Raw genomic sequence first — 230,686 nt, forward strand, 5'->3', positions numbered from 1 at the left:
CTATTATGAGACGACGCCGCTCTGACCGACAAAACCTTCCGCGCGCATCTCGCGCCAGAGCGCCAGGGCATCGCGGGTGCCGTTATCCCATCGGTTGTTCAGCCATGACAGCCAACTGTCCAGAAAGATGGGTCGGGTGCGGAATACGTCCATTCGTTGACCGCGCAAAACATCGCGAACGAGTTTCCGGCTATGGCCGGTCTGCCGAACAATCTGCCGGATGGACGTTCCATTTTTCGCCAGTTCCCGGACGGCGTCATTGGTTTCCTGCCGGCGGAGGTAGCCTTCATACTGCAGCTTTTCGGCATAGGCGAGAAGCCTGGGATCGACGACAGTGTTACCGACCGCCTGCGTTATCTGCCGCATGATCCAGCACCATGCGCACCGTCCGTGCGCGAACCTCAGGTGCAAACTTGTTCGTCGTTTTGCTCATTTCGGCACTACTTACTCAGAAGTTGGAGCCTCCGGCAAACGCGGCGCGGTTCAGACAGTAACGAATGTCGGCATCGCCGCGCAACCACTAGGGAAGCGGAATTCGTTAAGGGGCTAGAGGAATCATCACCAATGCCGATGGACGCTTGTTTGATCGCCAATAATTGCCTGACGGAGCAGGTGTGAGGTCAGCAAATCCATTAGCGGGCGGACGGATGAAATGGCCCATCAACCAGCGGCGACCTTGAGGATCAATTACCGGCGCGGCATACTCCTGAGCATTTGTAGGCAGCCCAAGATCGACATCAACGCCGCCTCCGAATGTATTTTGACCGAGTGGCGAAGTGCTTCGCCTTGCGGCGAGGCGATAGCAACCGCGAGCCTTGGCAAGAGGATCGTGGCAGTTTTTTCCGCCTAAAGCAGCGAAAGCAATGATCGTGTCGCCATTAACCCAGAAACCCATGAGGTTGGCGATCCCATTACTAAGGTCGTCACGGCCAAGCGACCAGACCTCTATTGATGGCGGATCGAACGGTCGCGCGATGCCTGTGCTTCCCTTAACCTTTAGGATGTCGCCACTGATAGTCAGTTCGACACCGCGAACGGTGGATCTGGTTATGACGGACTTTTCTACCGTCAGTGCCGACCAATACAGATAAAGGCGGCCTTTGAAGCCGAGCAAGCGTGGCACCGCCGCAACCTCGCTAACAGCCCCTTTCTGTATACCGCCGATGATCACGAACGTCCGGCCCATATCCAATTTACCCGTTCGCGTGTCATAAACACTGATGCAGGACGATGTTTGTTCGACATCGAACTTCTTACCATTTTCAACCGTGCATTCGAAAGCGACATAGGTCGTATTGCCAAGGGGGGCGACGGTGGGATCATAGGCCGAACGAATGCGGATGCCTCGCATTGGGCCGCCAGTCACCAGTGCACCGGATTGGCCAGTGCGGGGGTCGATTGAGGTATCGAGAAGCGCGGTGGTGTCGTTGAAGCGGCGCGCCTTCCAGTCGAACCGGTCAAGTACGAGGCCCCAACGGTTGAAGGGGTGCCCCTTTGCCTCGTTAGCTGGATCCCCGCCGCTGCAGTCATTTGGGCCGGACACACCTGCCAGCTTGCCTTGAGCGGTGATCAGCCTCCGCCCAATGAACAGGCTGGGGTCGTCGGGTAATTGAGCAAAGGATGTGGCATTGCAGCCTGGTTCGGTGACAGCTCGAGTACCATCAATGGACAGCTTTCCTAGTCTGGGATGTTGTGGCTTCGCTACGGATTGCTTGGAATCCTTTGGCGCTGAGGCATTCTCATTTGATGGAGCCGTCGTCACCGCTGCGGTAGCGGTGAGGGCCGCGACGCCTGCTATAATGACTGGCTTCATTGAGTGTCCGTTCCGGTTCATGTGCGACTTTACGCTGAAACAGTACATGACGTTCCCTCGTGATAGCGACCCTCATCGAAATTGACTTGTCCTTTCAAATTTGACCTTGATCGTGCATCGCATCGGCGCTTCGCTCTGAATGCCTGTATGTTTTCCGATTGGCATCCGACAATGGCAACGTGGCGACGATCGCGCTCCAGCTTTCCGGTGCGGCTGCGTGGATCAAATGCTGCCCCGCTTCACACGGGCGTGGCTCAGTGAGACCGCGGGTCGCCATGCGCTCGTGCCAGCGCCAGCTTGCTAGCATCGACTGCGTGATCGGCCGCGCCAGCACCGCGTGGAACAACAAGCTTAACTAGCGCGGATCGACATGTAGCGTAACGAGCTGTCTGGTTGCGACACATCATTGGCACAATATTGGACGTCGTCGACTTTGGCCATAAGATCATCTCGCGCCGTGGGCTTGTTAAGAGGATTTCTGAGCAGGGGTGCTGCGCGATCCGCTCCTCCATCTTCTGGCGTGGTGAGTTGCCTTAGAGCACGCGCTGTCTTCGTCGACTGTAGGCGCGGTTGAAGCCGCCAGCAGGATTTCGAGATCCGCGTGGCCGGCGACGTTGATGCCCAGCACCTCCCTGGTGATGCGGCAGTTGAAGCGCTCGGCTATGCCATTGGCCTGGGGTGCATAGGATTTTGTCTTGCGATGACTGACCTTGATCTTGGCGCAAGAGCGTTCAAAATTGTCGGCGGCGAAGCAGGATCTCCGGTCGGTCAGGACATGGGTGATGCGGAAAGGGAAAGCCTTCCTGGCGGCATTGAGAACGGTGATAGCGTTGGCGGCATCCTCGGCATCGTAGGCGTCGAGATGGACGAACCGTGAGCAACGATCGATGACCACATAGAGGAAGCGCTTGCAGATCTCACCGTCCGCGGTGCGCAGCTTGGGCAGATGTTTTACGTCGATGTGCACGAAGCTCAGATCATAGTCTTTGAAGCGGCCTTGCCCTTTGCGCGGCTGAGTCGTGGGTTGGGGTGGGCGGCGGTTGAGACCCTCGGCCTTAAGCACCCGATAGATGCTGTCGCGATTGAGGTGTGGCAGGAAGCACCGGAGCACGAAGGTGAGATCATCCAGGGCGAAGCCAGTCGACCTGCGCACAGCGCAGATGATGGCGCGCTCTTCCTCAGTCATGCACCAAGCCAGGCGCTTAGGCCGGCTTGAGCAATCCTGGACCGCCTGCTCGCTGCGTCTGCGCCACTTGCGAACAGTGTCGTCGCTGATGCCACAGCGCTTTGCGAGAACATTGGCGAACTCGCTAGAACGAGCGATTTCCGCCCGCACAACAGGCTTGGTTCGGGCTTGGGGATGTATCTGCACCATCACGAAACCTGATCAGCAAAAACGGCAAAGCGCTACGCGTAATCCGCGATAGCGCTACTTATTATGTCCCAATGATGTGTCGCAACCAGACAGCTAGCGTACATTTTTGTTCGGCGGCGATGTTAAAAGGACTGGTTCATGCGTGCAGCGTGCCCTCCAACCATCGTCATATCCGCGTCACTATTCCCAATGGCACCAGCTATGTGGTATGAGAAGGGGCGCAGCCCGATATTATTGGTTCCATCGATAGTGCGCGGGTGAAGCGCAATGTCCTGATCGGCCCGGCTCAGCCCGTTCCCAAGGCGATCAGCAATAAATTGCCGGAGCCAGTAGGTTGACGAGCAACTTCATGGGTAAGCTGAAGTGATAGCTGCTGTGCACTGCGGATCCATTTTGACACAATTTTCCTGTGAATCGAAACATCCTCCTATTTTTGTAAAAAGTCTGCCAACCGTCCATTTTTATGCCTTGGCAAGCATAGGCTTTGCGCCCATGAAGCGCGAAGCGATTGCGGGGGTGCGCCGCAAAACGGCACGATAATCTACTTACTTCAGGCGAGATATGATTAACGATCCTATAAATATCGTTCCCGTCATCCTATCCGGCGGATCCGGCACTCGACTTTGGCCCGTTTCTAAGCCTGAACGCCCCAAACAGCTGCTGCCCCTGACGGCAGACGAAACCATGCTCCAACTGACCGCCGTGCGCACGCACGGCTTTGCGTCCGCGTCGGTCGGTCGTCCGATCCTCGTGTCCAATGCGGCGCATGCCGACATTATCGACGAACAGCTCAAGCAGAGCGGCATCAATGATTATAACGTCATATTGGAACCGATAGGCCGCAATACCGCGCCTGCCATCGCCCTTGCCGCGCTGGAAGCGCAGCCGGGCGACGCGCTGCTTGTGATGCCGAGCGATCATGTCATCAATGACCTACCTGCTTTTCACGACGCGATTGCCCGCGCCCTGCCACTCGTCGCCAAGGAGTGGCTGGTAACGTTCGGCATCACGCCCGATGGCCCGGAAACCGGCTATGGCTATATCCAGACGGGCGATCTTTGCGGGGATGGCGTGCATGAGGTCGTGCTCTTCGTGGAAAAGCCTGATGTCGCCAATGCCGAGCGGATGCTGGCAGAGGGCAATCACGCCTGGAATGCCGGCATCTTCTTGTTTCGCGCCGACGCCTATCTGGCCGCGATGGAAAAGCATCAACCTGACATGCTGACCGCAGTAAAGACGTCGATGGAACAGGCGAAGAGGGACGGGGCACATATCTTCCCCGACGCCTTGGCCTTTCACGCCTGCCCATCAGACTCAGTCGACTATGCGATCATGGAGCGGGAAACCCAGGTTGCCTGCGTGCCTGTCAGCATGGGCTGGTCGGATGTCGGCAGCTGGGATTCTCTGCATGCGGTTAGCACGCGTTGCACCGATGGAAATGTTGTGCGTGGCGACGCCCTGCTGCTAGGCGCGCGCAATTGCCTGGTTCATAGCGACGGGCCACGGGTCACGCTGGTCGACGTCGACGATCTGATCGTGGTCGTGTCGCAGGGTGAGATAATGATACTGAAGCGCGGCGAATCCCAGAAGGTGCGCAAGGTAACCGAAGCGATCAAGGCCCTGACGGCCGCAACCTCTGGCAACTGATATCCGTCGCAAGGCCGCGTGGATAAGGCTCCTCCAGGAGATTTATGACCTACTCCGTTTCCATCGCCGACCTGATGACGCAATCGGGCGTTGCTTTCGGCACCAGCGGCGCGCGCGGGTTGGTAAGCGCAATGACAGACCGGGTCTGCTTCGCCTATACCGCTGCCTTTCTGCAACATCTGAGCGCCATCGGGCAGTTCGCGCCTGGCGCCCATGTGGCGATCGCGGGTGATCTGCGGCCGTCCAGTCCGCGCATCATGGCGGCCTGCGCCGCGGCTGTGCGGCATATGGGAGGAGAGGTCGATTATTGCGGGTTCGTGCCGTCGCCTGCGGTGGCGGTCTATGGGTTCGGCCGGCGCATACCATCGTTGATGGTGACGGGCAGCCACATTCCTGACGACCGCAACGGCATTAAATTCAACCGCACAGATGGCGAGGTGCTGAAACCCGACGAACTGGCCATCCGGGCGCAGAGCGTGGATCTGCCCGATCTGTTTGACGATACGGGCATGCTTAGGGACGCGGCGCCTGCCAAGCCGCTGATCGATGTTTCTACCGCCTATATCGCGCGCTATGTCGATGTTTTTGAAGCGCAGGCACTGGTGGGACTGAAGCTGGGCGTCTATGAGCATTCGGCGGTCGGGCGCGACATATTGGTCGCCTTGGTCGAGGCGCTGGGCGGCACGGCTGTGTCGCTGGGCCGGTCCGATCGCTTCGTTCCCGTTGATACCGAGGCGGTTCGGCTTGAAGATCAGGTGCTGGCGCGGCAATGGGCGGCAAAGCTGGGGCTGGACGCGATCCTGTCTACCGATGGGGATAGTGACCGGCCGCTTCTGGCCGACGAGCAGGGCGTCTGGATGCGTGGCGACGTGCTGGGGATATTGAGCGCGCGGGCGCTGGGCATCGCAGCGATCGCCACGCCGGTCAGCTGCAACAGCGCGGTTGAGCTGTCGAGGCTGTTCGCGGCCGTGCGGCGGACGCGGATCGGGTCACCCTTTGTGATCGAAGCAATGAACGCTTTAGCAAGCGAAGGGCAAGGAAGCGTGTGTGGCTATGAGGCCAATGGCGGCTTCCTATTGGGGGCGCCGATAGACATCGACGGGAAGATATTAGGTGCGCTGCCGACGCGAGACGCGGTGCTGCCGATCCTGTCGGTGTTAATCGATGCGCGTCGACGTGGCGTAACGCTTTCGGCGCTACAGGCGCAATTGCCCGAACGCTATACGTTCAGCGAGCGGTTGCAAAATTATCCTACGGAGCAGAGCCAGGCGCTGATCGCGCATCTGGAGCAGGGTGACGAAGCCGCGATCCTGAAGCGGCTGACAGCGATGTTCGGTTCGATGGCGGGCGAGGCGGACGGGATCGACCGGACCGACGGCCTGCGCATGCATTTTGCGGGCGGCGACATCATCCACTTGCGGCCGAGCGGCAATGCGCCGGAACTGCGCTGCTATACCGAAAGCGACAGCGTGGAGCGGGCGGCGTCGCTTAACGAACAGACGCTGGCGCTGGTGCGGGATTTTAAAGTACCGGCCTGATTATATGCGGAATATCGTTTTCCTCTCTGCCGAAAATGAGACAGCGAGTTGGACAGGTGTTTGCGCTTAGTATTTTTACATGTTGGAAAGACTTGGCTTTTCCATAACGACGGCAGACTTAAACGGAGATTGCCGTATTTTCCTTTGTAATTAGTTTCTTGCATAACATTATCGAGCGCGAACAGGTCGCGGATTATAAGGTGGTGCCGGGAATTCGGATAGGGTGCTAAGCTCATCTCGACCTGCAGGAATGGACGGGAATCAAGACGACGAGGAAGGCTACAGTGCGGATTTCAAGGCGAAGGTTGCGATGGAGACGATCCGTGGCGATCTGACGCTGGCGGAACTGGCAGCCAAGCATGGCATCTACCACATGATGATCGGTGCATGGAACCGGCAGGCGATGGATCGAATGGCCAGCCTTTTCAATAACGGCGATCAGAGCTCGAAGGCTGCCAGTGAGGCGGAAATCGAGAAGTTGCACGCCAAGATCGGGCAATTGCTGGTGGAAAGGAACTTTTTGGCGAAAGCCTCCGGTCGATGAGTGTGGGGTAGAGGTGATCGAAGATCGAGCCGGCACACCAGCACCTTTCAAGCGCGATGTAGTGCCGCCTGCTGTCGATCAGCCGGTGGTCCTATTATTACACGCCGGTGCCGAAAAACGGCGTGGCGCTGGTGACGGTTATCGATGAGACGTTCATGGAATGTCCGTGGTATGGCAGCCATCGGAAGACGCAGCATTTGCGGCGTTTGGGCCATGCGACCGACCGTCGCCGGGGCCGGCGGTGATGGGGCTGACGGCAATTTACAAGCATCCTCGCACAATCGATCCGCATCCCGAGCATCGGATTTATCCCTATTTGGTGGCTATCATGGACTGGACGAGCCGCAAGGTACTGGCCTGGCGTGCTGCGCCGCGAAGCCTTAACGTCGCCAAGCCAGCCCGAAATTACCCGGTTTTTCCGGGGTCTCCAGCTTAATTTAGAGCATCGAACCTGAAATGGGAATCGCGCTGGAGATTTCCTTTTTTGCGGATCCATGATTCATTTCTTGGCGGAGGTGGAACATGGGTAAGTCCTATTCGAGCGATCTTCGAGAACGGATATCGGCACATGTTTTGGCGGGGTACTCGCGGCGTGAAGCCGCCCGCCGTTTTGGAGTCAGTCCGAGTTGCGCGATCAAGCTTGTGCAGCGGGTTTCGAAGACGGGATCAGCGGCACCGGCACCGCAAGGCCGACCGCCAGGTGCGGGGAAATTAGCGGCGTACCTGACGACATTGATCCGCTGGGTGGACGAGCAACCTGATATCACGATGCCGGAACTGGCAAAGAAATTGGAGCAAAATAGCGGGCTGAAGGCGCACCCCGCTTCCTTGTCCCGGATCCTCCTTTCAGCTGGCTTCCGATATAAAAAATAGCTGATGGCGTCGGAGTGCGGACGCAATGATGTCAGTCTGGCACGCCGGAGGTGGCGACTGGACCGGCAGCCGCGCATGCGCGAAGAGCGGCACCGGCTTTATTTTATCGACGAAACGGCAACGACGACGAAGATGACCCGTTTACGCGGTCGTGCCCCGAAGAACAGGCGCTTAAAGGCACGCGCGACGTTTGGACATTGGAAGACCCAGACTTTTATCGCGGCCCTACATTGCGACGGCATAACGGCGCCCTGGATCATAGACCAGCCTATGACCAAGCAGGTTTTTGAAACCTATGTCGAGACGCAACTCGCGCCGGTACTCAATCCGGTCGACGTCGTCATTCTCGATAACCTCCCCGGCCACAAAAGCGACAAGGCCGCAGAAATCCTCAAGAAGCGAGGAGCCTGGTTCCTCTTCCTTCCACCTTACAGCCCGGATTTGAACCCTATTGAAATGGCTTTCGCCAAGCTCAAAGCACATCTCCGGCGCATCGGTGCCCGAACAATCGACGATCTCTGGCGCGCCGTCGGCAATATCTGCGACCTCTACACGCCAGAGGAATGCTCCAACTTCCTTAATGCCGCTGGCTATGGTTCCGATTAAACGCTCGATGCTCTAGCCGCCAAACTGTCTAAAGAGGCGAGGCCACCACTTTATGTGCCTCTGCCCAATGTCGGCGACCAACCGTCGTCCTGTCCAAGACGATGGCGCCGCGCGCCTCCTCAGCGCGGAATGGCGAGCAGGGCTGAGACCGGTCCTGCCGTCAGGACGAAGGCACAATCGCCCTCCAGCAGCAGGCAGTCGCCCTCCTCCCACGACAGACCATTAACCGTGCCTGCGCCGCTCAAGGGCGTGAACCACATCTGCTTGCCCTTCGGCACGCTGACGCTCTGGTCCTTTTTCCAGTGCCTAAGGTCGAGCGAGAAGGGGGCTTCATCATCGCCGATCAACCGAGCTTCGCTGCCCGGCAGCGCCTGTGTCAGGGCGCGGTCATAGGGGATTAGGCGGCTTACCGCGACGCCTTCTTCCAGATGCAGTTTGCGCGGGCGACCATAATCATAGAGGCGATAGGTGACGTCGGCATTCTGCTGGATTTCAGCGAGCGTGATGCATGCGCCGATGGCGTGGATAGTGCCTGCCGGGATAAAATAACAGTCGCCCGGCTTGACCGGCCTCCAGTCGATCCACTGTTCCAGCGACCCGTCCTGCGCGGCGGCGCGGAACTGGTCCGGCGTCATGGGGGCGATGAGGCCGATGCCCAGCGTCGCGCCAGGTTCGCAGTCGAGGATGTACCAGATTTCTTCCTTGCCGCGTGTCAGGCCACTGGCGATGGCCTGCGCGTCGTTCGGATGGACCTGGATCGACAGGCGATCGCCGGTGAAAATATATTTGACCAACAGAGGTAGATCGCGGCCGTCGGCGCTTTCGAACCAGACTTCGCCGATCTGGCGGCCTGCGGCAGCTGCGAAGATCGACGGTAGGTCGGTTCGGCCCCATGGTTTTTCCACATAATGGGGAACGAGCTTTTGCATCGACAACATATCCAATGACTAAGGCGGGGAGTTTCTCCCTAGTCGAAGCATCCCTGTCAACACAATTCCTTGCGGATAACGGCCTTAAACCGGCTTATGAGACCTGTGCGCGGGCGAGCGTATCGCGGTGAAATTAGGGAACGTTTCCGGGATCTGAGTCGCTTGGCCCGCGGTCCTGAGCGGGTTGGTATTGGTCTTCACACTGCTACCGCAAGAATGTTCATGGTGCGTTTGAGGTTGTCGGCGATGGCAGTGAGGTGGACCTGGACGGCGGCTTTGGCGAGACCTCGCCATCGCATTCGACGCAGGCCGTAGCAGCGCTTCCATGTCTCGAAGATCTTCTCGATCCGGGCACGAACGCGATGGATGGGCTGGTTCCATTTATGGAGCTTGCGCAGGGTTTCGGCTTCGTCTCGGCCCCACATGCCTGTGGCGACAATGCGGGGCACGCAGCCCTGAGTAGCCCCTAGATTTCTAGACGCCTTCTATCCTGCTTTTGAGGACAAGAGACGACGATGTGGAAGCCCAATTTCAGCGATGAGTTCAAGAGTGATGCGGTGGCCCAGATAACCGAGCGCGGGTATCCGGTAGCGGAGATTTCTGAACGGCTCGGCGTCAGTCAGCATTCGCTGTACGCATGGAAGCGGAAACTGGCGAAGGTGGTGCCTGGCGATGCCAGCAAGGATGCCGAGGTCCGCCAGTTGAAGCGCGAGTTGGCCCGGGTGACCTAAGAGCGCGATATACTAAAAAATGGTCCCAGGCGGCGCCCGCCTGTGTGGGCTAGAAATGGGCCATGCTATGTATGGGCCAGGAGGGGCGCGGCCGATCGCTTATTGGAGGCATGACACCCCGTTAAAAAACGTGGCCCGCGGGCATTTGCGTACTTGAGAGGGGTGACGTCGTGCTGCGGCGATCCTGATTAGGAAGATGACGGTTGGCATAGCCTATACCCTTTCGATCTGGAGGAGGACGTGGAATGACAGAAGCAAACCCCTCGGGCGCGGACGCGTTGGCGATGGTGAACCTAGGCGCCGCTGCCATCGACATCGGTTCGACCATGCATATGGCGGCTATCAATTCGCAGGCAGACGATAATTCCGTGCGACCCTTTTGGCACGTTCACCGGCGACCTGCATGAGATGGCCCGCTGGTTCAAGGCATGCGGGGTCACCAGCGTGGCGATGGAATCCACCGGTGCTTACTGGATTCCAGCCTACGAAGTGCTGGAACAGCACGGCTTTCACGTCATCCTCGTCAATGCGCGCTAAGCCAAGAATGTGCCCGGCCGCAAAACCGATGTCATTGATGCCGCCTGGTTGCAGCGCCTTCGCAGCTAATGGGCTGTTGCGAGGGAGTTTCCGTCCGGTAGCAGGCGTTGTAACCATGCGGGCCTATTTACGACAGCGCGAGCGACTGATCGAATATACCGCATCACATATTCAGCATATGCAGAAAGCGCTGATGGAGATGAATGTGCAACTCCATCACGTCGTCTCCGACATCACTGGCGCAACCGGCATGCGGGGCATCAGCGCCATTGTGGTTGCGGAGCGCTCGCCCAGTACGCTGGCGGAAATGCCGGATGTCCGGTGTCATGCGTCCGTCGAGAAAGTCTGTGCGGCTTTGTCAGGGAACTGGCGGGATGAGCATATCTTCGCGCTCTGCCAATCGCTGGCTCTGTATGACTTTTACCAGACTAAAATTCTTGAATGCCATAGCAAGCTGGAGGCAGAACTTGCGGTACTGCAGACAGACAAGGGGCACGATGTCCGTCACCTTCCTGAGCCCGGCACAAGACGAAGCAGGTGAACACGCCTGACTTCGAGGTTCGGTCCGCATTTTACCGAATGCTGGGCGGAGACCTGACCCAGATCCATGGAATTGGCCCTTCTCTGGCGCTGAGGCTCGTCGGCGAGTGCGGCACCAACCTCGCTGCATGGCCCAGCTCAAAGAGTTTTACCTCGTGGCTGTGCCTGGCGCTGGGTAACAAGATATCGGGTGGCAATTTGTTCTCCTCGAAAACACGGCGCTCATCGAGCCGCGCAGCCGCACTTTTGCGATTGGCTGCCACCACGATCGGTTGCAGCGACACCGCGCTGGGCACGTTTTATCGGCGGCTATCAGCGCATGCGGGAAAGGCGAAAGCGGTCACGGCCACCGCCCGCAAGATCGCCGTCCTGTTTTACAACAGGCTGCGCTAAGGCATGGCGTACCACGACCCCGGCGCCACCCAATATGAAGAACGGTATTGCAGCCGGGTAATCGGCAATCTCGAGCGCCGCGCCAAGGTGTTCGGCTTCTCGCTCCAGGAATTGCGGCCGGAGCCAGATATGGCTGTTTCTTAGGAGAGCCACCGCGTATTTGACCTGTGGTCACTTCGTTCCGCCAGGGATGCAAAGTGAAATACGCTTTTGTTGCCGAGCATCGTGACCAGTTCCGGGTTCGATCGATCTTTCGGTGATTGCGCATCCAGCCCAGCGGCTTCTATGCTTGGAAGAGGCGCCAGCGAGCCCAGGAAGATGGCCGGCAGACCGAGTTGATCCGACAAGCCTAGAATGACAGCGGCAAGGTCTATCGCTACCGCAAATTGCAAGACGACCTGCTGGATCAGGGCGAGAGCTGCTGTCCGTACCGTGTTGCCCGGTTGACCAGGGCCTGGGTGACCGACATCACCTACATCCGCACCCGGGAGGGCTTTGCCTATCTGGCTGTCGTGATCGATCTCTATTTCCGCCGTGTGGTGGGCTGGTCGATGCAGAGGAGGCAGACCACCGATGCGGTGCTGCAAGCGCTGCACATGGCGGTATGGCGGCGCAAGCCGAAGCAGCGGGTGCTGATCCATTCGGATCAGAGCTCGCAGTTCACCAGCATGGACTGGGCGGCCTTCATCCGGGCTCGCAATCTTGAGCACTCGATGAGCCGCCGTGGCAACTGCCATGATAACGCGGTGGTCGAGAGTTTCTTTTCCTCGCTCAAGCGTGAGCGCATTCGGCGCCGGACCTACAAAACACGCGATGAGGCCCGGCAGGACGTGTTCGATTACGACGAGATATTCTACAACCCGGTTCGCAAGCGGGCCAGGAACGGGATGCTGTCACCCGCACAGTTCGAACGGCAGCAGATTTTGATAGCAGAAGGCGTCTAGAAAAATAGGGGCTACTCAAAGATCCGCCGGATTATGTCCCCATGGATGCAGGAAGAGGCGCCTGCGGCCGGGTAGTGCCAATCCCCATACACCGATCCGCTGATTTTCTGAACAGAGCCGATCGCTGGATCCGGTTTTTGCTGGTGTCCAGCTGCATAGATCGAATCGATAGCCACCGGCAAATCTAGAACTGTCCATGTTGACTTGGCTTGGATGCTTCCCGTATCCCTTCCCCCCGCGTGTAACGACAGCCAAGGAACTCTCATGACGAATGACGATGCTAAATCTCTCCTTAGCGATGTACAAAGCGTCGGCAATGAGCCATTTTCTCTTTATATTGAAATAGACGATTTCCTCGGTTATCTAAATGCACACAAAAGTGTGTCGGGTATACAAAGAGTTCAGAGCAAAGTCATAGAATATATAATAGGCGAAAATCCGAAAATATTTGATAAATATGTTTTTGTTTTGAACAGCGGCGGATATCTAAAAGAAGTAGATCAATCATATTTAATTGAAATTGTTAATTATATATCAAAACCTTACGTTGACCACAAAATACTAAGAGGCATGATATTTTCTACTATAGAAAATTCTTCTGAATTGGAATTAGCAGAAAATTCAACGTATTTAGTTTTGGGCGCGTTTTGGGGTTATGGCGCTGTCGCTAGCCGGTATCTGTATATAAAAGAAATCGGTATTAAAATTGTATGTATGATATACGATATTATACCCATAACTAACAGTGAATATTGTGATGCAGGTTTGCCGCATGAATTCACCCTATCTTTTGCCGACGCCATGCGCATATTTGATGGGTTTCTGTGCATATCGGAGTTTACCGCAAACGACGTTCGCAAATATAGAAAAGATAATGAAATGCGAGAGGCCCCAATATCGGTGGTTCCGCTCGCACACAACCCATCATCTTCGAGAAGAAGTGTAGATAATTGGACTGGATCAATATCTACTCTTAGGCATAAAAAGTTTGTTCTTTTTGTTTCTACAATTGAAGCGAGAAAGAATCATTTATATGTCGTCAATGCATGGAAGCAATTCATTCAGGAAGGGCTGGATGCTCCAGATCTGATATTTGTGGGACGTCCAGGTTGGCACGTTTCAAGCTTGATGGACCAACTCGGGACTGCCCAATATTACGGTGGAAGAGTAAGAATTCTTCACGATCTATCAGATAGCGAATTGGCCACGCTTTATCGCAACTGCCTTTTTACCGTATTCCCTAGTTTTGTAGAAGGCTGGGGTCTGCCGGTTGGCGAAAGCCTCATATATGGAAAACCGTGTATCGCTTCCAACACGTCTGCTATTCCCGAGGTTGGCGGCGATTTCATAGATTATATTGATCCTCTGAATTTTCGCGCTGGTATCGATGTTATTCGCAAAATGACATTTGATCACGACTATAGAAATGAGAGATCACGTTATATTGCAGAGAATTTCGTACCCCGAGATTGGGAAGAAGTAGCACGTGTCTTGCTTTCTGCAACAGGCGATGTAGCGAGAGCTATTATTCCTCATGATGACTTAGGCGTTTTATTTGAAGCCGGTACGGTATTTGAAATTGGTTCGCTGGCATTGGGGAATAGCCTCCCACCTGACTACGCAAAAAGTCCCAAGCGCCTCGCGCTCGTAAGTGGATGGTATGGCATAGAGGGTATAGGCATATGGATGGAAAGGAACCACGGTACATTGCGGTTTTTGACCGATTTACCTGAAGCGACCCCCGTAATCGTTTATTTACGACTAAATTGTCCGCCTTGGGCAGATGGAAACAATATCGTTTCGATTGACGTTTCCTCTGGGTCGAACAGGGGTCAATCTTTGAAGAACCGGAAAAAAGGTGCGCGGCCCGGTTCGTTTTTGATGCGTGCATATGGCGAAGTAGAAAAAGGCGGAAAGTTGGCGATCTCTATTTCGGTATCTGGCCACGCACCGCTGGAGATAGACGACGACCCCAATAGCCGACAGTTTTTGATCGGTCTTGCAGCAATTGGTTACTGCAGTGCAGATAATGCAGAGGATAGGCTGAAAATTAGTGAGGAGTTCACCTTCGATGCATAATCCAGAGCAAGAGGTCTCCAGCAATCATTATCCTATTGTTATTATGTCTTTCAATAGGCCTTCCTATTTGCAAAAAGTATTGGATAGTCTAAAAAATCAGACAATAAAAACTCCAGAGATTAACATACATTTATTTCAGGATGGAGCTCAAAATAAATTTGATGGGACAACTATCGATGTCGAGCCAATGAATGAATGTATTAAGTTATTTAAAGATTTTTTTCCTGATGGAAATGTGCACAACTCATTTTTAAATTTAGGAGTTGCTTTAAATTTCGATCGCGCTGAGAATTATATATTTAATGAGGTGGGTGCTGATTGTGCTTTCTTCTTTGAAGATGACATGGAATTAATGCCGAATTATGTTGAAGCTTTGATTAGTTTGTCGTCTTACGCTCTATCTGAACCGAAGGTCAGTTATATAGCAGCCTATGGTAACCATGTGGCATCTCTTATGGAGCAGCATTCTAATGCCTCCCGGCTTGAACCTCTCGAACATAAATGGGGATTTTTGTTAACGCGCCGACAGTGGCTTGCTCAGAGGCATCTCATCGAGCCTTATCTCGATATAATTCGTTCAGCTGAATATAGTAAGCGAGATCACATTAGGATAAAGCAATATTTTAATAGTTTAGGATATGATTCACCTGGGACGTCTCAGGATGCAGCCAAGGATATCGCTGGATTAGTGCTAGGTGTTGCTAAGCTTAATACTGTAATTTGCCTAGGGAGATATATAGGGGAAACCGGACAGCACTTTAATAGAAAGGCGTTCGTGGACGGCGGATATGATCGAACAATTACTTTTGATGGTGATATCCCAAAATTCTCATTTCCAACGGCATCAAGGCTAGATGAAATAATATCTAATAGCAGAAAAAAATATAAATTTGACCCACCAAGGGCATCGTCACAACTTGCTCAGGACGGTTCTAGCAATGTTGATCGGGATTTATCGATCAAACCTCAAATGTCCGATCTAGAAATTGAAATGTTTGTCAAGTTTGTTGGTAAGTCAGAGAAGTATTTGGAATTTGGAGCGGGTGGAAGCACTCTACTTGCGGCGGTTAGCGGAGCGCAGTCAATTATTAGTGTGGATAGTGATGCTAATTGGCTTGAAAAGGTCAAATCATCTCGAGAAGCTACGGGCATACCGCTGGAGATAGTATTGGCAGATATTGGTCCGGTAGGTGATTGGGGCGTTCCTCTGGGGACAGCAGATGCTATTAAATGGCCATCCTATTATCTGAGCGTCTGGAACGATCTAAAAACACCACCTGACGTTGTAATGGTTGACGGGCGATTTAGGGTAGCATGTGCGCTTCAAGCCCTAATCCGTATGGAAAAAGACGGAATTGTATTGTTTCATGATTTTTGGAATAGGCCGCATTACCATACAATATTGCCGTTTTGTGATGTCTTAGATCGAGTTGATACTTTGGCAGTATTAAAGCTAAGTGAATTGGCTGATTTTAGAAAAATGGCATTATTAATTTCCCGCTATGCTGTTGACTATAACTAAAGGCATCTGAGGACGCTCCCGACGTAACATAAGGGATTTTTTGTTCTGACGCGTAGTCGGGTGCTCCCATCTGGTAACTGCTCACGGGGGTGGCGTTTTGGAGTTGAATCAGGCGAGGGGGAATGTGCCGTCGACCGGTTAGCGGACTGCGGTCAGGGCTGACTTCCCACTGAGGCGGGCGGTGGTGACGGATAGATATCCGGCATGGATTTGAGCGCCCGAGTCTGACCGGGAGCCGTTGGTAACCTTTCAGAACAAGATGGAGAAACGGATTTCCCGATCGGATATGATGTTGGTTGCCGGGATGCTGCGGTTTGAGGTGGTTCCGCCATCGTGGACAGGTTTGCGGCTAAGTTAAGCTCATCCTGATTGCTCTCATGCTGCGATTTGGGTGATCAAATCATGGGGGGCATGCTCCCCATGATTTGAAGCGCCGATTTGCCCATATGCCTCGCCAGGGGTTTTCCCCGCAAGGCGGGAATAGGGGCAATGCTGGTCATAATAGGCGAACCATCGGCTAATGAGACCTGTGCGCGGGTGGCGTAGAGCTATGAAATCGCGCAGCTATTCGATGTCTTTTGATCCGGCCTGCGCTTTGCAGTCGGAGGCGATATCATGCTGGAACGGAGAGAATATTCATCGTGCGCTTGAGGTTGTAGGCGATGGCGGTGAGGTGGACTTGGACGGCGGCTTTTGCGAGACCTCGCCATCGCATTCGGCGCAGGCCGTAGCATCGCTTCCATGTCCCGAAAATCTTCTCGACGCGGGCGCGCACCCGATGGATCGGTTGATTCCATTCATGCAGCTTACGGAGCGTTTCAGCTTCGTCGCGGCCCCACATGCCGGTGGCGACGATCCGGGGAATGCCGCCCTTTGCCGTCACGGCACTACAAAAGTGATTGCCGCGATAGGCGCTGTCGGCAAACACCTCACCAGGATTGTCGGGCAAGGCATCGGGACCTGCTTTGCCGTCATTGATATTGGCCGATGTAATCGACACTTCCTCGACCAACGCGGTATCGGCATCGGCGCCAACGTGGGCCTTGAAGCCGTGAACGGCCCGTTTTCCTCTGTGTTTTACCCAGCGCGCATCATCATCGCCTTCACTGGCTGAAGCAATGATAGTGGCATCGACCAGTGTTCCGGCCTTGACCGTCACCGCCTTGGCCTTGAGCTGCATAGTCACGGTTTCAAAAAGCGATCGGTCAAGTTGGTGCGCGACCAGCAGTCGACGGAACCTCACAAATGCGGTACGCTCTGGCGTTGCCTCATTCACGGAAAACCCACAGAAGCGGCGAAAAGAGGCCCGGTCGTCCAGGGCCTCAGCCAGCTTCACATCGGACAGATCATACCAGATCGACAACAGGAGCGCTCTGAACATTGCCAGGGGCGGCCAAGCGGGCTCACCTTTGGAGGCCGGATAAAGCGGGTCGAGAAGAACCGCGACCGTGTGCCAATCAATCAGCGATACAAGCGCGTCCAGCGATGACGTCGTGCGCTCGGACCCTGAAAACCCAAATCGCTCCTGACCAATCGAACGCTGCGCCACGGCCACTCTCCTCCCTGGAAAGCCCATTGAATCAGCAATTAACGCGCCTGTCTACGCCACCCGCGCACAGGTCTCATGAGTAGCTACATCAGAGTAATCTGCTGCAGCGTAAGCGTCCGACTATGGCCGTTAGGGAGGAAAACGCCCCCTAGCGGGCATCGACGATCGATAGTGAGAATAGGCCGGTAATTTTGATGCCGTTTCTGGGGCGGCGCAGGCGATGGCGATACTCCCGCGGATTGAACCAGAGCTCTGGCGGGCAAGAAATCTGCACCAGTCTGGAAAATATTTGCTGCATATGTCTTCCAAGCTTAGATCGTGGAGCATGCGAAAAATCAGAATTTGGCTGGACCGCGTGTCCAAAAAATATGCACTTAATCCCAGATCTAATGGCTTACCGGTTCGTCGAAGCACCGCTGCCCACATAAGGGCAGCGGACAGCGCCCGCGCGGTAAAGAATTGGAGCAAGGCAGCCCTATATTATCGTCAGGCATTGGCTCTTGAACCCCATTTATACCATCTATGGATCCAGCTTGGGCATATGGAGAAGGAGGCCGGCGTCATTGAACGGGCGACCGCCGCTTACGAGGAAGCGGCCCGTTTGCAGATCCAGAATGTCGAGCCACTGCTTCACCTGGGGCATATGGCAAAGGCTTGGTGGCAGCCCAATGATGCTGCGGCATATTTTGTCAAAGCGTTACTACGCGAACCAGGCAATTTGCAGGCTCTCTCGGAGTTGGCGCGATTGATGCCAGAACGTGGCGCTGATGCATCTCCGGGTTTTTGGAAGGATGCCGTTACCGTCTTCGATCTCGATCCGACTGCGGCAGAGAAATCTAATTTCAGCTTGGCGGCGCCACACGCTATCCTGTTTGATGTGACCGATTTATTTGCTTTTTTTGGACAGCGGCGCTTGCCTACGGGCATTCAACGGGTCCAGATTGAGATATCACTGGCTCTGCTTGATGAACCCACCGATATCCAACCGATATTCTGCCTTTATTCCGGCGCTCGGCGAGGATGGATTGCTCTGCCTCATGATGAATTTCAGGCGCTTTGCCATTTAGCCAAGCAAAGCGATGACGTGACAGATCCCGCCTGGGTAAGACAGTTGGAAGGCCTATACCGCACGGTCGCGGTGTCTCCTACCATCCAACTGTCGACCTTGGCGGTTCTTATCAATCTGGGAACGTCATGGGCCGATAGAAACTACCTGCTCGACGTCCGCAATGCGCGTGATCGTAAGGCGATGATTTACGTTCCGCTGGTGTTCGACCTGATCCCGCTGATTGGGCCAGACTGGTTTATGCAATCGCTGGTCCGAGATTATCGAACTTGGTTTGGATCCATGCTCCATTCGGTCGATGGTTGCCTGGCTATTTCACAAGCTACCCGCCAGGACCTGATTGATCAGTCCGCAATGTGGGATGCGCCCATAGCAGCAGATGCTGTTTCCGTCGTTCCGCTCAATGGCGATTTTAAACAAAGCTCCGCTGGCGCCGACGTCCTTCAGCAATATGGCCTGAAACCTGGCGATTATGTTTTGATGGTTTCGACGCTTGAGCCTCGCAAAAATCATCTCGGAGCGTTCAGGGCCTGGCTGAAACTCGCTGACACGCTAGGCGAAACAGCAGTACCGCATCTGGTATGTGTGGGCGGGCATGGCTGGCTGAATGATGATTTGCACCAGATGCTGCGCAGTAATCCCAAGTTGAAACATATGGTGAAAATCCTTCACGGAGTGCCTGACGACAGGCTTGCCACATTGTACGAGCATTGTCTGTTCTCACTCTATCCCAGCTTCTACGAAGGTTGGGGGCTGCCAGTTTCCGAAGCGCTGTCTTACGGCAAAGTGCCCGCAATTTCGGCCGTCTCTTCCCTTCCGGAAGCCGGCGGTGCCTATGCCAGCTATTTCAACCCGCATGATGCCGACGATATCGCGGAAACGCTGTTTGCCTTGCTCGACAGAAACGTACTCGCAACCACAGAAGCGGCTATAGCACAGAGCTATGCACCGCAGACATGGCTGCAGATCGCGCAAAATCTGGTTGCAAAGGCTCAATTGATCAAACCGCGTCTACAGGACAGCCTGATAGGCATAGCTGGTCCGGGAACTTGGCTGATGTCACTTGCCCGGGAAATCAAGGATGACATGCTGTCAGGCGAGGCGATGCGCCATGGCGATGGATGGCTCGTGCCGACCAATTCTGGGTGTCGGATCAACGGCAGGGGGGCTGCCTTATGGTTCTTCTGGTCAGGCTTGCCCAATGGGCAGGCGGAAATCCATGTCGCTTCCATGCCCAGTCCCGTTCACATTAAAGTGGAACTCAATGGCTTATCTCAGGAGATGCTTTGGGAGCCTGAAACACCGATCGCCATCTCCCTTCCCCTTCCCGATTCCGCCGGACCTGTTCATATTAATCTGATCCCGCTCACCGGTGAACTCATGGTGGAAAAGGTCGTGGTTATACAAGATCCAATATCTTGTTGAATTGGATTTAGCGTACCAGCAACAGCATCACATCCTCTGTCGGGGGCGCCGCAAGGATCGCCTCCCGACTGATAGTTTGAATGCCCCCCTCCAGCGAAATGACAGAAATAGTGAACCCGTCGGCTAGGATCTGATCGATAAATCCACCCGGATTATCATAACGAACCCGAGCAAATTCAAGGACGATGGTCAGGGAGCGCCCCCGCTCCAATATGCCGGACATACCGTTCCAGATCGCCATTTCAGATGTGTCGGCATCGATCTTGATGATATCCGCATCATGCAGCTCTTCATAACTGTCGAGCCTGCGGGTCCGCATCAGGCGAGTTTCCGTTGCCTGGTCATTCGACACCGGATGATCCGCAGGCAGCAGATGGGCATTTTTGGGTTCGTCGGTCGGCACAACCAGCAATACGTCTGCTTCAACATCCGCCAACGCTTGCTCATGCACCTTGGCAATCGTATCAAACCCATTGATCGCTAAGCTCTGCGTCATCCGGCGCGCCAGATCGATATTAGGCTCAAAGGCGTGCACCTCGCCTGCAGATCCGACCAAATCAGCCAGAAGCAGTGTGAAATAGCCTAGATTGGCCCCCACATCGACAACCTTCATTCCCGGCTTCACCACTGCCGCGAGCAATTCGGTGATCCACATTTCCCAATAACCGTCCAGAAGCAGGTGACTGGACAGGCCAACATCGGTGGTGTCAACAACCATTTTGTAGCGTCCCAACACCCGGCATAAGGACCGATTTTCACCGAGATAGGCAGTGGAGCACAGCTGGCGGATCACAGCTTCGTTACGCTGCCGGGGCTGGGTGAGAAGATGGTTGAGGTGAAACAGCCTGATGCCCCCACCATTTGCAGATCCATGACGGAAGCGGGCAGCAAAGTTCGAAAAATAGGGGATGTACTTCATATGCTCGCCCATAAGGCAAAGCGGGTGATAAAGCGACAATGTAAGAGTCCGTCGTCCAATCACGCGTCATTTTCCAAGCCTGTCGTGTTTCATGGTGTGTATGCCGGAAGCATGGTCGTCTTCGCGGTCGACATGAGCCGCCGCATGATGGGGCTTCGCGGACGATCCTTCCTATGTTTGGAGCGCATTGGCGGCTAGGAGGCCTGATGCAACGGACTCTGCGGAATGGATCGGCCCACGTCCCGGCAGGGACAACTTGTTGCGCCCGAAGGCGCGGGGCCGGCTTGGACTGTCAGACCGCAGCGGTCACCTTGTTGAACAGTTCACCTGATTGCAGCATGGCATGCATGACAACGGCCAGCTTTCTGGCAACGGCGACTGCGGCTCGTTTGAAGCCGATCCGTTCGCGAAGCTTCGTTCCCCAGGACCGCAGATCACTATCGGCCCGGGTGCGGGTCAGGATCACCGTTGCAGCCTCATAGAGCAGCCCGCGAAGATGGGCATCGCCACGCCGGGAGATATGGCCATCATAATCCACTTCGCCTGACTGGTAGCGACGGGTGGTCAGCCCCAGCCATGCGCCTACCGACCGTGAACGCTTAAAGTTTGCGGGATCTTCGACTGCGGCGATGAAGGCAGTAGCGGTTATCGCCCCGACGCCCGGCACCGACATGAGAAGTTGGCACTTTTCGTCGGCTCGGGCCTGAGCGAGCACCTTGCGTCCGAGGTCCGCTGCCCGTGCCCGGACGGCTCTCCAGGCATCAAGCAGCGGTAGAATGATGGCTGAAAGTTCTGAGTGAGCGGAAAGCAGGTTCTGAACTTGGATGTCGAATTTGCTGCCCGCGCTGCGTGGAACCATCAACCCGAAGGTCTTCATCATCCTGCGTATCTGATTCGAGATTTCGATACCGATCCTGACAAGCTTCGAACGGGCATTGACCAAGGTCCGCGAGAGCATGCTGTCGAAGGCTTTGACACGGACCTCACGGTAGAAACCCACTTCGGCCAGATGGCCAACCGTCGGCGTCCTTGGCATCAGTTTTATTGCTTGCCATGTCGAGCGCCGCTTTGGCATGGCGGGCATCAATGCGGATCGTCGGCAGACCGTGCGACGTAAGCGCGCGATAGAACCATACGGACAAGGGGCCTATCTCGAAGAAGACCTTTTCGGCGTCGGCTGCATGCTTACGGATCAAGCCGGCCAGTGCTTGCGGGGCGGAGACGTATTTGCCGCGCCAAATCCGCTGGCCATCGCGCCGGATCGATACGGCAGTCTCTTTCAAGCAAACGTTGAGCCCGATGTATTCACCCATGGTTGTTCTCCATCAGATGCTGGGGCCGGTCACCAATCGAGAGCACGTTTCTCATCTTACAGAGGAACAACTACCTTCTGCAGGCCAGTAAAGACCAACATGGGCGACTCGCTCCCGCGATTACCCAATGTTTAAAAAATCAGGGGTGAACGTTTCGGCGTAGGAGATTGCCGTCCATGGCGACGAGGATCATGGCCTGCGAGACGTCGATGCGCTTCTCGTAATCGCTGACCAATCGGCGCCATCGGATCATCCAGCCAAAGGTCCGCTCGACGACCCATCGTCGGGGCAGAACCTTGAAGCCTTGCTGCTGATAGCTGCGTCGAATGACCTCGACGACGAAATCCAGATAGCTTGCCTTGTCCATGAGCTTGAGGCGGTCATAGGCGCCATCGGCGATGAGATGTTTGATCCAGGGCCGGCGTTTGCGGATGCCATCGAGGATGGTCTGGGCACCCGCGCTGTCCGAAATGTCCGCAGTAGTCAGGTTGACCATCAGCAGCCGTCCATCGGTGTCGACGGCGATATGCCGTTTGCGCCCGACAACCTTTTTACCTGCATCGAATCCACGCTTTTCTGCCGATAGCGCTTTGACCGACTGACTGTCGATCACTGCTGCACTCAGGCTGGCCTCCTGTTCTTGGCGCTCGCGATCGAGCATCAGTTCGATGTCGTGGATTGTGTGGATTAAGAACCTGCGAGCCAGTTCCCGCAACCAGCCATAAACCGTTTGCAATGCCCTGAAATGGATCTGCAGAATCCGCCAGCCACAGCCCGACCGAACAAGGTAGCGCACGGCGTTGATCACCTCGCGAAAATCCACCTCGCGTGGACGACCACTGCGCCCCGGCTTGGGCATCAGAGGCGCCAAGGCGATCCCATTCCTCATCGGTCAGATCACTGGGTAAGCGCTTCGTCTTCTTGGTAATCTGGACCATGCACCCTCGGCTCTGATAGGTCCACATCCAAAGCCTGAATCAGGCGCAGAGCCTTGCGACAACCCCCGCCAACGATTTTCCAAACAGCCTCTAAGATCGCTGGCATGAGCATTGTGAAGCTCATCAACCGCCGCGCGGCTGCCCCGACGGCGCGGCGCCACCGTGCTAGATTTCTGTTCTATCGGCCTTCGAATCGCGTTAGAAGCCGCTCATGAACATGATTTCAGACACTTCCGGATCCATGGGTGATCGCGGCTTCTGGCGCGGCCTCAAGGTCCAAGGAGATGTTATCGGCGCGCTGTTGATGCGCGAGTTGCATACTCGATATGGCCGCGAGAATATCGGCTATCTATGGGTGTTTCTGGAGCCTCTCAGCCTCGCCAGCGCCGTTGCCTTGCTTCATATGGGCCATGGTTTGCCTCATAGCGGTATTCACCCTGTTCCATTCGCCATTCTCGGTTACACACTCTTCATCATGTTTCGCGGCATGGTGACGCGTGCGGACGGTGCTTTGGAATCAAATATGCCGCTTCTTTACCATCGGCGTGTGACCATTTTCGACATGATGCTGGCACGCGGCCTACTTGAAGCCGTCGGCACGTTAATGTCCTTTACGGCATTAATTGGACTGACAATAGCCTTCGGCATTGCTGATTTTCCAGCAAGATTATATTATCTTCTAATGGGTATAATATTATTATTCTGGTTTTCGTTTTCTATATCTCTTTTGATATGCGCGTCGACGCATGACAATAAGTTGGTTGCAAGATTTGTTCACCCAATAACGTATGTCTTGATGCCAATATCTGGTGCATTCTATCAGCTTTCATGGGTTCCTCAACCATACAAAGAGTGGCTTACTTGGTTTCCACTTACAACCATATTTGAACTTCTAAGATATGGCCAGTTTCACACAGCGAAAGACACCTACGTTGATATACCTTATATCGCTGGTTGTTGCCTGTTGCTGACATATGGCGGGCTTGCATCTATCAAGGCGACCCGGCGTCGCATCCATCTTCAATAAGGTGTAAATTTTGGATCACTCATCCCCAACGGTTCAGTCTCGGCTGATCGGGTGGCTGCGCAAGCATCGCAACTGGTGTCTGATTGTGCTGCTTCCAACCGCTCTAGTAGCGATATATTATTATCTGATAGCGGCCAATCAGTATCAATCTGAGGCCCATTTCGTTGTTCGGACGTCGGAAACAACCGCGTCGGCACCAAGCGGCTTGAGCCAAGCCTTGACGATGGTTGGCGGAGCTTCTTCTGAGCGTGACGCTATGTTGGTTGCAGATTATCTGGAATCGCATGATGCGGTAGATGCCCTAGAGTCTCGGATCGGGCTAAGCCAGCGTTTCCGTCGGCCCGAAGCCGATCTGATCTCGCGCCTTTGGTTCGCCAACCCGACTCCAGAGCAGCTTGAGAAATATTTCAAGGGCAAGGTCGACGTCGACGTAAGCACCGAAACCGGTGTTACGACCTTGAAGGTCCGCGGCTTCCGACCTGAGGATGCTTATCGCATCATTCAGGAATTGCTGAAGCTTAGCGAAGATCGGGTCAACACGCTCAATCAACGCAATTATGCTAACGCAATCCTGATGTCGGAGCGGCGGGTCAAGGAAGCTGAAGCTAATCTGTCGCAAGTGCAGCAGCAGATTACCCAGTTCCGCCGGAACGAGAGAGATTTCAATCCTCAGATCACCGGCGCATCGCGAACTGATCTTGTGTCCGAGCTTCAGGGGCAACTTGCCGTCGCGCGCGCTCAAGAGGCGTCTATGGCATCTGTGGTCAGTGCTAACAGCCCGCAACTCGTGGCGCTTCGCCACCGCGTTGCAGCTTTGTCACGTCAGGTGGCTGCTGAAACGTCAAAACTCTCTAATGGACCCGGGAACGTCGCGTCGGGTTTAGGCGCCTATGAAGGTATCAAGGTCCGACAGGAAATTGCCGGCAAGCAACTGGAGTTGGCGTCAGCGTCACTGCAGCGGGCGCAGGACGATGCCCGTCGACAGCAGTTGTTTGTCGTTCCAGTAGTCGATGCAAACATGCCTGTGAAAGCGCTATTTCCAGAGCGCACTAAAACTGTGATCACAGCTTTCCTCGCTTTGGTGCTTGTATATGGCGTCGGTTGGCTGCTCGTCGCAGGTGTTAAAGAACACGCCGCATGAGAATAAGAAAAAGGCCCGGCAACAAATCTGCCGGGCCTTTTTCTTTCTCCTATCGCGTCGCGTTTTGCACCGCGACGACCGGAGAGAATAGCTGCCCAAAAGCCTGGATGACCTTAAGAGGCTGATTCGCCGACGCATTGCCAATGTAAATCATATCTTTGTCCCGCATCACGAAACGCTGTGCCAGAAAGTAATTCTGCGCCTGCATCATGTTGATCCGATAGGCGACCGGAGTCTGCGGGGCCTGCTGCCCTCCTTCAAGTCCGCCTGCTGGTACTAACCGAAAAACGAACACCGATTTCGGATCCGCACGTCCATCATTGGGGCCGCCAGCGCGCGCTAGCGCTTCGGCAAGAGTCAAAGTGCGGCTTTCAAACGGGATCTGAGATATCCGGTCAAGCGCTCCAAAGACGGTGAAGGTTCTGGGCTGGCGGATCAATTCAATCCGGTCGCCCCCCAAAAGTACGAGATCGTCGGGCGAACCGGCTACGATGCTGTCGAGCGATTGCTCGGCGACGTGACCACGCCGGGTAAAGCGAACGATGACATCTTGAGCGCCAGTTCCAGTCGCCGTCGAAGAACCTGTTTGCACGGTGCGGTTAATTCCGCCCTTTTCGGCAATTGCATCGAGCAAACGCTCTCGTGCCAACGTCAATGGGAGGCGCCCCGGACTGGCGATATCCCCCATGATAACCGCCGTATTAGCGATGTTCCGTCGCAAAGATACTATAACCTGCGGACTTTGCGATTTATCTCGCAATCTCGCTACGATTCGATCCTGGATTTCCATCGTGGTCAGCCCTGCTACCGGAATGGTACCAGCATAGGGCAGCGAGATATTACCGTCTCGATCCACAATGACTCCACTGCTGCCGAGTGTCTCGTTCTGAGCAGAGATACCAGCATCGCTGTTGGATGACGCATTCACAGTACCGATGGTCGCTCGGCCACCAAATAGCGTAACACCTACTTCATAGATTTCGATGGAAAGCACATCCCCTGGACCAATTTGATCGACCTCTCCACCCGCAGCAAGTGCAGCAAGCGCCCCGATGGAATTGGACATCGCCGACAATGCGCCAATGTTGCTAGGTGTGATATCAACGATCTGGAAGCCAATCGTGTTCTGCTTAGCGCTCCGCTCAATCTGGCTGCCGGTCGGCCCATTGCGAGGCAATGTTGCGCAGCCACTTAATGCCGTCGCAGCCAGCAGAATCAGGTGCGGGCGAATGAACAGCCCCCGGCACTTCACGTACATGACATTACTCCAATGCTGCGACAGGGCAGTTTCATTTCAGGTTGCTTCTTTCCATGCGCCTAGCGTCTGGCGATCCCATGGTAAAGTTGGCGAATTCGTCCGGCGTAGGTGGAAAGGGAAAACTTGTCTGCCTGGACCAGACCCTCGGCCGCAAGCCGGATACGCAAGGCATCGTCGATGTCCAAGCGTCTGATGCCATCCGTCATAGCGTCGATGTCATAAGGGTCTATTGCCAAAGCCGCCTCGCCCGTCACCTCGGGCAGAGCGCCAGTCGTGCTAGACAGAAGCGGAACGCCGGCAGCCAGAGCTTCCAGGGCGGGCAAACCAAAACCTTCATACAGCGCCGGAAACAGACAGGCCTTCGCCCCGTGCACAAGATCTGTCAGCAAGGTTCGCGGCACATAGTCGATGCGGCGGATACGATCGACTCCGGGCAGTTTGCGGCCATGGGCAGTGCCCAACAGCTTCAGTTCGCGATCGGCATGCCAGGCCTCGGCTCCCACGATGACGAACGGCGTATCGACATTGGATTCCAGATACGCCTGGATCACGCGCCCCAGATTCTTCTTGGGTTCGATCGCGCCAAAGAACAGGAAATACTTTTTCATCTCCAGGTCGAAAAGCTGGTGCAGGCGATTGGGCAACGCGTCGGGATCGCGCAGCGCAGACATGTCGCTGGCCTGGTAGCAGTTGGTGATCCTTTCAGGATCGGCCTGCATCAGATCAATAATGTCAGCGCGCGACTTTTCCGATACGGTAACAATATGGTCTGCCTGTGCCACACAAGTCCGCACCAGCCTGTCATAGTAGCGCTTGTCTTCAAGGCTGGCGCGCGGCAAACGCAGCGGAACCAGGTCATGTAGGGTATAAATATTACGGGCGCCTGCCAACCGGACCGGCAACGGATAGGTCCAGTGCATGATCGCCGGTGGTTCGGGTATTCGGACCGTCATAAATTTGCCGTACCGGCGAAAGTGCCGAGCGCACACATCGTAGAGCTCTGCGCGGTTAAAGAGACGGTCAAATGGCGGCAGCCGGTCACCGCCTTCCGATGCCACTGTGCGGCCCGTGACAGGAATTTCGATCATATCATGAGCAAAGGGATGCACACGCCAGCGGCGCATCCGTCGGCGCGTGCTGAGGCGATGGGGCGGATCTGCTCCCAACTGGCCGAAAAACAAAGATTCCCGCAGATCATCATTCACCTTGCGGGGAATGTTAACCCCAAACAGCAAGTCTACGGGATAGCCCAGTTCCGCGATAGCCGCTGCCAAGTTACGCCCATAGGTTGCGACACCCGTTCCCTGCGGCAAAGCCAGGTTATAACCATCAACGCCAATGCGCATGGCCGCCGATACCGTATCAGTCATGCCATCCCATACAATTTCAGAAGCCGCTGTGCATAGGGCTCCAATTCGAAATATCTGGATCTTTGAAGTCCAAGCGCAATAAGCTCATCACGCAATGAAAGATCACCATCGATAGCGATCAGTCCATCGCGCAGCTGCGCGGGATCAACCGGATCGACCTGCAGCGTCGCTCCCGCGCCAATTTCCGCCAGTGCCGGGACATTGGAAGAAAGAACAGGCGTGCCCAATGCCATTGCTTCAACGACGGGCACTCCAAAACCTTCGGCCAATGATACGAGGATCAGAGCTCGCGCATTTGCAATCAGCTGAAGAACCGTATCACGCGCCTGGAGGCCCAGTCGCATTGCGCCGGGAGTTGCCTGAATAAGGGCATCAATATACTTCACATCCAAGCCGTCAGGCCCGGAAATCACGAGCGGTGTTCTCAACCCGCTGGAACGATAGGCTTCCAGAAGGCCTGTCAGGTTTTTGCGAGCCTCTACGGCGCCGATATAAAGGAGATAGCCGCCCGACTTAAGTCCGGAAGGAAGCGTGCCTTGCCCCACTCCTGCGACATCGACACCCTGATGACAGGGTATCACTTCGTCCTTTGACCAACCCATCGCGGCCGTAATCTGGGCATGTGCGGCTTCCGACACCGTCACAAAATCACCCCCATCAGCCCGCAGCATGTCTAATATGGTTCGCAATCGAAGACCGTTGACAGGAGTCGGCACGCCGGGATCGAGCGGCATCACGTCATGTACGGTATAGATGTTGCGCCAGCCACGTATCCGCATCGGCAACGGATAGGTCCAGTGCATGACGCCAGGCTGGCCCGGTAAGTCAATGGGCATGGGCTTTTTGTAGAGGCTAAAAAATACGTGCGCTTCGCGAAAGATATCGCGTGCCCAGTATCCTTTCCCGTTCGCTACCGCTTTGCGGGGCCACGGACGCAGCGCTACCATGCGCTTGCTATGGTCTGACCGGCGATCGTTCGTTCCCCCGTCATCAAGGATCAGGGGCGGCCTACCCGCCAATTGCAGGGCCGATACCAGGGTTCGGGCATATTGTGCCACCCCCGTACCGGCCCCTCCATCGTTCAACAACCGTCCGTCGATGCAGACCGGTACATTCCGGTCTATTGTCACGCAACTACGCCTCGACCGGAGCCTTCGATGCGTCAGGATGCCACATCCACCAAGCTCATGGCTTCGTAAAGCTCCTGGCGCGCCGCAAGATTTTCCGGTTTCGCATAGCCGACAGCGCGCAGACCGACGACAAAGTCACGTCGGTCATTCTCATATCTTGGATAGGACCCTTTTACATCCATCTTGAGTTGGATGGTCCCCTCGTCATCAACCTTGGCCATCAGCCTGATGACCTGACCATGGCTGACGTCCCACATCCTGATTGACTTCATTTCTTCACTTGCAACGGCATCGAACAAGGTCAGCGTACAATCGGCAGAGCCCGGTGCCGTGGAAAGTTGCAGATATATCAGCACGGATGAGCCCGGAGCCATATCGGTTGGTATGCTGAAGGACGGCTTAGGCCCCCGCAACCAGATGCCATGATCTTCGGGAGCATAAAGAAATGAAGAATCTATTAATATTCGTTTAGGAAGATGAAAATATCTTCCGGTATCAACAGTGCTTCCGGCAATAACCTTGAAGGAAAGCGCGCTTCCCTCGGCAAGGTTCGACTTGAATGGCGTAATTTCAATATTCTGATATATCTTGACTTTTTCCATGAAGTCAGCGCCGACATCATGCCATGTCCTAGGCGCGAAATTATCCCGAATCATCTTTGTGCGGCGATCCCGATACGCCTTATCGGTGATCATCCTACGGAAAATGTCTATTCCCTGTGTGATGTTGAAAGGATCGACATAATCCACAAGGGCGCCACCCACTTCCGGTATAGACGAAGTATCCGACGCGATGCAGGGGCGGCCGTGGTATAGACTTTCGCCTACCGGCAATCCCCAACCCTCTACGAAACTGGTAAAAACCGAAAATTCACAGTTCGCATAAACCGCATTCAGTTCGCCGTCCGACAGATTATGTGCGATGTGCAGCCGACCATCAAGATTATGGGTAGCGTTGAGCACATCCGTCAACGCGCCGATCTTCCATCCATGCCGCCCGACGAAAACTAGATCGGGAACATCGATTCCTTCGGCCATCAGCCGCCGCCAGACATTGACCACATAAAGATGATTTTTGCGGCCTTCTATGGTCGAAACATAAGCGACGTATCGCTTGCCCTTTACGCGTCGCAACTGCTCGGGCCATTCCACTTCATCGTCGGCCGTACGCGTGAGATGATGCGCCAACGGCACCGTCATCATCGGGATCTGGCGACCGCCATTCTTCGTGATAAATTCGCTCAGAGCTTGCCGCGAGGCATCGGAAATGGTCAGTATGAAATCGGCTACCGCGCATAGTTCGCAAATCGCCATCGAAAAATCAGTAACCAACGCTTCATCGCAGAATTCAGGATGTGTTACTGGAATGATATCGTATACATAGGCACCAATCCGGACACCGTTGCGTTTGGAACGGAGGAAATCTCCGACGCTGTTGCCAAGACCCCAGAAAGCGCCCAGCAGGATGATCGTACTTCCCTGCAGCGGCAGCACGCGTTCGGCCGCGTCCTCGCACGTCATCACCAGCGCGCGCAGGGTATCGTGATCCACCTGTTTGCCCGATGCATATTTGATGATCCGTAGAACCTGCGCATTGTCGACCATCCAGAACTCGCCGGGCGGCAGTGTGCTTTCGACCGCATTTCCAAGGATGAAACGAACATCAACAGCCGCATCCTGAATGGCGTGCAGCGCGATGCCGGCTTGGACGCGCTGGATGCCGGACATAGTCACATGCGCCTTGAGATAGCCGAATAGATCCTGGATCGCGAAAAAGACCGTTCCTTCGCCGAGTTCCAGCGCGTTGGTCGCCCTGCTGTCCTGGCGCAGCAACCGGATGTTGCGGATAGCTTCGGCATTGGGCGCAACGGCGTTCACCCGCTCATAGGCGACGAGCGCTTCCTCACCCCGTTCCAAGCGGCGCAGAATGTCGGCGAGGTGAATGTTGGCGTCTGCATCATCTATGTCCAAATTAACCGCGATCTGATAAGCGTTCGCAGCTTCCTCCAGTTGTCCCTGCTCTTTCCAGGCGTGGCCCAGTTGAACCCATATCTGCTGATCTGCGTTATTTTCGGCAAGATGTTTTGTATAGGCATTGACCGCACCGGGCCAATCCCGTGCCGCACGACATTGATTACCTTTACGACGATAATTCACTTTCTGACCCGTACTCAATATTTTCGACAGCATGTCATGCTCCATGCAGAACTCAAAAGGTAACATCGTGCCTCATCGTCTCCTGCCCCAGAGTTCGCTATCCCGCAAGTCTGGAAAGTTGACTTATCGCAGTGTCCTATTGGCGATTATCGGAGCCGCACTGCTCCTACCAGCGCTTCTTGCCTCTGGTAGCATTCGGACTGCATCAACAAAACCTGCAGGTCGCGGCCCGTGCGCCAGCATCCAAGCTTTTGCCGGTTCGCAAAAGGACGCAGGACCGGCCTTCAGGGGCTGCCTGGAACAAACGCCTGCGGGGGGAACCATTGCCCTGCCGCCGGGCCAGTACCTGATCGCGACGCCCGTTCGGATCACGCGTCCCGTCATTTTGCGGACCAAGGATTCAGGCGATGCCGCTCCACCCTGCTTTGCGGACGAGAAACGATGTGCGGTTCTCCATTTCTCCGTTAGCCCTGACGGTGTGGCTGGGGCGGTCATGCCATTCGACATCAACAGCAGCAACGTGCGGCTTGATCGACTGATATTTGAGGGGGCAAGGTTGAGCGATCCTGCCCTTACCGCCAGACTTTGTTCATCCGACAAGGAAAGACCTTTGGCGGGTGGATTGAGGATCAACGGCAATGACAATTCGATCACACGGTCCATTTTCCGCAACATGGGCTGCTATACCGCGCTGGAATACGGCGGGGGCGAGAATGTAGTAATCAGCAACAACCTCTTCAGCAGCAACGGCACGCACAATATCCAATCGCGATGGGCTGATGGCCTAACAATTCATTCCGGCAACGGATTTCAGGTGACGGACAACCGTTTTCACGACAATACCGATGTCCAACTGATCTTCGGAGGCTGCATCAACTGCACTGTGAAAAACAACCGGTTCAGCCACAGCGCTAGGGCAGGTGGCGGATCCTTTGCCGAACTGATGTTGCAAGCTTGGCCTAAGGCGACGAGCGGCGATTACACTGGCACCCGTGTGACCGGCAACCGGATCGACTGCGGGGCGGAACGGAGATGCGGCTTCGGTATCATGATCGGGTCCGCGCCTTGGTATGATGCGCCGGCCTATGGAGGCAGCGTAACGGATAACGTTGTGCGCGGTGCAATGTTGGCGTTGAACGTGGACAAGCTAACTGGGCCAATGGTTATAGAGCGCAACAATCTCAATAGCAGTTCAGGCACCTATCCCAGCATGTGCGGACCGCACAGCCTACAAGGGGTTATGGCCAACATTTCCCCGGCTTCGCGCCCGTTCCTTTCCCAATATCCGACGGACGGCATATCTTTGGCTCACTATTGCATCTTAAATTTCAAAATCGGGCCGTAGAGGTGACTCGGGCGTTTTGTGGAGTCGGCAGAGCAGGAATGTCTGGTTGTAAACTCGTCATTTTTTCGGCATGGCAGCCAAAATGCGTGCTCCCAAGGGCGGGGCTTTTCTGGAGATGATAATGCCGGACCCAGCAGGGGACAGTTCTCCCGGTGACACCATTCACTTGACCGTAGACGACTACGAAAGCTTCATCCTGAACGGCCAACGAGGTGAGCAATCGATACGAACGACTGGTATATCCGGCTTTCTGGTCTGCGGCCCCTATCGAGCCATTAAAGCCGGCATCTACACAGTGGCCGTCCTAGGCGAGGTGGAGCAAGCGGGAACGGGTGTGGTTGTGGACGTCGTCAGCAATGCCGGCCAGCACCAGTTTGTGAAAACTGACATAACGACACAGGCTGGACCTGGCCTCATCACGATTTTCTCTCTGCATATACCGCAGGACGTCAGTGACCTTGAGATCCGCCTGAAGGTTGCCGGAGATACACGGTTGAGCTTCCAAGGGGTCCAGATTGTGGAACGGGAGGCGGATCGAGACTATGCTCTTTTGAATAAGAGCTATGCTAATGACGCCCATTGGTCTGTCATATTATTTGGATCTTACCTTTCTTTTGTTAAGCCTTATGTCCCATTTTACCTTGTTATACCAAGGCATGATCAGGAATTGTTCGCCAATCTTTTTAATAGCGCTTACATTGTCGGGTTTATCGAAAAACTCCCCATAATCCTGTATGAAGATTGGGTTTTGGAGATGACTGGAAATATTCCACCTGATCATTTTGACGGTTGGCATGTACAACAGGTCGTCAAATTGGCTTTTTCCAAGTTAGGTTTGTCACGCCATTATTTAACATGTGATTCGGCCCAGTTCTTCACGAAGCCATTCGACTTTAGCACGGCTATGTTTCGTGAGGGAATTTTGTGCACGACGGCGCGTCCATTGAATCGACAAGAAATAAATCAACATTTTATCGATACGGGCGAGAAATGCTGGTTAAATGGTAACCTTGTTTCAGCCGGTGTGGCATTTGATGCTATTGATGAACATTTTACGTCGCAGCTTGAAGAGCTTAAATATCATTATATTGGGTGCAATGGCATATTCGATTCGAATATTTGTCTAGCTCTCGAAAAACACGCTGCAGATTTCGGCTACATAAACTTTTGTGGCCTGCTCGCTTTTAGCCCCTACGAATTCGCTTGGTACGGCGCTTTCGTAACCTATTGCTTGCCTGAGCTTTTCAAGCCCATCGAACCCTGCATACTCCTTCCGATCGTGGAACCAGACCAATTGTTGGATAGCACAGCGCCAACAGGAGATGATGGCTATTTTGGCTATCTTTTCCAGAAACCTGCCTGCGACATCCTGCAGCCAATGCAGACATATTTGGCATGCCTCGCATCCTGATATTAAAGTTCAATGAGCCCGGCTCATCGAACTTTGGTTAAGCTGATGCAGCGGTTGCACAATTCCAGGGCATGATGCGTCAGCATCTCAGCGCTTTGGTATTGAGCTGATGACGATTTAGAGCGGTTTCCGACCCCTCTGAATCGGCATGGGATTCCTTTCCGGCGCGATTTCTGATTCAGAATCCATGCTGGTGAAGGAGGCCGGCATGGATGGCGCTTTCGAGGGATTTGAGCACTCGAATTTTGGCAGCGGTGGATAGTGGATCGAGTTGCCGTGCTGCGGCGGACCGGTTCGGTGTGGCACCATCAACGGCAGTCCGTCCGCTGGCGAGCACAGCAGCGCGAGACGGGTGACATTGCCCCAAAGCCCCGCGGCGGGGATATGCGCTCACAGCGAATGGAAGAGCGGGCAGCGGACATTCTGGCCATTTGGGAGGAGCGCAGGGACATCACCCTCGAAGAACTGCGTTTGGCGCTGGCGGACAAGGGCATGGTCGTTTCCGTGGCCGGGCTACATCGCTTTTTTGTTCGCCGTGGACTCACGCGCAAAAAAAGACAGGCCATGCGATAGAGCAAGATCGACCAGACGTCCTGAAGCAGCGTCAGGACTGGTTCGAGGGCAACTCGATCTCGAACCGGAGCGCCTGGTCTTCATCGACGAAACCTGGACCGCGACCAATATGACCCGCAGACACGCCCGTTGCCCTAAAGGCGAGCGGTTGCGGATGGGCTTCCCGCACGGCCACCGCAAGACAACCACCTTGGTCGCCGGCCTGCGCATGACCGGCATGGTCGCGCCCATGGTGCTCGATGGGCCGATCAACGGCGACTGGTTCGAAGCCTACGTCGCTCAGATTCTCGTCCCGGAACTGCGGCCCGGCGACGTCGTCATCATGGACAACCTGTCGAGCCACAAGCGCGCATCGGTTCAAGTGCTCATCGAGGCCGCAGGCGCAACCCTACGCTTTCTCCCGCCCTACAGCTCCGACTTCAACCCGATCGAGAAAGCGTTCTCCCACCTCAAGGCCATGCTCCGCAAAGCGGGCGAGCGAACGGTCAGCGGCCTGTGGAGCTTGATCGGCAAACTCGTCGATATCTTCCAGCCTCAGGAATGCGCCAACTACTTCAAATCATGTGGCTACGAACCAGAATGATCGAAAACCGCTCTAGAGCCCGGCAGCGTTTTTGCGCATGAGCGCGGGTTGAGCAATGGCCCGTGCAGCGGAGCCCGTCGGGCGTAGCAAAGCAGGCCATTGCTTATCTAGTTCAGCGGCGAACGCCGATGGGGTCTCGTATCCAAGGGCTGAGTGCTGTCGCTTCCGGTTGTAGTCGTCGGCCCAGGCGGCGATTTCAACGCGGGCATGGTCCAGGCTGAGGAACAGCGTCTCTTTAAGCAGTTCATCGCGCATGCGACCGTTGAAGCTCTCGACGTAGCCGTTCTGCATCGGCTTGCCCGGAGCGATGTAGTGCCACTCCACCCCGACCTCCCCGCACCAGGCGAGGACCGCGTTCGAGGTCAGCTCGGTGCCGTAGCACATTGGGAAGCGGCCTCTCGAAGGGCCGCATCGCCTTGATAGAGACAAGGGCGCGTAGCGCCCGCAGGTTTCATCAAGGCGGTCATGACCGGCCAGCGGGTCTCTAGAGTGAAGTTGTCGACTCAACACTTTGGAGACGGTGTCATCGGTCCTGCAATTCTCCGCAACTGGGGAAAATTACTGTGCCGTTGACAGCAGGCACCCGCGAGTCACATCGTCGACGATGTTGAGCACCCGGAACCGGCGTCCCGACGCCCTCTGATCGTGCACGAAGTCCAGGCTCCATCGCTGGTTAGGCAACGCCAGCATAGGCGCCGGCGCCCGCGCACCAATATCAAGGGCAATCTCGTCCAAGCCGTGATCCAAACCGCCGACATTCAGGATCGTGGCGACGCGCCGCTGGTGCTGGTCGGACTGATCCGGCGCTTCCCTTGGCTTTGCCATGTCTACGCTGATGGCGGCTATGCCGGAGACAAGCTCAAGGGCGCTCTGCACCGCCTTGGCAAATGATCCAGCGAGATCGTCAAAAGGTCCGATCCAGTGAAGGCGTTTGCGGTGTTGCCTTGGCGCAGAAGCGTCGAGCAAACGCTAGCGCGGCTGAAACGAAACCGGCGGCTCGTCAAGGATTTCGAACAGAACGCCACATCGACAGCCGCATGGCTCTTCATCACCTCGATCCAGCGCTTGGCCCGCCGTGTCGCAAGATCATCAAATCATGACAGATAATTTTAAATCAGACACTAAAATGTCACCACGGCCTAATGCGCTGCTTGGTTGCGCATGTGGACATCGATGGCTTCGTCAATTGAGCTGTAGAAGGTCAATTGACCCTGATGCAGCACCGCGCCGCGCTCGCAATAATTTCGCAATGTATGAGGATCGTGGCTGATCATCAACAACGTGCCGGTTTCGCGGCGGTAATGCAAAGCTTCTTCGCACCGCTGCCGAAACCTGTCGTCACCGGCGGCGGTCACCTCATCGACTAAATAACAGTCGAATTCAATCGCCAGCGAAATGCCGAATGCCAGACGCGCCTGCATGCCTGCGGAGTAGCTGTAGATAGGCTGATGAAAATATGGCCCCAGCTGAGCAAAATCCTCAACATAGGCCAGAAGCTCATCGATGTCCTTTTCATATATTCGAGCGATAAACCGCGCATTGTCAGCGCCCGTCAGACTAGACTGGAAGCAGCTCGAATAGCCAATCGGCCAGGAACAGGAAACGCTCCGCTCGATACGCCCTGAACTGGGTGACTCCACCCCAGAAATCAGGCGCATCAAGGTTGATTTGCCCGCCCCGTTCGCGCCGCAGATGCCCAGACTGCTTCCAGTGGGAATGTCAAAGGTCAGATCACAAAGGACGTCTTTCCTGAACTTCCGAATATGATAGGTTTTTGAAACATTCCTGAAGCTTATCATTGATCGACCATCAATTTGCGGCACCCATCATCGACGCTGGATATTCGTCGCATAGCGGCGCTGCCAAGACTCAAGGCCCATGATTGAGCCAAGCTGCATATATAGACCCGATCCGTCTCGATAGATATCCGGCTTTCACCCGGCCGCCTCATAAAGCCATCGCAGCGTATCGTCGATCGGACGGGGACTCCAGCCAGGCAAGGTCATGCGCAAAAGCGTTGCGTCGCCGCCTAGCACTTCCACATCGCCTTTGCGAACAAATGCCGGGTTCACTTCTACATCGATGTGGTGACCGCTCAACGCGGTCAGCTTTTCAATGATATCGCTTATGGAGGAGACGTGTCCAGTCGCGATGTTGACGGTCGCCGGTACGGTCGCCGCCATCACCAGACCGGCGTATGCGTCGGCAACCGAGCGCACATCACCAAAGTCACGGCGCACCCATGTATTGCCAAGCTCAATGACCGGAGCACGGCGCTGGAAATGATCGACGATCTTGGGCACCAGATATTTTGTATCCTGCCCGACGCCTGTGTAATTGAACGGTCGTGTCACGACGATATCAAGCCGGTCGCCCCAAAGCCGCCCACCCTGTTCCATCGCATATTTGCTGATCGCATAGTGGTTCGCGGGATTGGGCGCCGCGTCCTCGGCTATCAACCCTTCGGCGGTGGGCCCATAAATCTGGGCGCTCGATGCAATGATACAGCGAGCCCCCCCTTTATTCCGCGAAACAGCATCGAGGAGATTGAACGTGCCTAGCTGATTGACAGCGTAGAAAGCGGCCCAATCGGAAGTGTGGACGAACGCATGCGCCGCCAGATGGATTAGCCGGTCGAATTCGGTCTCCGCAACGGCGCGATCGACGGCGTCCTTGTCCTGTAGGTCTGCTTTGAGCGCAACCGGGGTTGCCCCCACCTTTGTGAGGGCGGCAGCAACAAAGCGACCGGTAAATCCGGTCGCCCCAGTCAGCGCCACACGCATCAGAAGGACCAACCCGCCGCGTTACGCCGCATATCGGCTTCGACCATCAGGCGGGCGAGTTCTTCCAGTTGAACCGTAGGTGTCCATCCTAGATCCCGTTCCGCCTTCGAAGGATCGCCGATCAGCAAATCGACTTCCGCAGGCCGGTAGAAGGCCGGATTAATGCGAACACGGGTCTCTCCGCTTTGCGGATCGACGCCGACCTCATTTTCTTCCTTGCCTGACCATTCGAGCGAAATACCTACCTGAGCAAAGGCGAGTTCGACGAAATGCCGGACCGTTTCGGTCCGGTTGGTCGCCAGCACGTAGGTATCGGGCGTGTCATGCTGCAGCATGAGGCGCATGCCCTCGACATAATCCTTGGCGTAGCCCCAGTCCCGCTTGGCATCGAGGTTGCCCAATTCAAGCACTTTCGCTTTGCCTTGAGCGATCTTGGCCACGGTATCGGTGATCTTGCGCGTCACAAACTCGCGGCCACGCAATGGCGACTCATGATTGAACAGGATACCGCTGGTGGCAAAAATATCAAAGCTTTCGCGGTAATTGACCGTCAGCCAATGCGCGTAAAGTTTGGCCACACCATAAGGGCTACGCGGATAGAAGGGCGTGTCTTCGGTCTGTGGAATCGCTTGGACTTTTCCGAACATTTCCGACGTCGATGCCTGATAGAAGCGGATATCCTTATTTACAGTACGGATTGCTTCAAGAAGATAAGCCGCACCCAGACCGGTAATATGACCCGTGGTGATAGGCTGATCGAACGACACTCCGACAAAGCTTTGTGCGGCAAGATTGTAGATTTCCGTCGCTTCCGAGGTTTCAATCAGCCGAATGGCCGATCCCATATCGGTAAGGTCATATTCGACAAGCTTGAGTTGCGGATGATTGGTAACCCCAAGTTCGTCGATCCGCCAGAAATTGACTGAGCTGGTCCGGCGGTAGGTTCCATAAACTGTGTAGCCCCTGTTTAGGAGGTTTTCGGCCAAATAAGCGCCGTCCTGGCCGCTGATCCCGGTAACTATAGCTTTTTTCGACATATACTCGTCCCTGCTGGCTCGCCCCGGCCATAAGGCTATTTGGCCGCTATGGCCAGAGGGCAAGTTAGCCGGAGCCGTCTGTTTCTTTTCAAGAACATCGGAGGATATGCCTTTGCCGATGGGGGCATGAGGAGATATCCGATAGCTATACAGTATCCTCATGCCCACCATCGCATTCATCAGCCCCAAGGGCGGCGTCGGCAAGACCTCGGCATTTGCTTCGTTCGGTGCGAGCTATGATTGGCCATGGCGGCGGCTTTTCCTTCGTGCCGCCATTCTTCAGATTAATGGTTATGCCGATCGCGTGGAGGCTGTGACTGCCGATGTGGGTTGCGATGCGCGCAGCCATGGCCCAACGGCGCACCATGGCATGGGCTCGGGCCGATATAGAGGCGTCTCGCTCAGCCTTTTTGTCTCGCGGCTAATGGTCCCAAACAACACAGCTCTAGGTCCGGTCATAATTTACACGAAAGAGGAGATACTCTTCGAGCAGTCGATAGCAGGGCATTTCATGCCGCTTACAGCCCTTCTCACGCATGCGCAGCACCCCTGCATGAACACATTCTCGCGCCTCGTGGAAAGAACTGCGCCGACGTGGACGACACTGTAGATCACGAGGCCGATAAGCTCCCGGTCGCCCAGATCGGCTTCGGTGGAAATATCGGTCAGTTCGCCTACCCCATGTCCGGCGCACCAGGACAGAGGACAGAAAGTCGCTCGCCCATCAGGCATAGGCCTGACGCGTGTTGCGATTCAGGATCGCTTCGCCAAGTTGGAACAAGCGCATCTGGGCGAGCGTGAGCGCTTGGGCAATGGTCGGCGGTGCGGATGCCGAAGTAACGAGATGATCATTGGGCGCGAGCTAGAAAGAGCTTCGGGCGATATTTCATAGATGGATGGAGTCCCAGGGAATCATCCTTTGATAAGAGACCTTATCACAGATATGGAGAATGAAAGGGAACATCGCACTTCTCCCTTTGCGCGGAACAGTTATAAGTAGCTCATGCCCGTCGCAGGAATGTCAGATGCCAATCCGGGCTGCCGGGCGGGCCAATGACGATGCATGATGCGAGGAATGGCGAAGAATGAAGATCGCAGTTTTTGGCCTCGGCTATGTTGGGCTATCGAATGCCGTTCTGCTGGCGCAGCATCATGACGTTGTCGCGGTCGACATCACATTGGTCCGCGTCGACATGCTAAATGCGCGAAAGTCGCCGATCGTCGATGCTGAACTGGAAGAGTTTCTGGCCACGCGACAACTAAATCTTGTTGCCACATTGGATGTCGAACAGGCATTGGCCGGCGCCGATTACGTGATTGTCGCGACGCCGACCAATTATGACGTTCGCACCAACAAGTTCGATACTGCCTCGGTCGAAGCAGTGATCCAGAAGACCAGGTCCATCAATCCCTCCGCGATCATCGTGATCAAGTCGACCGTACCGGTCGGTTTCGTAGAGGATGTTCGCCGCCGCCTCGCGACAGATCAGGTCATCTTCAGTCCCGAATTCCTGCGCGAAGGTCAGGCGCTGAGGGACAATCTTTATCCTTCGCGCATCATCGTGGGCGAACGCTCGGAACGGGCCCGCATCTTTGCCGACCTGCTGCTGCGGGGCGCGGTAAAGAAGGATGTCGAAATCCTCTTCACCGATCCCAGTGAGGCGGAGGCGATCAAGCTCTTCGCCAACACCTATCTGGCCATGCGCGTTGCTTTTTTCAACGAACTGGACAGCTATGCCATCGCCCATGGCATGGATTCGCGCCAAATCATCACCGGCATCGGCCTCGATCCACGCATCGGTACGCATTATAATAATCCTAGCTTCGGCTATGGCGGCTATTGCCTCCCCAAAGATACCAAACAGTTGCTCGCCAATTATTCAGAGGTGCCGCAGAATCTGATCCGTGCGATTGTGGAGGCCAACCACACCCGCAAGGATTTTCTGGCTGACCAGATCATCGCAAAGGATCCGAAAAAGGTCGGTGTCTTCCGCCTGGTGATGAAGGCTGGGTCGGACAATTTCCGTCAATCCTCGATCCAGGGGATCATGAAGCGGATCAAGGCCAAGGGCATCGAAGTCGTGATATACGAACCGGCGATGCAGGAAGAAGCATTTTTCGGTTCGCGCGTGGTGCGCGATCTGGCGGCGTTCAAGCAGGAATGTGACATCATCATCGCGAATCGCGTGACGGACGATGTTGCGGATGTATCGGACAAGGTCTTTACCCGCGATCTTTTCGGATCGGATTGATCCCGTTTCCTTTGCGATTCAGGCGATACTGCCTATCCCGCTCCCACGCAGCGCCCTTTCCAGATAGCGCCTGAAAGCCCGCGTGCGACCGGTAGCATCGCGCGCCCGCAGCCAGGCCAGCGCTACGACGGGCCGCCACGCATCGATATCGCTGGCGCTGACGCCGGATGATGCCGTATGGCTCCTGCACAGCTGCCGCGCGGCCCAGTCGCGCCATAGGTTCGTCACCCAGTCGCATGGCCCGGTGCCAAAGCGCATCAGCATTTCGGATCGTACCGCATCGGCCGCCGGATGCCCCGCCGCCGCCTTCGACCAATCGATCACCATCATCCCCTGCGGCGTCATCATGACATTGCCCAAATGAAAATCGCCATGGGTCAGCGCGTCGCCATCTGGCAAGGTCTCCAGATAGGCGATGGCGGCGCTTTGTAGCGCGTTGGGCGCAGGGCCATAGGCAATATCAGTCGCCAGTACTTGCTTCAGCAACCGCAACGTCCCGCCTTTTGCCCGGTGCATAGCGGCATGAACTTCACCCATCTGGTTCAGCGCCCACCCTGCTCGCATCGGATTGTGGCGGATCCAGTCCATAACCGTTACGCCCTCAAGCCGCGGATAGACGATTCCCCGCTGCCCGTTATGGTTATGCTGCCCGATCGCCGCAGCCGTCGGCACGCCGCATGCTGCGGCATGGACGGACGCATCGGCCTCGCGTGCGATCATCTCGTCCGACACGCTGCCTCGGAACAGCTTGAGCGCCTGCCCCCCGCCAATGTCGAACAATTCCGCGCTCGCGCCGCTGGCGATGAATGGATAGGGGACTGATGGCTCGTTCATCGGGGTCTTTTATCAGACCCTGTGGCCATGGTCATGTCGTGGATGGCAATCCTCCCAACGGATGATATCATCCTCTCCGAGATGGCGCCCGGTCTGTACCCGGATGGAGACCATTGGAATCGGGTCCAATTCGTTCCGGTGCGTTGCGCCGACCGGATTTAGGTGGACAGGTTATCCGCCAGAGCCAAAATGGCGCAATTCAGCGTTACCCTGGCGGTGACTTTCACGATGATCCGATGTTCGGACCGATTACCCATGATGCTAACTTCGCCCATGGATGCCTACTCCTCTGCTGTGACTTTCGGACACATACATTGGCACATCCGATGCCGGCAGGAGGGTGGATCCACTCCATCAGTTCTCAGAGTCCGTTTGGAAAATCAGGGATGAGCGTTTCGGCGTAGTAGGTTTCCACCCATGGCGACGAGGATCATCGCCTGTGAGACGTCGATGCGCTTTTCGTAGTCGCGGACCAGACGGCGCCATCGGGTCATCCATCCGAAGGTGCGTTCGACGACCCAGCGGCGCGGAAGCACCTTGAAGCCCTGCTGGCGATCGCTTCGACGGATGACCTCCACGACAAAGTCGAGGTAGCTGGCCTTGTCCATGAGCTTGAGGCGATCATAGGCGCCATCGGCAAAGAGATGCTTCACCCACGGCCAGCGCTTGCGGATGCCATCGAGGATCGCCTGAGCGCCTGCACTATCGGAGATATCGGCGGTAGTGAGGTTGACCATCAGCAAGCGTCCATCGGTGTCGACTGCGATATGCCGCTTGCGACCGACGATCTTCTTGCCTGCGTCAAAACCGCGCTTTTCTGCGGAAGGCGCCTTGACCGACTGGCTGTCGATGACCGCCGCACTGGGGCTGGCTTCTCGCCCCTCACGTTCTCGGTCCAACATCAATTCGATGTCGTGGATCGTCTGGAACAGGAACCTGCGTGCCAGCTCCCGAAACCAGCCATAGACCGTCTGCCAGGCGCCAAAATGGATCGGCAGCATCCGCCAACCACACCCCGATCGCACCAGATAGCGGACCGCGTTGATCACTTCGCGGAAATCCACCTCGCGGGGACGGCCTCGACGACCCGGCTTGGGCATCAACGGCGCAAGGCGATCCCATTCCTCATCGGTCAGGTCACTGGGATAACGCTTCGTCTTCTTCGCAATCTGGGCCATCCGCCCCCGGCTCTGCTGCGTCCACATCCAGAGCCTGAATCACGCAGATACGCCTATGACAACCCCTGCCGCCGATTTCCCAAACAGCCTCTCAGTGGAAATCAACAGCCCGGCAGTGGGATTTTGAAATGATGGCTGTCGATAGAATCGGGAATGGGCAATGTACCAGCATCTTCATGAGATCACCGGCCCAGATCGGCCACGCCCAAACTGCCAGCTGATCCCATCTGACCGCATGATGCCGGATGCCGTCTTGCCGATGTTGCGCTCGAGCACGTCGCGCCACGGCACCATCGTGAAGTCCCGCGATCGCTCGACAACAGCGAAACTTCCACTTTCCAGATCGACCCGACGGGCGATCTTTCCCTCGATCCTCTCGCCGATCCGCGCGGGTTCGAACCGTTTCCCGATTTCGTCGCCGAGCCGCTCGCCGGCATGCTGCAATTCACGTCTCCGCAGTGTGTCCAGCGCGCCGCCCCGGTAGCTAAATCCGGGCTGCTCGTCGTCCGCCAGTTGCTGCTCGACCAGCCACTGCCGCCGCGCTGCGAGCGCGGTCCGCACCTCCCGTCCATATCCCACGTCGCGCATGGCGCCATGACCACCCTCGGCAAGCGCACTATCAAGCCAGGTCGGCGCTTCCTTGCCTCCCAGTTCATCGACCGGGGACCGTGACAGCAATTCCAGCGTGACTGGCCGGTCGCGCTGCTGGGCTCTCGCATCGGCATCAGCCCGGGCGAGATGATCGTCGGTGATCGTCCAGCTTCCATCAGCGAGGCGCTCGGGTCCGGTGCCCGCACGCCGCATCGCCTCGAGCCGACGGACATGGCTGGTTGCGAACGCCTCGCTGGCGCCCGGATCGTGCGCCAGGTGCAGATCGATCGAGTAGCGCCCGCCATTGGCGCGGGCGACCGCATCGACGGTGCGATCAGCCTGGGTCGCCTCGATCCGCGATGGCGCGACCCGTACCGTCGATCCTTCGGGAACCGATGGCGTGGCATCGCCCCGGCCTATATGGACATAATGAACCCGGCCATCGATCCCATCGACCATCAGGTAGTGCCGGTCGCGATGCTCATCGGAAAAGCCACGATGGATCACCCGTCCGACGATCGGTTCTCGAAGGTCATTGGACACGACCTGCTCGACGCCGGCACGGTCAAGCCTGCGGGCGGTCAGTTCTCGCTGCATGAGGCGGACGATGTCGCCCCGCTCACCCATCCGGCGAAGCGTTTCCTCCAGCCCCTCGGCCAGCCTGTAGCGTCCGCCACCTACATCGTCGGCCAGGCCCATCGCCTTGAGCTTGCGCAGCCGTCCCGCCGCGACCGATTGCTGGAAGGGATCATTGTCGGCCGGCGACACCGTTCGGTCGACGTCCATGCGGCGGACCAGCCGGCGGTCGATCGACGTCAGCCGTTCCTGGTCGACATCATGGCGCAGGCGCGCCTCGATCTCACGGTCGGTACGAGGGCCGAGATCGAGCGTCACAAGCTCTGAGGCGCGTTCGCGAAATCCGTGCGAAATATACTCCCGCGCGATAACCAGATTGTCGCCCTGGTCATCGACCCCGCGCAGCACGATATGGGTATGCGGACGCTCGGTGTTGAAGTGGTCGACCGCGACCCAGTCCAGCTTCGTGCCGAGGTCCTGCTCGACTTGGGTCATCAGTCGCCGGACATAGGGCTTGAGGTCGGGATATTCCGCGCCGTCCTCGGCCGATACGATGAAGCGAAACTGATGGCGGTCGCCGGCGGTCCGCTTGAGGAAATCGCCCCCATCTGCTCGGTCGGTTTCGGGACCGTAAAGTTCGCCCGGCAAGCCCTCGCGGGTCACCCCGTCGCGCTGGATATAGCGCATGTGCGCGCGGGCGGCCTGGCCGCCCTTGCCAGCCAAGCGGATCAGGCTCGCCTTCACCACGGCACGGCGCCCGCGAAAACCCGCGAACCGGTCGCGGCTCGACAGCAATCGCCCCATGCTGGCGCCGCGCCCGATTCGACTGCCGTCGAACCGTCGCGAGCGGACTCCGGTCTTCGTGCCCGCGAGGCGTGCAGCAGCGCGGATGCGTCCGCCATATTTGACGACCTTCTTGCCGTCCTTGCCGCGCTGGCTGCCGAGCCTGGGGGTAAAATCGTCGTCAGACATCACAACGTGCCTCAGTCTCGCGATTTCGGGCAGAAAATGGCTGATTTCCGTCACTATTGCCCTGACTGTCTCGTGATCGCGATTGCCTGTCTCGTAAAAAAAGGATGTGCAGACAGAGGCTTGGCAGGGGTCGCGAGATACTGCCTTTATCTTGTTTCCCCTTTCTCCCTTCTCCCTTTTCCTGCCGCCTTAAAAAAGGGAGAGAGACGACGCCGAACCGACGCCGCCTCTCCAGTCGAGCTGTCTGTCGGTCAGTACCCATGGAGCACCCCATCGCGCGCCTCCGTTCGATCCCGGGCGACACGGCACCCGGTCATGCCATGGGCATTCCCCTCGCCATCCACGAACATGATGGCAGTGAACCAATCCCCGTCGAGGCACCCACAGATGGCGACCCGGTCCAGTTCAAATTCTGCTTCATCGGGGTCCTCATAGGCGCCCAACCACCGCACCTCGCTCCGTGCATCCCACCGAAAGTCCACCTCCTCGGCCTCCAGGAAATGACGCGCCAGGCCTTCAGCCGCGCCGCGCCCAAACTCCCGCTCAAGTCCTGCGACCAGCGCCGACACCACCCTGTCATTGCGTCCGGAAAACGCCGTTTCGATGTGCTGAACCATGCCCATTATGACCTCCTTCGCTGTCGTTCCCATCATCGAGAACGGCGTTTCGACGACGGTTGGCGCAGCGGCTGTCAGGGCCGATGAGCGAAGCGAAGAGCCGCGAAGCGGACGTGGGGGGAGCCGATTTGCGCAGCAAATTGGGGGGTACCTGCGGGCATTGATAGTCGCTGCGCCAGCCGCCACACTGGGCCTATCGAGACGAGCTTCCTCCCTCTCGCGGGCACGCGACCTCACGTCATTGCCCCTGCGACAGGGCGACAAAGAGTGACTCATTTTGCTGCGCAGCGAGGCCATCCGAAGGCGGCGGTGCCGGTATCTTCCGGACGGCGAAGAGCCGCTCCTCCGGCCGCGCCGTTGCCGGGACCCAGTTGCTTTCCTGTATATCCGGCGCGACGCCGGCCAGATAGCCGACGGTCTCGCGCGGAAGGCTGGCGCGACCTGCGAGATAGTCGGCATAGCGCGCCGGCCCCGCATTATAGGCCGCAAACAGCCCCGGATAGCCGAAGCGGTCGTACATAAGGCGAAGATAGAGGGTGCCTGCGAGGATATTGTCGCGCGGGTCGTCCGGATCGACGCCAAGGCCGAGCCGCGCGCGCATGTCCGACCAGGTCCCGGGCATGACCTGCATCAGTCCGATGGCCCCTGCCGACGAGCGAATCGGACGCCCGCCCTTAACGGTGCGGCCCCGGCTCTCGGCCTGCATCACGCGCTCGATCCAGGCGACCGGAACGCCGAAGCGTAGTGATGCCTCGCGGATGTAGGGCCGCCATGTCGCGACCGTCGATGCAGGCTGCCCAGCCGATGACGCAGCTGGGGACTGGGCCGATATCGGCACCGGCGCGGCGAATGCGAGGGCGGCAGCCGTCCATTTCAACGGCGCCATAGCAGCTGCGCCTTGCCGATGAGATCGGTGCCTTCGCTCACCCCGACATAGCGCCCGTCGAACGAATCGGCACTGTCCATCAGCAGGAAAAGTTGCTGCCGCCGCAGCATGCGACAGCCGTGCCACCACGGCATCGCCCGCCCCATGGCATCGAATTTCTTGCGCCTTGCTACCGGCCGTCCATCGACGAAGACCTGGTCGCCAAGCGCGCAGACCTCGTCGCCGGCCTCGGCCGCGACACGCTTCACGAGCGGGACGTTGCGGGGGAGATAGCGCCGGGCAGCCGCGAGCGCCCGGAAGGGTTCGGGCAGGCGTGCCACCACCATGTCGCCTGTCATGACCGGCGCATTTGGACTGACGAGGTAGAGCCCGATCGGGGCGCTCGCACTGGCATTCCAGAGCAGGCGCGGTGTGGGCGGAAGGACCGCCGAGCCGAGTACCAGACCCGCGCCCAGGCCGACGAGGAAGAAGCGCCAGCGGCGGCGGCGCTGCACTTCCTTGCGCAGGCGAAGCGCCTCGCCCCAGGCGAGCAGCGGCGCGTCCTTGAAGCGACTGTGACGGCCGCTCATTTGGAAATGCCCCGCGCACTATGTTCGCGCGACCAGGCATCAAGATCGTCGATATGATATTGGATGTAGCGGCAATGGCGGCGGAACACTGGCCCAGTGCCAAGGCGTCGCATCCGCCGCAGCAGCAGCCCGGAAATCTTGAGATAGGCCGCCGCCTGCTCGGTATTGAGGAAGGGCGAGCCGCGCTTGGCGCGGGTCGCCCGGGCGATCTGGTCGTCGTCGTCCATGATGAGCCATCCTTTCGATAGAGCGACCCATGGCGATGGGTTCGCGATATCGAGGATGGCGGGCGGGATACCGGGCCGGGAGTGTCGAAACCGGCAACGGCGTTTTCGACACAGCATGAAAGGTCCCCGCGCCGGGTTCGGCGCGGGGGGCGTGGACTTCAGCGGGACCAGATGAGCTTGTGCTCGCCATTGTCGCCCTGGGTCAGCGTCGCGTAGATCGGCGCGGGAAGCGATGGGTCGTCGAGCTTGAGGCTGAGATATTCGGCGCCGGTATCGCGGGCGGCCTTGGTCCAGCCGGCCCCGAACTCGACGCCGCCGGCACTCACGCGGTGGTCCGGGGCCTTGTCATGGTCGCGCTCGACCGGCCGGATTGTGGCCTTGACGCGAAGCGTGAGGGTGCGGATTTCCCCGTTGTAGATGCCGTCCTCGTTGCGGGTGAAGCTGCCGATCTGTGCCATGATATGTCTCCTTCTATTGCCCAAGCGCCGCCCGATGCGGCCTCGATGGCGGTCGATCGGGCGCGTCGCGCCGCCGTGCACCGGGACGGCCGCCGCGGGAGCGAAGGACGGCGAAGCGCCTGTTTCTTGGTTGCGCGAGGAGCCCGCCAGGGCGGGGAAGAAACTGGCGCGAAGCCGTTGCTCGGACAAGGCGCGCACGCCGCCAGACCAGCCTTCAAGAGAGGCCAAGGGCGGCACGAGTCATCGGAAAAAGGAGACCCTTGCTAGCACGATCCAGGTCCGAACCACGTGCAGGATGAGGCCATCGGGGGAATTCGCCCTATCGCTTCGCCCGCTGCCAGCCTTTCCGCGTCCTAGCGCTCGACAAGTTCCCGGCGCAGCGTGGGGACCGTGGCGCAGGCGGGGCTACCATCCCTGGCGGTGCCGCAAATGGTGGTGACGATGATCCCGCCCCGCGCCGCGCACGCCAGCAGCGCCGGATCGATATCATGGATGTCGACCCTTAACCCGGCGGGACCAGGGTGAGGCATGATCGCCCGCCGCCTGACCCACGCGCACATAGACGAAACGGCGCGAGGGACCTTCGCGGCGAACCTGGTCACCGAAGAATTTGGGACCGGGCCCGACCCGCACGGCGAAGTCGAAGGCGAGCGGTTCGCCATCGCCGGACCTTTGCGGATCAAGCGGGGCGCCGTCCTTGGACTGGAGGCTGTGCCACACGCCGGGCACGGGCCGGTCTATGATGATCCGCATCGCGATTTCCGCCGTGTCCGCGCGCTTCATCATCGCTCTCCCTGCTCGCGCGTTCCGCCCCCGAACGCCGCGCTCCTGTCATAATGCGCCATGCGAGCCTGTTCCAGCATGGATGGAGACGAAACAAAGCCGCGCGGCCGAGCCCATCGGGCGAGGCCGCGCGGCGCGATTTTCCCGCATGTGGCAGGCGGGCGCGATCGCTCCCGCCCGCCTTCGTTCATGCCGCCTGGGGCAAAGGCCTCTCCTCCTCTTCCTCCAATTCCGCAGGGCAATCCCCAGCGGCCATCCGGCGCGCGGCGGCGACCTTGGCATGGGCGTCAACCGTGCCAACGCCACCTCTTTGCGTGTAGGCAGACGGTGGGAACTGCATCCAGCGCGGCACCCAGCGCTCGACCTTGTCCCGGCCTTCCGCGCCGTCGAGATGATCGGCGATGATCCGCTTCAAGGTCTTCGCCTTCTCGCCCGCATCGGCGCTGGCGACCGCTTCCCCCGCCACCTCTGCCGTCATCCGGCCCAGCACCTCGCGGTCGCGCAGCAAGGAAAAGAGCGCTTCGTCGGCCTGCCACCAGTCGGCCATGGCGACCCCGACCTCCTCGCCGACAGCCTCGACCGCTGCCGAGCCTGCCATCAGGGTCTCGCCCGTGACGACGGCAAGGACGCGCATCACCTCTTCGTCAGGCAGCGCGACAAGACGCAGGAACAGCCCGGCCACGCCATAGTCATCGCCGTTTCCGCCCGTCACGGTGGGTTCCTCGCTGCCGAAGCCGAGGCAATCCAGGACAATGCGCCGTTCCGTGTCGAAAACCGCCTCGCCCCGGCATGTCTCGATGCTCTCGCGCACCTCTTCGCTGCGCGTCGCCTGCGGTTCAAGACGTACGGTCCATAGAGGCGAGCCGGCGATGGCGTGCGCCACCATGAGCCGCAGGGCAAGTGCGGGATGGCCGACCAGTGCGGCGCGCACGGCTGCATGGCGGTGCAGGTCGACATAGGTCTGGAGCGTGGACGTTAGCTCGGGCCGCTGGGCCTTGAGCGGCGCCGCGGCTTCGCCGCGCTCGATCCGGCGCGCCTCGGCGCGCGTGACATAGCCTTCGTGAAACAGGACCTCGCCGGTTCCGCGCACATCGACATAGACGCGCCCGCCCTTGCGCTTGGGGGCCTTTTCATATTCCCACGCATGGAAATGCTCGGCAGGCGGGACGATGACTACATCGGCCCAGCCCTGTGCGATATAGGCTGCGCGCGATGCCTCGATCGCCGCGTTCTGCGCCGTCCAGAAGGCGTCAGGATCGGCGAAGTAGCGATCGTCGCCGAACAGGTCGGCGACCATCGCGCCGCAAAAACCATCGATATCGAAGAGAGCGAAGCGGGCCGGGATCGACTGTCCGCCAAAGAGCCATGCCTTCAACTGATGGCCGGTGGGGACATAGGCATCAGCGTCGTCAAATAATGCAAGCCATGCCTTTTGCTGGCTCTTGCTCGCCAGTGTCAGGTGGCGGACGGTGAACCGGTCGATCCACTCGGCGCGATAGAGGTCGCGGATGCGCGGCAAAAGGTTGCCAAGCGCAAGGACGCGCCGGATGGAGAGTTCGGGCAGGCCGAAGGTCATGGCGATCTCCTCGACCCCGCGTCCATCGCGCACCAGCCGGGTGAAGCTCTCCCACTGGCGCACTTCATCCATCGCTTAGGTCATGTGTCAACTGTCCTTCGAAGCATTTTTTGGCAGATATCCGTCAGTTTCTGGTCTTGTTGTCGGGTGACACTGTCCTTCGAGCTTTGGTGGTCGCTGGCACGGCGCGGAGCGCCGTGTCACGCTCGGCGATCAGCCGAGCGTTGTGACGTTGGTGGCGGTGCGCTTCCGCTTCGGCTGTGAGGGCGCGCTGCAACAGCAGCGCGTTCTCGCTAACCAGGCGACGCTGCTCTTGCTTCATGGTGCGGATGAGGCCGTGCAGTTCGTCGAGCTTGTCCTGCCAGGTCGTCACCGGCTTGATGGGATCGCCGAGGATGGCGTGAAGGTCGTCGATGATATCACGATGGTTGGTGTAGATCGTGTTGCGCGCGACCCCGGATTCGCGCGCGAGGGTCGCGACGGTGAGCGTATAGCCGCGCTGATGCAGCGGGTGGACCGGGCATCCTTTGCGCAGCCGTTCGAACGCAGCGTTGAGCCGGACCTGGGTCTGCTGGCGACGCTGTTCATGACGATCGGGTTTCCTGGGCATTGGATCATCCCTCATCGAGCTGGGTGAGGATACGGTCGCATTCGGCGACCCTGGCCTCAGCAAGCGCACGACTGCCGGCATCGAGCACCGGCTGTTCGAGCAGTTTCAGATTGCGGGCACGGCGCATTTCCCACACGGACCGATGTCGGGGCGTGACCGCGAAGTTGGCGCAGGTCGAGCAAGTGGTCTCGGTCCTGAGCACCGGATTGGGGCCGGCCTCGCCGCCGAAGCACGCCGAGGTTTCGGGGCGATAGACGCAGTAACCCCAGTCGCACACGCCGAGCCGCAGGTCGGTTTCCGCCATGAGGAAGTCCACATATGCCTGCACGTCGCCATTCCGGGTGCAGCCGCGGAACCGGGATCGTGCCGCAATGACGCGCCCGGCCTTGCCGCCGAGCGCGGTTGCGGTCAGCATCTCCTCCAGCGCCGCTCGCGTTTCCTCTTGGGCATGACGGTCGATCAACTCGTCGAGCTGGAAGTCGGTGCCGACGTAGCCGCTGTCGGTCATCGCGCGCGTCACATGGCCAAGATGTGCCTGGAGCGCGGCGAGCCCGGTGCGGTCGCGCTTGCCGACGAACCGCGCGAACGTCTTGCGGCCCTGATGGGTGTTGAGGTGCCAGGGCTTGCCCTCGTGGAGCGGCAGGCCGATGAACGGTGCGAACAGCAGATTGAGACGACGGATGATCGTATAAGTGGCCGGCAGGTCGATCTCGACGGCAGGACCGATGAGGCCGGTGCTCGATGTGATCAGGAACAACTCCTCGCGTCGCGACCGGCGCCGCAGCCCATCGGTCAGCTTCTCCATCACTGCGACCGCACGCACGACCGGCTCGGGCGCGATCCAGCGGTGGACGTCACCATGATAGCCGCGTGAGGTCTTGAAGATGCGGCCCGTAAGATAGGCGAACCGCTCGTCACCCGTAGCGGAAGGGTGACGTTCGATGCATCCGGCTTCCAGCCCAAGGATCTCCGAGAGACGGGCGCCGACCAGCCAGGCGATCGTCACGAAGCAGGCATCGTAGAGCCGGTCGGCAAGGTAGCGCACGGTCTTGGTGCTCGTCACCGGCGCCCGATGCCAGGGGGCCTCCTCGCCAGGCAGCACCTGGAACCGGAACGGCGCGATCGCGTCGATGACGCGGAAGCCGGCCTTGGTGGGAGAGAGCCCGGATGCGAGCGCCGCATCATAGGCCGCCTGCGCCTCGCCTTGCAGGGCGAGGATATCATCGGCCGCCGGTCCGATCAGCCGCAGCGCCGACGACAGTAACGGCACCGCGATCGCGTCGGGGGTATAAGGCAGCCAACCTCGATCACTCCTTTTGAACATGCCTGTCGTGCCCGGGAACGGATCACCGATGGCGACCGTCGAGTAGCGCGCGCCTTGGAGATAGATCAGGATGAGCAGGCTGCGATAATGATGGAGTGTGCCCGTCTTGAGCAGTTCGCCCTTCGGGTTTCGGCGCTCGGCCATCGCCGCCATGAACCGCTCGCTTGCGCCGCGATCAAGGTCGGCGAACCGGCGATAGCCCTGATCTGCCATCCAGCGGATGAGGAGGCGAAGCCCCTTGAACAGTCTCATGAGCGTGCCATCATGAACGTGCCTTCGCCCCGGCGGGGGATCGACCTTCGCGCTCCACAACAGGGTCTTTGCCGCCGCCAGCCAGAGCAGTAGCTCAGGATCGGTGAACCGCCCTGTTGCGACCGTAAAACCCCAGTCGAGCGAGTAGTCGCCCCGACTACAACCGGGCCGGATGCCGTCCAGGTGCCATATGTCGTCGCTGAAGCGCGAGCGCGACGATATCGCGATGTCGGGCGCGAACGCCGCCGCCTGGGCGAGCAACAGGGTCATTCCAGCACCGGCAAGGCAGGCAGCCCCGCCATGATCGCCCGCGCGGCATCGTGCAACTCGCCGGGGAAGTCGGGGAGGATATCGCCCGTGAGGATGCGATGGCTCTCGGCGTAGATCAGTGCCCAGCGCGTCGGATCGATCCGTGTCCGTGCTTCCTCCAGTACTGCGATCGCCTGGAGGATGCGCGCCAGATGCTCGGCATCCAGCGGGATCACCAGGCCCGGACAGCGCAGACACGCCCCGAGCCGAGAACAGGGCCTGCCCTGCCTGTCGCCACCGAGCAGATTGAGGCAGTCATGCCCGAACGGCACGCTCGCGGGCATTGCCGCCGGCGGCGCTTGAGAGACGGTATTTTCCCCCATCACCCATCCGATCATCAGCGCCTGCGCGCGGGCGATCGTCTCAGCCTGGATGCGCGCCGCCTCCGGCCCACGCACATAGCGTTCGGTCGTGTCGATGCGCGCATGGTTGAGTAGCGCCTGCGCCGCGATCAGATCGCCTTGGCTCGCGGTATAGACCTGGGTCGCCGCGCTGCCGCGCAGGAACGCCGCCGCAAAGTCGGGAAGCGGTTCGCGCCATCGTTCGGGTGCGGCCCGGTTCCAGATCGCGATCCGGTCATTGGCGCGGTCGATAAACTTCTTGATGCCTTTGCCCAGCGTGCTCATCGATACGAGGCGCACCGTGCCGAGCTTCTCGCTCTTCATCAGGAACAACAAGTCACGCTCCTGCACGCGGGCCTGGCTTGCAAGCGTCGCGGTCATGGCGATCAGCCGATCGATCAGATTGGGCGCCGCATAGGGTCGCCGACGGTCGAACGAACGGCGCTGCGCCCGCTTCACCTTCGCACCAGCACGCGGCTTGCCCCAGTCGATCATCACCCGATGCTCGTCGAGCGGATGCGAGCTCTGGCAGTCGCGTCGCAGACGCCGCAATGGGTCGGGATTACCGGCGGTCTGAACCGCGAGCCCGAGGAAGAAGGCCGGAAGATACTCCAGTGTCAGATGGAGATAACCGGACAGATGCCGCAGCCCGCCACGCGTGCTCAGCGTGGAGACGCCATAGGGGACCTTGCTCGCTGCCGTCACCACGCCATTGCCGACGCGCGCTATTGTGCGCACGAACCGGCACGTTCGCGCATCAACACCGGGCACCGCGCCGCGCGTGGCGAGGATGCGTTGCCCGGTCTCGAACCGGTCCCAGGCTTCGTCGATCTCCTCATAAGCTGCCTGAAGGATGCTTTTGAGCACCGCCTCGCTGAGCTTGGGTCGCGGCGTCGGCGACCGATTGGGCCAGGGATTGTAAGGGAAGTCGATCCGGCTCGGCAGACGATCAGGCGCGTGCCGCTTGGTCCAGTCGACCAGATAGCGCAGCACCGCCAGCGCATTGGCTTTCGAAGGTGCGGTCCAGCCCTTGCCATCCGGGCCTGGCTGTCGGTTGAGCCAGTCCATATAGCGCCCGACCAGTGTGGAGGTGAGGTCGGCCGCGCCAGCCACCGCATCCTCCTCTCGCGCGAACGTCGCGAACAGGCGCAGCGCACGATAGCAGCCGCGCTGCGTATCCGGGCTCGATCCAGCGTGATGCCCCCGGAACGCTTCGGCCAGCAGCACCGTCACATCACCCGGAAGCCCGAGCCTTCCCAGATCGAACCGCTTGTCCACCTCGCCCCAGGCGTCGCGGAACAGGACGATGGTATCACTCGCCTCCCGCGTCACCATGCGCCGGTTGATCGGTGCCCGCCTAGCCATCGTCGATCAGCGCGCCGTAAAGCCAGGCGATGCTCTCCTCCAGTTCGGCACCATGCATTTCCACGCAGCGCAGATAGATGGCAGTGCTGGCGATCGACCTGTGTCCGAGCAGCACCTGGACCACCTTGAGCGGGTTGATTTCCGGTGTCATGCGCGCCTGCCGCTGGAGCTGCGCCAGCATCGTCATCGCATAGCAGTGCCGCAGCCAATGGCCGGTCCCGACCACGCCGGCCGCCTTGAACGCCGCGCTCATCGCAGCCGTGAACCGGACTGGACTGACCGGCTTGCCCCGGCTCGTCAGGAAAAGCGCCGAAGGTGCATGCCATGATGGATCAGCGCGGCGCAGCCGCCGGATCAGCGGGCCGCGCACCTCATCGATGTAGCGATGCGTGGCGTCGAGCAACCGGATCGGCGGATAGACCGTGCGCGGATAGCCGCCCTTGGTGATGCTGAGCCCGATCCCGACCAGCGGATGCTCATCGGCATCCAGGTGGGCGATCTCCGGCACCTGGAACAGCTCCAGCGCGCAAAGCTCCTTGCGGCGCATTCCCGTCACCAGCGCCCAGCTTGCCATCAGATCGTAAGGCGACGCCAGCGCACTGAACAGCCGGCGAAGCTGATCGGCGCGCAGGGCGCGCGGCAGCCGCTCGGCCTCCGGGACGGTCAGCACATTGGCCGCGACGATGCCGGGACGCGCATCGAGATGCGCGAGCATCGACTGCCGCCGATGCGACACACGCACGTCGATGTAATGGAACGGCAGCTCCACGATCCAGCTCCGCTGATGCGCCCAGCCATAAAAGCGGCAGACTGTGCGGACCCGATCGTTGATCGTCGAGCGCCCATAGGGCCGCTTCGTGTGCGGGCTCGGGCGTTCCAGCATCCGGTTGCGCCACGCCGCTATCTCGCGTTCGCCAACCGCGTCCCAGGCGATCCGGGATTGCTCCAGGCTATCGAGCCAGTCGTGTAGATGTTCGCTATAGGTGCGGATCGTCTCGGCCGCGTGGCTGCGGCCCGGGATGGTCGCCAGTTCGTGCAGATACGCGAACGCAGGCTCGATAATCGCCATCCCATCATCGACGATGACCGGGAAGTGCGCCGGGATGTCGCCATAGCCCGGCAACGCTCTGATGATACGCGCCATCTGTCCTCCGTGGCGCGTCGTGCGCGCCCGATAGCAGGACAGCCTATTGCCGTTCAGAGCCCATGATTACGCTCAAAAGGACAGTTTCTGCCCCATGCTTAAATGTGCGGCGCGCTCAGGCGCGCCGATAAACCCAAGGGCGTCCGTGTGACGGACTCGTCGCCCCCGATCGCAAGCGGGACAATACCACAACCGCCGCGCAAGTGCTTGTTCCAGGCCGCCCTCCGCCAGCTCTTCGGGTAAGCGCTGCGGGCGGCCTGGAACAAGCACACCATTCTCTTATTCTTTCTATCGAAGGACAATCTGGACACATGACCTAAGGCGTCGAGCCGGGCCATGTTCTCGATCATCGAGGCTTCGATGGCGGCGGCATCGTCGCCATCCTCCATGATCGCGCAAGGCAGGAGCAGCGCGTCGGGATCGATATCGCCCGCGTCCCGCCGTTCGTCGGCGGCGATACGGCTTGCGTGGAAGCGGCGGCTTCCAGCGATGATGCCGAAACGGCCTTCGGTATCGGGGGGGGGCGGACCAGAAGCGACTGTATGACGCCGCGCGCGCGGATGGTCGGGAGGATGTCGGAAACGTCCGGCGCCTTGCGGCCAAAGCGCATGTTGGTCTTGTCGACATAGAGCCTGTCGAGCGGGATATGGTCGAGTTTCATGGGGCATTCGCCTTTCGTCAAAGGGTGCCGGTCGCGCTGTTTGCGATGCTCAGGACGTGACCGGTACTCAGGGTGGCGGCATGACGCGCCGCCTTGCGTCATCCGCCGTCAGGACGGTGGAAGATCAGGGTCCGCAGCCGTCTCGCCCGAAGCCGGGCCATGGCGGCGGAGCATCGCCTGCGCCCAGAGGATCGAGCCGGACCGGCGCGACCATGTGGCCCAGGCGGAAAGCGGATGAGCCGTCTCGAAAGCGAGATCGCGCTCGATTCCCATGCCATAGGGGAGCCGGACAGCGCCGATTTCCGAGAAACTGAACGTGCCCAGTTCCGGGCAACCAAAGCCAAGATCGGCAAGGCCGAAAAGCGTGTCGCCATCCTCGGCCAGCTCCGTTGCGAGCCATGTCGCCGCGCCCAGCGGGTTGAACAGCTTGAGAAGGGGCACGAAGTCCGGTTCGGCAAGGCCGCCGCGCAGGGCGATGCCATGGCGAATGGCGTTCGCGCGCAGTGCCTCGCGCAGGTCATCGGGAAGCAGGATCATGCTGCGATCCTTTCATCGGCGCGGGCGCTCTGGGCCTCGCGATGGCGGGACAGCAACCAGTCGGCCGCCTTGGAGGCAGCGCTGGCGGCGCGAAAGATGGCGCGGTTGTCCTCGCGCAGGACATCGAGCCACGCACCGAGATAATCGGTGTGACGAACGGTCGGGACGATGCCGAGCGCCGCGCACAGGAAGGCCGAGCCCATTTCCGCGATAAGTTCCTCGCGGGCATAGTCCTTGCTGCCGAAGGGATTGGTCATGTCCCGGTTCAGCCGCTTCGCATGGCCGGTCGCGTGACATAATTCGTGAAAAGCCGTCCTATGCCAGTTCACCGGATCAAAGAAGGCGGCCTGCGGCGGGACGGCGACGAAGTCGGCACCGGGCGCATAGAAGGCCTTGTCCCCGCCTATGCGGAACTCGACGCCCGAGGCAGCGATCACTTGCCGGGCGACCGGCACGATCTCGCTCTCGGCCAATGGCACCGGATCGCCGGCAAGGTCTGCGGGCAGCCCATCACATTGGGCGACGTTGAAGAGGGTGAAGCGCTTGAGGAAGGGAATGGCGCGGGCCTCGTCGCCATCGCGCGTCGCCCGCTCGGCCTCGCCCCTGGGGGTGAAGCGATCGGCATAGACCACGCTCACGCCGCGCTCACCCTGGCGGACGCATCCACCCGCCTCGCGGGCTTGCCGGAAGGTCAGCCAGCCTTGCGAAGGCCAGCTGTTTTCGATGACGGCGCACCACAGGATCAAGATGTTGACGCCCGAGTAAGGCCGGGCCGTCGCCGCGTTGCGCGGCAGGCCGGCCGCGGCGTTGACGCCCGGCCCCCCGACCTTTCCCCATGGCTGGACCCACGGGACGCGCCCCGCCTCCAGTTCCGAGACGATGCGCGTGGTCACCTCGTCATAGAGGGTAGCGCGTTCGCCGTTCCCGCCCTTTCCGACTTCACGGGCAGCACTGCGGCTTGAAGAATTCGGCATGGTCTGTCCTTTCCGCCACCCCAAAAAAAGGCACAAAGCCTCCCCGCAAAGGCGGGGGTGGGCGGCGAAATGCGACCGAGAGGCCCGGCTCCAGCGGGCAGGGACACCGCAAGGGCGGAACGGATGTGGAGCACCCCGCAGGAGCGCAGCGGGCGGGGTTGTCCTTGGCCGCGACGGGCCTAGCCGGGAGCGCCGGCCACACACGCCACGCCGGGAGAGGCAAACAGGAAACGCCGCCGCGCGAACCGCGCGGCGACCATCATCCTGCGCAAGCGATCGTCACCCAAGGCCGAGATCCGCAAGGGGCTCGGGGGCGAGGGCAGCGAGCCCTGGAGCGCGGTCGTGGCCCTGCGCGATGCGCCCCTAGAACCTTCCACGGAAGCCTCCGCTGCGCCGTCATCCCTCCGACCCGGAGATCTAGGACAAAAAGGCGATGCGCCAGCGCAGAACCGGAGGCAGACATGCACGCCCGGCCCATCGAAGCAAAAGATGGACAACGCCGCTCAGCCATTCCCGTCAGGCCAGGATTGCAGGATTGCGGCAGGTCCCTTCTGGCATAGCAGGATGCCTGCCGCCACGAGGCGGCGGACCAGCGACTTGCGGTGCTCGCCATCCCCGGGCCAGCTGCCTGGCCCCAGGACTAGCTCGGCGACGTCCCGCAGGTTCGCGCCTGCGGTGCGTGCATCTGCCGCGAGAAGCGACAGATGCTGGCGCCGCAGGCGATTCGCCTGCTCGCCTGCCCCGGTATGGAAGTAGATCCGCTGGAGCGCGGCCAACTGCGAGCCAAGCCGCTCGTCGGCGATGATTTCGAAGCTCAGCAGCACTGGTTCGTCGGGCAACCTCTCCCCGACAAAATCGATCCGCGCCACCTCCCCCAGGCAGTCGAAGGCGATATGCTCGCCTTCTGTCCCCGAGATGCGGCGCGCCCGGCGGGCCGGCGCATCGAAGCGACAGGACGCATTGGCCTGCCCAGTTGCGATCCGGGCGCGCAGGACGCACGGATCGAGGACGGCAGACCAGACCGGTACCACCTGCATAGAATCCTCCCCTGGATCTTCGGCAAAAGTGCAACCCCCATTGGCGCGCCAGGGCAGCCTTGCGCGAGACCAACGGGCGGTCGTCTTGCCCGGATGGTAGATTGTCAGCGACGGCCGCGCGCTCCCAGTCAGCACGATAGGCGGGGTCGCGCCGCGTCACCTCCCAGGCCAGACCGGCGCGCCCGCGACGCACCAGTGCCTCGATACGGCGAGCCATCGGACCGGCCATCATAGCCAGGCGGCGGGCGGCGGAGGCGCCAGCATGACGGGATGGGCCCGGCGCGGGCGCCGAGGCGATGCGGAAGGGATACGCACATTCGGGGAGCCGAAGCGGTGATCACCAGACCTATGCATATGCCCCCTTTCCGCAAGGGCAGTCGATCTCGATGCCCCAGGCGATGGCGGTGCCCGGGCCGGGCAACGACAGCGCATCCTTTGGTCATCGCGGCCTTCGCGCGAGGCGGTCACCCCCCGAAGATCGTGGCGGGGATTTCCAGCGGGCCGACCGGTCGAGCAATGAGAGGGCATCGCGTGCGTGGCGGCGCGGGGGCCAGGGGGAAGGAGATGAAAGAAATCCAGGGCTCGGGCCGCGGAGCAATCCCAAGCCATCCCTCGCCTCGAGGCCGCGCGGGTCTATAAGCCACTGCGAGCGCCAGGTTCAGGATCTCGTAGCCCGGGAACGCGCAGGAACGCTGCGGGCTGGCAGGCGAGCGGGTCCGACGTATTAACAAGCCGCACCGCAAAGATGCATGATTGCAAAGCGCCATTCATAGGGGGGGGGACGCCGCGAATCACGCAATCTGTGCGCACGACCGAACCGATCAAACGGATCGGCCATCCGCCGCGGGCATATGTCTTCCCCGCGCGTCGGGGTGGCAAACCGGAGATTCGCGATCTACTATCCCTGCGGCCAGAATTGACCATAAACGGTATGGGATTGGATACGTTGGGAAAGGTGCTGCGGGCCGCTCGATCATGATGGAGCGGAGGGAGGTGCAACGCTGGTGCGAACGGCAATCAAGATGATCCTCGCGGCCCCCGCCGCGTCCATCGAGCGGGCGGCAGCCCGCCCTCTCCCCCTACTGGTCCTTGAAGGAGCGATGCAGTGATGGAGGAGGCTGAAGCCCTTGCCGACAGGCTTGCCCCCCGCCATCGCGAATGCCTGTGGCATGTCTTCCAGCTGCGGACGTCCAAGGAGATTGCGGGTGAGCTCGGCATCGGCGTCGGCACGGTGGACTCCTATATTTCAGAGGCGGTAGCAATCCTGGGCGCGCCCAACCGACGCCGGGCGGCCGAAATGCTGTTCGGCGGCAAGAATATGACGCCCCCCGGGAAATCGGGGGGCGAATTGGCGGGGGTAGCCATCGGCGCGAGCGATCCCCCAGTGCCGGGTCAAGGGTTGCAGGTCGGCGAATGGCAGGTGCTGCTTCCCTTTCGTCACAAGGGAGTAGATCGCAATGCACTCGGACTTATCCACCGCCTCTTCTGGTTCATCCTCCTCGTCCTTGCCGCCGCGGCAAGCTTCGGAATGCTGGCCGTCGGCCTCGAGGTCCTCTCCAGATTCTTCGCTGGCGAATAAATCTGGCCCGCATGCCTCGGGCCCGGGCATCGCCGCCCTCGCCAGCGATCTGCACGCCTATGAGAAGCTGCTCCAAGCCCTGTTTGCCAAAGGCGGCGAGCTTTCGACTTCCGCGATCCTGGCGCAAGTCGGCCGCAACCTGTCCCCCGTGGCCGGCCATCAGGTCCTGGCCGCCATCAGCAACGCGCAGTTGCTGACATCGAGCGCGCTCGGACAGGTCGCCGAGGCCCACCGCATGCTAGAAATGCTTGGTCGTAAGCTCGGGATCGACGTGCAAGCGTTCGGCGACGTCCTCAAGCCGCCGGCAAGCGCGATCGGCGTAGAGCCATCCGGAGCCGATGGATGAGCGGCGGCGATGATCCCGCACGTCCGCGACATCGATGACCCCGATCGCGGCCTTCCTCCTGCTGGTCACCGTCTTGGCGATCCACGCCGGCTGGCGCGGCGGCGCCCCCGAGCGTCTCGCGGCAGCGGCGATGCTGGTCGCCACGATTGCAACGAGCCTTACGAACATGCAGGGGGCCTTGGCTTTTCGCGATGTGCAGTGGTCGATCGTCTGGATCGATGCGGCGCTCCTCGCCGCTCTGCTCGCGATCGCGTTGAGGGCGAATCGCTTCTGGCCGCTCTGGGTTGCGGCGATCCAGTGCCTGGCGCTCGCTGCCCATGCCGCGCGTGCCTTCGACGCCGACATCCTGCCGCTGGCCTATTGGTGGATCGTCGGCAAGCTGTCCTATCCCATGCTGCTCCTCCTCATCATCGGCACGGAGCGGCATCATCGACGCCGCCGTCAGGGCCACCGGGATCCGCCGTGGAGCCTCGCCAGCCGATGACGAGCGCCCTCACCTCGGCACGAGACAGTACCCAGACCATGACGCGGCCCAGCCGTCGTCCAGTGGGCGACATCGCATGCCGCCGTGCCGCTCTGGCTCGGAACATGACGGCTCGGCATCACGCCTGGGTGCGATATCGGAGTGAAGGGCGATTGCTCATGGTCCAGGAGGGACAGGATAGGGAGGAGGCCAGATGACAGGCTCGACGGATGGGGAACTGCGCGCCCAGGCATGCCGGATTCTCGCCAGCATGCGCGAGGCGACGAGTGATTGCCTCGGCAGTGACTTCGTATCCACCCCGCGCCTCGACATGCTCGCCCTGCTCTACCTCGCCGAGTGCGAGCATCGCACGCTGCACGCCTGGAGCTTGTGCCTGGCCTCGCAGGTGCCGGCGTCGACCCGCGCATCGCAAGGTGGGCGAACTGGAGCGGGATGGCCTCGTCCTCTGCCGCCGCGGCGCGAGCCCTGAAAGCGGAGCCGAACGAAGCCGGCGACAGCGCGATCACCGCTATGTACGCGTCAGCCTCACGCAGGACGGCAGGGCGAAGATTGTCCGGCTACTTGATCGATTCGTCAACATCTGGGGCGGTGTTTGCCCGGGCGACGGGATCGACATGTCGGCATAGAGCGCAGCCCCTGCCGGGCGCCTGCATGCCTCCGGCGAGGCGTCAGCTTCGACATGCCCCGATACAAGGCCGGCGCCAGCAGGATCGGCACGCGCGATCCCGCGGGCGGGTAGCCGGTGCGCCAAGCCGATACATGCACGCTGAGGCGAAACTGGCAGGGGCCAAGCAAACCAGGGCTCGGGGCGAAGATCCCCATGCGCAGAATGGAGGTAGGATGGCGCCCGAGCCCATCACGGCAGACTATATATATCGTCGTATCCGGCATGAAATTGTCGAGGGCGCCTTCGCGCCCGGCGCGATGCTCAAGCTCAGCCGTCTCACCGATCAGTTCGGCGCGAGCGCTACACCCGTCCGTGATGCCCTGAACCGGCTGGTGGGCGAGCGTCTTGTCGTTCTGCTTCCGGGCGGCGGCTTTCGCGTCCGGAAGCTCGATGCCGACCGGCTCGCCGGGCTCTATCGCTGGCATGGCCATTTGATCCAGTTCGCTCACGAGCGTCCTTTGCCAGAGAGCGCAAGGAAAGGACTCGGCGCGCTCAAGCATGAGGCCCTGGAGCCCGGAACAGGTGGCCGCAGCGTCCGAAAGACTATTCGGCATCCTGGCCTCATTCCCGCGCAATGAGGAGTTGGCGCAGGCAGTGGCAGCAGCCTTACGCGCATTGGCACGCGCGCGGGCCTTGGAGCATCGCCTGCTCCCCGATGTCGTCGGCGAATTCTCGCAGATCCTCGCTACGATCGACAGGGAGCCGATCGGCGCGGCGCGCCGAGCCATGGCCCGCTATCACCGAAAACGCACACAGTCGAGTTTCGTGATCAACAATATAATACAGCCATGAATATAGTCATCCAGAATGATGAGGCATTCTCAATGCTAATGATAATAGTCCGGCCTGCCCAGTCCCAAGGACTCTCATTCCGGCATAATATAAGTTCGCACGCGGAAAATCCGGGTCCTATTCTTCTCGTGCCGCAATCCAGCGGCTACAAGGAGTAGACGAAATGGAACGCAACAGCGAAGACCGCCGTGACGACGTCGTCGAACTCGGCGTGGTGAGCGTCGAAACCAAGGGCATCTCCGGTGGAACGGTCGATGCGCCTGCCGGCCAGGGCCTTGCCGGTATCCTCGACGACTGATCTACCCTGGCGCATTCCCGGCCGGGGATGCGCCAGGCTCCATAACCCGCAAAGCGCGAGGCAGGCTTTGCCTGCGACGCCCGCATGCAGGGAGCCAGAATGCATCATGGCCCGCGCGGACATAAATTGGTGCGATGTCGGAGGGCGGATCGTCGTCATCGATGTTGCGCGCGACATCTACCTCCAATTGCCTCAGCATCTGGTCGAGGCCTTCCACGCCTTGCGACATAGCGGCGCCCGTGCCGATGGCCCCGCCCATCAGTTCGAGGCGCTCGCCCGGATCGGCCTTTGCGACGCGGATTTAGGTCGCCCTGCGGAGCCGAGCCATATCGCGGTACCTGCTCAGGATGCGCCGCCGCCCGCCACAGCCGACGTACAGCGCCGACCCCTTATGACAGGGGCGACAGGGGCGGCGATCGTGCGGATCATCACCATGCGCCTTGCGGTGCGCCTCATTCCCCTGCGCCTCCTCATCGGGTGGGCCCGCCGCCTCCAGTCCCGCCCGTCGGTGCCCATGACGCCAGGCCAGGCAGCAGCCAGAACCGCGCTGTTCGTGCGGGCGCGGCTGCTCGTCCCGGCGCGCGACACCTGCCTCCCCGATTCGATGGCGCTACTGCATTTCCTGCGGTCGCGAAACATGGCCTGCCGCCTCGTGCTCGGCGTGCGCCTCGACCCGTTCGAGGCGCATTGCTGGGTCCAGGATCATGACATGATCCTGGGTGACACGCATGAGCGGGTCGCGTGCTTCACGCCGATCCTGCAGCTATGATGCTAGGCGCCTATCTCGGCGTGGTGACGCTGGAGCGCGACCGGCCGGCCCCGGCCCGAACCGCGGCCGATGCGGTTGCAGAGCGGCTGGGCCTGGCGCCCTGTGCCGTCTCGAGCGCTCACGCCTTGTTCGCGACAGGTCCGACCCAGAGCATCGGCGGCGTTCCTGCAGACATTCACATAGTGGGGCCAGCCTTTTCGCGCGTACCGGGCGAATCCCCGTTCATAGGGGTCGTCGATTCCAACGCCGCGCCCGCTGCCTTTCTCGAAGCGATCGAAGCGCGGTGGGGCGCTTTCGTGGCCTGGACCGGCATCGAGGGAGGAGATGCGGTGTGCATCTATCGTGATCCGTCCGCGCGCTGCCCCTGCTACTACAGGCGCTGGGGAAGCGAACTGGTGGTCGCGTCCCACTTGCCGTTCATCGAGGCGTTCACCGGTCGCGCCAATGCGATCGACTGGACTGTCGTCGAAGACGAACTGCTCTATCCAGACTTGGTCGGACGGGAGAGCGCCCTTGTCGGCATCAAGGAAATCCTGCCAGGCGAGATCCTGCATATCGGGCCCGAGGGCGTCTATCATCATGCGCTATGGAGCCCGGCCAAATTCATCGACGCCGCAGCCCTCCCGTCTTTCGCACAGGCCCAGGACGAGGTCGCGCAGGCGGTGGACAGCGCCTGCCACCACTGGTCGCGGCAGGTCGGTCCGGTGGCCCTGACCTTGAGCGGTGGGCTTGATTCCTCGGTGCTCGCCGCGGCGCTCCCCGGCCTGCGCCATGCAATTACCTTGGTAAGCGGCACAGGGAGCGGCGATGAACGCGCATTTGCCAGCGAGGTATGCCGACATCTCGACCTGCAGTCGCATCAACTGGACCTTTCCCCAGCCGACGTCGCCCTGTCCGCGTCGAGCGCGGCGCAGCGCCCACGGCCCTCCACGCGCGCCTTCACGCAAAGCCTCGTCAAGCATGGCAGCGCTGTCGCCCATGAGGTCGGCGCAAGGGCGATCGCCTACGGCAGCGGCGGTGACAATGTCTTCTGCTTCCTGCGCTCGGCAACGCCGGCAAGCGACAGGATGGCCGCCCACGGGCTGGGGGCGGGATATTGGCGCACGGTGATGGAGGTCGCCGCGGTAACCGAATGCTCGCCCTTCCTGATCGCGCGGCGAGCGCTGCAAAAGCATCTGCGCCGCCGTCGGGCCTGGACGTGGCCTCGGGACGAGCGCCTGCTCGCTCCCGCGCTGCTCGAGGCACGAACAGCGCATCCGCCGCATCCCTGGATCAACGAGTTCGCAGACCTTCCCGTCGGAAAGCGCGAGCATGTCGCGGCGATCATGCGCGGCCTTGCCCTCATCGACTATCTCGATGGCGCGGACGGCATGCCGGTTATCTATCCGCTCTTGTCGCAACCGGTGATGGAGGCCTGCCTACGGCAGCCGACATGGCTCTGGTACGAGGATGGCATGAACCGGGCGATCGCGCGCCGCGCCTATGCCCCCAAGCTCCCGGCCAGGATCGTCCAGCGTGCCTCGAAGGGCGGTTTCACCAGCCTCGTGCGAAGCCTTTATCTCCGCAACCTCGCCGCTATCCGCGCGATGTTGCTGGAAGGCGAACTATGCGCGCGTGGAATCCTCGACCGGCGGGCACTGGAGGCCAGTCTTGCGACGGTGCCGGACGCGGGAGATCATCTCTATGTGCGGATCATGCGATTCGTGGATGTCGAAGCCTGGCTCGCTGCCCGTCGCGGCTGACCCTACTCAGCCTCATGGCGCAGCACCCTCGTTCGGCTTGAACCAGCGCTGGAACCAGGCGAGGTTTCGCTCATAGACGGCGAGCCGATGGGCTGGCTGCAGCTTGACATGGCCCTCGCCCGAAAAGACATACATCTCGGTCGGCCAGCCGGCATTCTTGACTGCCGCGTAGGTCGGCAACGCGAAGCGGAACTCCTCCTCGCCCGCCTGGATGAGCAAGGGAACCGGAGGCAGCGCCCCGAGATTGGGCGCCAGCGACCCCTGTTTCCAGAAGTCGGGACGATCCTCGTGGAACCTTGGATATCCCGACTTCGCATACCAGTCCTCGAATCCGGGGCCAAGACTGGCCATCATCGCCGGATCCTCGCAGCAGGTGCTGAGCGCGACGGCCTTGAACAGGCGCGAATGGATGAGCGCGAAGGACGCTGTGGAGGCACCGTCGCTTTGCCCGGTGATGCCGATGCGGGCGGGATCGGCGATGCCCCGGGCGATCAGGCGCTCGACGACGATTTCGAGGGAGGACTGGACGCTGCGCCGATCCAGCCAGTCCTTCTGGTTGGCCTGGAGGAAGGCGAAAAGATCGAGCGGCTTTCCCTGGAGGGCGTACCAGGGCGGCCGATTGAAGCTCAGGACGGCAAAGCCATGGGCCGCGAACAGCTGGATCGGGAATTCGTCAGCGGTACCGCCGCGCAGGAAGCCGCGCGATTCATATTGGACGACAATGAGCGGAACGGGATGTCCGGGCCGATAACCGGAAGGAAGGACGAGGTCGGCAAAGGTCTCGATGCCGAATGCATTGCGCCAGACCAGGCGCTCGGGGTGGCGAAGCCGGATTGCGGCAAATTCCGGATTGGGATCGTAGATCGTGCGGACCTTGGCCGTGTCCACATCGACGCCGATCACATGGCGAGGCGCAGTGCCGCCCTCCGCCGTACAGACCAGCTCCTGAGGCCCGAGCTGGCAGCCCAGCCAGGGATCGTTGGTGCCAAGCAGCCGCCGAGGTGCGCCTGCGCCGAGGTCCCAGCGCATCAGGGCCAGTTCGCTACGCGCCACGCCTTGTCGCTTGAGGAACAGGATCGTGCGATCATCACGCTTCCACAGGCCGATCACGTCGCTGCAGGCCTGCTGCGGGCAAGGCAGTTCGCGGCCGTTCACCGAAACATGGAGAATATTGGGCTTGAACAAGGCATCGGGATTGGCCGGTGCCAGCCAGGAACGATCTGCGCCGCTGCCCAGCGGCAGGGCCTGGATCGCCCCAGTCGGCCAGCCCGGCGTGCCCGCCGGCTCCAGGACGAGGCGCTGCGCATCGCTTGCCGGGCGCACGGTTCGATCCGCCAGCGTGATGACGTCGGCCCGGCTCGGGATCGGGGATGGCGGGTGTGGCCGGCCACCGGCCAGGGGCCAGAAACGCAGGTCGTAGCGCCATCCGCCTGGCGCCTCGCTGTCGATCCGCCGCTCCGCGTCGATCAGGCCGGCGCGACTGGAATAGACGATCGCCTCGCCGCCTGGCAGCCACTGGAAATCGTCGATCGACACGTTCGAATGCGTCAGTTGCGTCTCATCCGTCCCATCGGGGCGAACGAGATACAGCTGCATGATGCCGCCCACCGCCTTGGTGAACGCCAGAAGCTTGCCATCGGGCGCCCAGCGCAGGACCGACGGCACCGGCGCGCCTGCCACAAGGCCGGAGAAGCCATATTTGTCGAAGGAAAGCCGGATGACCTCGCCGCCATCGGCGACGATCCGCGGCGGCGCGGCGCTCCGGGTCTCCTTCACCAGGATGCCGGTGCAATAGCGGTTGGACGAAGGGTCGCCCCGACGAAGCTGCAATGCCACATGCCGGCCGTCAGGCGACAGCGCCGCCGGGGCCCCCGGATAGCTATCGAACTGCATGCCCCCGAAATCGCGCAGGCGAACAAGGTCGAGCGCGCTGATCTCGCGCCGGGCCTCCGCCGGCGGCGCGGCGGGCGGCAGCAGGTCGCAGGGCGGCTGGCTTGCCCGGGATGCGACCGGCACCAGCGCCATGCCAAGGGCAAGGCCGCCAAGGGCGATTTGTCGCTTCCCTGGGCGCGCGCGGCAACCGGAGCGATGGACCCGCCGTCGCGCTGCCATTCGCTTGGATCCAGCTGCGGGAAGATCACGACCGGTCATCGCTCACCACTCCTTGGTCAGCGAGACGCTGATGAAGCGGCCGATCGCGGACTGGTTGGTGGAATCGTAGCTGACATAATAGTTCGCTACCGCGCGCGCATAGGCAGGCTTGTCATTGAGAACGTTGCGAACGGCCAGCGCGAAGCCGACGCCCGGGACCAGTCCTTCCTGCGAGGGGCGGTAGACAAGCGCGAGATCGAAGGTCGTCTGCGATCCCACTCGCACAGCGGGGCTATTGCGGGTGTCGTCCACCCCGCCGCTATAGTTGGCAAAGGCGGATGCGCTCAGGGGGCCGCGCGTCCATGTCGCTCCGGCCCGGCCCCGCCAGTGCGGCGGATTGAAGATCGTCCCGGCAAGGTCGGTATAGGGCAGCGACGGGTCGAGCCTCTGGCGTGACTGCAGCCAGGACGCCGAGCCTGTCAGAGACAGTTTGTCGCCGCTATCGAGCTCAGCATCATAACGGGCCATGAGGTCGACGCCGCGGATCTTCTGACGCGCGACATTGAAGAATGTATTATAGACGGCGGCGACGACTGCATCCGGGTCGTAGGCCTGCCCCGAATAGTTGAAGAGCGGGACGGGCGATGCGGCGATCAGCGCCGCTTGCTGGTCGGCATCAGGATAGGGATCGACAAAATCGTCGAGGGTCAGCCGGCCGAGCGCGTTGTAGAAGTCGGTGCCCTGGAATGGCTGCGCCACCCGGTCGCGATAGGCGATCTCGAAATAGCTGGCCTCCAGCCGCAGCCCGGAAACAGCGCGGGGATGGGCGGCCAGGGTCGCCGACCAGGAGGTCGCGCGCTCGGGCTTGAGCGCCCGGTTGCCGCCATTGGTGAACAGCGCGGTCGCGCCCGCCGGGTAGCCCGAACCACCCAGGGTCGTCGCGTCGTACAGAAAGGCATATTGGGGCTGGTATTGCTGGTACAGCGTCGCTGCCTTGAAGGATTTGCCCCAGGATGCCTTGAGGTCCAGGTCCGGGCTCGGCGCATAGATCAAGCTCAGCTTGGGTGTCAGCACGTCGTCGATACCGGGATATTTCTCGTAGCGCAGCGCGCCGGTGAGCGACAGGCGATGGATGGCGGCGACCGCCTGTCCTGGCGAGACCAGCGGGACGTAGATTTCGCCGAAGCCATAATAGCTGTCCTGGTGGACGTCGATCGGCTCGGGCAGGCTGCTGGAGCGGTTGAGATAGCCATTGTCGCGATAGCCGGCGCCGCCGGCGAACCTGACCGTGCCGGCGGGCAGGCCGAAGAGGTCACCCTGCGATGTCGCTTCGAGGGACTTGACCTTATTGCAGTAGCAATAGGGATAGGCGCTGACCGCGCCGGCCGCAGTGGTGGTGAACTGCCTGGTGTCGGTCCGGTCCTCGCCATAGACGCCACTGATGGCAAAGGAGAGCGAGGGCGTTGCCTGGAACGACAGCGACGGCGCGATCGCGAAGGACTGGTTGGTCGGCTCGGTCGTATAGCGCGACCCGCCCGGCACCTGCAGGACGGTGGGAGCGCGCCGCCAATTATAGAGGCCGTCGATACTGAAGGTCAGGTCGGGAGAGAGCGCATGGTGCAGGCTCAGCACCGCACTGTGCCGCTTCACGGCAGGCAGCAAGCTAGTATTGCCCGGCATATATTGGGTATAGCTGCGCTGCCGGGCGGTGATCGCGGTGTCGCGCTCGAAATCATAGGTCGCCATGAGGCCGCCGCCGTTCCAAGTCGTTCCCGCGACGAGGCTGTATTGCTGCTGCGTATTGCCGCCGTCAGTCGCGGAACCAAGCCGCGCGGTAGCGGAGGCGCCTTCATAGTCCCTGCGCAGGATGATGTTGGCGACGCCGCCCACCGCATCCGAGCCGTAGAGCGCGGAGGCACCGTCGGCGACGATCTCGATGCGCTCTACCGCGGCAAGCGGAATGGCATTGACATCAATCGCCTGGGTGAAGGAGCCATAGGCGAGGCGATGGCCGTTGAGCAGCGTCAATGTCGCATCTGGCCCGAGGCCGCGCAGATTGATGCTCGAGCCCGAATTCTGGTTGTTGTTACTGCCCGGCGCACCGGGCGCAACGCCCGGATTCTGGCCACCACCGAAGCTTTGCGGCAGCGTGCGCACTGCCTCACCAAGGTCGGTCTGCCCGGCCTGGGCGATTTCGCGACTGCTCAGGACGGTGACCGGTGAGGCCGGCGGCGCTCCGCGAATGCGCGACCCTGTCACCAGGATCGCGGCATCCTCACCATGTTGGGCCGCTGCGGCTTGCGGCGCCTGCGATCGCCCCACGACGAGGACCGTCCCATCCCGCTCGACCGTGGACAGGCCGCTGCCAGCCAGCAGCGTGTCGAGTGCCTCCTTGAACGTATAGGCGCCGTCGAGCGCAGAGGCGGACTTGCCGGCGACCGCCTCGGGTGTGAAGATGATCTCGCGCCGGGCGGCGCTGCCGAGCGCTCGCAGCGCATCGCCGAGTCCCTGGGCAGGCAGGTGCAGCTCCTGGCGTGGTTCCTGCGCCCCGGCCGGAACGGCCAGCGCCCACAGGCTCGCCGCCAGGAAAAATGCACTCGATCTCTTGTTGCTCATGGTTACCCCCTTGTCCCGTTGCAGGCTGTTCAGGGGTATCCATGCCGGTCAGGCGAAATTTATGAGGGCGGGCACGAATTTTTTTCGTGCGCAGCGCAGCGTCGGCCCAGCGCGATGCCTGACGGGCCCCGGACGAGGGAGAGATCGAGCACTTCTGCAAGGTTTGCGGCAAGGCGCGTGGGTTCGCGGACGCGGAAGATGCCCGAGACGCGCAGGTCGCCGAGCCCGGGCTCGGCCAGGACCAAGGGACGGGCCGCATAGCGGTTCGCCTCGGCGAGCAGATCGCGCAGCGGCACGTTCCTGAAATCGCGCAGGTCGCTCGGCCAGTCGGCCTGGACCACCGGGATTGCCTGAAGCGCCACGCTCCTCCCAGCACCGATCGCGATGCCATGGCCGGCGGTGAGGCGCGTTACCTCTCCGCTGTTTCGGGGCGATCCTGCGGCCGTGCCCATGGCGGGCTGGCGGACATCGACCTGGCCTTCGATAAGCGCGACGGTAGCGCCCTGGGCTCGAAGCGTCACATCGAAGATGGTGCCGCGCGCGAGGACAGAGCCCCCGCCGGCCGCGACGACGAACGGCCGCGGCTCATGCGCGACGACGAAACGTGCCCGCCCACGCAGCAGCGCCAGGTCGCGCCGCTCGGCCGAGAGCGTGACGCGCACGCGGCTGTCGGCATCGAGGATCAGGCGGGATCCGTCGGCCAGCCGGAATGCCCGCACTTCCCCGGGCGACGTGGCGAGGCTCGCCTCGGCGAACGGTGCCCTGCCCGTTCCGTCCGCCTGGATGAGCGGATGGCCGGGGCCGATCGCGCGCATCGCCGCCGCGGTCAGGCCCACCAGCATGGGAACGGACACGAGAAGGAGCAGCAGCATGAGGAGCGGGCTCCCCATCATCCGGGCGAGCAGCATGGGCTGTCTCGCGGGACGGCGTGCATCCGGGACCTCGACGGCGGGCTTCAGCCCTTTCCCGAGGCTGAACACCTCGCTGATATGGCTATAGGCCTGGCGATGCGCCGGATCGGCGGCAAGCCAGGTCTCGAACTCCACGCGCCGCGTCTCGGCTTCGGGACCGCGCATGAGGGCAAACCACATGGCAGCGTCCTCGCGCAGTTCGGGCGTTCGCGATCCATCCATCTGTGTCATTCGGTTTCAAGAGCCGTGGAGATTTGTGCCAGTGCCCGCCCGACATGATATTGGACGGTGGGAATGGAGATGCCGAGCCGCTCGGCGATCTCGCGATAGGTCAGTTCGTCGAGGCGGTGAAGCAGGAATGCCTCGCGGGTCCGGTCGGGAAGGCGCTGCACGGCATCCTCGTAGCGCGCCATGAGGTCGGCATGCGCGAGGGCTTCCTCCTGGGCAGGCGGCACTGCGATGTCGGCTTCCTCGCCGATGGCGACATGGGCGGCGGCCATGCGGCGCGCGCGGCGGCGGCTCCGTTCGAACAGGAGATTGCGTGCGATGCGCTGGAGATAGGGCGCCGGGTTGGCCAGGCCCTCGCGCGCCATGAAGGCGGCGAGCCGCGCGAAGGCTTCCTGCACGAGATCGGGCGCCTCGTCCGCCTCGCCGATGCGACGACGAAAGTAGCGGGTGAGGCGCGGGGCCTCTTCCCGGTAAAGCCCCTCGATCCTGCTGGCCTTGCCGCCAATCTCGTGCGCGTCCTCACCGGGGTCCGGGTCGGCGGATTGCGCAGCGATGCGGCGTTCGCCGGCAAGCGCCCGGGCATGTCGCATTGGCATGGAAACGCACGACCTCGTCGGGCCAGCAGTCGTCGCGCCTCGGGACGGTCCGGGGTTGGCGAGAGCTAGCGACGCGCGAGGTCTTTAGAAAAACCCCTGCCACCCGACCGCAGGGACGGATGTAGTGATGCCTGGCAAAACAGGAGGGAGGCGGGTGCCGGCGATCAACGCCTCCGCAGCCCATGATAGCCAAAGGTGCGAAGTGCGCAAGACGTCGGCTCAAGCCTGATCGGTAACGGCCCTGCGCAATTCGGCGATGCGCGACTGGCACAGGGCATGGACGCGCTGCCCAAGGACCTCGGCATGGCCGGCGAGCCATTCCAGGTCCTCGCGGCTGATCCTGTAATGGCGCGAATAACGACCCTTGCGATAGGCGTCCTTCAATTTCTGGTAGAGCGCGCGCTCCCGCCGCGTGCCGCGCGGCCAGACATCGAAGAGGCTGCGATCGATATCCTCGGCAAGGTCCCGCAGGAACAGAATATTGTGATCGTAAGGGGTATAGAAAGTGAAAGTCAGCAACAGGCCCTGATAGAGATTTTCAACCGTTTGATGAAGGAGAAACGCCGCCTCATTACAATAGTCCTTTTCAATCGCGACCTTGGCCAGATCGAAGAACCGGGTTGCGTCACCGATGTACTTCGAAAAATATTCTTCGGCGGCCGCCAAGGCCATGTCCGGCGTCTTGGGAACCGGCGTCTTCAGCGGCCGATCGTCGGATTCGTAGAGAAGGATGCCGTCGTTGAGGATATTCATGAAAAACAGTCGGCCATGCGCCAGCCCGTCGTTCACCTCCTGAAGCGAGTGGACGATGAAATTGGCGGGCGTGCCAAGGGTCTTCTCGAAATTATAGGCGGTGACGATCCGCTGGTCCGTCTCGTCCCAATAGGCCGCACGATCCGTCAGGTCCTTCTGGTTGACGATGACCAGCAGGTCATAGTCGGACTTGTACCGGTTGGCATCGAGCGGGGCGTCCACCCAGTCGCCGCGGGCATAGGATCCGAACAATATGATCTTGAGGATCCGGCCGGACTTGCGCCGCCCCGTCGCCGCGACGGTGGCGTCGCGAAGCCCCTGGAACAGCATTTCCACGACAAGGTCCAACTCGCGCTGCTTGTGTAGCGGCAGATGATCGAGATCGCTCCGCATGGCTCAGGCCTGGCGCGCTCTGCCAAGGAAGGGGACGGCGATGCGCAAAGCGTGCGAACTCCAAATGCATGGGCGGTACCGGTTGCAATGCAAGCCCAACGAGCAAAGCGGCACAAATATAGAACGGGACAGCGTGGAAACACAAGGTTGGAGGCGACCGTTACAAAAGCGGGTCAAGATCCGTCACTGATCGACAGCGACCAGCCGATTAGAGTTCAGGCACTGCGCCGAGGTTGTCCTAGGGGCGTCACATAAAACGGGCAAAGATATACGCTCTCATGACTGCCATCCGAGATACTGACCAAGTTTACCCCTTCGCTGGCCGCAAGACCAGCGTTCGCATTGACCTTGGCGGGTGTGCCGCGGACGCCTGATCGACGACGATTGATCATGCTCTCATCCGCGGGTTGGTTACCGCACTACCCGTATCCGTCGCTGGGCCTATCCTCCGTCTAAGTTCGGGCGTCGGACGAACCTGCCCCACCGTATACCGTGGATTGCCCATCACAGTCGGGTGCCCGCGGCACGCCAGCCAAGGCTATGCAGCTGGTGCGCTGGCGCCTCCTCTCGCGATCGTTGTACGTCGATCAGCCAGCCACCGCCGGTGACACCCGACGGGCGATGTCCCAGGCATAGCCGACCAGTTCACGCGCGATTGCAGTGGTCACCTTTGGCTGTGGTTTGCCTGCGGCGGCCAGGCGCCGGTAGCGCTGACACAGGCGAACCTGTGCCTTCCACCCGATCTCTTGGATATCCTCGGGCATCTCGATGACCCGCTCACGATAGCGTCGCTCCTCGCGTGCTGGCAGTCGATACGACCAGCCAGCCTCGATCAGCATGGTTCGTGCCTGCGCGTTGCCCGCCCGCGTGATCCTGCCGCGTTTGGTCCGGGCACCGCTGGAGTGCTCGGACGGCACCAGGCCGACATACGCCATCAACTGCTTAGGATTGTCGAAGCGGGTGAGATCGCCAACCTCGGCCACCAGCGTCGCGGCGCTGACCAGCCTGATGCCGCGCAGGACCTGTAGATTGCGGACCAGCGGCGCAAAACACCATGCGTCCACCGCTTCAGCCAGCGCCGCTTCTAAGCGCCCGACCCGTGCCTGCGCCTCCAGCACCCGCTTCTGCATTTCCTCGAATGCCAGTTGCTGATGGGGAAAATCGAACCGCTGCTCGGACAGCCACCGCCAGTACATCTTTGTCCAGGCTGCCCTGCCGCCAAAACGACGATCGTGTCGCAACAGGAAGCTGCGCACCGTTTGCTTGGCCCCGATGGCATCGTCCTGCGCATTTCGTCGAGCGCGGATGAGATCGCGTACCGCCTCATGCGCTTCGTCCGGCACCCAGATCGCCGTGAGTTCGCCGGCGCGTAAAAGCCGCGCCAGCGTCATTGCGTCACGTCGGTCCGTCTTCACATGGTCGCCCGGGCGTCGCGGCATCATTGAGGGGGCGATGACGATGCAATTCTGTCCCAGCTTTGTCAGCAGTCGATGCAAACCATACCCACAGGGACCCGCTTCGTAACAGACATTCAACGTCACGCCCGGTGACGTCAGCCGCTTGACCAGTTTCCTGACCGCATCGTCCTCATTGGCGACCGTGCCGACGAAACGCACCTCGCCTCCGCGTTCCCCTTCGGCAACTGCGACCGCTATGGTCTCCTTATGAACGTCCAGACCAACATATTTCACTGCCTTCACCATGACTCGCCTCCGCTGCTGAAAAATCCATCATCAGCATCTCAGATTTGAGCCACCGAGGCTCTGCAGTCATGGGGTCTAAAGGTTGCGGGTAACCGAGAACACCCGCTTGTCGCACATTGCTGCGAAGGACGCGCTTCGGGACATTGCCGTCATTCCCAGGCCGGCATCACAAAGGCAGCTTTAAGTCGGACACCGGACATTTAAAAAGACAGCATGCAGCGGCAGGAAGCGAGCAAGACTGGCCGGTAGACGACGGTCGCGTTTGGAGCGCAGATACAGAGATAGTTGCCTCTCAGCTGCGTCGCCTGCCGACCAAAGCCAGACGTTCCCATTCGCGCCGGTAGACGTCATATTCTGCTGGAAAGCGATCGATCGCGGTGGTTGGATCTGATGGTCAGTCCTCGCCTCGAACACACCTGCCCAATCACTACGTCGATCGGCACAATGTAATTCTAATCGATTATTTGAGCGAAACCGGCAACACCCTCCGGAGATGGTGCGCGTTTTGTCAGATGTAAGGGCGGGCGCAGATCGTCGACCTCACCCAGCCCCCCGAAAATCGCTTCCATCGTTCGGACACATAAAGCGACGCCCTCGTCGGCAAGCGTATACCAGACCAACTTGGCCTCCTTGCGCGTTTGAACGAGATTGGCGCGGCGCAATTCGCCGAGCTGCTGGCTTAGTGCTGGCTGAGCGATCTGGGTTGCTTCACCGATTTCCGACACGTTGCGCTCACCGCGCAACAGACAGGAGAGGATCATGAGGCGCTGAGGTTGCGCAAAGACCTTGAGCTTGTCGCATGCGACGGTCGCAGCATCGCGGTCCTCGTAAAATGCGGCCGTCATGGCGCGTCCACGAAGCGGCAGAACCAGTCCTCGCGATCTTCATCAATGTCGGATGGGGGACTGAGTAACGGTTTCCCTTCGCGCCATCCTTCAGGAGCCAGGGTTTGGGCATTGCTCACAGCCTTCAACGCCTTCAGCATCCGTAGCATCTCATCAACCGAACGCCCCACATTATGGGGATAGCAGGTAATCGCTCTAATGACGCCTTCAGGGTCGATGAAGAAAGTCGAGCGCATCGCCATGCTGTCGGCCGATTGCTCGTCGATCATGCCATAGGCACGCCCGATCGCCATGCTCGGATCTTCAATTATGGGAAAGCGGACATCGGCGTTCAGTGTCACACGGATCGCCCGGACCCACGCCAGATGCGAGTAAAGGCTGTCGACGGATAGCCCCAACAGTGACGTCTCGAGGGCGTCAAATTCCGACTGACACCGGGCGAGTTCGGCGAATTCCGTGCTGCAGACGGGCGTGAAGTCTGCCGGATGGGAAAAAAAGATGACCCAGCGTCCGCGCAGCTTGGAAAGCTGGATCTCGCCTCCCGTCGAGCGGGCGCGGAAATCCGGCGCGATCTCTCCGATGCGCGGTGAGCGGCTCTCTGTTCTTTGTGCGATTTCCATAGCGCTTCCTTCGACACTTCCGCCCCTTGACGCAAGAGGATTAGTCAATTACACGATATGTGTAAATATGAATTTATGAGGTTTTCCGTGACCGACTCCGCACTTGCAGCAGCCTCGTCGCAAATCTCTGCCGCTCAGGTTGGCATTCCCCAGATCAAGGCGTTCTTCGACGAGCCGACCTTCACGGTGACTTACGTCGTGCACGATCCAGAGAGCCTTCGCGCCGCGATCGTCGACAGCGTTCTGGATTATGATCCGGCTTCGGGGCGCACATCTTTCTCCGCAGCCGAGGCGGTGCTCGCCTACGTCGAGGAAAAGGGGTTATCCGTCGACTGGCATCTGGAGACCCACGCCCACGCCGATCACCTCTCGGCCGCGCCCTATCTGCAGCAGAAGATCGGCGGAAAGATCGCCATCGGCGAGCACATCGTCATCGTGCAGGAGACATTCGGCAAGCTGTTCAATGCCGGTACCGACTTCGAGCGCGACGGCTCGGACTTTGATCGCCTTTGGAAAGATGGCGATCGTTTCCGCATCGGCAATCTCGATGTCACGGTGTTGCATGTCCCGGGGCACACGCCAGCTTGCATTGCTTACGTGATCGGTGACGCCGTCTTTGTCGGCGATACCATGTTCATGCCCGACTACGGCACGGCGCGCGCCGATTTTCCCGGTGGCGATGCCCGCACCCTCTATCAATCTGCGATGCGGCTTTTGTCACTGCCGCCGGAGACGCGGCTCTTCATGTGCCATGATTATCTGCCGGAGGGGCGCAAGGACTATGTCTGGGAAACGACCGTAGAGGCCGAGCGCAAGGCCAACGTCCATATCCATGAAGGGGTAAGTGAAGACGAATTCGTCGCGATGCGCGAAGCACGCGACAAGACGCTCGCGATGCCGCGCCTGATCCTGCCTTCTGTCCAAGTGAACATGCGCGCGGGGCACTTGCCGCCGGCCGAGGACAATGGCGTCATTTATCTCAAGATCCCGGTCAACGCGGTATGATGCTGCCCGGCTTCCCTAATGCCATGCCCGTTGCGGGGCTGGCAGGCGGCCTGCTGATCGGTCTTGCCGCTGCGATCATGCTCCTCGGTCTTGGTCGCATTGCTGGCGTCAGCGGCATGCTCGCCCGAGCGTCGGGCATTGCCGATAGGGGCGCGCCGCGCGCGGTCGCGCTCGCCTTTGTTATCGGGCTGCCCGTGGGAGCGCTGCTCGTCACGCTGGCTTCCAGCGGCGTCGAGCCGCGCTTTACAGCTTCAATCCCGCAACTGGTCATGGCCGGACTGCTTGTCGGTTTCGGGACCCGGCTCGGTTCAGGTTGCACGAGCGGTCACGGGGTCTGCGGTCTCTCCCGACTCTCGCGCCGATCCATGGTTGCCACCTTGACCTTCATGACGAGTGGCTTCGCCACGGTCGGACTGATGCGCGCTTTCGGTTTCATCAACGGATAATCGGGGGAGACTGGGCATGACGAGGAACATGGGAACATTCGACCGGATGCTGCGCGCGATCGTCGCGCTGGTGATCGGCTATCTCTGGTGGACCGGGACGATCAGAGGGGGTCTCGGTGTCGGCTTAACGATCCTTGCGGTCGTATTTCTTTTGACGAGTGCGATCAGCTTCTGTCCGCTGTACCGCCCGCTCGGTCTTTCGACCTGCGGCAGGGCCAAGTGAAAGCTTCCGCCGTCTCGCTGCTTGCCGGCCTCCTGTTCGGAGCTGGGCTCACCGTGTCCGGTATGGCTGATCCAATGCGGGTGCGCGCCTTCCTCGATCTGTTCGCGGCATGGGACCCTACGCTCGCCTTTGTGATGGCTGGTGCGTTGATGCCCATGGCGCTCGCTTGGCGAGTCCAGCAACGGATGCCCAAGCCGATCGCCTGCGAGGCCTTCGATCTGCCGGGCACCGGCCTACTCGACGCAAAACTGATCCTCGGTGCGATCCTGTTCGGCATCGGCTGGGGCATTGGCGGACTATGTCCCGGCCCCGCCCTTGCCGACCTCGCCATCGCACCATTCGAGGCTGGGATTTTCGTGATCGCCATGCTCGCCGGCATGACCGCACACCGCATCATCACACAATAAAAAGAGGCCCGCATTGGAGCGGGAGCGAGGAGAAGCCATGGACATCAAGCCGCTCAACCGGGATTTCGCGGTCTCCCCGCAGATCGCACTCGCCGACATTCCCGCGATCGCCGCGCAAGGCTTTAAGGCGATCATCTGCAATCGACCCGACAATGAGGAGCCAGGTCAGATCGCAGCTGCGCTGCTAGGCGAGGCTGCCGAACGACTGGGGCTTAGCTTCGCCCACATACCTGCAGTCTCGGGGGCAATCACCGATGCGAATGCCGAAGCCATGGCGGGTGCGCTTGCGGGTTTCCCTACGCCGGTTCTAGCCTTTTGCCGTTCCGGCGCACGATCCACGAAATTGTATGAACTTGTTGCATCCAGAAACCAATCGGCACCCGGCGGGCGTGTTCACGATGTTGTGATCGTCGGTGGCGGCGCAGCCGGGATATCAACGGCCTCAAGCCTCCTGAAGCGCAACCCCAAGCTTGACATCGCAGTCATCGAGCCTTCCGAGGTGCATTATTATCAACCTGGCTGGACGATGGTCGGCGCCGGTGTGTTCAACAAGGAATTTACCCGCCGCACTGAAGCGCAGGTCATGCCCAGCCGAGTGGCCTGGATTCGCGCCGCAGCCTCGGGTTTTGCTCCCGACGAAAACAAGGTCATCCTCAGTGACGGCAGCGAGGTGCGCTACCGTGTGCTCGTTGCCTGTCCCGGCATCAAACTGGACTGGGATGCGATACCGGGCCTAGCTGACGCGATCGGCAAGAACGGTGTGACGTCCAACTATGGCTATGATCTTGCGCCCTACACCGACAGACTGGTGAAGGAATTCAAGGGCGGGCGGGCTCTGTTCACCCAGCCCGCAATGCCGATCAAGTGCGCTGGCGCGCCGCAGAAGGCGATGTATCTGTCCTGTTATCGCTGGGAAAAAGCGGGCGTCCTGAACGACATCGAAGTCCAGTTCCACACTGCGGGCGCGGTGCTGTTCGGCGTTGCCGCCTATGTCCCGTCACTGATGGAATATGTCGAGCGCTACGGCGCGCACCTGAACTTTGAATCGAAGCTTGTCGCGATCGACGGCGCTGCAAAGGTGGCGACATTCGAACGTAAGGATGGCGAAGACACGCGGCGCGTCGAGGAGCGCTTCGACATGATTCACGTCGTGCCGCCCCAGGTGGCGCCCGATTTCGTGCGCACCAGCCCCCTCGCGGCAGTTTCCGGCTTCATCGAAGTCAACGAGGCAACGCTTCAGCATGTGCGCTATCCCAATGTCTTTGCATTGGGCGACGCCTGCTCCGCCTCGAACGCCAAGACTGCCGCCGCGGCGCGCAAGCAGGCGCCGGTCGTCGCGGTCAATGTTCTTGCCGCGCTCGAGGGCAAGCCGCCGGTCGCAGACTATGACGGCTACGGGTCCTGCCCGCTGACGGTCGAGGCGGGCAAGATCGTCCTCGCCGAGTTCGGCTACGGCGGGAAATTGCTGCCCAGCTTTCCCAACTGGCTGATCGACGGAACGCGGCCCTCGCGCCTGTCCTGGCTCCTCAAGGACACCATCCTGCCGCCGGTTTACTGGAATGGCATGCTCAAGGGCCGGGAATGGATGGTCGCACCGCACGCGATCGAGGCGGCGCAATGAGCCATGCTTGAGCCGCTTCAATACGCCCTCGGCGGCCTGTCGGGCGCACTTGTGGGCTTTGTCCTCGGGCTTGTCGGGGGCGGCGGGTCAATCCTCGCCGTGCCATTGCTGCTTTATCTCGTGGGGATACGCAATCCGCATGAGGCGATCGGCACCAGCGCACTGGCCGTCGCGGCCAATGCGCTCGCCGGCCTCTGGAACCATGCCCATGCCCGCACAGTGAACTGGCGATGCGGGGGGATCTATGCCGCTGCCGGCGTCGTCGGAGCGCTTGGCGGCTCGACGCTCGGCAAGAGCATCGATGGGCACAAGCTGCTGTTCCTGTTCGCGATCCTGATGATCGTTGTGGCAGTCCTGATGTTTCGCGGTCGCGGCGACCAGGGCGTCGAGGGCGCACAGTGCAATCGGGAAAATGTCGGCAAGGTCGTCGGCTATGGCCTCGGCACCGGCGCCTTTTCCGGCTTTTTCGGTATCGGCGGCGGTTTCCTTATCGTGCCGGGCCTGATTGCCTCGACCCACATGCCCATCCTGCGCGCGATCGGCACCTCGCTCGTTGCGGTCGCGGCCTTCGGCCTGACGACAGCGCTCAACTATGCGCTTTCGGGCTACGTCCTTTGGGGTCTGGCCGGCGTGTTCATCGTGGGCGGCATTGTGGGGAGCGTCATCGGCACCCGTGCATCGCAGGTGCTGGCCAACGAAAAGGGCCGGTTGAACAGCCTCTTCGCAGTCTTCGTGCTCGTCGTTGCCATCTACATGCTATTCAAGAGCTGGTCCGAGTTCGCCAGCTGAACGGGGATATTCATGGACGCCATCATTCTCGCAAGGGCGCAATTCGCCTTCACGGTGAGCTTTCACTTCCTCTTCCCGGCCTTTTCCATCGGGCTGGCAAGCTATCTGGCCGTGCTCGAAGCTCTGTGGCTGAAGACCGGCAAGGGCGTCTATGCTAATCTGTTCCGCTACTGGTTGAAAATATTCGCCGTCGTGTTCGCGATGGGTGTCGTCTCGGGTATCGTCATGTCCTATCAGTTCGGCACCAACTGGTCGATCTTCTCCGACAAGGCCGGCCCGGTTATAGGCCCGCTGATGGCCTATGAGGTGCTGACCGCCTTCTTCTTAGAAGCCGGATTCCTCGGGGTCATGTTGTTCGGGATCAACAAGGTTGGGCGCAAGCTGCACTTCGTCGCGACGCTTGCAGTCGCGCTGGGGACTTTTATTTCCGCATTCTGGATCCTGTCGGTCAACAGCTGGATGCAAACGCCCGTTGGCTATGAGGTCGGCGCCAACGGCCAGTTCCTCCCGGGGCCAAGCTGGCTGACAATCATCTTCAATCCCAGCTTCCCCTATCGGCTCTTTCACACAGTCCTTGCCGCCTATCTGACGACCGCGTTTATCGTCGGCGCGGTGGGTGCCTGGCATCTTCTTAAGGACCGCAGCAATCCCGGCGCGCGCAAGATGTTCTCCATGGCCATGTGGATGGCCGCGATCGTCGCGCCCATCCAGATTTTCGCGGGCGACATGCATGGCCTCAACACGCTCGAACATCAGCCGGTGAAGGTCATGGCGATGGAAGGGCATTTCCAGAGCCATCCGCATGGCGCCCCCTTGATCCTGTTCGGCATTCCCGACAGCGCGAACCAGCGGGTGGATTATGCCATCGAGATACCCAAGGCATCCTCGCTCATCCTGAAGCACGACCCCGATGCGCCCCTGAAGGGTCTCGATACGGTGCCGCAGGCTGATCGTCCGCCCGTCGGCATCGTCTTCTGGGCGTTCCGGGCGATGGTCGGCATCGGGTTCGCGATGCTCGGGATCGGCGCCCTGAGCCTCATCGCACGCTGGCGCAAGGCGCTTTATGACTGGCCGCTGCTGCATCGCTTCGCCGTGCTGATGGGGCCGTCGGGACTGATTGCGGTGCTGTCCGGCTGGATCGTGACGGAAGTCGGGCGGCAACCTTTCACGGTCTATGGGCTGCTCAGGACCACGCAGAGCGCTTCGCCGCTCGATGCCTCGGCGGTGGCCTCGTCGCTGCTGGCATTCGTTATCGTCTATTTCACCGTGTTCGGCATGGGTATCTGGTACCTGCTTCACCTGATGAAGAAGCCACCCGAGGCGCATGAAACCCCGCTGGGCGATGCGCCCATCCGCAGCGCGGGGATCACCCCGGCGCCGGCTATCATCGAGGGAGCTTCGGCATGATCGACCTCACTGTCATCTGGGCCTGCATCATCGGCTTTGCGATCATCGCTTATGTCGTGATGGACGGCTTCGATCTTGGCATCGGCATCCTGTTTCCGTTCTTCAAGGTTGGGCAGGACCGCGACACCGCGATGAACAGCATCGCGCCGGTCTGGGACGGCAACGAAACCTGGCTGGTAATGGGCGTCGGCGGCCTGTTCGCGGCATTTCCCCTGGCCTATGCCATCATCCTTCCTGCGTTGTACGCGCCGATGATCGCGATGCTGCTTGGGCTTGTATTCCGCGGCGTGGCATTCGAGTTCCGCTGGCGCGATCCGGCACATCGGGCCTTCTGGGACAAGGCGTTCACGACGGGGTCGGTCATCGCCACCTTCGCGCAAGGCATTGCGCTGGGCGCGCTGCTGCAGGGCATCACGGTCCGGGGGCGCAGCTATGCCGGTGGCTGGTGGGAATGGCTGTCGCCGTTCAGCCTGCTGACGGGCGTCGGCCTGCTCATCGGCTATGCCCTGCTCGGGACTTGCTGGCTCAACTGGAAGACCGAAGGCGGCCTGCAGCGGCAGGCGGTGACCTACGCCGGACGGCTTGGGATCGGCTTGCTCATCATGATCGGCGCCATCAGTCTCGCGACGCTACGGCTCGAGACGCAATACTATCATCGTTGGCTGAGCTTCCCCGGCGTGCTCGCAACTGCGCAGGTGCCGCTTGCTACGCTTATAGCGATATTCCTCTTCTACCGGAGTCTGCGGTTGAAGCGCGACGCACAGCCGTTTTTCTGGGCGCTGGCCCTGTTCGGACTGTGCCTGGTCGGGCTCGGCGTCTCGATCTGGCCCGACGTCGTCCCGGCGCGGGTTACGATCTGGGAAGCGGCAGCGCCCGTCCGCAGTCAGGTGTTCATGCTGGTCGGAGCCTCGATCATGGTGCCCGTGATCCTGGCATACACGGCTTGGTCCTACTGGGTCTTTCGCGGCAAGGTTGGCACGGAAGGATATCACTGATGCGCCTGTTGCTGAGCCGTCTCGGTTGGTGCGTCGGCATCTGGGCTGCGAGCGTTTCCGCGCTGGCGCTTGTGGGAGGACTGCTCCGCTGGTGGCTACGCTAAATGGCCCCTCGCCATAGGCAAGGAGCCAACACTCAAATTTCGATATTTTCAGCGAGGGCGAGCGCGTCTTCTTCGTCGATCCCAAGATAGCGCACCGTATTTTCGATCTTGCTGTGGCCGAGCAGGATCTGGACAGCCCGTAGATTGCCGGTCGCCCTGTAGATGATCGATGCCTTCGTTCGCCGGAGCGAATGGGTACCATACTCGCTTCGCATCAAACCTACTCCTGTAACCGGACTGGCCGCTCGTAGGCGCGATACTTTTCCAATTGAGCGGCTTGGATGGGCGCATTGCCGCCTTCCTGCCGTCGACCCAAACTGGCCGTTCAAGGGGCGATTTTTGATCCCCATGAGCAGACGGTCAGGTTTTCCGCTCCAACCACGCGTCAAGCCAATCTCGGAATGCCAGCTTCCATTTCGCAATTGGTCCCAAGCTGCCCTTAAGCCTGACGATTGAAGCATCGGGAGTTATTGATGGCTTGTTGACTGGTTTGATTGCATCGGATAATTACGATGCATGAACACCAGCGATGCACTCTTGATACTCTCCGCTCTCGGCCATCCTACGCGGCTCGATGCGTTCCGCCTGTTGATCCGACATGAGCCTGATGGCCTGTCGACCGGCGAATTGGTGGATGCATCGGGATTGACCCAGAGCACGTTTTCAACGCATCTGGCCGTGATGGTGAAGGCCGGCCTAGTGCTTTCCGAGAAGCGTGGCCGTCAACAAATTCAGCGCGCCAACCTCGATGCGCTGCGCGGACTGATGATCTATCTGGCCAAGGATTGCTGCCAGGGGCGCGCCGAACTGTGCGAGCCGCTGCTGGCCGAACTGACCTGCTGCTGAAGAGGCGATAATGACCGATATCGTGATCTACCATAACCCGCTTTGCGGGACCTCTCGTAATGCCCTGGCCATGATCCGCAATGCGGGCATCGAGCCCCACATTGTCGAATATCTGAAGACGCCGCCAAGCCGTGCGCGGCTGGTTGAGCTCATCGAGCGGGCCGGCATTACTCCGCGCGCTCTGCTGCGCGAGAAGGGAACGCCTTATGCCGAACTGGGCCTCGGCGACGAGACCTTGACGGACGAGGCATTGGTCGACGCGATGATGGAGCATCCGATCCTCATCAATCGGCCGCTCGTCGTGTCGCCGCTGGGCGTGAAGCTCTGCCGCCCGTCCGAAGAAGTGTTGGATTTGCTGCCGACCGAGCAGCGCAGCACGTTCGTCAAGGAAGACGGCGAAGTTGTGGAAGCGACCCGGCGATGACCCTTTCGGTTCGCAGCGCAACGATCGGCGATGCTGAGGCCATTGCCGCCATCTATGCGCATCATGTCCTGAATGGCACGGCGACCTACGAGGTGGTGCCACCGACCGAGGCCGAGACCGTAGAGAAGATACGAATGGTGAGCGAACGGGGCTGGCCGTTCCTTGTTGTCTGTGATGGATCAGCGGTAGTGGGCTACGCTTACGCCACGCAGTTCCGCGATCGACCAGCTTATGCCTATGCCTGCGAGAACAGCATCTACGTGGCGCACGACCGGTGCGGCGGCGGCATCGGCAAACTGTTGCTCAAAGCGTTGCTGCAGGCAGCTGAAGCCTATGGCTTTCGGCAGATGGTCGCCGTTATCGGCGGCGGCGAACCTGGCTCGGTAGCGCTACACGAAGCCTGCGGGTTCGAGCATGTCGGCCGCCTGACCGGCATGGGCTGGAAGGCCGGGCGTTGGCTCGACACGGTTTACATGCAGGTCGCCTTGGGTGGCGGCACCACGACCGTGCCTGTCGCTTCCTGGAAGGACTGAGGCCATGTCACTGTTCGAGCGCTATCTCTCGCTGTGGGTGGCTCTGTGCATCGTGATCGGGATCGGTCTCGGCCATTTGCTCCCCGGCGCCTTCGAGGCAATCGCAGCGTTGGAGATCGCTAACGTCAACCTCGTGGTGGCGGGCCTGATCTGGCTGATGATAATCCCGATGCTGCTGCGGGTCGATTTCGGCGCGCTCCATAGCCTTAGGCAGCACTGGCGCGGCATTGGCGTTACCCTTGTGGTGAACTGGGCGATCAAGCCATTCTCGATGGCGCTGCTCGGCACCTTCTTCCTCGGCCATCTGTTCGCACCGATGCTGCCTGAAGGTGCATCGTCGTCCTACATTGCCGGGTTGATCCTGTTGGCTGCAGCGCCTTGCACCGCGATGGTCTTCGTCTGGTCCAACCTCGTCGACGGCGAACCGAACTACACCTTGAGCCAGGTCGCGCTCAACGACCTGATCATGGTCTTTGCCTTCGCGCCGCTGGTGGGTCTGCTGCTGGGTGTGGCATCGATCATCGTCCCGTGGAACACGCTGGCGCTATCGGTGGGGCTCTACATCGTCGTCCCGGTGGTCATCTCGCAACTACTCCGTCGAGCCCTCCTTCGCGGCGGTGAGAAGCGGCTCCAGCATTTCCTGTCCGCCATCGGCCCGATCAGCCTTGCCAGCTTGCTGCTGACGCTGGTGCTGCTGTTCGGCTTTCAGGGCGAGCAGATCATCCGACAGCCACTCGTGATCGTGTTGATTGCCGTGCCGATCCTGTTTCAGGTCTATCTTAATGCCAGCATCGCCTACTGGCTCAGCCGCCGCTTTGGCGTGGCATGGTGCGTCGCCGGCCCTTCGGCGTTGATCGGTGCCTCCAACTTCTTCGAACTGGCTGTGGCCGCCGCCATCAGCCTCTTTGGCCTCAGTTCCGGCGCCGCGCTGGCGACGGTCGTGGGCGTGCTGGTCGAAGTACCGGTGATGCTGTCGATCGTCGCCTTGTTGAAGCGGACCCGCCGTTGGTACGAGAAAGGGATTTCCGCATGAGACTGCGCGAGCTCGCCACCCCCGATCATCTTCCTGCTATGGACAAGGCTTTCGCGTTGGCTCGTCCCGCCGCTGGCCTTGGCCCGGACCAACCGCCCCCGCGCATTATGCTGCTCTACGGCTCGCTGCGGGAACGCTCGTTTTCACGCCTAGCCGTGGAAGAGGCGGCGCGCCTGCTTCAATTCTTCGGCGCCGAGACCCGCATTTTTGATCCCAGTGACCTGCCGCTGCCCGATCAGATAGCGGGAGACGACCACCCGGCAGTGCACGAACTGCGCGAGCACGCACTGTGGTCGGAAGGCATGGTCTGGTGCAGCCCCGAGCGGCATGGTCAGATCACCGGCATCATGAAGACGCAGATCGACCATCTGCCGCTGCAAATGCGCGGGATGAGGCCGACGCAGGGACGAACCCTTGCTGTCATGCAAGTGTCCGGGGGCTCGCAATCCTTCAACGCCGTCAATTCGCTGCGCTTGCTAGGCCGCTGGATGCGGATGTTCACGATCCCCAATCAGTCGTCGGTGGCGATGGCGTACAAGGAGTTCGGTGAGGACGGTCGCATGCGGGCATCAAGCTATTATGATCGCATTGTCGACGTAATGGAGGAACTGGTGCGCTTCACTGTCTTGATGCGTCCGCATGCCGGTCAGCTGGTCGACCGCTATTCCGAACGCAAGGAGGCTGGGCTTCCGGTTGATAACGCAGCGGACCACTCCGCAATCGCAATCATGCCTCAATCCTGATTTTCGCCCTGATGATCGAATGACCGGTTCTGGATCGGAGCCTGACGAACATGAATGACTGGGATGGGCGCACAGAGCACCAGCCGGTATGCTAGACCCGATTGGCAGGTTGCGGGGTAAGCCGTCATATGGGTGACCAAGCCGGAACGGCAATATTTTGTTGGCAGCCGACCCGGCGTAACCGTCAGCTATGACCGCACGCAGGTTCCAAGAGCGACCCGGCCATCTTAGGCAGCCAAATTCAGAAAAGCGGACCTACCGCTCCTGAGAGCGGAAAATCGGCACCCGTAAGTCTCATTTGGGTCGAATTCGATTGCTCGCTGGGATCGCCCAGCAGAGATGTCTCGCGGTCTTGGAAGAGGTCGACTAGCGCTACGACGCTTCCGGAGCCGCGACCATGATTATCGCCTAGTGACGCTTCCGTCCTGCCCGCGCGGGTTGGCGACGTCCACGAGATCGAACTTTTCCGCGCTGCATCTGATCGGCATGGACCAGACGGGATCGGCGACTGCCGCCGCGTGAAATTCCAAGCTTGCCCGATGGCGTGCCCCTTTCCTGCGCATCGAAGGCGGCACGGGCATTGGCCGTCAGCGGGCCGGGATGATGCCATCGATCGCCAGGCGGTAGCGAACTGCAAGTGCGATTCGTCGCCCCAACATGGCGCCGGTCCGAAACCGGTCGCCGGGGACCGCGAGGAGATACCTAGCGATACCAGCGACGCCCTGACGCCCGAGCCGTTCTTCTGGGACCCTATGCCCTAGCCCGCGGTCAGTTCCCGGACCGGGGCGGAGGCCCGCATGACCCCGACAAAGCTACTCATAGGACAAATCCTCATAGTGCTCGCGATCATCCTCGCGGGCATCTGGACCGCCACGCAATGGGCCGCGGCGCAACTCGCTTATCAACCGGAGCTTGGCGCCCCCTGGTTCGTCTTGCTGGGCCAGCCGATCTATCATCCCTGGTCGATCTTTCCCTGGTGGTTTTCGTTCGACGCCTATGCGCCCGTCGTGTTCGACAAGGCGGGGGCAATCGCAGCCGCTGGCGGCTTCGTTGGCTGCGGCGCGGCGATCTTCGGTTCGGTATGGCGCGCGCGCCAGTCCAAAGACCTGACCACCTATGGCTCGGCCCGCTGGGCGACGCACCGGGACATCAAGGGTGCCGGGCTGCTCGACCAGCACGGCGTCGTGCTCGGGCGCATCGGCCGCGATGACTTGCGCCACGATGGGCCCGAACATGTCATGGCGTTCGCGCCCACCCGGTCGGGCAAGGGGGTCGGCCTTGTCATCCCAACCCTGCTTTCCTGGACCGGCTCTTGCCTCGTACACGACATCAAGGGCGAGAACTGGCAGCTGACCGCCGGCTGGCGTGCCCGCTTCTCGCACTGCCTGCTGTTCAATCCGACCGACGCGCGCTCGGCGCGCTACAATCCGCTGCTCGAGGTCCGGCGCGGGGTGAACGAAGTCCGCGACGTCCAGAATATCGCCGACATCCTGGTCGATCCCGAGGGTGCGCTGGAGCGTCGCAATCACTGGGAGAAGACCAGCCATTCGCTGCTGGTCGGCGCCATCCTCCATGTCCTCTATGCCGAGGAAGAGAAGACGCTCGCCCGCGTCGCGACCTTCCTGTCGGACCCGCAACGCAGCTTCGCCGCGACCCTGCGAAGGATGATGGCCACCAACCATCTCGGTACGCCGGATGCGCCGCTGGTCCATCCCGTGGTCGCCTCTGCGGCCCGTGAACTGCTCAACAAGAGCGAGAACGAACGCTCCGGCGTGCTGTCGACCGCCATGTCGTTTCTTGGCCTTTATCGAGACCCGACCGTCGCTGCAGTAACCGCTGCCTCGGACTGGCGCATCGCCGATCTCGTCGGAGCGGCGCATCCGATCTCGCTCTACCTTGTCGTGCCGCCGTCCGACATCAGCCGCACCAAGCCGCTGGTTCGCCTTATCCTCAACCAGATCGGCCGCCGGCTGACCGAGGAATTGCACGGCGTGGGCAAGGACGGTGAGGCCGCACAGGGCCGACATCGGTTGCTGATGATGCTCGACGAGTTCCCGGCGCTGGGAAGGCTCGATTTCTTCGAGACAAACCTCGCGTTCCTGGCGGGCTACGGGGTGCGCGCCTTCCTGATCGCGCAGAGCCTGAACCAGATCGAGAAGGCTTATGGCGAGCACAACGCCATTCTCGACAATTGCCATGTCCGCGTCGCCTTTGCGACCAATGACGAGCGAACTGCCAAGCGGATTTCGGACGCACTCGGTACGGCAACCGAACAGCGCGCGATGCGCAACTATGCGGGGCACCGGCTCGCGCCCTGGCTGGCGCACGTCATGGTCAGCCGCCAGGAGACTGCACGAGCCCTGCTGACGCCCGGCGAGGTGATGCAGCTTGCGCCCACGGATGGACTGGTCCTGATCTCTGGACACCCCCCGATACGCGTGAAGAAGCTGCGCTATTACGAGGATCGCCGATTCACAGAGCGGCTCTCGCCCGCACCGATACTGGATGGCGCCGGCTATCGTGACCTTCCGGCAGCTCGCCCGGATGACTGGGCTGGACAGGTTCGCGACGCTGACATCCGCCTCTCCGCCCACGATGATGCCGATGAACGAGCCGACGCCGGCGGCCTCGAGCAGGCGCGTCACCCCGCGCACGACATCGAACCCGCGGTCGTCATCGAGCCAGAGGTCGCAGACCCCCTGGGCCTTGGCGAAGACGATGGCGACCAGGCTGCCGAGCGCCGCGCAATGGACCGGGTCCAGCAGCTCGGCACCGTGCGCACGGTCTACGGCCTCGATGCCGCCTCGGATCGCCCCGACGACCTCCAATTGGGATTTTGATCATGGAGAAGATCCGCCATCAGCTGTTCCTGCCCAAGCCCGTGTCCGATCGGCTGGAAGCGCTCGCCGCCAGGCCTGGCGCCAGCAAGTCGGCCATCCTCGTCGATGCGGTTACTGCCTGGCTCAATCGCCGGGGCGCATCGGAGCTGGAGGATCGGTTCGCGATCCGCCTCGACAGGCTCACGCAGGCGATCGGCCGGGTCGATCGCGACACCTATGTGATCCTCGAGACGCTCGCCCTCTTCATCCGGTTCGAACTCGCGATCCAGACGCCGCTCGCCGAAAACGACCAGGCGGGCCGCGCGCTCGGAGCCAAGAGGTTCGAAGCCTTCGTGACCCAGGTCGGTCGGCAAGTCTCGACCGGGCGGCGCACCCTGGCCGGTTCTTCGGAGAATGGCGAATGAGCGGCCGCCCAGACACCGCAGGGCCGGCCACCTCGGCGGAGCGGCGCCGCCGGATGCTGATCACGGCGCTAGGCCGCGACATTGCCGCAGCGATGCGCGACAGCCAAGTCACCGAGATCATGGTGAACCCTGACGGGGCGCTGCGGCTCGATCGTCTTGGCGAAGGCCGTACCGATACCGAGGTTCGCATCGAACCGGACCAGGTCGAGCGGATCATCCGGCTGGTGGCGAGCCATGTCCGGGCCGAGGTCCATGCCGAGCACCCGATCCTATCGGCTGAGCTGCCGCCGCATATCGAGGGCTGCGCTGGCGAGCGCTTCGAAGGCGTGCTGCCTCCGGTGTCGTCCGCACCCTGTTTCTCCATCCGCAAGCCTGCCACGAGGCTGCACACGCTCGACGACTATATCGCCGATGGGTTGATGTCGGAGGCCCAGGCAGACGCCCTGCGCGCCGCTGTCGCCCAGCGCTGCAATATCCTCGTCGCCGGAGGCACCAGCTCAGGCAAGACGACCCTCGCCAATGCGCTGCTCGCCGAGATGGCCCCAGAACATTCGGGGCTCGATAGCCGCGTCATCCTCATCGAGGACACGCGCGAACTGCAATGCCCGCTGCCCGACACGGTGGCGCTACGTACCCGTCCACCGCATGTGTCGATGACCGAGCTGGTGCGCTCGACCATGCGCCTGCGCCCCGATCGCATCGTGGTCGGCGAGGTCCGCGGCCCCGAAGCGCTCGACATGCTCAAGGCCTGGAATACCGGTCACCCCGGCGGGATCGCGACGGTCCACGCCAACAGCGCCCTAGCCGCACTCTACCGCATCGAACAGTTGGTGCAGGAGGCAGTCGTCACCGTGCCGCGCCAACTGGTCGCCGAGGCCATCGATATCATCGTCTTCATCGCCGGGCGCGGCGTCGACCGCCGCGTCGCCACGATCGCGCGTGTCGCCGGGCTCGACCCCGACACCGGCGCCTACACGCTCGCCGATCTTCCCAAGCTCAATCCCCCCAAGCCCAGCCCGAAGGAGACCTGACCCATGACCTTTGCCCGCAATCCCCGCCGCATCGCCAACCGCTCGTCGCTCGTCGGCGGCGCGATCGGCCTCGCGTTGGCGCTCGCCACCCAGGTCCAGGCGGCCGGCTCCGGCATGCCGTGGGAAGAACCACTGCAGCAGGTGCTGGAATCCGTGCAGGGCCCGGTAGCCAAGATCGTCGCCGTGATCATCATTATCGTGACCGGCCTGACGCTCGCTTTCGGCGAGAGCGCGGGCGGGTTCCGGCGACTCATACAGATCGTCTTCGGCCTCTCCATCGCCTTTGCCGCCTCGAGCTTCTTCCTGTCCTTCTTCAGCTTCGGCGGCGGAGCATTGATCTTGTGAGCGGCGCCATGTCCTCCGGATCAGAGCATATCGACGGCTACGAGGTGCCGATCCACAGCGCGCTGGGTTCGCCGCTTCTGCTGGGCGGCGCACCGCGGGGCATAGCGATCGTCAACGGCACGCTGGCGGCAGCGGTCGGCCTCGGCCTCCAGCAGTGGCTGGCCGGGGTGCTGCTCTGGGCCGTCGGCCATAGCATCGCCGTGATGGCCGCCCGCCGTGATCCCGATTTCGCGCCGGTCCTCCTGCGCCACATCCGCCAGAAGGGATATTTCGCATGCTGAGCCACCTGAAATGATGTTCCTGGGCGAATATCGCGCGTCCGCCGAGCGCCTTGCCGATCACCTGCCCTGGGCGGCGCTGGTGGCGCCCGGCGTGGTGCTCAACAAGGACGGCAGCTTTCTGCGGGTGCTTGCCTTCCGTGGTCCCGACCTCGAGTCCGCGACCGAGGCCGAGCTGGTCGCCGCCTGCGCGCGGGCGAACAATGTGCTCAAGCGACTCGGCAGCGGCTGGGCGCTATTCTTCGACGCGGAGCGGCGCGAGGCGCAGGCCTATCCCGACAGTAGCTTTGCCGATGCGGCGAGCTGGCTCGTCGATGGCGAGCGCCGAGCGGCCTTCGAGGCGGCGGGGACGCATTTCGAAAGCCGCTATCACCTGTCCCTGACGTGGCTTCCGCCCGCAGATGCTACCGACCGTGCGGGGCGGAGCCTTGTGGAGCGGCCCGATGGCGAAAATACACGCGACTGGCGCGGCGCACTGGAAAGCTTCGTTGCCGAGACCGACCGCGTGCTCGACCTGCTCTGCGGCTTCATGCCGCAGGTGCGCCCGCTCGATGATAGCGAGACGCTGACATTCCTGCATGGCGCGATCTCCGACCGTCAGCATAGGGTCGCCGCGCCGGAGACGCCGATGTATCTCGATGGGCTGCTTGCAGATACGCCGCTGGTCGGCGGGCTTGAGCCGTGCCTTGGCGACCTGCATGTGCGTACGCTGACCATCCTCGGCTTCCCGAGCCTCAGCCGTCCCGGCATCCTCGATGCGCTCAACCACCAGGACTTCGGCTATCGCTGGGTCACGCGCTTCATCGCGCTCGACAAGAGCCAAGCGACCAAGACGCTCACCTCGCTCCGGCGCCAATGGTTCAACAAGCGCAAGTCAATCACCGCAATTCTCCGCGAGGTGCTCTATAATTCACCCGCGCAATTGCTCGACAGCGATGCCGACAACAAGGTGGCCGATGCCGACCAGGCGCTCCAGGTACTTGGCGGCGACCATGTCGCATTCGGCTACCTGACCACGACGATCACGGTCAGGGACCGGAGCCGGGCGGCGGTGGAGGACAAGGTCCGCGCGGTCGAGAGGATCGTCAACGGGCTTGGCTTCACCTGCGTCCGCGAGACCGTCAACGCGGTCGAGGCCTGGCTCTCCTCGCTGCCGGGCCAGACTTACGCCAATGTCCGGCAACCGCTGGTGCATACGCTCAACCTCGCGCACCTGATGCCGCTTCCGTCGGTGTGGGCCGGGCCGGTGCGCAATGGGCACCTCGACGGACCGCCATTGCTGGTTGCGAAGACCGCCGGCTCGACGCCGTTCCGGCTTTCCACCCATGTCGGTGATGTGGGGCACATGATGGTCGTTGGGCCGACAGGCGCCGGCAAGTCGGTGCTGCTGAGCCTCATCGCGCTGCAATTCCGCAGATACCCGCGCGCGCAGGTCTATATTTTCGACAAGGGCAACAGCGCGCGGGCGGCCGTACTGGCGATGGGCGGCGCCCATCACGCGCTCGGCTCGGCCGAGGCCGACGGCGAGAGGCTCGCATTCCAGCCGCTTGCGAACATCGAGGATGCGGGCGAACGAAGCTGGGCCGCGGATTGGATCGCGGCGCTGCTCGCGCACGAGGGCTTGATCGTAACGCCGGAAGTGAAGGACGCGATCTGGACCGCTCTCGGCAGCCTTGCTTCCGCGCCGCGCGAGGAGCGAACCCTGACCGGACTCGCGCTGCTGCTGCAGTCGAACGCGCTGCGCCTTGCGCTCCAGCCCTATACGCTCGAAGGCCCGCATGGCCGGCTGCTCGATGCCGCCGAACAGCATCTTGGCTTGGCCGACGTCCAGTGCTTCGAGACCGAGGCGCTGATGGGCCTGGCAGGCGCGGTCGCGCCCGTATTGACCTATCTGTTTCACAGGCTGGAAGAGCGGTTCAATGGCCGCCCGACCTTGCTGATCCTCGACGAGGCCTGGATCTTCCTCGACCATCCGCTTTTCGCAGCCCGCATCCGGGAATGGCTGAAGGTGCTGCGCAAGAAGAATGTAGCGGTGCTGTTCGCGACGCAAAGCCTTGCAGACATTGCGGGCTCCGCGATCGCGCCGGCCATCATCGAAAGCTGCCCGCAGCGGATCCTGCTGCCCAACGATCGGGCGATCGAGCCGCAGGGTCATGACATCTACGCGCGCTTCGGCCTCAATGACCGGCAGGTCGAGCTGATCGCGCGGGCCACGCCCAAGCGCCACTATTACCTCCAGTCCGCACGCGGCAACCGGCTGTTCGAACTGGGGCTGGGCCCGATCGCGCTGGCCTTGTGCGGCTCGTCTGATCCCGCAGCGCAAGCCCGGATCGATGCGGTCCTCGCCGAGCATGGGCACGGCCGTTTCGCCGAAGCCTTCCTGCGCGATGCCGGCCTCGAATGGGCGGCCGACCTCGCTGCCGATTTCCCCGCTCCCGACATTCAAGCCCCCCACGAAGGAGAGACGTAATGCAGAGTCCCCATCGAAAGCACATGATTTCTGCCTTGCTCGGCCTCGGCGCGTGCGGCGCGCTTGGCATGGGCGCGATGACGATGACGGCGAGCCCGGCACACGCCCAGTTCGGCGGCGTCGTGTTCGATCCGAGCAACTATGCGCAGAACATCCTGACCGCCGCACGCACGCTGCAGACCGTCAACCAGCAGATCCAGCAACTCCAGAACGAAGCGCAGATGCTGGTCAACATGGGCAAGAACCTGACGCGCATCGACTTCCCGCAGCTCGACGCCCTCAAGCGCAAGCTCACCGAAATCGACCGGCTGATGGGCCGCGCGCAGGCCATCGACTTTCGGGTCGACCAGCTCGACGACAAGTTCCAGTCGCTGTTTCCCCAGGACTTCAGCTCGGCACTGCGCACCGATGACCGCCTGCGCGACGCGCGGGGGCGCCTCGACGCCAGCATGGGCGCGTTCCGCCAGACGATGACCGTGCAGGCCCAGGTGGTCGAGAACATCCAGTCGGACACCGAGGTGCTGGCCGACATCGTCGCGCGCAGCCAGGGTGCCGAGGGATCGCTCCAGGTCAGCCAAGCGACGAACCAGCTTCTCGCGCTCACGGCCAAGCAGCAGTTCCAGCTCCAGCACATGATGGCCGCGCAGTTCCGCAGCGAGGCCGTCGAGCAGGCGCGCCGGGCAACACAGGCGACGGAAGCCCGTGCAGCGACGAAGAAGTTCCTCGGTTCCGGATCGGCCTACACGCCGCAATAGCCCCTTCGGGTTCCAGGCCTGATCCGGTCCGCGGTCGGCGGCGCTCCCTCTCATGCCGTCGATCGCCGTCGCGGGGCGCGGTCCAGATCCCCAGCCGCGCCCCGCGACACCTCTTCGTTCCATCAGGAAGGCAGTCAATTGAACGACCTCAATGTCATCGATCGCTTCCTTCAGGCGTTCATCACCTACATTGATAGTGGGTTCGGACTGCTTGGGCCTGATGTCGGGTTCCTGACCGCGACGCTGATCGGCATCGACATCACGCTTGCCGGACTGTTCTGGGCGATGGGCGGCGAGGACAATGTCATCGGCCGGTTCCTGCGCAAAATCCTGTACGTCGGCGCGTTCGCCTTCATCCTGAACAGCTTCTCTCGCCTAGCCGACATCATCTTCCGCTCGTTCACGCAGGCTGGCCTTACGGCCGGTGGCGGGACGCTCTCGCCCGATGACCTGCTCAAGCCCGGGCGGCTTGCGGGGACGGGCTTCTCGGCGGCATGGCCACTGCTCGAACAGGCCAGCGAGATGGTCGGGTTCACGACCTTCTTCGACAATTTCCTGACGATCATGGTCCTGCTGTTCGCCTGGGCGCTGGTGATCGTCGCCTTCTTCATCCTTGCAGTGCAGATGTTCGTCTGCATCCTCGAGTTCAAGCTGACCACGCTGGCCGGCTTCATCCTCGTGCCGTTCGCGCTCTGGAACCGAACGAGTTTCCTTGCAGAACGCGTGCTGGGCAACGTCGTCTCCTCCGGCATCAAGGTGATGGTGCTCGCGGTGATCGTGGGCATCGGTTCCAACTTCTTCACCGAGTTCACTGACGCGCTGCAAGGCCAGGAGCCGGACATCGGGCAGGCCATGAGCCTTGTGCTCGCGAGCCTTTCCCTGTTCGGCCTGGGCATATTCGGTCCCGCGATCGCCTCGGGCCTGGTGTCGGGCGCACCCCAGCTTGGTGCCGGTGCAGCCCTCGGCACCGCCGTTGGCGCTGCGGGCGTGACGATGCTGGCTGGCGGCGCCGCCGTGGGCGGAGCGCGCGTGGCGACCGGTGCGGCCCTGGGCGCGGTCCGCTCGGGCACGGCAATGGGGGCCGCTGCATCGACCGCCTACCAGCTTGGTCGCGAGACGGCCGCGAGCCCCTCGGTCGGCGCGGGCCTGGGCGGTGTTGCGCGGGCGGCCGGGAATGCCGCGCGGTCCCGCGTCGGCGGTACCCTTGGTCTTGGCGAGGCTGCGGCCGGCGGCCGTCAGGCTGCCTGGGATGCGCTCAACCAAAGCTCACCGCCATCCAATCCGATTGAATCGGCCGGCAGGACGCCCGCCTGGGCGCGCGCGATGCGCCAGCAGCAGACCAACCGCCATCGTCAGAGCCAGGCGATCCATGCGCTCCAGCAGGGTGATCGCGGCGGCGCATCCGCCACCCCCGACATCAAGGAAAGGAACGACTGACCATGTTCTTCAAGCGAAGTGCGCAGCGCTACGGGCGCACGCCACCTCCCGAGACGCCATATCAGCGCGCAGGACAATTGTGGGACGAGCGGATTGGCTCGGCACGGGTGCAGGCGCGTAACTGGCGACTGATGGCTTTTGGTTGCCTCGCGCTGACCGGCGGCACATCGGCGGGTCTCGTCTGGCAATCCTTGCAGAGCCGGGTGACACCCTATGTCGTCGAGGTGGATCGGCTGGGCGAGGCGCGCGCCGTGCAGGCAGCCGATGCCGAGTATCGGCCGACCGACGCACAGGTCGCGTGGCACCTCTCGCACTTCATCACCAACGTCCGGTCGGTGTCGCTCGACCCGGTGCTGATGCGCCGCGACTGGCTGGAGGCCTATGATTTCGCGACCAAGCGGGGCGCGCAGTTCCTCGGTGAATATGCCCGCTCAGCGTCGCCGTTCGCCAATGTGGGGACACGTACGGTTTCGGTGCAGGTGACCAGCGTCGTCCGCGCGTCGGACAAGTCGTTCCAGGTCAAGTGGACGGAGACTGTGTTCGAGCGCGGATCGCAGGCGGGCGCGAGCCGCTGGACAGCCATCCTCACAACGGTCACGCGGCCGCCAGCATCGGCCGACGTCCTGCGCAAGAACCCCCTGGGCATCTATATCGATGCGATCGACTGGAGCCGCGAACTCGACACGACACCCGCTTCCTCGCCCACGGCGCGACCCGCACCGCAACCTGCCACGACCTTGCCGATGGGATCGCCGCTCGATCCCGATCTCGGGGCACAGACCGCGATACCGGCCTCCCCCAATCCCCAGGAGAAGAATCCATGAAGCTCATCCTTCTGCCGGCGATCGCCGGCATGGTCCTCGCAGGCCCGGCGCTCGCGCAAGAGCACGCCACATCACCACTCAAGACGGTCCGGTCGGCAACGCGCAACGCCACCGTGGAACCGGTCGCCCTTGGCTTCATCGCCGGGGCTCAGATTTATCCTTTCAGCGAGGGCACGATCTTCACGGGCTATGCAGCGCCGGGGCTGGTGACTGACATCATCCTGCAGCCCGGGGAAAATCTCGTTGCGGTCGCCAGCGGCGACACCGCCCGCTGGGTAATCGGCGACACTACTTCCGGAGGGAGCGGCAGCGGCTCGGGGAAAGGCAAGCAGACGCATGTCCTTGTGAAACCATTCTCGGCGGGCCTGCTGACGAACCTTGTCATCACCACCGATCGCCGCGCGTACCATGTCCGCCTGGTAAGCACCTCGGCGACCGCCCTGTCGTCAATGCGGTGGACTTATCCCCAGGATGAGTTGCTGGCGGTCGAACGCAAGGCGGAGGCCGCCCAGGTCGCAGCGCCGGTGGCCGCCGGCGTCGCCATCGATCAGTTGAACTTCAACTATGCGATCAGCGGCGACCGTCCTGGATGGCGTCCGCTCCGCGTATTCGACGATGGAGTGAAGACCTACGTCGAGTTCCCCGCGTCGCTCGGCGTCGGCGAGGCACCGCCGTTGTTCGTCCTTGGTGCCGATGGAAAAGCAGAGTTGGTCAACTATCGGCAGCGCGACCGCTTTTACGTCGTCGATCGGATCTTCGATGCCGCAGAGCTTCGCCTCGGCCTCAAGAAGAGCCAGGTCGTGCGCATCGACCGCGTGTCGCATCCTGCCAAGCGGAGGGGCGCATGACTGACGCGCTCACCACCGAGCAGCCGACCATGCCGACGGCCAAGCTCGATCCCGAAACGCTGAGCATTCGCTCGCGACCGCCCCAGGCGATCCGCTTTCGCCGAGGCGCAATCATCGGCGCAGCCGCGCTCGGCTCGGCGAGCCTCATAGGCGTCGCATGGATGGCGTTGAAGCCGCAGGTATTCCGGCACGCCGTCCAGGACAGTGAACTGTCGCAGCCAATGGCGAAGTCGGCCTCGGACGCGCTGTCCGGAGTGCCAACCAGTTATGGCGATACGCCTAAACTCGGTCCGCCATTGCCTGGCGACCTGGGTCGACCGATCCTTCGTGCGCGGGAACGGGCGGAAGCCGCGGCCGCGCCCACACCGGTCGATACCGCCGCGGCGGCGCGCCAGCAGCGACTAGCGGATCTCAAGGCTGCAAGAGAATCCGGGCTCATGGCGCAGACCACCAGCAGCCGCGGCGCGGCGGGCCCGGCAGGCGCAAGCGCTGCGACGCTCGATACCCAACCGGCCAATCCGACCGCCACCGGAACCCGCAAGGAACAGTTCGCGTCGACACGTGACGCCAGTGGGGATGTCAATTCGGGAGTGGTGCTGGCGCCGATGTCCCCCAATAGCCTGCTTGCCGGCAGCGTGATCGCAGCGAGCCTCATCACCGGGCTCAACTCCGACTTGCCTGGCATGGTCACCGCGCAGGTCACGCAGAACGTATTCGATACGGTCACGGGCAACATCCTGCTCGTGCCGCAGGGTGCGCGTTTGATAGGCAAATATGACTCGGTCGTCGCCTTTGGACAGCGCCGGGCGCTGGTCATCTGGCAACGCCTGATCTTGCCGGATGGCAGTTCGGTGCGGCTCGACAACATGCCGGCGACTGACGCGGCGGGTTATGCCGGGCTTGTCGACAAGGTGGATTTCCACACATGGGCACTGCTCAAGGGCGTCGCCATCGCCACGATGGTTGGAGTCGGATCGGAGCTGTCGATCTCTGGCGAGAGCGATCTCGTGGAAGCGATCCGAGAGTCTGCCCAGTCAAATACCGCGAGGGCCGGCGACCAGATTACACAGCGCAACCTCGACATCCAGCCCACGATCACGATCCGGCCCGGCGCGCCCGTCCGCGTGCTGGTGACCCGCGACCTCATACTGGCGCCATGGCGCAGAAATGCAGGGAGCTGACACATGGTCGATATCAAACTCGCAAGGTTGCCTGATCGCACGCCGGTCAAGCTCGCCATTACCATCACCCCGGATTTGCAGAGCGCTCTCAACGACTATGCCGCCATCTACGCCCAGGCCTACGGGCGCGAGGAACCGGTGACCGAATTGATCCCGGCGATGCTGACGTCGTTTCTCGAGAGCGACCGCAGCTTCACACGGGCGCGTGAAGAAGCGCGAAAGGGTCGGCCATGATCGAGCGGGCTTGGGAAAAGAAGATCGAGCCCCTGACGGTTCGTATCTCCACCGCCGTTCGCATCACTGGCCTCAGTCGCTCGCGCATATACCAACTCATTCAGGCCGGCGATTTGGATACGGTGAAAGTCGGACGGGCGACGTTGGTGCAGTATGCTAGTCTGAAGGCTTTGACGGGCAGCTGCCCAAATCCCGATCCTTAAGTGGAGGGAACGAAGCCGCTGACCTCCCGATGTTCGTGAGACGATCAAGTCTTTGCGCTGAAGGATATCCATACGGTTGAGGGTGGCAGCAACGTCGGCATCAGACCAGCGCGTCGCCATCGACCGGATGATTGCCATCGCTTCTTCGGGCGTACTCTTGGTATGTTCCCCGGTCTTGGGCTTGCGGATGCGAACTGGGAATGCTGCCCGCCTTGCCAGTGAATGGTAAGCTCGACTTCCTGCCCATCGTTGTCGACGGTGGCGACGACATCCTTCACCTGCGCTCGCAACGGCCTTTGCCGGAACCGCATATCAACGTTGGGGGCATTTCAGGCCGCTTTGAGATCTTGAGCCAAGCCGGCGAAATCAGGCATGGCGGCGTCATCGCGCACTTGTCGTTCGTTGAGCCGCGCCTCGCAGGCTTCGACACGGCGCAGCGTCGCTTCCCAGCTTTTCTCCGGTTGAGCGGCAATCAACCGGTTATCGGGGTCGCAGGCGGCATAGCGTCGCTCGGCAAGCGAGGCTTCGTAACGGGCTTGCTGCAAATCCAGCTCGACCATCCGCCGCCTTTGCGCTTCGCCTTCGAGATGCATACGCTCTGCCTCCAATGCCGCGTCGATCGCCAAGGGCTCTACGGCGCGCAGCAGTTCCTCTATAACTGCCACATCCGTTCGAGCGCCATTGGTGGTCATGCATCGGGGCCGGGCCAGCATGAGCTTCGAGCGATCGCAGCGGTAGATATGATAGCCGATGCGGCGGCCGACATAAACGACGCACAGGCGGCGGCCACAATGACCACAAGTGAGCATGCCTGCGAGGAAAGCCTTGCCACCGCGGCCGGACTTTATGCCGCCGGCCTTGCCGTAGGCGTTGGTCGCCAGGACCCTTTGGTTCCGCTCAAACTCATCCCAGCTGACATAGCTGTCATGATGTTCCCTAAGCATGATGCCCCAAGCAACGCATGCTCGCCTTGTCGGCATCGAACTCGCCCAGATACCTCGCTTCGCCCATGCGTCCGCCGTCGGTGACGGCTACAGCGTTGCGCAGCTTTGCAACGTCAATGCCTACAAATGCCCTCTCTGCTCGACCATGACACCTTCTCCGCGATAGCGAAGGCTCGGCACCTGCGTCGCCCTCGCCACTACAGTGTAAGCGGAGGGTCGCCCTCAGTCGCTCAGCGGACATACGGTCTTACCGCTCTCCTCCTTGGAAAGCCCATAGAATCAGCAATTGGCGCGCCTGTTTACGCCCACCGGCGCACAGGTCTCATAACACCAGCCTGCGCAGTCATGGTGATTTTCGAAAGTGGCAAGGATCTGAAGAAATAGAGCACGACTGCGAAATGTGGCATCGCACGTTTACAAATCAACATCCTTGGTAACGGCATATTTACGCCACCCATTCATTTTTTCCATATGAATAGGGTCAAAAATCTTCTTCGTCAGCTCGCTGCCCTCGGTCGCAATAGGTCGACCTGGCATGAAACTTTACCTCTCTTAATGCTGCTGGCGGCGGCGGCGGCCGTAGGCCGTACCGAAATAGGCGAGCGCTTGGCGATTAGCTTTGCCATCGCTGGAAACACCATCGATTAGCATGCCATGGGCACGTGAGTTTTTTTGGGGGGCAAGAAACTGTCCTCCCTGTCCTCGTTCACGTCCGTGTGAGCCTGTAGTAGGATCGGCGGACGGGCTACCCTGCCGGGAGCGACCAATTCGCCCGCTGCGCCTTGAGCACCTGGGATACCAAACAAATTGGACGAGTTAGATGAGTCGCGGAAGGGGAGAGGCCTCTGACTCAAAAGTGCGGGGCTAATAAGAGTCCGTTTGGAAAATCAGGGATGAGCGTTTCGGCGTAGTAGGTTTCCACCCATGGCGACGAGGATCATCGCCTGTGAGACGTCGATGCGCTTTTCGTAGTCGCGGACCAGACGGCGCCATCGGGTCATCCATCCGAAGGTGCGTTCGACGACCCAGCGGCGCGGAAGCACCTTGAAGCCCTGCTGGCGATCGCTTCGACGGATGACCTCCACGACAAAGTCGAGGTAGCTGGCCTTGTCCATGAGCTTGAGGCGATCATAGGCGCCATCGGCAAAGAGATGCTTCACCCACGGCCAGCGCTTGCGGATGCCATCGAGGATCGCCTGAGCGCCTGCACTATCGGAGATATCGGCGGTAGTGAGGTTGACCATCAGCAAGCGTCCATCGGTGTCGACTGCGATATGCCGCTTGCGACCGACGATCTTCTTGCCTGCGTCAAAACCGCGCTTTTCTGCGGAAGGCGCCTTGACCGACTGGCTGTCGATGACCGCCGCACTGGGGCTGGCTTCTCGCCCCTCACGTTCTCGGTCCAACATCAATTCGATGTCGTGGATCGTCTGGAACAGGAACCTGCGTGCCAGCTCCCGAAACCAGCCATAGACCGTCTGCCAGGCGCCAAAATGGATCGGCAGCATCCGCCAACCACACCCCGATCGCACCAGATAGCGGACCGCGTTGATCACTTCGCGGAAATCCACCTCGCGGGGACGGCCTCGACGACCCGGCTTGGGCATCAACGGCGCAAGGCGATCCCATTCCTCATCGGTCAGGTCACTGGGATAACGCTTCGTCTTCTTCGCAATCTGGGCCATCCGCCCCCGGCTCTGCTGCGTCCACATCCAGAGCCTGAATCACGCAGATACGCCTATGACAACCCCTGCCGCCGATTTCCCAAACAGCCTCTAAGAGGCTGTGTCAGAACGCTGACGTAACGGTGGACGGCCGAGTTTCGATATGATTCCGAGGGGTTGCGACACCAACCTTGGAAGCCATCATGTGGAACCCGACCGCCCGCGCACATCATAGCCGCGCACAGCTTCGCTATGGAAGCGATCTTACCGATGCAGAATGGCATTTGATTGAGCCGTATTTGCCCGCGCCGTGCCAATGCGGACGGCGACGGCGTTGGCCGATGCGGGAGATCATCGAGGCCATTTTCTATTTGCTGCGGGCAGGTTGTCCTTGGCGGCTTTTGCCTGACAGCTTTCCGCCATGGCGCACGGTCTACCGCTGGTTCTGCACTCTGCGTGACGATGGGACATTCGAAAGTCTCAACCACCATCTTGTCCAGATCGACCGTGTCCGAACGGGGCGAGAACCGATGCCGTCAGCGGCGGCCATCGACAGCCAGAGCGTCAAGACCACTGAAGCGGGTGGTCCGCGCGGCTATGACGCAGGGAAAAAGATCATGGGCCGCAAGCGCCACGCCATGGTCGATACCGATGGTCGTGCGCTCGAACTGCTGGTTCATGGCGCTGACGTGCAGGACCGAGACGGCGCAGTGCCTTTGCTCCGGCAGTCACGCCAGCGGCACCCCTTGGTCGAGCATGCCTATGCCGACAGCGCCTACAACAGCGATCGCGTCCGGGAAGCCACATCCGTCACGATAGAGATCGTTCGGAAATTCGCCGACCAGACCGGGTTCGTCGTCCATCCCAGACGATGGGTGGTCGAACGAACCTTCTCATGGCTCAATCGAAATCGACGCTTGGCAAAGGACTTCGAGCGAACCATCAAATCCGCAACTGCACTCCTATATGCCGCTGCTGCCGTCGTCCTCATCAGGCGCATCGCTCGTTACGCATGAGATTCAAGACAGGCTCTAAGGATTGCACCTATTTCGGGCACCTAGCTTGATTTCATGCAGTCGCGGCAGGGGAGTTATTGGAACAGGCCGCGCTTAGGAATAGTTAATGCTGTTCTCACCGTAAAACAGCCGTAATGGATTGATCTATTTCATTAGGCCGTAAACTCATAAACCGTGATCACCTGAGCTTGCATGCTTTAATCTGCTGCCGCCTCAGTGTGCAAAGAAAGCCGAGCCAAAGAATGCAACCAAAAGGAGCGTTAAAGCGGCAAGAGGGACGAGGAGGGCCCAAAGCAGGATCCGAGAAAGCCTCGCGCTTAAGACGCTCTGCAATGCCAAGCTGACAGGCGGTAGCACGAGCAACGCCGGGTAGACCCAACTGACTCGGTGCTTGTCGGGCAGTAGGAGGCGCAACCCCATCGGCGAGAATACCAAGGCGACAAATACACTCAGCACCGCAAAGAAGAACCAGAGGGTGATGACGATACTGGTCAAGCGATTAGCCATGGCCGAAACTGGCATGCTTCCTCTTAATCTGCAATTTCAGCCAACGGCACATGGCATCTTACATTTCGTGGTGAGTTCTGATTCACGCTCGGCATGAGCCGATATGATCTGACCGACTTCGAGTGGCGCGTGATCGAGCCGCTTTTGCCCAACAAGCCCAGAGGTGTGCCACGTGTCGATGACCGGCGCGTGCTGAACGGCATCTTCTGGGTGCTGCGCTCCGGTGCGCCGTGGCGCGACCTGCCGGAGCGCTATGGCCCGCGCACTACCTGCTACAACCGTTTCAATCGATGGCGGCAGGCGGGCGTTTGGGATCGACTGATGAACGCCATCACCGCCGCGCACGATGGCGACATCCAGATGATCGACAGCACCTCCGTTCGCGCCCATCAGCAGGCGGCGACGGCAAAAAAGGGGGTGCAGATCACTGTCTCGGTCGATCACGCGGCGGGCTCACGACCAAGATCCACGTCGTCGTCGACGCGCAAGGCCTCCCGATCCGGCTCGGCCTGACAGCAGGGCAGACGCACGATGGGCAGATCGCCGACGCGCTGCTCGACCGCCTCGGTCCAGGCACCATCGTGCTGGCCGACAAGGCCTACGATGCCGACCGTATCCGCGAGCTGATCCAGGACCAAGGTGCCACCCCCAACATACCGCCGAAGAGCAACCGGCGCTGGAAGCCCTGCTTCAGCAAGCGGCTCTACCGCGAGCGCAACCTGATCGAGCGGTTCTTCTCCAAGCTGAAGCACTTCCGCCGGGTCGCCACCCGTTACGATAAGCTCGCCGCCAACTTCCTCGCCATGATCCAGCTCGCCTCAATACGGCTGTGGCTTCGGGCTAATGAGTCATCGTGTAATTTGTGGCTGCTTCCCCGGGCCGGCTGAGCGGCGCACACTTCTGGTTCTCGAAGCCTGAAGGAAGGAAGCAGCCATGAAGCACTATGCCGGATTAGACCTGTCGATGGAAACGACGCATGTGTGTGTCGTCGATGCAGATGGACGCAAGGTCGGAGCACAATGCGTCGATAGCACGCCGGAGTCGATCGCCACGGCACTGGAACGATACGGGCCAATCGAGCGTGCGGTGATCGAGACGGGCCGGATGACCCCATCGATCGCGCTGGGCCTACGCGAACTGGGCGTCGCGATCATCTGCATCGACGCCCGTCAAGCGCATCAGAGCCTGAAAGCGATGAAGGCCAACAAGACCGATCCGCATGACGCGGCCGGCTTGGCGCAACTGGCGCGCACGGGGTTCTATAAGGAAGTGCACGTCAAGTCGCCGGCGGCACACGGCGTGCGTTCGATCATTACTGCCCGCGGGCATCTGGTCGAGACCCGCGTCCGGCTCGACAACACCCTCCGCGGTCTCTGCGCCACCTTCGGAATCCGGCTCGGTCTCGGCCAGAGTGAGCGGTTCCTCGCGCGGATGCAGGTGGCCGCCGCTATCCCAGGTCTTGGCGAAGCGGTCGCGTCGCTGCTCCGCGCCCGTGAGGGCATTGTCGCGGAGATCGGGCAGTTGGATCGTCAGCTGAAAGCGATCAGCACCGCGTCGCCGGTCTGCCAGGCCTTGATGAGCATCCCCGGCGTCGGTGTGCAGACCTCGGCTGCGTTCGCCGCAGCCGTTGATGACGCGAGCCGGTTCAAACGATCACGGACCGCTGGAGCGTACTTTGGGCTAGTTCCTCGACGCCACCAATCCGGCGAGGTCGACTGGACGGGCCGGATCACCAAGCAGGGCGACAGCACCGTGCGCAAGCTGCTCTACGAAGCGGCCAACTCGATTCTGACGCGCACGAAGCAGAGCTTCGCGCTGAAAACCTGGGCGCTCAAGATCGCAAAACGACGTGGCCTCAAAAAGGCCAGGGTAGCGCTCGCTCGCCGCCTCGCCGTCATCATGCATGCAATGCTGCGCGACGGGACTTTGTTCGAGGCCTGAGATACGGTAAAACCAGTTCGCCAGCGGTGATGCTCCCCAGCTGACCCAATGGCGGTGTCCCGCGAGGGAACGCAGGGACGGACGATATGCGAAGGTTACCGGATGGGCCCTCAAGCCCGCTTCGAGTCAATGCAACGCCCGGCCTTGTGAGACCCGATACAGCACCACCGACCCATCGGCCGGCGAGTGCGGACAGATCCTTGAGACCCTCAAGGGACAACCGCCAAGCAACTGCAAATTACAGATCTACGGCCTAGTTGGCTATCAATTCTTGTAAGGCGCCCCCCTTCAAACTGATACCCCATACCAGCTTCCCGGAGCCTATAGTTTACCTCGTCTATTCTAGGTGCAGGAGCGTCAGAACTATCATGGTACTCTTTAACTGTCTGATTATCAACAACCTGTATCGCAAAGCCAATTAGATCAAGGATATCAAAAGCTTCTTCAGAGTCCATCGAAAGAAAACTGCTTCGAATCTTCTCAGGCGCATGCTCCTTGCCGCCTAGAGGATCAATTCCTTTTTCGTGTGAATACGTCGTGTCAATCCACTTCCAGAAATTGTTTACCTTGAAGGATCCATCGGTTACGCTCCAAGTGCTATGTTCTCCGAAGGCCGGCTTTGCTATGTTTAACAATTGTCGACGAAATGGGGATGTTACGATATCATAGCGATATACATCTGTTTGCCCGCTTTTCGCAGCGTCGTTCTGCCTTTTGCTGAAAAGGTCAAATCTTGGCACAACACCTCCATGTCGCCGCCGACGCAAACCGCCTACGACCTATTTTCACTAGAGATACGCGAAGGGGCACCTCTGACAAGAGCCGGCCCGTTTATCCCCCGTATCCCCGCCCTGCCCCACCACAATTATGACACGCCTAGCGCGACCTGCATTACCGCGCGTGGTTCTCCATCCCTGCATGGCGTGTCACAGATGCCATGCCCCCTGCCCTGCTAGATCACTCATGACGGGACCGGGAACGGCTTGCCCTCCTGACTGTTCATGGGTATGGGTTCGTTGACCCGTGAACAGGACTAGCTGGAATGAACCTTCGCAAGATCACCAAAGCCGTCGCCTACCTCCGAGTTAGCACGGATAAGCAGGGGCAGAGCGGTCTAGGCTTGGAAGCTCAGCGGGATGCGGTAGCTCGATACGCCGCTGCCAACTCAGTTGACCTGATCGGAGAGCATATCGAAGTTGAGACGGGCAAGGGAGCGAACGCCCTTTCCAAGCGGCCCGAGCTTGTCGCGGCCCTCGCTACAGCGAAGCGGGAGAAGGCTGGCCTGATTATCGCCAAGCTCGATCGACTGGCACGCAATGTCCATTTCATATCCGGGCTGATGGAGACAGGCGTAGAGTTCGCCGTCGCTGACATGCCGAACGCTGATCGCTTCCAGCTTCACCTATTCGCCGCCCTGGCCGAGAAGGAAGCCGAGGTAATCAGCCATCGGACCAAGGCCGCTCTAGCCGCTGCGAAGGCCCGTGGCACCGTGCTAGGCAAGCACGGTAAGACGCTGGCCGCTGCCAACAAAGCCGAGGCGATGGACCGGCTAGAGCCTATCTCCGCTGACCTCTTGGCACTGAAGGCCGAGGGCCTGTCCATTCGCAAGATGGTCGAGGCCCTGAACAGTCGTGCAATCCCGTCGCCAGCCGGGGGCAAGTGGCATCCCGCCAGCCTGCACAAGGCGCTTGCCCGATTGGAGGCCCGCTAGAATGCTCTGAGAAGCCCGTGTGACTCGATTTGGGTAGCTCAGGGTACGGACCTAGCCGGGAGGCTGTGGAGGCTCTTAGAAGGGCTGTGAGAGGCTGGCCCCTTATCGCCGCGTCGTACCGGGACAATTTGGGACCGTTAGGCATGGGGAAACCTCGGCGTTTATCAGCCGCCATTTCGCTACCGTAGTCCATTATACGGGACAGATTTAGTCCCCTTCAACATGAGGAACGAACCCGAGCAAACGCCCGGCTAATTCCGTCCGTAACCCATGACACCTCTGACACCTCAGCTAGGAAGCCCTAGGAACGCCTGACAGTGCGTAACTGTAGATATCCACAGCCAGCGATGGTTAGCGTTAAGCGAAGGGGTGTGCCGTTCTTAGGAACAGTGCATGGATATCGGCCGATGCTCTACAAGCGACGTATATTCTAACTCAGGATCATGCGGGCTGTTCAGCGCCTCCACTGACCGTACCCTGCGTTCTGCATCGATGCGCGCGGCATGCCGTCGGTTCTGCCTGGCGACCTCAGCGTCAACGAACTCGCGCCAGGCCTCGATGCTGACGAAATCGCGGCTGCCCCGCCGGCGCAGGGCCTGATCGAGGCGCCGCTTGAGGTGACCGTGCGGACCTTCGATCGATCCGTTCTCGTGCGCCTCGCCGCGGTTGTTGCGGGTGGCAAGCATGCCGTAATGACGGCACAGCTCGTCGTAGCTTCGCGTGAAATCCCGCTGCGCATCGGCGTCGAGGTTTTTGTAGGCGGCTGACAGGGAATCGCTGCGGTGTTCGGCCGGCGCACCGCCCAGCTTCCACAACGCATCCTGCAGGTGCTCCGAAAGGGCGGCAAAGCTCTCCCCGCCCAGCACGACAGCCGCATGCTCCCAGCCACTCGCCGCCAGGCGGAAGTGGTAAAGGCGATAGGCCAGGGTCTCACCGGCAACCGTGACCTTGAGACTATCGCATACCGTGAAATCCGATATCCACCTCAACCGGTTCAGCCTGCTCCACCGCATGGTGCAGCTTGCGCCTTGTCTCGGGATCCGTGTCCTTGCCCTGCAGGAACCGACAATTGCGACCAAGGATTTCATCACGCTCGTAGCCGGTCAGCCTGCAAAAGGCGCCGTTAGCGAAGACCACCGGATTATCCGGAAGCCTCGGATCGGTGATGATCATTGGCATGCGGGTAGAATGGACGGCGGCGACGAACGGATCAGTGAAAGGGTCAAGCCCCCTCAATTCGCTGGTGATACGTTCGTCATCTGCGACGCTCTTGCCAGAGCGACTGTGAGGAATGTTGGCGTGGTCGGACAAATTGGCTTCCTCACGAGTGCAGCGGGACAGCTGCGACGATGCGCAACGCAACCCTGATAGGGCAAACTATGCAACGAAGCACGTCGCGAACGTCGCGAACTTACACCGAGTGATTTGGGTAAAGAGAGGCTGAGGAGAGTTTTTGGATTCTTTTGAAGTGTGGCAGGCCATTATTCCTGGTCTGTCGCAACATGGTTTGCGATGGCTTCCAGAATGGCGCTGTTCCTGTAGGGCTTGTCGAACACCGCCTGAAAAAGTTCGGGCCGCTCACGGGCGATGTTACCTTGCGCGCCGCTGACAAGAATGATCGGCAGGTTTGCAAGCGCCGCATCTGCGCGCACCGCCTCGGCGAACTCCAGACCCGTCATCATGGGCATCATGAAGTCGGTGACTACGACATCGGGCCGTCTTTTACGCACCGCAGCGAGTGCGGCCTCGCCGTTGGACACGGTGTCCACCTCGTACCCTTCGTCCTCCAATATGTCGGTAAGCATCATGGCGAGGAGAAATTCGTCGTCCACTACGAGGATATGCGCCATAGTCTAGTCTCTCCCCGGGTTCATCCCCACGGCTGTGTGCCGCTTAGCGTTGAGGATGGGGAGGCACCTGGCGGGCACTGAGCGCCCCGCCGAGCATCAACCCGTTCGGAGCGAAGTCCACCGCGTGGACCGACGTATCGAAATGGCTGTCGCGCATCTTTTGGATAGAGACAGCCCGAATAAGTTGGTTGTCCTCCTCAAAGAGCCGCAGGAGGATCATATTGTCGAGAATGGCGGAAATTTCCCTGGCTGGTGCCGCGACGTCGGAACCGACCAGTTCGCGGATTTCCCACGTCGCCAATGTGGTAACGCCTTCGGCCCTGAGTTGATCCATCAGACAGGCGAAAAACTCAATAAGCCGTGGGCGGTGAACAGCCGCGCGTTCAAAGCCGCCGAAGCCATCGATGAACAGCCTCTTGATACCGAGCGAGCGTACCTGGGCAAGCAACTGATGGGCCAGCTTGTCCAGGATATTGTCCGCGAGCGGCATGCGTTCGATTGTTAGCACCCGGCCTTCCTGATCGGCCAGGCGAATGCCGAGAGCCGCCGCTTTCTTGCGCAAGCGATCAGGCGTTTCGAAGAAACCGAAATGAAGCGCGGGTTCAGCATCGCTTGCTCGCGACAGAAAATGAATGCCCAGGGTCGTCTTGCCACTGCCGGAAGGCCCGGCCAGCAAGGTGATCGACCCTTCAGGAAGGCCGCCGCCCAGCATCGCATCAAGCCCAGGAACACCGATGCTGAGCTTGCTCTCGGCCCGTACGCTGGCCTCAGCCCGTGCAGGCAGAGACTCGATCCGGGGATAGACGGTGATGCCCGCATCACTGATTTCGAATTTATGCAGGCCCCCCAGCGCCTGGCTGCCGCGCGACTTGCGGACCTGCAGCTCGCGCACGGTGCGGACGCCGGCAAGCGTATCGGTGAGATCGATCACGCCATCAACCATCGTATGTTCGGGATTGAGATCGGTCACGCTGGAACTGGTGAGGAAAAGCACTGTACATCCAACGAAGGCAGCCTGCCCCTGCACCTCCGCGACAAAGGTCTTGACGTCGAAGTCCGTGTCGGCGCGGTCCCGTGCGTTAAGCAGGCCGTCAAACACGAGTAGGGTGGCATCCTGGCGTTTGGTTTCTTTGCGCAGCATCTTGACGACAGCATCGAGCCCTTCGTCGCGCAAAGTCTGGAAGACGCTGATATAGGTAATCGCCGCGCCCAATTGCGAGCGATCGAAAAAGCCCAGCGGATCCATTGTCTGGAACAGCCGCTCATGGCTTTCGGACAGGAGTGTCACATAGAGCACTCGCCCTCCCCCCGCGACATGCGCGAAGGCGATCTGGTTGGAAAGGATTGTCTTGCCCGCGCCCGGCTGCCCCTGGATGATGTAGGAGGCGCCGGAGATGAAACCGCCCGCCAAAATCTGGTCTAGGCCGTCTATCCCGCTCGCTAGACGGTGTGCTTGCTGCATTGGTGGGTATCTCCTGGAGCGGTCGTGTTATGTTCCTACAGTTCCCGCCCGCCGGGTAAAGCGAAAGCTCGAAGCTCTCCGAATTTTAGCAATTTGCCATAAGGCGGCGGACCTCGGTCAGCAGCGTTTCATCGTTGTAGGGCTTGTCGACGACAGCCTGAAAAAGATCGGGGTGGCTACGGCCGATCTGGGCTTGTGCGCCGCTCACCCAGATGATCGGCACATCGCAAATCTGTCCTTCGGCGCGAACCGCGCTGGCGAGATCAAGGCCGGTCATGACCGGCATCATGAAATCAGTGATGATCAAAAGACGGGGCACATGCTCTGGCGCAGGCTAAAGCCTCAGCGCCATTTCAAACTGTTTCGATATCGTAACATTAATCCCCAAGAATGTCGGCGAGCAGCATGAGAAGCAGGCTTTCCTCGTCGACAACTAGGATATGGGCCATGTCTGTCACAAAGTCTGGTGGTGTGCACTGGGTCTGGCGCCTACATGCGCCTGACCGTTATATTGTGCGAATGAAAAGCCGATCTTGAAGCTATGTCCTGCTCGACAGGAGCGGAAGAACCGGTTTGCGGTCCCCCCCCCAAAAAAAAACGGATGCTTTCCCTAAAGAATGTCTAGGTTTGCCCTGATCTGGCGCGGTCGAGCCGGGTCTGGATCTCAAGCATGATCTGATCGAGGGGGATATCGTCGCAATTGCCCGCAATTCGGATTTCGCTCTGCGCGATGTCGACCATGTGCTGCGACGCCTTCTCGTTATGCGCCGTAATGAGGGCTGTTCTCGATCGACTATGCCGCTTAAGCGCGGCGCATCCGCCCGGCGATCAGGCGCTGACAGGGAAACGCGCGGCTTCAGGATAGGAAACCGGTCAAATCCTGACCCGCTTGGCATTAACGACAAGTCCGCCGGTCGCTCCCGGTTCGGCGCTCTCTGCGTCCCCCCTTGCGTCTTAGCTGCACAGGTCGCTAGGCAGGAGGCCCGTTCTCGCGAGATCCAATTCAGTGAAGAATTCAGCTATAGCCTCCAGCTCACGCAGTCCAGCAGATCGGTGGTCCATTGTCGGGCTGATTGCCGGCCTAGTCTTCTTTCTTGTCAGCGGGGCCTTGGCCTATCTGAACATCCAGAACATTCGCGAAAGCGACGGCGCCATTCGACATACCCACGAGGTCATACTTGCACTGCAAGGCCTCCGCTCGGCAGCCCAGGACGCCGAGACTGGCCAGCGAGGGTATTTGCTCACGGGCAATAATCGCTATCTGGAACCCTACACAGCCGCAGCCGCGAGCACCAGCCAGCGCATGAATGCCCTGGCGGCTTTGACACGGGACAACCCGGTTCAACGCGAGAACCTGGCCGTCCTGCGACACCACGTTGACGCGAAGCTCAGCGAACTTAGCGCGACGATAGAATTGAGGCGAAATGAGGGCTTCGCTGCGGCGCTCGCCGTGGTGGCGACCGATCGCGGCAAAACGGAGATGGACGCCATTCGGTCGCAGCTCGAGACGATGGCGCGCGAGGAACTAAGGCTACGGACGTCGCACATGGAAGACATGGGTTTGGCGTCCAGGACCGCGATGACAGGCGCGATCATGACCAGCCTCATCGGCAGCATCCTTACAATCGCGATTTTCGTGCTGCTGATACGCGGCAGCCGCGCCCGCACCCGCCAGCAATGGCTGCAGACAGGGCAGGTCGGTCTCGCCAACGCCATGCGCGGCGATAAGACGATCACGGAACTCGCCGAGGCGGTTCTCGCCTTTCTCTGCGATAAGACAGGTGCCCAGGCCGGTGCGCTCTACAAAGGAGAAGCGGGCCGCTTCCACCGCGATGGTACAATCGGTGTCCCCGGCGACGCCCCGATGCCAGAGGCCTTCGCGCTGAACGAGGGTCTTATGGGCCGGGTCGCAGCCGAAGGGAGGTTGATGGCTTTCAACGATGTTCCACCAGGCTATCTAACCATCGGATCGGCGCTCGGTCGAGACGTCCCACGCCATCTAGTGATTGCACCTGCAAAAGCCGACGATGCGGTAAATGCCGTGCTTGAACTCGGTTTCTTCGAGCCCGTGGATGACCTCGTCGTCGAATTGCTCGAACAATCGGCGGCATCGATCGGAATCGCCCTGCGCTCCGCGCGATTCCGATCGCGGCTTCAGGATGCCCTGGAGGAAACTCAGCGTCAGGCAGGCGAACTCCAGGCGCAGAGCGAGGAACTGCGCGTATCAAACGAGGAACTGGAGGAACAGGGCACCGCGCTCAAGGAATCGCAGGCGCGCCTCGAACTGCAACAGGTCGAACTCGAGCAAACGAACAGCCAACTGGAGGAACAAACGCAGACGTTGGAGGCGCAGCGCGACGAACTGGAACGCGCGGGCGCTTCCCTGCAGTTGAAAGCCCGAGAGCTCGAACAGGCGAGCCAGTACAAGTCGGATTTCCTGGCCAATATGAGCCACGAGCTGCGCACGCCGCTCAACTCGCTGCTGATCCTCTCGAAGCTGCTCGGCGACAATGCCGACGGCAATCTCTCGGCCGACCAGATCAAGTTCGCCCGGACTATCGAGTCCTCGGGCAACGACCTGCTGACCTTGATCAACGACATCCTCGACCTCTCGAAAATCGAAGCGGGTCATGTCGAGATCCAGCCGGCACCGATCCCTCTCGACCGTCTAACCGGCGACCTGCAAAAGGTTTTCCAGCCAATCGCCAACGAGCGCGGCCTTACCCTGCAGATCGAACTTTCCAGCGACCTCCCACGGACGATCGAGACCGATCGCTTGCGCCTGGAACAGATTCTCAAGAACCTCCTGTCGAACGCACTAAAATTCACCGAACGAGGCAGCGTTCGGCTTGCCGTTTCGCGCGTTGGCGACGACAAGCTCGCGCTGGCCGTCACGGACACGGGCATCGGGATATCGCCTGAGCAACAAGCCAATATTTTCGAGGCGTTCCACCAAGCCGACGGCACGATCAGCCGCAAGTACGGCGGCACTGGGCTCGGCTTGTCGATTTCGCGCGAACTCGCTCGCTTGCTAGGCGGCTCCATCACGCTCGAGAGCAAGGTCGGCGAGGGAAGCCAATTCACCGTCACCATTCCCCTCGCCTATGATCCTGCGCTTGTTCCGGCACGCAAGAACGCGCCAGCGTCCGCGGCGGAAGCGGTCGCGCCGGCCGCGACGTTCAGCGATCCATCCCCCAGGGTTTCGCCCTGGAGCATAGAAGATGATCGCGGCGCACTTGCGGAAGGGAAGCGGGTGCTACTGATCATCGAAGACGACGAGGTTTTCGCGTCGATCGTATGCGATCTCTCGCGCGAGATGGGCTTCCAGTGCATCGTCGCGGCCACCGGCCAGGAAGCCGTCGACCTTGCCCGCGAATTCCGTCCGAGCGCCGTCATTCTCGACCTGGGGTTGCCAGATCAGTCGGGCCTCACCGTGCTCGATCGACTGAAGCATGATGACGAAACCCGCCACATCCCGATCCACGTCATCTCGGCGGCCGACCACAGCCAGACTGCCCTGGCGCTGGGAGCTGTGGGCTATCTTCTCAAGCCCGCAAAGCGCGCACAGCTTGCCGAAGTCCTTGAAAGTCTTCAGGCCAAGCTCGCCTCCCGCATGCGCCGGCTCCTGATCGTCGAGGACGACGAGGTTCAGCGCGACGCGGTCGCCAAGCTGCTGCAGACGCAGGATGTCGAAACCGTCGGTGTCGGCACCGCCGCCGAATGCCTCGAGGAGCTACGCCAGCAAACCTACGACTGCATGGTCCTGGATCTCTCGCTGCCCGACGCATCGGGCTTCTCGCTGCTCGAGACCCTGAGCGAGGATGGCGACCACAGTTTCCCGCCCGTGATCGTATATACCGGCCGCGATCTCTCGGCGGATGAGGAACAGCGCCTTCGCCGCTATTCGAGTTCGATCATCATCAAGGGTGCCAAGTCGCCCGAGCGCCTGCTCGACGAAGTCTCACTGTTCCTGCACCAGGTGGTTTCCGAACTGCCGCCCGAACAGCGCAAGATGATCGAGAAGGCGCGGCACCGCGACGCCGCGCTCGAAGGGCGGCGGATCCTCATCGTCGAGGACGACGTCCGCAACGTCTATTCCCTCACCAGCGTGCTCGAACCGCGCGGCGCCCTCACCCAGATCGCGCGCAACGGACAGGAGGCGCTCGATGCGCTCGAAGCCGCCGGTGACGATCCCGCCAAGACGATCGACCTCGTTCTCATGGACGTGATGATGCCGGTGATGGACGGCCTCACCGCCACCAGCGCGATCCGCAACGACGCGCGCTGGTCCAAGCTGCCGATCGTCATGCTGACCGCCAAGGCCATGCCCGACGACCAGAAGAAGTGCCTCGAAGCCGGCGCCAACGATTACATGGCCAAACCCATCGATGTCGACAAACTGTTGTCGCTGGTTCGCGTGTGGATGCCCCGCTGATGCGCGAAACCGTCGAGGACATAGAAATCCAGCTGCTGCTGGAGGCACTCTTCCAGCAATATCATTACGACTTCAGGCACTATGCCCGCGCCTCGATCAAACGGCGCCTCGTCCAGGCCCGCGGGCAACTCGGCTATGCCAGCTTCTCGGCCATGCAGGCGGATCTCCTCCACGACGAGACGATGCTCCCGCGGCTGCTCAACTATCTGACGGTGCAGGTCAGCGAGATGTTTCGCGATCCTTCCTATTTCCGCGCGCTGCGCGAGAAAGTGATCCCGCACCTGCGCACCTATCCCTCGCTCAAGGTCTGGGTGGCGGGATGCAGTAACGGCGAAGAGGTCTATTCCCTCTCCATCCTGTTTCGCGAAGAGGGGCTTGCCGACAAGACCCTGTTCTATGCGACCGACATCAATCCCGCGGCGCTGAAGGCGGCGGAGGCGGGCGTCTATCCGCTCGACCTGATCCGCACCTACACCGAAAATCATCAGAAATCGGGCGGGCACTCATCGCTCTCGGATTATTATACCGCGGACTATGGCCGCGCGGCGTTCGACAAATCCCTGCGCAGCCAGGTCGTCTTCTCTGATCATAGCCTCGTCACCGACGCCGTGTTCGGCGAGATGCACCTGATCTCCTGCCGCAATGTCCTGATCTATTTCGACCGCGTGTTGCAGGATCGGGCGGTGGGACTTTTCAGGGAATCCCTCGCACGAAAGGGCTTCCTGGGCATCGGCGCGAAAGAGAGCCTGCGCTTTTCCGATCATGCGAGCGCCTTCAGCGAATTCGTCGCGTCCGAGAAGATCTACCAGAGGAACGAGCCATGAGCGAAAGGGCGATCGTCATCGGCACATCGGCGGGAGGCGTCCAGGCCCTTTCCCGTATCCTGCCCCGATTGCCGGAAGCGCTTTCGATGCCGATCCTCGTCGTCGTGCACGTGCCGCCCCGCAAGCCCAACGCGCTGGTCGAACTCTTCGCCAAGAAGTGCCCGCTCCCGGTCAAGGAGGCCGAAGACAAGGAACCGCTCGCCAATGGCATCATCTATCTCGCTCCGCCCAATTATCATCTGCTGGTCGAGACCGAGAACTCCCTCGCATTGTCGTCCGACGAGGCCATCAATCATTCGCGACCAGCGATCGACGCGCTGTTCGAGACCGCCGCCGACGCATTTGGGCCGGGGCTAACAGGAATCGTGCTGACCGGCGCCAATCATGACGGCGCCGCCGGGCTGAAAGCGGTCGGACTTGCAGGCGGGACCGCGATCGTCGAAGATCCCGCCAGCGCCGAAGTGCCGATCATGCCCGCTGCCGCGCTCGCGGCATGCCCGACGGCAGAAGTCATGACGCTCGACCAGATCTCCAACTTCCTGAAAGAGACCGCACCGCAATGACGCCACTCGACCACCCCATCCGGTTCCTGCTAGTCGATGATCTCGAAGAAAACCTGCTTGCGCTGGTTTCGCTGCTCAAGCGCGAGGGGCTGGACCTCCACACGGCGCGCAGCGGCGAGGAAGCTCTCGAGCTCATGCTGGTCCATGACTATGCCCTCGCTCTCCTCGATGTCCAGATGCCCGGCATCGACGGCTTCGAACTCGCCGAGATCATGCGCGTCAACGATCGCTCGCGGCATATCCCGATCATCTTCGTTACCGCCGGCACCGCGGGCGTGTCGCGGCGTTTCCGTGGCTATGAAGCCGGCGCCGTCGATTTCATCCAGAAGCCGATCGAGGCCGACATCCTGCGGTCCAAGGCCAAAGTCTTCCTCGACCTATACGACCAGCGGCGGCAGATCGTCGCGCAGCGCGATGAACTCGCGGCACAGCGGGATGAGCTCTCCGTGCTTACGGAAGCCCTCCAGAGCGCCCATCGGCAGAAGAACCGCTTCCTTGCCGTTCTCGGTCACGAACTGCGCAACCCAATCGCGGCGCTTGCCGCCGGCGTGCAGCTTCTGGAAAAACGGGAGGGAACCGACGCCGCGCACAAGATCCGCACCGGCATGGATCGCAGTCTCAAACATATGACCCGTCTCATCGAAGACCTGCTCGATATCGCCCGTATCGACCAGGGCAAGATTTCGCTGAAGAAGGAGCAGATTCATCTCCAGGAGGTGATCGCTTTCGCAGTCGAGACGGCACAGCCCGCGATAGAGGCTGGCCGACATTCTCTCCGGCTAACCATAACGTCTGAACCGATCTGGCTGGAAGCCGACCCGGCTCGTGTTGCCCAGATCATCGGCAATCTTCTCGGGAATGCTGCGAAATACACGCCTCCCGGCGGCGAAATCGGCCTTGTGCTTCGGCAAGAGGGCGACTGGGCTATCATGGAGGTTAACGACAATGGAATCGGCATTGCACCTGAGCAGCAAGGCCGGATTTTCGAGATCTTCGAGCAGGTGGAACGGAGCAGCCAGGACGGCCTGGGCATAGGTCTGGCGCTGGTCCGGCAGCTTGTCGATCTTCACGGTGGCACGATCGCGCTCGCGCGCAGCGCTCCGAACGAGGGCAGCACTTTCGAGGTACGCTTACGACGCCTGACTGAATCGGCTTAATCGAGCGGCCGGCAATAGCCATAAGTTTCGACGTTCTGCCGCGCATCCCAGCGCTGGGCCGCGTCATTCCATGCCTTGGTGAGCCGGACATCACCGCGAGACGGAGGCACATCGGAGAGCGGTCGGGACAATAACGGGGCGCTGCACGATGGGCGCCGAGCGGGAATGCGTGGAGCCCGCGCGGTCCTAGCCTTCGATCATATGAGTAACTGTCGCCCATGGAGACGCTTGGCGCGTCTTGTTCGGAATCCGTGGGCCAATTGTCCATTGCCGGACATTCCCTTATCGATTGAACAACTGAACCCGGGTGATGGTGAGTTCGTGAAAGTCGAAGGCCAATTCGGCGCAGCGACCCTCGGGCTTGATACGGAATGGCCAAGCTAAGCACGCCGCGCTTGGGGTCCTCAATGGCGATCACCCCTTCGAGACTGCGTATGTGCCGTTTGGCTTGCGCTAGACTTCCTACGGTCTTGCCCCCGTCTATCGGCAGGGCGGGCGGTGTGGATTGACGTACTTGGACATGATAATTTCTTGCAATAAATTCGGGCTTTCAAAGCACGCTGGCGATCCGAGGACCACCAGCGTGTCGAACCAAATTCAGACCGCGCGCCGGGCTGATGAGAAACTGGGGCGGAGAATCTTGCCGCCATCTCGCAACTCGTCGAGATAATCCGACCAACTCTGCATCATATGTACGCGCTCGTCCCAATACTCGCCTCTGGCGTAAGCCCGTCGAACCTGGTTGGTATCGACATGCGCGAGTTGCCGCTCAATCGCATCGGGATTCCATTCTCCCCTCTCGTTGAGAAGGGTGGCGGCCATGGCGCGGAAGCCATGCGCCGTCATCTGGTCGCTCGTGTAGCCGAGGCGTCGGAGGCCTTGGTTCACCGTATTTTCCGACATCGCCTTGCGCGGGCGACCGAGAGCCGGGAAAAGATACTTCCACCAATGGGTGTGTTCATGCAGTTCCTGCAGCATGTCAATCACCTGACGGGACAGCGGTACCCGATGCGGGCGACGCATCTTCATCCGTTCGGCAGGAATAAACCAGATGGCCTCCTCGAAGTCGATGTCGGCCCACTCCGCTTGTCTTAGTTCGCCCGGGCGGAGTAGAACGTGCGGCGACAGCCGCATCGCCATCACCGTCACCTTGTGACCGCTGTATCCGTCGATGGCCCGCAGCAGCGCACCGACTTCCGACGGCTTGGTGATGGCGGCGAAGTGCTTGACCTTTGGCGAGGCGATTGCACCACGCAAATCGGCCGCAACGTCCTTGTCGCATCGCACCGTCGCGACGCCATAGCGGAAAACGCGGCTAAGGACGCTTCGCATCCGCCGTGCGCTTTCAAAGGCGCTGGTGGCCTCAATTTTGCGCAGGACCGCAAGCGCCTCGTGCGGAGTGATCTGCGCGATCGGTATGGTGCCGATCACCGGGTAAGCCTTGGCGAGCAGCCAGCGGATTTTGTCTACGGTCACCGGGGCGAGGCCGTCTCGCTCGCATTTGACGAGCCACTCCTTCGCCACCTCCTCGAAGGTGTTGGCGGCAGCATATTTGGCGGCGATCCTGGCCCGTTTCTTCTCCAGCGCCGGATCGACCCCTTCCGCGATCTTTTTCTTCGCCTCGTCACGCCGCACCCGGGCATCGGCAAGGCTCACCTGCGGCCAGCCACCGAGATGGAGAGTCTTTTGCTTGTCGAGGAAGCGATATTTGAAGCGCCAGAGCTTCGAGCCGTTGGGTTGGATGACGAGCAGAAGGCCTTGAGAGTCGCTCAGGGTCCAAGCCTTCTCTTTCGGCTTGGCAGCATTGATCTGGATGTAGGTCAGCATAGTCGATTTCCCAGCAAAGCCGGGTCAATCCGAGAGCACCAATAAGAGCAACATTTGTGGCTGCTGCTGGTGGTCCTAGCCGGATTTCACCGGACGGTGTCTGGCGATTCTTTGTCAGAAAATGCTGTTAAACCAGCCGCTTACCGGACGCCTCTGGACGAATCCAGAGGCGTCAGTGGTGCCCAGAAGAGGACTCGAACCTCCACGACCTTGCGATCGCCAGCACCTGAAGCTGGTGCGTCTACCAATTCCGCCATCTGGGCACGGGGTAGGAGTGCGCCTCTAACGGCGGCCTCCAGACCTGTCAACGCGGCAATGCGTTTTTTTTGAACTTTCACGGGAAAGGGCTATTTTTGCCGTCAAAACATGGCAATCCGGGCCATGCCGTGCCCCGGTCCACAGCGATGGAGCCTTTGAAACTTGAACGCGCCCGAATCTTCCCCCCAATTTCTCGCGCGTGCCGACGGGCTGCGCCTCGCCTATCGCCATCGTCCGGGGCAGGGGCCGACCATCATCTTCCTGCCGGGCTACATGTCCGACATGGAAGGGAGCAAGGCGCTCGCGCTCGACGCCTGGGCCGCCGAGCAGGGCAGGGCGATGCTGCGGCTCGACTATGCGGGTTGCGGCGCCAGCGAGGGTCGGTTCGAGGATGGCACGCTCGCCAGCTGGCGTGATGATGCGCTGGCCCTGATCGATGGGCTGACGCAGGGGCCGCTGCTGCTGATCGGATCGTCGATGGGCGGCTGGCTGACGCTGCTGATCGCGCTGGCCCGCCCGGACCGCATCATGGGGCTGGTCGGCATCGCCGCCGCGCCCGACTTCACGGAGTGGGGCTTTACCGATGCCGACAAGGCGCTGCTGGCGACCGAGGGGCGGATCGAGGAACCCACGCCCTATGGCGACCATCCCTATGTAACGACGCTGGGCTTCTGGCAGTCCGGTCAGGCGCATCGCCTGCTGGACGATGCAATCGCGATCGACTGCCCGGTCCGGCTGCTCCAGGGCCAGTGCGATACGGATGTCCCCTGGGAGATCGCGTTGCGCACCGCCGATCGGCTGCGTTCATCCGATGTGCAGACGCTGCTCATTAAGGATGGCGACCATCGCCTTTCCCGCGACGGCGACATCGCCCTGCTGATCCGCACCGTCGCCGCTCTTCTGGACAATCGCTGATGCCCGTCATCCTTCCCCTCCTGATGTTCATGCAGGCCTATGATCCCGAGATCGAGGCGGTGATGCGCAACAGCCGCAAGAAGAAGGAGGATGCCGCAGCGGCGGCCGCCTCAGCAGCGTCAGTGCAGCAGGCCGCGGCCGCGCGATCGGCGCCCGACGCCGACGGCCGCATTCCGGTCCCGGCCAAATTTGCCGGACCGTTCCAGGCCTGCCTCGACCAGGCGCTGGAATCGCCGGACAAGGCGATCACCTTCGCGCAGAATTGGCGGATCGACGGCGGCAGCTTCTACGCCCGCCACTGCATGGGCTTTGCCCTGTCGCGGGCCGAGCGCTGGGGGCCGGCGATCGTCGCCTTTGAACAGGCGGCGGAGGAAGCCGAGCGCGGCGGCGAAATCGTGCAGAGCGCGCGCCTCTGGGGCCAGGCCGGCAATGCCGCCCTTGCCAGCGGCGACGCGAAGAAGGCGCGGGAGGATTTCGACGCGGCGCTGGCGCGCGGCCTGCCCGACGGCATGGAAAAGGGCGAACTGCATCTCGACCGCGCCCGCGCGCTGGTGGCGCTGGGCGATGTCGATGGAGCGCGCGGTTCGCTCGACACCGCGCTGACCCAGGCGCCCAAGGATCCGCTTGCCTGGCTGCTGTCGGCTACGCTGGCGCGCCGCACTGGCGAACTCGCGCTGGCCCAGGCGCATATCGCCCGCGCGGTGCAATTGTCGCCCGACGATGCCTCGGTCGCGCTGGAGGAAGGCAATATCGCCGTCCTCACAGATCATGCGGACATTGCCCGCTCCGCCTGGCAGCGTGCGGTGAAGCTGGCGCCGGATGCGCCGGCCGGCAAGGCAGCGGCCGACAATCTCGGCCGACTGCCGGCGCCGGCGTCACCCCCGGCGAACTGAGCCGCTATTTCAGATAGAAATCCACGGTCGTGACGACGCGCACCTTCTTGTAGGGCGTGTCGCTCGATCCGTCGCCGCCCTCGCCGTCGCGCGGGTCGATCGAGAAATAGCCTTGGGTCGCGCTCTTGATGCCGCCGACGCCGGACCCTGAGTCCTTGGCGAACTGTTCGGCCGCCGCGCGCGCATCGCGTGTCGCCGCTGCCACCATCGGGGGTTTGAGGTCGTTGAGTTTGGTGAAGCTGTAGCGCATCCCCGATCCTTCCTGCAGCGTCACGCCGCGCCGGACCAGGTCGAACTGCTGGGCGACGGCACGCTGGGCGCGGGCAATGTCGGTGGTGCGCAGCAGCATCCGCTGGGTGATGGTGATATTGTTGATGCCATTGTTGAGATACTGGTTCACGCCCGCGCCAACCGGGGTCAGCGCATCGGGCTTGAACCCCAGGCTGGCGAAATAGGCCTTGAGTTCCTGGGTATTGGCGTCGATCTCTGCGCGCACCGTCGGCAGGTCGGTGCCGGTCGCCGAATAGCTGATCGACCAGGTGGCAAGGTCGGCGGTCACGTCCTTTTCGGCCAGGCCCCGCACCGTGACCGACCGGTCCGCCGCCCTCGCGCGCTTGAGGCCATCACCCAGCAGATAGCCGCCCGCGATCACGCCGACCGCCAATATCGCCGCCGAACCCAGAAGCACCTTGTCCCGCATTTCCAGAGCCATGATCGCTTTCCTCTTCCGCCGGGCCGGTCCCGGTCCTATCTAGGGAGCTATCTGCCAATCTACCGATGAACCGTTGCTTTATGGCGACGAACGGAGAAAGCCTTGCTCAAATATCTGCACACGATGATCCGCGTCACGGATCTCGACAAGACCATCGGCTTTTTCGAGCTGCTCGGCCTCAGCGAGGTCAAGCGCTTCGACAGCGAGGCGGGCCGCTTCACCCTCGTCTATCTGGCCGCGCCGGGCGACGAGGACGCGCAGGTGGAACTGACCTACAACTGGCCGCCGCAGGATGGCAGCCCGGCGGAAGTCTATGATGGCGGCCGCAATTTCGGCCATCTCGCCTATCAGGTCGATAATATCTACGAGACCTGCCAGCGGCTGATGGACGCCGGCATCACCATCAACCGCCCGCCGCGCGATGGCCACATGGCCTTCATCCGCACCCCCGACAATATCTCGGTCGAACTGTTGCAGGACGGCCGGCTCGACCCGGCCGAACCCTGGGTGTCGATGCCCAATATCGGGGCCTGGTAAGCCGATGCTGCAGGTCGTCCGCGTCCCCGTCCTCTCGGACAATTATGTCTGGCTGCTGCATGATGATGCCAGCGGCCAGACGGTCGCGGTCGACCCGTCGGTCGCCGAACCCGTGCTGGCGGCGGCTGCGGAACGCGGCTGGACCATCGACCAGATCTGGAACACCCATTGGCACCCCGATCATGTCGGCGGCAATGCCGGTATCAAGGCTGCGACTGGCTGCCTTGTCACCGGCCCGGCCGCCGAAGCCGCCAAGATCGACACGCTCGACCGGCAGGTGGGGGAGGGGGACAGCGTCCGCATCGGCGATCATGTCGCCATGGTGATGGCCGTTCCCGCCCATACCGCCGGCCATATCGCCTATCATCTGGCCGATGACGCGATCCTCTTCGTCGGCGACACGCTCTTTGCCATGGGCTGTGGCCGCCTGTTCGAAGGGACGGCGGCGCAGATGTTCGCCAATATGCAGCGGTTCAAGGCGCTGCCGGGCGACACCATCGTCTATTGCGCGCATGAATATACGGAGAGCAACGGCCGCTTCGCGATGACGGTGGAGCCGGACAATGCCGCGCTTCAGGCGCGCATGGTGGATGTCTTTGCTGCCCGTGCGCGGGGCGAACCAACCGTGCCCACCACCATCGCGCTGGAACGCGACACCAACATCTTCATGCGCGCGCAGGACGTCGCTCAACTGGCGGAGCGGCGCGCCGGCAAGGACGCATTTTAGGCGCGGCCCTCGACGGATTCCGCGCTATCATGGCGTCCTGTTTGCAAGGACATGGATGGAGAGAGGCGATGCGCGCATGGATATGTCTGGCCCCGCTCGCGCTGGCGGCCTGCAGCGGCACTTATGAGCCGACGCCGCTGACCGAGAAGCAGGCGGCCAAGATGGACAAGGCGCTGGCCGGACTGGTGCCGGGCGACAAGGTGACCTGCGTCAACCGAGAGCCGCAGACCAATTTCACCGTCATCAGCGGCAATACGCTGCTCTATCGGGTCAGCAAGAAGCTGGTCTACAAGAATGAACTGATCGGCAGTTGCAACGGCCTGGCGCGCGGCGACACGATGATCGTGCGCACCTTCGGCGCGCAATATTGCCGGGGCGACATCACGAGCAGCGCGGATCTGACGATCGGCATTCCGACCGGCAATTGTGCGCTGGGCGATTTCATTCCCTATCGTCCGCCGGCCCCGTAAGTCCGATTGGACGTGCCTACCCCTTGTAGAGCGCGTCCAGCCGGTCCTGATAGCGTTTGCGGATGACATGGCGCCGGATCTTCATCGACGGCGTCAGCTCCTCATTCTCGATCGCGAACGGCTCATCCGCCAGGATGAAGCGGCGCACCCGCTCGATCACCGACAGATCGTCATTGACCCGATCGACCGCCGCGCGCAGCGCCGCCAGATAGGTCGGATCATCGGTGATGCCCTTGATCGGCCGGCCATTGGCGGCCGCCCATTCCATCGTCCATTCCGAATCCGGCACCAGCAGGCCGACCAGATGCGGGCGACGATCGCCATAGACCATCGCCTGGCCGATCTCCGGCTGAAGCGTCAGCATGCCCTCGACCTTCTGCGGCGACACATTGTCGCCCTTGTCGTTGACGATCAGATCCTTCTTGCGGTCGGTGATGCGGATGCGGCCGCGATCGTCGATCTCGCCAATGTCGCCGGTATGCAGCCAGCCATCCTTCAACACCTTCTCGGTCTCGACCGGGTTGCGCCAATAGCCGTGCATCACCAATTCGCCGCGCACCAAAATCTCGCCATCCTCGGCGATCTTCACCTCGACCCCGTCCAGCGGCGGGCCGACAGTGTCCATCGCGATGCCGGCGGCGGGGCGGTTGCAGCTGATCACCGGGCCGGCCTCGGTCTGGCCATAGCCCTGCAGCAGCATCAGCCCCATCGCCTCGAAGAACAGGCCGACATCCGGGTTCAGCGGCGCGCCGCCCGACACCAGCGCCTTCATCCGCCCGCCGAAACGGGCACGAATCTTGGGGATCAGGGTGCGCGACAGCAGCGCCTTCATCGGCAGGTCGACGATCGACGACTTGCCCTGCTGTTCCTTGGCGGCGATGCGCAGGGCCTGGTTGAGCAGATAGGTGGGGAATTTGCCTTGCTTCTCGATCGACTTGATGATGCGGGTGCGCAGCACCTCGAACAGGCGCGGCACCACGACCATGATGGTCGGCCGGGCTTCCTCGATATTGCTGGCCAGCTTCTCCAGCCCTTCGGCATAATAGATCTGCCCGCCCAGCAGCATCGGCAGGAACTGGCCGCCGCTATGCTCATAGGCATGGCTCAGGGGCAGGAACGACAGGAAAACCTCGTCGCCCCAGCCGAAATCCTCCAGCACCACCTGTCCCGCGCCTTCGACATTGGCCAGGATCGCGCCATGATGCTGCATCACGCCGCGCGGGGCGCCGCCGGTGCCGCTGGTATAGATGATGCACGCCTGGTCGCTGCGCGCGGCGGTCTGGGCCAGCGCACAGGCATCGACATCGGCTGGATGGGCGGCGATCAGGTCGGACCACAGGCGGCACGTATAATTGCCCTGCGCACCGCGGATAGGTTCCATCGGAATGACCAGGCTGACCTGCGATCGCAGCACCGCCGGCATCAGCGTCGTCGCCAGCTTGGCGGTCGACACGATCACCGCGCGTGCGCCGCTGTCGGTCAGGATATGCTGATGGTCCCGCGTCGTATTGGTGGTGTAGGTCGGCACCGTGATACAGCCGGCCGCCATGATGGCGAGGTCGGCGATGCAAAATTCCGGGCGATTTTCGCTGACCAGCATCACCGGATCGCCGGGCTTCAGCCCTTCCGCCTTCAGCCCGGCCGCCAGCGCCACCACCTGGCGCGCCACTTCGGCCCAGCTCAGCGACTGCCATGTCCCCTGCGTCTTGCGCCATAGGAAGGGCGCGTCGCCCTTTTCCTTGGCGCGGGCAAAGAACATGGTGACCAGATTGGGGAAACGTTCGATCGCCCTCACAGGCTCAACTCCTCTTACATCGGCGCGTCTGCCGCGCGCCTGCAGCGCCAGCTGGCTATAGCCCGGCCTTGCCGTAACGGCCATGCACAATAACGGGTTTCGGCGCATATCGCTGCGTCGAATCGGGAAAGCGCGCGCTCTAGAAAGGCTGGCCGAATGGCGCAAGCGCCAATGGGATCAGTCGAACAGCCCGTCCTGCGACCCGGCCGGGGGATTGAGGCCCAGATGCTTCCAGCCCGGCCCGTTGAGACAACGGCCCCGCGCGGTGCGGGCGATCAACCCCAGCTGGATCAGATAGGGTTCGACCACTTCCTCAATCGTGTCGCGCGCTTCGGACAGACCGGCCGCCAGCGTCTCGACCCCCACCGGACCACCGCGATAGATGTCGGCGATCATGTGCAGATAGCGCCGGTCCATCAGGTCGAGACCGAGATGATCGACCTCCAGCCGTTGCAGCGCCGCATCCGCCACCTTGGCATCGACGGTCGGGGCGCCGGCGACATTTGCAAAGTCGCGCACCCGGCGCAGCAGCCGTCCGGCGATGCGCGGCGTCCCGCGCGATCGGCGGGCGATCTCGATCGCGCCGTCCGACGTGATCGCCAGGTCCAGCAGCCGCGCCGCGCGCCGGACCACCAGTTCCAGTTCGTCCACTGTATAGAATTGCAGCCGCACCGGAATGCCGAACCGATCGCGCAGCGGCGTCGTCAGCAGACCCTGGCGCGTGGTCGCGCCGACCAGAGTGAAGCGCGGCAGGTCGATGCGCACCGACCGGGCCGACGGTCCCTCGCCGATCATCAGGTCGAGCGCCCGGTCCTCCATCGCGGGATAGAGCACTTCCTCGACCGCCGGATTGAGCCGGTGAATTTCGTCGACGAACAGGACATCGCCTTCGTCCAGATTGGTGAGCAGTGCGGCCAGATCACCGGACTTGGCGATCACCGGGCCGGACGTGGCGCGGAAACCCACGCCCATTTCCTTGGCGACGATCTGCGCCAGCGTCGTCTTGCCAAGCCCCGGCGGGCCGAAGAACAGCACATGGTCCAGCGCCTCGCCACGGGTGCGCGCCGCCTGGATGAAGATACGCAAATTCTCGCGCGCCGCCTGCTGCCCGACAAATTCGTCGAGCGACTTGGGCCGCAACGCCGCATCGACATCCTCGGCCCGGCGGGCGGGGGTGATCAGGCGATCCTCTTCGCTCACTTCGCCGCCTTCCGCAGCGCCAGGCGGACCAGCGCGTCAAGGCTGGCGCCTTCGCCCAGTTCCTCTTCGGCGGCCGCCACCGCGCCGCTTGCCTCGGCCGGCTTGAAACCCAGATTCTGCAGGGCCGACAGCGCGTCGGCGGCAAAGCTGCCGGTCGGTAGCGCAACCACGCCCGGCATGCCCGGCGCTCCGGTCGGTGCGGTGCCGATCTTGTCCTTCAGCTCGTTGACGATGCGCTGGGCCAGCTTGGGGCCGACGCCATTGGCGCGCGCGATCATCGCCTTGTCGCCCATCATGATCGCACGATGCAGCTCCAGCGGCTCCAGCGCCGACAATATCGCCAGCGCCACGCGCGATCCCACGCCCTGCACATGGGTCAGCAGCCGATACCAGTCGCGCTCCTCGGCACGGGCAAAGCCGACCAGCCGGATCGAATCCTCGGCCACCAGCATTTCGGTGTGGATGGTCACCGCCTCGCCCACCGGACCGAGCGCCGCCAGCGTCCGCGATGACGCGCCGACCAGATAGCCGACCCCGCCGACATCGATGATGGCATGGTCGATGCCCGTGCTGTCCAGCCGTCCTTTGAGTTTCGCGATCATCGCCATTGCCCCATGGTCATGATCTGTTCTTTACAGCCTCTTGCGCCCCGCGCCAGACAAAAGCGCATGGGCGCTCGGGCACCAAATGGCGGCCCGTGCGTAATGCCGGTCGATTGCCATCCGCCAGAGGACCAAGAGACGATGCTGATGACCGCGCCGATGCTGACCCCCAAGGATTTCGAATTTCCCGCGATCATGCTGTCGGGCGTGGTCGACCATGGCATGTATCTGCATTTCAAGAATTGCCTGTCCACCGCGCCGCAGCAGGGTCTGGTGGTGGTGGAAATCTCCACCCTGGGTGGCGATCCGGAGATCGCGCGGATGATGGGGGAGGATATCCGCTTCCATTCGGACCTCTATCCCGAACGGCGGCTGGTCTTCCTCGGCAAGACCGCCGTCTATTCCGCCGGCGCCACCTTCATGAGCTTCTTCGCCACCGAGAATCGCTATCTGACGCGCGGCACCCGGCTGATGATCCATGAGCGGCTCATCACCAAGAATATCCATCTCGAAGGGCCGCTCTCCACCTGCATCGCGACGTTGAAGGCCTCGCTCCACGAGATCGAGGCGTCGATCGCGATCCAGAATGAGGGCTTTGCCAATCTCATCCTGGGATCGCAGGTGACGATGGAGGAGGTGCTGCAGCGCGCGCCGGAAAACTGGTATCTGGAAGCCAATGAGGCCGCCGCGCTGGGGCTGGTGGCGACCGTACTCTAAACGCTTGCGCGGCGGCATTTTCGGGCCTTTGATGCGCCATGGCCAAGACGCAGAAGCGATCCACCCTCTTTCCCTGGCGCTATGGCATGTTCCTCATGCTGCTGCTGTCGATCGCGCCATTGATGCTGTGGCTGCCCTGGCATGAGGCGGTGATGGGCGGGTTCGACCTTGCCGCCATCGCCTTCTGCCTCGCCGCCGTGCCGCTGATCGATTCCGATCCGGCCCAGATGCGGCGCAAGGCCGTGCTCAACGACGCGAACCGGCAACTGATGCTGCTGCTGACCGGGGTGGTGTGCATCGTCATCCTGGTTGCGGTCGGCGTCGCCGCCAGCGCGCCGGGCCATCCCGATGCGGAAAGCGTCGTGCTGCTGCTGGCGACGCTCGTCATCGCCTGGCTCTTTTCCAACCTCGTCTATGCGATGCACTATGCCCATGCCTTCTACCTCGCCGACGACAAGGGCAAGGATGCGGGCGGCCTGGATTTCCCGGACACGGACGAGCCGGTCTATTGGGACTTTCTCTATTTCGGCTTCACCCTCGGCATGACCTTCCAGACCTCCGACGTGTCGATCACCTCGACCGGCATGCGCCGCACGGTGACGCTCCATTGCCTCGCCGCCTTCGTCTTCAACCTCGGCATCCTCGCCTTCACCATCAACGTACTGGGCGGTTGAGCCATGGGTTTCATGGCTTGCTTACCAATATCGGCTATAAGCCCGATCCCATGAGCAAGAGCGCTGATCCCTGCCCCAAATCCGCCGTCAGCCATGGTGTCGGCATTGCCGGCCTCGTCGGTCTCGGCCTCTGGACCCTGGTGGCGCGCCATTATGGCATGAACGGGCCGAATGCTGGTCTGGCCGCAGTGGTCGCCTGCGGCATACCGATGGTGCTCTGGTCGCTGCTGGTGGACAAGGTGCATCGCAACCCCAGCACCGGCGTCGACTGGAACGCGCCGGCCCGTTCGGTCCTCAGCATGCTCGACATCAGCCTGGTGAAGATTGCGGGCCTGTGGGCGACATGGCTGGCCATTGCCGTCTGCTACTGCATCGGCCGCTGGTATTGGACCGGCAGCTATCGCTTCGCCATGGACCTGCTGATGGCGGCGGCGCCGTGGCTGCTCTTGCTGTCCATCCCCTATGTCCTCTGGCTCGACCGCCGGCTGGTCGAACCGCGCGATGCCTGTTTCGCCTTCGGCCAATGGGTCATCGGCGGCGCAGCCGGCAAGGCGGACATGGCGCAGGTCGCCAACCATGCCCGCGCGTGGGCGGTGAAGGGCTTTTTCACCGCCTTCATGATCAGCATCGTGCCGGGCAATTTTTCCAGCGTCATCGACTGGCGGCTCGACGACCTGCTGCACAATCCGGTCGCGCTGACCGGTTTCCTGATCGGCATCATGTTCATGATCGACGTCTGCATGGCGACGGTCGGCTATCTGCTGACGATGAAACCGCTGGATTCCCATATCCGCACCGCCAATCCCCATCTGGGCGGCTGGCTCGCGGCTTTGCTCTGCTATCCGCCCTTCGTCATGATGGGGGCGGGCGGCCCGTTCGACTATCATGGCGGCGGCGCGGAATGGGATGTCTGGACGCGGGGCATGCCGGCGCTGCAATGGGGGCTGGGTGCCTTGCTGGTGCTGCTGACCGCCATTTATGCCTGGGCGACGGTCGCCTTCGGCATCCGTTTCTCCAACCTCACCCATCGCGGCATATTGACCCATGGGCCCTATCGCTGGACCCGCCACCCCGCCTATCTGACCAAGAATCTCTTCTGGTGGTTCTCGTCGCTGCCCTTCCTCACCACCACCGGCAGCCTGACCGACATGGTGCGCAATTGCGCGCTGCTGGGGGTCACCAACGCCGTCTATTATTGGCGGGCCAGGACGGAGGAACAGCATCTGTCCGCCGATCCCGCCTATCAGGCCTATAGCGACTGGATGGCGCGCAACGCGCCGGTGCCACGCTTCTTCGCCTGGGTTGTCGGCCGCAAGCCGGACGCGCCACGGGAAACCCAGCCCGCCGAATGACCGGCGGGCTGGGTAGGATCAGAAGCTTTCCTCGGCATAGACGCGGCTGACATCGCTGCCCCATTCGCCATGATAGCGGTCGAGCAGCCGTTCGGCCGGGGTCTTGCCGGTGGCGATCACCTCATCGAGCGCCGACAGATAGCCGGTCTCATTGTCGCCTGCAGCGTTGAACCGCTGGCGCGCGGCAAGACCCGAGCGGGCGATATCTAGCACCTGCGGCGCGATGTCGCGCAGCGTGCGCCCGCCCGACACTGGCGCGTCGAGGCCCAGCTTCGGCACGGAATCGCGCAGTATCTGCCGCTCCTCCATGCTCCAGTCCTTGACCAGATCCCAGGCGGCATCGAGCGCACCCTGATCATAGAGTAGGCCGACCCACAAAGCCGGCAGCGCGCAGATGCGATTCCACGGGCCGCCATCGGACCCGCGCATTTCCAAGAAACTCTTCAATCGCACTTCGGGGAAGGCGGTGGAGAGATGATCCTCCCAATCCTTCTCGGTCGGCTTCTCGCCCGGCAGCACCGACAGCTTGCCGTCCAGGAAGTCGCGGAAGGACAGGCCCGCCGCATCGATATATTTGCCGTCGCGATAGACGAAATACATCGGCACATCGAGCGCATAGTCGGCATAGCGCTCGTAACCAAAGCCGTCCTCGAACACGAAGGGCAGCATGCCGGTGCGCTGCGGGTCGGTGTCCGACCAGATATGGCTGCGATAGGACAGGAAGCCGTTGGGCTTGCCCTCGGTGAAGGGCGAATTGGCGAACAGCGCGGTGCCCAGCGGCTGCAGCGCTAGCGAGACACGGAACTTCTGCACCATGTCCGCCTCGCTGCCATAGTCGAGGTTGGTCTGGATGGTGCAGGTGCGCAGCATCATGTCCAGGCCCATCGACCCCACGCGTGGCATGTGCCGCAGCATGATGTCGTACCGGCCCTTGGGCATGATCGGCAGTTCGGCGCGGGTCTTGTCGGGCCACATGCCCAGACCCAGGAAGCCCAGCCCCAGCATGTCGCCGACATATTTCACCTGTTCCAGATGGCGGCCGGTCTCGGCGCAGGTCTGGTGCAGATTGTCGAGCGGCGCACCGCTCAGTTCCAGCTGGCCCGCCGGTTCCAGGCTGATCGTGCCGTCGGCGCCGGACAAAGCGATGATATTCTCGCCCTCGAACACCGGGCTCCAGCCATAGCGGGTCAGGCCGATCAGCAGCGTGTGGATGCCGCCCTTTTCCTCATAGGCCGGGGCGTGATGGTCCTTCGTCGAATAGACGAATTTCTCGTGTTCGGTGCCGATCCGCCAGCGATCCTTGGGCTTGGCGCCCTTGGCAAAGGCCGCGATCAGCTGGTCGCGGCTTTCGATGACGGGATCATGTCCGCCCGAGTCTGTTCTGGTGCTCATGCCCCGCCCTTAGTCTTTCCCCTTTGCGCGTCAAATCGAGGCGCGAATGCGACAGATAAGGCAGGCCTATGTCCGCTTCAATTGGTTGCGGAAGAAAACCATTAGCCCCAGTCGCCATTCACCGTCATCCAGGCCGCCGTCGCGGCGATCGCGGCCGTCTCCGCGCGCAGGATTCGCGGGCCAAGCGACACCGGCACTGCGCCCGGCGTCGCCCGGATCGCGTCGCGCTCGGCCGGATCGAATCCGCCCTCCGGCCCGACCAGGAAGGCCGCCGGGCCGGGATGGGCGCGCAAGGTTTCGTCCAGCGATGCGCCACCGGTCTCGTCGGCGAAGAACAGATGCCGCTCGGCCGACCAGCCCTTCAGCAGCGCGTCGAGCTTCACCATTTCGGTCAGTTCCGGCAGGGCGGTACGGCCGCATTGTTCGGCTGCCTCCACCAGATGGGCATGCAGCCGGTCGAGATTGAGCTTGTCGACCACCGCCCGCCGGGTCAGCACCGGCTGCAGTCGCGCGACGCCCAGCTCGCACGCCTTTTCCGCGATCAGGTCGATCCGCCCCTTCTTGATCGGCGCGCAGCACAGCCAGAAATCGGGCACCACCTCCGGCGGCTTGGTTTGCTGCACGCATTCCAGCACCAGGTCGCGCTTGCGGATATCCCGCGCCCGCGCGGCCCATTCGCCCGACTTGCCGTCGAACAGCAGCACGATATCGTCCGGCTTCACCCGCATCACGCTGATCAGATAATGGGCGCCATTGCCGTCGATCGGCACGGCGACACCCTCACCCAGCAGTGTTTCGACATGCAGGCGCGGAGCGCTCTGGGGCGGCCAGGCGGGGGTAGCGGTCATTTTGTCTCGTCCATTCCGGCCGCGCTTGTCGTCGGCCTGTTCTTCCCTAAAGAGGAAAGCGCGTTCCCGACAAGCGCGGGACGAACGGAGTTGCAGTGAATCAGTCGATCGTCCCCGACAGCGAAGCGCGCGGCCTGCTCGCGCGCCTGCCGGAAACCCCGCGAATCCTGGCCTCGCTGGCCCGACTCGACCGGCCGATCGGCTGGTGGCTGCTGTTCTGGCCGGGCGCCTGGGCCGTGGCGCTGGCGGGCGGTGCCTTTGTCCGCTGGCCGCTGATCCTCTGGCTGCTGCTCGGCAGCATCGCGATGCGCGGCGCGGGCTGCGTCTTCAACGATATCGTCGATCGCGACCTCGACGCGCGGGTCGCCCGCACCGCTGCCCGCCCGCTCGCCAGCGGCGCGATGTCGGTCAAGACCGCCTGGGCCTGGCTGCTCGCGCTCTGCCTGATCGGCCTCATCGTCCTGTTGCAGCTCAGCCTCCATGCCCAGATCGTGGCGCTCGGCTCGCTGGCGCTGGTCGCCGCCTATCCCTTCATGAAGCGGATCACCGGCTGGCCGCAGGTCTGGCTCGGCATCGTCTTTTCCTGGGCGGCGCTGGTCGGCTGGAGCGAGATTGCCGGTGCGCTGACCCTGCCGGGCCTGTGCCTCTATGCCGGCTGCATCTTCTGGGTGCTGGGCTATGACACCATCTATGCGCTGCAGGACCGGGAGGATGACGCGCTGATCGGCATCGGCTCCAGCGCCCTGTCGATGGGCCGCCATGTCCGGGGCGGGGTGACGCTCTGCTATCTCGTCGCGCTTGCGCTCTGGGCCAGTGCCATCTGGCAGGTCCGGCCGCAGCTGCTGGCGCTGGTCGCGCTGGCGCCGATGGCCGCCCATCTGCTCTGGCAGGTCGGCACGCTGAAGGAAGACGGCACCGATCCGCTCGTCAAATTCCGCTCCAACCGTTTTGCAGGATTGCTGATGTTCCTTGCCTGTCTGGTCGTCGGGAGTGCCGGCGCATGAGCATGACCGGTCTTCCCACCCCCGGCGCGGATTGCTGGCGCATCGAACAGGCGGTGCGCGCCAGCGTGATCGTCGATGCCGACGCCTATTTCCGCCATGCCCGCGCCGCGATCCTGAAGGCGAAGAAGCGAATCATGCTGATCGGCTGGGATTTCGACGCCGCGATCAGCCTGATCCGCGAGGACCAGGCCGATGATGGCGCGCCGGTGGTGATCGGTGACTTCATCAGCTGGCTGGTGGAACGCACGCCGGACCTGGAAATCTATCTGCTGCGCTGGGACATGGGCGCGATGAAGTCGATGGTCCGGCCGACCAACCTCTTCACCACGCTCAAATGGATGGCCCATCCGCGCGTCACGGTGAAGCTGGACGGCCATCATCCGCCTGCCGCCTCGCATCATCAGAAGATCGTGGTGATCGACGACTGCTTCGCCTTTTGCGGCGGCATCGACATGACCGGCGACCGCTGGGACACGCGCCATCATCGCGACGAGGATCCCGCTCGCCGCCATCCCGACGGCTCGCCCTATGGCCCCTGGCATGATGCGACCACCGCCTTGCAGGGACCGGTGGCGATGGCGCTGGGCGACCATGCCCGCGCTCGCTGGGTCGGCGCCGGCGGTGATGAACTGGCCCCGGTTGAGGGCGAATATGATTGCTGGCCCGATGCCCTGCCGGTCCATTTCGAGCATGTCGACGTCGCCATCGCCCGCTCCGCGCCGAAGATGGACGATCAGGACGAACTGATCGAGATCGAAAAGCTCTATCTCCACCAGATCGCGGCCGCCCGGCACTGCATCTATGCCGAAAGCCAATATTTCGCCTCGCGCCGCATTGCCGAGGCGATCGCCAAACGGCTGGGCGATCCGGACGGGCCGGACATCGTCATCATCAACCCGCTCCAGGCCGATGGCTGGCTGGAACAGCAGGCGATGGACACCGCCCGCGCCCGCCTGTTCGAAGCACTCAAGGAGCGCGACCCGCATGGCAAGCTGCGCATCTACCACCCCTTCACCACGCGCGGCGCCCCCATCTATGTCCATGCCAAGATATTGATCGTCGACGATCGGCTGATCCGCGTTGGTTCATCGAACATGAACAACCGCTCGATGCGGCTCGATACCGAATGCGACGTGGTGATCGACACCGCGCTGCCCGGCAATGACGGCCGGCAGGAAGCCATTCTCGCCATTCGCGACGACCTGATCGCCGAACATCTCGATTTGCCGCGCGAGCGTGTGTCGGCGGTGATCGCCCAGCGCGGCCTGATCGCCGCGATCGAGGAATTGCGCACCAAGCCGGGCCGCACTCTGCGCCCCTATGAGGTGCCGGACCTCGCCGATGTCCAGGCCTGGCTCGCCGACAATGAGGTGCTTGATCCCGAAGGCCCGGACGAGATGTTCGAACCGGTCAGCGAACGCGGCCTGTTCCGCCGAATGAAGGGCTGGTTCGGCCGGAGCTAAAGTAGGGCGAGGGCAGTCGCGATCCGCTCCACCGCAATCGCGAAGCCTTCGGTCTGCTGCGCAAAGCCCAGCCGGATATGCGCCGGTTGGCCGAAGCAGTCGCCCGGTGCCAGCAGCACGCCCTGCGCCGCCAGCGCCTCGCACAGCGGCCGGCTGTCGCGCCCGTCGGCTAGCCAGGGGAAGGCGGTGGTGCCGCCCTGTGGCCGCACCCATTGCAGCCTGCCCTCGGCCCCGGCGATCAGTCGATCGAGGACAGCGATGTTGACAGTGGCAACGGCCTTCAACCGATCGGTGATGGAACCGCTGTGCCGCAGCGCATGGGTCGCCAGCCGCTCCAGCAGCGGTGAACTGCTGATCGTGAAGTAACTGCGCGCGTCGATGATCCGGGCGCGCTGCACGTCGTCAGGCGCGATGATCCAGCCCATACGCAACCCCGGCAGCGACAGCGCCTTGGACATGTCGCTGGTGACATAGGCGTTGGGGATGCCGGCGGCCGATGGCTGCGGCGCGCCGAAATAGAGCGGATGGTAGACCTCATCGACCAGCAGCGGCACGCCGCGCTCGGCCAGCGCCGCCGCCAGCCGCGCGATCTCGGCGTGCGGCATCACCGATCCACTGGGATTATGCGGCGTATTGACCACGACCCCGGCGGTGTCGCCATCGACCAACGCCAGAATCGCATCCACATCCTGCGCAAAGCCGGTCTCTCGCGTCAGCGCATAGTGCCGCGTCCCCAGCCCCCAGGCCTGCGCCACCGCCGCATAGGCCGGATAGCCCGGATCGGGCATCAGCATATGCGCGCCCGGCCGCGCGGCGAGGCAGAAGAAGATCGACAGCGCCTCCGACGATCCGGTGGTCGCCACCACTCTGTCAGCTTCGCTGTCATGAAAGGCGGCAATAGCCGCGCGCAAGGCCGCGCTCCCCTCGGGCGGGGCATAGCTCAGCACGGTGTCGTCGATCGCCAGCGGCGCGTCGCCCAGCGCGCAGATATCCGCCACGCTCCAGCGCGGCCCCGTGCTCGACGCCAGATTATAGGCGATCGGCGGCGTCGAGAAATCATAGGCCGACAGCCAATGGTCGAGGGCAAAGGGCGGCAGGTCCATGGCACAACTCCGAGATCAGGCCGCCAGCTTCGCCAGCCGCCGCGCGGGGGCAAGGACCGGTTGCGCAGCGCTGGCCCTATTGCGCCGCCAGCAGCGCCTCGGCGCCGTGCAGGTTGACCGACACCAGCCGGCTGACGCCGCGCTCGACCATGGTGACGCCGAACAGGCGGTGCATGCGCGCCATCGACACCGCATTATGGGTGACGATCAGGTAGCGGGTCCGGGTCTGGGCGACCATCGCATCGAGCAGGTCGCAGAAGCGCTCGACATTGGCATCGTCCAGCGGCGCGTCGACTTCGTCCAGCACGCAGATCGGCGCCGGATTGGTGAGGAACAGGCCGAAGATCAGCGCCACCGCGGTCAGCGCCTGCTCGCCGCCCGACAACAGGGTCAGCGCCGCCAGCTTCTTGCCCGGCGGCTGGGCCATGATCTCCAGCCCCGCCTCCAGCGGATCGTCGCTGTCGATCAGTTCCAGATGGGCCTGGCCGCCATTGAACAAAGTGGTGAAGAGCCGGCGGAAATGGCCGTCCACCGCCTCGAACGCGGCCAGAAGCCGCTGCCGCCCCTCGCGGTTGAGACTGCCGATCGATCCGCGCAACTGGTTGATCGCCTGGGTCAGTTCCGCGCTTTCGGCCCGGCTGGTCGCCTGGATCGTCTCCAGCTCCTCCAGCTCCTGCGCTGCGACCAGATTGACCGGGCCGATCCGCTCGCGCTCGGCCGACAGTCGGTCATGCTCGGCCTGTTCGCTCTGGGCGATGCGGATGTCGGCGCTGGGAAAGCCCAGTTTCTCCGGCAGCACCGGCGGCGGGCATTCGAACCGCTCGCCCGACAGGCGATTGGTCTCGATCCGCCGCTCGTCCGCCGCCTCGGCCCGCGCCACCGCCGTCGCCCGCGCCTCACGCGCACCGGCCAGCGCCTCGCCGGCATCGGCGGCACGCTTTTCGGCTGCCTTCAGCGTCGCCTCGGCCTCGATCTCGGCGCGGCGGGCCTGTTCGGCGCGTTCGACCTGCGCCTCGCGCTCCTCGGTCAGCGTGGCGATCGTGGCGCCCAGTGCCTCGGGCTGGCCCTCGATTGCGGCGCGCTCCTGCACCACCGTCTCGCCGCGCGTCGCCATGGCGGCGATGCGCTTGGCGGCCTCGCCGGCGCGGGTGTTCCATCCCTTGGCTTCGGCATCGGCCGCTGCCATGCGCTCGCGATCGCTCGACAGCGCCCGGTCGGCCAGCGCCTGGTCGGCCTGCAACTGGCTGACGGCCATGCGCGCCTTCTCGCTCGCCTGCGACAGCGCCGCCACCTGCGCCCGCGTCTCGGCGCCATCGGGCAGGGCGGCGCGCGCAGTTGATGCCTTGTCATGCTCGGCCTGTGCCGCCGCCTGGTCGCGCCGCGCCTCGGCCAGCCGTTCCTCGATCGCCTCGCGCTTGCCGCTCAGCCGCTCCAGCGCGCCCGCCGCCTCGTCCGCCGCGCGCAGGGCGGCACGCAGCCGCTGGTCCGCATCGCCCAGCTTGGTGCGCCCGGCCGCCAGCGCATCCACCGCCGCCTTCTCGCGCGCGCCGGCCTCGGCCTGTTCCGCCTGCGCACCCTCGACCGCCTGCGCCGCTGCCGGACGCGCAGCATCGATCGCCTCCAGCCGGTTGATGCGGATCAGCCGTTCGGCGGCCGCCGCGCCGCCCTCGACCGCGACATAGCCGTCCCAGCGCCGCAATTGCCCATCCAGCGTCACCAGCCGCTGGCCGACATGCAACGCCTGGCCGTTGTCATTCTCCACCACCGCCACCTGCGCCAGCCGCCGCGCCAGCGCTGCGGGCGCGGTCACATGCGCCGCCAGCGGGCTGGCGCCGTCGGGCAAGCCGGGATCATCCTTCAACGCCTCAGCACCCGCCCAGCGACGCGGCCCTTCCGCCCCGATCGGTGCTTCCAGATCATCGCCCAGCGCTGCCGCCAGCGCCCGCTCATAGCCCGGTGCCGCCTTCAACTGGTCAAGCGCCCGCGCCCGGCCGCTGCCGCCGGCATCGATCGCCTTGCGCAGTGCCGTCGCCTCGCTGTCCAGCGCCGCCAGCGCCGCCCGCGCCGATGCCAGCGCCGCCTCCGCTGCCGACCGCGCCTCGCTCGCCACCTGCCGCGCCGTCTCGGCCGTCGCGATTGCCGCTTCCGCCGCCTCGCGATCGGCATTGGCGCGGACCTGCGCCGCCGCTGCCTCGTCGCGCTTCGCTTCCAGCGGCGCGGCATCGGGCAAGGCGGCCGCTTCGCCCTCCAGCCGCCGCATTGCCTGCTCCGCCCGGCTCAGCCGGTCGCGCGCCGCCGCCAGCGCTGCCTCGGCGACGCGCAGCTCGGCCTGCTCGCCCGCCTGCTTGGCCATCGCCCTGGCCAGCTCCAGCTCGGCATCGCGCGCGCCATCCTCGGCGCGGGCGATGCGCGCGGCGAAATCGGGGCGCATCGCCTCGGTCTCGGCAATCCGGGCCTTCAGGCTCGCGACCTCGGCGGTCAGCCGCGCAATCGCCTCGGCCGCGTCATTGGCCAGCGTGCCCTCGCGCTCGCGATCCTCGTCGAGCCGCGCCGCCTGCTGCGCCAGGTCATGCAGCCGGCGCACCACCCCGTCGCGCTCGGCCTTCAGCGTGTTGAGCTGGTGGCCGGATTCGCTCGCGGCATCGCGCGTCGCCAATGCCTCGGCCCGGCGCTCGGCCAGCGCCGTCACCGCGGCACTGCTATGGACATTGGCCGCCGTCAGCGCCTCCTGCGCCGCGCCCACCGTCGCCTCGGCCAGCTTCGCCTCGGCCCGCGCCGCCTCGGCACTGGCATTGGCCTCGCGCCAGCGGGCGAAGATCACCCGGCCCTCGGATATGCGGATCTGTTCGGACAGGCGGATATAGCGTTCCGCCGCGCGCGCCTGGCGCCGCAAATTGCCGGCGCGGCTGTCCATATCGGCCAATATCTCGTCCAGCCGGGCCAGATTGCCCTCGGCCGCGCGCAATTTCTGCTCGGCATCCTTGCGCCGGACATGCAGGCCGGCGATCCCTGCCGCCTCTTCCAGCATGGCGCGCCGTTCCTGTGGCCGGGCGGCGATGACGGCGGCGATCCGCCCCTGGCTGACCAGCGCCGGGCTGTGCGCGCCGGTGGCGGCGTCGGCGAAGATCAGCGCCACATCCTTGGCGCGCACATCCTTGCCATTGGCGCGATAGGCGCTGCCCGCGCCGCGTTCGATCCGGCGCGTGACTTCCAGTTCGCCATCCGCGCCGACATCGACCGCGTTGAACAGCTCGCCCTGTTCCTGGATGGTCAGCAGCGACACTTCGGCTAAGTCGCGCTGTGGCCGGCTGGTGGTGCCGGCGAAGATCACATCCTCCATGCCGCCGCCGCGCATCGACTTGGCGCTGGATTCGCCCATCACCCAGCGGATCGCTTCCAGCAGATTGGATTTGCCGCAGCCATTGGGGCCGACAATGCCGGTCAGGCCCGGCTCGATGCGCAATTCGGTCGCATCGACGAAGCTCTTGAAGCCCGAGAGCTTGAGCCGTTTTATCTGCATGGGGAAACGCCGGGGCAGGGTGCCGCCCCGGTCTCCTTGGGCCTCAGGCCTTCAGATGTCGCCCCCCCTTGCGCCAATCAGATACCCGCTTCCTTGAGCTTGTTCTTCAGCACCGGCCAGGACGATGCATTCTCGACCACCACGCCGTTCATCAGGAAGGTCGGCGTGCCGGAGATATTATATTGCGCATTGGCCGCCTCGACGCCCTTGGCCAGCTTCTCGGCAGTTGCCGTGTCGGCCAGGCACTGCTTGGCCTGGTCCTCGGCAATGCCGCGCTGCTTGGCATAGTCAATGAGGCCCAGCGCGTTGGCCAGCTGGCCGAAACGCTGTGCCGGCGGCGCCGACACCATCGCCTGATAGGGGGCGTCGCCCAGGCCCTGCGCCTTTTCGAACATCGCGCTCTGGTTGGCGAAGAACTGTTCCGACAGCGGGTAGTAGATGTCCTTGCCGCCGCAACGGGCCAGCAGCGCCGTCGTGATGTCGATCGGGTCGCGGACATAGACGCGGAATTCGTAGCTGATCTTGCCGCTATCGACCATCGCCTTCAGTTCTTCCGACGATTCATGGGCGAAGTCGCGGCAGTGGCTGCAGGTGAAGGAGCCATATTCGACCAGCTTCAGCTTGGCATTGGGATTGCCCATCACGAAATTGCCTTCGGGCGTTTCGGCGACGGTTTCCGACCAGCTGGTGCCGGCGGGCGCGGCCACGGCGGCGATCGGCGCGGCGGAGGTTGCATTGCCCTCATCCTTCTTGCCGCAACCGGCAAGCGTCAGGGACAGGGCGATAAGGGCAAGGCCGGACAGGACTTTCACGACGGGCGACGCTCCGAATTATGGATAGTTGGGGACGGTTTAGATCAGCGGGCGGCTGCGGGCAATGCGGCCTTGAGCAACTCCCAGGTCGATCCCTGGACCAGCGTGCCGTTGACGACGAAGCCGGGCGTGCCGGTGATCTTGACCTTGTTCCACGCCTCGTCGGTCATCGCCAGGATCGCCTTTTCCGATGCCGGGTCGGCGATGCAGGCGTCGAGCTGCGCATTGGTGAAGCCGCGCTTGTTCATCAGCGCATACAGGCCGGTCTTCTGGCCAATGTCGCGCAGCGCCGCCTTCTGCTCGGTCGGCTTGGCGGCGCCCTTGTCGTACGCCATGATCTGCTCCATCCAGGCATCCTGGTTGGCGAACAGCGCCTCATGATTGCCCATGAAGCGCTTGGCGCCGCCGCAACGGGCCAGCAGCGCGGCGGTCAGGTCATATTTGTCGCGCACTGCGTTGCGCACTTCGGCGCTGACCTTGCCGCCCTTCACATAATCGGCCTTCAGCGATGCACTCGCGTCATTCACGAAATGTGCGCAGTGGCTGCAGGTATAGCTCACATATTCGACCAGCTTGGTCGGCGCGGCGGGGTTGCCCATGACATGGCCACCGATCGGCGAACGCACTACCTGCGCGACCCAGTTGGGCGCGGCGGCGACGGCGATGGCGGGAACGGCGATCAGGGCAAGCAGGGAAAGGCGGAACTTGGTCATGGGGCAGTCCTAAGGCATCGCCCCGGACGGGGCGGGTTGCATCAACCGATCTTGGGCAGGCCATTCGAATTCGCAAGCCCCTGTGCCAGCGATTCGAGGACTTTGCGCAATTCCGGGTCACCGATGTCGCGCAGGGAATCCCCCAGCTCGACCGGAATGGGTTTGAGGTTGCGGGGCGGCGGGCGCCGCTCGACCGGTGCGGGACCGACCATGCCCTGCTTCATCGCCACCTTGGCGACGGCGGCATAGCCGAAGAAGCGGTTCACCCGCTCGATGATGTCGGGCAGCGCATGCTGGATCATCGGCGCATGGCCGCTCATCACCGTCAGTTGCAGCGTGCCGCCCGATTTCTGGCCGACCGGAAAGCGGATCGACTCGGGCGCGGTGATCGCGGCATAGTCGGCGCCGACGATATCGTTCCAGCGGGTGACGATGCTCGACTGGACGAAACCGAACTTGCGAAAGGCGGTACGGCCGATCTCCGGCATCAGGTCGGCGATCGCGCGCGGCGCACCCACGCGGGGGCGCTCGGCCGGCGGCGCGGCGCGGCTCGTCTTTTTCGCGGTCGGGGGGCGTTCCGTCATGGCGCGCTACATGGCATAGGGCCGCCATGCGCGTCGAGATGTCGGGTTCAAAAATCGCACGGGATCTGCTGGCCCATTATGACGTCCATGCCCGGCGCCTGCCCTGGCGCGCGCCGCCGGGCGCCAATGCGGCCGATCCCTATCATGTCTGGCTGTCCGAAGTGATGCTGCAACAGACCACGGTTGCGGCGGTCGGCCCTTATTTCGAGAAATTCACGGTCCGCTGGCCGACGGTGGAGGATCTGGCCGCCAGCGCCGACGCCGACCTGATGGCCGCCTGGGCGGGGCTGGGCTATTATGCCCGTGCCCGCAACTTGCTGGCCTGCGCCCGCGCCGTGGTGGCCGACCATGGCGGCCGCTTCCCCGACACCGAAGATGCATTGCGCGCCTTGCCGGGCCTGGGCGCCTATACCGCCGCGGCCGTCGCCGCGATTGCCTTTGGCCGCCGCGCCGTGGTGGTCGACGCCAATGTCGAGCGGGTGGTCGCCCGTTTGTTCGCCATAGCGACACCGCTGCCCGCGGCCCGGCCGGACATCCGCGCCGCCGCCGACAGCATCACGCCGGACCTGCGCGCCGGCGATTTTGCCCAGGCGATGATGGACCTGGGCGCCACCATTTGCACCGCGCGCAACCCCGCCTGCGGCATCTGCCCGCTGCGTCAGGATTGTGCGGCGGTGCGCACTGCCGATCCCGCTGCCTTCCCGGTCAAGGCGCCGAAAAAGGCCAAGCCCCATCGCCTCGGCCATGCCTGGTGGATCGAACGCAGCGATGGCCAGGTCTGGCTGGTGCGGCGCCCTGACAAGGGATTGCTGGGCGGCATGCGCGCGCTGCCCAGTTCCGACTGGAACGCCGCGCCCGACGTCACGCCGCCCTTCGCCGCGCAGTGGCGGACGATCGATCCGCCGGTCGCCCATGTCTTCACCCATTTCTCGCTGGCGCTCAGCGTCCACACTACCCATGTGGGGCTGGACCATGTGCCTGACGGTGCAGGGGAATGGTGGCCGCGCGACCGGATCGGCGAGGCAGGGTTGCCCACCCTGTTTGTGCGGGCGGCCGATGCGGCGATGAAGGAGTTGACGGACGATGCACGGAACTGACCCCCAAGCGCACGGCCTGCCCGGTTTCGTCGGCGGCACGCTCGACCGGGTCGACCATATCCGCAGCAATCCCGCGCTCCATGCGCAGGCCTTTGCCTCGCCCAATGCCCGGCTGCTGATCCTCGAAGGGCTGGAGCCGGTGACGGACGATCATGGGCTGGCCCTCTCCCCGCTCGGTCCCGATGCCCGGATCGAGGAGCATGCACTGCTCGGCGTCGATCTGCAGGATCGGCCGATCTTCGTCCATCTGGTCGAGACGCTGGAACAGGGCCCCAATGCGACGCCGCGGTCGCGTGGCCTCGCCGATCTCGTCTCCGCGTCCGACGTTGCGCTCTACGGCACCGCGCGCAGCCTCGTCTTCTGGCATGCCCGGCATCGCTTCTGCTCGGTCTGCGGTGGGCCGACCCATGCGCACAAGGCCGGCTGGGCGCGGCGCTGCGAATCCTGTTCTTCCGAACATTTCCCGCGCGTCGATCCCGTTTCGATCATGCTCGCCGAGCATGAGGGACGGGTGCTGCTCGGCCGCCAGCATAGCTGGCCGCCCGGCCGCTATTCCGCGCTCGCCGGCTTCATCGAGCCGGGCGAGACGGTCGAGGAAGCGGTCGCGCGCGAACTGAAGGAGGAAGCCGGCATCACGGTCCATTCGGTCCGCTATGTGATGAGCCAGCCCTGGCCCTTCCCGTCCTCGCTGATGATCGCCTGCGTCGCCCAGTGTGACGATCCCGCGCTGACCCTGGACGAGACCGAGATCGAACATGCCTTCTGGTGCGATGCCGATGGCGTCGCCGCGGCGCTGGCGGGCGATCCCGACGCGCCTTTCCTGGCGCCGCCGCGCATGGCGGTCGCCTGGCATCTGCTCGACCATTGGCTGCGCGGCGCGGTTGCCCCGTCCGACGCAAGGGCGTAAGGCCCGGCTTCGTCTTCACTACAGGATCGACCTCCCCTTATGCTCAGCCTCGAAGAAGCCCAGTCGCGCGCGCAGGATCTGGTGACGGCGGCGCGCAAGGCGGGGGCGGACGCGGCCGACGCCATCTACGCGTGCAACGCCTCGACCACGGTAGCGGTGCGGCTCGGCGCGCTGGAGGATGTCGAACGGTCCGAGGGCGAGGAGATCGGGCTGCGCGTCTTCATCGGCCAGCGTTCGGCCAGCATTTCCGCGTCGGACATGAATCCGGCGACGCTGGCCACCCTGATCGATCGCAGCATCGCCATGGCGCGCGAAGCGCCGGAAGATCCCTATGCCGGCCTGGCGCCGGAGGATCGGCTGCTCAGGAAGCGCGCGCCGTCGCTCGACCTGGTCGATGACGAGGAACCCGAACCCGCCGCGCTGCGCGAACGCGCGCTGATCGCGGAAGAAGCGGCGCGCAGCATTCCCGGCATCACCAACAGCGAAGGCGGCGGCGCCGCCAGCGGCCGCAGCCAGGTCGCGCTCGCCACCAGCCATGGCTTCGCCGGCGCCTATGCCGCGACCAACCATTCGACCTGGGCCAGCGTGCTCGCGGGCAGCGGCGCCGACATGCAGCGCGACCATGCCAGCCATGCCAGCCGCCATCTCAAGGATCTGGACGATGCCGAAGCGGTCGGCATGCGCGCCGGCCAGCGCGCGGTCGCCCGGCTCAATCCCGGCAAGGTCGACAGCGGCGTCATGCCGGTCATCTTCGATCCGCGCATCGGCTCCAGCCTGGTCGGTCATCTGATCGGCGGCATGGTCGGCCCGGCGATCGCACGCCGCTCCAGCTTCCTGCTGGACTCGCTGGGCGAAACATTGTTCGACAGCAAGATCACGATCATCGACGATCCGCTGCTGCCGCGCGGCCTGCGCTCGCGCCCGTTCGACGGCGAAGGGCTGCCGGTCGAGCGCCGCGCGCTGATCGAGGATGGCGTGCTGACCGGCTGGCTGATGGACAGCGCCTCGGCCCGCCAGCTTGGCTTGGAACCCACCGGCCATGCCAGCCGGGGCGGCGCCGGTGCGCCGGGCGCGGGCATCACCAATGTCCATATGGAAGCGGGCAGCCTGTCGGTCGGCGAACTGATGGCCGATGTGAAGCGCGGCATCTATGTCACCGAACTGATCGGCATGGGCGTCAATGGCGTCACCGGCGACTATAGCCGCGGCGCTGCCGGCTTCCTGATCGAAAATGGCGCGGTCGGCCCGGCCGTGTCGGAAATCACCATCGCCGGCAATCTGAAGGACATGTTCCGCACCCTGGTGCCGGCCAATGACCTGATGTTCCGCTATGCCATGAACGTGCCGACCCTGCGCGTCGACGGGATGACAGTTGCCGGCGGCTGAACCCCTTTTGCCGGCCGTCGTTTCGGCGGTCACCGATGCGGCCGATCGCGCGCTGGCGCTATGGGCCGATGGGGAAACGCGCGTGCGCCAGTGGGAAAAAGTGCCCGGCCATCCGGTCTGCGAGGCGGACCTGGAAATCGACGTCATGCTGCGCGAACGGCTGGCGGCGATCGATCCGCAGGCCGGCTGGCTGTCGGAGGAGACGGCCGACACCGTGCATCGCCTGGGCGTATCGCGCGTCTGGGTGGTCGATCCGATCGATGGCACCCGCGACTATCTGCGCGGCCGGCCCGGCTGGGCGGTCTCGGTCGCCCTGGTAGAGGATGGCGCGGTCCGTCTGGGCATCCTGGCGGCACCCGCGCGCAAGGAATTGTGGATTGCGCAGGCAGGTCAGGGGGCGACCCGCAATGGCGTGCCGCTCCATGCCGGCAATCGCACCATGCTGCCCGGCGCCCGCGTCCCCGCCGACCAGCTGCCGCGCGCCGACCGCGATCTCGTCACCGTGGACAAGCCCAACAGCATCGCGCTGCGCATGGCGATGGTCGCCGCCGACGAGGCCGATCTGGTCGCCACCGTGCGCTGGGGCAATGAATGGGACGTTGCCGCCTCCGCCCTGATCGCGCAGGAGGCCGGCGCCATCGTCACCGATGCGCTGGGCGATCCGCTCGCCTTCAACCGGCCCCAGCCGGTCGCCTTCGGCCTGCTCTGTGCGGCGCCGGGCATCCATGCCGCCGCCGCCGCCCGCCTCGCGCCGCGCGCGAAGGAGATATTGGGCAAGGCCTGATCAGCCAGCGCAGGCCTTCACCGTCTTCTCCGGCAGAATCTCTTTCAGCCGGGCCCGCACCACATCGGCCCAGATGCGGTAACCGGCCGGGTTCATATGCACCTTGTCTGCCTGATAATTGTCGCCCAGCTTGCCGTCCTTCAGCAGCGGCGTGGTGATGTCGGCATAATGGACATTCTGCATGTGCGGGATCAGTCGCTGGGTCGCATCATTATAGATTTGCTGCTGCGGATAGATCGCCCAGCGCCCCGGACTGGGCTTCATCGATAATATGATGACCGGCACGTCGCCCAGCAACTGCGTCCGCATCTCCAGGAAGCGTGCCATATCGTGGAAGATCGGCCGCAGCTGTCGCCCGCCCGCCAGGTCATTCTCGCCGGCATAGAGGATGATCGCCGCCGGTTTTGGCGTTCCCGGCTCGATATTGGCGAAGCGCGGCAATATCTCGTTGAAGGTGGCGCTGTTGATGCCGCGATTATGCGCGACCCATGGCGCCATATCCTGTTCCAGGCTGGTCCAGCGTTTGATCGACGAACTGCCCACGAACCACAGGGCGCACGGCCCCTCGCGTCCCTGCCCAACGGGCAGGGTCTGGCTGGCGTCGCGATAATGGGTGAAGGCGAACCAGCCCCCGATTATCACGCAAAAAATCGACAGGGCCAGCAGACGCTTGCCCAAAGCTGTATCCAGTCTCTGCAAGATGATGGCGACCCTCCTGCTAATAGCCGAAGTCTAAACGATATTTTCCTTAAGAAAAGATGGCTGCGGCAGAATGATGCCATTGCGGATTTTAAGGGCTTGGCAATATTGTGACGCTATCGTTTCGATGGCAAATTTTGCGAGCATATCGTGACCAAGAACCCGTCGATCGACCTGCTGAAAGGCTTGCTGATCCTGCTCGTCATGGGCGGGCACGCGATGGAATTGACGCATCAGCAGCATGTCCTGCTGTGGATCGGTTCGGGTTTCCGCATGCCGTTGATGATCGGTATTTCCGGCTATCTGCTCAACGTCACCCGCACCCGCTCCATGCCGACTGGCGAGATGTTCAGCCGCTATGGCCGGCGCATGCTGCTGCCCTGGGCGGTGGCGATGCTCGTCTACTGGCTCGCCAGCGGCGGCCTGCTCTCCTGGCAGACGCCGCTCGACCTGCTGCTGCGTCCGCCCTTCCATCTCTGGTATGTGCCGGCGCTGTTCCTGTTGATGCCGCTTTCGCCGCTCTTGCTGCTGGCGATCGGCACGCCCGTCAGCCTGGCGACCATGTATAGTTTCGGCCTCGACCATGGCGCAGTCGGCGGCAGCCTGTTGTCGCCCGACAGCCGTTTCCTGCGCTATCCGGTCTATTTCTTCTTCGGCATGCTGATGGCCGAACGGGGCATGCCCAAACGCTATCTATGGCCCGTGCTGCTGGTCGGGGCGCTGGGTCTGTTCTGGTGGTCGGATCTCTATGGTACCGGCAATGCGCTTGCCTTCGTGCCCGCCCGCTTGCTGATGTGTCTGGCGCTGATCGCGCTGCTGCCCAGCATCTCGGCGGTGCGCTTGCATTTCGGCCCGATCAACCGGATCGGGCGCGAAAGCCTGTTCTTCTATCTCTGGCATCCGCTGGTGATGGGGCTGGTGGCGATGCTCGACCCGCATGGCGCCGTCATTCTCGCTGGTGCGGTGCTGCTGCTCTACATCGCCAGCGCGCTTGCGGGGCAGGGGCGATTGCCGCCCCTGTTGCTGGGCGCGGTGCCGCAACGCAGGCCGGCTCCAGTTGCCATGCAACCGGAACCGGTCACGGTTTAGATCTTGCCATATTTCGCTTCGAAGCCGGCAATGTCACCGGCGGCGAGATATTTGGCCTGTTCGATCCACTGATCGCGGACCGGACGCCCCTTGAAATTGCCCAGCTTCGCGTCGATCGCGGCGATGTCGCTGTCGCTCCAGCCGGCGATCTGGGCATAGCGCGTCACGCCCAGCTCGGTCAGCAATGCGCCCAGCTTGGGACCAACGCCCTTCAGCTTCAGCAGGTCGTCGGCGTCATCGCTCGGTGCCGCGACGGCAGGCGATGCCGGGATCGGCGCGGGCGTCGGTTCGACCACAGGCGCAGGCGCTTGCTCGACCACCGGCTCCACCGCGACCGGCTTGGCGACCATGGGCTCGGCAACCGGCACCGGATCGGGCGTGGCCACCAACGGCGCGACGACAGGCTCGGCAATCGGTTCGGCGGCCACGGGCGGTGCCACCGGCGCGGGGTCTTCCACCGCAGCCGACTTGCCCTTGCCCGACAGCAGGAACACCAGGCCGATCACGACCAGCAGCGCGATCAGCAGCCACAGGCCATAGTCCATGAAGAATTCCTGCATCGCCCTTTGCCTCCCGGAATGGATATGTCGCCCTATTTAAGGACGCTTGGCGGCGCGGGACAAGGGGGACATGTCCCGATCCCGCGCCGGTTTGGCCCTTATTGCGCCTCGCGGGCGACCTCGCGCCAGCCAATGTCGCGGCGGCAGAAGCCGGTCGGGAAGTCGATCGCGTCGACCGCGGCATAGGCGGCGGCCTGCGCCGCGCCCACCGTATCGCCGGTCGCGGTGACGTTCAGCACGCGGCCGCCATTGGCGACGATCATGCCATCCTTCTCCGCCGTGCCGGCATGGAAAACGCGGGCACCCTGTGCTTCGGCTGCGTCGATCCCCTTGATCGCACCGCCCTTTTCCGGCGTGCCGGGATAGCCATTGGCGGCCATCACGATGGTCAGCGCGGTGCGATCCGCCAGCGCGACCGGCCCCTGCTCGGCCAGCCTGCCTTCGGCCACCGCCAGCAGCAATTCGACCAGATCGCCGTCGAAGCGCATCATCAGCACCTGGCATTCGGGGTCGCCGAACCGGGCATTATATTCGATCAGCTTGGGGCCTTCCTCAGTCAGCATCAACCCGGCATAGAGCACGCCCGAATAGGGCATGCCTTCGGCCGCCAGCGTCTCGACCGTCGGCTTGATGATCCGCTCGATCACCTGCGCCTCCAGTTCGGGGGTCAGCACGCGGGCCGGGCTGTAGGCGCCCATGCCGCCGGTATTGGGGCCGGTGTCGCCGTCGCCGACGCGCTTGTGGTCCTGGGCCGAACCGAAGGGCAGGATCGCGCGGCCGTCGGTCAGGGCAAAGAAGCTCGCCTCTTCGCCGGTCATGAACTCTTCCAGCACCACTTCCTCGCCGGCCTTGCCGAACGCGCCGGAGAACATGGTGTCGAGCGCGTCGAGCGCTTCCTGCCGGGTTTCGGCGATGATCACGCCCTTGCCCGCGGCCAGGCCATCGGCCTTGATCACCACCGGCAGGGTGAAATCGTCGAGCGCGGCGATCGCGCCATCCTTGCTGGTGACACGGATGTAGCCGGCGGTCGGGATGTTGGCGCGCTGGCACAGATCCTTGGTGAAGCCCTTGGACCCTTCCAGCTGCGCCGGCTTCTTGTCGGGGCCGAACACGGCGACGCCCATGGTGCGCAGATTGTCGGCCAGGCCGTCGACCAGAGGCGCTTCCGGCCCGATCACCACCAGCGAAATCGAATGGCGGGTGCAGAAATCCAGCACCGCGCGATGATCGGTCGCGTCGAGGTCGACCAGCGTGGCATGCTGGGCTATGCCGGGGTTGCCAGGCGCCGCATAGAGCGTCGAGAGGCGTGGCGATTGTGCCAGCTTCCACGCCAGCGCATGTTCGCGGCCGCCGCCGCCAAGCAGAAGGATGTTCATCTCGGCCATGTCCCCGGAATTTGATGCCTATGACAGTTCGGGCCGCCTGTTAGCCGAGGAAAGGGCGGGGGACAACGCGCCGCCGCTCAGTGTCAGCGAATTGTCGGCCCTGTTGAAGCGCACGGTGGAGGATCGCTTCGGCCATGTCCGCCTGCGCGGCGAGATTTCCGGCTTCAAGCGCGCGGCCTCGGGCCATCTCTATCTGGCGCTCAAGGACGATAATGCCGTGCTCGACGGGGTGATGTGGAAGGGCGGCGCGCAACGGCTCGCCTTCCAGCCGCAGGACGGGGTGGAGGTGATCGCCACCGGCAAGCTCACCACCTATCCGGGGCGCTCCAAATATCAGATCGTGATCGACCGGATGGAGTTGGCGGGCGAGGGCGCGCTGATGGCCCTGCTCGAAAAGCTCAAGGCGAAGCTCGCGGCCGAAGGGCTGTTCAACCGCGACCGCAAGCGCCGCTTGCCCTTCCTGCCGCGCACCATCGGCGTCGTTACCTCGCCCACCGGCGCGGTGATCCGCGACATTCTCCATCGCCTGGCCGATCGCTGCCCGACCCAGGTGCTGCTCTGGCCGGTGCTGGTCCAGGGGCAGGGTGCGGCCGAACAGATCGCCCGCGCCGTGCGCGGCTTTTCCGCCATGGACGGTAGCGGCCCGCTGCCCCGGCCCGATCTCGTCATCGTCGCGCGCGGTGGTGGCTCGATCGAGGATCTGTGGAGCTTCAACGAGGAAATCGTCGTCCGCGCGGTCGCCGAATGCTCGATCCCGACCATTTCGGCGGTCGGGCATGAAACCGACACGACCTTGTGCGACTATGCCGCCGACATGCGTGCGCCCACGCCGACGGCCGCCGCTGAAATGGCGGTGCCGGTCCGCGCCGAACTGCTGGCGATGCTGGGTGAAATGGGCCTGCGCTCGGGCCGGGCGGTGCGGCGCGGGGCGATGCAGGCACGCGAACGGCTGGATATGCAGGCGCGGCTGATGCCGACGCCCGACACGTTGCTCGCGCCGCAGCGGCAGCGGCTCGACCTGCTGTCCGACGGCCTCAACAGCGGCCTGCGCCACCGGCTGGCCGACGCCCGCGCCCATCTGGGCCAGGTCAGTGGCGCGCTGCGCCCGGCCTTGCTGCGCCAATATGTCAGCCGCGCGGCCGAGCGGGTCGACCGGTTGCGGTTGCGCCCCGACTATCTGACCCGCGTCTATCGCGACCGGGCGACCGCCTTCGATCGCCTCTCGCGCCTCTTCACCTCGGTCAATCCCGATCTGCCGTTGCAACGCGGCTTTGCTCGGGTGATGGCGGGCGATCGGCTGATCCGTTCGGTGGTCGATGCACAGGCCGCGGGCCAGGTCAGCCTGCACTTCGCCGATGGCGCCGTGGCCGCCGCGATCGACACCGCCGCACCTCTTGAGCCGGCCCCCGCGCCCGCTATATCCGCCCCATCCCGTCCCGCGCGCAAGCCGCGCGACACCGTCGAAGGCGGCCAGCAGGATCTCTTCTCCTGATGCGCCGCAGAAAGGCCTGATTCATGTTGATGTCCAACCGCGACCGTCCGGCCCGGCTGCATTATATGCCTTACAGCTTTCGCGTGCTGCAGGCCGGCGACCATGTGCTGTGCGCCGTGTCCGGCCAGCGCATCCCGCTGGAGGATCTGCGCTACTGGTCGATCGCCCGGCAGGAGCCCTATGCCAGCGCCGCTTTGTCGGTCGAGGCGGAACTGAAGGCGCGCCCGGCCGGATGATCCGTCGCGCTGCTGTTTTGCTGGCGGTCGCTGCGCTGCCGCTTGCCCCGGCGATGCTGCGCGCGGCGCCGGCTGTGGTGGCTGGACCCGATTTCATCCTGTCCGGCGCGGCGATCCAGGGCGGCACTTTGCTCGGCACCGCGCCGGCCGGCACGGTCGCGCTCCATTTCGGCGACCAACTGGTGCCGGTCGATGCCGATGGCCGCTTCCTGATCGCCTTCGATCGCGATGCGCCGCCGCCGGCGAAGCTCAGCGCGCGCCTGTCGGATGGCCGGGTGATCGATCGCGCCCTGACCGTCGCACCGCGCGAATGGCGGTTGGAACGGATCAACGCGCCGCTCCGCCCGACGAAAAGCAGCGAGGCCTTCCTCGCCCTGCGCAAGCCCGAACTGGAACAGATCGCCGCTGCGCGCGACAAGCTGACGGACGCACAGGGCTGGCGCCAGATCTTCATCTGGCCGCGCCTCGGCCGGATTTCCGGCCTGTTCGGATCGCAGCGCATCTATCAGGGCCAGCCCGGCGCCTATCATGGCGGCGTGGACGTCGCCGGCGCCACCGGCGAGCCGGTAGTAGCGCCGGCGGACGGGGTGGTGATCCTGGCCGCCGATCACCCCTTCACGCTGGAGGGCAATCTGCTGATGATCGACCATGGCCATGGCCTCAACAGCGCCTTCCTGCATTTGTCGCGGATCGACGTGAAGCCCGGTGACCATGTGGCACAGGGGCAACGCATCGGCGCGATCGGCGCCACAGGCCGCGCCACCGGACCCCATCTTCACTGGGGCATGAAATGGAACGACGCGCGCATCGACCCGCTGCTGCTCGCCGGGCCGATGCCGCAGGCGCGATAGGGATCAGCCCACGCGTTTCATCCGCACGGCACGACCGCCTTCAACCTTCCCCATGAAGCTACCCATCGTCGCCCGGTGGATTTCGATCATCTGCCCGGCCTTGGGCTGGCGGCCAGTCGTGGCTTCGGTGGTCATCCACTGCGCGCCATCTTCCAGCGTGATCTGCCATGTTCCATTGCCTGCGCTTCGCACGGCAGCGATTTTTGCTTCAATCTGGTTGAATTCTTCAGCTTCCTTCTTGTCCTGGTTGTCGTTGTTTCCGGTCAGGAAGGGCAGCTTTGGAAGGGTGAAGCCGAACAGTGAACGCCGGGTTTTGTTGAGTTCGGTCTTGTCGAGTACCACAACCTCGTCACGTTCAGCGGCATGGTCCATTACGCCGACCTGTCGGTCATAACAGGCAAGACGTGCTGAATTGTCAGTGATTTCACGACATTTCAAAAGGTCGGTAAATATTTCGGCGCGTGGTTGCTGGCGCTGGGCGGCTTGCGCGCCGCTTATGGTCAGGCAGAGCGGCAGAGCCCCGATCATCACAAGATGTGCCTTCATATACTTGATTCTCCGTCCATCTCTCGCCATCTGACGGCACCATGCACCCTGCGGATTTACCGTCAATAGAGGGGGCGCCTCTTCCAAAATCAGGTCTGAAAATTACAAACTGGCAGCAGTTGGATTGCAGTTGCAGCATTGCTACGCACGTGCTGCCATGGTTGAAATTATCTTGCCTTGCAGCCGTAAAATTGCACATGTTTCGCCTTGTTGCATTTTTGATACAGGGCTGTTCAAAAGCGGCAATGTGCAATTTCGCGCGCTTTACAGCGGCTTTCGCACCGCGCAGGTTCCCGCAATCCATACGGGGGGATCGCTGTCGGGCACCATATCCCCTTGTAGGTGCACATGAAGGCAGGTGACTGCCCAACTCCAGAGCAAGGGACTGGAAACGTGAAGACATTTTCGAAGAGGGCACTGCTGCGTGCCAGCGCCGCTCCGGCGATCCTCGGTGCGTCGTTGTTCGCAACCGCCGCGTCGGCGCAGGACGCGCCTCAGACGGCTGAAGCTGCCGCGACTGACACGATCGTCGTGACCGGATCGCTGATCCGCAACCCGAACCTGACGTCGTCGTCGCCGGTTACGGCGGTTGGCGAAACCGAAATGCAACTGCGCCAGACGACCAACGCCGAAGCGCTGCTGCGTGATATTCCGGGTGTGGTTCCCAGCATCGGCCAGAACGTCAACAACGGCAACGGTGGTGCGGCTTATGTCAACCTGCGTGGCCTTGGCCGTAACCGCAACATCGTCCTGCTGGACGGTCAGCGCGTTACGCCGGCGGATTTCGGCGGTTCGTTCGACCTTAACAACATCCCGACCGCGCTCGTTTCGCGCGTCGACGTGCTGACCGGCGGTGCTTCGACCACCTATGGTGCGGACGCCGTTTCGGGTGTCGTCAACTTCATCACCCGTCGCGATTTCGCGGGCATGGACCTGAGCATCGGCGAGCAGATCACCGATCAGGGCGATGGCAACCGCTTCAACATGGACTTCACGGTCGGCGCGAATTTCGACGATGGTCGTGGTAACGCCGTTCTGTCCGTGGGCTATCAGGAAGCCGACCCGATCTATCAGGGCGATCGCGACATCTCGGTCTTCGGTATCTCGTCGACGACGGGCCGCGCTTCGGGTTCGTCCTTCACCTCGACGCCGACCGGCATTTCCTTCGCGACCGAAGATACCCAGGTCAGCCCGGACGGTCAGTCGCTCGTGCCCTTCTACCAGGGCTTCAACTTCAACCCGTACAATATCTTCGTGACGCCGTTCAAGCGCTTCAACATCTACGGTTCGACCCGCTACGAAGTGTCGGACAAGGTAGAAGTCTTCTCGCGCGCACTGTTCTCGAAGAACACTGTCGACACGATCATCGCGCCGTCGGGCATTTTCGGCACCTCGCTGACCATTCCGGGTAACAACCCCTATCTGCCGACCGCGATTCGTGACCGTATCTGTACGGAAGCGGGCATTGCACTGGGCGCTGCGTGCAACAACAATGCTGCTCTGCCGCTGCCGGCTGTTTATCGCCGTACCGTTGAAATCGGTCCGCGTATCAGCAGCTATGAAACCCAGATCTTCGACATCAACATCGGCACGCGCTATCACATCAACGATAGCTTGAGCCTCGAAGTCTATGGTTCGCATGGCGAAAGCCAGAACACCCAGACCCAGTCGGGCTATGTTCTGAACTCGCGCGTGCAGCAGGCTCTCAACGCCACCAGCACCACCGCGTGCACCAACACGGCCAATGGCTGCGTCCCGCTCAACCTGTTCGGTTCGATCACGCCTGATCAGGCTGCCTTCCTGAACGGTCAGAGCACCATCACCAACAAGGCCAGCCTGTCGCAGGCGCATGCCGTGTTGTCGGGCGACATGGGCTTCTCGTCGCCGCTGGCGTCGAACCCGGTTTCCTTCGCGGCCGGTGCGGAATATCGCAACTACACTGCCGAGCGTATCCCGGACAATCTCTCGCTCGTCCCGGGTGAACTCGGTGGCGCCGGCGGCGCTGTTCTGCCGCTGGACGGTGGCTTTGACGTCTACGAATTCTTCGGCGAAGTCATCGCGCCGCTGGTTTCGGATCGTCCGTTCGTTCAGGAACTGACCGTCGAAGGCGGCATCCGCTATTCGAAGTACAAGGTCGATACCGCTGGTAGCCCGCGCTTCAACGCGACCACCTACAAGTTTGGTGCGACCTGGGCGCCCGTGGATGATCTCAAGTTCCGCGGCAACTATCAGCGCGCCGTCCGCGCGCCGAACATCGGCGAACTGTTCGCACCGGTCGTTACCGGTCTGACCAGCCTTGCGACCGACCCGTGCGCCGGTGCTGCACCGACCACCAACGCGAACCTGCGCGCTGTCTGCCTTGCGCAGGGTGCTCCGGCCGCATCGATTGGTGCGATCCAGACCCCGAGCGCGGATCAGGCCAATGCGACCGGTGGTGGCAACCCGAACATCCGTCCGGAAACGGCGAAGACCTTCACCGTTGGTATGGTTCTGCAGCCGCGTAACTTCGTGAGCGGCCTGACCGTGTCGGTTGACTATTACAACATCAAGGTCAGCAACGCGATCACCGCAGCCACGCCGCTGGACATCATGGGCGCCTGCTTCGATAACATCACGGCAGCGTCGGCGACTTCGGAAGCCTGTACGTCGATCCGTCGTAACCCGGCAAATGGCCGTCTGAGCGGTACGTCGACTGCGACCAACCCGATCCTGGGTCTGCCGCAGCCGCTGACCAACAATGGTCGCCTGGCCACCGACGGTATCGATCTGTCGGTCAACTACCAGACCGATCTGAACTTCGCGCAGCTCGCTCTGAGCTTCAACGGTAACTGGACCAACAAGTCGACCTTCCGTGCATCGTCGACGTCCTACAACCGTGACTGCGTCGGCTACTTCAGCGTCAACTGTGCGTCGATCCAGCCGGAGTTCTCGTTCACGCAGCGTACCACCTTCACCTTCGGCAAGGTCGATCTGTCGCTCCTGTGGCGCTATATCGACAGCGTGAAGTATGAAGGTCAGGCTTCCGATTATGTTGCTCGCGGCTTCACCACGGCCAGCCGGAACCTGTTCAATGGCGAGATCACTGGCCCGAGCCCGCTGGCGGGTAAGAGCTACAACTTCAACAAGATCAGCGCCTATAACTACTTCGACCTGACCACGCGCTTCGGGATTACCGATAACCTTGATCTGACGATGTCGGCATTCAACATCTTCGACAAGAAGCCGCCGCTCGTCGGTTCGGCTGCCGGTACGACCACGTACAACAGCGGCAACACCTTCCCGTCGACCTACGACGCGGTTGGCCGTCGCTTCGCTGCGACCGCGCGTCTGAAGTTCTAAGGCACATCGCTAAAAAAAGAGGGGCGGCCTTCGCGGGCCGCCCCTTTTTTGTGCCTGTTCATTTTGGAGCAGGCCCTGGAATTTGAATGAAGGCTGGCTTCAGTTCGCCAGCAACGGCATCGGCAATTGATCCGGCAAGCCCGCGTTGCGGGCGACCAATTGAGCCCATTGGGCAACCCTTTCTATTTCTTCCTTATGCAATTGCTGCCCTTGCTGTCGGTCGCCTTCCCGCTGGCCGGGCTTGAAGGGGCTTCCGTCCTTGGCATTGCGCTGGAAGACCGTCTCGATCACGGGCGTAAAGCCATCGGCCGGCGGTGCGATTCCCAGAAAGGCGGAGGCCGCATCCAGGCTGGCGAGCGGGTCGGCAATCAACTGTTCGCTGTCCAGCGTCCGGACCCGGTCTGGCCAGCGGTCCGCCATGATCGTGAACAACCGATGCTGCGCCAGCCAGCCGACGGCGGCAGCTTGAAGGTCGGTATGCAGCAGATAATCGCGCGGGGTGAAGCCCAGTTCGACCAGCCCATCGACCAATTGCCGCGACAGAAGTTCGCGCACCCAAAGCCGCCCGGTCATCCCCTTGCGTGCAATCGATGTCAGATAGGCTTCGAGTGGGGCGTAGAGCAGGATCGCCTTGGCCTGAGGCCGCAAGCTCATCATGGCCGTCGCCAGTCCATTGACGACGTTGGACGGCTTGATGACGGTCGCCTCTCCCGTCTGGAACGGCCTTGCCAGGACGGACAGGCCGCTGTCGAGGACTTGGCTTACGGCATCAGGCGCCGCACCGCGCTGCCGCCATCCGACCAGATCGTTGAGCAGGACGGGCTCCTTCAGGGACATGGCCGATCCCGGCAGGTCGAAGGCGCTCGCCAGCAAGGTCGAGCAGCAATAGGCCGAATGGAATATGAAGTGGATCGGGCTTGGGTTGACGGTAAGATCGCTCCGTTTGATCACCAGCGGGGGATGCTTGGGCGCAAGGCAGTCATCTGTCAGGAAGGGCGTGGATCGGCGCACCTCGCGGTCGATGACGTGAAACTGGATCGCGTCATGCGTGGGATCATAGCGATGGGCCAGCCATTCGGCACTGGGGTTCTGTTGTCGGAAATCTTGTGTCATAGCTGAGGCATATGCCTTTGGGCTGCGGATTCAACCGTCATGACATTGGAATGAGCGTGCAAGCACAAGAAGATATGCAGCGTTTCCTGGCCGCAGCGCAGCAGGCGCGTGCCAATGGGCGGCCGGAGGAAGAAGCTGCCCTGCTTGCGCGCGCCGATGCTCTCGTGCCTGGCAATCCACTGGTTGCGAATGCGCGCGGTATGCAGGCGTTGGGACAGCGTGACTGGAAAGCGGCATGTCACTTCTTTCAGGCGGCCATTGCGGCTGATCCCAATGAGCCGGCGCTGTGGATGAATCTGGCGACGGCGCATCGTGGTGCGCAGGACGTCGATGGCGAACGGCGCAGCCTTGAAGGCGCGCTGGCGATCGATCGCCGCCATGTCATGGCGCAATATCGTATGGCGGAACTGCATCAGCGTAACGGCCATATGGCACAAGCCGCGCAAGGCTGGAGCCATGTTGCGCAGTTGCTCGAAGGGATCGAAAATCCGCCGCCGGCGGTGCGCAACATGCTGGCTCAGGCCAAGGCGTTTCTGGCCGGGCATAATGCGACGCTTGCCGCCACGATCGATGAAGCACTGGCCGATCAGATCGACATGCTGGGGCCACAGGCGCGGCGTTTCCGCGCTTGTGTGGATCATAGCCTTGGGCGACGGCGCATTTATCCCAATGTCTGTGCCGGCATTCATTATCCGTTTCTGCCTGCCGATGAATTTTTCGATCGGGCGCATTTCCCCTGGTTCGCACAATTGGAGACGCGTGCCGATGCGATACGGGCTGAGGCGGAAGCCATTCTATATGGCAATAATGACCTTATTCGCCCCTATGTACGCATGGAAAAGGGCGGCCCGGAAACCAAATGGTCGACGCTGGACGGTTCGCTGGATTGGACGGCCTGCTTCCTGTGGGAATATGGTGTCCGTAACGATGCGGTGTGCGATCTATGCCCTGAAACGGCAAAGGCGCTGGAAGCGGTTCCGCAAAGCCATATTCCGGGAAAGGCACCTTCCGCCTTTTTCTCGCTGCTGCGCCCCGGTGCCCATATCCCGCCCCATACGGGGGTGACGAATAGTCGTGCGATCATCCACCTGCCGCTGATCGTACCCGATGGTTGCGCGTTTCGCGTCGGTGGAGAAACCCGTCAATGGAAGGAAGGCGAAGCCTTTGCCTTCGATGACACGATCGAGCATGAAGCCTGGAATCGCAGCGAAAAGCCACGCGTGGTCCTGATCTTCGACGTCTGGAATCCGCACCTTAGTCCCGCGGAACAGGCATTGCTCAGCCGGATGTTCGAGATCACCGGCACAGCGGGCTAGAGCGTTTCCAAGCAGGCGGGATCGGCATCTACGCTAGGCCTCGATCGCGTCTCCTAATGCGCGGCGGACGTCGTCCATCTGGCGGGCATAGTTGCGCCATCGACCAGAGGATCGGTCATTGAGCGGCTTGCGGACATGCCAGCTGCTCGCGGTCTTGACCGCTGCATTGTCATTGCTGGTGCGGGCGCAGTCCTCTTCCCAAGGCAGATCGAGCGCGCTCAGCACTGCGCGCATCACCATTTCGGGATCCTGGACAAGCGCGTCATAGTCGAGATCGATGATATCCTCGCCATAGAGCGAACGCCAATGCTGCATCAGGCGATCATAGCATCGAACATAATGGACAATGTCGTCCAGATCGAAGCCGTAGCTGATGCCGTCGGCAAAATAGAGGAAGTAGATGGACAGGATATTGTCCAGCAGGTTGCGTCGCGTATGAATGATCTTTGCATCGGGGAAGAGCTGCTTGATCAGGCCTATATGCAGAAAATTGTCCGGGCGCTTGTCGGTGATCAGTGACGCATCCGGGAATGCCGCGCCAATTTCATTGAGATACTGATTGCGCAGTTGCACAATCTGGCTCGATGACAAGGTTGCAGGCGAGGGCAGGCCGCCGGCGATCGCCGGAATGCTTTCATGTTCACCGCCCGCGGTGACGCGCGAATGACGCCCGATCAGTCTTTCCGCCAGCGTTGAACCGGATCGGAACAATCCGCAGATGAAGATCGGCGCGTTCCGATCTTCCACGTCTTCCATTTGCCGTGCGCCGGAATGTTCGGGCACATGCGCGATCAGCGCATCGACCATCCGGTCCATTGCAGCGCGGTCATAAGCCAGCGCGGGGTCGATCAACTGGCGCGCAAGCTGGTTGCCCTGCTGAAAATGCGCAAAGGCTTCGTCAAATTGCTGTGACGCGTCCAGCGCGAGCCCGCTCGCGAAGTGCAACTCTGCTCGGTCTTCGGCATGCAGACCGGATTGAGCCATCACATGGGTTAGGCGATTCAAGGCGTCGACGGCCTGATCATGATACAGGTCGATCGCGGTCAAACGCGCATGGGCGCGGCCGTTGACAGGATAGAGGTCCAGGATATGACGATAGGCCGCACGGGCTTCCTGCGCCTGTCCCCGATCCTCGTGGATGGTCGCGAGATTGAACCAGGCTGGCACAAAATGGCTATTGCATTTCAAAGCGCTTGCCAGGGCATCCACGGCGGCGTCCTGCCGGTGCAGATGTTCCGACAGGATCGCGGCCTGATTGAGATAGACGTCTTCTGGCTGCGGAATGCCGAGCGCCAGAGCCTGATCATAATGTTTCAGCGCGGCTTCAAACTGTCGGTCACAGCGGAGCAAATAGGCAAGATTGTACCAGTCGTCGGCCATCGGCGCGGGCCGAGCAGCAATCAGGTCCCGAAAGGCCTGGATAGCGGGACGGATCTGGCCGGCCATCATCAACTGCATGGCATTGCGCTGCAACGGAGCGGTAGGGGAGGCGCTATTTTGAAACCCGACGGTCATGTCAACCTTGTTGCTGAATGCTCATCCATTTACTGGGATATGGAAACAGGGCATATCATAAGGCGATTTGTTTAGGGAGGCTCAGTCATGAATCGGCTGCAATATGTTCTCGCGATGGGGAGTGTCTTGTTGCCGACGCCGTTGTTGGCACAGACGGCTGCAACGGGTTCGACCGGCGCCAAGCTGGATCGAAAAGATCCCAATTATGTCCGATGCGTAAGCCAGGTCGAAACCGGTTCCTTGGTGAAGAAGCGTCGTATCTGTCACACCAATGCCGAGTGGAGCCAGATTGACGCCGCCGGTAGCCGCGATGCGGAGGATATTCAGGGGCGCACGCGGCAGGGCTTCGATCCCAATGGCGCGGGCGGTGATTAAGGCCAGATGGGCGACTTCATAAGGCGCCCAAGTTCATTCCGCGCTCTCGCAGCGGCAAAGTGCGATCGGAATTTTGAGAAACAAAGCGCGCGTAATATAATTACGCGCTCTTTTCATTTGCCCTTTGATGCATGCACGAATTCGGCTTGAAAGGCCCCATGATTGCGGGGTTTCTGGCGAATTCCATCGGACGATTTCAGCAGAATATGATTTGGTTTCAATACCGTAATGGTGTTGCTGGAATGTTTCACATTTGTAAAAATCGTAACGTTTCGTAACGCAACCGGGTTTACAGCCGGTTCCATGGGGCGCACCCATGCCCCGCCTTGTGGTTCCGCAGGGTCGCACTGGTCACAGCAGGCAGACAAATCTGCCGCTCCAGATAAGGGACTGGAAATTTGAAGAACGCATCGATTGCCGCATTCTTGCGGGCCGGAGTCGCGCCCGTCATTCTCGCCACCGCGCTGTTCCAGGCGCCCCTCCATGCTCAGGATAATGCGCCCCAGGCCGATGACGGCGCGAACGACACGATCGTCGTGACCGGCTCGCTGCTGCGCCGCATCGACAAGGAAACCATTTCGCCGATCACCACCGTGTCGTCGGAAGATCTGGCGATCCGCGGCATCACCACGGTCCAGCAGGGTATCCAGAATCTGTCGGCCAATAACGGCCCGGCACTGACCAACGGCTTCTCGGCCAATGGCGCCTTTGCCGGTGGTGCCTCGGCGGTCTCGCTGCGCGGCCTGTCGACCTCCTCGACGCTGGTGCTGTTCGACGGCCTGCGCGCCGCTTATTATCCGCTGGCCGATGACGGCACGCGCAACTTCGTCGATCTCAACACCATCCCCGACGCCATCGTCGATCGGGTCGAAGTGGTGAAGGACGGCGCGTCCGCCACCTATGGCGCCGACGCGGTTGCCGGCGTGGTCAACATCATCACCAAGCGCGAAGTGAAGGGCCTGCACCTTCAGGCCGAAGCCGGTGTCGCCGAAAAGGGCTATGGCGCCAACCAGCGTCTGTCGGCCACCTATGGCTATGGCGACCTCGCCGAGCAGGGCTTCAATGCCTATGTCAGCGCCCATTATCTCAAGAGCGCTGCGGTCTATAACAAGGACCTGGGCTATCCCTATAACAGCGACGACCTGTCGGGCATCTGTCATGACGGCGTCTGCGGTCCCAACAACATGGCCAATGGCGTCGACCCCAGCATCGGCTTCACCGGCCTGTCGACCGCGACCAATGTCTTCATGGTCCGTCCGTTCGATGCCGCTACCGGCGCCGGTGCTGGCCGTTACGAGCTGCTGAACGCCGCTGCCGGCTGTGGCAGCCTCAACCCCTACACGCTGACCGACGCGGAATATGCGGCCAATGCAACTGCGCCGCATACCGTTTGCCAGCAGGACATCACCCACGACTACAGCCAGGTTCTGCCGGAACAGCAGCGCTGGGGCATTTCCGGCCGCTTCACCAAGATCGTCGGGGAGAGTGGCGAAGCCTATCTCGAACTCAACTATGAGAACAGCAAGTCCTCCTATACCGGCCTTGCCTCGATCATCCGCGCCAATGCGCCGGCCGGTATCGACTATTCGGCCTATTCGACCTCGACCGGCGCCGGCCTGCTGCGCCTGCCGGTCTATGTCTGCGCCCGCGGCACCGCCAGCTGCGACGCCAGCAACGGCACGCTGAACCCGAACAACCCCTATGCCGCCCAGGGCCAGGAAGCCGCCATCATCGGCCGCCTGCCGACCAGCACCGAATATAATGAATCGGTCAGCCAGGTCTTCCGCGCCGCTGCCGGAATCAAGGGCGATTTCGGCAACGACTGGCATTATCAGGTCGATGGCACCGCCATGGTCTCGAAGCTGAAGACCACGGCCAAGGGCTATGTCTATATCCAGCATCTGCTCGATGTGATCGCGGACGGTTCGTATAATTTCATGAACCCGTCGGCGACCTCGCAGGAGACGCTCGACTATCTGACCCCGACCCAGATCAACCACAGCAAGACCCAGCTTTATCAGGGCACGGCCAGCATTTTGAAGGACGTGTTCGACCTGCCGGGTGGTCCGCTGCAGGTCGCGGTCGGCATCGCCGCCCGCTATGAATCGCTCAACAATCCCAGCGGCAACCCCGACTATGATGGTCAGACGGAGCGCTATTTTCGCCTGAACGCCTTCGGCGCCAAGGGCCATCGCGATGTCGAATCCGCCTATTTCGAACTGGGCGCACCGATTGTCGAGCAGCTCGAACTGACGGCGGCGGGTCGCTACGACCATTATTCGACCGGCCAGGACAATTTCTCGCCCAAGTTCGGCGCGAAGTTCAAGCCGATCCGCGAACTGATGTTCCGTGGCACCTTCTCGAAGGGTTTCCGCATCCCCAGCTTCGCGGAAATGGGCGCCCTGCCGACCACCGGCTATGTCACCCAGTCGATCGGTTCGATGCCGCAGGAATTCATCGACCAGCATCTGAACGCGGCCGGCACCGGTCCCAACACCTATCTGACCAACTATTCGATCGGTCAGACGACGGTAGGAAACCCGAACCTGAAGGCGGAAAAGTCGCGTAACATCACGCTTGGTGCGACCTTCCAGCCGCTCAACAATGTGTCGTTCAGCGTCGACTATTATAATATCAAGAAGACCGGCGCGATCACCTCGGTGAACTTCTCGAACGCGATCGCCAACTATTACGCCACCGGGGAAACCTCCTATGATGGCGTGACGGTGATCCCGGACGAAGTCGATCAGGAACATACCGGTTCGCAGCGCCGTATCGCCTTCGTGCAGGGCAGCTTCATCAACGCCAACACGATCAAGACGTCGGGTATCGATTTCAACGCGATGGGCAAGTTCCGCCTGAGCGACAACATCACCTTCTCGACCTCGATCGATGCGACCTATGTCATCAAGCTGAACACCGAATATCCCGACGGGACGGTTGAACATTATGTCGACACGCTCGGCAACTTCAACCTGACGGCCGGTTCGGGCACGCAGCAGTGGCGTGGTAGCTGGCAGAATACGCTGGACTTCGGCAAGGCTTCGCTCAGCGCGACCGCCTATTACACCGATGGCTATGATTATTCGGCCGAGGATCAGGGTGGCGTTGCCGGCGACTGCAGCCTGGTGCCCACCAACTATGATGGTGAAGCCTATCAGGGTTGTCGCGTGAAGTCGTTCATCAGCGTCGACATGACGGGCACGATCAAGGTCAACGACCAGTTCGAGCTTTATGCCAACGTCATGAACGTCTTCAACAACAAGCCGCCGATCGATGCGACCACCTATGGCGCCTATCTCTACAACCCGGTGGTTGGCGAGTCGGCGATCCTGGGTCGCTCCTTCCGCATCGGCGCGAAGGCAAGCTTCTAAGCCAGATAATATAAAAGGGCGGCCCTCCCTTGCGGGGCCGCCCTCCTTTCAGGACCAACTGGCGCGCGGCGCGCCTGACTTAGCCGACACTGGGTCTCCGTGCGCCGTCGCCGTCTTCACCCCATCGCCGACCGGAACCAGCCGGTCACCGACGTCCGGGCCGCACCCGCCGAAGGCGCGACATAGCTGACGCTGTGCAATTGCGGCACGCGGAACAGATCGAGCCTGTTGAAGGCCGGAACCCGGCCGGAAAAGCCGCCATCGGCACCATGGAACATCAGCAAGCCGCCCCATTCGGTCCGCCATCCCTCGGTCAGGCCAAAGACATAGGCGGCATGCCGGTTCTTCTCCGCGACCCCATCATCATGGCCGGTCAGGAAATCGCCACTGACATAGCGGGTCGCCTGCCCGTCGGCGAAGCCGATCGCCTCGCTGCCGGTGATCGCCCGGACCAGCGCCAGCACTTCCGGCCCCGCCATGAAGCGGACGAACGCATCGAGCAGATGTGGCGACTGCCGACGCGCCTGCTCCTCGTCAGGCACGCGAATGCTGCCATAGCGGAACTGGAAGCCATGCCGGGCCGCTTCATGCACCGCCTGGTTCAGGGCGCCCCATTGCTGCGGCGTCATCGATTGCGCTGTCGGGCGATCGATCTCGAACAATTTCTCGTCCGAATTGAGGATGATCCGCCAATCCTCGCGTGCGTCCAGATGCGCGGCCAGCGCGCGGGCCGCCGCATCGGTCAGGAAGGGACCGATGCGGGCACGCCCGTCGCGCTGATAGTCGGATCGCAGCCGGTCGATGTCGATCCCATCGGCCAGCGCGAAATCCGCCTCCTTTGTCGTCATGCGACGCTGAGCTTCAGCGCGCCGTCGCCATCTTCCACCGTCACCGTCGATCCGTCCGGCACTTCGCCGCGCAGGATCAGGTCGGCCAGCGGATCCTGCAGGTAACGCTGCACCGCCCGCTTCAATGGTCGCGCGCCATAGACCGGATCATAGCCGACCCGGCCCAGCCAGGCGCGCGCACCGTCGGTCAGGTTGAGCGTCACCTTGCGGTCCTTCAGCAGCTTCTGCACCCGCGCCACCTGGATATCGACGATCGGCGCCATATGGCCGGCCCCCAGACGATGGAACAGGATGATCTCGTCCAGACGGTTGAGGAATTCGGGGCGGAAATGGCTGCGCACCATCTCCATCACCTGGTCCTCGACCTTCTCGACCGGCTCGTCGTCGGGCTGGGCGGCGATATATTGGCTGCCCAGGTTCGACGTCAGCACGATGATCGTGTTGGTGAAGTCGACGGTGCGGCCCTGGCCATCGGTCAGGCGGCCATCGTCCAGCACCTGCAGCAGCACATTGAACACGTCGCCATGCGCCTTCTCGACCTCGTCGAACAGCACGACCTGATAGGGCCGGCGCCGCACTGCTTCGGTCAGCACGCCGCCTTCCTCATAACCGACATAGCCCGGAGGCGCGCCGATCAGCCGGGCAACGCTGTGCTTCTCCATGAACTCGCTCATGTCGATGCGCACCATCGCGCTCTCGTCGTCGAACAGGAAACCGGCCAGCGCCTTGGTCAGCTCGGTCTTGCCGACGCCCGTGGGGCCAAGGAACAGGAAGCTGCCCAGCGGTCGGTTCGGATCCTGCAGACCCGCCCGGCTGCGGCGCACGGCGGTTGCGACCGCGCGCACGGCATCGGCCTGGCCGATCACCCGCTTGCCCAGTTCCGCTTCCATCGCCAGCAGCTTCTCGCGCTCGCCTTCCATCATCCGGTCGACGGGAATGCCGGTCCAGCGCGACACGACGCTGGCAATATCCTCGGCCGTCACTTCCTCGCGCAGCATCGCGCCCTTGGACGCGCCCTGGGCCTCGGCCAACTGCTTTTCCAGCTGCGGGATGGTGCCATATTGCAGCTCGCCGGCCTTGCCATAGTCGCCGCCGCGCTGCGCCTGTTCCAGCTGGAGCCGCGCCGCGTCGAGCTGCTCCTTCAGCTTGGCTTCGCTGGCGATCTTGTCCTTCTCCGCCTGCCAGCGCGTCGTCAGCTCGGCCGACTGCTGCTCCAGATTGGCGAGGTCGGTCTCCAGATTGGCCAGCCGGTCCTTCGACGCCTGGTCGCTTTCCTTCTTCAGCGCCTCGCGCTCGATCTGCAGCTGCATGATCCGGCGGTCGAGATTCTCGATCTCCTCGGGCTTGCTCTCCACCTCCATGCGGATGCGGCTCGCGGCCTCGTCCATCAGGTCGATCGCCTTGTCGGGCAGGAAACGGTCGGTGATATAGCGGTTGGACAGGGTCGCCGCCGCCACGATCGCGCCGTCGGCGATGCGCACGCCATGATGCGCCTCATATTTGTCCTTGATGCCGCGCAGGATCGAAATCGTGTCCTCGACCGTCGGCTCGCCGACGAACACCGGCTGGAACCGCCGCTGCAATGCCGGGTCCTTCTCGACATATTTGCGATACTCGTCGAGCGTTGTCGCGCCGATGCAGTGCAGCTCGCCGCGCGCCAGCGCCGGCTTCAGCAGATTGCCGGCATCCATCGCGCCCTCGGATTTGCCCGCGCCGATCAGCGTGTGCATCTCGTCGATGAACAGGATGATCTGGCCGTCCGCGCCCTTCACCTCGTCGAGCACGCCCTTGAGGCGCTCCTCGAACTCGCCGCGATATTTGGCGCCGGCGATCAGGCTGCCCATGTCGAGCGCCATCAAGGTGCGGTCCTTGAGCGTATCGGGCACGTCGCCATGGGCGATGCGCAGCGCCAGCCCTTCCGCGATCGCGGTCTTGCCGACGCCCGGCTCGCCGATCAGCACCGGGTTGTTCTTGGTGCGGCGCGCCAGGATCTGGATGGTGCGGCGAATTTCCTCGTCGCGGCCGATCACGGGGTCGAGCTTGCCCGCCTTGGCCGCATCGGTCAGGTCGCGCGCGAACTTCTTCAGCGCATCATAACGGTCTTCGGCGCCCGCCGTATCGGCGGTGCGGCCGCCGCGCAACTGGTTGATCGCGCCGTTCAGCGCCTCGGCGCGCACGCCGGCGGTCGCCAACGCCTTGCCCGCCGTCGTGGTGGTCGCCAGCGTCAGCGCCAGCAGCAGCCGTTCGACCGTGACGAAGCTGTCGCCCGCCTTCTGCGCCACCTGCTCGGCGGAATCGAGCACGCGCACGGCATCATTGTCGAGGCCCGGCGTCTGCTGCGCGCCGCTGCCCGATACCGCCGGCACCTTGGCCAGCGCGGCATCGGTCTCGCGCAGCGCGGTCGCGGCATCGCCGCCCGCCGCCTTGATCAGGCCGGACGCCATGCCCTGCTCATCTTCCAGCAGCGCCTTCAACAGATGTTCGGGGCTGATCCGCTGGTGGTTCATGCGGATCGCAACGGTCTGCGCCGACTGGAGGAAACCCTTGGCGCGGTCGGTGAATTTTTCGAGGTTCATTAGCATCCCCTTCAAGGCATTGCTGGCGATGTAATGTTGCAAAAATGACACACAAGGGGCGCGGGCAAAAAATCCGCGCCCCGTGCATATTTATCTTACTGCTTGGGCGCCTTGGCCGCCTCCGGTGCGAACAGATCGCCGAAGAAGTCCGCCTTGTACCATTGGGGCGGGGTGTCGCTATCGGTCATAACCCGTGCAATGCGATAATTTGCCTCGGCAAAGCGGGCGCCCGCGTCCCAGTCGATCTTCTGCGTCATGTCGTCACCGGGATGGTGATAGGCGCCGCTCAGAAATTCGCCCCAGGCCTTCTCGCCGCCATTGGCATAGCCGGTCGCCAGGAAGACCGCAGGCACGCCCTGCTTCACGAACATATAATGGTCCGACCGCACGAAGATGGTTTCCTGCGGCATCGGATCGGCGGCCAGTTTGATCCCCATCGGCGCAACCGCCTTGGCGACGATCGGCCCCAGCGTCGAATGGTCGGCGCCGAACGCGATCACGTCGGTGAAGGGATAGAGCAGCAGCGGCATGTCGAGGTCGACATTGCCGACGATCTGCTTGCCCGGCACGGTGGGATGGCGGGCATAATAGTCCGCGCCCAGCAGGCCCTTCTCCTCGCCGGTGGAGGCCAGGAAGACGATCGATCGGCGCGGCTTGTTGGGCGACTGGGCCATCGCGCGCGCCACTTCCAGCATGGTCGCGATACCGGCGCCATTGTCCAGCGCGCCATTGTTGATGCGGTCGGTGTCGGGCTTGTCGCCCGGCTTGGCGGGGCTGATGCCGATATGGTCGAGATGCGCCGACAGGACGACATATTCTTGCCTAAGCTTGGGGTCGCTGCCGGGCAGGATGGCGACGACATTGGGGCTGGTCACCCGCTCGCTGACGCTTTCGACCTGGATCTGGGCAGTCGACTTGAGCGCAAAGCCCTTGGGCTTGCCGCCGGCCTTGTCGGCTTGCTTGCGGATCGCGGCGATGCTGGTCGGTGCGCCGGCGAACACCGCCTGCGCCGCGGCATCGTCCAGGCTGGCGCCGACCCGGATGCCGGGGGCGGCGTCGAACGGCACGCCCTCGGGCGAGACCCAGGTGAAGTCGGGCTCATCGGCGAACTGGACCATGCGGTTCCAGGGGCGGGCCTTCATCGACTGGAGGGTGCCGATGGACAGCATGCCGATCGCGCCATGCGCCTCGGCGATCTTGCCCTTGGTGGCGGACAGATGCGCGCCTTCCTCGCTCGGCAGTCCCTTGGGATAGCCGCGCAGGGTGACGACGATCTTCCCCTTCACGTCCAGCCCGGCATAGTCGTTGAGGCCGAGCCGCGCATTCTCCAGGCCATAGCCCACGAACACCAGCGGCGCCGACACGTCCAGCTTGGGTTCGGCCGCGTTCATGCCGATCAGCACGTCGCCGGCATGGGTGAAGCTTTTGGCGCCGGCCGGACCGGTGACGGTCTGCGTGCCCGGCGTCTTGGCGCGCTCGGTCTTCTGGAAGCCGATGCGTTGCAGCCAGCTTCCATTGTCGCCGGCGGGCTTGAGGCCGAGGCCATCGAACTGGCTGGCGACATAGCGGGCAGCGATTTCATGGCCTTCGCTGCCGGTGTCGCGGCCCTTCAGCAGGTCGTCGGCCAGAAATTCGACATGGGCGCGCACCGCTGCGGCCGAAAAGGTCGGCGCATCGGCTGCGGCCGGCGTTGCTGTTTGAGCGGGCAGGGTGGCGGGCAGCACAAGGGCGGCGGTGGCGGCCAGCAGGGCCAGGCGTTTCATGGGATCGGGGACTTTCCGTCTCTATGGATGATGGCGTGCAGACTTGCCGCTGCGCCCCGTCGCTGTCCAGCCTCCGCTTGTCGATATCATGCGTATTGCGCCGCTATCACGCCCCGCTATGCTGCGCGCCATCGCGGCGGGGTCCGTCCCGGCCGTATCGACTGCCCTCCTGTCCTAGAGGTCTTCATGATCCTTACCCGCATGTCCCGCCGGCTTCCCCTGATGCTCGGCCTGTCCGCGCTTGCGTTCGCGCCGCTTGGCTCCGCCGCGCAGGCTGCCCCGGCCGCTGCCGCCGCCGCGCCCGCGCCGCTCTCCAGCCTCGTTTCGGCGGTGGACATCCCCTATCAGGAATTTCGCCTGGCGAACGGTCTGCGGGTCATCGTCCATACCGATCGCAAGGCGCCGATCGTCGCCGTCTCGGTCTGGTATCATGTCGGCTCGCGCTTCGAGCCTGCCGGCAAGACCGGCTTTGCCCATCTGTTCGAACATCTGATGTTCTATGGCTCGGAAAATGCCGACGGTCCCTTCTTCGGCCGTCTGGAAGATATCGGCGCCACCGACTGGAACGGCACGACCTGGTTCGACCGCACCAATTATTTCGAAACGGTGCCGACCGGCGCGCTCGATCGCGCACTGTTCCTGGAATCCGACCGCATGGGCCATCTGCTCGGCGCCGTGACCCAGACCAAGCTCGATGCCCAGCGCGGCGTCGTCCAGAATGAAAAGCGCATGGGCGAGAATGAGCCCTATGGCCTGGTCGAATATGCCCAGCTTGCCGGCATGCTGCCCGAAGGCCATCCCTATCGCCACTCGACCATCGGCTCGATGGCGGATCTGAACGCGGCCAGCCTGGCCGACGTCCAGAGCTGGTTCAAGACTCATTATGGCCCGAACAATGCCACGCTGGTGCTGGCCGGCGACATCGACGTGCCGACCGCCAGGGCGAAGGTCGAAAAATGGTTCGGCAACATCGCCGCCGGCCCGGCGCCGCAGGATGTCGATGCAACCGTGCCGACGCTCGACAAGGATGTGGAAAAGGTGATGCACGACAATGTCGCTGCCACCCGCCTTTACCGCAACTGGATCGTCCCCGGGGTCAATTCGCCCGACCTGCAGCAGCTTGACCTTGCCCTCTCGGTGTTCGGTGGCCTCGGCTCCTCGCGCCTCGACAATATTCTGGTGCGCGACGAGAAGGTGGCGGTCGCGGTCAAGGCCAGCATCCAGCCGTTCGAGAAGTTGTCGATGGTCGAAATCACCGTCGACGTGAAGCCGGGCCAGGATCCGGTCGCCGTGGGCAAGCGGCTCGATGCGCTGCTCGCCGACTATCTCGCCAAGGGGCCGAGCGCGGACGAGGTGCTGCGCGCCGCGACCCAGCAGCTCTCCGGCACGATCGGTGGTCTCGAAAAGGTCGGCGGCTTCTCCGGCAAGGCGGTGACCCTGGCCGAAGGCGCGGTCTATTCCAATGATCCCGGCAAATATAAGAAGGATCTTGCCATCTATGCCGCCGCGACGCCCGCCAGCGTCTCGGCCGCCGCGCGCAAATGGCTGGGCCGCCCGGTCTTCCGCCTGACCGTGTCGCCGGGCGAACGCTCGGCCGAGGATAATGCGCTCGCCGGCAATGCGCCGACGGGCAGCGCGACCATGCATCCCGCCCATTTCCGCGATCCCAATGGCCCGGCGCCCAAGGCCGGCACGCCGCCGCCGCCGACCAAGGTGGCCGAGCCGCCGATCGAGCCGGTCAAGGATCTGGTCTTCCCGCCGGTCGAACGCGCGAAGCTGTCCAACGGCATGTCCGTCGTCTTCTCGCGCCGCGCCACCGTGCCGGTGGTGAAGGTCTCGGTCGCCTTCGACGCGGGCAATGCCGCCGACAACCGGCAGAAGCTCGGCACCGCCGCGCTCACCACCGCCCTGCTCGACGAAGGCACCACCAGCCGCAACTCGGTGCAGATTTCCGAGGAGCAGGAACGGCTGGGCGCCGGCATCAGCGCGGCCAACAGCATGGATGCGACCAATGTCGGCCTCTATGCGCTCAAGCCCAATCTCGACGCCTCGCTCGGCCTGCTCGCCGACATCATCCGCAACCCCGCCTTCGATCCCAAGGAAGTGGAGCGGTTGCGCAGCCAGATGCTGACCCGCATCGCCGCGGAAAAGACCCAGCCCATGGCCATCGCCCAGCGCATGCTGCCGCCGATGCTCTATGGCCAGGCCCATCCCTATGGCATTCCCTTCACCGGTTCGGGCACCGAAAGCGGCGTCAAGGCGGTGACGCGCGCCGATCTGGTCGCCTTCCATGACACATGGATGCGCCCGGACAATGCGACCATCTTCGCCACCGGTGACACGACGCTCGCTGAACTGCTGCCGCTGCTCGAAAAGCGCTTCGGCGACTGGAAGGCGCCGGCCATCGCCAAGGGCGCCAAGCTGTTCCGCATGGACCGCATGATGCGCCCGTCGCGCATCGTCCTCATCGACAAGCCGCAAAGCCCGCAGTCGATGATCCTCGCCGGCCAGCTCACCAACAAGGCGGGCACCGACAATCCGGTCACGCTCATCACCGCGAACGAGGTGCTGGGCGGCAGCACCACCTCGCGCCTGACCATGGACCTGCGTGAGGCGAAGGGCTGGGCCTATGGCGCGGGCACCGGCATGCCCGGCGTCAAGGAAACCATTCCGCTGCTGGTCTATGCCCCGGTCCAGACCGACAAGACCGGCGAATCGATCATCGCCGCGCGCCAGGACATCAAGGATTTCCTGACCAGCAAGGGCACGACCCAGGCGGAGCGCGACCAGACCATCAACGGCCAGATCCTGTCGCTGCCCGGCAGCTTCGAAACCTCGTCCGACCTGCTCTCGGCGATGATGCGCAACAATCTCCTCGGCCGGCCCGACGACTATTATGCCACCCTGCCGGCGACCTATCGCGCCATCACTGCGGCGCAGATGGATCAGGCCGCGCGCGAGGCGATCAACCCCGATCGGCTGATCTGGGTCGTGGTCGGCGATGCGAAATTGGTGAAGCCCCAGCTTGACGCGGTCGGCCTGCCGGTGGAAATGGGCACATTGGCTGATTGACGCTAACGTAAAGGAGAAGTGAGATGGCTGCAGTGGATGGTGCCTATGATTGCGTGGCTAAGACCCCGCTGGGCGAACAGACCGGCGTGTTCACCGTGATCAGCACGGGAGACCGCTTCAACGGCACCTTTGCCGGCATGATGGGCTCGCTCGACGTCAAGGATGGCGTGGTCGCCGGCAACAAGCTGACCTGGAAGATGGAAATGACCATCCCCATGCCGATGACGCTGGAATGCGAAGCCGAAATCACCGGCGAAAGCCTGACCGGCACGATGCAGCTCGGCGCCTTTGGTGCCGCGCCCTTCACCGGCACGCGTCGCGCATAATCCCGATCGGCTGCGGCCCGGTTCATGCCGGGCCGCAGCCGACATTACCAAAAATTCATGGCCGACCCGTTGCACTATAAAATTAGTTAGCTATCTAAGCGTTCGTGAATCGGACCGAACTTCAGCGCGCGCTGGCGCATAATATGCCGCAGATCGCGCGCCTCTGGCGCCAGCTTGCCGATTCCACCCTGGCCGAATTCGGCGTCTCCAATTCCGCCGGCTGGTGCCTTCTCTATCTCGACCGGCTGGGCGCCGACGTGCGCCAGATCGAACTGGCCGATGTGCTGGGCATCACCCAGCCTTCGCTGGTCCGCACCCTCGACCATCTACAGGCCGCTGCCCTGATCGAGCGCACCCCCAATCCGGAGGATCGCCGGTCCAACTGCCTGTCGCTCACCACCTCCGGCCGCGACCTTGTCGGTCGCATCGAAACGCGGCTCAGCAACATGCGCAACGACCTGCTCGATGGTGTGCCAGAGGCGGATATCGAGACCGCCGTCAATCTGTTAGAACTGTTGCGACGCCGTATCGGGGAGCGCCGGGGCCAGTCATGAAAAAGGCCGCTTTGTCAGCCTGGAGCGAGCGCCTCGGCGTTCCCGCCGCGCTATTCTCGCTCAAATGTTTCCTGGCGGCGATGCTGGCCCTTTATGTGGCGCTCAGCATTGGCCTGGAACGTCCCTATTGGGCCTTCCTCACCTCCTATATCGTGGCCCAGCCGCTCGCCGGCGCGGTGATTTCCAAGGCGATCTTCCGCGCCATCGGCACCATTGTCGGGGCCGCCTTCTCCGTCGCGATCGTCCCGCCGCTGGTCAATTCGCCCGAACTCCTGACCCTCGCCATGGCCGCCTGGCTGGCGCTCTGCGTGTTCGTCTCGCTGCTCGATCGCACGCCGCGCTCCTACATGTTCGTGCTGGCCGGCTACAGCGCCTGCCTGATCGTCTTCCCCGACGTCGACTCGCCCCAGACCATCTTCACCGTCGCCACCCTGCGCGTGCAGGAAATCTGGATCGGCATCGCCTGCGGCAGCATCGTCCATGGCGTCGTCCTGCCCGGCTCGATCACCGGCAACCTCTTCGCCCGCGTCGAAGCCATGCTGCGCGATGCCGAACGCTGGTCGCGCGATGCGATCGCGACCGATCCGGTGCCCGGCCTCGACGCCGAACGCCGCCGCCTGGCGCAGGACGTCACCGAACTGCACCAGATGTCGATCCATCTGCCCTTCGACATCAGCCGCCTCGCGCCGCGCGTCCGGACTGTGCGCGCGATGCAGGACCAGCTCTCGCTGCTGCTGCCGCTGGGCGCCGCGGTCGAGGATCGGCTGGCGATGCTGAAACAGGCCAATGGCGGCATCGTCCCGGCCCAGGTCGAACAGTTGATCGCCGATGCGCGCGACTGGCTCGATCATCCCGGCACCGACAGTGCGACCCGCGCCGCCGGCGCCCAGGCGCTGATCGACCGCTGCGCCGCGCTGGAGCCGACAGCCGACAGCCATATGGACTGGGCCGGTATGATGCGGCTCAGTCTCTATTCCCGCCTCGGCACACTGATCGCCGTCCACCGCGACTGCCGCGACCTGTTCGATCAGATGCTGACCCACAGCCGCAGCCCGGTGACGCCGCGCGTCGCCGAACTGCTGGAGGGGCGCCGCAACCGCGAACTGCATCGCGATTATGCCGGGGCCGCGCGGGGCGCCTTCGCGGCCTTCATGACGGTGACGATCGGCTGTGCCTTGTGGATCGGCAGCGGCTGGCATGATGGCGGCAGCGCGGTGATGCTGGCCGGCGTCTTCCTCGCCCTCTTCTCCGCCTCGGACAATCCGCTCGCCCCGCTCAAGGGCTTCATGATCGGCACCATCATCGCCACCTTACTCGGCGCCCTCTACGGCTATGCCATCATGCCCAGGCTCGACGGTTTCGCCATGCTCGCCCTGGCCTATGCGCCGCCGCTGCTGGTGTTGGGCGCGATGATGGCCTCGCCGCGCTGGATGGGCATTGCGCTGCCGACGCTGCTCGGCCTGGGCAGTCCGGTGCTGCTCTCCAGTGCCTATGTCAGCGCCTTCGCCTCCTATGTGAACGGTTCGGTGGCGCAGCTTGTCGGCATCTGGTTCGCCATCATCATGGCCGGCCTGCTGCAATCGGCCGGGGTGGAGCGCGCCGTGCGCCGCACCGTGCGCGCCGGCTGGGCGGATATCGCCACTCGCGCCAACCTCATGACCCAGCCCGATGTGCGCGGCTGGATCAACCGCATGCTCGATCGCATCGCGCTGCTCGCCCCACGCCTCGCCGCCATCCGCACCGACAGCGGCAAGCCGCTCTATGACGCACTGCGCGACCTGCGCACCGGTGTCGCCATCGGCGAACTGCGCCAGCTCCGGGTCGATCTTCCCTTTGACGAAGGCGCCCCGCTTGGCCGGGTGCTGGGCGGCGTGGCCGACCATTATCGCCGGCTCGATCCCGATGCGCCGGCATCGGCCGATCCCGCCCTGCTCGATGACATCGACAGCGCCATCGGCGACCTTGCCGCCAATCCCGCGCCCTCGGTCCGCCGCGATGCGATCCTGGCGCTGGTCAGCCTGCGGCGTAATCTCTTCGCCGACAGCGCCGGCTATCGCATGCCACCCATGCCCCCCCTGACCGGAGTCCCCGCATGACCGGCGAATTGTCCATCGACGGGGTCTTCTTCCCCACGCTGCTGGCGCTGGCGCTGGCAGCGCTCATCCTCACCTATGGCCTCACCCGCCTGATCGCGGCGTTCGGCCTCTACCGCTTTCTTGCCTATCGGGCCCTCGTCGACCTCAGCCTGTTCGTGCTGACGCTCGGGGGCCTGTCCATTCTCGTTCCGATGCTGGGAATCCGCCTATGAACCGCCTGACCGGGACGCTGATCCGCAGCGCCGCCACCATCATCATCGTCATTCTCGCCGTCATCGTCGCGGTGTGGATGTGGAACCATTATGAGCGCAGCCCCTGGACCCGCGACGGCCGCGTGCGCGCCGACGTGGTGCGCGTGACCTCCGATATCGGCGGCCTCGTCACCTCGGTCGCGGTGCGCGACAACCAGCAGGTGAAGGCGGGCGACCTGCTCTTCGTCATCGACACGCCGCGCTATGCGCTGGCGCTGGAACAGGCGGAGGCGCAGATTGCCAGCGCCCAGGCCACGCTCGGCCAGGCCCGGCGGGAGGCGACCCGCGATCTGGCGCTGGGCGATCTCGTCGCCAAGGAAAGCCATGAACAGAATGTCGCCCGCGTCGCCACCGCGCAGGCCGCGCTGGCCGAGGCGCGCAGTTCGCGCGATGCCGCCGCCTTGAACCTCAAGCGCACCCAGGTCCGCGCCTCGGTCAACGGCGTCGTCACCAATCTCGATCTCCATCCCGGCGACTATCTTGGCGCCGGCACCCAGGCGATGGCGTTGATCGACAGCGACAGCCTGCGGGTCGAGGGCTATTTCGAGGAAACCAAGCTGCCTCTGGTCTGCATCGGCGCGCCGGTCACCGTCCGCCTGATGGGCGAGAAGCAGGATCTGCACGGCAAGGTCGAAAGCATCGCCTATGGCATCAATGACTCGACCCGCAGCGATTCCGGCAATCTCCTGCCCACGGTCGAGCCGACCTTCTCCTGGGTCCGCCTCGCCCAGCGCATCCCGGTCCGGGTGAAGCTCACCAATGTCCCGGCCAATATCACGCTGATCTCCGGCCGCACCGCCACGGTCACGGTCGAACCGGCGAAGAAGGATGCCAAGCCGGGAAGCTGCCGCCATGCGTAAGGGCCTTGCTGCATCCTTGATGGCCCTGGCGCTCAGCGCCTGCGCCACCGCCGGGCCGGACTATCATCCGCCCGAGCATTCGGCCGCGACCGCGCCGGGCGCGCAGGGCGCCTTCCAGTCGGCGCAGGGCGCGGGCTTCAGCAATGCGGACCTGCCCGACCATTGGTGGAAACTCTATAACGACCCCCGGCTCGACGCGCTGATCGCCGAAGCGCTGACCGCCAATACCGACCTGCGCGTCGCCGACGCCAATCTGACCGCGGCGCAGGCCGTGCTGCGCGAGACCGAGGCGGGGCGCCAGATCAGCACCACGATCAGCGGCGGCGAAACGCTGGCGCGGCCTTCGGGCGTGACCCAGCATCTGCCCGGCTCGGTCAGCTATGATTTCGGTCTCAGCGCCTCCTATCCGCTCGACCTCAACGGCCGCATCCGCCGCGCGATCGAATCGAGCGGCGCCAATGTCGAGGCGGTGACCGCCGCGCGCGACTATGTCCGCGTCAGCGTCGCCGCCGCCACCGCCAAGGCCTATGCCCAGGTCTGCGCCGCCAATTATGCGCTCGGCGTCAATCGCCGGGTCGTCTCGCTCCAGCGTGATACGCTGAACGCCACCCAGCGCCTGTTCAAGGGCGGTCGCGGCACCGCCTTCGACGTCAGCCGCGCCCAGGCGGCGGTGGACCAGAGCGAGGCGACGCTGCCGGTCTATGAAGCACAGCGCCAGAGCGGCCTCTATCTGCTCGCCACCCTGCTCGGCCGTCCGCCGGCCGATTATCCCAGGGATGTGGAAAGCTGCGCCACCCTGCCGTCGCTCGGTGTGCCGCTGCCGGTGGGAGATGGCACCGCCCTGATCCGCCGCCGCCCCGACATTCGCCAGGCCGAACGCATGATCGCGTCCGACACCGCGACTTTGGGCGTTGCCATGGCCGATCTCTATCCGCAGGTCAGCATCGGCGGCTCGGTCGGCCTGTCCGGCCCGCTCAAGGATTTCGGCTCCGGCTCCGCCTTCGGCTTCAGCCTCGGCCCGCTCATCAGCTGGACCTTCCCCAATCGCCCGGTGGTCCGCGCCCGCATCGCCCAGGCCGATGCCCAGGTGCAGGCCGATCTCGCCAGCTTCGACGGCAGCGTGCTGGAAGCGCTGCGCCAGACCGAAACCGCGCTCGAAACCTATCGCCGCGATGCGGAAAAGGCGGCTGCGCTCGATCGCGCGCGCGACAGCGCCAATGTCTCGGCGGGGCAGGCGAACAAGCTGTTCCGCTTCGGCCGCAGCGATTTCCTCGACCTGCTCGATACCCAACGCAGCCTTGCCAGCGCCGAATCCTCGGCCGCGGCCGCCCGCGTCCAGCTGGTGCAGGACCAGATCGCCATCTTCCTGGCGCTGGGCGGCGGCTGGACCTCAGACGATACCGGCAACCAGAGCGCGGGGAACCCGCAGCAATGACCCGTGGCGCGCGCCGGCCGGCATGGTCAGGCGCGCGCTGACGTCGGTCCACGTCACCATGTCGCGCGTCATCGCCGCGCCCCAGCGACCTTCCTTGTAGACGTCATAATAACAGAGCAGCGCATCGCCGACCTGTGCGCTCATCGGCCCTTCGACCCAGCCGGGCGAGAAGGGCGGCGACAGGGGGCCGAACGGCCCGCTCGGGCTGTCTGCCTTCGCCACCTGCAGCCATTTGTGCGGCGGCTGCACCGTCTCGTCCTTGACGATCAGATAGAGGCCGCCACCCGGCGCCTGCGCGAACGTCCCGTCGATCACGCTGAAGCCGGGGTCATAGAGCGGCGCGGGCGCGCTGAACGTCTCGAAATCGGCCGTGCTGACCGACCAGAGCCGGTGATTATAGCCCGACTCCGACGTGCCCGCCGTCTCGGTGAAACGGCCCTCCACCGTGCTCGACCAGAACAGGATATGCCGCCCGGTCGCCGGATCGCGGACCGCCTCGGGCGCCCAGCAATTGCGGGTACCCGGCACGTCCTGCATGACCGGGATGGCGCGCTGCGGCGACCAGTGGACCAGATCGCGGCTGGTCGCATGGCCGATCGTCACCCCTTCCCAGGCGGTGGTCCAAAGCAGATGATAGACGCCCTTGTCCGCGAACAGGAACGGATCGCGCATCAGCTTCTTCTCGCCCACCTGCGGCACCAGCAGGCTGCGTCCGCCCGCCAGCGTGCGAAAGGCAAAGCCATCCTCGCTCACGGCCAGTTTGAGGCCGTCGGCCTCGCCCTTGCCGGTGGTGAAATAGGCGAAGACCAGCAGGTCATCGGCGCGCGCTGCCGACCGGGTGGCACACCCTGCCAGCGCCAATGCGCCCAGCCCCAATGTGAAGTCGCGCCGTCTCATCAGCGATAATCCTTGGCCATTTGCGGGTAGAGGTCGAGTAGCTCATTGGCGACATAGTCGCCGCCATGGCCCATCGGCCCGGTGGGTTCGGGTTTCGGCACGGCCGGCTGCTGCGATGCCAGCCCGCCCGGCGCCTCGGCCCCATTCAGCCCCTGGCTGATCAGGTCGGGCTTGGCGCCTTCGCCGGCATTATGCCCATCCTGGTCGAAAATCGCCTCCTGGTGCCGGATCGGCTCCCAGATGAAGCTGCCCCAGCCATGCTTGCCGGGCAGGGCATGGACCAGATCGTTGATATAGCGCTTGCGGCTCGAATATTCGGCGACCAGCAGCCCCTTGTCGGGATAGCGCTTCACATATTCGCTGAAGGTCGTGGCCCAGTCACCCTGCGCCCGCTGCTGGTAGCAGGAAAAGCCGACCACATCGAAATCCACCTGCCGTGCGATCAGCGCGTCGGTCCATTCGCGCACGATCGGCCAGTGCCGGCCCAGATGATTATGCACCTGGATCGCCACCCCCGGCTCGGCCCGGCGCGCACCGGCAATCCCCGCGCGCAGCAATGCGGCAAAGCCGTCGAACCCGCCAACCTCGCCAACCTTGGCATGATTGGCGTCGGTCACCGGATTGCCGGTCGATGTCGACAGCTTCACCCGGCCATAAGGCCACAACATGCCGAAGGTCGTCTCATTGCCGATCACCGCCATGTCGACCGGCGCGCCGCCCGCCCGCATCGCCACCAGCACATCATGCGTATGCGCCTCGACCGCCTTGGCCAGCGCCGGGAGGTCATAACCGGCCCAGGCCGCCGGCACCGCCTGATGCTCCGGATCGGCCCATGTATCGCTATAATGGAAACTCAGCACCAGCCCCATGCCGGCATCGCGCACCCGCTTGCCCAGCTTCACCGTCTGGGCCAGGCCGGCCCAGGCCTTGTCCGGTTCCCGCCTGGAATAGCCCTTGGCCGGATCGACGAAGATGCGCAGCCGGATCGCGTTGAACCCGGCATCGCGCAGGATCAGGATCGGGTCTTTCTGCACCCCGTCCACGAAATAGCACGCCCCCGCCGCCTCATCCTCGGGCACCCAGCTGATATCGGCGCCGATCAGATAGGGGCCGGGCCGTGCGCCATTCTTCCCCGCCTTGGCCAGCGCCGGCCGGGCCAGCAGGGGCAGGGTGGCAAGGCCGAATGTGCCGCGGCGTGTGAACCCGTTCATGCCTTCACCTCCATGCGATATTCCGGAACGATGCGCAGCACCTCCAGCGTTGCCACCTGCGCCCCCGCCGGCAGCTTCGCCCGCGCCATGTCGTCCAGATAGATGGGCGCGTCCGCGCGCAGAGGCATCACCGTCAGCGTCCAGGGGCGCCCCAGCCGCGCGGCAAAGCGCTTGAGGCCGATCCGCCAGACCCGTCCGTCCCAATAGGCATCGTCCAGCATGTCGGGGCCATCGAACAGCCGGCCGATATCGCCGCGCCAGTCAATCTCCAGAAAGGCGTCGCCACCTTCGGGCAACGCATCCTTGGGGATGGTGAAGCTAAAGGCCGCCGCTGCCTTGTGCGCCTCGGGCAGGGGCTGCATTGCCGCCTTGGCCGGCCCGCCAATCTCGATCGGCGGCGCCGTGCCGGCCTCGCGCGTCTGGGTGAAGGGCAGGGGCGTGATGCCTGTCGCTTTCGCCGTCATCATCGCTGCCTTGCCGGGCAATATCTGCCAGGCGAAACGCGCCTCGCCACGCTGGCGCAGTTCCAGCCCGTCCGGCCCGAACAGCGCATCCGCCGCGCTCAGCACCACGCACCGCTCGCCACCGATCTCGCCGACCCAGATGCGCTTTGCCGCCTCCCGGTCCATCAGCAGCAACCGCACCGCTCGCCCGTCTGCGCCGGTCACCCGCACCGGGCGCGTCGCGGATGGCGGCACCTGCACGATCACCCGTCCGCCCTCGCTGCGTGCCGGCGCATCGACCTTTGTCCCGGCGGGGAAGGCCAGCTCGACCGGGCCGGGCAGGCAGGCCGCCATCACATGGATCGGCCCGTCGCTGTCGGCGATGCGCGTCACCGGCTGCGCCGTCGCCCAGTCGAGCCGCACCCCGTCCAGATCCATGCCGATCGGCCAGAAGAAATTGTCGCCCGGCGCGATCGTCACCGGCCGGCTCGGCAGGCGAACCGGGCCGCCGGCCAATGTCACATTGAACTGCGTGCCGGGATGCGCCGCCGTGCCATATTGGCGGACATGATTGTTGACGAACAGGAAGCCGCTGTTTCCCTTCGCCCGCACCGCCCAGCGCAGTGTCTTCAGATCATCCTTGTCAGCCGGCAGCACGGCCGGCGCATGCACCGTCATCTGCGCCAGCGCCTCGCCATAGGCGGCCAGGAAATAATGGAGCGGGCGCAGCGCCGCGCTGACCGGATTGACCTCGCCATATTGGCCGATCGGCGCCTGGAAATCATAGGCGATCGCCGGGCAGTCATTATAGCCGCCCGACCGCTGCGTTTCCTCCAGCATGCGCCCGTTCGCCATCGGGTTGGCGCCGCCATGGAACATATAATAGCCCAGCAGATTGACGCCCGATCCCACCTGCGTCGTCACCGCCGCCGCCACGTCGGCCGGCTGCAACAATGGCCGCCGCCGATACATGACCGGCACGCCGCCGCCATATTCCGCACCCAGGAAGGGCGTATCTTCCATGTCGCTGTCGGCGTCGCCGCGTCGCCCGCCGCGCGTCTGCGCGCCCAGGTCGCCGCTCACCCGGCTGTCGAAGCGGAACAGGTAATTTTCCTTGGGCGGCAGTTTCACCGTCTTCGCCGACCAGGGCTCGTCGGGATAGCCGCCATGCACCGGCACCACCTCGCCCTTGGGATAGACGGTCTGGTCCCATCCGGTCACGGTATAGAGCGGTACGTCGAAGCCGATCCGCAGCGCCAGCGCCTTCAGCGCTGCGATATGCTCCCGCCCCTGTCCGGGGCCACCCAGATTATATTCATTCTCGACCTGCATGCCGACGATCGGTCCGCCATCCTTCCACATCAGCTCCTTGAGCTGATCGTGCAGCCCGCGCCAGAAACGCTCGACCTGCGCCATATAGGCGGGGTCGTTGCTGCGCGTGCGGGTGCTGCCGGCGATCCAGTCGGGAATGCCGCCAAAGCGCGCCTCGGCATGGCCCCAGGGGCCGGGCCGCAGGAAGAAGAGCAGGCCATGTTTCTGGCAGAGCCGCACGAAGCGCCCGATATCCCGATCGCCGGTCCAGTCGATCGTGCCGGGCGCCAGTTCGACATGGTTCCACAGCACATAGGATGCGACGATGCCGACGCCGGCCGCCTTCATCTTCAGCAATTCCTCTTCCCAATATTCGCTCGGGAAGCGGGTGAAGTGAAACTCGCCCATCACCGGCAGCCAGGGCCGGTCGTCGCGGGTCAGATAGAGATTGGTGATGCCGATCCGCCCCTGCGGCCCGGCGCCGGTGCCCATATGGAGATGCCCGGATTTGAGCGGCAGGCCCGGCTTGCGCGCGTCCAGGCTGTTGGCCGTCTGGGCCAGGGCGTCAGCGGGAAGGGCAAGACCCAGGCCGGCAAGGCCCGTGGCAGTCAGCGCCGTGCGCCGGTCGATATCGGGCATCCGTCCTCCTGTGATGGGTCGGGAGGCTGAGCCCTCCTCTTGGATCAGGTCTGTCCTGCGCCCACCCGCCTAGGAACGGGCGCAGGACGGGATATCAGCGAGCCAGCCAGCCGCCATCGACGGCCAGGACATGGCCATGGATATAATTGGCCGCCGGCGAGGCGAGGAACACGGCGGCGCCGCCAATGTCGCTGGCTTCGCCCCAGCGGCCGGCCGGAATGCGCTCCTGGATCTGGCGGTTGCGGGTCTCGTCGGCCTGTAGCGCGGCGGTGTTGTTGGTCGCTATATAGCCCGGCGCGATCGCGTTGACGTTGACGCCCCTGGCCGCCCACTCATTCGCCAGCAGCTTGGTGAGGCCGGCGACGCCGCTCTTGGACGCGGTATAGCTCGGCACGCGGATGCCGCCCTGGAAGGACAGCAGCGAGGCGATGTTGACGATCTTGCCGCTGCCTTGCGCCAGCATGTGCCGCCCGGCCGCCTGGGCCAGGAAGAAGGTGGATTTGAGGTTGGTGTCGATCACCGCGTCCCAGTCTTCCTCGGTGAAGTCGACGCTGTCGGCGCGGCGGATGATGCCGGCATTGTTGATCAGGATGTCGAGGCCGCCCAGTTTCTCGATCGTCTCGTCGACGACGCGCTGCACCGGTTCGATGCTGGAAAGATCGGCCGAGACGATCTCCGCCTTGCGGCCGAGCGCCCGGACCTTCTCGACGGTTTCCTCCGCCGGGGTGCGGCCCACCGCCGCAATGTCGGCGCCGGCCGCCGCGAGCGACAGCGCGATCGCCTGGCCGATGCCGGTATTGGCGCCAGTGACGATGGCGACCTTGCCACCAAGATCGAAGATAGTGCTCATATAAGCTCCAAATCCCCCTCCCTTCAGGGAGGGGTTAGGGGAGGGCATGTGAGGGGAGAGGGCGTGACAGCCTCTCTCCCTTCTGGCTCAGGCCAGCTGGCAGATGTCCAGCACGTTCATGTCGGTATAGTCCTGATTCTCGCCGGCCATCGCCCAGATGAAGGCATAGGCCTTGGTGCCCGAGCCCATATGCACCGACCAGGGCGGCGAGATCACCGCTTCCTCGTTGGCCATGACGATGTGACGCATCGCATCGCCCTCGCCCATATAGTGGAAGACGCGGTCGGCATCGCCATCCAGCTCGAAATAGAAATAAATCTCGCTGCGGCGCTCATGGATGTGCGGGGGCATGGTGTTCCACACCGAACCGGGCTTCAGGACGGTCAGGCCCATCACCAGCTGCGCGCTGTCGCAGATGCCGGGGATGACCATCTGATAGATGGTGCGCTCGTTCGACTCCTCCAGGCTGCCGCGTTCCAGCGTGGTCGCATCGGCGACCGAGATCAGCCGCGTCTTGAACCCTTTATGCGCCGGGCAGGAGGCAAGATAATAGCGCGCGCCGGCGCCGGCGAACTCCACGTCCTTGGCGCCCATCGTCACGTAGAGGCAATCCTTGTTGCCCAGGGTGAAGACTTCGCCGTCGACGGTCACGGTGCCTTCGACGCCCGAGACATTGACGATCGCCAGCTCGCGCCGCTCCAGGAAGGGATGGCCCGCCGCCGAGGCCGGCTCGGTCTGCGCCGGCAGCTTCACCGGCGCATCGGCCACCGCCACGCCGCCGATCACGAAACGCTCGGCATGGGTATAGTTGAGCACGCATTCGCCGTCACGGAACAGCCCGCCGATCAGATAGCGATCCCGCAGCTCCTCGTTCGACACGCACTCCATCATGTCGGGGTGGGTCGCATAATAGGTCTTGTCGAACATCGGGAATCTCCATCTAAACTTTGGCGAAGCTTATAACGGCGCAGGCGGCGAATGTAAGTCTGTTTTCCCGGAATGTGGACTATTGTTCCGACATATGAGGAAAATCGCCGCGTAGCAGGATGACATGCAGGAAGCGGGGGCCATGGGCGCCGCGCACATAGGTGCCCTCGATATCGGTCGTCCCTGACACGCCGGTGATCCAGTAATGGGCGCGCGGCTGCGGCCCGGCCAGCGGCGCCTCCTCCAGCCAGGGGGCGATGTCGGCCACGCGCAGCAGCACCAGATGGTGCAGCGTCAGGAAATTGGGCAGCATCGGCGCCTGCGGGCTCGTCTCGAACACCAGCGACCCGGTCTCGGCAATCCCCTTGCGCGCAATCGCCAGCGTCGCCGCCTCATCGGGGGCGGCATCCTGGTGCAGGGCAAAGCCGCTCCAGTCGCAACCGGACAGGCGCGGGTCGGGCGGCAGGCACAGTGCGCGCGCCTCGCCCTGCGCATCCAGATAGCGCGCGACCGCCGCGGGCAGGTTGGATATCGTTTCGATAACGTCATGACTGGCGCTGACGCTGGGCAGGGCCAGCCGCGCCAGAAACTCCGCCTCGACCTGGGCGACATCGACCGCCGGCCGCTCCGGCGTGCCGAGCAGCGCCGCCGCCTCCGCCGCTATGTCAATGTCGCTGTCATCTTTCAGCCGGCCGAGGATGGCCTCGCGCGCATTCATCGGCCGTTTTCCTTGCGATATTGGTCCATGAAGGTCTGCGCCGCGGGCTTGGGCATGTCGCGATAGCGGGTCCAGCCGCCCGTCAGCGGCAGCCTGCTGATCCAGCCCTTGCTGCCCAGCAGCCGCATCGCCCGCACCGCCATGCCGGTGCCCATCCGATAGAGGCGCGGCCGGGTCGCGACCCAGGCCCATAGGCCCAGCCCCGCGCGCAGGGATTGCGGCTCCAGCCCCTCGCGCCAGCTCTTCTCGCGCCAGCCGCGCAGCAGCGTCGGCAGCGGGATGCGCACCGGGCATACTTCCTGGCACTTGCCGTTCATGGTGCAGGCATTGGGCAGGTCGCGGCTCTGCTTCAGCCCGTCCAGCACCGGGGTCAGCACCGCGCCCATCGGGCCGGGATAGGTGCCACCATAGGCATGGCCGCCAATCTGGCGGAACACCACGCAATGGTTCATGCAGGCGCCGCAGCGGATGCAGCGCAGCATTTCGGCCAGCCCGTCCTCGCGCATCCGAGTGCGGCCATTGTCGACGAGCACGATATGCATCTCTTCCGGCCCGTCCCGGTCGCCGGGGCGCTTGGGGCCGGTGTAGAAGGTCGTATATTGGGTCAGCGCCGCGCCGGTCGCCGACCGCGCCAGCATCCGCAGCATATGCACGGCGTGCGGCATGCTCGGCACGATCTTCTCGATCCCGGCGGTCACGATATGGACGCGCGGCGGGACCAGCGACAGCTCGGCATTGCCCTCATTGGTGACGGTGCAGATCGCGCCGGTGTCGGCGATCAGGAAATTGGCGCCGGAAATGCCGACATCCGCGCCCAGCATCTGGGTGCGCAGCTCGCGTCGCGCGCTTTCCGCCATCGCGGCGATCGTCTCTTCCTCATGCGGCGTGCGATGCTTGGCCTTGAACAGGGCGGACACCTGCTCGCGGGTCTTGTGCATCGCCGGCCAGATGATGTGTGATGGCCGCTCGTCGGCCAGCTGGATGATATGTTCGGCAAGGTCGGTCTCGACCCGGCCGATCCCGGCCTCGGCCAGCGCATGGGGCAGGCCGATCTCCTCGCCCAGCATCGACTTGGATCGGGCGACGCTCTTGGCCTTCGCCGCCTTGCACAGGGCGATGACGATGTCGCACGCCTCGTCGGCGGTGCGCGCCCAATGGACCTTCGCCCCGGCGGCGATGGCGTTCGCCTCGAACTGCTCCAGATAATGGCCCAGATGGGCGACCACATGGTCCTTGATCGCCGCCGCACGGGTGCGCGCTGCCTGGAAATCGGGAAAGGCGTCGACCGCGACCGCGCGCTTGGCTTCGGCCGTGCCCGCCGTCCGCTCGACCGCGACCTTCAGGATGCGGTCGGCCAGCGCCGCGTCGGCGCGGTCCTTGAAACTGGTCGCTTCGGCCGGTGCGCCGCTCATGCCTCTTCCCCGATCGCCGGGCCATCGCCCATGCCGGCGATCAGCTCGATCGCGTGGAAGGCGCGCACCTTGCTGCCCTGCCGGTTGAGCTTGCCCGCCATGTTCATCAGGCAGCCCAGGTCGCCGGCCAGCAGCAGGTCGGCACCGGTCGCCTCGATCGCGTCCGCCTTCTCGCCGACGATCGCGTTGGAAATGGCCGGATATTTGACGCAGAAAGTGCCGCCAAAGCCGCAACAGGTCTCCTCGCCCGCCAGCGGCGTCAGCTCCAGCCCGGCGATGGGTTTCAGCAACCGGCGCGGCTGCGCCTTGACGCCCAGCTCGCGCAGCCCCGAGCAGCTGTCATGATAGGTCGCCTTGGCCGTGACCTCCACGCCCTCGGGCTTCCACCCGCATTGCTCGTCCAGATAGGCCATGATCTCCCATGTCTTGCCCGCCACCGCCTGCGCGCGCGGCAGCCATGCGGGGTCATGCTCGAACAGCTCGGGATAATGGCAACGGATCGTGCCGCCGCACGACCCCGACGGCACCACCACCGCCTCATAGGGTTCCAGCGCGACGATCGTCTGCTTGGCCAGCGCGATCGCATGATCGGTATCGCCGCTGTTGAGCGCCGGCTGGCCGCAACAGGTCTGGCCTTCGGGCACGACCACGTCGCAGCCCGCCGCCTCCAGCGCGCGGATCGCGGCAAAGCCGATGCGCGGACGCATCATGTCGACCAGGCAGGTGACGAACAGGGCAACCTTGCGCTGGGTCACACGCCATGCCTTTTGGCAAAGGCCAGGAACAGGTCGGGCCAGGGTGCGGCCGACTGGGCCTGCGCCGTAATGCCGAAGCCATGGCCGCCATTTTCGAACAAATGGCATTCGGTCGGGATCTTCTGCGCCCGCAGTGCCGCCAGCATGGCGATGCTGTTGTCGACCGGCACCGCCGGATCGTCGATCGCATGGGCCAGGAACACCGGCGGCGTCTGCGCGCTCACATCCTGGTCCAGCGAATAGGCACGCATCCGTTCGGGCGAAGGATTCTCGCCCAGCAATTGCGTGCGCGACCCCTTGTGGACGAACGGCCCCTCCATCTGGATCACCGGATACATATAAGCCGCGACGGCGGCCTTGATCGGCTCGCGATCGGCGGCGTCGACCGGCTTGTAGCTTTCCACCGGCGCCCGGCTGGTCAGCCAGGCGGCCAGGTGCCCGCCAGCGGAAAAGCCGATCACGCCGACCCGATTGGCGTCGAACTTCTCCTTGCCCGCCAGGCTGCGCACCAGCCGCAGCGCGCGCTGCGCATCCTGCAGCGGCGCTTCGGCCCCGGCGGCCCAGCCATCGGCGGGCAGGCGATAGAGCAGCACGAAGCAGACATAGCCTGCCTCGGCAAAGCGGCGCGCGATCGAATAGCCCTCATGGCCGATCGCCACCCGGCTATAGCCGCCGCCGGGGATCAGCATGATCGCCGCGCCATTGGGTTTTGCCGGTCGCAACAGGGTCAGGGTCGGGGTGACGATATGGGCGAACACGCCATCGTCAGGCCCGCTGTCGGGCCGGCGCAGCGTCTCCACTTCCTTCACCGTCACATGCTCGCTGCCCGGCGCCTTGCCCGGCCAGATCGGAAAGCGGACGAACCCCTGGGGCAGCGGAAAGCTCTGCGCCAGCGCCTCGCTCATCGGCGCAAGCGCGGCGGCAACGGCGGCGCCGGTCAACAGGCCGCGGCGGTCAAGCATGGTCATTGGCATTCGGTCCTTCCCAGCGGCATGGTCCGATTGAGCGCCGGCCGGCTCGCCAGCACCTTGGCCGAAATCGGCAGGTTCAGCGCCTTGAGGCCGCCGGCGACCAGATCGGCGACATTGCGCGCGCCCAGTTCGCTGAAATGGGTATCGTCGTCGATCCCCTTGGGGAAGCCGGGCATCTTGTCCTCCGCCTTGTAGTGGAGGAAATAGGTCTTTGCCTTGTCCGGCCCGGCCCGGTCGACCCAGGCGCGCGACAGCGCCTCCAGATCGATGATCGGTACATGCGCGCTCGCCGCCAGTTCGCGCATCACCGCGGAATATTCGGCGAAGTCGGCCTTCGCCTTGCCATCCGCGCCAAAGCTGTGCCGCGTCACCGGCGTCACCAGCACCGGCGTGCCGCCCGCGCCGCGCACGTCCCAGATGAAGCGCAGCAGATTGTTGCGATAGTCGGTCTGCGCCGGCGCCCAGCGCTGCGGCTTGGCGCGATAGGCGTCATTATGGCCGAACTGGATCAGCACCGTGTCGCCGGGCATCAGCTCGCTCATCAATTTCGTCCAGCGCCCTTCCTCGATGAAGGTGCGGGTCGACCGCCCGCCCATCGCATGGTTGGACACCCGCACTTGCGGTGACAGGCCGCAGCCCAGCATCATGCCCCAGCCGGTCTGGGGATAATTGCCCTTCTTGTAATTGGCCGCGGTCGAATCGCTGGCGATCAGGATCGTGTCGCCCGGCTGCGTCGCCAGCGCCGGCAGGGGCGTGGCCAGCAGGGCGAGGGCGGCGGCGGCTTTGGTGGCGATCCTCATCGGCATGTCCTGTTTCCTGAATACCGTCATCCCCCCTTTCGCGGGAATGACGGCGCTCAATATCTTATTGCAGGTTCACATACATGCCGCCGTCGACCAGCAGCGCCGCGCCGGTGACATAGGCGGCCATGTCCGACGCCAGGAAGACGATCGGCCCGGCCAGGTCTTCGGGCGCGCCCAGGCGGCCGAGCGGGGTGCGCTTTTCCATATATTCGCGCTTCTCGACATCGGCCAGGTCATCCTTGTTGATCTCGGTCAGGATGGTGCCGGGCAGCACGCTGTTGCAGCGGATGCCATATTTGCCGAGCGCAATCGCCGTCGACTGCATCAGCGAATGCACGCCCGCCTTGGTCGGGGTGTAGTGGGTCTGAAATTCGCCGCCGACCAGCGCCGAGATGGAGGAGACCGCGACGATCGACCCGCCATGGCCCTGCTTCACCATCTGCTGCGCGGCCGCCTGCACCATGAAATAGGCGCCATGCAGATTGACCTTGAAGGTGCGCTCCACCACGTCGACCGGCATGTCGAGGAAGCCGTGGAACGGACAGATGCCGGCATTGCTGACCATCACGTCGACCTTGCCGAACGCCTCGACCGCCTTGGCGACGAAGTCCTGCGCGGTCTGCGGATCGGCGACATCGCCCTTCACCGCGATCGCGCGCTGGCCCAGCGCCTCGATCTCGGCGACGCAGCTCGCGGCCGGGCCGTCGCTATGGGCGTAATTGATGACGACGTCGGCGCCATGCTGGGCGGCGCCGATGGCGGCCGCCCGGCCGATGCCGGTCGATGCGCCGGTGACGAGGACGGTCTTGCCTTCAAGCAGCTTCATGCGAGCATTTCCTTGGATTAGCGCCGCACCGGGCGGCGGGGGGATTTGACGCCGGGGGTCCAGCCCAGGTCGGCGCTGACCTTCTGCGCGGCGGCGCGGACCTCGTCGCTCAGCGATGCCATGCGCTCATCGTCCATATATTGGGCGGCGCTCGACAGGCTGATGGCGGCGACGATCGCGCCCGACGCATCGCGGATCGGCGCGGCAACGCAGCGTATCTGGTCCTCATTCTCTTCCAGGTCGAACGCGCGCCCGGCCGCGACATAGCCGCGCATCCGCTCCAGCCATGTGGCCGGGTCGGCATCATGGGTGCCGTTCTCCCGCTCGCTTTCCAGCAGCCGGGTCCAACCCGTCTCCGGATCGTCCAGCATCAGCGCCTTGCCAAGGCCCGTCGATGTCAGCGGATGGCGATCGCCGATCCGGCTCGAAATCTCGACCCGGCGGCGGCCGGGAATCTTGTCCAGATAAAGCGCCTGGTCGCCGTCCAGCCGGCCCAGATGCACCACATCCTCGCTCGCGGCGGCCAGCGCTTCCAGATGGGGGCGGGCAATCTGCACCACGTCGGCCTGGCTCTGCGCCAGGAAGCCGAGCTGCAGCAGCTTGGGGCCAAGCTGATAGCCCTCGCGCGGCAGGAAGGTCAGGAAACCGCGCTCGACCAGCGCATTGGCGAGGCGATGGGTGGTGGAGCGCGTCAGGCCCATGCGCTCGGACAGGTCGGCGAGCTTCACCGGCCCGTCGATCACCTGGTCGAGCAGGTCCAGCCCGCGCTGAAGGGTCTGCGACCCCTGCGTCTTCGACTTTTCCTCTCGCGGACCCGATTCCGGGTTTGACGTATTTTGTCTCATCTACTAACACTCTATCCCACAAAATGAGAAAAACAAGGGTGTAGGAGAGGCCGGACGCGATTCTTCCCCTCAATTGCCCCACGTTGTGCGCATTTTGTCCATATGGTGGAAGTGTTATTGCCCATCCCCTTGCGATGGGTCTGGCCCAAGGGAGTTTCAGCGTGCCCATCGTGACGTTGCCGAAGATCAAGCATGTCCGCGCCTTCACCGTGCGCGGCGGCGGTGCCGATTATCATGACCAGGGCGAAGGCCACTGGATCGACGATCACATCGCGACGCCGATGTCGAAATATCCCGAATATCGCCAGTCGCGGCAGAGCTTCGGCATCAATGTGCTGGGCACGTTGGTCGTGGAGATCGAGGCGGAAGACGGCACCGTCGGTTTCGCCGTGACGACCGGTGGCGAGCCTGCCGCCTATATCGTCGAAAAGCATCTCGCCCGCTTCCTCGAAGGCCGGTCGCCGACCGACTATGAGAAGATCTGGGACCAGATGTATTTCTCGACCCAATATTATGGCCGCAAGGGTCTGGTCATCAACGCCATCTCCGGCGTCGACCTCGCGCTCTGGGATCTGCTCGGCAAGCTGCGCCAGGAACCGGTCTATCATCTGCTCGGCGGCGCGGTCCGCGACGAACTGCAATTCTACGCCACCGGCGCGCGCCCGGACAAGGCGAAGGAATTCGGCTTCATCGGCGGCAAGATGGCGCTCCACCACGGCCCGGCCGAAGGCATTGAGGGCCTGAAGAAGAATATCGCCGAACTGGCCGACATGCGCTCGAAGGTCGGCGACGATTTCTGGCTGATGTGGGACTGCTGGATGGCGCTCGACGTCGACTATGCCACCCGCCTCGCCATCGCCGCGCATGAGCTGGGCCTCAAGTGGATCGAGGAAGCGATCAGCCCGGACGATTATTGGGGCTACCAGCAGCTCAAGCGCAACGTGCCCAAGGGCATGCTGGTCACCACCGGCGAGCATGAAGCGACCCGCTGGGGCTTCCGCATGTTGATGGAAATGGATTGCTGCGACATCATCCAGCCCGACGTCGGCTGGTGCGGCGGCGTGACCGAACTGCTCAAGATCAGCGCGCTGGCCGACGCCCATGGCAAGATGGTCGTGCCGCATGGCTCGTCGGTCTACAGCTATCATTTCGTCATCACCCGCCACAACTCGCCCTTCGCCGAGTTCCTGATGATGCATCCGGGGCCGACGGAAGTGGTGCCGATGTTCCACCCGCAATTGCTGGGCGAACCGGTGCCGGAAAATGGCCGCATGAAGGTGACCGCGCTCGACAAGCCGGGCTTCGGCGTCGATCTGAACCCCGACATCGCGATGCACCGTCCCTATACCCACTGATCGCCTGAACAGAGAAAGACTGATCCCATGAAATTTGTTCGTTTCGGCCAGCGTGGCCAGGAAAAGCCCGGCGTGATCGATGCCGAGGGCAAGATTCGCGACCTCTCCGGCGTCGTCGCCGACCTGACGATCGAGAGCCTCGCCGCCGCCAAGGGCGTCGATGTGGACTCGCTCCCCGTCGTCGATGGCGACCCGCGCTATGGCGTGCCGGTCAAGGGCATCGGCAAGATCGTCGCCATCGGCCTCAACTATGAGGACCATGCGATCGAATCCAACCTGCCGATCCCGACCGAGCCGATGATGTTCATGAAGGCGCTGTCGTCGCTCAACGGTCCCAATGACGAAGTGATGCTGCCCAAGGGTTCGACCCATGGCGACTGGGAAGTCGAACTGGGCGTCGTCATCGGCGAAACCTGCCGCTTCGTGTCGGAAGAAGACGCGCTGTCGAAGGTCGCGGGCTATGTCCTCGTCAACGACGTGTCGGAACGCTTCAACCAGAAGCAGCGCGGCACCCAGTGGAGCAAGGGCAAGGGCCATGACACCTTCTGCCCGGTCGGCCCCTGGCTGGTGACTGCCGACGAAATCGGCAACCCGCAGGATCTCGACATGTATCTCGACGTCAATGGCGCGCGGATGCAGACCGGCAATACGAAGACGATGATCTTCAACGTCGCCCAGCTCATCTCCTATGTCAGCGAATATATCACCCTCTATCCCGGTGACCTGATGATCACCGGCACCCCTCCGGGCGTGGGCGAGGGCAAGAAGCCCGAAGCCGTCTACCTCAAGGCCGGCGACGTCATGGAACTGGGCATCGCCAAGCTCGGCAGCCAGAAGCAGAATGTCGTGGAATGGCGCCACCTTGGCGACGAGGTGCTCGGATGAGCGTCTTTGCCGGACGCTATGAAGGTCGCTGCGCCATCGTCACCGGTGGCGCCTCGGGCCTGGGCAAGCTGGTTGCCAAGCGCATCGTCGAAGAAGGCGGCAAGGTGGTCCTGTGGGATCTGAATGCCGACGCCCTCGCCGCTGCTAGCCAAGAAGTCGGCGCGACCCATGTGGTTGCGCTCGACGTCTCCGATCAGGCCGCCGTCGCCGCCGCCGCCAAGGCCAGCGCGGATGCGCTCGGCAAGATCGACGTCCTCGTCTGCTCGGCCGGCATCACTGGCGCGACCGCCACGGTGTGGGACTATCCGGTCGACAGCTGGCAGCGGGTGATCGACATCAACCTCAATGGCCTCTTCTACTGCAACCGCGAAGTCGTGCCCTTCATGCTCGAAAACGGCTATGGCCGGATCGTCAATCTCGCCTCGGTCGCGGGCAAGGAAGGCAATCCCAATGCCAGCGCCTATTCGGCGAGCAAGGCCGGCGTCATCGGCCTCACCAAGAGCATCGGCAAGGAACTGGCGGGCAAGGGCGTGATCGCCAATGCCCTGACGCCGGCCACCTTCGAAAGCCCGATCCTGGAACAGCTGCCGCAGAGCCAGGTCGACTATATGCGCTCGAAGATCCCGATGGGCCGGCTTGGCCTGGTCGAGGAATCGGCCGCCATGGTCTGCTTCATGGCCAGCGAGGAATGCAGCTTCACCACGGCGTCGACCTTCGACACCTCGGGCGGCCGCACCACCTTCTGATCCAGGCCTCTACGCGGCGCGACCGGCCATCCAAGAGCCCGGCGCGCCGCGATTTATGCCAGTCTCCCCCGTTCGCCCTGAGCCTGTCGAAGGGCAGGCTGAGCGAAGCCGAAGCCTTCGCTACGCTCGGCCCGAACGGAAAAGAGGCTGCTGAACTGTTCATGGGAGAGGACGCATGATCCCCTTTGTCGATGCCCATATCCATCTGTGGGATCTCAATCATATCCGCTACGACTGGCTGAGCCCGCCCTTTTCGGACGATGGCCCCAATGGCAGTGTCGAGCCGATCGCCCATGACTATGGCGTCGCACAATATCGCGAAGACCTCGCCCGCTGGAACGTCATCGGCGCCGTCCATGTCGATGCCGGCGCGGCCGCGGACAGCGCGCTGCGCGAGACCCAGTGGCTCGACACGCTTGCCGCCGTCGATGGCCTCCCCACCGGCTTCGTCGCCTTCGCCGCCCTCAACGACCCGGATGTCGATGCGCTGCTGGCCGCCCAGGCCGCCCATCCCCGCGTCAGGGGCATCCGCCATATCGTCAACTGGCATGCCGATCCCCAGCGCACCTATGGGCCGGTCGACCTCACCGTCGATCCGCAATGGCAGGCGGGCTATGGCCTGCTGGCAAAGCATGGCCTCTCCTTCGACCTGCAATGCTATCCGGGGCAGATGCCCGGCCTCGTCCCGCTGATCGAGCGGCATCCCGACATCCCGGTCATCATCAACCATATGGGCATGCCGGTGCTGACCGATCCGGATGGCCTCAACGACTGGCGCCGGGGCATGAAGGCGCTCGCCGCGCTGCCCCATGTCGCGGTCAAGCTGTCGGGCATGGGCTTCATCCGCCGCGACTGGACCATGGCGGGCATCGCGCCGCTGGTGCATGAGGCGATCGACATGTTCGGCGTCGATCGTTGCGCCTTTGCCAGCGACACGCCGACCGACAAGCTGTTCGGCCCGATCGACCGTTACATGGAATCCTATCACGCCATCGTGTCGGATTTCCCCGAAGCCGATCGCCGCGCGATGTTCGCCGGCAACGCCAATCGCCTCTATCGTCTGGGACTTGCCCTATGACCCCTAATCCTCTGCTCGGCGTCCTCTTCCACTGGCTCGGCGGCTTCGCCTCGGCCAGCTTCTATGTCCCCTTCCGCGGCGTGAAGCGCTGGAACTGGGAGATTTTCTGGCTCACCGGCGGCATCTTCTCCTGGGTGATTGCGCCCTGGTTCTTCGCCTCGGTCCAGACCAACGACCTGATGGGCGTGATGGCACAGGTGCCCTCGTCCGTGGTTGGCTGGTGCATCTTCTTCGGCTTTCTCTGGGGCTTTGGCGGCCTCACCTATGGCCTCACCATGCGCTATCTCGGCCTCTCGCTCGGCATGGCGGTGGTGCTGGGCCTCTGCACCGTCTTCGGCACGCTGATCCCGCCGATCTTCGACGGCACGTTCATGACGGAGATTGCCGGCACCCTGCACGGCCAGATCGTCCTGCTGGGCCTGGCCGTCACGGTGCTCGGCATCGTTGTCGTCGCCCGCGCCGGCGCCCGCAAGGATGCGGCGCTCTCGACAGAGCAGAAAGCGGCCGTCGTCGCCGAGTTCGATTTCAAGAAGGGCATCGCCGTCGCCATTTTCTCCGGCATCATGTCGAGCTGTTTCGCCTTCGGCCTTGCCGCCGGCGAACCGGTCAAGGCGCTGTCGGCCGCCGCCGGCACCGGCCCCTTGTGGACCGGCCTGCCCACCCTCTGCCTCGTCATGTTCGGCGGCCTCATCACCAACGCGCTCTGGTGCGGCTGGCTGATCGCGAAGAACAAGTCGGCGGGCCAGTGGGCCGGGGCACCCGACGCCAGCGGCCAGCGCCCCAAGCTCCTGCCCAATTTCCTGCTCTGCGCGGTGGCGGGCACGGCGTGGTATTTCCAGTTCTTCTTCTACACCATGGGGGAAAGCCAGATGGGTCGCTTCGGCTTCTCCAGTTGGACGCTGCACATGGCCTCGATCATCATCTTCGGCACCTGCTGGGGCTTTGCCTTCCGTGAGTGGAAGGATGCTGCGCCGGCGGTCCGCCGCATGGTGTGGAGCGGGGTCGGCCTGCTGATCCTCGCCACCCTCATCATCGGCTATGGCAACAGGCTGGCCAGCTGATGCGTCGCTGGCTCGCCGCCCTGCTGCTGACGCTCGCCGCCCCGGTGGCGGCGGCCGACGCGCCGCTGCTGACATCGCATCTGCGCATCCATGATCCTTTCGTCGTGGCGGAGCAGGCGAGCAAGATCTACTGGCTCTTCTCGAAGAATGACCCGGCCGTCACCGGCGATCCGCGCATCGGCATCATGGCCTATGCCAGCACCGACCTCGCCCATTGGCATACACCCAAACTGGTCTTCGCCCTGCCGAAGGATGTTTGGGCGGATGAGGGCGGCTGGGCGCCGGAGGTGCATCGCTGGAAGGGGCGCTATTATCTCTTCGCCACCTTCCACAATGAGAAGGCGGCAATCCCCGCCAGCGGCAAGCGCCCCAATTATCGCCGCGCCACCTTGCTGGCGGTGTCGGACCGGATCGATGGTCCTTACCAACTTATCCACAAGGGTGAGCCGGTCACTACGCCCAATGACATGACGCTCGATGGCAGCCTCTATGTCGACCCGGCCGGCAAGCCCTGGATGGTCTATGCCCATGAATGGCTGCAGATGGGCGTCGGCACGATGGAGGCGCTACCGCTCAAGGACGATCTCTCGCCCGCCGGCAAGCCGCAATTGCTGTTCCGCGCCAATGACGCCGACTGGGTGATCGGCCAGAAACAACCCGAAGGGGACATGGGCTATGTCACCGACGGCCCCGAACTCTATCGCACCAAGACCGGCACGCTGCTGATGCTCTGGTCCAGTTGGGGGAATGGGGGCTATGTCCAGGCGCAGGCCCGCTCCAAATCCGGCACGCTCGCCGGCCCCTGGGAACAGCTTGGCCCGCTCATCATGCAGGACAGCGGCCATGGCATGCTGTTCCATGCCTTTGATGGCAAGCTAATGCTGGTCCTCCACCGCCCGTTCAAGCGGGCGATCGCCAAATTCTATGAGATGCGCGACGCCGGCGATCGGCTGGAGGTCGTGCGCGAGGCTGTGGAACTGGATGGCGAAGCCTATCCCACCCATGGCTGCCCGATGGGAGTATCCGATGCTCGCTGCTGATCTGGTCTGGCCGCTGCGCGATGCGCCAAGCGGCGCCTTCGCCCTGGAAGACGCCAATGCCGCGCCCGAACAGGCGATCGTCACCGCCGTCGATCGCCCGGTGCTGCTCGGCTATGCGCCCGACAGACCCAATGGCCGCGCCATGCTCATCCTGGGCGGCGGCGGCTATGTCGCGCTGATGGCCGGACGCGAAGGGGTTCAGGTCGCGCAATGGCTGACGTCGCTCGGCTATCATGCCTTCGTCCTCATCCACCGCTTTCCCCATGCCGGTACCGGCCCGTCCGCGCCGCTCGACGATGCGCTCGCCGCGATGCGGATGATCCGCGCCTCCGATCTGGCACCTGATGGCGTCGGCGTCGTCGGTCTTTCCTCGGGCGGCCATCTCGCCGCCTGCCTCGCCGCGCATTATCCGGCGGATTGGGGCGATGTCGCGCCGCAGCGGCCCGATATCATGGTCATCGGCTATGCGCCCATCTCCACCAATGCCAAAGGCCGCACCATCGTCGCCGACAAGCCGCCACTGCCGCCGGCGGAAAAGCAGGCGCTCTACGACGCGCTCCAGCCCGACGCGCAACTATTGCCCGGCCCGCCGCCGGCCTTCATCGTCTATGCCGGCAATGATCCGGTAGTGCCGGTCGAAAACGCCCATCGCCTGGATCGCGCCTGGCAGGATGCGGGCGGCAGCGCGGAACTGCACATCTTCGCCGACGCCCCCCATGGCTTCGCGCTCGACACGCCGGATCAGCCCATCTCGCTCTGGCCGCGCCTGTGCGAAGCCTGGCTCAGGCAGGTCGGCTTCCTGTAAACTTCGCTGTCACGTTAAGCGGGCTTTGATCAGCCAGCGCGGCGCCTGAGCGTTTCAAGCTGCCGATGCGTCAGCATCCTGGCAGCTTGTAATCAATGCCGTGAGGGCACGGCATCCGACTGGCGCCGGATCAGCTGATAATCCAGCTTCACCCGGCCCAGCGCCTCTTCGCCGGCGCCATCGTCCTGGCTGCTGAAATGGGCGCCCAGCAGGCCGATCGCCTCGCGCGCCATGTCGCGGATCGGCTGGCGGATCGTCGTCAGCGCCGGCCAGATCGCGCTCGCCAGCGGCGTGTCGTCGAAACCGCAGATGGTGATGTCGCCCGGCACGTTGATCCGGCGCTGATGCGCCACCGTGATCGCCGCCGCCGCCATATCATCGTTGCAGGCAAAGATGGCGCTGGGTGGCGTATCGAGGCTCAGCAACTGCTCGGCCGCGTCCAGCCCCGACCGGTAGGAAAAGTCGCCCGGCACGATCCAGCGCTCGTCCAGCCTGATGCCCCGGTCGGCCAGGCAGTCGCGAAAGCCCTGCAGGCGCCGCGCGCTGGCGCGGTGGCGGATATTGCCGGAGATGAAGCCGATCTGCCGATGGCCAAGGTCGATGAGGTGCCGGGTCAGGTCATAGGCGGCATGGCGGTCATCGGTCCCCACCGCCAGCATGCCGGGCACATCGCCATCGGGCGCGATGCCGACCACGGCGATATCGCGCGCCTGTAATGCCTCGACCAGTTCGGCCCAGTCGCACAGCGGCGGCGGCAGGATGACGCCGGCGACATGCGCCTTCGACACCTGATCGACGATCTCCTTGGCAAAGGCGCCGGGCGCGCATTGCTCGACCACCAGATGCAGATGGCGCTGCGGCGCCTCGCCCAGCGCGCCGAGCAGCAACTCGCCCAGATAGGCCGATGTCGTCGAATTGCTGTGCAGCAACGCCACCCGCCGGTCGGCGCTGCCCACCAGCGCGCGCGCCGACGCATTGGGCACATAGCCCAGATCCTTGACCGCCTGCTCGACCGCCTGTTGCGACTTGGCGCTGACCAGCGCCTTGCCGTTGATCGCGCGCGACGCGGTCATCATCGACACGCCGGCACGGGCGGCGACCTCGCGGATCGTGGGCGGCTTCTTCTTCGCGGCTTTCTGCATCACCTGACGTCCTAGCCGGTTTTCCCGACAAGGAAAATCGCGGCGATCAGGGCTTTAGTCGTATATGCGCCGGCGCATCGCGATCGACGGTCACGATCCCGTCCTTCTCGGTCAGTTCGGCGATCTGCAGCACCGACCGCCGCTTCCAGTCGGGATTGGCCTTGGCTTCATCCTCGCCCTCCTGATGGACGAAATAGATGATATAGGCGCGGTCGCCCGACACGATGATGTCGGGGTGCTGGCCCTTGGCCCGGTCGGTCGGCGCCTTGCCCGGCGTCGCGAGGATATAGTCCGGCTGGCGCGTCCAGTGCGTCCCGTCGTCGGAGCGCATCACCAGCAGCCCCTTCCACGCGTCGGAGATAAGCCAATATTTGCCCTTCCAGCGAAACGCCTTGGGCCCTTCGCCCGGCGTGTCGGTCAGCCGGTCCTTGACGCTCCAGTGGATGAGGTCGCTGCTGTCGGCGGTGCGGATCGCCTTGTTCATCCGCTCGTCGTTGAAGAACAGCCGATAGCCGCCGCCCGGTAACGCCAATACGCTGGCATCGATCACCCGGTCGGAGCCAAGGTCGAGCCGCTCGCCACAGGTCCAGCTTTTGAGGTCCGGGCTGGTCAGATGGACGATGAAGCGCGGCGCATTCCAGTCGCGATATATGCCCGGTACCACCGTCAGCCACATATGCCACTGGCCTTCCAGCCATTGCACTTCGGGCGCCCACAGCGTCTCGCCGGTGCAACTGGTCGGGATCGTCGCGGTGCCGCTATAGCGCCATTTGGCACCGTCCTTCGACCGCGCCGTGCCGATCGCCGTGCCATGGACCCAGCGGACATCCTTGGCGTCCTCCATGGGCAGGTTGGCGCGGCGATTGGTGTAGAACATCACCCATTCGCCGCTCTTGCGATCATAGACGGTCGACGCATCGGCCGCGCCATCATGCACCGGATCGCGCAGCAGCGGCTTGGGCGCCACCGGCCCGCTCGCGGCGGCGGCCATCAACAGCAGCGACGCGATCATTTGAACAGCCTCAGGTCGAACGCATCGGCCATGACGCGGAAGCCTTCGTCATTGGGGTGCAGCGCGTCGCCGACATCATAGGGCTTGGCCATGCGCGACGGATCGGCCGGATCGGCCACCGCCTTGGCCAAGTCGACGAAGCCATCCGCCTCCTTGGTCGTGCGGATCCAGTCATTGACGGCGACGCGCACCGCATCGCCCTCCGCGCTCCAATAGCCTGCGCCCTTATAGGGCAGGATGGTCGCCAAAATGACCTTGATATTGCGGTCATGCGCCCGCGCGATCATCTGGCGATAGGCGCCGATCACGGTCTGCGGCGTCAGCATCGGGCGCTTGTCGCGCGCCGCCCCGCCCAGATCATTGACCCCTTCCAGGATGACGACATGGGTGACGCCCGGCACCGCCAGCACATCGCTGTCGAACCGCGCCAGCGCATTATAGCCGTCCGCCTCGCTCAGCAGCCGGTTGGCGCTGATCCCGGCATTGGCAACGCCGACGCTCTTGCGGCCCGCCTTCTGCAGCCGCTCGGCGAGCAGGTCGGGCCAGCGCCGGTTGCTGTCGGGGGTGGCGCGCACGCCATCGGTGATGGAATCGCCCAGCGTCACGATCGCCGTGCCGCGCTTGGCATTGTCGACCTCGACCGCGGAAATCACGACGCGCGGCCCGATGACGGTCGGGCTGGTCAGCGTCTGCGCACCCGTCTGGTCGCCCGGCGCGGTCCAGGTGGTCGCCGCCGAATAGCTGTGGACGGTCGCATCCGCCGCGCCCTGCGGCAGATGGATGGAAATGGTGATGCGGGTCAGCGGCTTGACCGCCAGGTCGATGGGATCGCTCAGCAATGGCGCGCGTGCGGGGATGGTCGCGCCCTGCGCCTGGTTGAAGGTCACGACATGGTCGCTGCCCGGCACGATCGCCCCATTCTCGCCGGCCAGCGCGACATGCACGCTGCCCACCAGCAGCGGATTGACCGACATCTCGTTCGACAGGCGGATGCGGATACGCTGCCCGCCGCTCGACAGGCGCACGACCTGGCGGACGGTGCGGTCATTGAGATCGGGATGCTTCTCGGGCGGGGCGCGGTTGACCAAAGGCGCCGCCATCCAGCTGCGCGACCAATATTGGGCCTGCGCCGGCGATGCGGCGACCATCGCCAGCAGCGCCGCACCCAACAGCATCCTCTTGCCCATGTCCCTCTCCCTTATTGTCTGACCGGCCCTTATTGCGCGACCGGGTTGCGGCCCCACAGCTGGTCATAGCGCCAGCCCGACAGATCCTCGACCACTTCGGCCGCGACCGGCGATGTCGGCGTGCGCGCGCCGCTGCGCAGATGCTCGATCTCGCGCATCAATATGTCGTGCGTTGCCGGGCTCAGGCGGAATTTGGTCGAAACCCAGATGCCCAGCCCCAGGCAGCCGACCGTGCCGACGCCCAGCAGCAGCGCCATGGTCAGGATCGCGCCATGGCTCTGTTCCGCCGCGCCCGACACGAAGCCGCCAGCCTGCATGATGAAGCCCACGCCGGCGACAGCCGCCGCCTGCGTCGCCTTGCGCACGAAGGTCATGACCCCGGCAAAGCTGCCTTCGCGGCGCTGTCCGGTCACGATCTCGTCGACATCAGCCATATAATTATAGGTCGCCCAGGGAATATAGTTGAGCGCGCCGCGGCCCAGGCCGCACAGGATGATCGGCAGCCAGATCCACGGGCTGGTCGCCGGCACACCGGCAAACCACAGGCCGATCAGCGTCAGGCAGCCGACGGCGAAGTCGGCGGCGGCGACCTGATAGGCCTTGGCCGGCGACGCCCGCAGCGCCAGGTTGATGGCGATGATCACCGCCACGAACTGGACGATATACATGGTGCCCAGCAGGCCCGATGCGATCGCCGTCGATCCGGCCAGCGCAAAGATCACGAAGAAGGTGAAGGCAGCGTTGAAGATGTCCTGGCTGATATAGCCGCCCAGATACATGCCCAGATGCAGGCGGAAGGCGCGGATGCGCATGGTGGAAAACAGGTTGCGGTAGAGCGCCTTCAACGCCTGTCCCGGCCCGCCCGCGCCGACCGGATGCTGGCCGATCGCCTCGGCCGATCCGGGCAGATGCCGTTCCCAGCTGAACAGATAGAGCAGCCCCGCCGTCACCATGAACAGAGCGGCAAAGATGATGCCCATGTAGAAGAAGGTGTCGGCGCTGTCGCGGCCCAGCGCGTTGATCAGCCACAGCGGCAGGAAGCCCGCCAGGATCGCCGATGCCTGGCCGAACAATATGCGCGACCCGGCGAACTTTGCCTTGGTGCGATAGTCGGTCGACATTTCTGCGGCGAGGGTCTCGAACGGAATGATCTCCATCGCATAGACCAGCTCGAACAGCACATAGCTGACCAGATAATACCAGAAGCCCTGACCCGGCAGCCACATCAATGCAAAGCTTGGCAGCAGCGGGATTGCGGCCAGGATGAAGAAGCGGCGGCGGCCGAACTTGCGGCCCAGCCAGGTGCCGCCGAAATGGTCGGAAATATAGCCGATCATCGGCGAGGCGAAGGCGTCCAGGATGCGCGCGACGGCAAAGATGGTCGCCGCCTGCCCGGCGCTAAGGCCACAGAATTGCGTGTAGAAGATCAGCACCCAGCCGGAAATGACCGCCATCGATCCCGCGCCCAGCACGTCGTTGGAGCCATAGGCGAGGTAATTTTGCAGGCGGACGGGACGCGCGGTGGATGGGGCAGTCTCGGGCAATTCAGGTCCTCCGCCTAGGGCAATGATCGGCGCTTGGGCTCTTGTTCTGACGCGCGCGGGCATATGAGATATATGCCACATAGTGAACGGCTATCACACGATATGAGACTAATGCAAGCCGTTCTCGGCCTTTTCTGCGGTCGCCGGCACGAAGCGGACTGCCTCGATCAGCACGCCGGGATCGGCACGCTCCAGCGTCACGACATGCCGCCCGCCGCTCATTCGTTGCGTTAACGTCATGGTCGTCCGATTGTCCAGCACCCCCATCGCCCAGTCGCGACTGCCGGTCTCGCGCCGACTCTCCAGCGCCTGAGTCACGCCATCGATGCCGATGGTCAAATGCAGCGCATCGCCATCCCGGTCGGCATAGGTCGGCAGGATATCCACAAGCGCGGTCCATTCGCCCGGCGGCAGGTCGATCGTCGCGCGGCTCGCCCCGGCCTTCTCACTTGGCGCCAGCATCGCGCCATGGCGCCCCAGTCCCTCCACGCGCGTCCAGCCGGCGAATCGGTCCGGCGTCAGCAGCGGCAGGTCAGGAACGGCCGGCTGCGCCTTGGCCGGTCCGGCCGGCGGCGCCAGTGCATCGACCGGCGGCAGGATCACCGGCGTCTGGCGATAGCTGCGCCATTGCCCGTCTGCCGGCTCAACCGCCATGATTCCGCGCCATTTTCCGCCCGCCAGTTCGCGGTTATAATAGGTCGTCAGCCTGTCAATTTCGCTGTCCGCTTCATGCGCGATCCTGCCGCGCCGCGTCGCCTCGGCCAGGTCGCTGTCGCGCAGCCGGTCATGCGCCTCCGCCGCGAAGAAACGCCGGTTGGCCGCCGCCGATGCCCGCACCGGATAGGCCAGCAATTCGTAGAAGGCGTCGCGCCGCTCGGCCGGGACCGCCGGCTCAACTTGCGCCAGCGCCGTCTCCATCGCCGCAAACGCCGCCAGCCGTTCATCCGCCTCGCCGATCGTCAGCGGGCTTTGCCGATATTTATCCACAGGCAGGTTCCACTGTAGATGCTCGGGCCGCCGGGCGAAATTCAGCCGGTGATAATCGCGCAAAATCCCGGCAATGGCGGGCGCCTGCGCGGCATCGACATTCTCCGCCGCCCAGTCTTCCACAAACTTATCCACAGGCTTTGCCCGCACTTTATCCACAGCCCAGGCGAGGCTCAGAAAATAGTCGGTGGCCAGCTCCGCCGGCTTCAAGTCGCCGACATTGGCGACCCAGACCTGCCGCGCGCCGGCATCCCAGGCGCGACCCATCTCCTCGCGGATCAGCGCCGGCGGGGTTGTGGATAACCATAGGTAGGAGAGCGGCGCGCCCAGATAGGAGAGATGATAATAGACGCCCGACCCGCCCTTGCGCGCCCGCTCGGCGGCGTCGGGAAAGTGGCGGATATAGCCGAAATTATCGTCCGGCCACATCAGCGTGACATCGTCCGGCACCTTGAGGCCCGCGCGATAGACGTCCAGCACTTCCTTATAGGGGGTGAAGACCTGCGGCGCGTCGGCCGCACCGGCCCTGGCCAGCATCGCCCGCTGGTCGGCAAAGATGCGCTCCAGCGTGGCGCGCCGTTCCTCGACCGTCTTGGGCCCCACCATGCCGCTGTCATGGATGCCGCGCATCCCCAGCGTCCAGATGCTCTCATAGCCGGCATTGCTGCGCACCCGCGCGTCCCAATAGCGCCGCACCCCATCGGGGTTCTTGAGATAATCGAAATCCTCGGCCGGGGCGGTCCATTCGCCGACATTGTTGCGCAGCATCGGCTCGGCATGGCTCGACCCCATGATGATGGCATAGCGATCGGCCAGCGCCGCATTGGCCGGGTCGGCATTGAACGGCGTCGTCACCTTGTGCATCGCCGGCCACAGAAGATTGGCCTTCAGCCGCAGCAGCAGCGCGAAAACCTGTGCATAAGTTTTCGGCCCCAGCGGCTTCTCGTCCGGCGCATGCTTTCCCGCCGCCCAGGGCACCAACCCCCAATCCTCGTCATTCAGGAAAATGCCGCGATATTTGATCGAAGGCGGCCCGAACCGCCTTGCATCCTTTGCCACATAGAGCGTATCGCGATGCAGCGGCGTGACGTCCGCCCACCAATGCCAGGGCGACACGCCGATCGCGCGCGACAGTTCATAGGCGCCATAGGCGGTGCCGCGCCGGTCGCTGCCGATGATCAGCAGCGCGCGCGCCACGCCGGGTGCAGGCCGCTCGACCGGCAGGATCAGGAAACTCTCCCATGCGCCGTTCAGCTTCGCGACATCGATCCGCTTGTCCGCCACCAGCCGATCGATCGCTTCACTGTGGCCCAGCGTGCCGATCCACACCTGCGCCGCGCCGCCCTCCGCGGCCCCGGTGACCCGGCCAATATCCTGCTTCAGATCGTCGGCGGCGATTCCTACCACGGCGTCATCGGCCGGATCGGTGACGATCCGTGCCGCCTGTCCCTGCGCCACCAGCGGAAAATCCCCCCGCTGCGCCACCGACCGCACCCAGTCCGCCGCCTGCGCCGGCGTCGCGCCGAGCAGCAGCAGCGCCAGCCACCAGCGCATCAGAAACGCACCATGCCGATCGTGTCGATCCGCCGGTCCGGCAAATCGCGGATCGCGCTGCTGCGAAAGCCGGTCACATGCTCCAGCCGAAAGGCGCCCGCACCGCCCGGCATCTTCAGATAGGACCCGTCAAACCCTTCGACATGTTTCAGCCAGAAGGCCGGCCGCGCGTCCACCGCCCGTGTCCGCACCTCGACATGGCTCAGGTCCAGATTGCGGGCATGACGGATGAAGAAGCCGCTCGCCGGCAACGGCCCGAACCGATCGGGATCGGGATAATCCTCTTCCTTCGCCGGGGGATCGATCGCCGCCATCGCCGCGTCGCCGTCGCCCGGCTGGTCGATGAAGATATTGCTGATCTGGACGTCCTCGACCGGATGGCCGGCCACCCCCGCGATGATCGACGGCAGCATCGACCCGCTCTGGCAGGTGATATTGTCGATCAGCACCCGCCGCATCGATCCCACCGCCGCACCCGCCGGCCCGCGCATCCGCCGGCCCAGCCGCAGGAACAGGGCCGGGCTGTGACAGCCGCGCATGGCGATGTTGCTGATCGTCACATCCTCCATCACCGCGCCGTCCACCGTTTCCAGCGCCAGCCCCCAGCATTGGTCGAACACGCAATTGCTGATCGTGATATTCTTGAACCCGCCATTGCTTTCGGTGCCGCACTTGATCCGCCCCAGCAGCCAGGTGTCACGATTGCGCGCCAATGGCCGGAACGTCCCGTCCAGCAGCGTGCCGACGACATAGGATCCGCTGACATGGCAATTGGTGATGGTCACATTCTCGGTCGCGCGCGGATAGCCCAGCGCATAGCTGGACTTGGGCACGATCGCGTCGTCATAGGGGGTGTTGAGCGTGCAGTTGCTCACCCGCACATTGCGGCAGCAGTCGATGTCGAAGCCGTCGCGGTTGGTGTCGACGGTCAGGTTGTCGATCAGCAGATTGTCGACCCCGGTCGCCAGCAGGGCGAAATGCCCGCCCTCCAGAATCGAAAAATCGCGCAGCGCGACATTGCGACAGTTTTTGAGTGCGATCGCCTTGTTGCCGACGCCGGGCAGTTCGGCGGCCGGCCGATCCGTGTCGGGATGGCCCCGGCTCAGCCCCTTGCCCCAGATCAGCCCGTCGCCGCAGATCGCGATATCATGCAGCCCCTCGCCATGGATCAGGCTGTTGCGCCAGTGATTATGGCCATAATCCTGATAGGGGGCGATTGCAGGATCCTGCGGCTCGGCCGCATCATATCCGCCATTGGGAAGGCCGGTCAGCGGCACTGATGCGGCCAGCAGGGTGGCGCCCCGGTCCAGCCACAGGGTGATGTTGCTCTTCAGGTGAATGGTATAGCTGGCATAGCGGCCGGGGGGCACATAGACGGTCCCGCCGCCGCGCTCCGCGGCATAAGCGATCGCCCGGTCGATCGCCGGGCTGTCGATATGCTGGCCATCGCCCTTCGCGCCGAAATCGCGGACATTCGCTATGCCCTGAGGCAGGGCGCGACCGAAAGCGGGCAGTGCCGCCAGCATGGATATGCCGGCGGCACCTTTCAGCAGGAAACGGCGATCGAACGGTCCTTCCATTTACCCCTCGATCCCCGTTTCCCGTGACTCAGATATAGGTGCGCAGGAACTCGCCGAGTGCGCACATGGCCAGGCTCTGGCCATAGGGCATGGAGGTGAGCGCGATGTCCTTGTAGAACTGCATCGTGTCGCCCATCGCCGTGCCGAAGCTCACCTGCTGCAGCTCGCCGGTCTCGTCGATGTTCGCCAGCACGCCGCGCACCGCCTTGATGCCGACTTCCTCATAATGGCGGGGCAGATAGCCCTTACGCACGGCCTTCAGGATGCCATAGGCAAAGCCGGCGGTGGCCGATGCTTCCAGATAGCTGGTGGGATCGACGATCAGCGTGTGCCACAGGCCGGTCTCGGCGTCCTGCGTCTCGGCCAGGGTCTTCACCTGGGCGGCCAGCGTGTCGATCAGGAAGGTGCGGAAGAAATCGCCTTCCTTCAGGTCCAGGATCTCGATGATCTCGGGGATGGCGATCGTCACCCAGCAATTGCCGCGCGCCCACAGCGCTTCGGCGAAATTGTGGCGACCGTTGAAGTCCCAGCCGTGGAACCACAGGCCGGTCTTGGTATCATAGAGATATTTGATATGGACCAGGAACTGGCGCTTGGCTTCCTCGACATAGGCCGGGCGATCCAGCAGCAGGCCGATCTTGGCCAGCGGCAGCACCGACATCATCAGCGTGTCGTCCCACATCTCGCCGGGATTCACGTCATTATAGACGATGTGCTGGAACCCGCCTTCCTCGGTCTTGGGCAGGCCATCGGCCGCCATCAGCCATTCGGCCCATACGTCCAGATAGGGGATGTAGCGCGGATCGGGCTCATATTCATACAGATAGGCCAGCGTGATGAACGGGGCCATCGTGTTGATATTCTTGGTCGGCGTGCCTTCGGCAAAGCGATCCTCGAACCATTGCTTGATGATGCCCAGCGCCTTCTGGTCGCCGGTCTGCTCGAAATAGCGCCACATGCCGAACAGGCCGACGCCGTGGGTCCATTCCCACCCGGCCCAGCCCTTGGTGTCGATGATGCGGCCATCTTCCAGATGGAGCAGGAATTCGCCTGTCTCGTCCTTGATATTGACGAGATTGTCCATCAGCCGGTCGATGGAGTCGACGACCTGCTGGCGCGGTACATCATGGGTGAGAGCGGCCACTTACTTGGTCTCCTTGGGGTCTGAAGGTGCGTTTGGCGCGGTCACCATCTGCACCGGCAGACCGCCTTTCACATTGCGTAGGGTGACGAGGCGCACGGTTTCGAGCGCATCGCCCGGCTGACCGTCGGACGTGACGGCCAGCGCGACATGGTTCTGGCCCCTGTGGTTCAGGATGCCTTCGGGAATGGGGAAGGTCCGCTGCGGCCCGACATGGGCGATGAACTGCCCCATGTTCCAGCCGTTGACGAACACCAGCACACGGTAACGGACCGGCGAACGCGGCTTGCTGGCGTCGCCGAAGCTGAGGCCAATGGTCGCGTCCTGCCCCTTGGGCACGCTGAGGGCAAAGCTGGTGCGATACCAGCTCGTCCCGGCCGCCGCCTGGGTCGCGGGCACACTGGCCTTGGCCCAGCCGGCATCGTTGAAGCCGGGCAGGTGCCAGCCCATCCGTTCGCCATAAAGGCCGCCATTGTTCGCGGGGCCACGGGCGACATCGGGCAGATCCTCGCCGCCCTGCTTGCCCTGAATCTTCCAGTTGATCGGCACCGCGAAGCTGCGCCCGCTCGGGCCGCCCTCCAGCGATGCGGACACCAGACCGCGCGCTTCCTTGTGGAAATCGTCGCTGTCCAGATCCCAATTATGGCCATTGTTGCGGACCATGACGGAGATGACATGCTCGCCCGCCGCCTGCGCTTCCGCCGGCAGGGCAAAGCGTGCCGTGCCGGTGGTGATCGGCCGGGGCAGACCGCCCGGCGTCTCGCCTTCGCCCAGGAACTTGCCGTCGACCCAGGCCTGCACCAGTCCCGAACCGCCCGCGCCATAATAAAGCGACAGCGCCCTGGCATCGGGCGATCCGGTGAAGCGGCCGCGATACCAGACATCGCCGTCATGGAAGCCATAGGCGTCCATCAGCATATTGGGCTGGCCGTCGGGCTTGGCAGTGGTGCTGGCATAGGATCGGTTGTCGATCGCCTGCCAGTTGCTGTCGTCGAAACCGGGCTGCGCCTCGGGCGAACCCTGCGCCATGCGCCAGTCGTTGAGCACCGGCAGCGCGACATCGGCCGGGCCGGCGAGCGGCTGGACCGCGGCAATGCTGCCGATGGCTGTCGCCTTCGTCGTCACCTTCGCGCCGTTCCAGCTGACCGAGCGGACCGCCTTGGGTGCCCAGATTTCGAGCGGGCTGGCCGCACTCGTATCGCCGGTCAGCGCCAACGCACCGCCCTTGGCGACAGCGCTGCGTACCAGCGCCGGCCCGCGCACCAGCATGTCCTGCGCGCGCCAGTAGCGCGCGCCCTCGGCTTCGTCGGCCAGGATCAGGGTCAGTGGCGGACGCCCGCCCCCCTCGATCCGCACGACGGCGCGGCCCTGATGGCTATAATCCAGCTTCAGGTCGCCCTTCGCGGCATCGAAGGCGCTGCGCGCCTGGCCTTCCAGCACCGTCACCTTGGGCGCAGATGCATAACGCAGCACTGTCTCGCCCGGCTCGCCGGCCCGGCCATAGAGCAGGATCAGGTCGCTGCCGTCGATCTGCTGCGCCGACTGGAGTTCGGAACTGGAATAGACCAGCCGCTGCCCGCCCAGCGTCACGCCCGCGACCAGCCATTTGGCATCAAAGCCATTGAGCTGCATTGGCACGGTATAGCGGCCGTCGGGCAGGTCGGCGGTGAAGCTGAACGTGTCGCTCGTCTGCCCGTTGGACGGCTTGTGCGTCACCATCAGGAAGCGCGCGTCCGTTTCCGGGCTCTTGTTGTGATAGATTTGGATATTGGGCGAGCTGATCTCCGGCGTCCCGGCCGGGATCATGCCGGCCATGTCGGGGACGGAGGCGATCAGCCCGCCCAGCTGCTTCATCTCCAGCGCCTTCTCGCGCACTTCGCGCGGCTCGGAAATGGCGGAGCCATAATCATAGCTGCTGAACACTACCGGCGCGGGCAGCCAGCCCCAGCTCGTGCCGCCATAGCCCATGTAGAAGCTCTGGATGCCGATGCCATTGGCGAGGTTCGTGCCATAGAAGACGCGCTGGAACCGCTTGCCCCGCTGGATCGCGTTGCACTCATAGCCGCCGTTCGATCCCCAATAATCGAACCAGCCGCCACCGAATTCGGCCAGAAAACCGGGCGTGTCCGGGGACGCGGATGCGCCGCCCTTGGCCCCGCCGGGACCATAATAGCCCCAGTCGGGCGCGGCCGACCCGCGCGTCGGCTTGCCGTCCACGGTGCAGGTGCCGCCGGGATAGCCGTCGAACGCATACATGTCGTTGGGGCCGTGGACGACCTTCTCCACCTTGCTGTTTTCGGGCGCCCAGTAACCGTTGCGGCCCTGGTCATTGTGGAACAGCGGCACGGTGATGCCGTCGGCCCGCGCCTTGGCATAGAGATGGTCCATATAGCGCCGCTGCGCCGGCGTGGTCATCGCCAGCTCATTTTCGATCTGGTGCAGGATCACGCCATATTTGCGGCTGGGATCAGTGTTGATCTGGTGCTTGGCGATGATCGCGTTGACCTTGGTCAGCCATTCGTCGGCCGCCGCCATATAATCGGGGTCGTCAGTGCGGGCGCGGGCGCGCTGGTTGACCAGCCAGCCGGGAAAGCCGCCGCGCGACAATTCCGCATTCACATAGGGTCCGGCGCGGGTGATGACGTAGAGGCCTTCCTCCTCCGCCATGGTCAGCAGCCGGTCGATGTCGCGGATACCACTAAAGTCGTACACGCCCTTTTTCGGGCTGTGGAAGCCCCAGTCGAAATAGACGGCGACGCTGTTGAAGCCGCTGGCCTTCATCTTCTGGAGGATATCGCGCCACAGATCGGGCGAGGGCAGGCGGAAATGGTGGAATTCCGACGACCAGATCACCATCCGCTTGCCGTCGATCATCAGCGATCGCGCGTCATAGGACACGCGGCCGAACGTCTTGACCGGCGCGGAGAGGTTGGCAGTCGGCTTGGCCTGCTGCGCGAGCGCAGGCGTGGCCAGCATGGTGCCAAGGGCGAGGGCGGCGATGAAGCTACGCATGGATGTCAGCCTGTCCCTGCACTCAATCCATGTGGAACAGCAGCGACAGCGGCCATTCCTTGGGCTGGTTGCTCGGCTGCACTTCCATCAGCGGCGCCATATAATCCCACCAGCGCTTCATGATCGGATGGTCGGGCAGGCTGTCGCGGCTATTGTCCTCGCGCAGCTTCAGCACCGCGAACAGGCTCAGCGTCTCTTCGTCCAGGAAGATCGAATAGTCATGGATGCCCGACTCGGTCAGTAGCGCCGACAGTTCCGGCCAGATCTCGTCATGGCGCTTGCGATATTCCGCGACCACGCCGGGCTTGAGCTGCATCTTGAAGGCGTGGACGGACATCGGCTCTCCCCTGTGAACCATATTATGGAACTCGAAACCGATATTTGGGTAACATCGTCCCACATGTTCGTCAAATGCTAAGAATGGGTGGGACGATGTCCGTTTCAGCGCGCCAGGATCGGGCTGTTGCGGATCGTCAGGCCCGCCACATCGTCGAACAGCGCCGGTGGCCGCGCGTCGGGCGTCGCCGTCTCGGCGGAAAAGCGCTCGATCGTCAGCCGCTCGGCATGGCGCGCCCAAAGCGCCCAGCTTGGCAGCACGCCGAACATGCTGGGTTCGGGATAGGCGTCGGCCAGTTCGTCGGGCCTGCGCGCTGCATCCTGCGCCGTGCCGCCACCCTGATAGACCAGATGCACGTCGCGCAGCGTCACGTCGCGCACCGGATGGCCGGGCAGGCCGGCAATGCTTGCGGCAAATCTGTGGTCGATCCCGCGCGCATCCACCTCGCTGATCTCCACCCCGCTGATCGCGCCGATGCCCGTGCCATCCGGCCCGCGCCGCCGATCGCCGATGCGCAGGAAGATCGGCGCGGTCGTCACCTGGCGCATGGTCAGCCGCCGCGCGACGATATTCTCCATGACCCCGCCGTCGACCGTCTCCAGCGCCAGCCCACGGCAACGGGTGAAGCGGCAATCCTCGATCCGGATATTGCGATATCCGCCATTGCTCTCGGTGCCCAGCTTGATCCGGCCGGTGACCCGGTCCTGGTCGGGCGCGATCTGCTGCGTGCTGCGCTTCGTACCGTCCAGCATCGATCCCATATCATAGCCGGACACGTCGCAGTCGCGGATCAGGATATTTTCCGACGCGATCGCCCGGCCCAGCGCATAGCTGCTCTTGACGACGATGCCGTCGTCATTGGGCGAATTGACCCGGCAGCGTTCCACCACCACGTCGCGCACGCAGTCGAGGTCGATGCCGTCGCGTTCGGTGTCGATCGCCAGATTGTCGATGCGTAATTGCTGCGTGCCGGTCGCGATGATCGCGAAATGCCCGCCCTTCAGGATCGAAAAGCCGCTCAGATGAATGTTGCGGCCGTTCTTCAGCGCGATCGCCTTGTTGCCCAGGCCGTTCATCTTGGCGGCATCGGGCTCCAGCTCGGCAATCTGCGCGTCGCTCATCCCGTGCATCGACAGCGGCCGTTCGCCCGCCTGTTTCTTCCAGCGCGCGCCCGGCCCGTCGCGGGTCAGGCCCAGGCCATGGATCATGCCGGGGCCAAGAATCGCGACCTCGACCAAATCCTCGCCCCAGATCAGGCTGTTGTGCCAATGGCTATGGCCGAAATCCTGGTAAAGCTGGTCGATACCCGTCTCGGGCAGGTCATAGCGGCCGGCATGGCGCGCCGGATCGGCCGCCTCGATCACCGCGCCTTCGCCGATGACCAGGGTGACATGGCTCTTCAGCCGGACCGAGAAGCAGAGATAGCGGCCCCGCGGCAGCAGCACGGTGCCGCCACCTGCCTGCGATGCGGCCAGGATTGCCGCATTGATCGCATCGCTGTCGATCGCGATGCCGTCGCCCCGCGCGCCATGGTCGCGCACGTCGAACCGTCGCGCCGCATGACCGGCAAAGGGGAAGGCCGTGCCGGGTGCCAGCAGCGCACTAGCGGCAAGGCCCAGGCTCATCTCGCGCCGGCTCATCCGCAACATGGCTCAGTTACCTGCCGGACGCACATCGCTATGCGCCCGGCTCGGCACGATCGCCACCTGCGCGGCGCTCGGCGGTTGGGCCGGCACAAAGGGTGCGGCGACGATATGGGGCGCCAGTTCGGGAATCTGCGCCCTGATCCGCTCGGCCACCGCGCTCGCCAGCAGCCAGGCGCCATAATTATCATGATGGGTCTTGTCCTTGCCGCCATCATTGAAGGCGGTGGGCGCGACCTGCGGCCCCAGCGCTTCGTAGATGGCACGGCTGTCGGCATTGAGGTCGATCAGCGGCACCCGTTCCTCGGCCGCCAGCTTGCGCACCGCATCGGCATAGCTGCCCAGCGTATCCTTGATGCGGCCGCTCTCGTCGAAATTGCGCCGTTCGGGCGACGTCACCAGCACCGCATGGGCGCCGCGCCGCCGCGCCTCGGCGATATAGGCGCGCAGATAGGCGGGATAGGTGGTGGCCGCATCGGCATAGGTCTGCGGCCATTCCTGTTTCTGGTCATTATGGCCGAACTGGATGAACAGCCAGTCGCCCGGCTTTACCGCCGACAGCAGCTTGTCGAAGCGCAGGTCGGTGAGGAAGGATTTGAGCGTCGCGCCCGACTTGGCATGGTTGGCGACCGCGACTCCGCCATCCAGCATTGCGGGGAGCATCTGGCCCCAGCTCGCCGCCGGCTCGGCCGCTTGGTCGGTGACGGTCGAATCGCCCGCCAGGAAAATCGTGGGTGCGCTCACCGGCTCGATCGTCACCGAAGCGATCTGCGGCTTGCCCAAAAATTCCAGCGTCAGCCGGTCGTCCCACGTATATTCGCGCGCATCGCCGGCAGTGATCCGCACCGCCGTTCCGCCCGGCGCATTGGCGGGCGGCGGCGGCAGGGCAGGGCTGCGGACATTGACCAGGAACTGCCGTTCGACGAACTGCCCCTTCTTGGTCGCGACATTGCGCAGCATCAGCCGCCGCGCCTCCGCCTTGACCGTCGTGTCGCCAGCCGCCTTGCGGTCGCCCAGCTTCAGCGTCACCCGATAGGTGCCGTCGGGCACCGCCACCGAAAACAGGAAGTCATCTGCGGTGCTGCCCGGTTCCATGCCATGGCCGCCGGCCTGATAGGGCGTCTGCCGTGTGGCGCTGCCCGACGACAGGTCGAAGGACTGCGGCGCGGCGATGGAGGATCCTGCCATCAGGATCAGGGCAAGGCTGGTGCTGAGCGGCATGACGCAAACATCCTGAGCGAGACAAATAGGGGAGCGCGCCAAGACGCGCTCCCCCAAGAAAACCGCCCGTGCAGAGGCGGAAGCAGGAATCCGGTCGCGATCACGATGGGATCGGTCTCATAAATTGATAGAGCGATCCATATATAGGGAAAAAATTCCGGTCAATCCCTCCCTGCATCCAATGCGATCAGCGTCATGGCGGTCCACATCGTGGAACTTGCGATCATATTATGATTTTTATGGAAATGTCGTGAAATATAATATAGTGTGACACAAAATTTCACATAGTGGGAATGCTGGCGAGGGCCGGCACATTGGGGAGGAAGTCATGATCGAGCATTACAGCCGTATTGCGTCCGCGCGCCGTTCGTCGGTGATCGCGCTGGCCGTCGCCATGATGGCGGGCACGCCGGCCCTGGCGCAGGACCAGGCGCCGCAGGCACAGCCCGACCAGGAAAATGCCGACATCGTCGTCACCGGCTTCCGCGCCTCGCTCAACAGCGCGCTCAGCATGAAGCGGCAGGAAGCCGCCGCGATCGACTCGATCGTCGCCGAAGATATCGGCAAGTTCCCCGACTCCAACCTTGCCGAATCGATGCAGCGCGTGCCGGGCATCGCGCTCCAGCGCGGCGACGGCGGCGAAGGCCGCAACATCTCGGTCCGCGGCCTTGGCCCGGCCTTCACCCGCACCCGCATCAACGGCATGGAAGGCACGTCGCAGACCGGTTCGTCGGACATTTACGGCGCCGGCAATAATGGCCGCAGCTTCGACTTCAACGTCTTCCCGACCGAAATCTTCTCGGCCCTGTCGGTGCGCAAGACCCCCTCGGCCGATGTCGAGGAAGGCTCGCTCGGCGCGACGGTCGATCTGAGCGCGCCCAAGCCGATGGAACAGAAGGAGGATTTCGTCCTCTCGATGACCGCGCGCGGCGTCTATAACGAGCTGTCGAAGGAGGTCGACCCGCGTGCTTCGCTGCTGGTCTCGAAGAAGTTCGGCGACAGCGGCTTCGGCATCCTCGGCTCGGTCGCCTATCAGAAGCGGCACATCCGCGAAGTCGGCTATTCGGCGGTGGACATCCTGTCGGCCAATACCAATGGCGGTTTCTGCTCGCCGGTCGGCTTCGCGCCGCAGAACCCGGCCGACAATGCCGCCAAGGGCGCCGATGCGCTCAATTGCTCGACCGGCAATCCGCGCACCAGCACCAGCGCCGCCTATCAGGCCATCTATGATCTGCGTCGCGACGACCTGCCCAATACGCCGGGCAGCGGCGCCTTCCTGCCGCGCATTCCGCGTTACCTCAATTCGGAACAGAATCAGGAACGGATCGGCGGGTCGCTGACCCTGCAGTTCAACCCCGACGACGACACCGACATCTCGCTCGACATGCTCTATTCGCGGTTCGAGGTGACCCGGCGCGACAATTATATCGCCGCCATCTCCTTCGCCCGCTCGGCCGCCAATAACGGCCAGCCGATGACGTCCGTCCGCGATATCGAGTTCGACGAAAATGGCTCTCTGGTCCAGGGCGTGTTCGACGGCGTCGATGTCCGTTCCGAAGGGCTGGTCGATCATTTCGTTTCGACCTTCAAGCAGGCCAACCTCAACTTCCGCCGTCGCCTCAACGACAGTCTGGAACTGAGCGGCATCGTCGGTTTCAACCGCTCCATCTGGGACGGCAAGAAGCGTCTCCAGACCTTCATGGACGCGATCGACACCGATGGTTTCTCGATCGACTATAGCAAGGGCGGCACCACCCCGACCTTGGGCTTCGGCATCGACGTCAATGACCCCGCCAGCTTCAACTATGCGCCGGGCCGCGCCGATGGCACGGTGCTGGGCGGCTTCAGCTATCAGGGCAAGCCGTCGAAGAACACCACCGACAACATGACCGCCGACATCAACCTCAAATGGACGGTCAGCGACGCCTTCTCGATCAAGGGCGGCGCGCAATATCGGCGCAGCAATTTCCTCTCGACCTTCCTGCGTCCCTATAATGCCGATACCGTGGTGCGGGCGCTGCCGGCCGGCACGACGCTGGCCGATATCACCACCAACATCACCGGCGTCGACAAGCTGTGGGGCCATGGCGCCCCGTCCAGCTGGGCGGCGATCGATCCCGAGAAATGGGCCGACACCTTCGGCTTTGACGATGTCCGCTATTGCGGCGTCGAATGTGGCGGCGGCCGCAGCCGCGTGCGCGAAGAGGTCATGAGCAGCTATCTCATGGCCAATTTCGATCTCAGCGATGCGATCGGCTTCGGCATTCGCGGTGACGTCGGCGTGCGCTACGTCAAGACCGACATGCTGTCGTCGGGCTATATCGCCGTGGCGCAGGCCAGTTCGCCGACGGGTCTGACCGGCCAGTTCGCGGCCGCCAGCAACAGCTATGATGATTGGCTGCCCTCGGCGAACATCGTCGTCGAGCCGGTCGAGAATGTCCTGGTCCGCTTCTCCGGCGCGAAGGTCATGGCCCGTCCGGAACTCGGCCTGCTGACCCCGACCAGCGGCGTCAATCCGGTCACCCGCGTCGGCAATGTCAACAACCCGTTCCTCGACCCGATCCGGGCCAACACCTTCGACGTCGCGGTCGAATGGTATTTCCGCCCCGGTTCGCTGCTCTCGGCCGCCTTCTTCTACAAGGACATCAAGAGCTTCATCCAGAATGTGAACAGCCAGATCCCGTTCAACCAGCTCGGCTTGCCCAACGCTCTGCTGGAAAACAGCAACACCTTGCCGGATGAGCTGTTCACCGTGTCGCAGCCGTTCAACACGCCGGGCGGCAAGCTCAAGGGTATCGAGCTCAATGCCCAGATCCCCTTCACCTTCCTCGACGGCTTCTTCAGCAATTTCGGCGTGCTGGCCAACTACACTCATGTCACGTCGAAGATCGACTATATCCTCGCCAGCGTGAACGGCGTGCCGACCGTGACGACCACGGCGGATCTGGTCGGCCTGTCGCCCAACACCGCGTCGGGCACGCTCTATTATGAGGATGACAAATTCTCGATCCGCACCACCGGCAACTTCCGCGACAAGTTCATCCGCGGCATTCCGGCCTCGCCCGGCAGTGACCTTCAGGGCAATGCCAAGACCTTCTACATGGATGCGTCGGCCAGCTACAATGTCACCGATCGCCTGAAGATCATCGTCGAGGCGCAGAATCTGACCGACGAGCAGAACCGCCTCTATATCGACAGCCAGCGTCAGGACACGCTGTTCGAAACCCGTATCGGTCGCACCTTCACCTTCGGCGTGACCTACCGGATGTAATTTCCCAGTCCTCCCCAAACTTGGAGCCTGATCGTCTGAGGTGGAAGCGCTTCGCGCTTTCACCGAAGGCGTGAATCAGGCTCCATTTTTATGTGGCAGGCGCGGTTACCATTGGTAACCGCGCCCATTTTCTTATCCGGGAGGTCAGGAAATTCAGCGCTGGCCGCTGAAGCCCACCGCGGCGCTGATCTGTTCGGCCGACTTCATCACCTGCTCGGCCAGCGCCGGGCGGACATCGTCGGTCAGATAATGGGCCGCGCTCGCGATCGAGATGGCGACGCAGATCTGCCCTTTGGCATCGCGCACCGGCACCGCGATCGACCGCACGCCATCGCCCAGTTCGCTGTCATGCAGCACTTCGCCGCGCGCCTTGTGGATGCGCATTTCTGCAATATAGGCGTCGATCTGCTTGCGGCTGGCCTCGCCGCCCTTGGCCTCGACATAGAGCCGTTCCCAGGTCGCCTCATCCTCGTCCAGCAGCAGTGCCTTGCCCAGGCCCGTTTCGGCCACCGGGCGGCGATCGCCCGGTGCGGTTGCGACGCGCAGCCGCTGGTTGCCGGTCACCCGGTCCAGATGGCGCGACCAGTCGCCCTCGCGCTTGCCCACGAACACGCAGAAGCCGGTCTTTTCCGACAGCAATTCCATGAACGGGCGGGCGACGCGGACATAGTCGATCTGCTCGGTGGCCAGCACGCCCAGCTGCAACAGCTTGGGGCCGAGCGCGAAGCCGTTGCGCGTCACCGCCAGATAGTCGCGCGATTTCAGCGCCTGCACCAGCCGGTGCGCGGTGGTCTTGCTCATGCCCAGCTTGCGGGCCAGATCGGCGGCGCGGATCGGCCCGTCGATCACCTCGTCCATGATATCGAGCGCGCGCATCAGCGTCTGCGTGCCCTTAACGCCCTGTTCCTGCTTCTCTTCGCCATCTTGCATATGTTTTTTCGCTTCCTGTTTTCGTCCCATATATAGGGTCGTCCCACATATCGGAAACGAATTTCGCAATGATGGAGCAATGATCGCGGTCGGCCCAAAAACATAAGGGCCCGCCGATCGAAATCGGCGGGCCCATAGCCGTCAGTCGCGACCCGACGGGGATCAATATTGGACGGTAACGGTCACTGCGCGGCGGTTCTGCGCCCAGCTTGCCTCGTCCGAACCCAGAGCCGCCGGCCGTTCCTTGCCATAGCTCACGGTGTTGATGCGGCTGGGCGAAATGCCCAGCGATGCGAGATAATTTTTGGCCGCATTGGCGCGACGGTCGCCCAGCGCGATATTGTAATCGCGGGTGCCGCGTTCGTCGGCATGGCCTTCGATGGTGATGCGGACATTGGGGTTCTGCTGCAGCCAGGCGGCCTGGCTCTGCAGCGTCGCCTGATCCTCGGCATCGACATCATATTGGTCGAGGCCAAAGAAGATGCGGTCGGACGACACCGACGCGACGAAATCTTCCTGGCTGCCCTTGACCGGGCCGGTCTGGCCGACCGGACCGCCCGTCTGGGTCGTGTCGCTGCCACCCGGTGCCGGCGGCAGCTCGGCCGGCGGCTTCTTCGAACAGGCGGCGAGGGCCAGGACGGCGGTTGCCATGAGCAGGGGCCGGGTGATCTTCATCGGGGTCTCCTAAGGATATCGCCATTCTGCCACCCGGACGGGCAACAGCATGGTTGGTAAAAATCGTTACGCTGTCAAGACGATAGGGTTCCCCATCGCGTCGAAAAGCTGTGGAAAACTTATGGCAGCAACGGACCCCAGGCCGGGTCGGAGCCGCTGAGCGGCGTCGGAATGCGCCGTTCGTTCACGCCGGTCAGGTCGACCTGCCACACCTGGCTGCTGCCCTGGCGGCCCGGCGTGGTGCGGAAGAATTGCAGCACGCGGCCATTGGGCGACCAGGTCGGCTGCTCGTCCTGCCAGCCATTGGTCAGGATGCGCTCATTGTCGCCGCTCGGCGTCATCACCGCGATCTTGAAATCGCCCGACAGCTTGGTGAAAGCGATCAGGTCGCCGCGCGGGCTCCATTCGGGCGTCGCATAGCGGCCGCCGCCATGGCTGATGCGGCGCTGGTTCGACCCGTCGGCATTCATCACATAGATTTGCTGTCCGCCCGACCGGTCGCTTTCGAACACGATCTGGCGGCCATCGGGCGAATAGGAACCGCCGACATCGATGCCCGGCGAATTGGTGAGGCGCACCGGCGCGCCGCCCTGGGCCGACACGCGATAGATATCGGTATTGCCCGACACCGCCATCGAGAACAGGATGTTGCGGCCATCGGGCGACCAGCGCGGTGCGAAGGTCGTGTTGTTGCTTTCGGTCACCAGCCGCTGCTGCCCGGTGCCGATGTCATAGACATAGATGCGCACCCGGCTGCCCAGATAGCTCACATAGACGATCGACTTGTAATCGGGCGAGAAGCGCGGGGTCAGGGCGATCGACTGACCATTGGTGATGAAGCGGTGGTTGGCGCCGTCGGAATCCATGATGGCGAGGCGCTTGACGCGGTTATCCTTGGGGCCGCTTTCGGCGATATAGGCGATGCGGCTGTCGAAGAAGGGGCTCTCGCCCGACAGCCGGGCATAGATGGCGTCGGCGCATTTGTGCGCGGCGCGGCGCCAGTCGCGCGGGGCGACGACATAGCCCTGGCGCGTCAGTTCCTGCTTCAGCGCCACGTCATAAAGGTAACAGCCCACGGTAATGTCCGCCTCGCCGCCGGTGGTGCGGACAAAGCCCTGCACCAGCGCCTGATAGGCACCCCATTTGTCATAGACGGGGTTGGTCACTTCCGGGAAAGCGAGCGCGGGCATGCCGGCCGGGCCGGACGGATCGAACAGGCCCGATCCCTTAAGGTCGGTGGCGATCACCTCGGCGATCTTGCGGCCCAGTTCATTGGCGGTGCCGGCCGGGGTCGCCACATCCTGCTGCGCCGGCAGGGCGGGCACGGCGATCTTGAGGTTGCTGTCGATATCGCCGGTCACGTCGACCGACAGCTGCGCCAGCGCGGGCATGGCGGTGAAGGCGAGCAGGGCGGCGGTCGCCGCGGCCAGGCGGCGGAGCAGGGTCGTCGTCATCGGGTCAGCCTCGCGTCAAAGCGGAGTGGCCGCAGCCATTTCCATTGTTCATAATATTCGGGCGGCAAATTGCGGAAGGGCGACGCCAGCTTTACCGCCTGGATCGCGCGCTCCGCATGCAGCTTGGCCTGGGGCCGGTTGCTGGCGGTGACGCCCAGTTGGTCGATCACTTCGGGCGTACCGATCACCGCGCCATTCTTGTCCAGTCGCACTTCCAGCAGGGTCACCAGCTGATCGGCATCCGCGCCTGACGGCGGGCGCCAGTTGGGCTTGAGCTGCCGGCGGATCTCGGCGTCCAGCGCGGCCTTCTGCTGCGGTCCCATGGCGGCGGCCTGCGGCGCGGCGGCCGGCTTGCGCGGCGCGTCGGCGCTGGTGTCGATGCCCTTGAGGAAATCATTGCCCAGCAGCGATCCCTTGGGTTTGGCCGCGGCCTTGCCCGATCCCGATGCGGCGGCCGGCTTGGCGGCCTTGGGCGCGGGCTTGGCGCTCGCCTTGGCCGGCGCGGCGGCCGCTGCCTTGGGCTTCTGCGGCGCCGGCTTCGCCTTGGGCTTTTCCGCTGGCTTTTCAGGGGCCGGCTTGGGCTTGGGTGCGGCCTTGGGCGTTTCCTTCTTCGGCGGCGTTGGCTTCGGCTTGGGCGGCGCGGGCTGCGCGACTTCCTTGGGCGGGACCGGCTTTGGTTTGGGCGGCGCCGGGGTCGGCTCGGGCACGGGGGCCGGCTCGGGCTGGGCAGCGGGCGCGGCATCCTCGGTCGGACCGCGTTCGGGCGCGACGCTGGGCGGTGGCGGCTCGGTCGAGATGCGCGGCGCGGTCGATTGCAGCGCCACTTCGTCCACCAGGCTGACATCCATCGGCGGGCTGTTCAGCTTCAGCGGATTGGGCGTCGCCAGGAACCCGGCCGACAGCAGGCCGAACAGCAGGACATGTCCTGCCGTCGCAACGCCAAGGCCGATTTTTTCCGCGCGTTCCATCGGTTTGACCTATGGCCCCTATTCTGAACCTGCGCTGACATCGTCGGCGCCGTCCTGCCCGCCGGTGCTGACCAGCGCCACCTTGTTGAGGCCGGCCCGGTTGAGCTCGCCCATCACCCGCATCACCCGGCCATAATCCAGCGCCGTGTCCGCCCGCAGGAAGATCTGCGGTGCGTCGGGCTTGCCGGCATTGGCCGACACGATCTCGGCCAGCCGGTCGGGCAGGTCGGCGTCGCTGACCACATCCTCGTCGACATAGATGGCGCCGTCGCGATCGATCGACACCACGGTCGGCTTGGCATCCTGGTCCAGCCCCTTGGCGCGCGTCTCGGGCAGGTTCACCGGCACGCCGGTCACCAGCAGCGGCGCGGTCACCATGAAGATGATCAGCAGCACCAGCATGACGTCGACCAGCGGCGTCACGTTGATGTCTGCCATCGGCGCGCGATTGCGCCCGCGCCGACCGGATGGAGGGCCAGACATCGCCATCAGCGTTGGGCCTCAAGCTCGCGGCTCAGCGTCGCGTAGAAGCCGTCGGCAAAGCGGTTGAGGCGCGATTCCATCCGGTTGATGCCATGGCTGAACCGGTTGTAGGCGATCACCGCCGGGATGGCGGCGAACAGGCCGATCGCGGTCGCGAACAGCGCTTCGGCAATGCCCGGCGCCACGACGGCGAGCGAGCTGTTCTGTGCGGCGGCGATCGAGGTGAAGGCGCGCATGATGCCCCAGACGGTGCCGAACAGGCCGACGAACGGCGCGACCGAACCGACCGTCGCCAGGATGTTCAGCCGGTCCGACAGGCGGTCGACCTCGGCCGCGATCGTGCTCGACATGCTGGTCGCCAGCCGGTCGCGCGTGCCGTCGCGGTCGATCACCTTCTGCGCGGTGGAGCGGCGCCATTCGGTGACGCCGGCGGCCATCACCTTGGCGGCCGGGAACTCGGCCTTGCCGCGGGCTTCATAGAAACGGTCGATATCGTCCGCCTTCCAGAAATCCGCCTCGAACGCGCGGCTCTGCTTGCTCGCCTTGCGCAGGGTGAAGCTGAAGCCGATGATGATCGCCCAGGTCCAGATGCTGGCCAGCAACAGGCCCAGCATCACCCCCTTCACGACGATGTCGGCCTGCAGGAACAGGGCGAGCGGCGAAATGGTGGCGGCGTCGGCTGCGGCGCCAACGGCGGCGCCGACGTCAGGCATGGACAGGTTCATGGGTGGATGTCTTCCCCTCGCATCAAACGGCTGAAAATCTCGATCCAGGGGCGCGGCTGGCGCTGCGGTCGTCCCTGGGGTGTCAGATAGGCGACGGTGATGACGCCGTCGGTCAATATGTCCTCGCCGCGCATGACTCTTTGCTGAATGACGCAGCTGGCGGCCCGCACCTCCATCACCTGGCTGACGACCATCAGGTCATCGTCCAGCCGGGCGGGACGGCGATAGGCGAGTTTCAGGTCGGTGACGGCATAGACGCCTTCGCCGCCTTCATGATTGGCGCGCTGGTCGATGCCGGCGATCCGCAGCATGTCGGACCGGGCGCGCTCCATATAGCGCAGATAATTGGCGTGATAGACCAGCCCCGACAGGTCCGTATCCTCGAAATAGATGCGCAGCGGGAAATGATGCACGGCGGCGATGAACCGTCCGGATGCGGGCGCTGGCAGGGGATCGGCAAGGGGCATGGGCGGCTATTAAGCATGGCGTGCGGTTCGCGCAAAGGCGGAAAATAGCGCGGGCGAACCATCCATCCGTCGCGATGGCCCGTTCGCCGCCCGCGAAGGGGCTTGGCGCGCGGCCTTACTTGTCGGTAGGGGTGACTGGAACGAACATTTGGTGAGGAGAATGGGACATGACCGACATCAAGACCGTAGGCGTGATCGGCGCCGGCCAGATGGGGGCGGGCATTGCCCAGGTCGCCGCCCAGGCCGGCTATGACGTGATCCTGTCCGACATCGACCTGCCCCGCGCCGAAAAGGGCAAGGCTGGCATCGCCAAGCTGCTGGCCCGCGCAGTCGAGAAGGAAAAGATCGGCCAGGCCGACGCCGATGCCGCGCTCGCCCGCATCACCCCGGTCGGCGAAATCGCGCCGCTCGCCGGCGCCCAGCTGGTGATCGAGGCCGCGACCGAGCGGGAAGAGGTCAAGCGCACCATCTTCACCAATGTCGGCAAGATACTGGCGCCCGACGCCATCCTCGCCACCAACACCTCGTCCATCCCGATCACCCGCCTCGCCCAGGCCGCGCCTGACGCCAGCCGCTTCGTCGGCGTCCATTTCTTCAATCCGGTGCCGGTGATGGTGCTGGTCGAGGTCATTCGCGGCCTTGCCACGTCGCCCGAGACGGTCGCCGCGGTCGAGGGTTTCGCCGCGAAGATCGGCAAGACCACGGTCCATGCCTTTGATGCGCCCGGCTTCGTCGTGAACCGCATCCTGCTGCCGATGCTGAACGAGGCGGTGTTCGTGCTGGGCGAGGGCGTGGGCAGCGTCACCGATATCGATCAGGGCTGCAAGCTCGGCCTCAACCATCCGATGGGGCCGCTGACCCTGCTCGATTTCGTCGGCCTCGACACCGCGCTCGAAATCCTCAACGTCTTCCTCACCACCACCGGCGATCCCAAATATCGTCCGGCGCCGCTGCTGGTCAAATATGTCGAGGCCGGCTGGTATGGCCGCAAGACCGGCAAGGGCTTCTATGATTATTCGGGCCCGGAACCCGTCCCGACCCGTTAAAAAACTACCCGGTGGGGCGGCCTCGTGCCGCCCTATCCCGCGCTCAGCCCATGTTTCTTCATGCAGTGGCGCAACTGGTCATAGGTCAGGCCCAGCCCCTTGGCGGTCGCCCGCTGATTATAGCGGAACCGCTCCAGCGCCGCCCGCACGATCGCCGCCTCATGCGCGTCGACCGCCGATTTGAGATCGGTGACATCGCCATGCCTGTCCATCACCGATGCGGTCACCGGTGCCGGTGCCGCATTTTCCGCTGACGGCGCGGCAGTCCCCGGCATCATCGGGCGCGGCTTCCAGGGCGAGGCGAACGGGTCGAACACAATGGACGAGATCGGCCGCCCCGGCTCGGGCCAGCGATAGACCGCCCGTTCCACCACATTGCGCAGTTCGCGCACATTGCCCGGCCAGCCATAGCCTTCCAGTTCGGCCGCGCAGGCGGCGGAGAAGCCCGGCCATTGCGGCCAGTTGAGTTCCGCTGCCATGCGCCGCCCGAAATGGTCGGCCAATACCGTTATGTCGCCCTCGCGCGCGCGCAGCGGCGGCAGGGTGATGACCTCGAAGCTCAGCCGGTCGAGCAGATCGGGGCGGAAGCGCCCGGCATCGGCGGCGGCGGGCAGATCCTCGTTGGTGGCGGCAACGATGCGGACATCGACCATCACCGGCCGCGACGATCCGATCCGCGTCACTTCGCCATATTCGATCACGCGCAGCAGCCGCTCCTGCGCCGCCATCGACAAGGTGCCCAGCTCGTCCAGGAACAAGGTGCCGCCATCGGCCTCCTCGAACCGGCCCGGCCGCGCCTTGGTCGCGCCGGTGAAGGCGCCCTGTTCATGGCCGAACAATTCCGCCTCGATCAGCGTCTCGGGCAGGGCGGCACAGTTCATCACGATCAGCGGCTCGCCCCAGCGCGGCGACAGGTGGTGCAGGCGCTCGGCGATCAGTTCCTTGCCGGTGCCGCGTTCGCCGATCACCAGCACCGGGCGATTGAGTTCGGCGGCCCGCCCGGCCAGTTCGACGGCGTCGAGAAAGGCCAGCGACTGGCCGACAAACTGGGTATTTTTCTCCATGCGCCAAAATATGGGGAAATTTCCCAACTTTCAGCAAGTGAAATCTTTGCGCAGCCGTGCCAAATCATCAAAAAATGGCTGTTTTCTGCGCTTCTCGAAAATTGGCACGGCCTCTGCAAGGTTGGGAACGAAGCCGCTGCACAGACAGGCGGCACCTTTAGAAGGCCAGGTTCAAGGAGTGTTGAAGATGGAAAAGAACAGCAACAGCGTTCGCGAAATCGGTCAGCTGATGTCGGTCGCCATTGCCGCCGTCCTGTTCGGATCGACCATGATCCTTTCGGCGGTCGGCCCGGCCCGCGCCAGCGAAGCCCCGGTCCTCGCGACCCAGGATACCCCCGCGACCCTGCGCTATCTGGCGTAAGGCCGCACGACCCAGGCCGGGGCGGAAATGCCCCCTCTCGTCCGCCCCGGCCCCCTTGAAGAGAAGACCAGGAGCACCGTTAAAATGGGTATTTTCTCCCGCACCCGAGACATCATCGCCGCCAATGTCACCGACCTGCTCGACAAGGCCGAAGACCCGGCGAAGATGATCCGCATGATCATCCTCGAAATGGAGGAGACGCTGGTCGAGGTGCGCGCGTCCGCCGCCCGCACGATCGCCGACCAGAAGGAAATGCGTCGCCACATCGGCAAGCTGCAGGCGCTGCAGGATGGCTGGACCGAAAAGGCACAGCTCGCCCTCAGCAAGGACCGCGAGGATCTTGCCAAGGCTGCTCTGGTCGAACGCCAGAAGGCCGCCGACATGGCCGAGCATCTCTCCCACGAGATCGAGGTGCTGGACGAGGCGCTGAAGGCGTCGGAAGAGGACATCGCCAAGCTGCAGGGCAAGCTGCGCGAGGCGCGTGCCCGCCAGAACAGCCTGGTCAGCCGCATGGAAAGCGCGCAGAACCGCCTGCGGGTGCGCGAAGCCTATGCCGGCGAGAAGGTCAACGAAGCCTTTGCCCGCTTCGACATGCTCGAACGCCGCGTCGACATGGCCGAAGGCCGCGCCGATGCCATGGGTTTGGGCGCGCAGCCCAAGACGCTGGAAGAGGAAATCGCGGAACTGAAGTCGGCCGACAAGGTCGATGCCGATCTCGCCGCGCTCAAGGCCAGCATGAACAAGGGAGCCTGATCCGATGGAAGACGTACTGGTCCCCATCGCCGTGGTCGGCATGCTGTTCATCGGCATGCCCTGGCTGATCTTCCACTATGTCACCAAGTGGAAGCAGGCGCCCAAGATCACCGACGAGGACGAGCGGCTGCTGGACGAACTCCACCTGCTCGCCCGCCGTCTCGAAGACAGGCTGCAGACGGTCGAACGGATCGTCGCAGCCGACAATCCCGACTTCCGCCCGCAACGTCCGGCACAGGACGATAATTACGACTTCCACCGGAGGAACTGACATGAGCGCCCGCCGCACCAAATTCTATCTCGACAAGCAGAATGGCAAGTGGATGGGCGTGTGCTCCGGCATCGCCGACTACACCGGGATCGACGTGGTCTGGGTCCGGGTCGGCGCGGTGCTGGTGACCCTGATGGGCGCCTTCCCCTGGACGCTGATCGCCTATTTCGCCGCCGCCTATTTCGCCGATGCCAAGCCCCAGGGCCTCTATTCGGATCGGGACGACGAGAAATTCTGGCAGGGCGTGCGCACCAACCCGGCGCGCTCCACCCGCGACGTCCGCTCCAAGTTCCGCGACATCGACCGCCGCCTCGCCGATATCGAGGTTTATTATACCAGCCGCAACACGCGCCTCGCCGACGAGATCGACAGCCTGCGCTGAAGCATAGCCAGGACAAGGCAGCAATAACGGGGAGTTAAGGCCATGAATTTCGCAGGACCGACCTTCGTTCTGGCCATCATCGCCATGTCGACGCTGGGCTGGATGTTCACCACCTGGGTCCGTGCCCGCCATGGTTATCCGGTTGAAAATGAATGGACGGGCACCGTTCATCGAACAGATCCCGACGCCGGTCGAAAAATCGACCTTCTTTCAAGTGAAAACGAAAAGCTGACTGGCCGCATCAGCCGCCTCGAAGAACGCATCGCAGTCCTCGAACGGATCGCCACCGATCCCGCCGCCCGGACCGCGCGCGATATCGACGCGCTGCGCTGACGCTGACCAGGCAAGGGGAGTATAGGACATGAACAAGACCGACATGGTAGACGCCTTCGTCATGCCCAACCTGCCGTGGATCATCGGCGGCGGGCTTCTGATCGGGGCGATGGCGATCGGCGGGTGGATCTTCACCACCTGGCTCCGCGTCCGCAACGGCTACCCGCTGGAAAATAGCTGGGGCAAGGCGGTCTATCCGCAGAAGAATGAGGAACTGGTCGAGCGCATCAAGCTGATCAGCCAGGAAAATGCCCAGCTGCGCGCCGAAATCGGCTCGATGAAGGACCGGCTCGCCGTGGTCGAGCGGATCGTCACCGACGAAAGCCACCAGCTCAATCGCGAAATCGAGCGGCTGCGCGGCCCGGCGAACTGATCGCCCCGCGCGCCTCAAGGGAGGACAAACATGAACCCGTTTGAAATGGTCGTCGCCATCGTCGCGATCACCGCCGTCGCCAGCGTCGTCCGCGCCAAATATGGCGTAGTGCGCCGCCACAAGGGTGAGGAGTTCATCCAGCGCGGTCCCGATCCGGAGGCTGAACGTCTCCGCGCCGAAGTGAAGGCGCTCAAGGACCGGGTCGCCGTGCTGGAACGGCTCGCCACCGACAGTTCGACCGCGCTGGAGCGCGAATTCGAGAAGCTCAAGGACCGCGACTGATCGCGGCAAAGGACACAGGGAGGACATCATGCAGGATCCCCTCTTCTACCTGACCATGGCCACCGCCGGCCTCGCCGGCCTCACCATCGTCGCCTTCGCATCGCTGCGCGGCTGGAACGGTTGGCTCGACCTCAAGCGCGCGGAACTGAGCCGCCGCAGCGAGGAAGCCGCCCCACCATCGGCCGCCGCCCGGATCGAGGTCGCCGACCTCAAGGAACGCATCCGCAAGCTCGAAGCCATCGCCGCCGGCGTCGATCTCTGATCCGCCGGCGGGGAAAAGCGGCTTTCCCGCACCGCTTTTCCCCTTATATGGGCGGCATGACCGATCAGCCCGCCCCGATGCCCGTTCTGGCCGACCTCCAGGAAGAATATGAATTTCTCGACGCCGATGATCGCTATCGCCTGTTGATCGATCTGGGCCGGGGGCTGGAGGATATGCCCGACGCGCTCAAGACCGATATGACGCTGGTGCGGGGCTGTTCGGCGGCGGTCTGGGTCTATCCCACGGTGCTCGACGATGGCCGGCTCCATTTCCTTGCCGACAGCAATGCCGCCATCACCAAGGGGATCATCGCGCTGGTGCTGCTGACCGTGCAGGATCGCGCCCCGGCAGAGATCGGCGCGACCGATATCGAGGGCGCGCTGGCTCCCTTCGACCTCAAGAACCAGCTCAGCTCCAACCGCACCCAGGGCATTCCCAACATGATCGCCCTGATCCGCGAGACTGCTGCCCGCTACGCCTGACGGAAACTCCCGCGCATCCCCGCGTTCTTGCCTGACAAGGAGAATGCGACAATGCGCCATATCATGCCCCTCGCCATGCTCGGCCTGCTGGCCGCCTGTTCGGGCGGGGACAAGAAGGAACCGACCCAGCGCGACCAGATCGGCCAGGTCTGGAAATATGAAACCGCCGGCGCCAGCCAGAAGGTCGCCTATATCGGCAGCGCCAACAGCGTGCAGACCATGACCGCCGCCGACACCTTCTCGGTGCTGATGGTCCAGCCCATGTCCAACGGCGAAAAGACGGTGACGGTGAAGCTGGTCGGCGCGCCCTTCCAGTGCGACCTCTCCGACTGCGCGGTCGATGCCACCACCGATGATGGCAAGGCCCATCGCTGGAAGGGCCGCATGACCGAAGCGAAGGACGGGATCGAGATCATGCCTTCGCAAAATGCCTATGAGGCGATCGCCAAGGCCAAGAGCGTGAAGGTCGATCTTGCCGTTGGCCCCAAGGACCAGCGCTTCCCGTTCGAATTCAACGTCGCCGGGCTCGACCTCAAGAAGGGCGCCTGACGCGCGACTGGCGAGCGCGACGCTGCGCTCGCCATGATCGCCTGCCTTATTCCTGCAGCGACACGCCGGGGCTGCGCGGGTCGGCGGCGCCGATCCAGTGGCCGTCGGCGGTCCGCTCGGCGGCATTGGCCTTGAGGCCCAGGCGCGAGATGGTGACGTGGTGGCCCAGTTTCTCCAGCGGCGCCTTCATCGCTTCCAGCGACGTGCCCTGTTCCAGCACCAGCCCCTCGCCATTGAAGAATTCCAGCCCCAGCGCGATCGAATCCTGCGCCGACAGGCGCCAGTCGAAATGGGCGATCAGCGCCTTGGCGACCTGCATGATGATGGTCTTGCCGCCGGCCGCGCCGACGGTGAAGATCGGCATGCCCTTTGCGTCATAGACGATGGTCGGCGACATGGACGATAGCGGCCGCTTGCCCGGTTCCACCCGGTTGGCGACCGGCGCGCCATTCTTCTCGGGCGTGAAGCTGAAATCGGTCAGCTCATTGTTCAGCACCACGCCATTGGCCACCAGCTGGCTGCCGAAGAAGCTCTCGATCGTCGATGTCCAGGCGGCGATGTCGCCATTGCGGTCCACCGCGACGAAATGGCTGGTGCCGCTTTCCGGCTGGGGCAGGGCGCTGGTGCGTGGCTGCGCCCCGGCGGGCAGACCGGGCTTATAGGAATTGAGCGCCTTGTTCAGCCGGATCTCGCCCGACCGCTGCTTGAGGTAAGCGGGATCGATCAGCCCGGCGATCGGCACATGGACGAACTCGGGGTCGCCCAGCCAGGTGTCGCGGTCGGCATAGGCCAGTTGCATCGCTTCGCCGATGACGTGCCAGGAGCGCGGATCATCCTTGCCCCACTGCGCCAGCGGGAAACGCTCGACCATGCCCAGCACCTGCAGCACGGTGATGCCACCGGCCGACGCCGGCCCCATGCCGCACACCGTATAGGCGCGATAATGTCCGCATACCGGCTTGCGGTCCTTGACCTGGTAATTGGCCAGATCGTCGGTCGTCATCGGCACCGGGTTCCGCGGCGCAGTGGTGACCGCCTTGGCGATCGCCTGCGCATTCTCGCCCAGATAGAAGGCGTCCGGACCTTCCGCCGCGATCCGCTTGAACAGGGCGGCGAGCGGCGGGTTCTTCAGCGTCGTGCCGACCGCCGGCAACTGCCCGTCGATCCAGTAATAGCTGCGGATTTCCGGGAAATCAGCCCAGATATTCTGCAATGCCTTCAGCGCCGTGGCGGTGCGCTCGCCCAGCTGGAAGCCGTCGTCGGCGAGCAGGATCGCGGGCTGGAACAGGTCGGCCCAGGGCAGCTTGCCCCATTTCTTGTGGGCTTCCCACGCCATGCGCAGATTGCCTGGCACGCCGACCGAATAGCCGCCCGGCCAGGCCTGGACGAAGGGCAGGGGCTTGCCGTCGGGGCCCATGAAGCGGTCGGGTCGGGCGGCGGCCGGCGCGGTCTCGCGTCCGTCGATCGATTCCAGCACGCCGCTCGCGCCGTCATGATGCATCAGGAAGCCGCCGCCACCGATGCCGCTATTATGCGGCTCGACCACGTTCAGT

At 63.0% G+C, this 230,686-nt stretch carries 205 protein-coding genes, 1 tRNA gene and 16 pseudogenes (1 of these 222 cut by a window edge); 111 read left to right on the top strand and 111 right to left on the bottom strand.

What is annotated here, in order from left to right; all coding sequences use genetic code 11:
* Positions 1-3: 3 nt before the first annotated feature.
* The 3 genes and pseudogenes from E5554_RS03025 to E5554_RS03035 form a co-directional block, all read right to left on the bottom strand.
* Positions 4-366, bottom strand: coding sequence for a hypothetical protein (locus tag E5554_RS03025; RefSeq protein ID WP_136185940.1), 363 nt, complete (start codon positions 364-366; stop codon positions 4-6).
* A gap of 172 nt (positions 367-538) precedes the next feature.
* A complete protein-coding gene (locus tag E5554_RS03030; RefSeq protein ID WP_136185941.1) occupies positions 539-1,813 on the bottom strand; it encodes a hypothetical protein in 1,275 nt (424 codons plus the stop codon).
* Positions 1,814-2,164: 351 nt separating this feature from the next.
* A pseudogene (locus E5554_RS03035) lies at positions 2,165-3,188 on the bottom strand (DDE-type integrase/transposase/recombinase).
* A 561-nt stretch (positions 3,189-3,749) separates the two neighbouring features.
* On the opposite strand from E5554_RS03035, the gene E5554_RS03040 reads away from it, so the two are divergent.
* The 4 genes and pseudogenes from E5554_RS03040 to E5554_RS03055 all read left to right on the top strand — a co-directional run bounded on the left by E5554_RS03040 (position 3,750) and on the right by E5554_RS03055 (position 8,396).
* Positions 3,750-4,835, top strand: a complete 1,086-nt coding sequence (locus E5554_RS03040; protein ID WP_136185942.1) for a mannose-1-phosphate guanylyltransferase/mannose-6-phosphate isomerase — start codon at positions 3,750-3,752, stop codon at positions 4,833-4,835.
* Positions 4,836-4,879: 44 nt separating this feature from the next.
* Positions 4,880-6,373: a phosphomannomutase gene (locus E5554_RS03045; protein WP_136185943.1), complete on the top strand. Its 1,494-nt coding sequence runs from the start codon at positions 4,880-4,882 to the stop codon at positions 6,371-6,373.
* 250 nt (positions 6,374-6,623) lie between these two features.
* Positions 6,624-7,287: pseudogene (locus tag E5554_RS23225) on the top strand (transposase); the annotation flags it as partial.
* 152 nt (positions 7,288-7,439) lie between these two features.
* A pseudogene (locus tag E5554_RS03055) lies at positions 7,440-8,396 on the top strand (IS630 family transposase).
* Between the two features lie 119 nt (positions 8,397-8,515).
* Here the strand turns inward: E5554_RS03055 and E5554_RS03060 are convergent.
* Both E5554_RS03060 and E5554_RS03065 read right to left on the bottom strand, forming a co-directional pair.
* Complete coding sequence (locus tag E5554_RS03060) at positions 8,516-9,331, bottom strand: class I mannose-6-phosphate isomerase (protein WP_136188237.1); 816 nt, start codon at positions 9,329-9,331, stop codon at positions 8,516-8,518.
* 191 nt (positions 9,332-9,522) lie between these two features.
* Entirely contained in the window at positions 9,523-9,774 is a 252-nt protein-coding gene (locus tag E5554_RS03065) for a transposase (RefSeq protein ID WP_210729796.1), read from the bottom strand.
* 66 nt (positions 9,775-9,840) lie between these two features.
* On the opposite strand from E5554_RS03065, the pseudogene E5554_RS03070 reads away from it, so the two are divergent.
* From E5554_RS03070 to E5554_RS03090, 8 genes and pseudogenes are all read left to right on the top strand, one after another.
* Positions 9,841-10,053 (top strand): annotated as a pseudogene (locus E5554_RS03070) (transposase); the annotation flags it as partial.
* A 411-nt stretch (positions 10,054-10,464) separates the two neighbouring features.
* A complete protein-coding gene (locus E5554_RS23445) occupies positions 10,465-10,593 on the top strand; it encodes a hypothetical protein (protein WP_281729018.1) in 129 nt (42 codons plus the stop codon).
* Between the two features lie 115 nt (positions 10,594-10,708).
* Positions 10,709-11,134 (top strand): hypothetical protein, encoded by a 426-nt coding sequence (locus E5554_RS23170; RefSeq protein ID WP_210729797.1) that lies wholly within the window; start codon positions 10,709-10,711, stop codon positions 11,132-11,134.
* Positions 11,131-11,526, top strand: coding sequence for a transposase (locus tag E5554_RS23175; protein WP_210729798.1), 396 nt, complete (start codon positions 11,131-11,133; stop codon positions 11,524-11,526). The genes E5554_RS23170 and E5554_RS23175 overlap by 4 nt, the downstream gene beginning before the upstream one ends.
* A gap of 3 nt (positions 11,527-11,529) precedes the next feature.
* Entirely contained in the window at positions 11,530-11,670 is a 141-nt protein-coding gene (locus E5554_RS23180) for a hypothetical protein (RefSeq protein ID WP_210729799.1), read from the top strand.
* A gap of 38 nt (positions 11,671-11,708) precedes the next feature.
* A pseudogene (locus tag E5554_RS03080) lies at positions 11,709-12,470 on the top strand (IS3 family transposase); the annotation flags it as partial.
* A 264-nt stretch (positions 12,471-12,734) separates the two neighbouring features.
* Positions 12,735-14,549: a glycosyltransferase family 1 protein gene (locus E5554_RS03085; RefSeq protein ID WP_168708671.1), complete on the top strand. Its 1,815-nt coding sequence runs from the start codon at positions 12,735-12,737 to the stop codon at positions 14,547-14,549.
* A complete protein-coding gene (locus tag E5554_RS03090) occupies positions 14,542-16,071 on the top strand; it encodes a glycosyltransferase family A protein (protein ID WP_136185947.1) in 1,530 nt (509 codons plus the stop codon). The genes E5554_RS03085 and E5554_RS03090 overlap by 8 nt, the downstream gene beginning before the upstream one ends.
* Before the next feature lie 138 nt (positions 16,072-16,209).
* On the opposite strand, the pseudogene E5554_RS23230 reads toward E5554_RS03090, so the two are convergent.
* Together E5554_RS23230 and E5554_RS03100 are read right to left on the bottom strand one after the other, a co-directional pair.
* Positions 16,210-16,389: pseudogene (locus E5554_RS23230) on the bottom strand (IS66 family transposase); the annotation flags it as partial.
* Positions 16,390-16,684: 295 nt separating this feature from the next.
* On the bottom strand, positions 16,685-17,620 hold the full coding sequence (locus E5554_RS03100; RefSeq protein WP_136185948.1) for an IS5 family transposase: 936 nt from the start codon (positions 17,618-17,620) through the stop codon (positions 16,685-16,687).
* Between the two features lie 541 nt (positions 17,621-18,161).
* Here E5554_RS03100 and E5554_RS03105 point away from each other — a divergent pair.
* A complete protein-coding gene (locus tag E5554_RS03105; RefSeq protein ID WP_168708672.1) occupies positions 18,162-20,111 on the top strand; it encodes a glycosyltransferase family 1 protein in 1,950 nt (649 codons plus the stop codon).
* Between the two features lie 7 nt (positions 20,112-20,118).
* On the opposite strand, the gene E5554_RS03110 is transcribed toward E5554_RS03105, so the two are convergent.
* From E5554_RS03110 to E5554_RS03120, 3 genes and pseudogenes are all read right to left on the bottom strand, one after another.
* Complete coding sequence (locus E5554_RS03110) at positions 20,119-21,030, bottom strand: FkbM family methyltransferase (RefSeq protein WP_136185950.1); 912 nt, start codon at positions 21,028-21,030, stop codon at positions 20,119-20,121.
* A 292-nt stretch (positions 21,031-21,322) separates the two neighbouring features.
* A pseudogene (locus E5554_RS03115) lies at positions 21,323-22,343 on the bottom strand (IS110 family transposase).
* A 139-nt stretch (positions 22,344-22,482) separates the two neighbouring features.
* A pseudogene (locus tag E5554_RS03120) lies at positions 22,483-23,308 on the bottom strand (IS5 family transposase).
* 184 nt (positions 23,309-23,492) lie between these two features.
* Between E5554_RS03120 and E5554_RS03125 the strand changes: the two are divergent.
* Together E5554_RS03125 and E5554_RS03130 are read left to right on the top strand one after the other, a co-directional pair.
* Positions 23,493-24,308, top strand: a complete 816-nt coding sequence (locus tag E5554_RS03125; RefSeq protein ID WP_247594361.1) for an ABC transporter permease — start codon at positions 23,493-23,495, stop codon at positions 24,306-24,308.
* A gap of 217 nt (positions 24,309-24,525) precedes the next feature.
* The gene (locus E5554_RS03130; protein ID WP_168708673.1) at positions 24,526-25,449 is read left to right on the top strand and encodes a lipopolysaccharide biosynthesis protein; all 924 of its coding nucleotides are present in this window, start codon (positions 24,526-24,528) and stop codon (positions 25,447-25,449) included.
* 49 nt (positions 25,450-25,498) lie between these two features.
* On the opposite strand, the gene E5554_RS03135 is transcribed toward E5554_RS03130, so the two are convergent.
* From E5554_RS03135 to E5554_RS03150, 4 genes are all read right to left on the bottom strand, one after another.
* Entirely contained in the window at positions 25,499-26,707 is a 1,209-nt protein-coding gene (locus E5554_RS03135) for a polysaccharide biosynthesis/export family protein (RefSeq protein ID WP_136185952.1), read from the bottom strand.
* Between the two features lie 59 nt (positions 26,708-26,766).
* Complete coding sequence (locus tag E5554_RS03140) at positions 26,767-28,077, bottom strand: glycosyltransferase family 1 protein (RefSeq protein WP_247594362.1); 1,311 nt, start codon at positions 28,075-28,077, stop codon at positions 26,767-26,769.
* A complete protein-coding gene (locus E5554_RS03145) occupies positions 28,074-29,024 on the bottom strand; it encodes a glycosyltransferase family 1 protein (protein ID WP_136185953.1) in 951 nt (316 codons plus the stop codon). Before E5554_RS03145 ends, E5554_RS03140 begins: the two co-directional genes overlap by 4 nt.
* A 215-nt stretch (positions 29,025-29,239) precedes the next feature.
* Entirely contained in the window at positions 29,240-31,408 is a 2,169-nt protein-coding gene (locus E5554_RS03150) for a glycosyltransferase family 1 protein (RefSeq protein WP_168708674.1), read from the bottom strand.
* On the opposite strand from E5554_RS03150, the gene E5554_RS03155 reads away from it, so the two are divergent.
* The 3 genes and pseudogenes from E5554_RS03155 (at position 31,407) to E5554_RS03165 (ending at position 35,275) form a co-directional block, all read left to right on the top strand.
* Complete coding sequence (locus tag E5554_RS03155) at positions 31,407-32,708, top strand: right-handed parallel beta-helix repeat-containing protein (RefSeq protein WP_168708675.1); 1,302 nt, start codon at positions 31,407-31,409, stop codon at positions 32,706-32,708. The genes E5554_RS03150 and E5554_RS03155 overlap by 2 nt on opposite strands.
* Positions 32,709-32,790: 82 nt before the next feature.
* Complete coding sequence (locus E5554_RS03160; protein WP_168708676.1) at positions 32,791-34,119, top strand: DUF6492 family protein; 1,329 nt, start codon at positions 32,791-32,793, stop codon at positions 34,117-34,119.
* Between the two features lie 212 nt (positions 34,120-34,331).
* A pseudogene (locus tag E5554_RS03165) lies at positions 34,332-35,275 on the top strand (IS630 family transposase).
* Positions 35,276-35,287: 12 nt separating this feature from the next.
* Here the strand turns inward: E5554_RS03165 and E5554_RS03170 are convergent.
* Both E5554_RS03170 and E5554_RS03175 read right to left on the bottom strand, forming a co-directional pair.
* Positions 35,288-35,650, bottom strand: a pseudogene (locus E5554_RS03170) (transposase); the annotation flags it as partial.
* 201 nt (positions 35,651-35,851) lie between these two features.
* Positions 35,852-35,989: pseudogene (locus tag E5554_RS03175) on the bottom strand (IS3 family transposase); the annotation flags it as partial.
* Here E5554_RS03175 and E5554_RS23235 point away from each other — a divergent pair.
* Positions 35,951-36,382: pseudogene (locus tag E5554_RS23235) on the top strand (transposase); the annotation flags it as partial. The pseudogenes E5554_RS03175 and E5554_RS23235 overlap by 39 nt on opposite strands.
* A gap of 32 nt (positions 36,383-36,414) precedes the next feature.
* On the opposite strand, the gene E5554_RS03180 reads toward E5554_RS23235, so the two are convergent.
* The 3 genes from E5554_RS03180 to gmd form a co-directional block, all read right to left on the bottom strand.
* Positions 36,415-37,074: an ABC transporter ATP-binding protein gene (locus E5554_RS03180; RefSeq protein ID WP_136185957.1), complete on the bottom strand. Its 660-nt coding sequence runs from the start codon at positions 37,072-37,074 to the stop codon at positions 36,415-36,417.
* A gap of 135 nt (positions 37,075-37,209) precedes the next feature.
* Positions 37,210-38,058 carry a GDP-mannose 4,6-dehydratase gene (locus E5554_RS03185; RefSeq protein ID WP_136185958.1) on the bottom strand — a complete coding sequence of 283 codons (849 nt, stop codon included), beginning with the start codon at positions 38,056-38,058 and terminating at the stop codon, positions 37,210-37,212.
* The gene (gene gmd, locus E5554_RS03190; protein ID WP_136185959.1) at positions 38,058-39,095 is read right to left on the bottom strand and encodes a GDP-mannose 4,6-dehydratase; all 1,038 of its coding nucleotides are present in this window, start codon (positions 39,093-39,095) and stop codon (positions 38,058-38,060) included. Before gmd ends, E5554_RS03185 begins: the two co-directional genes overlap by 1 nt.
* A 160-nt stretch (positions 39,096-39,255) precedes the next feature.
* Here gmd and E5554_RS03195 point away from each other — a divergent pair, with 160 nt between their 5' ends.
* Together E5554_RS03195 and E5554_RS03200 are read left to right on the top strand one after the other, a co-directional pair.
* Positions 39,256-39,705: a hypothetical protein gene (locus tag E5554_RS03195; protein WP_136185960.1), complete on the top strand. Its 450-nt coding sequence runs from the start codon at positions 39,256-39,258 to the stop codon at positions 39,703-39,705.
* 475 nt (positions 39,706-40,180) lie between these two features.
* A complete protein-coding gene (locus E5554_RS03200) occupies positions 40,181-41,347 on the top strand; it encodes a nucleotide sugar dehydrogenase (RefSeq protein WP_136185961.1) in 1,167 nt (388 codons plus the stop codon).
* Positions 41,348-41,365: 18 nt separating this feature from the next.
* Here E5554_RS03200 and E5554_RS03205 read toward each other — a convergent pair whose 3' ends face one another.
* From E5554_RS03205 to E5554_RS03290, 19 genes are all read right to left on the bottom strand, one after another.
* Positions 41,366-42,127, bottom strand: coding sequence for an aminoglycoside phosphotransferase family protein (locus E5554_RS03205; protein WP_247594363.1), 762 nt, complete (start codon positions 42,125-42,127; stop codon positions 41,366-41,368).
* A 434-nt stretch (positions 42,128-42,561) separates the two neighbouring features.
* Positions 42,562-43,386, bottom strand: a complete 825-nt coding sequence (locus E5554_RS03210; protein WP_125990377.1) for an IS5 family transposase — start codon at positions 43,384-43,386, stop codon at positions 42,562-42,564.
* A 147-nt stretch (positions 43,387-43,533) separates the two neighbouring features.
* Positions 43,534-45,498, bottom strand: coding sequence for a relaxase/mobilization nuclease RlxS (gene rlxS / locus E5554_RS03215; RefSeq protein WP_136185963.1), 1,965 nt, complete (start codon positions 45,496-45,498; stop codon positions 43,534-43,536).
* 251 nt (positions 45,499-45,749) lie between these two features.
* Positions 45,750-46,121: a hypothetical protein gene (locus tag E5554_RS03220; protein WP_136185964.1), complete on the bottom strand. Its 372-nt coding sequence runs from the start codon at positions 46,119-46,121 to the stop codon at positions 45,750-45,752.
* A 232-nt stretch (positions 46,122-46,353) separates the two neighbouring features.
* Positions 46,354-47,001, bottom strand: a complete 648-nt coding sequence (locus tag E5554_RS03225) for a lytic transglycosylase domain-containing protein (protein WP_136185965.1) — start codon at positions 46,999-47,001, stop codon at positions 46,354-46,356.
* Entirely contained in the window at positions 46,989-47,570 is a 582-nt protein-coding gene (locus tag E5554_RS03230) for a S26 family signal peptidase (protein WP_136185966.1), read from the bottom strand. The genes E5554_RS03225 and E5554_RS03230 overlap by 13 nt, the downstream gene beginning before the upstream one ends.
* Positions 47,567-47,797, bottom strand: coding sequence for a DNA-binding protein (locus tag E5554_RS03235; RefSeq protein ID WP_136185967.1), 231 nt, complete (start codon positions 47,795-47,797; stop codon positions 47,567-47,569). The genes E5554_RS03230 and E5554_RS03235 overlap by 4 nt, the downstream gene beginning before the upstream one ends.
* A gap of 158 nt (positions 47,798-47,955) precedes the next feature.
* Positions 47,956-48,255 (bottom strand): DUF736 domain-containing protein, encoded by a 300-nt coding sequence (locus E5554_RS03240; RefSeq protein ID WP_136185968.1) that lies wholly within the window; start codon positions 48,253-48,255, stop codon positions 47,956-47,958.
* A 353-nt stretch (positions 48,256-48,608) separates the two neighbouring features.
* Complete coding sequence (locus E5554_RS23240; RefSeq protein WP_348769746.1) at positions 48,609-48,815, bottom strand: DUF5990 family protein; 207 nt, start codon at positions 48,813-48,815, stop codon at positions 48,609-48,611.
* The gene (locus E5554_RS03245) at positions 48,742-49,041 is read right to left on the bottom strand and encodes a DUF5990 family protein (protein ID WP_247594365.1); all 300 of its coding nucleotides are present in this window, start codon (positions 49,039-49,041) and stop codon (positions 48,742-48,744) included. Before E5554_RS03245 ends, E5554_RS23240 begins: the two co-directional genes overlap by 74 nt.
* A 184-nt stretch (positions 49,042-49,225) precedes the next feature.
* Positions 49,226-50,686: a chromosome partitioning protein ParB gene (locus E5554_RS03250; protein WP_247594366.1), complete on the bottom strand. Its 1,461-nt coding sequence runs from the start codon at positions 50,684-50,686 to the stop codon at positions 49,226-49,228.
* 52 nt (positions 50,687-50,738) lie between these two features.
* Entirely contained in the window at positions 50,739-51,224 is a 486-nt protein-coding gene (locus E5554_RS03255; RefSeq protein ID WP_063976795.1) for a hypothetical protein, read from the bottom strand.
* A 4-nt stretch (positions 51,225-51,228) separates the two neighbouring features.
* Complete coding sequence (locus E5554_RS03260) at positions 51,229-53,070, bottom strand: hypothetical protein (protein WP_063976796.1); 1,842 nt, start codon at positions 53,068-53,070, stop codon at positions 51,229-51,231.
* Complete coding sequence (locus E5554_RS03265; RefSeq protein ID WP_063976797.1) at positions 53,067-54,815, bottom strand: hypothetical protein; 1,749 nt, start codon at positions 54,813-54,815, stop codon at positions 53,067-53,069. Before E5554_RS03265 ends, E5554_RS03260 begins: the two co-directional genes overlap by 4 nt.
* Positions 54,808-55,959, bottom strand: coding sequence for a tyrosine-type recombinase/integrase (locus E5554_RS03270; RefSeq protein ID WP_063976798.1), 1,152 nt, complete (start codon positions 55,957-55,959; stop codon positions 54,808-54,810). Before E5554_RS03270 ends, E5554_RS03265 begins: the two co-directional genes overlap by 8 nt.
* Before the next feature lie 346 nt (positions 55,960-56,305).
* Entirely contained in the window at positions 56,306-56,620 is a 315-nt protein-coding gene (locus E5554_RS03275; RefSeq protein ID WP_210729800.1) for a hypothetical protein, read from the bottom strand.
* 108 nt (positions 56,621-56,728) lie between these two features.
* Positions 56,729-57,157 carry a DUF2958 domain-containing protein gene (locus E5554_RS03280; RefSeq protein WP_136185969.1) on the bottom strand — a complete coding sequence of 143 codons (429 nt, stop codon included), beginning with the start codon at positions 57,155-57,157 and terminating at the stop codon, positions 56,729-56,731.
* Entirely contained in the window at positions 57,154-58,131 is a 978-nt protein-coding gene (locus E5554_RS03285; RefSeq protein ID WP_136185970.1) for a zincin-like metallopeptidase domain-containing protein, read from the bottom strand. The genes E5554_RS03280 and E5554_RS03285 overlap by 4 nt, the downstream gene beginning before the upstream one ends.
* A gap of 503 nt (positions 58,132-58,634) precedes the next feature.
* Entirely contained in the window at positions 58,635-59,168 is a 534-nt protein-coding gene (locus E5554_RS03290; protein WP_136185971.1) for a DUF2285 domain-containing protein, read from the bottom strand.
* A 1,108-nt stretch (positions 59,169-60,276) separates the two neighbouring features.
* On the opposite strand from E5554_RS03290, the gene E5554_RS03295 reads away from it, so the two are divergent.
* The 8 genes from E5554_RS03295 to E5554_RS03330 all read left to right on the top strand — a co-directional run bounded on the left by E5554_RS03295 (position 60,277) and on the right by E5554_RS03330 (position 65,845).
* Entirely contained in the window at positions 60,277-60,747 is a 471-nt protein-coding gene (locus tag E5554_RS03295) for a sigma factor-like helix-turn-helix DNA-binding protein (RefSeq protein WP_099232096.1), read from the top strand.
* Positions 60,748-60,895: 148 nt separating this feature from the next.
* A complete protein-coding gene (locus E5554_RS03300; RefSeq protein ID WP_038293004.1) occupies positions 60,896-61,093 on the top strand; it encodes a hypothetical protein in 198 nt (65 codons plus the stop codon).
* 34 nt (positions 61,094-61,127) lie between these two features.
* Positions 61,128-61,577 (top strand): hypothetical protein, encoded by a 450-nt coding sequence (locus E5554_RS03305; RefSeq protein ID WP_136185972.1) that lies wholly within the window; start codon positions 61,128-61,130, stop codon positions 61,575-61,577.
* Positions 61,578-61,770: 193 nt separating this feature from the next.
* The gene (locus tag E5554_RS23185; RefSeq protein WP_210729801.1) at positions 61,771-62,046 is read left to right on the top strand and encodes a hypothetical protein; all 276 of its coding nucleotides are present in this window, start codon (positions 61,771-61,773) and stop codon (positions 62,044-62,046) included.
* Positions 62,047-62,417: 371 nt separating this feature from the next.
* Positions 62,418-62,822: a GntR family transcriptional regulator gene (locus E5554_RS03315; protein WP_210729802.1), complete on the top strand. Its 405-nt coding sequence runs from the start codon at positions 62,418-62,420 to the stop codon at positions 62,820-62,822.
* 377 nt (positions 62,823-63,199) lie between these two features.
* Positions 63,200-63,334 carry a benenodin family lasso peptide gene (locus E5554_RS03320; RefSeq protein WP_136185973.1) on the top strand — a complete coding sequence of 45 codons (135 nt, stop codon included), beginning with the start codon at positions 63,200-63,202 and terminating at the stop codon, positions 63,332-63,334.
* A 106-nt stretch (positions 63,335-63,440) separates the two neighbouring features.
* Positions 63,441-64,103, top strand: coding sequence for a lasso peptide biosynthesis B2 protein (locus tag E5554_RS03325; RefSeq protein WP_136185974.1), 663 nt, complete (start codon positions 63,441-63,443; stop codon positions 64,101-64,103).
* On the top strand, positions 64,076-65,845 hold the full coding sequence (locus E5554_RS03330; protein ID WP_247594367.1) for an asparagine synthetase B family protein: 1,770 nt from the start codon (positions 64,076-64,078) through the stop codon (positions 65,843-65,845). Before E5554_RS03325 ends, E5554_RS03330 begins: the two co-directional genes overlap by 28 nt.
* Before the next feature lie 12 nt (positions 65,846-65,857).
* Here the strand turns inward: E5554_RS03330 and E5554_RS03335 are convergent, their stop codons facing one another.
* From E5554_RS03335 to E5554_RS03370, 8 genes are all read right to left on the bottom strand, one after another.
* Entirely contained in the window at positions 65,858-67,870 is a 2,013-nt protein-coding gene (locus E5554_RS03335) for an Atxe2 family lasso peptide isopeptidase (protein ID WP_247594434.1), read from the bottom strand.
* A gap of 129 nt (positions 67,871-67,999) precedes the next feature.
* On the bottom strand, positions 68,000-70,552 hold the full coding sequence (locus E5554_RS03340; protein ID WP_136185977.1) for a TonB-dependent receptor: 2,553 nt from the start codon (positions 70,550-70,552) through the stop codon (positions 68,000-68,002).
* Between the two features lie 59 nt (positions 70,553-70,611).
* Positions 70,612-71,694, bottom strand: coding sequence for a FecR domain-containing protein (locus E5554_RS03345; protein ID WP_247594368.1), 1,083 nt, complete (start codon positions 71,692-71,694; stop codon positions 70,612-70,614).
* Complete coding sequence (locus tag E5554_RS03350) at positions 71,691-72,281, bottom strand: sigma-70 family RNA polymerase sigma factor (protein WP_010335842.1); 591 nt, start codon at positions 72,279-72,281, stop codon at positions 71,691-71,693. The genes E5554_RS03345 and E5554_RS03350 overlap by 4 nt, the downstream gene beginning before the upstream one ends.
* Positions 72,282-72,506: 225 nt before the next feature.
* Entirely contained in the window at positions 72,507-73,433 is a 927-nt protein-coding gene (locus E5554_RS03355; RefSeq protein WP_010335843.1) for a HEPN domain-containing protein, read from the bottom strand.
* Between the two features lie 587 nt (positions 73,434-74,020).
* Entirely contained in the window at positions 74,021-75,136 is a 1,116-nt protein-coding gene (locus E5554_RS03360) for an IS110 family transposase (protein ID WP_125986459.1), read from the bottom strand.
* Between the two features lie 452 nt (positions 75,137-75,588).
* A complete protein-coding gene (locus tag E5554_RS03365; RefSeq protein WP_004210530.1) occupies positions 75,589-75,981 on the bottom strand; it encodes a metalloregulator ArsR/SmtB family transcription factor in 393 nt (130 codons plus the stop codon).
* Positions 75,978-76,601 (bottom strand): peroxiredoxin, encoded by a 624-nt coding sequence (locus E5554_RS03370; RefSeq protein ID WP_125986457.1) that lies wholly within the window; start codon positions 76,599-76,601, stop codon positions 75,978-75,980. Before E5554_RS03370 ends, E5554_RS03365 begins: the two co-directional genes overlap by 4 nt.
* 87 nt (positions 76,602-76,688) lie before the next feature.
* Between E5554_RS03370 and E5554_RS03375 the strand changes: the two genes are divergently transcribed.
* The 8 genes from E5554_RS03375 to cydB are packed head-to-tail and all read left to right on the top strand — an operon-like array spanning position 76,689 to position 83,494.
* Positions 76,689-77,606 carry an MBL fold metallo-hydrolase gene (locus E5554_RS03375; RefSeq protein ID WP_029547584.1) on the top strand — a complete coding sequence of 306 codons (918 nt, stop codon included), beginning with the start codon at positions 76,689-76,691 and terminating at the stop codon, positions 77,604-77,606.
* Positions 77,603-78,052, top strand: a complete 450-nt coding sequence (locus E5554_RS03380) for a YeeE/YedE thiosulfate transporter family protein (RefSeq protein WP_010336783.1) — start codon at positions 77,603-77,605, stop codon at positions 78,050-78,052. Before E5554_RS03375 ends, E5554_RS03380 begins: the two co-directional genes overlap by 4 nt.
* Positions 78,053-78,068: 16 nt before the next feature.
* Positions 78,069-78,275, top strand: coding sequence for a DUF2892 domain-containing protein (locus E5554_RS03385; protein ID WP_125986455.1), 207 nt, complete (start codon positions 78,069-78,071; stop codon positions 78,273-78,275).
* On the top strand, positions 78,272-78,682 hold the full coding sequence (locus E5554_RS03390; RefSeq protein WP_125986453.1) for a DUF6691 family protein: 411 nt from the start codon (positions 78,272-78,274) through the stop codon (positions 78,680-78,682). Before E5554_RS03385 ends, E5554_RS03390 begins: the two co-directional genes overlap by 4 nt.
* A gap of 37 nt (positions 78,683-78,719) precedes the next feature.
* A complete protein-coding gene (locus E5554_RS03395; protein ID WP_125986451.1) occupies positions 78,720-80,303 on the top strand; it encodes a bifunctional protein tyrosine phosphatase family protein/NAD(P)/FAD-dependent oxidoreductase in 1,584 nt (527 codons plus the stop codon).
* A 3-nt stretch (positions 80,304-80,306) separates the two neighbouring features.
* Entirely contained in the window at positions 80,307-81,092 is a 786-nt protein-coding gene (locus E5554_RS03400) for a sulfite exporter TauE/SafE family protein (protein WP_010336779.1), read from the top strand.
* Between the two features lie 12 nt (positions 81,093-81,104).
* Entirely contained in the window at positions 81,105-82,499 is a 1,395-nt protein-coding gene (locus tag E5554_RS03405) for a cytochrome ubiquinol oxidase subunit I (RefSeq protein ID WP_010336778.1), read from the top strand.
* Positions 82,496-83,494, top strand: a complete 999-nt coding sequence (gene cydB, locus E5554_RS03410; protein WP_004210541.1) for a cytochrome d ubiquinol oxidase subunit II — start codon at positions 82,496-82,498, stop codon at positions 83,492-83,494. The genes E5554_RS03405 and cydB overlap by 4 nt, the downstream gene beginning before the upstream one ends.
* A gap of 136 nt (positions 83,495-83,630) precedes the next feature.
* On the opposite strand, the pseudogene E5554_RS03420 reads toward cydB, so the two are convergent.
* A pseudogene (locus E5554_RS03420) lies at positions 83,631-83,831 on the bottom strand (tyrosine-type recombinase/integrase); the annotation flags it as partial.
* Between the two features lie 283 nt (positions 83,832-84,114).
* On the opposite strand from E5554_RS03420, the gene E5554_RS03425 reads away from it, so the two are divergent.
* From E5554_RS03425 to E5554_RS03510, 18 genes are all read left to right on the top strand, one after another.
* A complete protein-coding gene (locus E5554_RS03425) occupies positions 84,115-84,444 on the top strand; it encodes a metalloregulator ArsR/SmtB family transcription factor (RefSeq protein WP_004210516.1) in 330 nt (109 codons plus the stop codon).
* Between the two features lie 10 nt (positions 84,445-84,454).
* Complete coding sequence (gene arsC, locus E5554_RS03430; RefSeq protein WP_004210518.1) at positions 84,455-84,868, top strand: arsenate reductase (glutaredoxin); 414 nt, start codon at positions 84,455-84,457, stop codon at positions 84,866-84,868.
* Complete coding sequence (locus E5554_RS03435; RefSeq protein ID WP_004210519.1) at positions 84,865-85,401, top strand: GNAT family N-acetyltransferase; 537 nt, start codon at positions 84,865-84,867, stop codon at positions 85,399-85,401. Before arsC ends, E5554_RS03435 begins: the two co-directional genes overlap by 4 nt.
* Positions 85,402-85,405: 4 nt before the next feature.
* Complete coding sequence (gene arsB, locus E5554_RS03440; protein WP_125986447.1) at positions 85,406-86,434, top strand: ACR3 family arsenite efflux transporter; 1,029 nt, start codon at positions 85,406-85,408, stop codon at positions 86,432-86,434.
* On the top strand, positions 86,431-87,177 hold the full coding sequence (gene arsH / locus E5554_RS03445; RefSeq protein ID WP_004210524.1) for an arsenical resistance protein ArsH: 747 nt from the start codon (positions 86,431-86,433) through the stop codon (positions 87,175-87,177). Before arsB ends, arsH begins: the two co-directional genes overlap by 4 nt.
* Positions 87,178-87,974: 797 nt before the next feature.
* Positions 87,975-90,017 (top strand): conjugal transfer protein TraG, encoded by a 2,043-nt coding sequence (locus E5554_RS03450; RefSeq protein WP_125986445.1) that lies wholly within the window; start codon positions 87,975-87,977, stop codon positions 90,015-90,017.
* Between the two features lie 2 nt (positions 90,018-90,019).
* Positions 90,020-90,421: a CopG family transcriptional regulator gene (locus E5554_RS03455; RefSeq protein WP_170828658.1), complete on the top strand. Its 402-nt coding sequence runs from the start codon at positions 90,020-90,022 to the stop codon at positions 90,419-90,421.
* A complete protein-coding gene (gene trbB / locus E5554_RS03460) occupies positions 90,418-91,452 on the top strand; it encodes a P-type conjugative transfer ATPase TrbB (RefSeq protein WP_202968917.1) in 1,035 nt (344 codons plus the stop codon). Before E5554_RS03455 ends, trbB begins: the two co-directional genes overlap by 4 nt.
* 3 nt (positions 91,453-91,455) lie before the next feature.
* Positions 91,456-91,797, top strand: a complete 342-nt coding sequence (locus E5554_RS03465) for a TrbC/VirB2 family protein (protein WP_069336504.1) — start codon at positions 91,456-91,458, stop codon at positions 91,795-91,797.
* A gap of 8 nt (positions 91,798-91,805) precedes the next feature.
* On the top strand, positions 91,806-92,078 hold the full coding sequence (locus E5554_RS03470; RefSeq protein ID WP_069336506.1) for a VirB3 family type IV secretion system protein: 273 nt from the start codon (positions 91,806-91,808) through the stop codon (positions 92,076-92,078).
* Positions 92,079-92,088: 10 nt separating this feature from the next.
* On the top strand, positions 92,089-94,545 hold the full coding sequence (gene trbE, locus E5554_RS03475; protein WP_069336503.1) for a conjugal transfer protein TrbE: 2,457 nt from the start codon (positions 92,089-92,091) through the stop codon (positions 94,543-94,545).
* On the top strand, positions 94,545-95,300 hold the full coding sequence (trbJ, locus tag E5554_RS03480) for a P-type conjugative transfer protein TrbJ (RefSeq protein WP_069336502.1): 756 nt from the start codon (positions 94,545-94,547) through the stop codon (positions 95,298-95,300). Before trbE ends, trbJ begins: the two co-directional genes overlap by 1 nt.
* Before the next feature lie 138 nt (positions 95,301-95,438).
* Positions 95,439-96,737, top strand: coding sequence for a P-type conjugative transfer protein TrbL (gene trbL, locus E5554_RS03485; RefSeq protein WP_069336501.1), 1,299 nt, complete (start codon positions 95,439-95,441; stop codon positions 96,735-96,737).
* Positions 96,738-96,739: 2 nt separating this feature from the next.
* Positions 96,740-97,561 (top strand): conjugal transfer protein TrbF, encoded by an 822-nt coding sequence (gene trbF / locus E5554_RS03490; RefSeq protein ID WP_069336500.1) that lies wholly within the window; start codon positions 96,740-96,742, stop codon positions 97,559-97,561.
* Positions 97,558-98,409, top strand: a complete 852-nt coding sequence (gene trbG, locus E5554_RS03495; protein ID WP_069336499.1) for a P-type conjugative transfer protein TrbG — start codon at positions 97,558-97,560, stop codon at positions 98,407-98,409. The genes trbF and trbG overlap by 4 nt, the downstream gene beginning before the upstream one ends.
* Positions 98,406-99,590 carry a TrbI/VirB10 family protein gene (locus tag E5554_RS03500; RefSeq protein WP_069336498.1) on the top strand — a complete coding sequence of 395 codons (1,185 nt, stop codon included), beginning with the start codon at positions 98,406-98,408 and terminating at the stop codon, positions 99,588-99,590. The genes trbG and E5554_RS03500 overlap by 4 nt, the downstream gene beginning before the upstream one ends.
* 3 nt (positions 99,591-99,593) lie before the next feature.
* Positions 99,594-99,824, top strand: coding sequence for a DUF2274 domain-containing protein (locus E5554_RS03505; protein ID WP_069336497.1), 231 nt, complete (start codon positions 99,594-99,596; stop codon positions 99,822-99,824).
* Positions 99,821-100,027, top strand: a complete 207-nt coding sequence (locus tag E5554_RS03510) for an AlpA family phage regulatory protein (RefSeq protein WP_136188241.1) — start codon at positions 99,821-99,823, stop codon at positions 100,025-100,027. Before E5554_RS03505 ends, E5554_RS03510 begins: the two co-directional genes overlap by 4 nt.
* Before the next feature lie 329 nt (positions 100,028-100,356).
* Here the strand turns inward: E5554_RS03510 and E5554_RS03515 are convergent, their stop codons facing one another.
* The 3 genes and pseudogenes from E5554_RS03515 to E5554_RS03525 all read right to left on the bottom strand — a co-directional run bounded on the left by E5554_RS03515 (position 100,357) and on the right by E5554_RS03525 (position 102,683).
* Positions 100,357-100,971, bottom strand: a complete 615-nt coding sequence (locus E5554_RS03515) for a zinc ribbon domain-containing protein (RefSeq protein ID WP_069336495.1) — start codon at positions 100,969-100,971, stop codon at positions 100,357-100,359.
* A gap of 7 nt (positions 100,972-100,978) precedes the next feature.
* Positions 100,979-101,089: pseudogene (locus tag E5554_RS22925) on the bottom strand (IS110 family transposase); the annotation flags it as partial.
* A 769-nt stretch (positions 101,090-101,858) separates the two neighbouring features.
* Positions 101,859-102,683: an IS5 family transposase gene (locus E5554_RS03525; RefSeq protein ID WP_125990377.1), complete on the bottom strand. Its 825-nt coding sequence runs from the start codon at positions 102,681-102,683 to the stop codon at positions 101,859-101,861.
* A gap of 155 nt (positions 102,684-102,838) precedes the next feature.
* Between E5554_RS03525 and E5554_RS03530 the strand changes: the two genes are divergently transcribed.
* The gene (locus tag E5554_RS03530) at positions 102,839-103,651 is read left to right on the top strand and encodes an IS5 family transposase (RefSeq protein WP_099234313.1); all 813 of its coding nucleotides are present in this window, start codon (positions 102,839-102,841) and stop codon (positions 103,649-103,651) included.
* A 213-nt stretch (positions 103,652-103,864) separates the two neighbouring features.
* Here the strand turns inward: E5554_RS03530 and E5554_RS03535 are convergent, their stop codons facing one another.
* Entirely contained in the window at positions 103,865-104,146 is a 282-nt protein-coding gene (locus tag E5554_RS03535; protein ID WP_125990389.1) for a hypothetical protein, read from the bottom strand.
* Positions 104,147-104,251: 105 nt separating this feature from the next.
* On the opposite strand from E5554_RS03535, the pseudogene E5554_RS03540 reads away from it, so the two are divergent.
* Both E5554_RS03540 and E5554_RS03545 read left to right on the top strand, forming a co-directional pair.
* Positions 104,252-105,045 (top strand): annotated as a pseudogene (locus tag E5554_RS03540) (IS5 family transposase).
* A gap of 46 nt (positions 105,046-105,091) precedes the next feature.
* Positions 105,092-106,099 carry an IS110 family transposase gene (locus E5554_RS03545; RefSeq protein WP_136185979.1) on the top strand — a complete coding sequence of 336 codons (1,008 nt, stop codon included), beginning with the start codon at positions 105,092-105,094 and terminating at the stop codon, positions 106,097-106,099.
* Between the two features lie 209 nt (positions 106,100-106,308).
* On the opposite strand, the gene E5554_RS03550 is transcribed toward E5554_RS03545, so the two are convergent.
* Positions 106,309-106,839 carry a hypothetical protein gene (locus tag E5554_RS03550; protein WP_136185980.1) on the bottom strand — a complete coding sequence of 177 codons (531 nt, stop codon included), beginning with the start codon at positions 106,837-106,839 and terminating at the stop codon, positions 106,309-106,311.
* 302 nt (positions 106,840-107,141) lie between these two features.
* Between E5554_RS03550 and E5554_RS03555 the strand changes: the two genes are divergently transcribed.
* Positions 107,142-107,810, top strand: a complete 669-nt coding sequence (locus E5554_RS03555; RefSeq protein WP_069337045.1) for a recombinase family protein — start codon at positions 107,142-107,144, stop codon at positions 107,808-107,810.
* Between the two features lie 473 nt (positions 107,811-108,283).
* Here the strand turns inward: E5554_RS03555 and E5554_RS03560 are convergent.
* From E5554_RS03560 to E5554_RS23250, 5 genes and pseudogenes are all read right to left on the bottom strand, one after another.
* Positions 108,284-108,796: pseudogene (locus E5554_RS03560) on the bottom strand (IS21 family transposase); the annotation flags it as partial.
* On the bottom strand, positions 108,765-108,989 hold the full coding sequence (locus tag E5554_RS23450) for a PAS domain-containing protein (protein ID WP_348769750.1): 225 nt from the start codon (positions 108,987-108,989) through the stop codon (positions 108,765-108,767). The gene E5554_RS23450 and the pseudogene E5554_RS03560, both read right to left, overlap by 32 nt.
* Before the next feature lie 302 nt (positions 108,990-109,291).
* The gene (locus E5554_RS03570) at positions 109,292-109,660 is read right to left on the bottom strand and encodes a response regulator (protein ID WP_069337048.1); all 369 of its coding nucleotides are present in this window, start codon (positions 109,658-109,660) and stop codon (positions 109,292-109,294) included.
* Between the two features lie 43 nt (positions 109,661-109,703).
* Positions 109,704-111,122 (bottom strand): ATPase domain-containing protein, encoded by a 1,419-nt coding sequence (locus E5554_RS03575; RefSeq protein ID WP_069337049.1) that lies wholly within the window; start codon positions 111,120-111,122, stop codon positions 109,704-109,706.
* Positions 111,123-111,207: 85 nt separating this feature from the next.
* Complete coding sequence (locus E5554_RS23250) at positions 111,208-111,399, bottom strand: hypothetical protein (RefSeq protein WP_247594369.1); 192 nt, start codon at positions 111,397-111,399, stop codon at positions 111,208-111,210.
* A gap of 831 nt (positions 111,400-112,230) precedes the next feature.
* Here E5554_RS23250 and E5554_RS03585 point away from each other — a divergent pair.
* From E5554_RS03585 to E5554_RS03600, 4 genes are read left to right on the top strand one after another with little or no spacing between them, the layout of a single operon-like run.
* Positions 112,231-115,557 (top strand): response regulator, encoded by a 3,327-nt coding sequence (locus E5554_RS03585; protein ID WP_125987882.1) that lies wholly within the window; start codon positions 112,231-112,233, stop codon positions 115,555-115,557.
* Positions 115,557-116,381, top strand: coding sequence for a CheR family methyltransferase (locus E5554_RS03590; protein WP_004210584.1), 825 nt, complete (start codon positions 115,557-115,559; stop codon positions 116,379-116,381). Before E5554_RS03585 ends, E5554_RS03590 begins: the two co-directional genes overlap by 1 nt.
* Complete coding sequence (locus E5554_RS03595) at positions 116,378-116,944, top strand: chemotaxis protein CheB (protein ID WP_136185981.1); 567 nt, start codon at positions 116,378-116,380, stop codon at positions 116,942-116,944. The genes E5554_RS03590 and E5554_RS03595 overlap by 4 nt, the downstream gene beginning before the upstream one ends.
* The gene (locus E5554_RS03600) at positions 116,941-118,101 is read left to right on the top strand and encodes a hybrid sensor histidine kinase/response regulator (RefSeq protein WP_125987886.1); all 1,161 of its coding nucleotides are present in this window, start codon (positions 116,941-116,943) and stop codon (positions 118,099-118,101) included. The genes E5554_RS03595 and E5554_RS03600 overlap by 4 nt, the downstream gene beginning before the upstream one ends.
* 597 nt (positions 118,102-118,698) lie before the next feature.
* Here the strand turns inward: E5554_RS03600 and E5554_RS03605 are convergent.
* Both E5554_RS03605 and E5554_RS03610 read right to left on the bottom strand, forming a co-directional pair.
* Positions 118,699-119,928, bottom strand: a complete 1,230-nt coding sequence (locus E5554_RS03605; protein WP_069338740.1) for an integrase arm-type DNA-binding domain-containing protein — start codon at positions 119,926-119,928, stop codon at positions 118,699-118,701.
* 176 nt (positions 119,929-120,104) lie between these two features.
* Positions 120,105-120,191: transfer RNA gene (locus E5554_RS03610), tRNA-Leu, on the bottom strand.
* Between the two features lie 157 nt (positions 120,192-120,348).
* On the opposite strand from E5554_RS03610, the gene E5554_RS03615 reads away from it, so the two are divergent.
* Together E5554_RS03615 and E5554_RS03620 are read left to right on the top strand one after the other, a co-directional pair.
* Entirely contained in the window at positions 120,349-121,101 is a 753-nt protein-coding gene (locus E5554_RS03615; protein WP_136185982.1) for an alpha/beta hydrolase, read from the top strand.
* A complete protein-coding gene (locus E5554_RS03620; protein WP_136185983.1) occupies positions 121,101-121,994 on the top strand; it encodes a tetratricopeptide repeat protein in 894 nt (297 codons plus the stop codon). Before E5554_RS03615 ends, E5554_RS03620 begins: the two co-directional genes overlap by 1 nt.
* A gap of 4 nt (positions 121,995-121,998) precedes the next feature.
* On the opposite strand, the gene E5554_RS03625 is transcribed toward E5554_RS03620, so the two are convergent.
* Complete coding sequence (locus tag E5554_RS03625; RefSeq protein WP_136185984.1) at positions 121,999-122,706, bottom strand: SIMPL domain-containing protein; 708 nt, start codon at positions 122,704-122,706, stop codon at positions 121,999-122,001.
* Between the two features lie 102 nt (positions 122,707-122,808).
* Here E5554_RS03625 and E5554_RS03630 point away from each other — a divergent pair, with 102 nt between their 5' ends.
* The 3 genes from E5554_RS03630 to E5554_RS03640 all read left to right on the top strand — a co-directional run bounded on the left by E5554_RS03630 (position 122,809) and on the right by E5554_RS03640 (position 124,440).
* A complete protein-coding gene (locus E5554_RS03630) occupies positions 122,809-123,243 on the top strand; it encodes a VOC family protein (RefSeq protein ID WP_037513232.1) in 435 nt (144 codons plus the stop codon).
* 4 nt (positions 123,244-123,247) lie between these two features.
* Complete coding sequence (gloB, locus tag E5554_RS03635) at positions 123,248-123,970, top strand: hydroxyacylglutathione hydrolase (RefSeq protein WP_136185985.1); 723 nt, start codon at positions 123,248-123,250, stop codon at positions 123,968-123,970.
* A 68-nt stretch (positions 123,971-124,038) separates the two neighbouring features.
* A complete protein-coding gene (locus E5554_RS03640) occupies positions 124,039-124,440 on the top strand; it encodes a hypothetical protein (RefSeq protein ID WP_136185986.1) in 402 nt (133 codons plus the stop codon).
* A 16-nt stretch (positions 124,441-124,456) separates the two neighbouring features.
* Here E5554_RS03640 and E5554_RS03645 read toward each other — a convergent pair whose 3' ends face one another.
* The 3 genes from E5554_RS03645 to ruvA form a co-directional block, all read right to left on the bottom strand.
* On the bottom strand, positions 124,457-126,235 hold the full coding sequence (locus E5554_RS03645) for an AMP-dependent synthetase/ligase (RefSeq protein WP_136185987.1): 1,779 nt from the start codon (positions 126,233-126,235) through the stop codon (positions 124,457-124,459).
* Positions 126,236-126,412: 177 nt separating this feature from the next.
* Complete coding sequence (gene ruvB / locus E5554_RS03650) at positions 126,413-127,435, bottom strand: Holliday junction branch migration DNA helicase RuvB (RefSeq protein ID WP_004209282.1); 1,023 nt, start codon at positions 127,433-127,435, stop codon at positions 126,413-126,415.
* Positions 127,432-128,037 (bottom strand): Holliday junction branch migration protein RuvA, encoded by a 606-nt coding sequence (gene ruvA, locus E5554_RS03655; protein WP_099232131.1) that lies wholly within the window; start codon positions 128,035-128,037, stop codon positions 127,432-127,434. The genes ruvB and ruvA overlap by 4 nt, the downstream gene beginning before the upstream one ends.
* Before the next feature lie 141 nt (positions 128,038-128,178).
* On the opposite strand from ruvA, the gene E5554_RS03660 reads away from it, so the two are divergent.
* From E5554_RS03660 to E5554_RS03670, 3 genes are read left to right on the top strand one after another with little or no spacing between them, the layout of a single operon-like run.
* A complete protein-coding gene (locus E5554_RS03660) occupies positions 128,179-128,754 on the top strand; it encodes a hypothetical protein (RefSeq protein ID WP_004209285.1) in 576 nt (191 codons plus the stop codon).
* 38 nt (positions 128,755-128,792) lie between these two features.
* Positions 128,793-129,428: a DUF1345 domain-containing protein gene (locus tag E5554_RS03665; RefSeq protein ID WP_136185988.1), complete on the top strand. Its 636-nt coding sequence runs from the start codon at positions 128,793-128,795 to the stop codon at positions 129,426-129,428.
* A 50-nt stretch (positions 129,429-129,478) separates the two neighbouring features.
* The gene (locus E5554_RS03670; RefSeq protein ID WP_136185989.1) at positions 129,479-130,780 is read left to right on the top strand and encodes an isoprenylcysteine carboxylmethyltransferase family protein; all 1,302 of its coding nucleotides are present in this window, start codon (positions 129,479-129,481) and stop codon (positions 130,778-130,780) included.
* 18 nt (positions 130,781-130,798) lie between these two features.
* Here the strand turns inward: E5554_RS03670 and E5554_RS03675 are convergent, their stop codons facing one another.
* Both E5554_RS03675 and E5554_RS03680 read right to left on the bottom strand, forming a co-directional pair.
* Entirely contained in the window at positions 130,799-132,172 is a 1,374-nt protein-coding gene (locus E5554_RS03675) for a glutamate--cysteine ligase (RefSeq protein WP_136185990.1), read from the bottom strand.
* A gap of 101 nt (positions 132,173-132,273) precedes the next feature.
* Positions 132,274-133,020, bottom strand: coding sequence for a 16S rRNA (uracil(1498)-N(3))-methyltransferase (locus E5554_RS03680; protein ID WP_136185991.1), 747 nt, complete (start codon positions 133,018-133,020; stop codon positions 132,274-132,276).
* A 95-nt stretch (positions 133,021-133,115) separates the two neighbouring features.
* On the opposite strand from E5554_RS03680, the gene ubiA reads away from it, so the two are divergent.
* The gene (gene ubiA, locus E5554_RS03685; RefSeq protein ID WP_136185992.1) at positions 133,116-134,024 is read left to right on the top strand and encodes a 4-hydroxybenzoate octaprenyltransferase; all 909 of its coding nucleotides are present in this window, start codon (positions 133,116-133,118) and stop codon (positions 134,022-134,024) included.
* Positions 134,021-135,487 carry a phospholipase D-like domain-containing protein gene (locus tag E5554_RS03690; protein WP_136185993.1) on the top strand — a complete coding sequence of 489 codons (1,467 nt, stop codon included), beginning with the start codon at positions 134,021-134,023 and terminating at the stop codon, positions 135,485-135,487. The genes ubiA and E5554_RS03690 overlap by 4 nt, the downstream gene beginning before the upstream one ends.
* Here E5554_RS03690 and E5554_RS03695 read toward each other — a convergent pair.
* From E5554_RS03695 to E5554_RS03715, 5 genes are all read right to left on the bottom strand, one after another.
* On the bottom strand, positions 135,484-136,590 hold the full coding sequence (locus E5554_RS03695) for a pyridoxal phosphate-dependent aminotransferase (RefSeq protein ID WP_136185994.1): 1,107 nt from the start codon (positions 136,588-136,590) through the stop codon (positions 135,484-135,486). The two genes, E5554_RS03690 and E5554_RS03695, sit on opposite strands and share 4 nt — an antisense overlap.
* Positions 136,591-136,666: 76 nt before the next feature.
* Complete coding sequence (smc, locus tag E5554_RS03700) at positions 136,667-140,110, bottom strand: chromosome segregation protein SMC (protein ID WP_136185995.1); 3,444 nt, start codon at positions 140,108-140,110, stop codon at positions 136,667-136,669.
* A gap of 77 nt (positions 140,111-140,187) precedes the next feature.
* On the bottom strand, positions 140,188-140,922 hold the full coding sequence (locus E5554_RS03705; protein WP_010337523.1) for a thioredoxin domain-containing protein: 735 nt from the start codon (positions 140,920-140,922) through the stop codon (positions 140,188-140,190).
* A 44-nt stretch (positions 140,923-140,966) separates the two neighbouring features.
* On the bottom strand, positions 140,967-141,635 hold the full coding sequence (locus tag E5554_RS03710; RefSeq protein WP_004209297.1) for a thioredoxin domain-containing protein: 669 nt from the start codon (positions 141,633-141,635) through the stop codon (positions 140,967-140,969).
* Positions 141,636-141,676: 41 nt separating this feature from the next.
* Positions 141,677-142,219, bottom strand: coding sequence for a DciA family protein (locus E5554_RS03715; RefSeq protein WP_069338756.1), 543 nt, complete (start codon positions 142,217-142,219; stop codon positions 141,677-141,679).
* A gap of 26 nt (positions 142,220-142,245) precedes the next feature.
* Here E5554_RS03715 and E5554_RS03720 point away from each other — a divergent pair, with 26 nt between their 5' ends.
* From E5554_RS03720 to E5554_RS03735, 4 genes are read left to right on the top strand one after another with little or no spacing between them, the layout of a single operon-like run.
* Positions 142,246-143,316, top strand: coding sequence for an A/G-specific adenine glycosylase (locus E5554_RS03720; protein WP_010337521.1), 1,071 nt, complete (start codon positions 142,246-142,248; stop codon positions 143,314-143,316).
* Positions 143,303-144,223: an NAD(+) diphosphatase gene (nudC, locus tag E5554_RS03725; protein ID WP_010337520.1), complete on the top strand. Its 921-nt coding sequence runs from the start codon at positions 143,303-143,305 to the stop codon at positions 144,221-144,223. The genes E5554_RS03720 and nudC overlap by 14 nt, the downstream gene beginning before the upstream one ends.
* A 39-nt stretch (positions 144,224-144,262) precedes the next feature.
* The gene (locus E5554_RS03730; protein WP_010337519.1) at positions 144,263-145,609 is read left to right on the top strand and encodes a metallopeptidase TldD-related protein; all 1,347 of its coding nucleotides are present in this window, start codon (positions 144,263-144,265) and stop codon (positions 145,607-145,609) included.
* A complete protein-coding gene (locus E5554_RS03735; RefSeq protein ID WP_037519327.1) occupies positions 145,596-146,393 on the top strand; it encodes a 3'(2'),5'-bisphosphate nucleotidase CysQ in 798 nt (265 codons plus the stop codon). The genes E5554_RS03730 and E5554_RS03735 overlap by 14 nt, the downstream gene beginning before the upstream one ends.
* Here E5554_RS03735 and E5554_RS03740 read toward each other — a convergent pair whose 3' ends face one another.
* The gene (locus E5554_RS03740; protein WP_136188242.1) at positions 146,394-147,071 is read right to left on the bottom strand and encodes a GDSL-type esterase/lipase family protein; all 678 of its coding nucleotides are present in this window, start codon (positions 147,069-147,071) and stop codon (positions 146,394-146,396) included.
* 171 nt (positions 147,072-147,242) lie between these two features.
* Here E5554_RS03740 and E5554_RS03745 point away from each other — a divergent pair, with 171 nt between their 5' ends.
* Entirely contained in the window at positions 147,243-148,181 is a 939-nt protein-coding gene (locus tag E5554_RS03745) for an acyltransferase family protein (RefSeq protein ID WP_063976667.1), read from the top strand.
* Here the strand turns inward: E5554_RS03745 and E5554_RS03750 are convergent.
* Together E5554_RS03750 and purD are read right to left on the bottom strand one after the other, a co-directional pair.
* Positions 148,178-148,741 (bottom strand): hypothetical protein, encoded by a 564-nt coding sequence (locus E5554_RS03750; RefSeq protein ID WP_136185996.1) that lies wholly within the window; start codon positions 148,739-148,741, stop codon positions 148,178-148,180. The two genes, E5554_RS03745 and E5554_RS03750, sit on opposite strands and share 4 nt — an antisense overlap.
* 98 nt (positions 148,742-148,839) lie before the next feature.
* A complete protein-coding gene (gene purD / locus E5554_RS03755) occupies positions 148,840-150,117 on the bottom strand; it encodes a phosphoribosylamine--glycine ligase (protein ID WP_063976699.1) in 1,278 nt (425 codons plus the stop codon).
* Between the two features lie 7 nt (positions 150,118-150,124).
* On the opposite strand from purD, the gene xseA reads away from it, so the two are divergent.
* The 3 genes from xseA to E5554_RS03770 are packed head-to-tail and all read left to right on the top strand — an operon-like array spanning position 150,125 to position 152,705.
* A complete protein-coding gene (gene xseA, locus E5554_RS03760; protein ID WP_136185997.1) occupies positions 150,125-151,618 on the top strand; it encodes an exodeoxyribonuclease VII large subunit in 1,494 nt (497 codons plus the stop codon).
* A 23-nt stretch (positions 151,619-151,641) separates the two neighbouring features.
* The gene (locus E5554_RS03765) at positions 151,642-151,854 is read left to right on the top strand and encodes a DUF2093 domain-containing protein (RefSeq protein ID WP_037508030.1); all 213 of its coding nucleotides are present in this window, start codon (positions 151,642-151,644) and stop codon (positions 151,852-151,854) included.
* Positions 151,851-152,705 carry a M23 family metallopeptidase gene (locus tag E5554_RS03770; protein WP_125987920.1) on the top strand — a complete coding sequence of 285 codons (855 nt, stop codon included), beginning with the start codon at positions 151,851-151,853 and terminating at the stop codon, positions 152,703-152,705. The genes E5554_RS03765 and E5554_RS03770 overlap by 4 nt, the downstream gene beginning before the upstream one ends.
* A 3-nt stretch (positions 152,706-152,708) precedes the next feature.
* Here the strand turns inward: E5554_RS03770 and E5554_RS03775 are convergent, their stop codons facing one another.
* Positions 152,709-153,251 (bottom strand): hypothetical protein, encoded by a 543-nt coding sequence (locus tag E5554_RS03775; protein ID WP_063976670.1) that lies wholly within the window; start codon positions 153,249-153,251, stop codon positions 152,709-152,711.
* A gap of 393 nt (positions 153,252-153,644) precedes the next feature.
* Here E5554_RS03775 and E5554_RS03780 point away from each other — a divergent pair, with 393 nt between their 5' ends.
* Positions 153,645-156,590 (top strand): TonB-dependent receptor, encoded by a 2,946-nt coding sequence (locus E5554_RS03780; protein ID WP_063976671.1) that lies wholly within the window; start codon positions 153,645-153,647, stop codon positions 156,588-156,590.
* Positions 156,591-156,689: 99 nt separating this feature from the next.
* Here E5554_RS03780 and E5554_RS03785 read toward each other — a convergent pair whose 3' ends face one another.
* Entirely contained in the window at positions 156,690-157,703 is a 1,014-nt protein-coding gene (locus E5554_RS03785) for a hypothetical protein (RefSeq protein ID WP_063976672.1), read from the bottom strand.
* A gap of 11 nt (positions 157,704-157,714) precedes the next feature.
* Between E5554_RS03785 and E5554_RS03790 the strand changes: the two genes are divergently transcribed.
* Entirely contained in the window at positions 157,715-159,019 is a 1,305-nt protein-coding gene (locus E5554_RS03790) for an aspartyl/asparaginyl beta-hydroxylase domain-containing protein (RefSeq protein ID WP_247594370.1), read from the top strand.
* Positions 159,020-159,052: 33 nt separating this feature from the next.
* Here E5554_RS03790 and E5554_RS03795 read toward each other — a convergent pair whose 3' ends face one another.
* The gene (locus E5554_RS03795) at positions 159,053-160,534 is read right to left on the bottom strand and encodes a sulfotransferase (RefSeq protein ID WP_063976674.1); all 1,482 of its coding nucleotides are present in this window, start codon (positions 160,532-160,534) and stop codon (positions 159,053-159,055) included.
* Positions 160,535-160,621: 87 nt separating this feature from the next.
* Between E5554_RS03795 and E5554_RS03800 the strand changes: the two genes are divergently transcribed.
* Both E5554_RS03800 and E5554_RS03805 read left to right on the top strand, forming a co-directional pair.
* Entirely contained in the window at positions 160,622-160,909 is a 288-nt protein-coding gene (locus E5554_RS03800; RefSeq protein WP_063976675.1) for a hypothetical protein, read from the top strand.
* A gap of 398 nt (positions 160,910-161,307) precedes the next feature.
* Complete coding sequence (locus E5554_RS03805; RefSeq protein ID WP_063976676.1) at positions 161,308-164,283, top strand: TonB-dependent receptor; 2,976 nt, start codon at positions 161,308-161,310, stop codon at positions 164,281-164,283.
* Between the two features lie 116 nt (positions 164,284-164,399).
* Here E5554_RS03805 and E5554_RS03810 read toward each other — a convergent pair whose 3' ends face one another.
* The 3 genes from E5554_RS03810 to E5554_RS03820 form a co-directional block, all read right to left on the bottom strand.
* Positions 164,400-165,131, bottom strand: a complete 732-nt coding sequence (locus E5554_RS03810) for a 2OG-Fe(II) oxygenase family protein (RefSeq protein ID WP_136185998.1) — start codon at positions 165,129-165,131, stop codon at positions 164,400-164,402.
* Complete coding sequence (gene clpB, locus E5554_RS03815) at positions 165,128-167,707, bottom strand: ATP-dependent chaperone ClpB (protein WP_136185999.1); 2,580 nt, start codon at positions 167,705-167,707, stop codon at positions 165,128-165,130. The genes E5554_RS03810 and clpB overlap by 4 nt, the downstream gene beginning before the upstream one ends.
* A 95-nt stretch (positions 167,708-167,802) precedes the next feature.
* A complete protein-coding gene (locus tag E5554_RS03820) occupies positions 167,803-169,470 on the bottom strand; it encodes a M28 family metallopeptidase (protein WP_136186000.1) in 1,668 nt (555 codons plus the stop codon).
* A gap of 186 nt (positions 169,471-169,656) precedes the next feature.
* Here E5554_RS03820 and E5554_RS03825 point away from each other — a divergent pair, with 186 nt between their 5' ends.
* The 7 genes from E5554_RS03825 (at position 169,657) to E5554_RS03855 (ending at position 178,064) form a co-directional block, all read left to right on the top strand.
* Positions 169,657-172,542, top strand: coding sequence for a pitrilysin family protein (locus E5554_RS03825; protein ID WP_026109299.1), 2,886 nt, complete (start codon positions 169,657-169,659; stop codon positions 172,540-172,542).
* Between the two features lie 23 nt (positions 172,543-172,565).
* Entirely contained in the window at positions 172,566-172,868 is a 303-nt protein-coding gene (locus E5554_RS03830; protein WP_004209325.1) for a hypothetical protein, read from the top strand.
* A 104-nt stretch (positions 172,869-172,972) separates the two neighbouring features.
* Positions 172,973-173,422, top strand: a complete 450-nt coding sequence (locus E5554_RS03835) for a MarR family transcriptional regulator (protein WP_004209326.1) — start codon at positions 172,973-172,975, stop codon at positions 173,420-173,422.
* Positions 173,419-175,518, top strand: a complete 2,100-nt coding sequence (locus tag E5554_RS03840) for an FUSC family protein (protein WP_017501723.1) — start codon at positions 173,419-173,421, stop codon at positions 175,516-175,518. Before E5554_RS03835 ends, E5554_RS03840 begins: the two co-directional genes overlap by 4 nt.
* On the top strand, positions 175,515-175,730 hold the full coding sequence (locus E5554_RS03845; RefSeq protein ID WP_004209328.1) for a DUF1656 domain-containing protein: 216 nt from the start codon (positions 175,515-175,517) through the stop codon (positions 175,728-175,730). The genes E5554_RS03840 and E5554_RS03845 overlap by 4 nt, the downstream gene beginning before the upstream one ends.
* Positions 175,727-176,629, top strand: a complete 903-nt coding sequence (locus E5554_RS03850) for an efflux RND transporter periplasmic adaptor subunit (RefSeq protein WP_136186001.1) — start codon at positions 175,727-175,729, stop codon at positions 176,627-176,629. Before E5554_RS03845 ends, E5554_RS03850 begins: the two co-directional genes overlap by 4 nt.
* Positions 176,622-178,064 carry an efflux transporter outer membrane subunit gene (locus E5554_RS03855; RefSeq protein WP_136186002.1) on the top strand — a complete coding sequence of 481 codons (1,443 nt, stop codon included), beginning with the start codon at positions 176,622-176,624 and terminating at the stop codon, positions 178,062-178,064. The genes E5554_RS03850 and E5554_RS03855 overlap by 8 nt, the downstream gene beginning before the upstream one ends.
* On the opposite strand, the gene E5554_RS03860 is transcribed toward E5554_RS03855, so the two are convergent.
* The 12 genes from E5554_RS03860 to E5554_RS03915 form a co-directional block, all read right to left on the bottom strand.
* The gene (locus E5554_RS03860; protein WP_017501720.1) at positions 178,020-178,961 is read right to left on the bottom strand and encodes a glycoside hydrolase family 43 protein; all 942 of its coding nucleotides are present in this window, start codon (positions 178,959-178,961) and stop codon (positions 178,020-178,022) included. The genes E5554_RS03855 and E5554_RS03860 overlap by 45 nt on opposite strands.
* Entirely contained in the window at positions 178,961-180,172 is a 1,212-nt protein-coding gene (locus E5554_RS03865; RefSeq protein ID WP_017501719.1) for a glycosyl hydrolase 53 family protein, read from the bottom strand. The genes E5554_RS03860 and E5554_RS03865 overlap by 1 nt, the downstream gene beginning before the upstream one ends.
* Positions 180,169-182,565 carry a beta-galactosidase gene (locus tag E5554_RS03870; protein ID WP_136186003.1) on the bottom strand — a complete coding sequence of 799 codons (2,397 nt, stop codon included), beginning with the start codon at positions 182,563-182,565 and terminating at the stop codon, positions 180,169-180,171. Before E5554_RS03870 ends, E5554_RS03865 begins: the two co-directional genes overlap by 4 nt.
* A gap of 94 nt (positions 182,566-182,659) precedes the next feature.
* The gene (kduD, locus tag E5554_RS03875; protein ID WP_010337498.1) at positions 182,660-183,415 is read right to left on the bottom strand and encodes a 2-dehydro-3-deoxy-D-gluconate 5-dehydrogenase KduD; all 756 of its coding nucleotides are present in this window, start codon (positions 183,413-183,415) and stop codon (positions 182,660-182,662) included.
* An 87-nt stretch (positions 183,416-183,502) separates the two neighbouring features.
* Positions 183,503-184,342: a 5-dehydro-4-deoxy-D-glucuronate isomerase gene (kduI, locus tag E5554_RS03880; protein WP_136186004.1), complete on the bottom strand. Its 840-nt coding sequence runs from the start codon at positions 184,340-184,342 to the stop codon at positions 183,503-183,505.
* A 79-nt stretch (positions 184,343-184,421) separates the two neighbouring features.
* Positions 184,422-185,060, bottom strand: coding sequence for an LUD domain-containing protein (locus E5554_RS03885; RefSeq protein WP_010339268.1), 639 nt, complete (start codon positions 185,058-185,060; stop codon positions 184,422-184,424).
* Complete coding sequence (locus E5554_RS03890) at positions 185,057-186,472, bottom strand: lactate utilization protein B (RefSeq protein WP_136186005.1); 1,416 nt, start codon at positions 186,470-186,472, stop codon at positions 185,057-185,059. The genes E5554_RS03885 and E5554_RS03890 overlap by 4 nt, the downstream gene beginning before the upstream one ends.
* The gene (locus E5554_RS03895; RefSeq protein WP_136186006.1) at positions 186,469-187,227 is read right to left on the bottom strand and encodes a (Fe-S)-binding protein; all 759 of its coding nucleotides are present in this window, start codon (positions 187,225-187,227) and stop codon (positions 186,469-186,471) included. The genes E5554_RS03890 and E5554_RS03895 overlap by 4 nt, the downstream gene beginning before the upstream one ends.
* Positions 187,224-188,195 (bottom strand): alpha/beta hydrolase, encoded by a 972-nt coding sequence (locus tag E5554_RS03900; protein WP_063976040.1) that lies wholly within the window; start codon positions 188,193-188,195, stop codon positions 187,224-187,226. Before E5554_RS03900 ends, E5554_RS03895 begins: the two co-directional genes overlap by 4 nt.
* Positions 188,192-188,998, bottom strand: coding sequence for a rhamnogalacturonan acetylesterase (locus tag E5554_RS03905; RefSeq protein ID WP_136188244.1), 807 nt, complete (start codon positions 188,996-188,998; stop codon positions 188,192-188,194). The genes E5554_RS03900 and E5554_RS03905 overlap by 4 nt, the downstream gene beginning before the upstream one ends.
* Positions 188,999-189,062: 64 nt before the next feature.
* Positions 189,063-189,827, bottom strand: coding sequence for an SDR family NAD(P)-dependent oxidoreductase (locus E5554_RS03910; RefSeq protein ID WP_004209342.1), 765 nt, complete (start codon positions 189,825-189,827; stop codon positions 189,063-189,065).
* Between the two features lie 17 nt (positions 189,828-189,844).
* Positions 189,845-190,672 (bottom strand): IclR family transcriptional regulator, encoded by an 828-nt coding sequence (locus E5554_RS03915; RefSeq protein ID WP_136186007.1) that lies wholly within the window; start codon positions 190,670-190,672, stop codon positions 189,845-189,847.
* Positions 190,673-190,806: 134 nt separating this feature from the next.
* On the opposite strand from E5554_RS03915, the gene rhmD reads away from it, so the two are divergent.
* The 7 genes from rhmD to E5554_RS03950 all read left to right on the top strand — a co-directional run bounded on the left by rhmD (position 190,807) and on the right by E5554_RS03950 (position 197,642).
* On the top strand, positions 190,807-192,027 hold the full coding sequence (gene rhmD, locus E5554_RS03920) for an L-rhamnonate dehydratase (protein ID WP_017500963.1): 1,221 nt from the start codon (positions 190,807-190,809) through the stop codon (positions 192,025-192,027).
* 27 nt (positions 192,028-192,054) lie between these two features.
* A complete protein-coding gene (locus E5554_RS03925; RefSeq protein WP_136186008.1) occupies positions 192,055-192,912 on the top strand; it encodes a fumarylacetoacetate hydrolase family protein in 858 nt (285 codons plus the stop codon).
* Positions 192,909-193,658 (top strand): SDR family NAD(P)-dependent oxidoreductase, encoded by a 750-nt coding sequence (locus E5554_RS03930; protein ID WP_037508057.1) that lies wholly within the window; start codon positions 192,909-192,911, stop codon positions 193,656-193,658. The genes E5554_RS03925 and E5554_RS03930 overlap by 4 nt, the downstream gene beginning before the upstream one ends.
* Positions 193,659-193,833: 175 nt before the next feature.
* A complete protein-coding gene (locus E5554_RS03935) occupies positions 193,834-194,736 on the top strand; it encodes an amidohydrolase family protein (RefSeq protein ID WP_136186009.1) in 903 nt (300 codons plus the stop codon).
* The gene (gene rhaT, locus E5554_RS03940) at positions 194,733-195,797 is read left to right on the top strand and encodes an L-rhamnose/proton symporter RhaT (RefSeq protein WP_004209349.1); all 1,065 of its coding nucleotides are present in this window, start codon (positions 194,733-194,735) and stop codon (positions 195,795-195,797) included. Before E5554_RS03935 ends, rhaT begins: the two co-directional genes overlap by 4 nt.
* Entirely contained in the window at positions 195,797-196,837 is a 1,041-nt protein-coding gene (locus E5554_RS03945; protein ID WP_136186010.1) for a glycoside hydrolase family 43 protein, read from the top strand. The genes rhaT and E5554_RS03945 overlap by 1 nt, the downstream gene beginning before the upstream one ends.
* A complete protein-coding gene (locus tag E5554_RS03950) occupies positions 196,824-197,642 on the top strand; it encodes an alpha/beta hydrolase (RefSeq protein ID WP_136186011.1) in 819 nt (272 codons plus the stop codon). Before E5554_RS03945 ends, E5554_RS03950 begins: the two co-directional genes overlap by 14 nt.
* Positions 197,643-197,734: 92 nt before the next feature.
* On the opposite strand, the gene E5554_RS03955 is transcribed toward E5554_RS03950, so the two are convergent.
* From E5554_RS03955 to E5554_RS04005, 11 genes are all read right to left on the bottom strand, one after another.
* Positions 197,735-198,784, bottom strand: coding sequence for a LacI family DNA-binding transcriptional regulator (locus tag E5554_RS03955; protein WP_004209352.1), 1,050 nt, complete (start codon positions 198,782-198,784; stop codon positions 197,735-197,737).
* 46 nt (positions 198,785-198,830) lie between these two features.
* Positions 198,831-199,796 carry a glycoside hydrolase family 43 gene (locus E5554_RS03960; RefSeq protein WP_136186012.1) on the bottom strand — a complete coding sequence of 322 codons (966 nt, stop codon included), beginning with the start codon at positions 199,794-199,796 and terminating at the stop codon, positions 198,831-198,833.
* Positions 199,793-200,983: an SGNH/GDSL hydrolase family protein gene (locus E5554_RS03965; protein ID WP_136186013.1), complete on the bottom strand. Its 1,191-nt coding sequence runs from the start codon at positions 200,981-200,983 to the stop codon at positions 199,793-199,795. Before E5554_RS03965 ends, E5554_RS03960 begins: the two co-directional genes overlap by 4 nt.
* Positions 200,984-201,012: 29 nt before the next feature.
* Positions 201,013-202,527: an MFS transporter gene (locus E5554_RS03970; protein WP_017500972.1), complete on the bottom strand. Its 1,515-nt coding sequence runs from the start codon at positions 202,525-202,527 to the stop codon at positions 201,013-201,015.
* A 108-nt stretch (positions 202,528-202,635) separates the two neighbouring features.
* On the bottom strand, positions 202,636-205,068 hold the full coding sequence (locus tag E5554_RS03975; protein ID WP_136186014.1) for a glycosyl hydrolase 115 family protein: 2,433 nt from the start codon (positions 205,066-205,068) through the stop codon (positions 202,636-202,638).
* Positions 205,068-206,648, bottom strand: coding sequence for a glycoside hydrolase family 28 protein (locus tag E5554_RS03980; protein WP_136186015.1), 1,581 nt, complete (start codon positions 206,646-206,648; stop codon positions 205,068-205,070). The genes E5554_RS03975 and E5554_RS03980 overlap by 1 nt, the downstream gene beginning before the upstream one ends.
* A gap of 28 nt (positions 206,649-206,676) precedes the next feature.
* Positions 206,677-207,792: a glycoside hydrolase family 88 protein gene (locus E5554_RS03985; RefSeq protein ID WP_136186016.1), complete on the bottom strand. Its 1,116-nt coding sequence runs from the start codon at positions 207,790-207,792 to the stop codon at positions 206,677-206,679.
* On the bottom strand, positions 207,793-210,801 hold the full coding sequence (locus E5554_RS03990; RefSeq protein WP_136186017.1) for a beta-galactosidase: 3,009 nt from the start codon (positions 210,799-210,801) through the stop codon (positions 207,793-207,795).
* A gap of 22 nt (positions 210,802-210,823) precedes the next feature.
* Entirely contained in the window at positions 210,824-211,138 is a 315-nt protein-coding gene (locus E5554_RS03995) for an L-rhamnose mutarotase (RefSeq protein ID WP_037508075.1), read from the bottom strand.
* 104 nt (positions 211,139-211,242) lie between these two features.
* Positions 211,243-212,787 carry a glycosyl hydrolase family 28-related protein gene (locus E5554_RS04000; RefSeq protein ID WP_247594371.1) on the bottom strand — a complete coding sequence of 515 codons (1,545 nt, stop codon included), beginning with the start codon at positions 212,785-212,787 and terminating at the stop codon, positions 211,243-211,245.
* Between the two features lie 3 nt (positions 212,788-212,790).
* Positions 212,791-214,002 (bottom strand): rhamnogalacturonan acetylesterase, encoded by a 1,212-nt coding sequence (locus tag E5554_RS04005; RefSeq protein WP_136186018.1) that lies wholly within the window; start codon positions 214,000-214,002, stop codon positions 212,791-212,793.
* A gap of 328 nt (positions 214,003-214,330) precedes the next feature.
* On the opposite strand from E5554_RS04005, the gene E5554_RS04010 reads away from it, so the two are divergent.
* Positions 214,331-217,273, top strand: coding sequence for a TonB-dependent receptor (locus tag E5554_RS04010; RefSeq protein WP_136186019.1), 2,943 nt, complete (start codon positions 214,331-214,333; stop codon positions 217,271-217,273).
* 153 nt (positions 217,274-217,426) lie between these two features.
* Here E5554_RS04010 and E5554_RS04015 read toward each other — a convergent pair whose 3' ends face one another.
* From E5554_RS04015 to E5554_RS04045, 7 genes are all read right to left on the bottom strand, one after another.
* On the bottom strand, positions 217,427-218,203 hold the full coding sequence (locus tag E5554_RS04015; protein ID WP_125987977.1) for an IclR family transcriptional regulator: 777 nt from the start codon (positions 218,201-218,203) through the stop codon (positions 217,427-217,429).
* 162 nt (positions 218,204-218,365) lie between these two features.
* Complete coding sequence (gene pal / locus E5554_RS04020) at positions 218,366-218,878, bottom strand: peptidoglycan-associated lipoprotein Pal (protein WP_004209366.1); 513 nt, start codon at positions 218,876-218,878, stop codon at positions 218,366-218,368.
* Positions 218,879-218,997: 119 nt separating this feature from the next.
* A complete protein-coding gene (tolB, locus tag E5554_RS04025) occupies positions 218,998-220,332 on the bottom strand; it encodes a Tol-Pal system beta propeller repeat protein TolB (RefSeq protein ID WP_037519409.1) in 1,335 nt (444 codons plus the stop codon).
* Complete coding sequence (locus E5554_RS04030) at positions 220,329-221,300, bottom strand: TonB C-terminal domain-containing protein (RefSeq protein ID WP_136186020.1); 972 nt, start codon at positions 221,298-221,300, stop codon at positions 220,329-220,331. The genes tolB and E5554_RS04030 overlap by 4 nt, the downstream gene beginning before the upstream one ends.
* An 18-nt stretch (positions 221,301-221,318) precedes the next feature.
* On the bottom strand, positions 221,319-221,789 hold the full coding sequence (gene tolR / locus E5554_RS04035) for a protein TolR (protein WP_004209369.1): 471 nt from the start codon (positions 221,787-221,789) through the stop codon (positions 221,319-221,321).
* The gene (gene tolQ, locus E5554_RS04040; RefSeq protein ID WP_004209370.1) at positions 221,789-222,508 is read right to left on the bottom strand and encodes a protein TolQ; all 720 of its coding nucleotides are present in this window, start codon (positions 222,506-222,508) and stop codon (positions 221,789-221,791) included. Before tolQ ends, tolR begins: the two co-directional genes overlap by 1 nt.
* Positions 222,505-222,975 carry a YbgC/FadM family acyl-CoA thioesterase gene (locus tag E5554_RS04045; RefSeq protein ID WP_004209371.1) on the bottom strand — a complete coding sequence of 157 codons (471 nt, stop codon included), beginning with the start codon at positions 222,973-222,975 and terminating at the stop codon, positions 222,505-222,507. The genes tolQ and E5554_RS04045 overlap by 4 nt, the downstream gene beginning before the upstream one ends.
* Positions 222,976-223,142: 167 nt before the next feature.
* Here E5554_RS04045 and E5554_RS04050 point away from each other — a divergent pair, with 167 nt between their 5' ends.
* Positions 223,143-224,021: a 3-hydroxybutyryl-CoA dehydrogenase gene (locus E5554_RS04050; protein ID WP_136186021.1), complete on the top strand. Its 879-nt coding sequence runs from the start codon at positions 223,143-223,145 to the stop codon at positions 224,019-224,021.
* Positions 224,022-224,053: 32 nt separating this feature from the next.
* On the opposite strand, the gene pspF is transcribed toward E5554_RS04050, so the two are convergent.
* A complete protein-coding gene (gene pspF / locus E5554_RS04055) occupies positions 224,054-225,085 on the bottom strand; it encodes a phage shock protein operon transcriptional activator (RefSeq protein WP_136186022.1) in 1,032 nt (343 codons plus the stop codon).
* A gap of 187 nt (positions 225,086-225,272) precedes the next feature.
* Here pspF and E5554_RS22935 point away from each other — a divergent pair, with 187 nt between their 5' ends.
* From E5554_RS22935 to E5554_RS04100, 10 genes are all read left to right on the top strand, one after another.
* The gene (locus tag E5554_RS22935) at positions 225,273-225,446 is read left to right on the top strand and encodes a hypothetical protein (protein WP_007708701.1); all 174 of its coding nucleotides are present in this window, start codon (positions 225,273-225,275) and stop codon (positions 225,444-225,446) included.
* Positions 225,447-225,530: 84 nt separating this feature from the next.
* The gene (pspA, locus tag E5554_RS04060; RefSeq protein WP_004209375.1) at positions 225,531-226,199 is read left to right on the top strand and encodes a phage shock protein PspA; all 669 of its coding nucleotides are present in this window, start codon (positions 225,531-225,533) and stop codon (positions 226,197-226,199) included.
* A gap of 4 nt (positions 226,200-226,203) precedes the next feature.
* Positions 226,204-226,470 (top strand): envelope stress response membrane protein PspB, encoded by a 267-nt coding sequence (gene pspB / locus E5554_RS04065; protein ID WP_136186023.1) that lies wholly within the window; start codon positions 226,204-226,206, stop codon positions 226,468-226,470.
* 1 nt (position 226,471) lies between these two features.
* Positions 226,472-226,852 carry an envelope stress response membrane protein PspC gene (pspC, locus tag E5554_RS04070; RefSeq protein ID WP_004209378.1) on the top strand — a complete coding sequence of 127 codons (381 nt, stop codon included), beginning with the start codon at positions 226,472-226,474 and terminating at the stop codon, positions 226,850-226,852.
* A 42-nt stretch (positions 226,853-226,894) separates the two neighbouring features.
* Complete coding sequence (locus E5554_RS04075; protein ID WP_004209379.1) at positions 226,895-227,185, top strand: hypothetical protein; 291 nt, start codon at positions 226,895-226,897, stop codon at positions 227,183-227,185.
* A gap of 28 nt (positions 227,186-227,213) precedes the next feature.
* Complete coding sequence (locus E5554_RS04080) at positions 227,214-227,558, top strand: hypothetical protein (protein WP_004209381.1); 345 nt, start codon at positions 227,214-227,216, stop codon at positions 227,556-227,558.
* 30 nt (positions 227,559-227,588) lie between these two features.
* The gene (locus tag E5554_RS04085; protein WP_136186024.1) at positions 227,589-227,840 is read left to right on the top strand and encodes a hypothetical protein; all 252 of its coding nucleotides are present in this window, start codon (positions 227,589-227,591) and stop codon (positions 227,838-227,840) included.
* A 28-nt stretch (positions 227,841-227,868) separates the two neighbouring features.
* Positions 227,869-228,102, top strand: coding sequence for a hypothetical protein (locus E5554_RS04090; protein WP_010339237.1), 234 nt, complete (start codon positions 227,869-227,871; stop codon positions 228,100-228,102).
* A 47-nt stretch (positions 228,103-228,149) separates the two neighbouring features.
* Positions 228,150-228,584, top strand: coding sequence for a SufE family protein (locus tag E5554_RS04095; protein ID WP_099230634.1), 435 nt, complete (start codon positions 228,150-228,152; stop codon positions 228,582-228,584).
* Positions 228,585-228,635: 51 nt separating this feature from the next.
* On the top strand, positions 228,636-229,133 hold the full coding sequence (locus E5554_RS04100; protein ID WP_010339235.1) for a hypothetical protein: 498 nt from the start codon (positions 228,636-228,638) through the stop codon (positions 229,131-229,133).
* A gap of 46 nt (positions 229,134-229,179) precedes the next feature.
* Here E5554_RS04100 and ggt read toward each other — a convergent pair whose 3' ends face one another.
* Positions 229,180-230,686: the 3' portion of a gamma-glutamyltransferase gene (gene ggt / locus E5554_RS04105; protein WP_136186025.1), read on the bottom strand. The gene runs 203 nt beyond the window's last position; the window shows 1,507 of its 1,710 coding nt (coding positions 204-1,710); its start codon lies beyond the right edge, outside the window — the gene reads right to left on this strand; it ends in the stop codon at positions 229,180-229,182.

This window comes from Sphingobium sp. PAMC28499 (assembly GCF_004795815.1).
In the GTDB taxonomy this organism is placed as follows: Bacteria; Pseudomonadota; Alphaproteobacteria; order Sphingomonadales; family Sphingomonadaceae; genus Sphingobium; species Sphingobium yanoikuyae.

Bases quoted from the DNA above. Each gene is read 5' to 3' on its own strand.
- E5554_RS03025 (WP_136185940.1), bottom strand. From the start codon at position 366: ATGCGGCAGATAACGCAGGCGGTCGGTAACACTGTCGTCGATCCCAGG.
- E5554_RS03030 (WP_136185941.1), bottom strand. From the start codon at position 1,813: ATGAAGCCAGTCATTATAGCAGGCGTCGCGGCCCTCACCGCTACCGCA.
- E5554_RS03040 (WP_136185942.1), top strand. From the start codon at position 3,750: ATGATTAACGATCCTATAAATATCGTTCCCGTCATCCTATCCGGCGGA.
- E5554_RS03045 (WP_136185943.1), top strand. From the start codon at position 4,880: ATGACCTACTCCGTTTCCATCGCCGACCTGATGACGCAATCGGGCGTT.
- E5554_RS23445 (WP_281729018.1), top strand. From the start codon at position 10,465: ATGGCCCGCTGGTTCAAGGCATGCGGGGTCACCAGCGTGGCGATGGAA.
- E5554_RS23170 (WP_210729797.1), top strand. From the start codon at position 10,709: ATGCGGGCCTATTTACGACAGCGCGAGCGACTGATCGAATATACCGCA.
- E5554_RS23180 (WP_210729799.1), top strand. From the start codon at position 11,530: ATGGCGTACCACGACCCCGGCGCCACCCAATATGAAGAACGGTATTGC.
- E5554_RS03085 (WP_168708671.1), top strand. From the start codon at position 12,735: ATGACGAATGACGATGCTAAATCTCTCCTTAGCGATGTACAAAGCGTC.
- E5554_RS03090 (WP_136185947.1), top strand. From the start codon at position 14,542: ATGCATAATCCAGAGCAAGAGGTCTCCAGCAATCATTATCCTATTGTT.
- E5554_RS03105 (WP_168708672.1), top strand. From the start codon at position 18,162: ATGGAGAAGGAGGCCGGCGTCATTGAACGGGCGACCGCCGCTTACGAG.
- E5554_RS03110 (WP_136185950.1), bottom strand. From the start codon at position 21,030: ATGAAGTACATCCCCTATTTTTCGAACTTTGCTGCCCGCTTCCGTCAT.
- E5554_RS03125 (WP_247594361.1), top strand. From the start codon at position 23,493: ATGAACATGATTTCAGACACTTCCGGATCCATGGGTGATCGCGGCTTC.
- E5554_RS03135 (WP_136185952.1), bottom strand. From the start codon at position 26,707: ATGTACGTGAAGTGCCGGGGGCTGTTCATTCGCCCGCACCTGATTCTG.
- E5554_RS03140 (WP_247594362.1), bottom strand. From the start codon at position 28,077: ATGACTGATACGGTATCGGCGGCCATGCGCATTGGCGTTGATGGTTAT.
- E5554_RS03145 (WP_136185953.1), bottom strand. From the start codon at position 29,024: ATGGTAGCGCTGCGTCCGTGGCCCCGCAAAGCGGTAGCGAACGGGAAA.
- E5554_RS03155 (WP_168708675.1), top strand. From the start codon at position 31,407: ATGCAGAACTCAAAAGGTAACATCGTGCCTCATCGTCTCCTGCCCCAG.
- E5554_RS03150 (WP_168708674.1), bottom strand. From the start codon at position 31,408: ATGGAGCATGACATGCTGTCGAAAATATTGAGTACGGGTCAGAAAGTG.
- E5554_RS03160 (WP_168708676.1), top strand. From the start codon at position 32,791: ATGCGTGCTCCCAAGGGCGGGGCTTTTCTGGAGATGATAATGCCGGAC.
- E5554_RS03180 (WP_136185957.1), bottom strand. From the start codon at position 37,074: ATGATAAGCTTCAGGAATGTTTCAAAAACCTATCATATTCGGAAGTTC.
- E5554_RS03185 (WP_136185958.1), bottom strand. From the start codon at position 38,058: ATGCGTGTGGCGCTGACTGGGGCGACCGGATTTACCGGTCGCTTTGTT.
- gmd (WP_136185959.1), bottom strand. From the start codon at position 39,095: ATGTCGAAAAAAGCTATAGTTACCGGGATCAGCGGCCAGGACGGCGCT.
- E5554_RS03195 (WP_136185960.1), top strand. From the start codon at position 39,256: ATGCCCACCATCGCATTCATCAGCCCCAAGGGCGGCGTCGGCAAGACC.
- E5554_RS03200 (WP_136185961.1), top strand. From the start codon at position 40,181: ATGAAGATCGCAGTTTTTGGCCTCGGCTATGTTGGGCTATCGAATGCC.
- E5554_RS03210 (WP_125990377.1), bottom strand. From the start codon at position 43,386: ATGTGGACGCAGCAGAGCCGGGGGCGGATGGCCCAGATTGCGAAGAAG.
- rlxS (WP_136185963.1), bottom strand. From the start codon at position 45,498: ATGTCTGACGACGATTTTACCCCCAGGCTCGGCAGCCAGCGCGGCAAG.
- E5554_RS03220 (WP_136185964.1), bottom strand. From the start codon at position 46,121: ATGGGCATGGTTCAGCACATCGAAACGGCGTTTTCCGGACGCAATGAC.
- E5554_RS03225 (WP_136185965.1), bottom strand. From the start codon at position 47,001: ATGGCGCCGTTGAAATGGACGGCTGCCGCCCTCGCATTCGCCGCGCCG.
- E5554_RS03230 (WP_136185966.1), bottom strand. From the start codon at position 47,570: ATGAGCGGCCGTCACAGTCGCTTCAAGGACGCGCCGCTGCTCGCCTGG.
- E5554_RS03235 (WP_136185967.1), bottom strand. From the start codon at position 47,797: ATGGACGACGACGACCAGATCGCCCGGGCGACCCGCGCCAAGCGCGGC.
- E5554_RS03240 (WP_136185968.1), bottom strand. From the start codon at position 48,255: ATGGCACAGATCGGCAGCTTCACCCGCAACGAGGACGGCATCTACAAC.
- E5554_RS23240 (WP_348769746.1), bottom strand. From the start codon at position 48,815: ATGTGCGCGTGGGTCAGGCGGCGGGCGATCATGCCTCACCCTGGTCCC.
- E5554_RS03245 (WP_247594365.1), bottom strand. From the start codon at position 49,041: ATGATGAAGCGCGCGGACACGGCGGAAATCGCGATGCGGATCATCATA.
- E5554_RS03250 (WP_247594366.1), bottom strand. From the start codon at position 50,686: ATGGATGAAGTGCGCCAGTGGGAGAGCTTCACCCGGCTGGTGCGCGAT.
- E5554_RS03255 (WP_063976795.1), bottom strand. From the start codon at position 51,224: ATGCCCAGGAAACCCGATCGTCATGAACAGCGTCGCCAGCAGACCCAG.
- E5554_RS03260 (WP_063976796.1), bottom strand. From the start codon at position 53,070: ATGACCCTGTTGCTCGCCCAGGCGGCGGCGTTCGCGCCCGACATCGCG.
- E5554_RS03265 (WP_063976797.1), bottom strand. From the start codon at position 54,815: ATGGCTAGGCGGGCACCGATCAACCGGCGCATGGTGACGCGGGAGGCG.
- E5554_RS03270 (WP_063976798.1), bottom strand. From the start codon at position 55,959: ATGGCGCGTATCATCAGAGCGTTGCCGGGCTATGGCGACATCCCGGCG.
- E5554_RS03275 (WP_210729800.1), bottom strand. From the start codon at position 56,620: ATGAAACTCGACCATATCCCGCTCGACAGGCTCTATGTCGACAAGACC.
- E5554_RS03280 (WP_136185969.1), bottom strand. From the start codon at position 57,157: ATGATCCTGCTTCCCGATGACCTGCGCGAGGCACTGCGCGCGAACGCC.
- E5554_RS03285 (WP_136185970.1), bottom strand. From the start codon at position 58,131: ATGCCGAATTCTTCAAGCCGCAGTGCTGCCCGTGAAGTCGGAAAGGGC.
- E5554_RS03290 (WP_136185971.1), bottom strand. From the start codon at position 59,168: ATGCAGGTGGTACCGGTCTGGTCTGCCGTCCTCGATCCGTGCGTCCTG.
- E5554_RS03295 (WP_099232096.1), top strand. From the start codon at position 60,277: ATGGAGGAGGCTGAAGCCCTTGCCGACAGGCTTGCCCCCCGCCATCGC.
- E5554_RS03305 (WP_136185972.1), top strand. From the start codon at position 61,128: ATGACCCCGATCGCGGCCTTCCTCCTGCTGGTCACCGTCTTGGCGATC.
- E5554_RS23185 (WP_210729801.1), top strand. From the start codon at position 61,771: ATGACAGGCTCGACGGATGGGGAACTGCGCGCCCAGGCATGCCGGATT.
- E5554_RS03315 (WP_210729802.1), top strand. From the start codon at position 62,418: ATGGCGCCCGAGCCCATCACGGCAGACTATATATATCGTCGTATCCGG.
- E5554_RS03320 (WP_136185973.1), top strand. From the start codon at position 63,200: ATGGAACGCAACAGCGAAGACCGCCGTGACGACGTCGTCGAACTCGGC.
- E5554_RS03325 (WP_136185974.1), top strand. From the start codon at position 63,441: ATGGCCCGCGCGGACATAAATTGGTGCGATGTCGGAGGGCGGATCGTC.
- E5554_RS03335 (WP_247594434.1), bottom strand. From the start codon at position 67,870: ATGGCGCTGGTGCCGGTCGCATCCCGGGCAAGCCAGCCGCCCTGCGAC.
- E5554_RS03340 (WP_136185977.1), bottom strand. From the start codon at position 70,552: ATGAGCAACAAGAGATCGAGTGCATTTTTCCTGGCGGCGAGCCTGTGG.
- E5554_RS03345 (WP_247594368.1), bottom strand. From the start codon at position 71,694: ATGACACAGATGGATGGATCGCGAACGCCCGAACTGCGCGAGGACGCT.
- E5554_RS03350 (WP_010335842.1), bottom strand. From the start codon at position 72,281: ATGCGACATGCCCGGGCGCTTGCCGGCGAACGCCGCATCGCTGCGCAA.
- E5554_RS03355 (WP_010335843.1), bottom strand. From the start codon at position 73,433: ATGCGGAGCGATCTCGATCATCTGCCGCTACACAAGCAGCGCGAGTTG.
- E5554_RS03360 (WP_125986459.1), bottom strand. From the start codon at position 75,136: ATGGTGAAGGCAGTGAAATATGTTGGTCTGGACGTTCATAAGGAGACC.
- E5554_RS03365 (WP_004210530.1), bottom strand. From the start codon at position 75,981: ATGACGGCCGCATTTTACGAGGACCGCGATGCTGCGACCGTCGCATGC.
- E5554_RS03370 (WP_125986457.1), bottom strand. From the start codon at position 76,601: ATGGAAATCGCACAAAGAACAGAGAGCCGCTCACCGCGCATCGGAGAG.
- E5554_RS03380 (WP_010336783.1), top strand. From the start codon at position 77,603: ATGATGCTGCCCGGCTTCCCTAATGCCATGCCCGTTGCGGGGCTGGCA.
- E5554_RS03385 (WP_125986455.1), top strand. From the start codon at position 78,069: ATGACGAGGAACATGGGAACATTCGACCGGATGCTGCGCGCGATCGTC.
- E5554_RS03395 (WP_125986451.1), top strand. From the start codon at position 78,720: ATGGACATCAAGCCGCTCAACCGGGATTTCGCGGTCTCCCCGCAGATC.
- E5554_RS03400 (WP_010336779.1), top strand. From the start codon at position 80,307: ATGCTTGAGCCGCTTCAATACGCCCTCGGCGGCCTGTCGGGCGCACTT.
- E5554_RS03405 (WP_010336778.1), top strand. From the start codon at position 81,105: ATGGACGCCATCATTCTCGCAAGGGCGCAATTCGCCTTCACGGTGAGC.
- cydB (WP_004210541.1), top strand. From the start codon at position 82,496: ATGATCGACCTCACTGTCATCTGGGCCTGCATCATCGGCTTTGCGATC.
- E5554_RS03425 (WP_004210516.1), top strand. From the start codon at position 84,115: ATGAACACCAGCGATGCACTCTTGATACTCTCCGCTCTCGGCCATCCT.
- arsC (WP_004210518.1), top strand. From the start codon at position 84,455: ATGACCGATATCGTGATCTACCATAACCCGCTTTGCGGGACCTCTCGT.
- E5554_RS03435 (WP_004210519.1), top strand. From the start codon at position 84,865: ATGACCCTTTCGGTTCGCAGCGCAACGATCGGCGATGCTGAGGCCATT.
- arsB (WP_125986447.1), top strand. From the start codon at position 85,406: ATGTCACTGTTCGAGCGCTATCTCTCGCTGTGGGTGGCTCTGTGCATC.
- arsH (WP_004210524.1), top strand. From the start codon at position 86,431: ATGAGACTGCGCGAGCTCGCCACCCCCGATCATCTTCCTGCTATGGAC.
- E5554_RS03450 (WP_125986445.1), top strand. From the start codon at position 87,975: ATGACCCCGACAAAGCTACTCATAGGACAAATCCTCATAGTGCTCGCG.
- E5554_RS03455 (WP_170828658.1), top strand. From the start codon at position 90,020: ATGGAGAAGATCCGCCATCAGCTGTTCCTGCCCAAGCCCGTGTCCGAT.
- trbB (WP_202968917.1), top strand. From the start codon at position 90,418: ATGAGCGGCCGCCCAGACACCGCAGGGCCGGCCACCTCGGCGGAGCGG.
- E5554_RS03465 (WP_069336504.1), top strand. From the start codon at position 91,456: ATGACCTTTGCCCGCAATCCCCGCCGCATCGCCAACCGCTCGTCGCTC.
- E5554_RS03470 (WP_069336506.1), top strand. From the start codon at position 91,806: ATGTCCTCCGGATCAGAGCATATCGACGGCTACGAGGTGCCGATCCAC.
- trbE (WP_069336503.1), top strand. From the start codon at position 92,089: ATGATGTTCCTGGGCGAATATCGCGCGTCCGCCGAGCGCCTTGCCGAT.
- trbJ (WP_069336502.1), top strand. From the start codon at position 94,545: ATGCAGAGTCCCCATCGAAAGCACATGATTTCTGCCTTGCTCGGCCTC.
- trbF (WP_069336500.1), top strand. From the start codon at position 96,740: ATGTTCTTCAAGCGAAGTGCGCAGCGCTACGGGCGCACGCCACCTCCC.
- trbG (WP_069336499.1), top strand. From the start codon at position 97,558: ATGAAGCTCATCCTTCTGCCGGCGATCGCCGGCATGGTCCTCGCAGGC.
- E5554_RS03500 (WP_069336498.1), top strand. From the start codon at position 98,406: ATGACTGACGCGCTCACCACCGAGCAGCCGACCATGCCGACGGCCAAG.
- E5554_RS03505 (WP_069336497.1), top strand. From the start codon at position 99,594: ATGGTCGATATCAAACTCGCAAGGTTGCCTGATCGCACGCCGGTCAAG.
- E5554_RS03510 (WP_136188241.1), top strand. From the start codon at position 99,821: ATGATCGAGCGGGCTTGGGAAAAGAAGATCGAGCCCCTGACGGTTCGT.
- E5554_RS03515 (WP_069336495.1), bottom strand. From the start codon at position 100,971: ATGCTTAGGGAACATCATGACAGCTATGTCAGCTGGGATGAGTTTGAG.
- E5554_RS03525 (WP_125990377.1), bottom strand. From the start codon at position 102,683: ATGTGGACGCAGCAGAGCCGGGGGCGGATGGCCCAGATTGCGAAGAAG.
- E5554_RS03530 (WP_099234313.1), top strand. From the start codon at position 102,839: ATGTGGAACCCGACCGCCCGCGCACATCATAGCCGCGCACAGCTTCGC.
- E5554_RS03545 (WP_136185979.1), top strand. From the start codon at position 105,092: ATGAAGCACTATGCCGGATTAGACCTGTCGATGGAAACGACGCATGTG.
- E5554_RS03555 (WP_069337045.1), top strand. From the start codon at position 107,142: ATGAACCTTCGCAAGATCACCAAAGCCGTCGCCTACCTCCGAGTTAGC.
- E5554_RS23450 (WP_348769750.1), bottom strand. From the start codon at position 108,989: ATGCCAATGATCATCACCGATCCGAGGCTTCCGGATAATCCGGTGGTC.
- E5554_RS03570 (WP_069337048.1), bottom strand. From the start codon at position 109,660: ATGGCGCATATCCTCGTAGTGGACGACGAATTTCTCCTCGCCATGATG.
- E5554_RS03575 (WP_069337049.1), bottom strand. From the start codon at position 111,122: ATGCAGCAAGCACACCGTCTAGCGAGCGGGATAGACGGCCTAGACCAG.
- E5554_RS23250 (WP_247594369.1), bottom strand. From the start codon at position 111,399: ATGACCGGCCTTGATCTCGCCAGCGCGGTTCGCGCCGAAGGACAGATT.
- E5554_RS03590 (WP_004210584.1), top strand. From the start codon at position 115,557: ATGCGCGAAACCGTCGAGGACATAGAAATCCAGCTGCTGCTGGAGGCA.
- E5554_RS03595 (WP_136185981.1), top strand. From the start codon at position 116,378: ATGAGCGAAAGGGCGATCGTCATCGGCACATCGGCGGGAGGCGTCCAG.
- E5554_RS03600 (WP_125987886.1), top strand. From the start codon at position 116,941: ATGACGCCACTCGACCACCCCATCCGGTTCCTGCTAGTCGATGATCTC.
- E5554_RS03605 (WP_069338740.1), bottom strand. From the start codon at position 119,928: ATGCTGACCTACATCCAGATCAATGCTGCCAAGCCGAAAGAGAAGGCT.
- E5554_RS03620 (WP_136185983.1), top strand. From the start codon at position 121,101: ATGCCCGTCATCCTTCCCCTCCTGATGTTCATGCAGGCCTATGATCCC.
- E5554_RS03625 (WP_136185984.1), bottom strand. From the start codon at position 122,706: ATGGCTCTGGAAATGCGGGACAAGGTGCTTCTGGGTTCGGCGGCGATA.
- gloB (WP_136185985.1), top strand. From the start codon at position 123,248: ATGCTGCAGGTCGTCCGCGTCCCCGTCCTCTCGGACAATTATGTCTGG.
- E5554_RS03640 (WP_136185986.1), top strand. From the start codon at position 124,039: ATGCGCGCATGGATATGTCTGGCCCCGCTCGCGCTGGCGGCCTGCAGC.
- ruvA (WP_099232131.1), bottom strand. From the start codon at position 128,037: ATGATCGCGAAACTCAAAGGACGGCTGGACAGCACGGGCATCGACCAT.
- E5554_RS03660 (WP_004209285.1), top strand. From the start codon at position 128,179: ATGCTGATGACCGCGCCGATGCTGACCCCCAAGGATTTCGAATTTCCC.
- E5554_RS03665 (WP_136185988.1), top strand. From the start codon at position 128,793: ATGGCCAAGACGCAGAAGCGATCCACCCTCTTTCCCTGGCGCTATGGC.
- E5554_RS03670 (WP_136185989.1), top strand. From the start codon at position 129,479: ATGAGCAAGAGCGCTGATCCCTGCCCCAAATCCGCCGTCAGCCATGGT.
- E5554_RS03675 (WP_136185990.1), bottom strand. From the start codon at position 132,172: ATGAGCACCAGAACAGACTCGGGCGGACATGATCCCGTCATCGAAAGC.
- E5554_RS03680 (WP_136185991.1), bottom strand. From the start codon at position 133,020: ATGACCGCTACCCCCGCCTGGCCGCCCCAGAGCGCTCCGCGCCTGCAT.
- E5554_RS03690 (WP_136185993.1), top strand. From the start codon at position 134,021: ATGAGCATGACCGGTCTTCCCACCCCCGGCGCGGATTGCTGGCGCATC.
- E5554_RS03695 (WP_136185994.1), bottom strand. From the start codon at position 136,590: ATGGACCTGCCGCCCTTTGCCCTCGACCATTGGCTGTCGGCCTATGAT.
- smc (WP_136185995.1), bottom strand. From the start codon at position 140,110: ATGCAGATAAAACGGCTCAAGCTCTCGGGCTTCAAGAGCTTCGTCGAT.
- E5554_RS03710 (WP_004209297.1), bottom strand. From the start codon at position 141,635: ATGACCAAGTTCCGCCTTTCCCTGCTTGCCCTGATCGCCGTTCCCGCC.
- E5554_RS03715 (WP_069338756.1), bottom strand. From the start codon at position 142,219: ATGACGGAACGCCCCCCGACCGCGAAAAAGACGAGCCGCGCCGCGCCG.
- E5554_RS03720 (WP_010337521.1), top strand. From the start codon at position 142,246: ATGCGCGTCGAGATGTCGGGTTCAAAAATCGCACGGGATCTGCTGGCC.
- nudC (WP_010337520.1), top strand. From the start codon at position 143,303: ATGCACGGAACTGACCCCCAAGCGCACGGCCTGCCCGGTTTCGTCGGC.
- E5554_RS03730 (WP_010337519.1), top strand. From the start codon at position 144,263: ATGCTCAGCCTCGAAGAAGCCCAGTCGCGCGCGCAGGATCTGGTGACG.
- E5554_RS03750 (WP_136185996.1), bottom strand. From the start codon at position 148,741: ATGCAGGAATTCTTCATGGACTATGGCCTGTGGCTGCTGATCGCGCTG.
- purD (WP_063976699.1), bottom strand. From the start codon at position 150,117: ATGAACATCCTTCTGCTTGGCGGCGGCGGCCGCGAACATGCGCTGGCG.
- xseA (WP_136185997.1), top strand. From the start codon at position 150,125: ATGTCCCCGGAATTTGATGCCTATGACAGTTCGGGCCGCCTGTTAGCC.
- E5554_RS03765 (WP_037508030.1), top strand. From the start codon at position 151,642: ATGTTGATGTCCAACCGCGACCGTCCGGCCCGGCTGCATTATATGCCT.
- E5554_RS03770 (WP_125987920.1), top strand. From the start codon at position 151,851: ATGATCCGTCGCGCTGCTGTTTTGCTGGCGGTCGCTGCGCTGCCGCTT.
- E5554_RS03775 (WP_063976670.1), bottom strand. From the start codon at position 153,251: ATGAAGGCACATCTTGTGATGATCGGGGCTCTGCCGCTCTGCCTGACC.
- E5554_RS03785 (WP_063976672.1), bottom strand. From the start codon at position 157,703: ATGACACAAGATTTCCGACAACAGAACCCCAGTGCCGAATGGCTGGCC.
- E5554_RS03790 (WP_247594370.1), top strand. From the start codon at position 157,715: ATGCCTTTGGGCTGCGGATTCAACCGTCATGACATTGGAATGAGCGTG.
- E5554_RS03795 (WP_063976674.1), bottom strand. From the start codon at position 160,534: ATGACCGTCGGGTTTCAAAATAGCGCCTCCCCTACCGCTCCGTTGCAG.
- E5554_RS03800 (WP_063976675.1), top strand. From the start codon at position 160,622: ATGAATCGGCTGCAATATGTTCTCGCGATGGGGAGTGTCTTGTTGCCG.
- E5554_RS03810 (WP_136185998.1), bottom strand. From the start codon at position 165,131: ATGACGACAAAGGAGGCGGATTTCGCGCTGGCCGATGGGATCGACATC.
- clpB (WP_136185999.1), bottom strand. From the start codon at position 167,707: ATGAACCTCGAAAAATTCACCGACCGCGCCAAGGGTTTCCTCCAGTCG.
- E5554_RS03820 (WP_136186000.1), bottom strand. From the start codon at position 169,470: ATGAAACGCCTGGCCCTGCTGGCCGCCACCGCCGCCCTTGTGCTGCCC.
- E5554_RS03825 (WP_026109299.1), top strand. From the start codon at position 169,657: ATGATCCTTACCCGCATGTCCCGCCGGCTTCCCCTGATGCTCGGCCTG.
- E5554_RS03830 (WP_004209325.1), top strand. From the start codon at position 172,566: ATGGCTGCAGTGGATGGTGCCTATGATTGCGTGGCTAAGACCCCGCTG.
- E5554_RS03840 (WP_017501723.1), top strand. From the start codon at position 173,419: ATGAAAAAGGCCGCTTTGTCAGCCTGGAGCGAGCGCCTCGGCGTTCCC.
- E5554_RS03845 (WP_004209328.1), top strand. From the start codon at position 175,515: ATGACCGGCGAATTGTCCATCGACGGGGTCTTCTTCCCCACGCTGCTG.
- E5554_RS03850 (WP_136186001.1), top strand. From the start codon at position 175,727: ATGAACCGCCTGACCGGGACGCTGATCCGCAGCGCCGCCACCATCATC.
- E5554_RS03855 (WP_136186002.1), top strand. From the start codon at position 176,622: ATGCGTAAGGGCCTTGCTGCATCCTTGATGGCCCTGGCGCTCAGCGCC.
- E5554_RS03860 (WP_017501720.1), bottom strand. From the start codon at position 178,961: ATGAGACGGCGCGACTTCACATTGGGGCTGGGCGCATTGGCGCTGGCA.
- E5554_RS03865 (WP_017501719.1), bottom strand. From the start codon at position 180,172: ATGAACGGGTTCACACGCCGCGGCACATTCGGCCTTGCCACCCTGCCC.
- E5554_RS03870 (WP_136186003.1), bottom strand. From the start codon at position 182,565: ATGCCCGATATCGACCGGCGCACGGCGCTGACTGCCACGGGCCTTGCC.
- kduD (WP_010337498.1), bottom strand. From the start codon at position 183,415: ATGAGCACTATCTTCGATCTTGGTGGCAAGGTCGCCATCGTCACTGGC.
- kduI (WP_136186004.1), bottom strand. From the start codon at position 184,342: ATGTTCGACAAGACCTATTATGCGACCCACCCCGACATGATGGAGTGC.
- E5554_RS03885 (WP_010339268.1), bottom strand. From the start codon at position 185,060: ATGAATGCGCGCGAGGCCATCCTCGGCCGGCTGAAAGATGACAGCGAC.
- E5554_RS03890 (WP_136186005.1), bottom strand. From the start codon at position 186,472: ATGAGCGGCGCACCGGCCGAAGCGACCAGTTTCAAGGACCGCGCCGAC.
- E5554_RS03900 (WP_063976040.1), bottom strand. From the start codon at position 188,195: ATGACCATGCTTGACCGCCGCGGCCTGTTGACCGGCGCCGCCGTTGCC.
- E5554_RS03905 (WP_136188244.1), bottom strand. From the start codon at position 188,998: ATGAGGATCGCCACCAAAGCCGCCGCCGCCCTCGCCCTGCTGGCCACG.
- E5554_RS03910 (WP_004209342.1), bottom strand. From the start codon at position 189,827: ATGAAGCTGCTTGAAGGCAAGACCGTCCTCGTCACCGGCGCATCGACC.
- E5554_RS03915 (WP_136186007.1), bottom strand. From the start codon at position 190,672: ATGAGACAAAATACGTCAAACCCGGAATCGGGTCCGCGAGAGGAAAAG.
- rhmD (WP_017500963.1), top strand. From the start codon at position 190,807: ATGGGTCTGGCCCAAGGGAGTTTCAGCGTGCCCATCGTGACGTTGCCG.
- E5554_RS03925 (WP_136186008.1), top strand. From the start codon at position 192,055: ATGAAATTTGTTCGTTTCGGCCAGCGTGGCCAGGAAAAGCCCGGCGTG.
- E5554_RS03930 (WP_037508057.1), top strand. From the start codon at position 192,909: ATGAGCGTCTTTGCCGGACGCTATGAAGGTCGCTGCGCCATCGTCACC.
- E5554_RS03935 (WP_136186009.1), top strand. From the start codon at position 193,834: ATGATCCCCTTTGTCGATGCCCATATCCATCTGTGGGATCTCAATCAT.
- rhaT (WP_004209349.1), top strand. From the start codon at position 194,733: ATGACCCCTAATCCTCTGCTCGGCGTCCTCTTCCACTGGCTCGGCGGC.
- E5554_RS03945 (WP_136186010.1), top strand. From the start codon at position 195,797: ATGCGTCGCTGGCTCGCCGCCCTGCTGCTGACGCTCGCCGCCCCGGTG.
- E5554_RS03950 (WP_136186011.1), top strand. From the start codon at position 196,824: ATGCTCGCTGCTGATCTGGTCTGGCCGCTGCGCGATGCGCCAAGCGGC.
- E5554_RS03955 (WP_004209352.1), bottom strand. From the start codon at position 198,784: ATGCAGAAAGCCGCGAAGAAGAAGCCGCCCACGATCCGCGAGGTCGCC.
- E5554_RS03960 (WP_136186012.1), bottom strand. From the start codon at position 199,796: ATGATCGCGTCGCTGCTGTTGATGGCCGCCGCCGCGAGCGGGCCGGTG.
- E5554_RS03965 (WP_136186013.1), bottom strand. From the start codon at position 200,983: ATGGGCAAGAGGATGCTGTTGGGTGCGGCGCTGCTGGCGATGGTCGCC.
- E5554_RS03975 (WP_136186014.1), bottom strand. From the start codon at position 205,068: ATGCGCTGGTGGCTGGCGCTGCTGCTGCTCGGCGCGACGCCGGCGCAG.
- E5554_RS03980 (WP_136186015.1), bottom strand. From the start codon at position 206,648: ATGGAAGGACCGTTCGATCGCCGTTTCCTGCTGAAAGGTGCCGCCGGC.
- E5554_RS03990 (WP_136186017.1), bottom strand. From the start codon at position 210,801: ATGCGTAGCTTCATCGCCGCCCTCGCCCTTGGCACCATGCTGGCCACG.
- E5554_RS03995 (WP_037508075.1), bottom strand. From the start codon at position 211,138: ATGTCCGTCCACGCCTTCAAGATGCAGCTCAAGCCCGGCGTGGTCGCG.
- E5554_RS04000 (WP_247594371.1), bottom strand. From the start codon at position 212,787: ATGTTGCGGATGAGCCGGCGCGAGATGAGCCTGGGCCTTGCCGCTAGT.
- E5554_RS04005 (WP_136186018.1), bottom strand. From the start codon at position 214,002: ATGCCGCTCAGCACCAGCCTTGCCCTGATCCTGATGGCAGGATCCTCC.
- E5554_RS04010 (WP_136186019.1), top strand. From the start codon at position 214,331: ATGATCGAGCATTACAGCCGTATTGCGTCCGCGCGCCGTTCGTCGGTG.
- E5554_RS04015 (WP_125987977.1), bottom strand. From the start codon at position 218,203: ATGCAAGATGGCGAAGAGAAGCAGGAACAGGGCGTTAAGGGCACGCAG.
- pal (WP_004209366.1), bottom strand. From the start codon at position 218,878: ATGAAGATCACCCGGCCCCTGCTCATGGCAACCGCCGTCCTGGCCCTC.
- tolB (WP_037519409.1), bottom strand. From the start codon at position 220,332: ATGACGACGACCCTGCTCCGCCGCCTGGCCGCGGCGACCGCCGCCCTG.
- E5554_RS04030 (WP_136186020.1), bottom strand. From the start codon at position 221,300: ATGGAACGCGCGGAAAAAATCGGCCTTGGCGTTGCGACGGCAGGACAT.
- tolR (WP_004209369.1), bottom strand. From the start codon at position 221,789: ATGGCGATGTCTGGCCCTCCATCCGGTCGGCGCGGGCGCAATCGCGCG.
- tolQ (WP_004209370.1), bottom strand. From the start codon at position 222,508: ATGAACCTGTCCATGCCTGACGTCGGCGCCGCCGTTGGCGCCGCAGCC.
- E5554_RS04045 (WP_004209371.1), bottom strand. From the start codon at position 222,975: ATGCCCCTTGCCGATCCCCTGCCAGCGCCCGCATCCGGACGGTTCATC.
- E5554_RS04050 (WP_136186021.1), top strand. From the start codon at position 223,143: ATGACCGACATCAAGACCGTAGGCGTGATCGGCGCCGGCCAGATGGGG.
- pspF (WP_136186022.1), bottom strand. From the start codon at position 225,085: ATGGAGAAAAATACCCAGTTTGTCGGCCAGTCGCTGGCCTTTCTCGAC.
- E5554_RS22935 (WP_007708701.1), top strand. From the start codon at position 225,273: ATGGAAAAGAACAGCAACAGCGTTCGCGAAATCGGTCAGCTGATGTCG.
- pspA (WP_004209375.1), top strand. From the start codon at position 225,531: ATGGGTATTTTCTCCCGCACCCGAGACATCATCGCCGCCAATGTCACC.
- pspB (WP_136186023.1), top strand. From the start codon at position 226,204: ATGGAAGACGTACTGGTCCCCATCGCCGTGGTCGGCATGCTGTTCATC.
- pspC (WP_004209378.1), top strand. From the start codon at position 226,472: ATGAGCGCCCGCCGCACCAAATTCTATCTCGACAAGCAGAATGGCAAG.
- E5554_RS04075 (WP_004209379.1), top strand. From the start codon at position 226,895: ATGAATTTCGCAGGACCGACCTTCGTTCTGGCCATCATCGCCATGTCG.
- E5554_RS04080 (WP_004209381.1), top strand. From the start codon at position 227,214: ATGAACAAGACCGACATGGTAGACGCCTTCGTCATGCCCAACCTGCCG.
- E5554_RS04085 (WP_136186024.1), top strand. From the start codon at position 227,589: ATGAACCCGTTTGAAATGGTCGTCGCCATCGTCGCGATCACCGCCGTC.
- E5554_RS04090 (WP_010339237.1), top strand. From the start codon at position 227,869: ATGCAGGATCCCCTCTTCTACCTGACCATGGCCACCGCCGGCCTCGCC.
- E5554_RS04095 (WP_099230634.1), top strand. From the start codon at position 228,150: ATGGGCGGCATGACCGATCAGCCCGCCCCGATGCCCGTTCTGGCCGAC.
- E5554_RS04100 (WP_010339235.1), top strand. From the start codon at position 228,636: ATGCGCCATATCATGCCCCTCGCCATGCTCGGCCTGCTGGCCGCCTGT.